The 229,014-nt window shown below is 60.6% G+C and carries 196 protein-coding genes, 3 tRNA genes, 1 other RNA gene and 14 pseudogenes (2 of these 214 cut by a window edge); 121 read left to right on the top strand and 93 right to left on the bottom strand.

Features of this window, described 5'->3' with window-relative positions; translation table 11 throughout:
* The 11 genes and pseudogenes from hsdR to AB4N42_RS27810 form a co-directional block, all read right to left on the bottom strand.
* Positions 1-1,801, bottom strand: the 5' portion of a protein-coding gene (hsdR, locus tag AB4N42_RS27860; protein ID WP_460115613.1) for an EcoAI/FtnUII family type I restriction enzme subunit R. 563 nt of this gene lie to the left of the window's left edge; 1,801 of the gene's 2,364 nt are visible here — the first part of the coding sequence; it begins with the start codon at positions 1,799-1,801; the stop codon falls past the left edge of the window.
* Between the two features lie 81 nt (positions 1,802-1,882).
* Positions 1,883-2,191, bottom strand: a complete 309-nt coding sequence (locus tag AB4N42_RS27855) for a hypothetical protein (protein ID WP_460115612.1) — start codon at positions 2,189-2,191, stop codon at positions 1,883-1,885.
* The gene (locus AB4N42_RS27850) at positions 2,188-3,168 is read right to left on the bottom strand and encodes an integrase domain-containing protein (protein WP_460115610.1); all 981 of its coding nucleotides are present in this window, start codon (positions 3,166-3,168) and stop codon (positions 2,188-2,190) included. The genes AB4N42_RS27855 and AB4N42_RS27850 overlap by 4 nt, the downstream gene beginning before the upstream one ends.
* 956 nt (positions 3,169-4,124) lie before the next feature.
* A complete protein-coding gene (locus tag AB4N42_RS27845; RefSeq protein WP_460115609.1) occupies positions 4,125-5,381 on the bottom strand; it encodes an integrase domain-containing protein in 1,257 nt (418 codons plus the stop codon).
* Between the two features lie 187 nt (positions 5,382-5,568).
* Positions 5,569-5,962, bottom strand: a transfer-messenger RNA (tmRNA) gene (gene ssrA / locus AB4N42_RS27840).
* A gap of 96 nt (positions 5,963-6,058) precedes the next feature.
* Positions 6,059-6,349 carry a hypothetical protein gene (locus tag AB4N42_RS27835; RefSeq protein ID WP_030139763.1) on the bottom strand — a complete coding sequence of 97 codons (291 nt, stop codon included), beginning with the start codon at positions 6,347-6,349 and terminating at the stop codon, positions 6,059-6,061.
* Between the two features lie 95 nt (positions 6,350-6,444).
* Positions 6,445-9,312: an FAD-binding and (Fe-S)-binding domain-containing protein gene (locus AB4N42_RS27830; RefSeq protein ID WP_030139764.1), complete on the bottom strand. Its 2,868-nt coding sequence runs from the start codon at positions 9,310-9,312 to the stop codon at positions 6,445-6,447.
* Positions 9,309-9,980 (bottom strand): LutC/YkgG family protein, encoded by a 672-nt coding sequence (locus AB4N42_RS27825; protein ID WP_198797622.1) that lies wholly within the window; start codon positions 9,978-9,980, stop codon positions 9,309-9,311. The genes AB4N42_RS27830 and AB4N42_RS27825 overlap by 4 nt, the downstream gene beginning before the upstream one ends.
* Positions 9,980-11,434, bottom strand: coding sequence for a LutB/LldF family L-lactate oxidation iron-sulfur protein (locus AB4N42_RS27820; protein WP_030139766.1), 1,455 nt, complete (start codon positions 11,432-11,434; stop codon positions 9,980-9,982). Before AB4N42_RS27820 ends, AB4N42_RS27825 begins: the two co-directional genes overlap by 1 nt.
* Positions 11,431-12,256 (bottom strand): annotated as a pseudogene (locus AB4N42_RS27815) ((Fe-S)-binding protein). Before AB4N42_RS27815 ends, AB4N42_RS27820 begins: the two are co-directional and overlap by 4 nt.
* A 150-nt stretch (positions 12,257-12,406) precedes the next feature.
* Entirely contained in the window at positions 12,407-14,101 is a 1,695-nt protein-coding gene (locus AB4N42_RS27810) for a lactate permease LctP family transporter (protein WP_030139768.1), read from the bottom strand.
* A 263-nt stretch (positions 14,102-14,364) separates the two neighbouring features.
* On the opposite strand from AB4N42_RS27810, the gene AB4N42_RS27805 reads away from it, so the two are divergent.
* Positions 14,365-15,132 carry a GntR family transcriptional regulator gene (locus AB4N42_RS27805; protein WP_030139769.1) on the top strand — a complete coding sequence of 256 codons (768 nt, stop codon included), beginning with the start codon at positions 14,365-14,367 and terminating at the stop codon, positions 15,130-15,132.
* Positions 15,133-15,249: 117 nt separating this feature from the next.
* Here AB4N42_RS27805 and smpB read toward each other — a convergent pair whose 3' ends face one another.
* Entirely contained in the window at positions 15,250-15,732 is a 483-nt protein-coding gene (smpB, locus tag AB4N42_RS27800) for an SsrA-binding protein SmpB (protein ID WP_030139770.1), read from the bottom strand.
* 118 nt (positions 15,733-15,850) lie between these two features.
* Between smpB and AB4N42_RS27795 the strand changes: the two genes are divergently transcribed.
* From AB4N42_RS27795 to AB4N42_RS27785, 3 genes are read left to right on the top strand one after another with little or no spacing between them, the layout of a single operon-like run.
* Positions 15,851-17,254, top strand: a complete 1,404-nt coding sequence (locus AB4N42_RS27795) for a sodium-dependent transporter (protein ID WP_407682821.1) — start codon at positions 15,851-15,853, stop codon at positions 17,252-17,254.
* Positions 17,255-17,261: 7 nt separating this feature from the next.
* Entirely contained in the window at positions 17,262-17,705 is a 444-nt protein-coding gene (locus AB4N42_RS27790; RefSeq protein ID WP_460115607.1) for a type II toxin-antitoxin system RatA family toxin, read from the top strand.
* Complete coding sequence (locus AB4N42_RS27785) at positions 17,702-18,004, top strand: RnfH family protein (protein ID WP_217861233.1); 303 nt, start codon at positions 17,702-17,704, stop codon at positions 18,002-18,004. The genes AB4N42_RS27790 and AB4N42_RS27785 overlap by 4 nt, the downstream gene beginning before the upstream one ends.
* A gap of 58 nt (positions 18,005-18,062) precedes the next feature.
* Here AB4N42_RS27785 and AB4N42_RS27780 read toward each other — a convergent pair whose 3' ends face one another.
* On the bottom strand, positions 18,063-18,590 hold the full coding sequence (locus AB4N42_RS27780) for an outer membrane protein assembly factor BamE (RefSeq protein WP_030139774.1): 528 nt from the start codon (positions 18,588-18,590) through the stop codon (positions 18,063-18,065).
* Between the two features lie 97 nt (positions 18,591-18,687).
* Between AB4N42_RS27780 and fur the strand changes: the two genes are divergently transcribed.
* Positions 18,688-19,092, top strand: a complete 405-nt coding sequence (gene fur, locus AB4N42_RS27775) for a ferric iron uptake transcriptional regulator (RefSeq protein ID WP_030139775.1) — start codon at positions 18,688-18,690, stop codon at positions 19,090-19,092.
* A 76-nt stretch (positions 19,093-19,168) separates the two neighbouring features.
* On the opposite strand, the gene recN is transcribed toward fur, so the two are convergent.
* A complete protein-coding gene (gene recN, locus AB4N42_RS27770) occupies positions 19,169-20,842 on the bottom strand; it encodes a DNA repair protein RecN (RefSeq protein WP_030139776.1) in 1,674 nt (557 codons plus the stop codon).
* A 241-nt stretch (positions 20,843-21,083) separates the two neighbouring features.
* On the opposite strand from recN, the gene grpE reads away from it, so the two are divergent.
* From grpE to AB4N42_RS27730, 8 genes are all read left to right on the top strand, one after another.
* Positions 21,084-21,650, top strand: a complete 567-nt coding sequence (gene grpE, locus AB4N42_RS27765; RefSeq protein ID WP_460115606.1) for a nucleotide exchange factor GrpE — start codon at positions 21,084-21,086, stop codon at positions 21,648-21,650.
* A gap of 101 nt (positions 21,651-21,751) precedes the next feature.
* On the top strand, positions 21,752-23,668 hold the full coding sequence (gene dnaK / locus AB4N42_RS27760) for a molecular chaperone DnaK (protein ID WP_030139778.1): 1,917 nt from the start codon (positions 21,752-21,754) through the stop codon (positions 23,666-23,668).
* A gap of 365 nt (positions 23,669-24,033) precedes the next feature.
* A complete protein-coding gene (dnaJ, locus tag AB4N42_RS27755; RefSeq protein WP_030139779.1) occupies positions 24,034-25,158 on the top strand; it encodes a molecular chaperone DnaJ in 1,125 nt (374 codons plus the stop codon).
* 9 nt (positions 25,159-25,167) lie between these two features.
* Positions 25,168-25,974 (top strand): 4-hydroxy-tetrahydrodipicolinate reductase, encoded by an 807-nt coding sequence (dapB, locus tag AB4N42_RS27750; RefSeq protein WP_198797620.1) that lies wholly within the window; start codon positions 25,168-25,170, stop codon positions 25,972-25,974.
* A 255-nt stretch (positions 25,975-26,229) separates the two neighbouring features.
* Entirely contained in the window at positions 26,230-27,366 is a 1,137-nt protein-coding gene (carA, locus tag AB4N42_RS27745; RefSeq protein WP_030139781.1) for a glutamine-hydrolyzing carbamoyl-phosphate synthase small subunit, read from the top strand.
* 105 nt (positions 27,367-27,471) lie between these two features.
* Positions 27,472-30,693, top strand: coding sequence for a carbamoyl-phosphate synthase large subunit (gene carB / locus AB4N42_RS27740; protein ID WP_198797619.1), 3,222 nt, complete (start codon positions 27,472-27,474; stop codon positions 30,691-30,693).
* Between the two features lie 2 nt (positions 30,694-30,695).
* Positions 30,696-31,172 carry a transcription elongation factor GreA gene (gene greA, locus AB4N42_RS27735; RefSeq protein ID WP_030139783.1) on the top strand — a complete coding sequence of 159 codons (477 nt, stop codon included), beginning with the start codon at positions 30,696-30,698 and terminating at the stop codon, positions 31,170-31,172.
* 28 nt (positions 31,173-31,200) lie between these two features.
* Positions 31,201-31,605 (top strand): hypothetical protein, encoded by a 405-nt coding sequence (locus tag AB4N42_RS27730; RefSeq protein WP_030139784.1) that lies wholly within the window; start codon positions 31,201-31,203, stop codon positions 31,603-31,605.
* A gap of 10 nt (positions 31,606-31,615) precedes the next feature.
* On the opposite strand, the gene AB4N42_RS27725 is transcribed toward AB4N42_RS27730, so the two are convergent.
* Positions 31,616-31,924 (bottom strand): YhbY family RNA-binding protein, encoded by a 309-nt coding sequence (locus tag AB4N42_RS27725; RefSeq protein ID WP_003177852.1) that lies wholly within the window; start codon positions 31,922-31,924, stop codon positions 31,616-31,618.
* A gap of 106 nt (positions 31,925-32,030) precedes the next feature.
* Between AB4N42_RS27725 and rlmE the strand changes: the two genes are divergently transcribed.
* The 16 genes from rlmE to AB4N42_RS27645 all read left to right on the top strand — a co-directional run bounded on the left by rlmE (position 32,031) and on the right by AB4N42_RS27645 (position 47,555).
* Positions 32,031-32,663, top strand: coding sequence for a 23S rRNA (uridine(2552)-2'-O)-methyltransferase RlmE (gene rlmE / locus AB4N42_RS27720; protein ID WP_003177853.1), 633 nt, complete (start codon positions 32,031-32,033; stop codon positions 32,661-32,663).
* Positions 32,664-32,863: 200 nt separating this feature from the next.
* Positions 32,864-34,774: an ATP-dependent zinc metalloprotease FtsH gene (ftsH, locus tag AB4N42_RS27715; RefSeq protein ID WP_030139785.1), complete on the top strand. Its 1,911-nt coding sequence runs from the start codon at positions 32,864-32,866 to the stop codon at positions 34,772-34,774.
* Positions 34,775-34,782: 8 nt separating this feature from the next.
* Entirely contained in the window at positions 34,783-35,634 is an 852-nt protein-coding gene (gene folP, locus AB4N42_RS27710) for a dihydropteroate synthase (RefSeq protein ID WP_198797618.1), read from the top strand.
* A 16-nt stretch (positions 35,635-35,650) separates the two neighbouring features.
* Complete coding sequence (glmM, locus tag AB4N42_RS27705; protein ID WP_030139787.1) at positions 35,651-36,988, top strand: phosphoglucosamine mutase; 1,338 nt, start codon at positions 35,651-35,653, stop codon at positions 36,986-36,988.
* 66 nt (positions 36,989-37,054) lie between these two features.
* Entirely contained in the window at positions 37,055-37,810 is a 756-nt protein-coding gene (gene tpiA / locus AB4N42_RS27700) for a triose-phosphate isomerase (protein ID WP_030139788.1), read from the top strand.
* A gap of 4 nt (positions 37,811-37,814) precedes the next feature.
* Positions 37,815-38,198, top strand: coding sequence for a preprotein translocase subunit SecG (gene secG / locus AB4N42_RS27695; protein ID WP_181287548.1), 384 nt, complete (start codon positions 37,815-37,817; stop codon positions 38,196-38,198).
* A 21-nt stretch (positions 38,199-38,219) separates the two neighbouring features.
* Positions 38,220-38,305: transfer RNA gene (locus AB4N42_RS27690), tRNA-Leu, on the top strand.
* Positions 38,306-38,402: 97 nt separating this feature from the next.
* A tRNA-Met gene (locus AB4N42_RS27685) sits at positions 38,403-38,479 on the top strand.
* A gap of 136 nt (positions 38,480-38,615) precedes the next feature.
* The gene (rimP, locus tag AB4N42_RS27680) at positions 38,616-39,074 is read left to right on the top strand and encodes a ribosome maturation factor RimP (RefSeq protein ID WP_033864484.1); all 459 of its coding nucleotides are present in this window, start codon (positions 38,616-38,618) and stop codon (positions 39,072-39,074) included.
* Between the two features lie 59 nt (positions 39,075-39,133).
* The gene (nusA, locus tag AB4N42_RS27675) at positions 39,134-40,615 is read left to right on the top strand and encodes a transcription termination factor NusA (RefSeq protein ID WP_181287550.1); all 1,482 of its coding nucleotides are present in this window, start codon (positions 39,134-39,136) and stop codon (positions 40,613-40,615) included.
* 27 nt (positions 40,616-40,642) lie between these two features.
* Positions 40,643-43,162 (top strand): translation initiation factor IF-2, encoded by a 2,520-nt coding sequence (gene infB / locus AB4N42_RS27670; RefSeq protein ID WP_030139791.1) that lies wholly within the window; start codon positions 40,643-40,645, stop codon positions 43,160-43,162.
* Positions 43,163-43,321: 159 nt separating this feature from the next.
* Positions 43,322-43,723 (top strand): 30S ribosome-binding factor RbfA, encoded by a 402-nt coding sequence (rbfA, locus tag AB4N42_RS27665; protein ID WP_198797616.1) that lies wholly within the window; start codon positions 43,322-43,324, stop codon positions 43,721-43,723.
* A 3-nt stretch (positions 43,724-43,726) separates the two neighbouring features.
* A complete protein-coding gene (gene truB, locus AB4N42_RS27660; protein WP_030139793.1) occupies positions 43,727-44,644 on the top strand; it encodes a tRNA pseudouridine(55) synthase TruB in 918 nt (305 codons plus the stop codon).
* A 142-nt stretch (positions 44,645-44,786) separates the two neighbouring features.
* On the top strand, positions 44,787-45,056 hold the full coding sequence (gene rpsO / locus AB4N42_RS27655; protein ID WP_011332409.1) for a 30S ribosomal protein S15: 270 nt from the start codon (positions 44,787-44,789) through the stop codon (positions 45,054-45,056).
* A gap of 192 nt (positions 45,057-45,248) precedes the next feature.
* A complete protein-coding gene (pnp, locus tag AB4N42_RS27650) occupies positions 45,249-47,354 on the top strand; it encodes a polyribonucleotide nucleotidyltransferase (RefSeq protein ID WP_030139794.1) in 2,106 nt (701 codons plus the stop codon).
* Positions 47,355-47,479: 125 nt separating this feature from the next.
* A tRNA-Thr gene (locus tag AB4N42_RS27645) sits at positions 47,480-47,555 on the top strand.
* Positions 47,556-47,565: 10 nt separating this feature from the next.
* On the opposite strand, the gene AB4N42_RS27640 is transcribed toward AB4N42_RS27645, so the two are convergent.
* Positions 47,566-48,114: a hypothetical protein gene (locus AB4N42_RS27640; RefSeq protein WP_460115605.1), complete on the bottom strand. Its 549-nt coding sequence runs from the start codon at positions 48,112-48,114 to the stop codon at positions 47,566-47,568.
* 302 nt (positions 48,115-48,416) lie between these two features.
* Between AB4N42_RS27640 and AB4N42_RS27635 the strand changes: the two genes are divergently transcribed.
* Positions 48,417-48,722 (top strand): DUF6388 family protein, encoded by a 306-nt coding sequence (locus tag AB4N42_RS27635; protein WP_198797615.1) that lies wholly within the window; start codon positions 48,417-48,419, stop codon positions 48,720-48,722.
* A gap of 81 nt (positions 48,723-48,803) precedes the next feature.
* On the opposite strand, the gene nadC is transcribed toward AB4N42_RS27635, so the two are convergent.
* Positions 48,804-49,652 (bottom strand): carboxylating nicotinate-nucleotide diphosphorylase, encoded by an 849-nt coding sequence (gene nadC, locus AB4N42_RS27630; protein WP_030139797.1) that lies wholly within the window; start codon positions 49,650-49,652, stop codon positions 48,804-48,806.
* A gap of 233 nt (positions 49,653-49,885) precedes the next feature.
* Between nadC and AB4N42_RS27625 the strand changes: the two genes are divergently transcribed.
* The 5 genes and pseudogenes from AB4N42_RS27625 to AB4N42_RS27605 form a co-directional block, all read left to right on the top strand.
* Positions 49,886-52,096, top strand: coding sequence for a DUF1631 domain-containing protein (locus AB4N42_RS27625; protein ID WP_030139798.1), 2,211 nt, complete (start codon positions 49,886-49,888; stop codon positions 52,094-52,096).
* 64 nt (positions 52,097-52,160) lie between these two features.
* A pseudogene (ampD, locus tag AB4N42_RS27620) lies at positions 52,161-52,722 on the top strand (1,6-anhydro-N-acetylmuramyl-L-alanine amidase AmpD).
* Positions 52,719-53,555, top strand: a complete 837-nt coding sequence (gene ampE, locus AB4N42_RS27615; protein WP_030139800.1) for a regulatory signaling modulator protein AmpE — start codon at positions 52,719-52,721, stop codon at positions 53,553-53,555. The pseudogene ampD and the gene ampE overlap by 4 nt, the downstream one beginning before the upstream one ends.
* Before the next feature lie 328 nt (positions 53,556-53,883).
* Positions 53,884-55,023 (top strand): annotated as a pseudogene (locus AB4N42_RS27610) (HAMP domain-containing protein); the annotation flags it as partial.
* 285 nt (positions 55,024-55,308) lie between these two features.
* A pseudogene (locus AB4N42_RS27605) lies at positions 55,309-55,881 on the top strand (methyl-accepting chemotaxis protein); the annotation flags it as partial.
* A gap of 121 nt (positions 55,882-56,002) precedes the next feature.
* On the opposite strand, the gene AB4N42_RS27600 reads toward AB4N42_RS27605, so the two are convergent.
* Positions 56,003-56,779, bottom strand: coding sequence for a TatD family hydrolase (locus AB4N42_RS27600; protein WP_217861238.1), 777 nt, complete (start codon positions 56,777-56,779; stop codon positions 56,003-56,005).
* Positions 56,780-56,795: 16 nt separating this feature from the next.
* Complete coding sequence (gene cra, locus AB4N42_RS27595; RefSeq protein ID WP_030139803.1) at positions 56,796-57,791, bottom strand: catabolite repressor/activator; 996 nt, start codon at positions 57,789-57,791, stop codon at positions 56,796-56,798.
* A gap of 289 nt (positions 57,792-58,080) precedes the next feature.
* Between cra and ptsP the strand changes: the two genes are divergently transcribed.
* The 4 genes from ptsP to AB4N42_RS27575 all read left to right on the top strand — a co-directional run bounded on the left by ptsP (position 58,081) and on the right by AB4N42_RS27575 (position 65,380).
* Positions 58,081-60,945, top strand: coding sequence for a phosphoenolpyruvate--protein phosphotransferase (ptsP, locus tag AB4N42_RS27590; RefSeq protein WP_460115604.1), 2,865 nt, complete (start codon positions 58,081-58,083; stop codon positions 60,943-60,945).
* On the top strand, positions 60,945-61,886 hold the full coding sequence (gene pfkB, locus AB4N42_RS27585; RefSeq protein ID WP_217861240.1) for a 1-phosphofructokinase: 942 nt from the start codon (positions 60,945-60,947) through the stop codon (positions 61,884-61,886). The genes ptsP and pfkB overlap by 1 nt, the downstream gene beginning before the upstream one ends.
* A gap of 14 nt (positions 61,887-61,900) precedes the next feature.
* On the top strand, positions 61,901-63,646 hold the full coding sequence (locus AB4N42_RS27580; protein WP_030139806.1) for a PTS fructose-like transporter subunit IIB: 1,746 nt from the start codon (positions 61,901-61,903) through the stop codon (positions 63,644-63,646).
* Between the two features lie 192 nt (positions 63,647-63,838).
* Positions 63,839-65,380 carry an alkaline phosphatase D family protein gene (locus AB4N42_RS27575; RefSeq protein WP_460115603.1) on the top strand — a complete coding sequence of 514 codons (1,542 nt, stop codon included), beginning with the start codon at positions 63,839-63,841 and terminating at the stop codon, positions 65,378-65,380.
* A gap of 120 nt (positions 65,381-65,500) precedes the next feature.
* Here AB4N42_RS27575 and AB4N42_RS27570 read toward each other — a convergent pair whose 3' ends face one another.
* From AB4N42_RS27570 to AB4N42_RS27535, 8 genes are all read right to left on the bottom strand, one after another.
* A complete protein-coding gene (locus AB4N42_RS27570) occupies positions 65,501-68,026 on the bottom strand; it encodes a PepSY domain-containing protein (RefSeq protein WP_460115602.1) in 2,526 nt (841 codons plus the stop codon).
* A gap of 279 nt (positions 68,027-68,305) precedes the next feature.
* Positions 68,306-70,273 (bottom strand): alpha-xenorhabdolysin family binary toxin subunit A, encoded by a 1,968-nt coding sequence (locus tag AB4N42_RS27565; protein WP_460115601.1) that lies wholly within the window; start codon positions 70,271-70,273, stop codon positions 68,306-68,308.
* A gap of 7 nt (positions 70,274-70,280) precedes the next feature.
* The gene (locus AB4N42_RS27560; protein ID WP_460115600.1) at positions 70,281-70,586 is read right to left on the bottom strand and encodes a hypothetical protein; all 306 of its coding nucleotides are present in this window, start codon (positions 70,584-70,586) and stop codon (positions 70,281-70,283) included.
* Positions 70,587-70,811: 225 nt separating this feature from the next.
* Entirely contained in the window at positions 70,812-71,975 is a 1,164-nt protein-coding gene (locus AB4N42_RS27555; protein WP_030139810.1) for a type III PLP-dependent enzyme, read from the bottom strand.
* A 540-nt stretch (positions 71,976-72,515) separates the two neighbouring features.
* Entirely contained in the window at positions 72,516-73,673 is a 1,158-nt protein-coding gene (locus AB4N42_RS27550) for an osmoprotectant ABC transporter ATP-binding protein OsmV (protein ID WP_198797779.1), read from the bottom strand.
* Entirely contained in the window at positions 73,670-74,323 is a 654-nt protein-coding gene (locus AB4N42_RS27545) for an ABC transporter permease (RefSeq protein ID WP_217861245.1), read from the bottom strand. Before AB4N42_RS27545 ends, AB4N42_RS27550 begins: the two co-directional genes overlap by 4 nt.
* A 15-nt stretch (positions 74,324-74,338) precedes the next feature.
* Positions 74,339-75,241, bottom strand: coding sequence for a glycine betaine ABC transporter substrate-binding protein (locus AB4N42_RS27540; RefSeq protein WP_460115599.1), 903 nt, complete (start codon positions 75,239-75,241; stop codon positions 74,339-74,341).
* Positions 75,242-75,265: 24 nt separating this feature from the next.
* Entirely contained in the window at positions 75,266-75,955 is a 690-nt protein-coding gene (locus AB4N42_RS27535) for an ABC transporter permease (protein WP_460116422.1), read from the bottom strand.
* 375 nt (positions 75,956-76,330) lie between these two features.
* Here AB4N42_RS27535 and AB4N42_RS27530 point away from each other — a divergent pair, with 375 nt between their 5' ends.
* The 3 genes from AB4N42_RS27530 to AB4N42_RS27520 all read left to right on the top strand — a co-directional run bounded on the left by AB4N42_RS27530 (position 76,331) and on the right by AB4N42_RS27520 (position 78,679).
* Positions 76,331-76,540, top strand: coding sequence for a type II toxin-antitoxin system RelE/ParE family toxin (locus AB4N42_RS27530; protein WP_080628550.1), 210 nt, complete (start codon positions 76,331-76,333; stop codon positions 76,538-76,540).
* Positions 76,541-76,544: 4 nt separating this feature from the next.
* Positions 76,545-76,874 (top strand): XRE family transcriptional regulator, encoded by a 330-nt coding sequence (locus AB4N42_RS27525; protein ID WP_030139816.1) that lies wholly within the window; start codon positions 76,545-76,547, stop codon positions 76,872-76,874.
* A 215-nt stretch (positions 76,875-77,089) separates the two neighbouring features.
* Complete coding sequence (locus tag AB4N42_RS27520) at positions 77,090-78,679, top strand: peptide chain release factor 3 (RefSeq protein WP_030139817.1); 1,590 nt, start codon at positions 77,090-77,092, stop codon at positions 78,677-78,679.
* Positions 78,680-78,926: 247 nt separating this feature from the next.
* Here AB4N42_RS27520 and AB4N42_RS27515 read toward each other — a convergent pair whose 3' ends face one another.
* Positions 78,927-79,280: a DUF6124 family protein gene (locus tag AB4N42_RS27515; RefSeq protein WP_030139818.1), complete on the bottom strand. Its 354-nt coding sequence runs from the start codon at positions 79,278-79,280 to the stop codon at positions 78,927-78,929.
* 676 nt (positions 79,281-79,956) lie between these two features.
* Between AB4N42_RS27515 and AB4N42_RS27510 the strand changes: the two genes are divergently transcribed.
* A complete protein-coding gene (locus tag AB4N42_RS27510) occupies positions 79,957-80,208 on the top strand; it encodes a hypothetical protein (RefSeq protein ID WP_030139819.1) in 252 nt (83 codons plus the stop codon).
* Positions 80,209-80,462: 254 nt separating this feature from the next.
* Here AB4N42_RS27510 and AB4N42_RS27505 read toward each other — a convergent pair whose 3' ends face one another.
* The 9 genes from AB4N42_RS27505 to AB4N42_RS27465 all read right to left on the bottom strand — a co-directional run bounded on the left by AB4N42_RS27505 (position 80,463) and on the right by AB4N42_RS27465 (position 93,179).
* Entirely contained in the window at positions 80,463-81,443 is a 981-nt protein-coding gene (locus AB4N42_RS27505) for a peptide ABC transporter ATP-binding protein (RefSeq protein ID WP_030139820.1), read from the bottom strand.
* On the bottom strand, positions 81,443-82,411 hold the full coding sequence (locus AB4N42_RS27500) for an ABC transporter ATP-binding protein (protein WP_460115598.1): 969 nt from the start codon (positions 82,409-82,411) through the stop codon (positions 81,443-81,445). Before AB4N42_RS27500 ends, AB4N42_RS27505 begins: the two co-directional genes overlap by 1 nt.
* Positions 82,412-82,421: 10 nt before the next feature.
* Positions 82,422-83,333, bottom strand: coding sequence for an ABC transporter permease subunit (locus AB4N42_RS27495; protein WP_030139821.1), 912 nt, complete (start codon positions 83,331-83,333; stop codon positions 82,422-82,424).
* Positions 83,334-83,343: 10 nt separating this feature from the next.
* Entirely contained in the window at positions 83,344-84,354 is a 1,011-nt protein-coding gene (locus AB4N42_RS27490) for an ABC transporter permease subunit (protein ID WP_030139822.1), read from the bottom strand.
* A 74-nt stretch (positions 84,355-84,428) separates the two neighbouring features.
* Complete coding sequence (locus AB4N42_RS27485) at positions 84,429-86,024, bottom strand: ABC transporter substrate-binding protein (protein ID WP_030139823.1); 1,596 nt, start codon at positions 86,022-86,024, stop codon at positions 84,429-84,431.
* A 75-nt stretch (positions 86,025-86,099) separates the two neighbouring features.
* Positions 86,100-87,515: an OprD family porin gene (locus AB4N42_RS27480; protein ID WP_198797775.1), complete on the bottom strand. Its 1,416-nt coding sequence runs from the start codon at positions 87,513-87,515 to the stop codon at positions 86,100-86,102.
* A gap of 170 nt (positions 87,516-87,685) precedes the next feature.
* On the bottom strand, positions 87,686-89,287 hold the full coding sequence (locus tag AB4N42_RS27475; protein WP_030139825.1) for an ABC transporter substrate-binding protein: 1,602 nt from the start codon (positions 89,285-89,287) through the stop codon (positions 87,686-87,688).
* A 409-nt stretch (positions 89,288-89,696) separates the two neighbouring features.
* Positions 89,697-91,322, bottom strand: coding sequence for an ABC transporter substrate-binding protein (locus AB4N42_RS27470; RefSeq protein WP_460115597.1), 1,626 nt, complete (start codon positions 91,320-91,322; stop codon positions 89,697-89,699).
* Positions 91,323-91,577: 255 nt separating this feature from the next.
* On the bottom strand, positions 91,578-93,179 hold the full coding sequence (locus AB4N42_RS27465; protein WP_460115596.1) for an ABC transporter substrate-binding protein: 1,602 nt from the start codon (positions 93,177-93,179) through the stop codon (positions 91,578-91,580).
* 1,404 nt (positions 93,180-94,583) lie between these two features.
* On the opposite strand from AB4N42_RS27465, the gene AB4N42_RS27460 reads away from it, so the two are divergent.
* Both AB4N42_RS27460 and AB4N42_RS27455 read left to right on the top strand, forming a co-directional pair.
* Positions 94,584-94,967, top strand: a complete 384-nt coding sequence (locus AB4N42_RS27460; RefSeq protein WP_030139827.1) for a DUF6124 family protein — start codon at positions 94,584-94,586, stop codon at positions 94,965-94,967.
* A gap of 134 nt (positions 94,968-95,101) precedes the next feature.
* Positions 95,102-95,347 carry a hypothetical protein gene (locus tag AB4N42_RS27455; protein ID WP_024618924.1) on the top strand — a complete coding sequence of 82 codons (246 nt, stop codon included), beginning with the start codon at positions 95,102-95,104 and terminating at the stop codon, positions 95,345-95,347.
* Positions 95,348-95,437: 90 nt separating this feature from the next.
* Here the strand turns inward: AB4N42_RS27455 and AB4N42_RS27450 are convergent, their stop codons facing one another.
* The gene (locus AB4N42_RS27450; RefSeq protein ID WP_030139828.1) at positions 95,438-96,154 is read right to left on the bottom strand and encodes an SIMPL domain-containing protein; all 717 of its coding nucleotides are present in this window, start codon (positions 96,152-96,154) and stop codon (positions 95,438-95,440) included.
* A 368-nt stretch (positions 96,155-96,522) separates the two neighbouring features.
* On the opposite strand from AB4N42_RS27450, the gene AB4N42_RS27445 reads away from it, so the two are divergent.
* The 9 genes from AB4N42_RS27445 (at position 96,523) to AB4N42_RS27405 (ending at position 108,404) form a co-directional block, all read left to right on the top strand.
* A complete protein-coding gene (locus tag AB4N42_RS27445) occupies positions 96,523-97,785 on the top strand; it encodes an ATP-binding protein (RefSeq protein ID WP_030139829.1) in 1,263 nt (420 codons plus the stop codon).
* On the top strand, positions 97,778-98,338 hold the full coding sequence (locus AB4N42_RS27440; RefSeq protein WP_003177957.1) for a response regulator transcription factor: 561 nt from the start codon (positions 97,778-97,780) through the stop codon (positions 98,336-98,338). Before AB4N42_RS27445 ends, AB4N42_RS27440 begins: the two co-directional genes overlap by 8 nt.
* A 91-nt stretch (positions 98,339-98,429) precedes the next feature.
* Positions 98,430-100,157: an ABC transporter ATP-binding protein/permease gene (locus AB4N42_RS27435; RefSeq protein ID WP_460115595.1), complete on the top strand. Its 1,728-nt coding sequence runs from the start codon at positions 98,430-98,432 to the stop codon at positions 100,155-100,157.
* Positions 100,158-100,416: 259 nt separating this feature from the next.
* Positions 100,417-101,163, top strand: a complete 747-nt coding sequence (locus tag AB4N42_RS27430; protein WP_030139831.1) for a FadR/GntR family transcriptional regulator — start codon at positions 100,417-100,419, stop codon at positions 101,161-101,163.
* Between the two features lie 537 nt (positions 101,164-101,700).
* Complete coding sequence (gene kdgD, locus AB4N42_RS27425; RefSeq protein WP_030139832.1) at positions 101,701-102,612, top strand: 5-dehydro-4-deoxyglucarate dehydratase; 912 nt, start codon at positions 101,701-101,703, stop codon at positions 102,610-102,612.
* Between the two features lie 128 nt (positions 102,613-102,740).
* Positions 102,741-104,186 (top strand): aldehyde dehydrogenase family protein, encoded by a 1,446-nt coding sequence (locus AB4N42_RS27420; protein WP_460115594.1) that lies wholly within the window; start codon positions 102,741-102,743, stop codon positions 104,184-104,186.
* 85 nt (positions 104,187-104,271) lie between these two features.
* Complete coding sequence (locus tag AB4N42_RS27415; RefSeq protein ID WP_030139834.1) at positions 104,272-105,636, top strand: MFS transporter; 1,365 nt, start codon at positions 104,272-104,274, stop codon at positions 105,634-105,636.
* A 13-nt stretch (positions 105,637-105,649) separates the two neighbouring features.
* Positions 105,650-107,203 carry a galactarate dehydratase gene (gene garD, locus AB4N42_RS27410; RefSeq protein ID WP_030139835.1) on the top strand — a complete coding sequence of 518 codons (1,554 nt, stop codon included), beginning with the start codon at positions 105,650-105,652 and terminating at the stop codon, positions 107,201-107,203.
* Between the two features lie 259 nt (positions 107,204-107,462).
* Positions 107,463-108,404, top strand: a complete 942-nt coding sequence (locus tag AB4N42_RS27405) for an AEC family transporter (RefSeq protein WP_030139836.1) — start codon at positions 107,463-107,465, stop codon at positions 108,402-108,404.
* 143 nt (positions 108,405-108,547) lie between these two features.
* Here the strand turns inward: AB4N42_RS27405 and AB4N42_RS27400 are convergent.
* The 6 genes and pseudogenes from AB4N42_RS27400 to gatC all read right to left on the bottom strand — a co-directional run bounded on the left by AB4N42_RS27400 (position 108,548) and on the right by gatC (position 113,776).
* A pseudogene (locus AB4N42_RS27400) lies at positions 108,548-108,930 on the bottom strand (carboxymuconolactone decarboxylase family protein).
* Positions 108,927-109,988: a calcium/sodium antiporter gene (locus tag AB4N42_RS27395; protein ID WP_460116421.1), complete on the bottom strand. Its 1,062-nt coding sequence runs from the start codon at positions 109,986-109,988 to the stop codon at positions 108,927-108,929. The pseudogene AB4N42_RS27400 and the gene AB4N42_RS27395 overlap by 4 nt, the downstream one beginning before the upstream one ends.
* A gap of 49 nt (positions 109,989-110,037) precedes the next feature.
* Positions 110,038-110,415 carry a septal ring lytic transglycosylase RlpA family protein gene (locus AB4N42_RS27390; RefSeq protein ID WP_030139838.1) on the bottom strand — a complete coding sequence of 126 codons (378 nt, stop codon included), beginning with the start codon at positions 110,413-110,415 and terminating at the stop codon, positions 110,038-110,040.
* A gap of 149 nt (positions 110,416-110,564) precedes the next feature.
* The gene (gene gatB, locus AB4N42_RS27385) at positions 110,565-112,010 is read right to left on the bottom strand and encodes an Asp-tRNA(Asn)/Glu-tRNA(Gln) amidotransferase subunit GatB (RefSeq protein WP_030139839.1); all 1,446 of its coding nucleotides are present in this window, start codon (positions 112,008-112,010) and stop codon (positions 110,565-110,567) included.
* Between the two features lie 10 nt (positions 112,011-112,020).
* Positions 112,021-113,472 carry an Asp-tRNA(Asn)/Glu-tRNA(Gln) amidotransferase subunit GatA gene (gatA, locus tag AB4N42_RS27380; RefSeq protein ID WP_217861253.1) on the bottom strand — a complete coding sequence of 484 codons (1,452 nt, stop codon included), beginning with the start codon at positions 113,470-113,472 and terminating at the stop codon, positions 112,021-112,023.
* A 16-nt stretch (positions 113,473-113,488) separates the two neighbouring features.
* Complete coding sequence (gene gatC / locus AB4N42_RS27375; protein WP_020297123.1) at positions 113,489-113,776, bottom strand: Asp-tRNA(Asn)/Glu-tRNA(Gln) amidotransferase subunit GatC; 288 nt, start codon at positions 113,774-113,776, stop codon at positions 113,489-113,491.
* 214 nt (positions 113,777-113,990) lie between these two features.
* Between gatC and mreB the strand changes: the two genes are divergently transcribed.
* The 8 genes from mreB to tldD all read left to right on the top strand — a co-directional run bounded on the left by mreB (position 113,991) and on the right by tldD (position 125,261).
* Positions 113,991-115,028, top strand: coding sequence for a rod shape-determining protein MreB (gene mreB / locus AB4N42_RS27370; protein ID WP_002555108.1), 1,038 nt, complete (start codon positions 113,991-113,993; stop codon positions 115,026-115,028).
* A 189-nt stretch (positions 115,029-115,217) separates the two neighbouring features.
* Positions 115,218-116,306 (top strand): rod shape-determining protein MreC, encoded by a 1,089-nt coding sequence (gene mreC / locus AB4N42_RS27365; RefSeq protein WP_410002288.1) that lies wholly within the window; start codon positions 115,218-115,220, stop codon positions 116,304-116,306.
* Positions 116,303-116,791, top strand: coding sequence for a rod shape-determining protein MreD (mreD, locus tag AB4N42_RS27360; protein WP_030139842.1), 489 nt, complete (start codon positions 116,303-116,305; stop codon positions 116,789-116,791). Before mreC ends, mreD begins: the two co-directional genes overlap by 4 nt.
* Before the next feature lie 43 nt (positions 116,792-116,834).
* Positions 116,835-117,431, top strand: coding sequence for a Maf family protein (locus AB4N42_RS27355; protein ID WP_407682806.1), 597 nt, complete (start codon positions 116,835-116,837; stop codon positions 117,429-117,431).
* 56 nt (positions 117,432-117,487) lie between these two features.
* Entirely contained in the window at positions 117,488-118,945 is a 1,458-nt protein-coding gene (gene rng / locus AB4N42_RS27350; RefSeq protein WP_030139844.1) for a ribonuclease G, read from the top strand.
* Positions 118,946-119,006: 61 nt separating this feature from the next.
* Complete coding sequence (locus AB4N42_RS27345) at positions 119,007-122,810, top strand: YhdP family protein (RefSeq protein WP_460115593.1); 3,804 nt, start codon at positions 119,007-119,009, stop codon at positions 122,808-122,810.
* A gap of 139 nt (positions 122,811-122,949) precedes the next feature.
* Positions 122,950-123,813, top strand: a complete 864-nt coding sequence (locus tag AB4N42_RS27340; RefSeq protein ID WP_030139846.1) for a carbon-nitrogen hydrolase family protein — start codon at positions 122,950-122,952, stop codon at positions 123,811-123,813.
* A gap of 5 nt (positions 123,814-123,818) precedes the next feature.
* Positions 123,819-125,261 (top strand): metalloprotease TldD, encoded by a 1,443-nt coding sequence (gene tldD, locus AB4N42_RS27335; RefSeq protein WP_460115592.1) that lies wholly within the window; start codon positions 123,819-123,821, stop codon positions 125,259-125,261.
* Positions 125,262-125,417: 156 nt separating this feature from the next.
* On the opposite strand, the gene yjgA is transcribed toward tldD, so the two are convergent.
* Entirely contained in the window at positions 125,418-125,942 is a 525-nt protein-coding gene (yjgA, locus tag AB4N42_RS27330; protein WP_014336624.1) for a ribosome biogenesis factor YjgA, read from the bottom strand.
* A gap of 153 nt (positions 125,943-126,095) precedes the next feature.
* Here yjgA and pmbA point away from each other — a divergent pair, with 153 nt between their 5' ends.
* Positions 126,096-127,442 carry a metalloprotease PmbA gene (pmbA, locus tag AB4N42_RS27325; RefSeq protein ID WP_030139848.1) on the top strand — a complete coding sequence of 449 codons (1,347 nt, stop codon included), beginning with the start codon at positions 126,096-126,098 and terminating at the stop codon, positions 127,440-127,442.
* Between the two features lie 102 nt (positions 127,443-127,544).
* Here the strand turns inward: pmbA and AB4N42_RS27320 are convergent, their stop codons facing one another.
* The 10 genes from AB4N42_RS27320 to AB4N42_RS27275 form a co-directional block, all read right to left on the bottom strand.
* Positions 127,545-127,820, bottom strand: coding sequence for an HPr family phosphocarrier protein (locus AB4N42_RS27320; RefSeq protein ID WP_030139849.1), 276 nt, complete (start codon positions 127,818-127,820; stop codon positions 127,545-127,547).
* A 15-nt stretch (positions 127,821-127,835) separates the two neighbouring features.
* Entirely contained in the window at positions 127,836-128,693 is an 858-nt protein-coding gene (gene rapZ, locus AB4N42_RS27315; protein ID WP_030139850.1) for an RNase adapter RapZ, read from the bottom strand.
* 2 nt (positions 128,694-128,695) lie between these two features.
* A complete protein-coding gene (gene ptsN / locus AB4N42_RS27310; RefSeq protein WP_030139851.1) occupies positions 128,696-129,160 on the bottom strand; it encodes a PTS IIA-like nitrogen regulatory protein PtsN in 465 nt (154 codons plus the stop codon).
* A 12-nt stretch (positions 129,161-129,172) separates the two neighbouring features.
* Positions 129,173-129,481: a ribosome hibernation-promoting factor, HPF/YfiA family gene (gene hpf, locus AB4N42_RS27305; RefSeq protein WP_030139852.1), complete on the bottom strand. Its 309-nt coding sequence runs from the start codon at positions 129,479-129,481 to the stop codon at positions 129,173-129,175.
* 76 nt (positions 129,482-129,557) lie between these two features.
* Positions 129,558-131,051, bottom strand: coding sequence for an RNA polymerase factor sigma-54 (locus AB4N42_RS27300; RefSeq protein ID WP_030139853.1), 1,494 nt, complete (start codon positions 131,049-131,051; stop codon positions 129,558-129,560).
* Between the two features lie 164 nt (positions 131,052-131,215).
* Positions 131,216-131,941: an LPS export ABC transporter ATP-binding protein gene (lptB, locus tag AB4N42_RS27295; protein WP_030139854.1), complete on the bottom strand. Its 726-nt coding sequence runs from the start codon at positions 131,939-131,941 to the stop codon at positions 131,216-131,218.
* On the bottom strand, positions 131,941-132,489 hold the full coding sequence (gene lptA / locus AB4N42_RS27290; protein WP_030139855.1) for a lipopolysaccharide transport periplasmic protein LptA: 549 nt from the start codon (positions 132,487-132,489) through the stop codon (positions 131,941-131,943). Before lptA ends, lptB begins: the two co-directional genes overlap by 1 nt.
* Positions 132,476-133,048, bottom strand: a complete 573-nt coding sequence (lptC, locus tag AB4N42_RS27285) for an LPS export ABC transporter periplasmic protein LptC (RefSeq protein ID WP_030139856.1) — start codon at positions 133,046-133,048, stop codon at positions 132,476-132,478. Before lptC ends, lptA begins: the two co-directional genes overlap by 14 nt.
* A 7-nt stretch (positions 133,049-133,055) precedes the next feature.
* On the bottom strand, positions 133,056-133,580 hold the full coding sequence (locus AB4N42_RS27280; RefSeq protein WP_030139857.1) for a KdsC family phosphatase: 525 nt from the start codon (positions 133,578-133,580) through the stop codon (positions 133,056-133,058).
* The gene (locus AB4N42_RS27275) at positions 133,580-134,554 is read right to left on the bottom strand and encodes a KpsF/GutQ family sugar-phosphate isomerase (protein ID WP_030139858.1); all 975 of its coding nucleotides are present in this window, start codon (positions 134,552-134,554) and stop codon (positions 133,580-133,582) included. The genes AB4N42_RS27280 and AB4N42_RS27275 overlap by 1 nt, the downstream gene beginning before the upstream one ends.
* Positions 134,555-134,828: 274 nt before the next feature.
* Here AB4N42_RS27275 and AB4N42_RS27270 point away from each other — a divergent pair, with 274 nt between their 5' ends.
* From AB4N42_RS27270 to hisC, 10 genes and pseudogenes are all read left to right on the top strand, one after another.
* Complete coding sequence (locus AB4N42_RS27270; protein WP_030139859.1) at positions 134,829-135,638, top strand: ATP-binding cassette domain-containing protein; 810 nt, start codon at positions 134,829-134,831, stop codon at positions 135,636-135,638.
* Positions 135,638-136,435, top strand: coding sequence for a lipid asymmetry maintenance ABC transporter permease subunit MlaE (gene mlaE, locus AB4N42_RS27265; protein WP_030139860.1), 798 nt, complete (start codon positions 135,638-135,640; stop codon positions 136,433-136,435). The genes AB4N42_RS27270 and mlaE overlap by 1 nt, the downstream gene beginning before the upstream one ends.
* Positions 136,435-136,902, top strand: a complete 468-nt coding sequence (gene mlaD, locus AB4N42_RS27260; protein ID WP_030139861.1) for an outer membrane lipid asymmetry maintenance protein MlaD — start codon at positions 136,435-136,437, stop codon at positions 136,900-136,902. Before mlaE ends, mlaD begins: the two co-directional genes overlap by 1 nt.
* Positions 136,903-136,913: 11 nt before the next feature.
* On the top strand, positions 136,914-137,567 hold the full coding sequence (locus AB4N42_RS27255; protein ID WP_030139862.1) for an MlaC/ttg2D family ABC transporter substrate-binding protein: 654 nt from the start codon (positions 136,914-136,916) through the stop codon (positions 137,565-137,567).
* Positions 137,564-137,881: an STAS domain-containing protein gene (locus AB4N42_RS27250; protein WP_460115591.1), complete on the top strand. Its 318-nt coding sequence runs from the start codon at positions 137,564-137,566 to the stop codon at positions 137,879-137,881. Before AB4N42_RS27255 ends, AB4N42_RS27250 begins: the two co-directional genes overlap by 4 nt.
* A gap of 113 nt (positions 137,882-137,994) precedes the next feature.
* Complete coding sequence (locus tag AB4N42_RS27245) at positions 137,995-138,234, top strand: BolA family protein (protein ID WP_003221710.1); 240 nt, start codon at positions 137,995-137,997, stop codon at positions 138,232-138,234.
* Positions 138,235-138,256: 22 nt separating this feature from the next.
* Positions 138,257-139,522, top strand: a complete 1,266-nt coding sequence (gene murA, locus AB4N42_RS27240; RefSeq protein WP_030139864.1) for a UDP-N-acetylglucosamine 1-carboxyvinyltransferase — start codon at positions 138,257-138,259, stop codon at positions 139,520-139,522.
* A 128-nt stretch (positions 139,523-139,650) separates the two neighbouring features.
* Positions 139,651-140,287, top strand: a pseudogene (gene hisG / locus AB4N42_RS27235) (ATP phosphoribosyltransferase).
* A 123-nt stretch (positions 140,288-140,410) separates the two neighbouring features.
* On the top strand, positions 140,411-141,736 hold the full coding sequence (gene hisD / locus AB4N42_RS27230; RefSeq protein ID WP_030139866.1) for a histidinol dehydrogenase: 1,326 nt from the start codon (positions 140,411-140,413) through the stop codon (positions 141,734-141,736).
* 1 nt (position 141,737) lies between these two features.
* On the top strand, positions 141,738-142,790 hold the full coding sequence (hisC, locus tag AB4N42_RS27225) for a histidinol-phosphate transaminase (RefSeq protein WP_198797767.1): 1,053 nt from the start codon (positions 141,738-141,740) through the stop codon (positions 142,788-142,790).
* Between the two features lie 204 nt (positions 142,791-142,994).
* Here the strand turns inward: hisC and AB4N42_RS27220 are convergent, their stop codons facing one another.
* The 3 genes from AB4N42_RS27220 to algW all read right to left on the bottom strand — a co-directional run bounded on the left by AB4N42_RS27220 (position 142,995) and on the right by algW (position 147,254).
* Complete coding sequence (locus AB4N42_RS27220; protein ID WP_198797766.1) at positions 142,995-143,714, bottom strand: DUF4198 domain-containing protein; 720 nt, start codon at positions 143,712-143,714, stop codon at positions 142,995-142,997.
* A gap of 11 nt (positions 143,715-143,725) precedes the next feature.
* Positions 143,726-145,831: a TonB-dependent siderophore receptor gene (locus AB4N42_RS27215; RefSeq protein ID WP_460115590.1), complete on the bottom strand. Its 2,106-nt coding sequence runs from the start codon at positions 145,829-145,831 to the stop codon at positions 143,726-143,728.
* A 262-nt stretch (positions 145,832-146,093) separates the two neighbouring features.
* Positions 146,094-147,254: a Do family serine endopeptidase AlgW gene (gene algW, locus AB4N42_RS27210; RefSeq protein ID WP_198797764.1), complete on the bottom strand. Its 1,161-nt coding sequence runs from the start codon at positions 147,252-147,254 to the stop codon at positions 146,094-146,096.
* A gap of 105 nt (positions 147,255-147,359) precedes the next feature.
* Between algW and AB4N42_RS27205 the strand changes: the two genes are divergently transcribed.
* From AB4N42_RS27205 to cysN, 4 genes are all read left to right on the top strand, one after another.
* Complete coding sequence (locus tag AB4N42_RS27205) at positions 147,360-148,118, top strand: Nif3-like dinuclear metal center hexameric protein (protein WP_030139870.1); 759 nt, start codon at positions 147,360-147,362, stop codon at positions 148,116-148,118.
* A 271-nt stretch (positions 148,119-148,389) separates the two neighbouring features.
* Positions 148,390-149,307: a sulfate adenylyltransferase subunit CysD gene (gene cysD / locus AB4N42_RS27200; protein ID WP_030139871.1), complete on the top strand. Its 918-nt coding sequence runs from the start codon at positions 148,390-148,392 to the stop codon at positions 149,305-149,307.
* A gap of 103 nt (positions 149,308-149,410) precedes the next feature.
* Positions 149,411-149,752, top strand: coding sequence for a four helix bundle protein (locus AB4N42_RS27195; protein ID WP_030139872.1), 342 nt, complete (start codon positions 149,411-149,413; stop codon positions 149,750-149,752).
* Between the two features lie 53 nt (positions 149,753-149,805).
* Positions 149,806-151,704 (top strand): sulfate adenylyltransferase subunit CysN, encoded by a 1,899-nt coding sequence (gene cysN / locus AB4N42_RS27190; RefSeq protein WP_030139873.1) that lies wholly within the window; start codon positions 149,806-149,808, stop codon positions 151,702-151,704.
* A gap of 185 nt (positions 151,705-151,889) precedes the next feature.
* Here the strand turns inward: cysN and AB4N42_RS27185 are convergent, their stop codons facing one another.
* The 3 genes from AB4N42_RS27185 to AB4N42_RS27175 all read right to left on the bottom strand — a co-directional run bounded on the left by AB4N42_RS27185 (position 151,890) and on the right by AB4N42_RS27175 (position 155,329).
* Positions 151,890-152,798 (bottom strand): acyltransferase, encoded by a 909-nt coding sequence (locus AB4N42_RS27185; protein WP_198797763.1) that lies wholly within the window; start codon positions 152,796-152,798, stop codon positions 151,890-151,892.
* A gap of 3 nt (positions 152,799-152,801) precedes the next feature.
* Positions 152,802-154,901, bottom strand: a complete 2,100-nt coding sequence (gene pta / locus AB4N42_RS27180) for a phosphate acetyltransferase (protein WP_030139875.1) — start codon at positions 154,899-154,901, stop codon at positions 152,802-152,804.
* 89 nt (positions 154,902-154,990) lie between these two features.
* Complete coding sequence (locus tag AB4N42_RS27175) at positions 154,991-155,329, bottom strand: DUF3565 domain-containing protein (protein ID WP_080628553.1); 339 nt, start codon at positions 155,327-155,329, stop codon at positions 154,991-154,993.
* Here AB4N42_RS27175 and AB4N42_RS27170 point away from each other — a divergent pair.
* The 3 genes from AB4N42_RS27170 to AB4N42_RS27160 all read left to right on the top strand — a co-directional run bounded on the left by AB4N42_RS27170 (position 155,298) and on the right by AB4N42_RS27160 (position 157,804).
* The gene (locus tag AB4N42_RS27170) at positions 155,298-155,783 is read left to right on the top strand and encodes an FKBP-type peptidyl-prolyl cis-trans isomerase (protein WP_181287611.1); all 486 of its coding nucleotides are present in this window, start codon (positions 155,298-155,300) and stop codon (positions 155,781-155,783) included. The two genes, AB4N42_RS27175 and AB4N42_RS27170, sit on opposite strands and share 32 nt — an antisense overlap.
* Before the next feature lie 120 nt (positions 155,784-155,903).
* Positions 155,904-156,386, top strand: a complete 483-nt coding sequence (locus tag AB4N42_RS27165; RefSeq protein WP_030139878.1) for a glutathione peroxidase — start codon at positions 155,904-155,906, stop codon at positions 156,384-156,386.
* Between the two features lie 314 nt (positions 156,387-156,700).
* Positions 156,701-157,804, top strand: a complete 1,104-nt coding sequence (locus tag AB4N42_RS27160) for an NADH:flavin oxidoreductase (protein WP_431146193.1) — start codon at positions 156,701-156,703, stop codon at positions 157,802-157,804.
* 113 nt (positions 157,805-157,917) lie between these two features.
* On the opposite strand, the gene AB4N42_RS27155 is transcribed toward AB4N42_RS27160, so the two are convergent.
* Both AB4N42_RS27155 and cysZ read right to left on the bottom strand, forming a co-directional pair.
* Positions 157,918-159,093 (bottom strand): glycosyltransferase family 4 protein, encoded by a 1,176-nt coding sequence (locus AB4N42_RS27155; RefSeq protein ID WP_030139880.1) that lies wholly within the window; start codon positions 159,091-159,093, stop codon positions 157,918-157,920.
* Positions 159,094-159,157: 64 nt separating this feature from the next.
* Positions 159,158-159,913, bottom strand: coding sequence for a sulfate transporter CysZ (gene cysZ, locus AB4N42_RS27150; RefSeq protein WP_030139881.1), 756 nt, complete (start codon positions 159,911-159,913; stop codon positions 159,158-159,160).
* A 308-nt stretch (positions 159,914-160,221) separates the two neighbouring features.
* On the opposite strand from cysZ, the gene trxB reads away from it, so the two are divergent.
* A complete protein-coding gene (trxB, locus tag AB4N42_RS27145) occupies positions 160,222-161,184 on the top strand; it encodes a thioredoxin-disulfide reductase (protein WP_030139882.1) in 963 nt (320 codons plus the stop codon).
* A gap of 185 nt (positions 161,185-161,369) precedes the next feature.
* Here the strand turns inward: trxB and AB4N42_RS27140 are convergent, their stop codons facing one another.
* The 7 genes and pseudogenes from AB4N42_RS27140 to AB4N42_RS27110 all read right to left on the bottom strand — a co-directional run bounded on the left by AB4N42_RS27140 (position 161,370) and on the right by AB4N42_RS27110 (position 165,979).
* Positions 161,370-162,620 (bottom strand): 2-aminoadipate transaminase, encoded by a 1,251-nt coding sequence (locus tag AB4N42_RS27140; protein WP_030139883.1) that lies wholly within the window; start codon positions 162,618-162,620, stop codon positions 161,370-161,372.
* A 278-nt stretch (positions 162,621-162,898) separates the two neighbouring features.
* Complete coding sequence (locus tag AB4N42_RS27135) at positions 162,899-163,237, bottom strand: HopJ type III effector protein (protein ID WP_030139884.1); 339 nt, start codon at positions 163,235-163,237, stop codon at positions 162,899-162,901.
* Positions 163,230-163,526, bottom strand: coding sequence for a DUF1244 domain-containing protein (locus AB4N42_RS27130; protein WP_460115589.1), 297 nt, complete (start codon positions 163,524-163,526; stop codon positions 163,230-163,232). The genes AB4N42_RS27135 and AB4N42_RS27130 overlap by 8 nt, the downstream gene beginning before the upstream one ends.
* A gap of 99 nt (positions 163,527-163,625) precedes the next feature.
* The gene (gene folX, locus AB4N42_RS27125; RefSeq protein WP_025211888.1) at positions 163,626-164,006 is read right to left on the bottom strand and encodes a dihydroneopterin triphosphate 2'-epimerase; all 381 of its coding nucleotides are present in this window, start codon (positions 164,004-164,006) and stop codon (positions 163,626-163,628) included.
* The gene (folE, locus tag AB4N42_RS27120) at positions 164,007-164,564 is read right to left on the bottom strand and encodes a GTP cyclohydrolase I FolE (RefSeq protein WP_030139886.1); all 558 of its coding nucleotides are present in this window, start codon (positions 164,562-164,564) and stop codon (positions 164,007-164,009) included.
* Between the two features lie 20 nt (positions 164,565-164,584).
* Positions 164,585-165,296, bottom strand: a pseudogene (gene folM, locus AB4N42_RS27115) (dihydromonapterin reductase).
* A gap of 122 nt (positions 165,297-165,418) precedes the next feature.
* On the bottom strand, positions 165,419-165,979 hold the full coding sequence (locus AB4N42_RS27110; RefSeq protein ID WP_030139888.1) for an antibiotic biosynthesis monooxygenase: 561 nt from the start codon (positions 165,977-165,979) through the stop codon (positions 165,419-165,421).
* A 220-nt stretch (positions 165,980-166,199) separates the two neighbouring features.
* On the opposite strand from AB4N42_RS27110, the gene AB4N42_RS27105 reads away from it, so the two are divergent.
* Positions 166,200-167,159 carry a MerR family transcriptional regulator gene (locus tag AB4N42_RS27105; RefSeq protein WP_431146186.1) on the top strand — a complete coding sequence of 320 codons (960 nt, stop codon included), beginning with the start codon at positions 166,200-166,202 and terminating at the stop codon, positions 167,157-167,159.
* Between the two features lie 8 nt (positions 167,160-167,167).
* Here AB4N42_RS27105 and AB4N42_RS27100 read toward each other — a convergent pair whose 3' ends face one another.
* On the bottom strand, positions 167,168-167,773 hold the full coding sequence (locus tag AB4N42_RS27100; protein WP_460115588.1) for a hypothetical protein: 606 nt from the start codon (positions 167,771-167,773) through the stop codon (positions 167,168-167,170).
* Between the two features lie 54 nt (positions 167,774-167,827).
* Complete coding sequence (locus AB4N42_RS27095; protein ID WP_460115587.1) at positions 167,828-168,301, bottom strand: PAS domain-containing protein; 474 nt, start codon at positions 168,299-168,301, stop codon at positions 167,828-167,830.
* Positions 168,302-168,454: 153 nt separating this feature from the next.
* Here AB4N42_RS27095 and AB4N42_RS27090 point away from each other — a divergent pair, with 153 nt between their 5' ends.
* From AB4N42_RS27090 to AB4N42_RS27075, 4 genes are all read left to right on the top strand, one after another.
* A complete protein-coding gene (locus tag AB4N42_RS27090) occupies positions 168,455-168,910 on the top strand; it encodes a flavodoxin (RefSeq protein ID WP_030139892.1) in 456 nt (151 codons plus the stop codon).
* A gap of 154 nt (positions 168,911-169,064) precedes the next feature.
* Positions 169,065-169,847, top strand: a complete 783-nt coding sequence (locus AB4N42_RS27085) for a class II aldolase/adducin family protein (protein WP_460115586.1) — start codon at positions 169,065-169,067, stop codon at positions 169,845-169,847.
* On the top strand, positions 169,847-170,749 hold the full coding sequence (locus tag AB4N42_RS27080) for an alpha/beta fold hydrolase (RefSeq protein ID WP_460115585.1): 903 nt from the start codon (positions 169,847-169,849) through the stop codon (positions 170,747-170,749). The genes AB4N42_RS27085 and AB4N42_RS27080 overlap by 1 nt, the downstream gene beginning before the upstream one ends.
* Positions 170,750-170,874: 125 nt before the next feature.
* Positions 170,875-171,786 carry an SDR family oxidoreductase gene (locus AB4N42_RS27075; protein WP_030139895.1) on the top strand — a complete coding sequence of 304 codons (912 nt, stop codon included), beginning with the start codon at positions 170,875-170,877 and terminating at the stop codon, positions 171,784-171,786.
* 42 nt (positions 171,787-171,828) lie between these two features.
* Here the strand turns inward: AB4N42_RS27075 and AB4N42_RS27070 are convergent.
* Positions 171,829-172,594 (bottom strand): annotated as a pseudogene (locus AB4N42_RS27070) (N-acetylmuramoyl-L-alanine amidase).
* Between the two features lie 641 nt (positions 172,595-173,235).
* On the opposite strand from AB4N42_RS27070, the gene AB4N42_RS27065 reads away from it, so the two are divergent.
* The 4 genes from AB4N42_RS27065 (at position 173,236) to AB4N42_RS27050 (ending at position 180,082) form a co-directional block, all read left to right on the top strand.
* Positions 173,236-175,044 carry a DUF1302 domain-containing protein gene (locus AB4N42_RS27065; RefSeq protein ID WP_460115584.1) on the top strand — a complete coding sequence of 603 codons (1,809 nt, stop codon included), beginning with the start codon at positions 173,236-173,238 and terminating at the stop codon, positions 175,042-175,044.
* 22 nt (positions 175,045-175,066) lie between these two features.
* Positions 175,067-176,434 (top strand): DUF1329 domain-containing protein, encoded by a 1,368-nt coding sequence (locus tag AB4N42_RS27060; protein ID WP_217861269.1) that lies wholly within the window; start codon positions 175,067-175,069, stop codon positions 176,432-176,434.
* A gap of 208 nt (positions 176,435-176,642) precedes the next feature.
* Entirely contained in the window at positions 176,643-179,195 is a 2,553-nt protein-coding gene (locus AB4N42_RS27055) for a LuxR C-terminal-related transcriptional regulator (protein WP_258648919.1), read from the top strand.
* Positions 179,196-179,386: 191 nt separating this feature from the next.
* The gene (locus AB4N42_RS27050) at positions 179,387-180,082 is read left to right on the top strand and encodes a hypothetical protein (protein WP_030139900.1); all 696 of its coding nucleotides are present in this window, start codon (positions 179,387-179,389) and stop codon (positions 180,080-180,082) included.
* On the opposite strand, the gene AB4N42_RS27045 is transcribed toward AB4N42_RS27050, so the two are convergent.
* Positions 180,062-180,868, bottom strand: coding sequence for an IclR family transcriptional regulator (locus AB4N42_RS27045; protein WP_030139901.1), 807 nt, complete (start codon positions 180,866-180,868; stop codon positions 180,062-180,064). The two genes, AB4N42_RS27050 and AB4N42_RS27045, sit on opposite strands and share 21 nt — an antisense overlap.
* A gap of 151 nt (positions 180,869-181,019) precedes the next feature.
* Here AB4N42_RS27045 and hmgA point away from each other — a divergent pair, with 151 nt between their 5' ends.
* The 3 genes and pseudogenes from hmgA to maiA all read left to right on the top strand — a co-directional run bounded on the left by hmgA (position 181,020) and on the right by maiA (position 184,282).
* Positions 181,020-182,324, top strand: coding sequence for a homogentisate 1,2-dioxygenase (hmgA, locus tag AB4N42_RS27040; protein ID WP_460115583.1), 1,305 nt, complete (start codon positions 181,020-181,022; stop codon positions 182,322-182,324).
* 3 nt (positions 182,325-182,327) lie between these two features.
* Positions 182,328-183,620: pseudogene (gene fahA, locus AB4N42_RS27035) on the top strand (fumarylacetoacetase); the annotation flags it as partial.
* Positions 183,621-183,643: 23 nt separating this feature from the next.
* A complete protein-coding gene (gene maiA / locus AB4N42_RS27030) occupies positions 183,644-184,282 on the top strand; it encodes a maleylacetoacetate isomerase (RefSeq protein ID WP_258648921.1) in 639 nt (212 codons plus the stop codon).
* Between the two features lie 141 nt (positions 184,283-184,423).
* Here the strand turns inward: maiA and AB4N42_RS27025 are convergent, their stop codons facing one another.
* The gene (locus AB4N42_RS27025; protein ID WP_198796633.1) at positions 184,424-185,227 is read right to left on the bottom strand and encodes a SirB1 family protein; all 804 of its coding nucleotides are present in this window, start codon (positions 185,225-185,227) and stop codon (positions 184,424-184,426) included.
* A gap of 185 nt (positions 185,228-185,412) precedes the next feature.
* On the opposite strand from AB4N42_RS27025, the gene AB4N42_RS27020 reads away from it, so the two are divergent.
* Positions 185,413-186,432 carry a Glu/Leu/Phe/Val dehydrogenase family protein gene (locus AB4N42_RS27020; protein WP_030139906.1) on the top strand — a complete coding sequence of 340 codons (1,020 nt, stop codon included), beginning with the start codon at positions 185,413-185,415 and terminating at the stop codon, positions 186,430-186,432.
* A gap of 15 nt (positions 186,433-186,447) precedes the next feature.
* Here AB4N42_RS27020 and AB4N42_RS27015 read toward each other — a convergent pair whose 3' ends face one another.
* Positions 186,448-187,653: a benzoate/H(+) symporter BenE family transporter gene (locus tag AB4N42_RS27015; protein ID WP_030139907.1), complete on the bottom strand. Its 1,206-nt coding sequence runs from the start codon at positions 187,651-187,653 to the stop codon at positions 186,448-186,450.
* Positions 187,654-187,973: 320 nt separating this feature from the next.
* Here AB4N42_RS27015 and AB4N42_RS27010 point away from each other — a divergent pair, with 320 nt between their 5' ends.
* Complete coding sequence (locus AB4N42_RS27010; RefSeq protein WP_460115582.1) at positions 187,974-189,365, top strand: aminotransferase-like domain-containing protein; 1,392 nt, start codon at positions 187,974-187,976, stop codon at positions 189,363-189,365.
* 69 nt (positions 189,366-189,434) lie between these two features.
* On the opposite strand, the gene AB4N42_RS27005 is transcribed toward AB4N42_RS27010, so the two are convergent.
* Positions 189,435-189,695, bottom strand: coding sequence for a YebG family protein (locus tag AB4N42_RS27005; RefSeq protein WP_003205410.1), 261 nt, complete (start codon positions 189,693-189,695; stop codon positions 189,435-189,437).
* A gap of 288 nt (positions 189,696-189,983) precedes the next feature.
* Here AB4N42_RS27005 and AB4N42_RS27000 point away from each other — a divergent pair, with 288 nt between their 5' ends.
* The gene (locus AB4N42_RS27000; protein ID WP_030139909.1) at positions 189,984-190,484 is read left to right on the top strand and encodes a phosphate-starvation-inducible protein PsiE; all 501 of its coding nucleotides are present in this window, start codon (positions 189,984-189,986) and stop codon (positions 190,482-190,484) included.
* Here AB4N42_RS27000 and AB4N42_RS26995 read toward each other — a convergent pair.
* Positions 190,481-190,798, bottom strand: coding sequence for a DUF3509 domain-containing protein (locus AB4N42_RS26995; RefSeq protein ID WP_030139910.1), 318 nt, complete (start codon positions 190,796-190,798; stop codon positions 190,481-190,483). The two genes, AB4N42_RS27000 and AB4N42_RS26995, sit on opposite strands and share 4 nt — an antisense overlap.
* Positions 190,799-191,088: 290 nt before the next feature.
* Between AB4N42_RS26995 and AB4N42_RS26990 the strand changes: the two genes are divergently transcribed.
* Both AB4N42_RS26990 and AB4N42_RS26985 read left to right on the top strand, forming a co-directional pair.
* Positions 191,089-191,274: a hypothetical protein gene (locus AB4N42_RS26990; protein ID WP_431146163.1), complete on the top strand. Its 186-nt coding sequence runs from the start codon at positions 191,089-191,091 to the stop codon at positions 191,272-191,274.
* A gap of 44 nt (positions 191,275-191,318) precedes the next feature.
* Positions 191,319-191,729 carry an HPF/RaiA family ribosome-associated protein gene (locus AB4N42_RS26985; RefSeq protein WP_030139911.1) on the top strand — a complete coding sequence of 137 codons (411 nt, stop codon included), beginning with the start codon at positions 191,319-191,321 and terminating at the stop codon, positions 191,727-191,729.
* A 61-nt stretch (positions 191,730-191,790) separates the two neighbouring features.
* On the opposite strand, the gene AB4N42_RS26980 is transcribed toward AB4N42_RS26985, so the two are convergent.
* Positions 191,791-192,666, bottom strand: coding sequence for a helix-turn-helix domain-containing protein (locus tag AB4N42_RS26980; RefSeq protein ID WP_460115581.1), 876 nt, complete (start codon positions 192,664-192,666; stop codon positions 191,791-191,793).
* 136 nt (positions 192,667-192,802) lie between these two features.
* On the opposite strand from AB4N42_RS26980, the gene AB4N42_RS26975 reads away from it, so the two are divergent.
* Entirely contained in the window at positions 192,803-193,705 is a 903-nt protein-coding gene (locus tag AB4N42_RS26975; RefSeq protein WP_030139913.1) for a DMT family transporter, read from the top strand.
* 61 nt (positions 193,706-193,766) lie between these two features.
* On the opposite strand, the gene AB4N42_RS26970 is transcribed toward AB4N42_RS26975, so the two are convergent.
* The 5 genes from AB4N42_RS26970 to norR form a co-directional block, all read right to left on the bottom strand.
* Positions 193,767-194,738, bottom strand: coding sequence for a 2-hydroxyacid dehydrogenase (locus tag AB4N42_RS26970; protein ID WP_431146156.1), 972 nt, complete (start codon positions 194,736-194,738; stop codon positions 193,767-193,769).
* 201 nt (positions 194,739-194,939) lie between these two features.
* Positions 194,940-195,689, bottom strand: coding sequence for a YkgJ family cysteine cluster protein (locus AB4N42_RS26965; protein ID WP_198796630.1), 750 nt, complete (start codon positions 195,687-195,689; stop codon positions 194,940-194,942).
* A gap of 80 nt (positions 195,690-195,769) precedes the next feature.
* The gene (locus AB4N42_RS26960; protein WP_030139916.1) at positions 195,770-196,096 is read right to left on the bottom strand and encodes a hypothetical protein; all 327 of its coding nucleotides are present in this window, start codon (positions 196,094-196,096) and stop codon (positions 195,770-195,772) included.
* Positions 196,097-196,228: 132 nt separating this feature from the next.
* A complete protein-coding gene (locus AB4N42_RS26955; protein WP_030139917.1) occupies positions 196,229-197,131 on the bottom strand; it encodes a chemotaxis protein CheV in 903 nt (300 codons plus the stop codon).
* A 135-nt stretch (positions 197,132-197,266) separates the two neighbouring features.
* Complete coding sequence (gene norR / locus AB4N42_RS26950) at positions 197,267-198,820, bottom strand: nitric oxide reductase transcriptional regulator NorR (protein ID WP_460115580.1); 1,554 nt, start codon at positions 198,818-198,820, stop codon at positions 197,267-197,269.
* A gap of 150 nt (positions 198,821-198,970) precedes the next feature.
* Here norR and hmpA point away from each other — a divergent pair.
* The 10 genes and pseudogenes from hmpA to AB4N42_RS26900 all read left to right on the top strand — a co-directional run bounded on the left by hmpA (position 198,971) and on the right by AB4N42_RS26900 (position 207,386).
* Positions 198,971-200,153, top strand: a pseudogene (hmpA, locus tag AB4N42_RS26945) (NO-inducible flavohemoprotein).
* 299 nt (positions 200,154-200,452) lie between these two features.
* A complete protein-coding gene (locus tag AB4N42_RS26940; protein WP_030139920.1) occupies positions 200,453-200,962 on the top strand; it encodes a disulfide bond formation protein B in 510 nt (169 codons plus the stop codon).
* Positions 200,963-201,188: 226 nt separating this feature from the next.
* Positions 201,189-201,413 carry a hypothetical protein gene (locus tag AB4N42_RS26935; RefSeq protein ID WP_460115579.1) on the top strand — a complete coding sequence of 75 codons (225 nt, stop codon included), beginning with the start codon at positions 201,189-201,191 and terminating at the stop codon, positions 201,411-201,413.
* Positions 201,414-201,746: 333 nt separating this feature from the next.
* Positions 201,747-202,694, top strand: a complete 948-nt coding sequence (gene cyoA, locus AB4N42_RS26930; protein WP_181287658.1) for a ubiquinol oxidase subunit II — start codon at positions 201,747-201,749, stop codon at positions 202,692-202,694.
* 3 nt (positions 202,695-202,697) lie between these two features.
* The gene (cyoB, locus tag AB4N42_RS26925; protein WP_030139923.1) at positions 202,698-204,728 is read left to right on the top strand and encodes a cytochrome o ubiquinol oxidase subunit I; all 2,031 of its coding nucleotides are present in this window, start codon (positions 202,698-202,700) and stop codon (positions 204,726-204,728) included.
* 3 nt (positions 204,729-204,731) lie between these two features.
* On the top strand, positions 204,732-205,358 hold the full coding sequence (locus AB4N42_RS26920) for a cytochrome o ubiquinol oxidase subunit III (RefSeq protein ID WP_030139924.1): 627 nt from the start codon (positions 204,732-204,734) through the stop codon (positions 205,356-205,358).
* A complete protein-coding gene (gene cyoD, locus AB4N42_RS26915) occupies positions 205,359-205,694 on the top strand; it encodes a cytochrome o ubiquinol oxidase subunit IV (RefSeq protein ID WP_041022358.1) in 336 nt (111 codons plus the stop codon). It begins immediately after the preceding gene.
* 11 nt (positions 205,695-205,705) lie between these two features.
* On the top strand, positions 205,706-206,593 hold the full coding sequence (cyoE, locus tag AB4N42_RS26910; RefSeq protein WP_323154495.1) for a heme o synthase: 888 nt from the start codon (positions 205,706-205,708) through the stop codon (positions 206,591-206,593).
* A gap of 137 nt (positions 206,594-206,730) precedes the next feature.
* Positions 206,731-207,075 carry a toxin gene (locus tag AB4N42_RS26905; RefSeq protein ID WP_198796624.1) on the top strand — a complete coding sequence of 115 codons (345 nt, stop codon included), beginning with the start codon at positions 206,731-206,733 and terminating at the stop codon, positions 207,073-207,075.
* Positions 207,072-207,386 carry a helix-turn-helix domain-containing protein gene (locus AB4N42_RS26900; protein WP_030139928.1) on the top strand — a complete coding sequence of 105 codons (315 nt, stop codon included), beginning with the start codon at positions 207,072-207,074 and terminating at the stop codon, positions 207,384-207,386. The genes AB4N42_RS26905 and AB4N42_RS26900 overlap by 4 nt, the downstream gene beginning before the upstream one ends.
* A 193-nt stretch (positions 207,387-207,579) precedes the next feature.
* On the opposite strand, the gene AB4N42_RS26895 is transcribed toward AB4N42_RS26900, so the two are convergent.
* The 4 genes from AB4N42_RS26895 to AB4N42_RS26880 all read right to left on the bottom strand — a co-directional run bounded on the left by AB4N42_RS26895 (position 207,580) and on the right by AB4N42_RS26880 (position 211,310).
* On the bottom strand, positions 207,580-208,284 hold the full coding sequence (locus AB4N42_RS26895; protein ID WP_030139929.1) for a hypothetical protein: 705 nt from the start codon (positions 208,282-208,284) through the stop codon (positions 207,580-207,582).
* Positions 208,285-208,405: 121 nt separating this feature from the next.
* A complete protein-coding gene (locus AB4N42_RS26890; protein ID WP_431146143.1) occupies positions 208,406-209,149 on the bottom strand; it encodes a DUF72 domain-containing protein in 744 nt (247 codons plus the stop codon).
* Positions 209,150-209,225: 76 nt separating this feature from the next.
* Entirely contained in the window at positions 209,226-210,239 is a 1,014-nt protein-coding gene (locus tag AB4N42_RS26885) for a sensor domain-containing diguanylate cyclase (RefSeq protein ID WP_030139931.1), read from the bottom strand.
* A gap of 168 nt (positions 210,240-210,407) precedes the next feature.
* Positions 210,408-211,310: a LysR family transcriptional regulator gene (locus AB4N42_RS26880; RefSeq protein ID WP_030139932.1), complete on the bottom strand. Its 903-nt coding sequence runs from the start codon at positions 211,308-211,310 to the stop codon at positions 210,408-210,410.
* 98 nt (positions 211,311-211,408) lie between these two features.
* Between AB4N42_RS26880 and AB4N42_RS26875 the strand changes: the two genes are divergently transcribed.
* Both AB4N42_RS26875 and AB4N42_RS26870 read left to right on the top strand, forming a co-directional pair.
* On the top strand, positions 211,409-212,584 hold the full coding sequence (locus AB4N42_RS26875) for an aspartate aminotransferase family protein (protein ID WP_334596859.1): 1,176 nt from the start codon (positions 211,409-211,411) through the stop codon (positions 212,582-212,584).
* 153 nt (positions 212,585-212,737) lie between these two features.
* Positions 212,738-213,472 carry an OmpA family lipoprotein gene (locus AB4N42_RS26870; RefSeq protein ID WP_018604257.1) on the top strand — a complete coding sequence of 245 codons (735 nt, stop codon included), beginning with the start codon at positions 212,738-212,740 and terminating at the stop codon, positions 213,470-213,472.
* A gap of 216 nt (positions 213,473-213,688) precedes the next feature.
* Here AB4N42_RS26870 and ehuA read toward each other — a convergent pair.
* From ehuA to ehuB, 4 genes and pseudogenes are all read right to left on the bottom strand, one after another.
* Positions 213,689-214,559: pseudogene (gene ehuA / locus AB4N42_RS26865) on the bottom strand (ectoine/hydroxyectoine ABC transporter ATP-binding protein EhuA).
* Positions 214,559-215,216, bottom strand: a pseudogene (ehuD, locus tag AB4N42_RS26860) (ectoine/hydroxyectoine ABC transporter permease subunit EhuD). Before ehuD ends, ehuA begins: the two co-directional pseudogenes overlap by 1 nt.
* The gene (ehuC, locus tag AB4N42_RS26855; RefSeq protein ID WP_030139936.1) at positions 215,213-215,872 is read right to left on the bottom strand and encodes an ectoine/hydroxyectoine ABC transporter permease subunit EhuC; all 660 of its coding nucleotides are present in this window, start codon (positions 215,870-215,872) and stop codon (positions 215,213-215,215) included. The pseudogene ehuD and the gene ehuC overlap by 4 nt, the downstream one beginning before the upstream one ends.
* Before the next feature lie 73 nt (positions 215,873-215,945).
* Positions 215,946-216,803 (bottom strand): ectoine/hydroxyectoine ABC transporter substrate-binding protein EhuB, encoded by an 858-nt coding sequence (ehuB, locus tag AB4N42_RS26850; RefSeq protein ID WP_323154499.1) that lies wholly within the window; start codon positions 216,801-216,803, stop codon positions 215,946-215,948.
* 290 nt (positions 216,804-217,093) lie between these two features.
* Between ehuB and ehuR the strand changes: the two genes are divergently transcribed.
* The 8 genes and pseudogenes from ehuR to AB4N42_RS26810 all read left to right on the top strand — a co-directional run bounded on the left by ehuR (position 217,094) and on the right by AB4N42_RS26810 (position 226,607).
* Positions 217,094-218,488 carry a MocR-like ectoine utilization transcription factor EhuR gene (gene ehuR / locus AB4N42_RS26845; RefSeq protein ID WP_460115578.1) on the top strand — a complete coding sequence of 465 codons (1,395 nt, stop codon included), beginning with the start codon at positions 217,094-217,096 and terminating at the stop codon, positions 218,486-218,488.
* Positions 218,489-218,704: 216 nt separating this feature from the next.
* Positions 218,705-219,676 (top strand): hydroxyectoine utilization dehydratase EutB, encoded by a 972-nt coding sequence (eutB, locus tag AB4N42_RS26840; protein ID WP_460115577.1) that lies wholly within the window; start codon positions 218,705-218,707, stop codon positions 219,674-219,676.
* Positions 219,677-219,699: 23 nt separating this feature from the next.
* A complete protein-coding gene (locus tag AB4N42_RS26835) occupies positions 219,700-220,692 on the top strand; it encodes a cyclodeaminase (protein WP_460115576.1) in 993 nt (330 codons plus the stop codon).
* 38 nt (positions 220,693-220,730) lie between these two features.
* A pseudogene (gene doeA / locus AB4N42_RS26830) lies at positions 220,731-221,922 on the top strand (ectoine hydrolase DoeA).
* A 3-nt stretch (positions 221,923-221,925) separates the two neighbouring features.
* Complete coding sequence (gene doeB / locus AB4N42_RS26825) at positions 221,926-222,927, top strand: N(2)-acetyl-L-2,4-diaminobutanoate deacetylase DoeB (protein WP_460115575.1); 1,002 nt, start codon at positions 221,926-221,928, stop codon at positions 222,925-222,927.
* A gap of 199 nt (positions 222,928-223,126) precedes the next feature.
* On the top strand, positions 223,127-223,606 hold the full coding sequence (locus AB4N42_RS26820) for an Lrp/AsnC family transcriptional regulator (RefSeq protein WP_198796615.1): 480 nt from the start codon (positions 223,127-223,129) through the stop codon (positions 223,604-223,606).
* Between the two features lie 130 nt (positions 223,607-223,736).
* On the top strand, positions 223,737-225,224 hold the full coding sequence (locus tag AB4N42_RS26815) for an NAD-dependent succinate-semialdehyde dehydrogenase (protein WP_217861291.1): 1,488 nt from the start codon (positions 223,737-223,739) through the stop codon (positions 225,222-225,224).
* Positions 225,221-226,607, top strand: a pseudogene (locus AB4N42_RS26810) (aminotransferase). The gene AB4N42_RS26815 and the pseudogene AB4N42_RS26810 overlap by 4 nt, the downstream one beginning before the upstream one ends.
* 258 nt (positions 226,608-226,865) lie before the next feature.
* Here the strand turns inward: AB4N42_RS26810 and AB4N42_RS26805 are convergent.
* Positions 226,866-227,303, bottom strand: coding sequence for a Z-ring associated ZapG family protein (locus tag AB4N42_RS26805; RefSeq protein WP_181287677.1), 438 nt, complete (start codon positions 227,301-227,303; stop codon positions 226,866-226,868).
* Positions 227,304-227,450: 147 nt separating this feature from the next.
* On the opposite strand from AB4N42_RS26805, the gene AB4N42_RS26800 reads away from it, so the two are divergent.
* On the top strand, positions 227,451-228,080 hold the full coding sequence (locus tag AB4N42_RS26800; protein ID WP_334596883.1) for an alpha/beta hydrolase: 630 nt from the start codon (positions 227,451-227,453) through the stop codon (positions 228,078-228,080).
* A 24-nt stretch (positions 228,081-228,104) separates the two neighbouring features.
* On the top strand, positions 228,105-229,014 hold the 5' portion of the coding sequence (locus tag AB4N42_RS26795; protein ID WP_030138571.1) for a tryptophan--tRNA ligase. The gene runs 446 nt beyond the window's last position; the window shows 910 of its 1,356 coding nt (coding positions 1-910); it begins with the start codon at positions 228,105-228,107; the stop codon falls past the right edge of the window.

The raw sequence follows: 229,014 nt of genomic DNA, 5'->3' as shown, positions 1-229,014 counted from the left end.
ACTTGATGCGCCTCTTGCCGTCTTCCTCGCCGGTAAAGTCCAGATCATCACCTTCTCCATCGCTGCCTGCGCTGATGCCATCGCCTTCAAGTAAATCGTCGGGCGGGACTGGCGGCTCGATGCCTTCAGGGGCGTAGACCACCACCGGGTCGCCGTCGAAGGCCGGGTCGGCAAACAGCTCGGTGGCCTTCTTGAAGTCCATGATGGTGAACCAATATTTGCCGAAGTCTTCATTGATGCGGGTGCCACGGCCGATGATCTGCTTGAACTCGGTCATCGACTTGATGTGCTGGTCGAGCACGATCAGCTTGCAAGTCTGCGCATCGACACCGGTGGTCATCAGTTTGCTGGTGGTAGCGATGACCGGGTAGCGCTCTTCCGGGTTGATGAAGTTATCCAGCTCGGCCTTGCCTTCCTGATCATCGCCGGTGATGCGCATGACGTACTTGCGGTTCTCAGCCACGCGCTCGGGGTTGAGGTTGACCAAGGCCTGGCGCATACGCTCGGCGTGATTGATATCGTCGCAGAAGACGATGGTTTTCTGGAACGGGTCGGAGGCCCTGAGGAACTCGGTGACCTTCTGCGCCACCAGTTGGGTACGCGCCTCAATGACCAGAGTGCGATCCATGTCCTTAAGGTTGTAGATGCGGTCTTCGATCAGCTCGCCATTCTTGTCAAGCATGCCCTTGGGTGGGCGCCAGCCTTGCAGGTCTTTGTCGAAGTCGATCCGCACCACTTTATAGGGTGCGAGAAAACCGTCCTCAATGCCCTCTTTGAGGGTGTAGCTGTACACCGGCTCACCGAAGTAGGTGATGCTGGACACCTCTTTGGTTTCCTTCGGTGTTGCGGTGAGGCCGACATGGGTGGCGTTGGAGAAGTAGTCAAGAATCTCGCGCCAGGCGGAGTCCTCGGCGGCGCTGCCACGATGGCATTCGTCGATCACGATCAAGTCGAAGAAGTCGCGGGAGAACTGCTTGTAGACGTTCATCTCTTCTTCAGCGCCAGTCACCGCCTGATAGAGCGACAGGTAGATCTCGTAGGAGGTGTCTATCTGGCGTCTGGCGATTTTGGTCATCGCCTGGCCGAAGGGCTTAAAATCGTTGTTCTTTGTCTGGTCGATCAGGATGTTGCGGTCGGCAAGGAACAGGATTCTTTTTTTCTGTTTTGATTTCCACAGTCGCCAGATGATTTGAAAGGCGGTGTAGGTTTTTCCGGTGCCAGTTGCCATTACCAGCAGAACGCGGTCCTGCCCGCGCGCTACCGCCTCAACGGTGCGGTTGATGGCGTTCATTTGGTAATAGCGCGGCATACGTCCGGAGCCGTCGTCGTAGTAGGGCGCTTCTATCTTGTGTTGAGCAGCATTGTCCAACCCCTTCCATTGGCAGTAGCGGTGCCAAAGTTCGGCAGGACTAGGGAACTGATCCAAGGAGAGTTCAGTTTCGACCTTGCTGCCTGTCCCGCTGCGATCATGAAAGAGGAAGCCATCGCCATTGCTGGAGAATACGAACGGCACATCCAACGCCTCTGCATAGCCAAGAGCTTGCTGCATACCGGAGCCAATGGAGTGCTTGTTATCCTTCGCCTCGATCACAGCGATGGGGAGGTTGGCTTGGTGGTAGAGAATGAAGTCTGCACGGCGTGCTTCGCCCCGGCTGTGAAGCTTGCCACGGACCATAATCCGGCCTTTGGTGAAGCTGACCTCCTCACGCACCTGTTTGTGCATGTCCCACCCAGATTGCTGGATAGCTGGGGTGATGTATTTACTACAGATGTCCCGCTCGGAAAGTGATTTCTTGTCCATTGCTGGCTATGTCCCTATGACGTGCTGTGGACTTTATCAGAAGGGCTAGAGGCATGCTGCCAGTATTGAGGGCCGGCACTCTCAGCATCGGCCGTCAGGCATGCGTATGCCCTGACAGCGGTTGAAAACCCATGGTTTTTCTAGTCGTCGGGCGAGCAGCCGTACGGTCAGTAGATAGTAATACTGTGAAGCACCACTTCGTTCTTTCAGGCGTTGCTCGAGAAACCAAACCAAATGCTTTCTCTGCCAGGCCCAAGGCGTTTCTCGCTGCCAGCGCTCTGCTATTTCAGCCTGGATGATTTTTGCCTGTCGCACATGGCGTTGTTGGGTTGCATGCGAGCCCGTCAGCACACCAGCCAAGAACAGCTCCATATCGAATGGCTTACTCATGTCCGTCCGCCAATGTAGGCAGCGACCACGTCGATCCGACCGTGCCCAAGCTCGTAACTGATTCGCCTCCGGGCCTCGCCATCAAGGTTCCTATCTACCTGGTAACATTTGCCACCATTGATTGGCGCGGGGCATTGGGTGATCTGCTCGTAGCGCTCACATGCGTACGCCGCTCGTAGCTCATGGAAGCCTTTGAGGTTGTGTGCATGCAGGATATCCCGCGCAGGGCGGATGATTTGTTGTAGGAGATTGAGGTAGCTTTCGTCTGGTGCAATCAGATTGCGGCTACCCGCAGGCGACACCTGCCGTGCAAACCCAAGGGCATCTCGAACATGGTCGTCCACCGCAATCCAACGCGGCGCCGAGGCTCCGGCGCGGCCTCCTTTGGTGCCATCCTGAATGTTGATCCTACCTAAGTCGTTAGCCTCACGGCTCAACCGTGGCAGGTCCGCCAAGATAGCCTCACGCAAGCGCATGCCGGTGGCTCGTGCCAACAGGACTATCGCGGCGGCCCGCAGCTGATGATGGCTGCAAAGCACATCGACAATCTGCTTAACCTGTTCGCGTTCTTGGCCCTGAGGCACCGAGTGTCGAACCCCGGTGCGCTGCATACCCAATGCTTTGCTCGGACTGGGCAATTTCACGTACTGATCACCGCGAAGCGCTGCCATGGTCCTGTTAACGCTGGATAGCCGATTTTGTGCGGTGCTGACGGCGAGATCACCGCGCCTAACCATGTCGCGCAGATACGCCGCATAGTCGGCCAACACTTTCCGATCAATCTGCCGCGCATCGTTGATACCCGGTCCCTGTTCGGAGCGGCACCACTTTACGAATGCCAACCACCGGTCACAGTGCGCTTTGACCGTTCCGTAATGACCACCGCCGAACATGTCTTTCAGTGCCTGCGGCCCTGCATAGCTCAATTGCCTGCCGTAGCCAAAATTGCGGCCGTCGCGCCTACCCACCAATGCCATGTCGGTCACCTCATCGTTCGCTCTCCGATCCTCGCCCCACGTCATCCCGCCAAGAATGCTGAGTGTTATCAGGGATCAAGGCCCCTGCGACCTGTGGGGAATGTCCACTACGCGGGACTGGCGGCTCCTTACGTCCGGGAGCAAGGGCATCTCATGATCTGGCCTCCTGAGCACCGTTACCGGTGGGCGGGTGGAGGCAGCGCTGGCTGACGAGACCAGCGCCTGAAGATCCTGAGCCGGGTAAACGCAGCGGTGCGATGACCGGCGCATGCCTGACTGTCAGTCAGGTGCAGTCCATTCCCTGGTCTGCGGCACCATCATCTGCAGCGCTGTTGCTGGTGAAATCGGCGTTTGTCACGCCAATTGTCACGAGAGGAGTTGCCGCAAAGCCAAGTGCGATGAGGGCTGCAGCAGTGTTAGAAGCGCCCGTCTCTTTCCAGTAGAAAGAGACGGGCGCAGGTTGGCGCAAGATTTGGCCAAGCGGATAGGTTGCTGCAGGGCAGCGAAGTAGGAAGTGTCGTCTGGCGCACGAGGGCCATGATCTGAAGTAGGCATCCATCACCGGGGAGGTGACCGGGCGAGCTGCCGGATGCTAATCGCCATTTGGGGGCGAACCACCGCGAGAGCGGCGTGACCTTCAAGGTTCGGGTCACCTGGGTTGCTGTCATCGACAGCGCTTGCACGGCCAGTTCTACGCCTGTGGATAAACCCGGTCAAGGGTCGAAATTCGGCGCTACTAGGGACGTGAAAACCAATTATCTACCGGTGGAATTCCGTGGCAAACCCCGGACAACGTGGTCGCTTTTAGCTCTTCAAAGTAAGGTCCCTCCAAACAGGGCGGCTTTGCAGCCCTGTTTGGAGGGACCCGCGCTGAGAAGCGGATAAGCGAGGCTGCTTGCCCCGAATCTTGAACGTTCAGTTGTTGTTGCTACTGCACTTCTTACGCCTGTACAGCGCTAGCGAATCGGCACCACGTTCTTGTCTCTGACTTGGCTGTAAGCTGAGGCGAGCAGGCTACCGGTGGCGGCTTTCTGGATGTACTCACTCCACCAAGCCATCATCGGACGTCGACGCTCGATGTAGTCGGCTCGGTTGTAGGCGCTGCGCACCTCATCCTTGTCGACATGCGCCAGTGCGACCTCAATGAGTTCCGGGTCCCACCCATGTTCATTCAAGATGGTGCTGGCCATAGAGCGCATGCCGTGGCTGACCAAGCGATCCTGGAAGCCCATCCGTTTCAACGCCATGTTGGCGGTCTGGCTATTGGCATGAGTACGCGGATTTCGGTCCGCCGGGAAGACGTATTCGCGATGGCCGCTGTGAGTCTTCAGTGACTGCAACAGTGCGACAGCGTGATCACTCAACGGGATGCTGTGAGGGCGGCGCTTCTTCATCCGCTCCGGCGGGATAGTCCAGACACGTCTTTCAAAGTCGATGTCAGCCCAGCGAGTAGTTGCCGCCTCGGCGGGGCGAGTCATCGTGTGCAACTGCCACTCGATCAGGCAGCGGGTCGTGCGTTTGATACTGGCGTTCGCGATTTCCAGCATGAGCTCCGGGAGCTCTTCTGGCGGAAGCGCAGCCATGTTCTCTTTCTTGGGCTTTTTGAATACTGCCCTGATGCCGGTGAGTGGGTTGGCGAAGATCAGTCCGGAGTTGACGCCGTAGGTCATGATCTCGTTTAGCCGCTGGCTGAGACGCTTGACCGTTTCCAGGCTGCCTTTCGCTTCGATTGGGCGAAGCAGTCCGATCACCATCGGTGCAGTGATTTTCGCGAGTGGGGTCGTCTTCAAATCGGGGAACACGTGCAGCGTGAGCGAACGCCAAATGTCCTCGGCGTAGGCCGGGGTAACCGAGTCTTTTTTGAGCTCGAACCAGGCGGTGGCCACGTTCTCGAAGGTGTGTTCGGTTTCCGCGCGTTTGGCTTCATTCAACGTATTGCGCTGCACCTTCGGATCGATGCCTTGGGCGAGCAGCTCGCGAGCTTCGACTGCCTTCTTTCGTGCGTTCGCCAGTGACAGTTCGGGATAGGTCCCGAAGCCAATGTTGATGCGCTTCTTGGTCACCGGTTCGCGGTAGTTGAAATTCCACAGCAACGAGCCGTTGCTGCGTACCCGGAGCTGCAAACCGTCACCGTCCGTGAGGACGTAATCCTTGGACGCGGGTTTGACTCCCTTGAGCTGTCGATCGGAGAGGCGGAGGTTTTGAGCAGGCATGAGATCGTCCTCAAGCACTGATTCGGTATTCCAAAGATTAGCACCGGATGAGCTGGAATACCGTCTGGAATACCCGAACGGCTGGAACTCAAAAACTCTCAAAAGACCGAAAAATCGCTGGAAGCCGCGTATTTACTGGGTTTCAGGCACAAAAAAAGACGTCCGTGGACGTCTTTAGATGAAGAAGTGGTGGAGCCGGGGGGATTTGAACCCCCGTCCGCCAGTACTCCGCTGTCGGTACTACATGCGTAGCCGTGTCTATTAAGTTAACCCTCAGCGACCCGACGGGCAGGGTGCTTTGGGCGAGTTGTGTAAGTTTTAGCCGCTTCGTCCACAACGTACTGCACGGCGATTCCGTTCTATATGACAATCACTTTGGGTTTACGGACATCCCCTGGTGATTGCTGGACCCGAAGGTACCAGAAGGGAAGGGCTAAGGCTGCTTACGCAGCGAGAGCGTATTCCCCGTAGGTTTCGTCATTGGCAACTATAGGAAGTTGCAACAGTGGATTTACGAGTTCTGTTACCAACTCGGCATGCACCTAAAGTTTCGCAACCGGCGTCGAATCCTAAACGGCCCCGAACCTGGCGTTCCGTGAATCTGTTGGAGCGGCAGGCATGTGCAGTGTACGCCAATCCGCGTCTGAGGCCAACCCGAAGGTTGGCCGGGCGCGACATTACTGCTGATCGCCTTTGGTGTTGTTCTGCAATTTCTGAATGGCTTGAGTGGTCAGCGAGATGCATTCCTTCGTGCCCTGCTCGGTACCTTTGGCCTGGGCAGCGGAGGCCTGCTGGATAGTGGCATCGATGTCAGATTTCATGCTTTCACTCATTTCCTCGGTGCTGACCTTGGCGTCCTTGATTTTTTGCAGGTTGACTTGGCAAAGGTCTGCCTGGCTATTTGCAAACACCGGAGAGGCCAACATCGCAGCGGAAATGAACAAGCCAGCAAGTGCGGTGCGCTTCATGTGTATCTCCTTGAACGTATGGTCTCGGTGCTGTCGGATGTCACGGACAGGCCGAGTTGGGGTAGGGCCCAGCGGAGCCGGGCCTATTCAAGTGACTACAGCGAAGTGCAGGAATTCGATTTTTCTTCGAATCCCGTCGCAGAGTCCTCGCCCTTGTTGGGTTTGGGCCGGGTGACGCGGTCGACCAGATACACCAACCCGTGGTAGTCGATTTCCCCATGACGTGTCAGACCGATCTCGCATGTGCGGCTGGTGGAAATCCCTTCGCTGCAATGCTGTACCGCCCCTTTCAGCGAGCGCAACGAATGGGCGTTCAGCTCCGGCGTGGTGAAGCCTTTGTCACCGGCAAAACCACAGCAATGAATGCCTTCCGGGATGACCACGTTATTGCTGCACTTGCGCACCAGATCGATCAGCGCCTGGCTTTCTCCTAGGTGTTGCGTGCTGCAGGTGACATGAACTGCGATGGGCGCTTCCTGAGGCGTGAAGTCGAGGCGATCCATCAGGTGCGTGCGGATGAAGCGCACCGGGTCATACAGGTCCAGGCGCACGTCGCCGAGGTCCTGGACCAATCGCAGTGTGCAAGGGCTTGTGTCGCAGTAAATCGGATCGAGTCCGCCGCGACTGGCGTGCAGCAGCGCGCCGATCAGTTCCTGGCGCTTATGCTCGGCTTGTTCGGCATAGCCTTTGGACGCGAAAGGCTGGCCGCAGCAAAGGCTGTCTACGTTGTCCGGAAAAACGACTTGATAGCCGGCCTTTTCCAGCAGGCCTCGGGTTTTGTCATGCAGCGACATCTGTTCCCTGTCGCCCGCGGCAGGGCCCATGACCCGCGACACACAGGCCGCCAGATAAACCACCCTGGGTCGTTCATCCGACACGGCGGGACTGAAGCGAATGGCCCTTTCCGGCTGCGGCATGGCGTTGGTCCACTGTGGAACTTGCCCTTTGGATAGCCGCGTCAGGCCTGCCGACAAACGTGCCAGGCGCGGTGCCCCCAAGAGCATTCGCGCACCATTGGCGACATGCAGCGTAAAGCGCGCCCCTTGCAGTGCGGTAGCGAAATTGCCGGCAAGCCAATCAGCGGTTTTCGTACGCGTTGCACTGCGGCCACGGAGCTTTTTCACCAGTTCGCCGGTGTTGATTCCTACAGGGCAACGTTGGGCGCAAAGCCCGGTGGCGGCGCAGGTGTCGATGCCCTGGTATTGATAAGCCGTTTCCAGCTCCGAGGTATCGGTTCCGTCGCGTTTTTTCGCCTGGATATCTCGCCAGATCACAATGCGCTGACGCGGGCTCAGCGTCAGGTCCTTGGACGGACAGACCGGCTCGCAGAAGCCGCACTCGATGCACTTGTCCACAATCTCATCGGCGGCAGGCAAGGGCTTGAGGTGCTTGAGGTGAATCTGTGGATCCTCGCTGAGCACCACATCCGGGTTGAGAATGCCATTGGGATCGAGCAGGCGCTTGAGCTGCCACATCAATTGATAGGCGTCGCTGCCCCATTCCAGCTCGACGAACGGCGCCATGTTGCGGCCGGTGCCGTGTTCGGCTTTGAGCGAGCCACCGAATTCCACCGCCACCAATTGCGCCACGTCATCCATGAACGCTTGGTAGCGTGCGACTTCGTCGGCGCTGTTGAAGCCTTGGGTGAAGACGAAGTGCAGATTGCCTTCCAGCGCGTGTCCGAAAAGGATCGCTTCGTCGTAGTGATGCTTGTCGAACAGCGCGATCAGGCGGTTCACACCGATCGCCAGTTGCTCGACCGGGAAGGTCACGTCTTCGATGATCACGGTGGTTCCGGTCTTGCGGACCGCGCCCACGGCTGGGAAGGTGTCCTTGCGGATCGCCCAGAGCCGGGCGTTTTCCCGTGGGTCTTCAGTGAAATCGACCTGCTTTTCCACCGGGAAACCTGCCAGCGAGGCCATGATCAGGGCCAGTTGCTCTTGCAATAACGATGACGAAGCCGCGCGGGATTCGATCAGCAAGGCGCAGGCATTGTTCGACAGATGCTGTACGAAATCTGGCATGCCCGGCTTGTCCTGCACCGAACGCAGGCTGCGACGGTCCAGCAGCTCGACCGCGGAGACCGGCTGGCTTTTCAGCACGGTGACGGCGTTGCAGCAGGTTTCGACGTCAGGGAAGACGATCAGCGCCGACGCCTTGTTCGGGTGATCGATGACCGTGTTGTAGGTCACCGCGCTGATGAAACCGAGGGTTCCTTCGGAGCCCACCAGCAAGTGGCTCAAGATATCCACAGGCTCGTCGAAGTCCACCAGGGCGTTGAGTGACAGGCCGGTGGTATTTTTCAGACGGTATTTGTGGCGAATTCGGGTGGCCAGTTCCGTGTTGGCGCGGGTTTCGCGACCCAGGATCGCCAGTTGCTCCAACAGTTCACCATGGCTTGTGCGAAAAGCCGCCACGCTGGCGGCGTCTTCGGTGTCCAGGCGCGTGCCGTCAGCCAGGACCAGGCGGATGCCGGCGAGGGTGTGATAAGTATTCTGCGCCGTGCCGCAGCACATGCCGCTGGCGTTGTTGGCGACGATACCGCCTATCTTGCAGGCATTGATCGACGCCGGGTCCGGGCCGATCTTGCGTCCGAATGGGGCTAGCCAGGCGTTGGCCTGGGCGCCGATGACGCCGGGTTGCAAGCGAATCTGGTGGCCTTGCTCGCGAATTTCCCGGCCGTTCCAGTTATCTCCAAGCACGATCAGCACCGAATCGCTGATGGCTTGGCCTGACAAGCTGGTACCGGCGGCGCGGAACGTGACCGGAACCTGGTCGCGTTGGGCCAGTTTCAGCAGGGCGATGACTTCATCTTCGGATTCGACGCGCACCACCAGTTTCGGAATCAGCCGATAGAAACTGGCGTCGGTGCCGAAGGCCAGGGTGGACAAGGGATCGTCAAAGCGTCGTTTTTGCGGGATCAGTTGGTATGCGTCGCGCAGGAAAGGGGCCGGAAGCGTCATTGGTCCTCCAGGATCAGTACCACCAGGTCCTTCGGACCATGGGCGCCGTAAGCCAGGACTTGCTCGATATCGGCGGTTTTCGATGGGCCGGACACCAGCAGGGCATTGGTTGGCATGCCCTGGGCCCACGCGAATTCCTGTTGCACTTCATAGAAGTTGTCGCGAATCTCGCTGGCCTTGAGCAGGGCGAAATGCACCGGTGGGACGAGGCTCATCAGACGCGGTTCTTCCCGTGTCGGCCAGAGAATCAGGCTGCCGGTGGCGGCGATGGCGCCAAGGGTGCCGGTCAGGCTGGCCGGGGTGTGGTTGAACAGTTCGGCTTTCCATTCTTCTACAGGCCGGTCGTAGGCCTTTAGAGCTGGCAGGTCCGGATTATTCGCCCAGAACTGTACGATTTTTTGTCCGTGAGGCGTTGTCGGCGCGATCAACAGGCTCGGCAGTTGTCGGTCTCGCAGTAGTTGCGCCAACAGTGCCGGCCAGGCTTCGCCGGAGGTCAGGTGGATCTCGGTGTGGACCGCTTCCATTTGCTTGCGCAATTGCGGGATGCGTTCTTCAGGCGCATAGCGGTAGGTCTGCGTCACCAGTTCAACGTCATAGGTGTCGGCAACCGGCGTGGTGCCGGTCAGGCTTTTACGCAGCTTGGCGAGGATATTTTCCTTGGCGCTCATCAGCGGTCTCCCTGCGGGTTCAGGTGGTCGCGGGCCAGGTCATGCAGTGAGCGGGCGGCGGGTTTCGGGGCGCTGTGGTTCTGCGTCCACGGGCCGACATTTTGCGGTGCCAGGGCGCGCAGGCGTGTGGCAAGGAAAGCAAACAATCGGTACAGCCGTGGCGAGCTGTTTAGCCGGGCCCAGGCATTCCAGATGAACCGTTCCTTGGCCGAGTATTTACTGCCCTGGCCGCGCATGATCGGGTTGGGACTGTCCGGCGCCTTGACGTTTTCCTCCCGCAGCCGCCGCAGCAGGGCTGGGATCGGAATCTTCACCGGGCATACTTCGCCGCAGGCTCCGCACAGCGAAGATGCGCTCGGGTGATCCGGCACCTTCGCCAGGCCGACCATGTGCGGTGTGATGATTTTTCCGATAGGCCCTGGGTAAACCTCCCCGTAGGCATGGCCACCGATTCGGGTATAGACCGGGCAATGGTTCATACAGGCGCCGCAGCGGATGCAATTCAGGGTCTGGCGCAGTTCGCTGTCGGCAAACGCCTGGCTGCGACCGTTATCGAGCAAGACCAGGTGGACTTCCTGGGGACCGTCCAGTTCGTCAGGCTTGCGCGGCCCGGAGATCATGTTGACGTAGGTGGTGATCGGTTGGCCGAGGGCCGAGCGGGTCAGCAGCGAGAGCAGCGGCACCACATCGCGCAGGTTTTCCACGACCTTTTCGATGCCAGTCACGGCAATGTGCACCGGCGGCACCGTAGTGGACATCCGCCCGTTACCCTCGTTCTCCACCAGCAGCAGGGTGCCGGTTTCGGCGACGGCAAAGTTGACGCCGGAAACGCCAATGTCAGCTTCGAAGAATTTCTGCCGCAAGACCTTGCGACCGATCTGAATGAGTTGGTCAACGTCCTTGGTGTACTCCACGCCGAGTTTGTCGTGGAACAAGGACGCGACCTGACCGGCATTCTTGTGGATCGCCGGCATAATGATGTGTGAAGGCTTCTCGTGATCGAGCTGGACGATGTATTCCCCCATGTCGGATTCGAGACATTCAATGTCCCGAGCCTCGAGGAAATGGTTCATCTCCATCTCTTCGCTGACCATCGATTTGCCCTTGATCACTTGCCGCGCCTCGTGAGCGCGGATGATCGAAAGGACGATGCCGTTGGCTTCGTCCACCGTTTCCGCCCAGTGTACTTTCACACCGTTGCGGGTCAGGTTGCTTTCAAGTTGCTCGAGCAGGTCGGGCAGCTTGGATAACGCACGGGCGCGGACAGCGTTGCCCAGCACTCGCAAATGTTCTCTTTCGTGGGCATCGCTGAAAGACGTTGCCCGTTTGGTCATCAGTGAATCCATCGCGCTGCGAAAGTTATTTCGCAGTTGCGTGTCGTCCAGCGCTTTGTGGGCGCGGGCGCGAAAATCATTCCCCACTTCAACGGTCGGGATCAGCGTCGGCGTGCTCATGCGGCACCTCCGGTTCGCTGCCAGAGGAAGCTCGCCAGGTGTTGGCCGCGCAACGCTTCCTGCTGTTTTTCCAGGGCGCCATTGATATTCATCAAGCACCCACAATCGGCGCTGACCACCTGATGCGCGCCGGATTCCTTCAGTGCCCGGGTCTTGTCGGCCACCATCGCGCCGGAAATGTCCGGCATGCGAACGCTGAACGTCCCACCAAAACCACAGCACTCACTTTCATGACTGTGTTCGACGCGTTCCACATTGCGCAACTGCGCCAACAACGCACGGCCATGCAGGTGGGTATTCATTTCCCGGCGTGCCGAGCAGGACGTATGCAGCGCAACCTTCACCGGCGTGCCGCCGTCGTTCAATTGCACCTTGCAGACGAACAACAGGAACTCGGCCAGCTCATAGGTCCTGGCAGCCAGCGCCTGGACCTGCTTGAGCGTTTGCGGCTCGTCCTTGAACAAGTCGGCGTAATGTTCACGCAGCATGCCGAGCGCACGAGCCCGACGGCACGACCACCGGATAATCCCCGGCAAACAACGCCAGTTGCGCCCGCGCCACCGTCCGCGCCTGCTCGGTGTATCCGGACGTGTACGCCGGCTGCCCGCAGCACGTTTGCCCTTGCGGATACTCCACTCGGATCCCTTCGCGTTCGAGCAGATGAATCGCATCCATCCCGGCCTCGGGATAGAACAGGTCCACCACGCATGTCCCGAACAGGTAGACCCGAGGAGGTTTCTCGCTGGGGTACTGCCGAGGTTCGGGCAGGGGCGGGGCGACACGGGTCGCGTTCGGTACGGCGTTGTAAAAAAGCTCGCTCATCAGGCGTGTCTCCGGGTGGTCCCGGTTATCCGTCCGCTGAGGCTGCTGAATATAGTGAGGAAATCTTTCAGCAGCCTTGCAGACCCGGTTGTGAATAGCAGACGCCGAATCACGGTTCGGCGTCGGTTTTTTCAGTGTTTCGTGTAGTAATTAGTGAACCAGCATGCCGGTGAACCAGTAGGCCTGGGCCAGCGTGATCAGGCCAACGATCGTTGCAAAGAATAGGCTGTGTTTCAGGGTGAAACGGAACAGATCCGATTCCTTGCCTACCAGCCCGGTCGCCGCGCAGGCCACGGCGATCGATTGTGGCGAGATCATCTTGCCGGTCACGCCGCCGCTGGTATTGGCCGCCACCAGCAAGGTGTCGTTGACGCCGATCTGGTGCGCGGTGGTGGCTTGCAGCGAGCTGAACAGCGCGTTGGACGACGTGTCGGAGCCGGTCAGGAACACGCCCAGCCAACCCAGGAACGGCGAGAAGAACGGGAACGCCGCGCCAGTGCCGGCCAATACCAGGGCCATGGTCGAGGACATGCCGGAGTAGTTGGTGACAAACGCGAACGCCAGCACCATGCCGATGGACAGGATGGGCCAGCGCAACTCGAAAAGGGTCTCTTTGAAAGTGGTAAGACCAGTTTTGACGTTGATTTTCAATACCAGCATCGAGATCAGCGCTGAGAAGAAAATCGCCGTACCGGTGGCGGAAATCGGATCAAGCTTGAACACGGCCGGGATGGCGGTCGGGTTGACCACGATAGGTGCGGACTTGATGACCAATTGATCCAGGTGCGGAATAGCGAAGTTGAACACCCAGGCGTACATCGAGCCGCCAGCGGCGAACATCGCCTTGAAGGGTTTCAAGGTCCAGATCGTGACCAGCACGGTGAGAATCAGGAAAGGCGACCAGGCCTTGATGATTTCCCCCAGGCTGTAGGGCGACGCCACGGTGCTGCGCGGCTGGCCGAAACCACCGGCGCTGGCGGTGACTGTTGCGCTGGAGGTGGCGCCCGCAATCTGGGCGCCTGCAGTGCGCTTGGGCTGCCAGACTTTCAGGAACAGCGTCAGGGAAATCAGGCTGGCCAGGGCGGACGTGATGTCCGGCAGTTCCGGGCCGATGAAGTTCGAGGTGAAATACTGGGTGATGGCGAAGCTCAAGCCTGCCACCAGCGCCGCCGGCCAGGTTTCCCGCACGCCACGCAGGCCGTCCATCATGAACACCAGCCAGAACGGCACGAATAGCGACAACAACGGCAGTTGGCGACCGGTCATGGCGCCGATCTTGAACGCGTCGATCCCGGTGACCTGCCCGGCCACGATGATCGGGATACCCAGCGCGCCAAAGGCGACCGGTGCCGTGTTGGCGATCAGGCACAGGCCAGCGGCATACAAGGGGTTGAAGCCCAGGCCGACCAGCAGGGCCGCGGTGATTGCCACGGGTGCGCCGAAACCGGCGGCACCTTCGAGGAATGCGCCGAAGCAAAAGCCGATCAATAGCACTTGCAGGCGTTGGTCATCGGTAATCGACAGCACCGAGCTGCGGATGACCTCGAACTGGCCGCTCTTGACCGTGAGTTTGTAGAGGAACACTGCGGCGACGATGATCCAGGCGATGGGCCACAAACCGTAGGCAAAACCATAGCCGGCGGCGGCGAAAGCCATATCTGCAGGCATATTGAACGCGAAGATCGCCACGGCAATCGCCAGGGCCAGGGTGATACTGCCGGCCACGTGTCCCTTCAGGCGAAACACCGCCAGGGCCAGGAAGAAAAACACGATGGGAATGACGGCCGCGAGTGCGGACAAGCCTAGGCTGCCGAGCGGGCTGTAAAGCTGTTGCCAGGTTTGCATATTGGGTGAGCCCCTAATTGTTGTTGGTCAGGCACTGGTCAGTGTTTCTGGTTAATTGGTAATACCAATTTACAAGCGCTGTCGGCTAGGGTAAAAGCCTTGGTTGTCGTGTGTCAATTTGCCGCCCTGAAACTTTCGTCGAATAAGCGGTGCAGATCACATCTGATCTGTTGGCATTGGCGGTTTTTGGTGGGTGTGGATAAGGCCCGGATGGGCCAGAATAGAGAGCCCGGCGAGCCGTCGGGATCGTGGAGAATTGAGTTATGGGGTTTGATCAGATTCGTCAGCGCCGTTTGTCTGACGATATTGTCGAGCGGCTTGAAGGCATGATCCTTGAAGGCACGCTGAAGTCAGGTGAGCGCCTGCCGGCCGAGCGGACCCTGGCCGAGCAGTTCGGCGTATCACGCCCTTCGCTGCGTGAAGCGATCCAGAAGCTGACGGCCAAAGGCTTGCTGATCAGTCGCCAGGGCGGCGGCAACTATGTGGTGGAGTCGCTGGGCTCGACCTTCAGTGATCCGCTGCTGCAACTCTTGGAGAGCAATCCCGAAGCGCAGCGCGACTTATTGGAGTTTCGTCATACCTTGGAAGCATCCTGCGCTTATTACGCAGCACTGCGCGCTACGGAGGTCGACCGCGAGCGACTGACGACCGCGTTCGAAGCGTTGCAGGATTGTTATTCGCGCCACGAAGAAGTGAGTCGGGCAGAGGAGGGTGCGGCGGATGCACGTTTCCACCTGGCGATCGCCGAGGCCAGTCATAACGCGGTCTTGCTGCACACCATTCGCGGACTGTTCGACCTGCTCAAGCGCAACGTGGTGACCAATATCGGTGGCATGTACAAGCAGCGTAGCGAGACGCGCGACATGCTGATCAGTCAGCATCGCGAGCTGTATCAAGCCATCATGGACGGGCACGCGGAGCTGGCGCGGGAAGTCTCCAGCCGACATATCCTGTATGTGCAGGAAGTCCTGGAAGAGGTGCGGCAGGAAGTGCAGCGGATGGCGCGGGCGGAGCGGCGCAAGGGGATCTGATCATGATTGTTGAATCTGTGGGAGCGAGCCTGCTCGCGAAGACGGTCTGTCAGACCCATCTACAGCGGATGTGACGACGCCATCGCGAGCAAGCTCGCTCCCACAAAGATCGAGGGCTTAGTCTTCCTTGCCCTTGTTGCGCACCGCGCGCTGCAACTCGCGACCGGCGTCGCGTTCGCGTTCGGTATCGCGCTTGTCGTATTCCTTCTTGCCCTTGCCCAGGGCAATTTCACACTTGATCAAGTGCTTGCTCCAGTACAGCGACGTGCAGACGCACGCATAACCCTTCTGCTGCACGGAAGCGAAGAGCTTCTCCAGCTCGCGCTTGTTCAGCAGCAGCTTGCGCGAGCGCACCGGGTCGGCGATGACGTGGGTGCTGGCGGTGGTCAGCGGCGTGATATGACTGCCGAGCAGCCACGCTTCGCCGTCCTTGAGCAAGACATAACTGTCGACCAGTTGCGCCTTGCCGGCACGCAAGCTCTTTACTTCCCAGCCGGCCAGGACCATGCCAGCCTCGAAACGTTGTTCGATGAAGTAATCGTGTCGCGCCTTTTTGTTTTGCGCGATGGTCCCTGTGGGGTGTTTCTTCTGTTTAGCCATAGGGGCGGCATTATAGGCAGTTGCGTGCGTGTCGGCTACGGTGAAGCGGTGTGCTTGAGCAGGTTGCGTGAATCCCGGACAATGCGGCCTCTTTTTTGAACGCTTGGGCGTGATCACGATGTCGACAGACAAGGTTTCTGTCCACGGCAGTTGGGCTAGCCGCTGGGTCTTCATACTCGCCGCGACCGGTTCGGCCGTGGGCCTGGGTAGTATCTGGAAGTTTCCGTACATGGTCGGCGTCTATGGCGGCGGAGCTTTCGTATTGATGTTCCTGGCGTGCATCGTCCTCATCGGCGCACCGGTGATGCTGGCGGAAACGTTGATCGGTCGTCGCGCCCGTCAGAGCCCGGCCAACGCCTTGAAGGTGTTGGCGGTAGAGGCAGGGCACTCGCCGAAGTGGTCATGGGGCGCGTTCGCCGGGATGATCACGGCGTTGCTGATCCTGTCCTTCTACAGCGTGGTGGGTGGCTGGTCGCTGGACTACATCATCGACATGGGGCGTGGGGATTTCCACGGTGCGACGCCCGATGAGGTGGGGGCCTACTTCGGCAATGTGATCGCCGATCCGTGGAGGCTGACGCTTTGGCACACACTTTTCCTGGTGCTCTCTGCCGTGGTGATTGCCCGAGGCGTGGTCGCCGGGCTTGAGCGCAGCCTGCGGATCATGATGCCACTCCTGTTCGTGATGATCCTGGTGTTGCTGGGCTACAGCATGACCACGGGCCACTTCATGGAAGGCGTGCATTTCATGTTCGACTTCAAGCCGGAGAAAGTCATGGATGGCTTGTTGCCGGCCATGGGCCACGCATTTTTTTCCCTCAGCGTGGGAGTCGGCTCGATCATGATCTATGGCGCCTACATGCCGAAGAATGCGTCTCTGACCAAGACCGTTGTCGGGGTCGCGTTGCTGGACACCTTTGTATCGTTGTTGGCTGGGGTGGCATTGTTCCCGATTGTGTTTGCCGCCGGCCTGAACCCCAGCGAAGGGCCGGGATTGATGTTCGTCAGCCTGCCTTTTGCCTTCGGCAGCATGGCGTTCGGCCAAGTCATGGGGGTGGTGTTTTTTGTCCTGGTGGCTATCGCAGCCTGGAGTTCAGCCATTTCCCTGCTTGAGCCGATGGTGGCTTATCTTGTGGAACGAACCCGCCTGAGCCGCGCCTGGGTCACCTTCTGGCTGGCCTTTACTTGCTGGTTCGTGGGGCTGGGCACGGTTTTTTCCTTCAATATATGGAAGCAGGCAAAGTTTTTCGTGAACGAAGACGGCCTGTTCCACCTCTACCAGTGGGGAGCTGCCGGGGGACTGGATTTCTTCGGAGTGATTGATTTCTTTACATCGCGGATCATGCTGCCCTTGGGAGGTTTGTGTTTCGTGGTGTTTGCAGGGTGGGTCATGGGGCGCGAAGCCGTACGTGACGAGTTGTCGCTGCGCAGTCCGGTGCTGTTCGCCCTGAGCCTGTTCTTGATGCGCTATGTGGCGCCCATCGGCATTCTTGTAGTGTTTGCCGCCCAGCTGTGGAAGTGACGCTTGCATGACGACACATATTCAACGCTCGGCCTTGCTGCCTTATCCGGCGCAGGTGCTCTATGACCTGGTCAACGACGTGGCGAGTTATCCGCAGTTCCTGCCGTGGTGCTCGTCCGCCGAGGTGCTCGAAAGCTCCGAAACCCATATGCGCGCCAGTCTCAATGTCGCCAAGGGTGGATTGAGCCAGCATTTCGTCACTCGCAATACCTTGGTGCCGGGACAATCCATCGAGATGAACCTCGAAGAAGGCCCTTTCAATCAGCTTCATGGCGTATGGGTGTTCAAGCCGCTTGGCGAGAAGGCCTGCAAGATCAGCCTGGACCTGTCATTTGATTATGCCGGGCCACTGGTACGTGCGACGCTGGGCCCGCTGTTCAATCAGGCGGCCAATACCTTGGTTGACGCGTTTTGCCAGCGGGCCAAGCAAAACGCCGAGCTCAAGCGTTGATCGAGATAGAAGTGGTGTATGCCGCTACCGATCGCCAGGTCTTGCGCTCATTCAAGGTCGACGAAGGAACGTCTGTTCGCGCCGCATTGATCGTGTCGGGCGTTGCCGAGGAGTTTCCGGAGCTGGACCTGACCACTTGCCCTGTCGGGATTTTTGGCAAAGTGGTTGCCGATCCGGACCGGCAGGTGGTCCAGCCGGCGGATCGGCTTGAGATTTATCGACCTTTGCTGGCTGATCCGAAGGAAATTCGGCGCCTGCGTGCGGCCAAGGCCGCCCAGGCGCGTCAGGCGGATCAATAGCCGGACTGAATTGCAGGCATGAAAAAACCCGGCATGCCGGGTTTTTTCTTGTCGCGATTTATTGCGGTGACGTATCCAGTGGCTCCGGAGTCGGCACAGGCACGGTCTCGACTTTGTCCACGTCTTTCTGGATCTGATCCAGCAGCGAACCTGGCTTGGCCGGTTTTTCCGGTTTTGGCTGTTCGGCGTTCTGGGTCGGGTCGGTCACGGTCGTGCCGCTGTCCTTGCCCATGATGGCTTCATCGCGGCTTACGCCCGGCATGAAATCACCCGACAGGCTGACAAGCTGATCATTGGCATTGAAGATAACGCTGATGCGTTCTTGTTGCCGCTCACCGCCACCTGGCTGCAAGCTGTACAGGTAATCCCAGCGATCGGCATGGAACGTGTCGGTCAGCAGGGGGTTGCCCATGATAAACCGTACTTGCCGACGGGTCATTCCCGGGCGTAACTGGTCTATCATGTCCTGCGTGACGACATTGCCCTGCTGGATGTCGATTTTGTAAACCCCGGGGAATGAACAACCGGCGAGTGCGAGCAGTCCCACGAAGGTGAAACTGGTTAGCAAGAGCTTGGTGTTTTGCATCGGTGGGCGACTTCCACTATCTTGGCTGGGACAACGTAAACGCCGATCATACCCGCAATAAGAGAAGCTGCGAAGCAGCATCGCGAGAAAGCTGACCATGGTTGAAAATAGCGAACTACGCAAAGCCGGCCTCAAAGTGACCCTGCCAAGGGTCAAGATTCTGCAAATGCTCGATTCCGCAGAGCAACGCCACATGAGTGCCGAAGACGTCTACAAGGCGCTCATGGAAGCTGGCGAGGACGTCGGTCTGGCCACGGTTTACCGTGTTCTGACTCAGTTCGAAGCTGCGGGGCTGGTGGCTCGTCATAATTTTGATGGCGGTCATGCTGTCTTTGAATTGGCTGACGGTGAACACCATGACCATATGGTGGATGTGGAAACCCGTGAAGTTATCGAGTTCGTCAGTCCTGAAATCGAGAAGCTGCAAAAAGCGATTGCTGAGGAGTATGGTTTCGAGCTGATCGATCACCATCTCGTCTTGCACGTGCGCAAGCGCAAATAAGCTCGTCGCGGGATTTAAATACTCCCAAAACGAAAGAAGGCGACCCTCGGGTCGCCTTCTTGCTTTGCGGTGTCCTTTAGATTTTTGCCGCGATCACCATTTTCTTAGCGTGCGCCAAGGACTCCTTGGTCAGGTCGATGCCCCCCAGCATCCGCGCCACTTCTTCCACGCGTTCATGCTTGTTGAGCTTGGACACGGCGGTGCGAGTAGCGTCTTCACCGCGCACCTTGTGCACAAACAGGTGCTGGTGTCCCTGGGCTGCGACCTGGGGCAGGTGGGTAACGGTCAGGACCTGGCCGCGTTCGCCCAGCCTGCGGAGCAATTGGCCGACAATTTCCGCTGTCGGACCGCCGATCCCTACGTCCACTTCGTCAAATACCAATGTAGGTACTCGTGAGGTTTGTGCGGTGATGACCTGGATAGCCAGGCTGATGCGTGACAGCTCGCCCCCGGACGCCACTTTGGCCAGCGCCTTGAGCGGCTGTCCGGGGTTGGCGCTGACTAGCAGCTCGACCTGTTCCAGTCCGTTGGGCAGGAGTTCGTCGCCGGCGTTGGGGTGCAGCTCGATGGTAAAACGCCCGCCTGGCATGCCCAGCCGCTGGATTTCCTGCTCCACGGCATTGGCCAGCCCTGTCGCGGCCTGGCGGCGCAGTTGGCTGAGCTCAGTGGCTTTTTCCTGATAATGACGCGCGTAGGACGCCAGTTCGTCGCCGAGGCGCTCGATGGATTCATCATTGGCGTTCAGGGTTTCAAGTTCTTCCAGCAGGCGTTGCTGCAGCTCGACGACATCGGTCGGCTGGACGCGGTGCTTGCGGGCGAGCGTGTAAATGGTATCCAGGCGTTCTTCGAGGTATTGCAGGCGTGCCGGGTCGGCGTCGAAATGATCGAGGAACCGGTTCAGCTCGCCGACGGCTTCCTCGACCTGTATCTGTGCGCTGGTCAGCAGGTTCGTTGCTTCGTTCAGGGCGCCTACGGAGTTGCTGACGCTGGATAGCCGGTTCAGGCTCGCTGTCAGGGCGTTGAGCACATTGCCTGAATCGCTTTCGCTGCACTGTTCAACGACCTGGCGGCAAATACCCAGCAGCGCCTCGGCGTTGGTCAGGTTCTTGTGTTCCTGTTCCAATTCCTCCAGCTCGTTTTCACCCAGGGCCAGGTTCTCCAGCTCTTCCAGCTGGTAGCTCAACAACTGGTGACGAGCGCGCTGTTCGTCGCCAGAGTTGGAGAGGCGATCCAGTTCCTGCCGGGTTTGCCGCCAGCGCTGGGCGGCCAGTTGAACCTGGCGCGCCAGGTCTGTGGCGCCTGCGTATTCGTCGAGCAGTCGGCGATGGGTATCGGTCTTGAGCAGGGATTGATGTTCATGCTGGCTGTGAATATCAATCAGCAGCTCACCCAGGGCCTTGAGGTCGCCCAACGGGCAGGGCGTGCCATTGATATAGCCTCGGGAGCGGCCCTCGGCGGTGATGACCCGGCGCAGGATGCACAGGCCATCGGTGTCCAGGTCGCGCTCGGCCAGCCACGTGCTGGCTTCGGGAATATCGACCAGATCGAAGGTTGCCAGGATGTCGGCCTTGTCCGCTCCGGGACGCACCACGCCGCTGTCGGCACGGTCACCCAGCGTCAGGCCCAGGGCGTCGAGCATGATCGACTTGCCCGCGCCGGTTTCACCGGTAATCACGCTCATGCCCCGATCGAGTTCGAGGTCGAGATGTTCGACGATGGCGTAGTTGTGTACGGACAGGTGCACCAGCATAAGGCCGCTCCCAGGCTTTAGGTCTGGTTATTTATACAGTGTTTTGTTTCGGGCTGACAATGCCTGCGCTTAGCTCGATTTGCTTGGGACGGCGAAATTCTTAGTGCTTCGAGGAATGACCATGCTGCTGCCTTTTGTAGGGTTAATTCGTCAGATGACCCTTGAAGCTTGAAAACCCGGCCCCATATATCGGGGCAGAAGCGCGAGTCGAGCTCGCGGACGAAGTTGAAAGGAGAAATCTATGGCTGACGAACAGACGCAGGACACGCAAAATCTAGACTCCAATCAGGCTCCCCAGGACTCGGGTGAAGACCTGTCGGCACGTGTACAAGTGCTCGAGGAGCAACTGGCCGGTGCGCAGGATCAGGCGTTGCGTGTAGCAGCCGATCTGCAGAACGTTCGCCGTCGCGCCGAGCAAGACGTAGAGAAGGCCCACAAGTTTGCCTTGGAGCGTTTCGCCGGCGACCTGCTGCCGATCATCGACAGCCTGGAGCGCGGTCTGGAACTGTCCAACCCGGACGACGAGAACATCCGTCCGATGCGTGAAGGCATCGAGCTGACCCTGAAAATGTTCCAGGACACCCTCAAGCGCTATCAGCTTGAAGCGATCGATCCACACGGCGAACCCTTCAACGCCGAACATCACCAGGCGATGGCGATGCAGGAAAGTGCGGATGTCGAGCCAAACAGCGTGCTGAAGGTTTTCCAGAAGGGCTACCTGCTCAACGGCCGTTTGCTGCGCCCGGCCATGGTTGTGGTCAGCAAGGCGCCAGCTCCGGTTTCGCCTTCTATTGATGAGCAGGCTTGAAATCGGGCGCAACGGCCCCATTAAGAAGTCAAGCGTTTAAGTACTACCGCAGTTAGCCACCACTGCTGCGGCAACAAAATTCAAGTTCCGGGAGAGTTAACATGGGCAAGATTATCGGCATCGACCTGGGGACCACCAACTCGTGCGTCTCCGTGCTGGAAAACGGCAAGGCCAAGGTTATTGAAAACGCTGAAGGCGCGCGCACCACGCCGTCGATCATCGCATACGCCAACGACGGCGAGATCCTGGTGGGCCAGTCCGCCAAGCGTCAGGCTGTGACCAATCCGCATAACACCCTGTACGCGGTCAAGCGTCTGATCGGTCGCAAGTTCGACGAAGAAGTTGTTCAGAAAGACATCAAGATGGTGCCTTACAAAATCGCCAAGGCTGACAATGGCGACGCCTGGGTTGAAGTGAACGGCCAGAAAATGGCCCCGCCACAGATCTCGGCAGAAATTCTGAAGAAGATGAAGAAGACCGCCGAAGACTATCTCGGCGAAGCGGTGACTGAAGCGGTCATCACTGTCCCTGCCTATTTCAACGATAGCCAGCGCCAGGCGACCAAAGACGCCGGCCGCATCGCAGGCCTGGACGTAAAACGTATCATCAACGAACCTACCGCGGCGGCTCTGGCCTACGGCATGGACAAGGCCAAGGGCGATCACACCGTGATCGTTTATGACCTGGGTGGCGGTACTTTCGACGTTTCCGTGATCGAAATCGCGGAAGTCGACGGTGAGCACCAGTTCGAAGTGTTGGCCACCAACGGTGACACCTTCCTCGGTGGTGAAGACTTCGACATCCGCCTGATCGACTACCTCGTCGACGAGTTCAAGAAAGAAAGCGGCATGAACCTCAAGGGTGACCCGCTGGCCATGCAGCGCCTGAAAGAGGCCGCTGAAAAAGCCAAGATCGAACTGTCCTCGAGCCAGTCGACCGACGTGAACCTGCCGTACATCACTGCAGACGCTACCGGTCCTAAGCACCTGAACGTAAAAATCTCCCGCGCCAAGCTCGAAGCGCTGGTGGAAGACCTGGTTCAGCGCACCATCGAACCTTGCCGCATTGCGATGAAGGATGCCGGTATCGACGTGGGTTCGATCAACGACGTGATCCTGGTCGGCGGTCAGACCCGTATGCCACTGGTGCAGAAGCTGGTTACCGATTTCTTCGGTAAAGAAGCTCGCAAGGATGTGAACCCTGACGAAGCCGTTGCCATGGGTGCAGCTATCCAGGGCGCCGTTCTCGCCGGTGACGTGAAAGACGTTCTGCTGCTGGACGTAAGCCCGCTGACCCTGGGTATCGAAACCATGGGTGGCGTGATGACCGCGCTGATCGAGAAAAACACCACGATTCCTACCAAGAAATCCCAGGTGTTCTCGACTGCCGATGACAACCAGAGCGCCGTGACCATCCACGTTCTGCAAGGCGAGCGCAAGCAAGCTGCCCAGAACAAGTCCCTGGGCAAGTTCGACCTGGCCGAGATTCCACCGGCACCACGTGGCGTGCCACAGATCGAAGTGACCTTCGACATCGACGCCAACGGCATCCTGCACGTCGGTGCGAAAGACAAGGCGACCGGCAAGACCCAGTCGATCGTGATCAAGGCCAACTCCGGTCTGTCCGAGGAAGAAATTCAGCAAATGGTCCGCGATGCTGAAGTCAACGCCGAGGAAGACCGCAAGTTCGAAGAGCTGGCAAGCGCTCGCAATCAGGGTGACGCTCTGGTGCACTCGACTCGCAAGATGGTTGCCGATGCTGGCGAGAAAGTGACCGCTGAAGAGAAAACCGCTATCGAGGCAGCCGTGGTTGCCCTTGAAGCGGCTGTCAAAGGTGACGACAAGGCGGCCATCGAGGCGAAGATCGAAGAATTGTCGAAAGTCTCCGCTCCAGTGGCTCAGAAGATGTACGCCGAACAGGCTCAGCCAGCTGAAGGCGCCGCGCAGCAAGGCGAATCGGCTGAAAAAGCCGACGACGTCGTCGACGCTGAGTTCGAAGAAGTGAAAGACAACAAGTAATCGCTTGTTGGTCGGCCGGTTGACTGCATTTGTGCGGTGGCTGGTAGGATGTCGCCGCGCGGGAGCTTGCTCCCGCGTTGGCGTGTCTGGAGCCAGCGAATTTTTACAACATGCGACAGTGTTCGGGTGTTGGCGGTGTGTTCGGGAATGCTCCTGCTTTTCGGGCGATGAGCACCGCATTTTGGCCGGGGCCCTGGCTGAAAGATTTGGATTGTAGGAGACGTCGCGCAGGCACTTTTCCTACAAAGCCTACGACCAGGATCGTTGAATTGACGTGAGTTGGGTCCGGGCCTGTATTGGGGCTCAACGAGTTTGGCAAGGTTCAGGAGAGGTTTGCCGAACGTCCTATAAGAGTGCAAAGACTAATGGCAAAGCGTGATTTTTACGAAGTATTGGGTGTCGAGCGCGGTGCCAGCGAGGCAGAGCTGAAAAAGGCTTATCGTCGCCTGGCGATGAAGCATCACCCGGACCGTAATCCCGGCGACAAAGCGTCGGAAGAGATGTTCAAGGAAGCCAACGAGGCTTACGAAGTCCTGTCCGACTCCAGTAAGCGCGCGGCCTACGACCAGTACGGTCATGCCGGTGTCGACCCAAGCATGGGCGGCGGTGGCGCCGGTTTCGGCGGCCAGAACTTCTCCGACATCTTCGGCGATGTTTTCAGCGATTTCTTCGGCGGTGGTCGCGGCGGTGCCCGTGGTGGCGCCCAGCGTGGCAGTGACCTGCGCTACACGCTGGAGCTTAACCTGGAAGAAGCGGTGCGCGGCACGACGGTCAATATCCGTGTCCCGACGCTGGTCAACTGCAAGCCGTGCGATGGCTCGGGGGCCAAGAAGGGTTCCTCGCCCGTGACCTGCCCGACCTGTGGCGGTATCGGCCAGGTTCGCATGCAGCAGGGCTTCTTCTCGGTCCAGCAGACCTGCCCGCGGTGTCACGGTCAAGGCAAGATCATTTCCGACCCGTGCGACTCCTGCCACGGCGAAGGGCGCGTCGAAGAATACAAGACGCTGTCGGTCAAGGTGCCGGCCGGTGTCGATACTGGCGACCGCATTCGCTTGTCTGGCGAAGGCGAGGCGGGGGCCCAGGGCGGCCCGACGGGCGATTTGTACGTCGTGATCAATGTGCGCGAGCACGCGATCTTCCAGCGCGACGGCAAGCACCTGTTCTGTGAAGTGCCGATCAGCTTTGTCGATGCAGCCTTGGGTGGCGAGCTTGAGATCCCAACCCTCGACGGTCGCGTCAAGCTGAAGATCCCTGAAGGCACGCAGACCGGCAAACAGTTCCGGATTCGCGGCAAGGGCGTCGCGCCAGTGCGTGGCGGTGGTGCGGGCGACCTGATGTGCCGTGTAGCGGTGGAAACCCCGGTCAACCTGAGCCGGCGCCAGCGTGAGTTGCTTGAGGAGTTCCGCAGCTCCCTTGCGGATGACAACAGCCACTCGCCAAAAACCACTGGCTGGTTCGAAGGCGTGAAGCGCTTCTTCGGCGATCTCTAAGGAGTCCGCATGCGACGTATAGCAGTGATGGGCGCCGCCGGGCGCATGGGCAAGGCGTTGGTCGAGGCGGTGCAGCAGCGTTCGCCGCTGTCGGGACTGACGGCTGCCATCGTCCGGCCTGACAGCACCCTGGTCGGAGCCGACGCTGGCGAATTGGCCTCGATTGGGCGTATCGGCGTGCCGATGTCTGGTGGACTGGAAAAGGTGATCGACGAATTTGACGTCCTCATTGATTTCACCTTGCCGGAAGTCATGCTGAAGAACCTTGCCGTCTGCCGCAAGGCAGGCAAGGCCATGGTTATCGGTACGACCGGTCTGGATGCGGCCCAGAAGCAGTTGCTGGCCGAAGCTGGCAAGGACATTCCAATCGTGTTCGCGGCGAATTTCAGCGTGGGCGTGAACCTGTCGCTCAAATTGCTCGACTTGACGGCGCGGGTCCTGGGTGACGATGCGGATATCGAAATCATCGAGGCCCATCACCGGCACAAGATCGATGCGCCTTCGGGAACGGCCTTGCGCATGGGTGAAGTAATTGCCGATGCGCTGGGGCGGGATCTGCGGCAGGTCGCCGTGTATGGGCGCGAGGGGCATACCGGTGCTCGCGAGCGCGACACCATCGGCTTCGCGACCGTGCGTGGTGGTGACGTGGTGGGTGACCATACCGTGTTGTTCGCCACCGAAGGCGAGCGCCTGGAGATCACCCACAAGGCGTCGAGCCGGATGACCTTCGCCAAGGGCGCCGTGCGTGCCGCGTTGTGGCTGGATGGGCGCGAGCCTGGTTTGTACGACATGCAGGACGTTCTCGACCTGCGTTGATGTCCCTGGAGGTGGGGTTCAGGTTATACTGAGCCCCGTTTTACACCGCTTCGCGACGGCCTGTCGCATTCCCCTGCCTTTAAGGCTCATTAGCGGTGGACCAAAAAAGCCTTTTTCTGTAAGCTACAGCTTTAGTGTGTCCACTAAAAGCGCGCAGAATAATTCAGTGAACAAGCGGGGTGACGTGTCCATACGTCACTCCGCTTTTTTACAACCTGCGATCGCCCTTTCAGGCTTTATTTACGGGAGGTCTTCTTGACTAAGCCAGCCATACTCGCCCTTGCTGATGGCAGCATTTTTCGCGGCGAAGCCATTGGAGCCGACGGTCAGACCGTTGGTGAGGTGGTGTTTAACACCGCAATGACCGGCTATCAGGAAATTCTTACCGATCCTTCCTACGCCCAGCAAATCGTTACCCTGACTTACCCGCACATCGGCAACACCGGCACCACGCCGGAAGACGCCGAGTCCGATCGTGTCTGGTCCGCCGGCCTGGTCATTCGTGACTTGCCGCTGGTAGCGAGCAACTGGCGTAACACGATGTCCCTGTCCGATTACCTGAAAGCCAACAACGTCGTGGCGATCGCCGGTATCGACACCCGTCGCCTGACCCGCATCCTTCGGGAAAAAGGCGCGCAGAACGGCTGCATCATGGCCGGCGACAACATTTCCGAAGAAGCCGCCATCGCCGCTGCCCAGGGTTTTCCTGGCCTCAAGGGCATGGACCTGGCGAAAGTCGTCAGCACCAAGACGCAGTACGAGTGGCGCTCCACGGTCTGGGACCTGAAGACCGACAGTCACGCGACGATCGAGGCTTCCGAACTGCCGTACCACGTGGTGGCGTACGACTACGGCGTCAAGCTGAACATCCTGCGCATGCTGGTCGAGCGTGGCTGCCGCGTCACCGTGGTTCCGGCGCAAACCCCGGCCGCCGACGTCCTGGCCCTCAAGCCCGACGGCGTGTTCCTGTCCAACGGCCCGGGTGACCCGGAGCCTTGCGACTACGCGATCCAGGCGATCAAGGACGTGCTGGAAACCGAGATCCCGGTATTCGGTATCTGCCTCGGTCACCAGTTGCTGGCCCTCGCTTCGGGCGCCAAGACCCTGAAAATGGGCCACGGCCACCACGGTGCGAACCACCCGGTCCAAGACCTGGACACCGGCGTGGTGATGATCACCAGCCAGAACCACGGTTTTGCCGTGGATGAAGCGACCCTGCCGGCCAACGTTCGCGCGATCCACAAGTCGCTGTTCGACGGCACGCTGCAAGGTATCGAGCGTACCGACAAGAGCGCGTTCAGCTTCCAGGGCCACCCTGAAGCGAGCCCGGGCCCGAACGATGTGGCGCCGCTGTTCGATCGCTTCATCAATGAGATGGCCAAGCGACGCTGACCGCGCGAAGCCCGAGGGCGGCCCCGAACGCGGTGGCCCCCACGGGCGCTTCAAAGATTGTTCGACGGCCTAGCCGACTGACCTGCGGATTTGAGTGACAAACCCATGCCAAAACGTACAGACATAAAAAGCATCCTGATTCTTGGCGCTGGCCCGATCGTGATCGGCCAGGCCTGCGAATTCGACTACTCCGGCGCCCAGGCCTGTAAAGCCCTGCGCGAAGAGGGCTACCGCGTCATCCTGGTGAACTCCAACCCGGCCACCATCATGACCGACCCGGCCATGGCCGACGCCACCTACATCGAACCGATCAAGTGGCAGACCGTCGCCAAGATCATCGAGAAAGAGCGCCCGGACGCGCTGCTGCCGACCATGGGTGGCCAGACTGCGCTGAACTGCGCCCTGGACCTGGAGCGCGAAGGCGTCCTGGAGAAGTTCGGTGTAGAAATGATCGGTGCCAACGCCGACACCATCGACAAGGCCGAAGATCGTTCGCGTTTCGACAAGGCGATGAAATCCATCGGCCTGGACTGCCCACGCTCGGGCATCGCCCACAGCATGGAAGAGGCCAACGCCGTCCTGGAACGCCTCGGCTTCCCGTGCATCATCCGTCCGTCCTTCACCATGGGCGGCACCGGTGGCGGCATCGCCTACAACCGTGAAGAGTTCGAAGAAATCTGCGCCCGTGGTCTCGACTTGTCGCCGACCAAGGAGCTGCTGATCGACGAATCCCTGATCGGCTGGAAAGAATATGAAATGGAAGTTGTCCGCGACAAAAAGGACAACTGCATCATCGTCTGCTCCATCGAGAACTTCGACCCGATGGGCGTGCACACCGGTGACTCGATCACCGTCGCACCGGCCCAGACCCTGACCGACAAGGAATACCAGATCTTGCGTAACGCCTCCCTGGCGGTGCTGCGCGAGATCGGCGTGGAAACCGGCGGCTCCAACGTCCAGTTCGGCATCTGTCCGAATACCGGTCGCATGGTGGTCATCGAGATGAACCCGCGGGTGTCCCGTTCTTCGGCCCTGGCGTCGAAAGCCACTGGTTTCCCGATCGCCAAGGTTGCTGCCAAGCTGGCTGTGGGCTACACCCTGGACGAGCTGTCGAACGACATCACCGGCGGCAAGACCCCGGCGTCCTTCGAACCGTCCATCGACTACGTTGTGACCAAGCTGCCACGCTTCGCCTTCGAGAAATTCGCCAAGGCCGATGCCCGCCTGACCACTCAAATGAAGTCGGTCGGTGAAGTCATGGCCATCGGCCGGACCTTCCAGGAATCCCTGCAGAAAGCCCTTCGCGGTCTGGAAGTCGGCGTCTGCGGTCTGGATCCGAAGCTGGACCTGAGCAATCCGGAAAGCATGAGCGAGCTCAAGCGCGAGCTGACCGTACCGGGCGCCGAGCGCATCTGGTACGTGGCCGATGCTTTCCGCGCGGGCATGACCGTCGAGCAGATCTTCGGCATGAACATGATCGACCCTTGGTTCCTGGTACAGATCGAAGATCTGATCAAGGAAGAAGAGAAGGTCAAGACCCTGGGCATGTCCAGCATCGACCACGACATGATGTTCCGCCTCAAGCGCAAAGGTTTCTCCGACATGCGCCTGGCCAAGCTGCTGGGTGTGACCGAGAAGAGCCTGCGCGCCCATCGTCACAAGCTGGACGTGTTCCCGGTCTACAAGCGCGTCGACACCTGCGCGGCCGAGTTCGCCACCGACACCGCCTATCTGTATTCCACGTACGAAGAAGAGTGCGAAGCCGCGCCATCGACCCGGGACAAGATCATGATCCTGGGTGGCGGTCCTAACCGGATCGGCCAGGGTATCGAGTTCGACTACTGCTGCGTACACGCGGCACTGGCCCTGCGCGACGACGGTTACGAGACCATCATGGTCAACTGCAACCCGGAAACCGTGTCCACCGACTACGACACCTCCGATCGCCTGTACTTCGAGCCAGTGACCCTGGAAGACGTGCTGGAAATCGTCCGTGTCGAGAAGCCAAAAGGCGTGATCGTCCAGTACGGCGGCCAGACCCCGTTGAAACTGGCTCGCGCCCTTGAAGCCGCCGGCGTGCCGATCATCGGCACCAGCCCGGATGCCATCGACCGTGCCGAAGATCGTGAGCGCTTCCAGCAGATGGTCGAGCGCCTGAACCTGCGCCAGCCGCCAAACGCCACCGTGCGCAGCGAAGACGAAGCGATTCGTGCCGCCGCGAAGATCGGTTATCCACTGGTGGTGCGTCCGTCCTATGTACTGGGCGGCCGCGCGATGGAGATCGTCTACCAGGAAGACGAGCTCAAGCGTTACCTGCGTGAAGCGGTCCAGGTCTCCAACGACAGCCCGGTGCTGCTGGACCACTTCCTCAACTGCGCCATCGAAATGGACGTGGATGCGGTCAGCGATGGCAAGGACGTGGTGATCGGCGCGATCATGCAGCACATCGAGCAGGCCGGTGTTCACTCCGGTGACTCCGCGTGCTCGCTGCCGCCATACTCGCTGCCGGCGCACATCCAGGATGAGATGCGCGAGCAGGTCAAGAAAATGGCCCTGGAACTGGGCGTTATCGGCCTGATGAACGTGCAGTTGGCGCTGCAGGGCGAAGACATCTACGTCATCGAAGTCAACCCTCGTGCTTCCCGTACCGTGCCGTTCGTTTCCAAGTGCATCGGTGTTTCCCTGGCAATGATCGCTGCCCGGGTCATGGCTGGCAAAACCTTGAAAGAGCTGGGTTTCACCAAGGAAATCATTCCGAACTTCTACAGCGTGAAAGAGGCGGTGTTCCCGTTCGCCAAGTTCCCAGGCGTGGACCCGATCCTCGGCCCGGAAATGAAGTCGACCGGTGAAGTCATGGGCGTGGGCGATACGTTCGGTGAAGCCTTCGCCAAGGCACAAATGGGCGCCAGCGAAGTATTGCCGACTGGCGGCACCGCGTTCATCAGCGTGCGTGATGACGACAAGCCACTGGTTGCAGGTGTGGCCCGTGATCTGATCAACTTGGGCTTCGAAGTGGTTGCCACTGCCGGCACCGCCAAGCTGATCGAGGCGGCGGGGCTGAAAGTGCGCCGCGTGAACAAAGTGACCGAGGGTCGTCCACACGTGGTCGACATGATCAAGAATGACGAAGTCACGCTGATCATCAACACCACGGAAGGTCGCCAGTCGATCGCCGATTCCTACTCCATTCGTCGCAACGCGCTGCAGCACAAGATCTACTGCACCACGACCATTGCTGCGGGCGAAGCGATCTGCGAAGCACTCAAGTTCGGTCCCGAGAAGACCGTACGTCGCTTGCAGGATCTACATGCAGGATTGAAGGCATGAGCATAACCAAGTACCCGATGACTGTTCAGGGCGCGAAGGCCCTGGAAGAAGAACACGCTTTCCTGACCAAGGTCGAGCGTCCGCGCTTGAGCCAGGCAATTGGTGAGGCCCGCGAGTTGGGAGATCTCAAGGAAAACGCCGAATACCATGCAGCTCGTGAAGAGCAAGGCATGGTCGAGGCGCGTGTCCGTGACATCGAAGGCCGCATGCAGAATGCGGTGATCATCGATGTCACGACGATTCCGCATACAGGCAAGGTCATTTTCGGCACCACGGTGGAAATCGCCAACGTCGAGACCGATGAGAGCGTGACCTACCAGATCGTTGGCGAGGACGAGGCAGACATCAAGCTCGGCAAGATTTCCGTCGGTTCACCTATTGCTCGCGCCTTGATTGCCAAGGAAGAGGGCGATGTGGTGGCGGTGAAGACGCCGGGTGGTGTCATCGAGTATGAGATTGTCGAAGTCCGTCACATCTGAACGAAGGCGCCCGCTGCGAGCCGGCGCCATGATCTGGCAGCTCACCCAGATGTTATGGGTGGGCGGCATCTGGTTGTTGCACATTGGTTTGCTGCCGGTGCTGGGTCGAGTTGGCCTGGCACCGCTGCTCATCGACGAAATCGCAGGCATGCTGACGGCGCTGCTGGTGGGGTTTTCCGCGGCGTGTGTGATGTTTCAGGCTTTGGTGCTGGTTCAGGCCGAGGGCCTTGCCAGTCTATGGCGCGACATTCGTGGGCAATTGTTGCTCATGTCGTTGTACGCGTGCGGAATGTTCTTTGCGGTGCATCTCGGCTGGCCGGATGCGAGCCAGTGGCAGGTATTCAGTTACCTGGTGCTGGGTTTTTCCGGATTGGTGCTTGTATTGCAGCCGGTTCCTGGCTGGAGTGGCAGGGTGTGCGAGGCACACCCTTGACCCTTTGACATCACTTGAAGCGGTGAACGTTCGACAGTTGCTTGTTGACGCTGAAATTCTTGCGATAAATCAGCGCCATCTTGCCGATGACCTGCACCAGGTCTGCCTTGCCGGTCTTGCACAGTTCGGCAACGGCAGCCAGGCGGGCTTCGCGATCGAGGATGTTGAGCTTGATCTTGATCAGCTCGTGATCGCCCAAGGCGCGTTCCAATTCGGCGAGCACACCTTCAGTCAAACCGTTGTCAGCCACAGTCAAAACCGGTTTCAGATGGTGGCCGATGGATTTGTATTGTTTCTTCTGCTCTTGAGTGAGCGGCATAATCTGACCCCTGCGTCTGATCTTGTAAAAAAGCGGCGGCCAGTTTACCCGAGCGAGTCCGGGACCGCCCACTTAATCACGACCCGTTTTATTTTTGAGGTGGCCCGTGGCCCGTTCCAAGACAAGTCTTAAATGGCTGCAAGAGCATTTCAACGATCCATTCGTGAAAATGGCGCAAAAAGACGGGTATCGTTCCCGTGCCAGCTACAAGCTGCTGGAGATTCAGGAAAGAGACCGTTTGATCCGTCCAGGCATGAGCGTGATCGACTTGGGTGCCGCCCCGGGTGGCTGGTCCCAAGTGACCAGTCGTCTGATTGGTGGGCAAGGCACTCTGATCGCTTCCGATATCCTGGAAATGGACAGCATCCCGGATGTGACCTTCATTCAGGGCGACTTTACCGAGGACGCCGTACTGGCGCAGATCCTCGAAGCGGTTGGAAAAAACGAGGTGGACCTTGTGATTTCCGATATGGCCCCCAATATGAGTGGACTGGCATCTGTTGATATGCCGCGATCGATGTTCCTGTGCGAGTTGGCGCTGGACCTTGCGACTCGGGTGTTGAAGCCAGGTGGTGATTTTTTGATCAAGGTCTTCCAGGGTGAAGGCTTCGACGAATACCACAAGAGCGTGCGCAAGCAGTTCGAGAAAGTCACGACGCGCAAGCCGAAATCATCGCGTGATCGCTCCCGTGAGCAGTACCTGCTGGGTCGTGGGTTCCGTGGTCGCAGTGAGGAATAAGAGGTTTTTCGACCGGGGCGATAGGTTTTTCGTATTTCGTCCCGCGAGCATTAACGAATATTGTGTAGAAAGTGTTTCACAAAGGGTTACAGACGGCGCCTGCCAGAGTCGTAGGTAATGTAGTAAGTTAGGCCGGTGAATATCATGCGAAGCGCGCGCCATTAGCGGAGCTTGCTTCAGAGGGTAGTTAATTGAACGATATGGCAAAGAATCTGATCCTGTGGTTGATCATCGCCGCTGTCCTTGTGACCGTGATGAACAACTTCTCCAGCCCTAACGAGCCGCAGACCCTCAACTATTCCGACTTCATCCAGCAGGTCAAGGATGGCAAGGTCGAGCGCGTAGCCGTTGATGGTTATGTGATTACCGGCAAGCGCACCGATGGCGACAGCTTCAAGACCATTCGTCCGGCTATTCAGGACAATGGGCTGATCGGCGACCTCGTGGACAACCATGTCGTGGTCGAAGGCAAGCAGCCGGAACAGCAAAGTATCTGGACCCAGCTCCTGGTCGCGAGTTTCCCGATCCTGGTGATCATCGCGGTGTTCATGTTCTTCATGCGCCAGATGCAGGGCGGTGCGGGCGGTAAAGGCGGGCCGATGAGCTTTGGCAAGAGCAAGGCGCGATTGCTGTCTGAAGACCAGGTCAAGACTACCCTTGCCGATGTCGCTGGTTGCGACGAGGCCAAGGAGGAGGTTGGTGAGCTGGTTGAATTCCTCCGCGATCCAGGCAAGTTCCAGCGCCTGGGTGGTCGTATTCCGCGTGGCGTGTTGATGGTGGGGCCTCCTGGCACCGGTAAGACCTTGCTGGCCAAGGCGATCGCCGGTGAAGCGAAAGTACCATTCTTCACGATTTCCGGTTCCGACTTCGTTGAAATGTTCGTCGGTGTGGGCGCCAGCCGCGTTCGCGACATGTTCGAACAGGCCAAGAAGCACGCACCCTGCATTATCTTCATTGACGAAATCGACGCCGTCGGTCGCCATCGTGGTGCCGGCATGGGCGGCGGTCACGATGAGCGCGAACAGACTCTCAACCAGTTGCTGGTCGAGATGGACGGTTTTGAAATGAACGACGGGATCATTGTGATCGCGGCTACCAACCGTCCTGACGTGCTCGACCCTGCGCTGTTGCGTCCTGGGCGTTTCGACCGTCAGGTCGTGGTGGGGCTGCCGGATATCCGTGGTCGCGAGCAGATCCTGAAGGTCCACATGCGCAAGGTGCCGATGGGCGATGACGTCGCCCCAGGCGTGATCGCTCGTGGTACGCCAGGCTTCTCCGGTGCCGACCTGGCCAACCTGGTGAACGAAGCGTCGCTGTTTGCCGCCCGTTCCGGCAAGCGCATCGTGGAAATGAAAGAATTCGAATTGGCCAAGGACAAGATCATGATGGGCGCCGAGCGCAAATCCATGGTCATGTCGGAGAAAGAAAAACAGAACACCGCTTACCACGAGGCGGGTCACGCCATCGTCGGGCGTGTGGTGCCTGAACATGATCCGGTGTACAAGGTTTCGATCATTCCGCGTGGTCGTGCGCTGGGTGTGACCATGTTCCTGCCGGAAGAAGATCGCTATAGCCTGTCCAAGCGTGCATTGATCAGCCAGATCTGTTCGCTGTACGGCGGTCGTATCGCCGAGGAAATGACCCTGGGCTTCGATGGTGTAACGACCGGCGCGTCGAATGACATCATGCGCGCTAGCCAGATCGCCCGGAACATGGTGACCAAGTGGGGGCTTTCCGAGAAGCTGGGGCCATTGATGTACGCGGAGGAGGAAGGTGAAGTATTCCTCGGTCGCGGTGGTGGTGGCCAGCATGCGAGCTTCTCGGGTGAGACCGCCAAGCTGATCGACTCCGAGGTGCGCAGCATCATCGACCAGTGTTACGGTACCGCCAAGCAGATCCTCACGGATAACCGTGACAAGCTGGACGCGATGGCTGATGCCCTGATGAAGTATGAAACCATCGATGCCGAGCAGATCGACGACATCATGGCAGGGCGCCCACCTCGTGAGCCACGTGATTGGTCGGGTGGCACGGGTTCTTCCGGTACGCCGCCAGCGGTACAGGGCGAGCGTCCGGAAGCACCGATCGGCGGTCCGGCTGCCGACGTTTAAGGCTTGAAATGACTTCTGCCCAGTCCTCGACCCGGTTGCCATGCGGCAGCCGGGTTCTTGATTTATCCCATGCGCACGTCATGGGCATTCTCAATGTCACCCCCGATTCCTTTTCCGACGGCGGCCGATTCAGCCAGCTTGACGCGGCGTTGCGACATGCCGAGGCCATGGCGGCTGCAGGTGCAACCCTGATCGACGTCGGTGGTGAGTCGACCCGCCCCGGTGCACGGCCGGTTTCTCCGACCGAAGAGCTGGAGCGGGTGGCGCCCATTGTCGAGCGCATCCATCGCGAGCTTGATGTCATCATTTCGGTGGATACGTCCACGCCTGCGGTCATGCGCGAAGCGGCGCGCCTGGGGGCGGGATTGATCAACGACGTTCGCTCTTTGCAGCGTGACGGCGCGTTGGATGCCGCGGCGTCCACGGGTTTACCGGTGTGCCTGATGCACATGCTTGGCGAGCCCGGAACCATGCAGAACGATCCGAGCTATGAGGACGTCACCAGGGAAGTCGGTGATTTCCTGGTGGCGCGAATGAATGAATGTGCCGCCGTGGGCATTCCTGCCGAGCGGATCATTCTTGATCCGGGGTTCGGCTTTGCAAAGACATTGGCGCACAATCTCAGCCTGTTCAAGCATATGGAAGCCCTGCATGCCCTGGGCCGCCCCTTGTTGGTTGGCGTCTCGCGAAAGAGCATGATCGGAAATGCCTTGGGGCGTCCGGTGGGTGAGCGCTTGTATGGCGGTCTTGCGCTCGCGGCATTGGCTATTACGAAAGGTGCGCGCATATTGCGGGTACACGATGTAGTCGAAACGATGGACGTCGTGCGGATGATCGCAGCAGTGGATTCAGCCGAATAAGAATGATGGAGCACTTATGAGCAAGAAATATTTTGGCACCGACGGTATCCGTGGTCGGGTCGGTGAATATCCTATTACCCCCGATTTCATGCTCAAGCTCGGCTGGGCTGCGGGCATGGCGTTCCGAAAAATGGGCGCCTGCAAAGTGCTGGTTGGCAAGGACACGCGGATCTCTGGCTATATGTTTGAATCGGCGCTTGAAGCTGGCCTGACGTCGGCGGGCGCCGACGTCATGTTGCTGGGGCCGATGCCTACGCCTGCCATCGCCTACCTGACGCGAACCTTCCAGGCGCAAGCCGGTATCGTGATCAGCGCCTCGCATAATCCCCATGATGACAACGGTATCAAGTTCTTTTCCGGCAAGGGCACGAAACTGCCGGATGAAATCGAGTTGATGATCGAAGAGCTGCTGGATGCACCGATGACGGTGGTTGAGTCGAGCAAGATCGGTAAAGTGTCGCGGATCAACGATGCGTCGGGTCGCTACATCGAGTTCTGTAAAGGCAGTGTTCCGACGGGTACCAGCTTTTCCGGCCTCAAGATTGTCGTCGACTGCGCCCATGGTGCAACCTATAAGGTCGCCCCTAGCGTTTTTCGTGAGTTGGGCGCCGAGGTGGTGGTGCTGTCCGCCCAGCCTAACGGGCTGAACATCAACCATAACTGCGGCTCGACGCACACCGAGGCGTTGCAGGCGGCGGTGCTGGCTGAGCACGCTGATCTCGGGATCGCCTTTGACGGCGACGGTGACCGGGTGCTGATGGTCGATCACACAGGTACGGTGGTCGATGGTGACGAATTGCTGTTCATCATCGCTCGAGACCTGCACGGTCGCGGCAAGCTGCAAGGCGGCGTCGTTGGGACGTTGATGAGTAATCTTGGGCTTGAGCTGGCCCTTGCGGACCTGGACATACCCTTTGTGCGAGCCAATGTGGGTGACCGTTATGTCATCTCGGAGCTGCTGGAGCGCAACTGGGTGATTGGTGGCGAAAACTCGGGGCATATCGTCTGTTTCGATCACACCACTACCGGGGATGCGATCATCGCGGCGCTGCAGGTACTGATGGCGCTCAAGGCGCGCAATGAAAGTCTCGCGCAATCACGCCAGGCGTTGCGCAAGTGTCCGCAGGTGCTGATCAACGTGCGTTTCGGTGGGGGTGCGAGCCCGCTCGAGCATGCGATGGTCAAGCAGGCCAGCGAGCGCGTAACCCAGGCAATGGCGGGGCGTGGGCGGGTACTGCTGCGCAAGTCGGGTACCGAGCCTTTGGTGCGTGTCATGGTCGAAGGTGAGGATGAAGCACAGGTCCGCGGTTACGCCGAAGAGCTGGCGAAACTTGTAACTGAAGTTTCTGCCTGAATTCGGCTTGCCAGTCATGAATCGGTTGGGTAACATCTGCGCCCACTTTGACCGACGAGGTACAGCATGCGTCGCCCTATGGTAGCTGGTAACTGGAAGATGCACGGTACCCGCGCCAGCGTCGCTGAGCTGATCAAAGGCCTTCGTAATCTGGCCTTGCCAAGCGGTGTTGATGTCGCGGTATTCCCGCCTTGCTTGTATATCAACCAAGTGGTTGATGGCTTGAAGGGTAAGTCGATTTCGGTCGGCGCGCAGAACTCTGCGGTGGAATCCATGCAAGGTGCGTTGACCGGTGAGATTGCGCCGAGTCAATTGGTGGATGCAGGGTGTTCCCTGGTCCTGATCGGACATTCCGAACGTCGCCAGATCATGGGCGAGCAGGACAAGATGCTGATCCGCAAATTTGCTGCGGCCCAGGCTTGTGGTCTGATTCCGGTGCTGTGCGTAGGGGAGACCCTCGAGCAGCGTGAAGCCGGCAAGACGCTTGAGGTTGTTGGGCGTCAGCTGGGCAGCATCATCGAAGACTTGGGTGTCGGTGCTTTTGCAAAGGCAGTCATTGCCTATGAGCCGGTCTGGGCCATTGGCACTGGGCTGACGGCTTCGCCGCAACAGGCGCAGGATGTGCATGCAGCCATTCGCGCGCAGTTGGCGGCAGAAAATTCTGAAGTGGCACGAGGTGTGCGACTTCTATACGGCGGCAGCGTGAAGGCGGCCAATGCGGCCGAACTGTTCGGCATGCCGGATATCGATGGGGGGCTCATTGGTGGAGCGTCCCTGAATGCAGATGAGTTCGGTGCGATCTGTCGCGCCGCGGGAAACTGAAAAAATGCTGGAAACAGTCGTAGTCGTTTTTCATCTGCTGGGCGCGCTGGGTGTAGTCGCTCTCGTATTGCTGCAGCAGGGTAAAGGTGCGGATGCTGGTGCGTCGTTCGGTGCAGGTGCTTCAAATACTGTATTCGGAAGCCAAGGTTCCTCTACCTTTCTTAGTAAGTTTACTGCTATACTTGCCGCCGGTTTCTTCATAACCAGCTTAGGGTTAGGTTACTTTGCTAAAGAGAAGGCTCATGAGCTGACTCAAGTAGGTTTGCCAAACCCAGCGGTGTTGGAAGCGCCAAAGCAACAACCGGCTTCTGATGATGTCCCGGTGCTTCAAGAGCAAAAGTCGGCCAATTCGGCGACTGACGTACCTCCAGCTCAAGAGCAGAAGTAAGAAGGTTTCAAACGCTGTATTGCCGAGGTGGTGGAATTGGTAGACACGCAACCTTGAGGTGGTTGTGCCCATAGGGTGTAGGGGTTCGAGTCCCCTTCTCGGTACCAATTATCAGGAGAGCCCGCTATTGCGGGCTTTCTTGTAGGTGGAAGGGTTACATTGACCCTATAAGGGATCGGTCGTATACTTCCGCCCCAGCTTTGTCGCGGGATGGAGCAGCCTGGTAGCTCGTCGGGCTCATAACCCGAAGGTCGTCGGTTCAAATCCGGCTCCCGCAACCAGTTTCAGGGCCCCTTCCAAGGGGCTTTTTGTTAGCTGGACACTTTATAACGCCGCTGTTCAACGGCGTTTCAAGGATGGGCGTTTCGCCCATTTTTTATTTTGCAAAGCATGCACTACATGCACGAGGGGGTTCAGGTGTCGAGCAAGCTAGAAGAGTTGCAGGCCTTGTTGGCCCCGGTGGTCGTGGCCCTAGGCTATGAATGCTGGGGTATTGAGTTTTCGGCTCAAGGTCGCCACTCAATGTTGCGCGTTTATATTGATAAAGAAGGCGGAGTGCTGGTGGACGATTGCGCCATTGTCAGCCGTCAGATCAGTGGGGTGCTGGATGTTGAAGATCCAATCGCCTCCGAATACACCCTTGAAGTTTCCTCGCCTGGCATGGAGCGCCCGCTGTTCACTCTTGAGCAGTTTGCTTCGTTTGCCGGTGAACAAGTGAAGATCAGGCTGCGCTCGCCTTTCGAAGGTCGACGCAACTTCCAAGGCCTTCTACGCGGTGTAGAAGAGCAGGACGTCGTGGTGCAAGTAGACGAGCACGAGTTCCTGTTGCCGATCGACATGATCGACAAGGCCAACATTATTCCCAGTTTTGACTGATACGTGCCAGATACTGCGGATCCCGCGGATCCAATGGCTTGCGAAAGGCGAGGCGTACGATGAGCAAAGAAGTACTGCTGGTTGTTGAGTCGGTATCCAATGAAAAGGGCGTACCGGCTAACGTTATTTTTGAAGCGCTGGAGCTGGCCCTGGCCACTGCTACCAAGAAGCGGTTTGAAGACGAAGTTGATTTGCGTGTGGAAATCAATCGCCACACCGGTTCCTACGAGACTTTCCGTCGCTGGACGGTTGTCGAGGAAGCCGACCTGGACGACCCGGCTATCGAAACCTGGCCGAGCAAGGTTGCGGAAACGCATCCGGGCGCCAAGGTCGGTGATGTCGTCGAAGAAAAAATCGAGTCCATTGAATTCGGTCGCATCGCTGCACAGACTGCCAAGCAGGTCATTGTGCAGAAAGTTCGCGAAGCCGAGCGCGCGCAAGTCGTCGACGCTTACCGCGAGCGCCTGGGAGAAATCATCTCCGGCACCGTGAAAAAAGTCACCCGCGACAATGTGATCGTCGACCTGGGCAACAACGCCGAAGCGTTGCTGGCTCGCGAAGACATCATTTCTCGCGAAACTTTCCGGGTTGGTGTGCGTTTGCGTGCGCTGCTCAAGGAAATCCGCACCGAGAACCGGGGCCCGCAGCTGATCCTGTCGCGTACCGCGCCGGAAATGCTGATCGAGTTGTTCCGCATCGAAGTGCCGGAAATTGCTGAAGGCCTGATCGAAGTCATGGCCGCTTCCCGTGATCCGGGTTCGCGCGCCAAGATCGCGGTCCGCTCCAAGGACAAGCGTATCGACCCGCAAGGTGCCTGCATCGGCATGCGTGGTTCGCGTGTCCAGGCCGTATCCGGCGAGTTGGGCGGCGAGCGTGTGGACATCGTCCTGTGGGACGACAACCCGGCTCAGTTCGTGATCAATGCCATGTCGCCTGCTGAAGTGGCGGCAATTATCGTCGACGAAGATGCCCATGCCATGGACATCGCCGTTGGCGCAGACAATCTGGCTCAGGCCATCGGTCGCGGTGGTCAGAACGTGCGTCTGGCGAGCCAATTGACTGGCTGGACCCTGAACGTGATGACCGAATCGGACATCCAGGCTAAGCAGCAAGCTGAAACCGGCGACATCCTGCGCAACTTCATCGAAGAGCTTGAAGTCGATGAAGAACTGGCGCAGGTGCTGGTGGATGAAGGCTTTACCAGCCTGGAAGAGATTGCCTACGTACCGGTGGAGGAAATGCTCAACATCGACGGCTTTGACGAGGAAATCGTCAACGAGCTTCGCGCTCGGGCCAAGGATCGCTTGTTGACCAAAGCCATCGCTACTGAGGAAAAGCTGGCAGACGCCCATCCGGCCGAAGACCTGCTCTCGCTTGAGGGCATGGACAAGGATTTGGCGATGGAACTGGCGGTGCGCGGCGTAATTACCCGCGAAGACCTGGCCGAGCAGTCTATTGACGACCTGCTCGACATCGACGGCATTGACGATGATCGTGCCGGCAAGTTGATCATGGCCGCCCGAGCCCACTGGTTCGAGTAATTAGGCGCGGCCTGAGGAGAGAAGTGCATGACGCAAGTCACGGTGAAACAACTGGCCGATGAGGTCAAAACACCGGTAGAGCGCCTGTTGCAGCAGATGCGTGAGGCAGGTCTGCCGCACACCGCCGCCGAGGAACATGTGACCGACAGTGAGAAGCAGTCCCTGCTGACTCACTTGAAGAGCAGTCACAAGGCGAAAGTGGAAGAACCGCGCAAGATCACTCTGCAGCGTAAAACCACCAGCACCCTGCGTGTTGCCGGTAGCAAAAGCATCAGCGTTGAAGTACGCAAGAAGAAAGTCTTCGTACAACGTAGCCCGGAAGAAATCGAAGCCGAGCGCAAACGCGAACTGGAAGAACGTCGCGCAGTAGAAAATGCTGCTCGTCAGAAGGCTGAAGAAGAAGCCAAGCGTCGCGCTGAAGAAGAAGCGCGTCGCCAGCCTGCTGCTGCGCAACCCGCTCCGGCCGAAGCTGTCGAGGCTGTTGCCTCGGTTGCCGAACCTGTGCGCGAAGCCGCTCCAGTCGTAGCGCCGGCGCCGGCTCCGGCCGATACCCGCAAGCGCGACGAACAGCGTCGTCCCGACAAACCACGTGCCGACGACAACCGTCGTGGTAGTGGCGATGGCGAGCGCAAGAACGCGCCTCATCGTGCTTCGGTCAAGGAAAAGGCGCCGGCACCACGCGTTGCGCCTCGTACTACCGACGAAGAGAGCGATGGCTTCCGTCGCGGCGGTCGTGGCAAGGCCAAGCTGAAGAAACGCAACGCTCACGGTTTCCAGAGCCCAACCGGCCCTGTCGTGCGCGAAGTGAAGATCGGCGAGACCATCACTGTGGGCGACCTGGCCCAGCAGATGTCGGTCAAGGCTGCTGAAATCATCAAGTTCATGTTCAAGCTGGGGACCCCGGCCACCATCAACCAGGTTCTGGACCAGGAAACTGCCCAGCTGGTCGCTGAAGAGCTGGGCCACAAAGTGACCCTGGTCAGCGACACCGCCCTGGAAGATTCCTTGGCCGAGTCCCTGAAGTTCGAAGGTGAGGCGGTTTCCCGTGCTCCGGTCGTGACCGTCATGGGCCACGTCGACCACGGTAAAACGTCCCTGCTCGACTATATTCGTCGTGCCAAGGTTGCGGCTGGCGAAGCGGGTGGTATCACCCAGCACATCGGTGCCTATCACGTTGAAACCGACCGCGGCATGGTGACGTTCCTCGACACCCCGGGTCACGCCGCGTTTACCGCGATGCGTGCTCGTGGTGCCAAGGCAACCGACATCGTGATCCTGGTGGTTGCGGCGGACGACGGCGTCATGCCGCAGACTATCGAAGCCGTCCAGCATGCCCAGGCTGCTGGCGTGCCGCTGGTGGTCGCGGTGAACAAGATCGACAAGCCGGGCGCTGATCTCGATCGCATCCGCAGCGAACTGTCGGTCCACGGCGTGACCTCCGAAGAGTGGGGTGGCGACACTCCATTCGTTCCGGTTTCCGCGAAGATGGGTACTGGCGTCGACGAACTGCTCGAAGCTGTCCTGTTGCAGGCCGAGGTTCTGGAATTGACCGCTACGCCTTCGGCTCCTGGCCGTGGTGTGGTTGTTGAATCGCGCCTCGACAAGGGCCGCGGCCCGGTGGCTACCGTACTGGTTCAAGACGGTACCCTGCGCCAAGGCGACATGGTGCTGGTCGGCTCGAACTATGGCCGCGTGCGCGCCATGCTCGACGAGAACGGCAAGCCAATCAAGGAAGCCGGTCCGGCTATCCCGGTCGAGATCCTCGGCCTGGACGGTACCCCGGACGCTGGCGACGAAATGAGCGTTGTGGCTGACGAGAAGAAAGCCCGTGAAGTCGCGCTGTTCCGTCAAGGCAAGTTCCGCGAAGTCAAGCTGGCTCGCGCTCACGCCGGCAAGCTGGAAAACATCTTCGAGAACATGGGCCAGGAAGAGAAGAAGACGCTCAACATCGTCCTCAAATCTGACGTCCGTGGCTCGTTGGAAGCTTTGCAGGGCGCTCTGAACGGCCTGGGTAACGACGAAGTGCAAGTGCGCGTGGTCGGTGGCGGTGTCGGTGGTATCACCGAATCCGACGCCAACCTGGCACTGGCTTCCAACGCTGTACTGTTCGGCTTCAACGTGCGTGCCGATGCTGGCGCTCGCAAGATCGTCGAGCAGGAAGGCCTGGACATGCGTTACTACAACGTGATCTACGACATCATCGAAGACGTCAAGAAAGCGTTGACCGGTATGTTGGGCAGCGACGTTCGGGAGAACATCCTGGGCGTGGCCGAAGTTCGCGACGTGTTCCGTTCGCCGAAGTTCGGTGCCATCGCTGGTTGCATGGTGATCGAAGGTGTCGTTCACCGTAACCGTCCGATCCGCGTACTGCGTGAAGACATCGTGATCTTCGAAGGCGAGCTGGAATCCCTGCGTCGCTTCAAGGATGACGCTTCCGAAGTGCGTGCCGGCATGGAATGCGGTATTGGCGTCAAGAGCTACAACGACGTCAAGGTCGGCGACAAGATCGAAGTCTTCGAGAAGGTCCAGGTTGCTCGCAGCCTCTGACTCGCGTACTTCAAGAGCCGCGTCGGGCAGCCGCATGAACATGCGCTGCCTGGCTGGCGGACTCTAAACGCAACGCCCGGTCTGGCTTTTGCCAGGCCGGGCGTTTGCCGCTTTCAGACCTCGCGGGTTTGACCGTGGGGCAGTTACAGGTAACAAGACATGGCAAAAGAATACAGCCGTACCCAACGAATCGGCGATCAGATGCAGCGCGAGCTGGCCCAGCTGATCCGTCGCGAAGTCAAGGACCCGCGCGTCGGCCTGGTCACCATTACCGCAGTGGAAGTCAGCCGTGACGTCGGTCACGCGAAGATTTTCATCACCGTGATGGGTCAGGACAGCGCCGAAGAAATCGCCCAGAGCATCAAGGTGCTCAATTCGGCTGCCGGTTTCCTGCGTATGCAGTTGGCCCGGGAAATGAAGCTGCGCAGCGTTCCGCAGTTGCACTTCCACTACGACGAGAGCGTCGTGCGTGGCGCGCATCTGTCGGCGCTGATCGAGCGTGCCGTGGCCGAAGACAGCCAGCACCCGGCGACCGCTGAACCCGAAGACACCAAGGAGTAATCGGTGGCTCAGGTCAAACGTATCCGTCGTAACGTCAGCGGCATCATCCTGCTCGACAAGCCGCTGGGATTCACTTCCAACGCAGCCTTGCAGAAAGTGCGCTGGTTGCTCAACGCCGAGAAGGCCGGTCACACCGGTAGCCTCGATCCGCTGGCTACTGGCGTGCTGCCGCTGTGCTTTGGCGAGGCAACCAAGTTCTCCCAGTACTTGCTCGATTCCGACAAGGGTTATGAAACCCTGGCGCAGTTGGGCAAGACCACCACCACGGCGGACGCCGAAGGTGAGGTTTTGCTGGAGCGCCCGGTGACCGTTGGTCAGGCGGATGTCGAGGCGGTGCTGCCGAAATTTCGCGGACAAATCAGTCAGATACCGCCGATGTACTCCGCCCTCAAGCGTGATGGCCAGCCGTTGTACAAACTGGCCCGTGCAGGCGAAGTAGTGGAGCGTGAACCGCGTTCTGTTACTATTGCGCGCTTGGAATTGCTGGCCTTTGACGGTAATACTGCGCGGCTGGCAGTGGATTGCAGCAAAGGCACCTATATCCGAACCCTGGTGGAGGATATTGGCGAGCAGCTCGGTTGTGGTGCGTACGTGGCAGAATTGCGACGGACCCAGGCCGGGCCTTTCACGTTGGCCCAGACGGTCACGCTGGAAGAGCTCGAAGCGGTGCATGCCGAAGGCGGCAACGAAGCGGTCGACCGCTTCCTGATGCCATCGGACAGCGGCCTGCTGGATTGGCCGCTCTTGCAGTTCTCGGAACACAGTGCGTTCTACTGGCTCAACGGCCAGCCGGTACGTGCCCCGGATGCGCCGAAGTTCGGCATGGTCCGGGTACAGGATCACAACGGTCGCTTCATTGGTATCGGTGAAGTGAGCGAAGACGGGCGCATTGCGCCGCGTCGACTGATTCGGTCGGAATGACCGGAACCAGCCTGTGTAACAGCAGGTTGGCGAGTGTGGCTGTTAACAGGCACGGTCACTACTCATTTATAGATACAGGGATTTGTCCCTGGCCTGTTGAAGCTGTTCCTCGGAACAGTTTCCTGACTAAAAGGATTGCCTCATGGCTCTCGACGTTCAAGAAAAAGCTCAAATCGTAGCTGACTACCAGCAAGCTGTTGGTGACACTGGTTCGCCAGAAGTGCAAGTTGCACTGCTGACCGCCAACATCAACAAACTGCAAGGTCACTTCAAGGCCAACGGTAAAGATCACCACTCCCGTCGTGGTCTGATCCGCATGGTAAACCAGCGTCGCAAGCTGCTGGACTACCTGAAAGGCAAGGACGTGAGCCGTTACAGCGCTCTGATCGCTCGCCTGGGTCTGCGTCGCTAATAGCGATTGCGCTAGAGGTTGGTGGTCTGTCGTGCGTCAGTGGGTTTCCGCTGGTGCATGGCAGGCTCCCAGCCTCAAGTTTTATCTGGATACACGTTTTACCCTGGACAAACGTCGGGCCGACTCCCGCCATTGCCCAAGAATTTCGCAAGAAGACAAGTTCCCCAAGAGCCACAAAGAAGGTAGGACACCGTGAACCCGGTAATCAAAAAATTCCAGTTCGGTCAGTCGACCGTTACCCTCGAGACTGGCCGTATCGCCCGTCAGGCCTCCGGCGCAGTGCTGGTCACCGTTGACGACGACGTCAGCGTATTGGTGACCGTTGTCGGTGCCAAGCAAGCCGATCCGGGCAAGGGCTTTTTCCCTCTGTCCGTCCACTACCAGGAAAAGACTTACGCTGCCGGTAAGATCCCTGGCGGTTTCTTCAAGCGCGAAGGCCGTCCTTCCGAGAAAGAAACCCTGACTTCCCGACTGATCGACCGTCCGATCCGTCCGCTGTTCCCAGAAGGCTTCATGAACGAAGTGCAGGTTGTCTGCACCGTCGTGTCCACCAGCAAGAAAACCGATCCGGACATCGCTGCGATGATCGGTACCTCGGCTGCCCTGGCCATCTCCGGCATTCCTTTCGATGGTCCGATCGGCGCTGCCCGCGTTGCGTTCCACGAGAGCACCGGCTACCTGCTGAACCCGACCTACGAGCAGTTGAAGGCTTCCAGCCTGGACATGGTCGTGGCCGGTACTTCCGAAGCCGTGCTGATGGTTGAATCCGAAGCCAAAGAGCTGACCGAAGACCAGATGCTGGGCGCCGTGCTGTTTGCCCACGACGAGTTCCAGGTGGTGATCAACGCCGTCAAGGAACTCGCCGCCGAAGCCGCCAAGCCAACCTGGACCTGGGCTCCACAGCCAGAAGCCACCGAGCTGCTGGGCGCGATCCGTGCCGAGTTCGGCGACGCGATCTCCCAGGCCTACACCATCACCATCAAGGCCGACCGCTATGCGCGCCTGGGTGAGCTGAAAGACCAGGTCGTTGCCAAGTTCTCCGGCGAAGAAGGTCAGCCATCGGCCAGCGACGTCAAGGCTGCTTTCGGTGAAATCGAATACCGCACCGTTCGCGAAAATATCGTCAACGGCAAGCCACGTATCGACGGTCGCGACACCCGCACCGTACGTCCGCTGAACATCGAAGTCGGCGTCCTGCCGAAGACTCACGGTTCGGCACTGTTCACCCGTGGCGAAACCCAGGCCCTGGTCGTTGCAACATTGGGCACCGCCCGTGACGCGCAACTGCTCGACACCCTGGAAGGCGAAAAGAAAGACCCGTTCATGCTGCACTACAACTTCCCGCCGTTCTCGGTGGGCGAGTGTGGTCGCATGGGTGGCGCCGGTCGCCGCGAAATCGGCCACGGCCGTCTGGCCCGTCGTTCGGTCCAGGCCATGCTGCCAGCCGCTGACGTATTCCCGTACACCATCCGTGTGGTCTCGGAAATTACCGAATCCAACGGTTCGAGCTCGATGGCTTCGGTCTGCGGCGCTTCCCTGGCCCTGATGGACGCTGGCGTACCGATGAAGGCGCCGGTTGCCGGTATCGCGATGGGTCTGGTCAAGGAAGGCGAGAAGTTCGCTGTCCTGACCGACATCCTGGGTGACGAAGACCACCTGGGCGACATGGACTTCAAAGTGGCCGGTACCGCCAAGGGCGTTACCGCACTGCAGATGGACATCAAGATCAAGGGCATCACCGAAGAGATCATGGAAATCGCCCTGGGCCAAGCCCTGGAAGCGCGCCTGAACATCCTCGGCCAGATGAACCAGATCATCGGTCAGTCCCGTACCGAACTGTCGGAAAACGCTCCGACCATGATCGCGATGAAAATCGACACCGACAAGATCCGTGATGTCATCGGTAAAGGCGGCGCGACCATCCGTGCGATCTGCGAAGAAACCAAGGCTTCGATCGACATCGAAGACGACGGTTCGATCAAGATCTTCGGCGAAACCAAGGAAGCGGCAGAAGCAGCACGCCAGCGCGTCCTGGGCATCACCGCGGAAGCCGAGATCGGCAAGATCTACGTCGGCAAGGTCGAGCGCATCGTCGACTTCGGCGCGTTCGTCAACATCCTGCCGGGCAAGGACGGTCTGGTCCACATCTCCATGCTGAGCGATGCTCGCGTCGAGAAAGTGACCGACATCCTGAAAGAAGGCCAGGAAGTGGAAGTGTTGGTACTGGACGTGGACAACCGCGGCCGTATCAAGCTGTCCATCAAGGACGTCGCGGCAGCCAAGGCATCGGGCGTTTAATCAGCCCCTCGCTTAGCCACTGAACAAGCAAACGCCCCGACTGGTTCGGGGCGTTTTGCTGTGTGGCGAAAATCACTGCCAGGCAGGTTGCCTGGCTACAGGGGACGGTGCTAGTTTTAGCCACCGCCCGTGTAGCTCAGTCGGTAGAGCAGCGCACTCGTAACGCGAAGGTCGCAGGTTCGATTCCTGTCTCGGGCACCATCCCCCCTCGTTATTTCACCTTCCTGCTCAGTTCCTCGACCGTGCGTTTAAGCTGGCTCATCTCGCTGTCCTGATCACTGAGTTCCCGTTTCAGGGACGAAATCTCGCTATTGCTCGAACTCGAACTGGAGCCGCTATTGCGCTTGAGTTCTTCCACCTGCTTGCCAAGATCCTTCAGATCGCTTTCCTGTTCCTTGATGGTGCGCTTGAGCTCGTCGATCTCCCGGCTGCTGGAGGTGGAGCTGGATCCACTGTTGTGCTTGAGTTCTTCGATTTGTCGAGCCTGTTCGCTGAGCGTGCGCTTCTGGTTTTCCAGTTCGGCGGCGTTGTCCTTCACGGTTTTTGGCAGGTCTTCCAGCGCGCTGGCGTTGATGTGGGTCTTGACCAGTACGTACTTGTCAGATTGGTCATAACGAAGGGCAGGGATGACGTCGACGTAGGACAGCCCATCGGAGGAGACTTCAACAACAGCTTGGGCAGCACCGGCCAAAGTCAGGCTGCCGAGCAGCAAGGTCGCGGTAGCAAGTTGAGCCGACGAACGTTTCGAAAAGCTGCGCATCACTGGGTTCCTTGTGAAGTACCGATATGGCACATAGCTATGACTGATTGTTTCGACAGATGTTCCAAGGCCTACCGAGCTTCTTCTGCATGGCTTTTTTTGTGGGACAGATGTAAAGAGCCGTGTAAATCGTCGGCGAAACGTCCTATATTCGTTACCTGCATGAGCATCGCCCAGCAGTTTTCAGATGATCCACGAATGGTTCTGAAGGCCAGGTAAACCGGGCTTCCAACGGCTTCCTGCGTCAGAGAGATCCTTGATGATCCAGATCCATCTTCCATTCCCAGATCAGCGAGAACGCCATGACCGTTAAAGAATTGAGTCAAGAAGCCAGGCACGAAGAAGCCCTGGAAAAGTACTTGAAAGAAACGCCGCAACTGCGGGATGAGATCAAGGACCTGTCCGCCGACGATCAGAAAGACCAGATCAAATGGGCGTTCGAAGACGAGGCCGAAGCCCAGGGGCTGCAACCTTGGGAGTTGACCCTCAAATACACCAGCACACCTGAAGAATTCGAGGCGCAGCGCCTTGCGTTGCACAAGGAGGCGGCCGAGGTGTTGGGTGTGGAATGGGATGAATACTGCGAGATGAACAATCTTGTAGTTTAAAAGCAGCTACAAGCTACAAGCTACAAGCTGCAAGACAAGCACGGAGCGGCTTGAAGCTTGCAGCTTGAGGCTTGAAGTTGCTCAGAGACTGAGCCGCATCGACAAGTCGATGGCCTTCACATCCTTGGTCATCGCCCCGATGGAAATATAGTCCACGCCAGTCTCGGCGATCGGGCGCAACGTGCTTTCGTTGATGCCGCCGCTGGCCTCCAGTTTCGCCTTGCCGCCGTTCAGGCGCACCGCTTCGCGCATGTCGTCCAGGCTCAGTTCGTCGAGCATGATGATGTCGGCGCCGGCCGCCAGTGCTTCTTTCAATTCCGCCAGGCTTTCCACTTCGACTTCCACCGGTTTGCCCGGTGCGATCTGATGGGCGGCGCTGATGGCCTGGGCAATCCCACCGCAAGCGGCAATGTGGTTTTCCTTGATCAGGAACGCGTCGTACAAGCCGATGCGGTGGTTATGACAGCCGCCGCAGGTGACCGCGTATTTTTGTGCCAGGCGCAGCCCCGGAAGGGTCTTGCGGGTGTCCAGCAGCTTGACCTGGGTGTCAGCGACGAAGTCCGCCAGGTAGCGAGCCCGGGTGGCGACGCCGGAAAGCAACTGCAGGAAATTCAGCGCGCTGCGCTCGCCCGTCAGCAGTGAGCGGGCCGGGCCTTCGAGGTGGAACAGCGCCTGGTCAGGGGCCGCCCGGTCACCGTCACGTACTTGCCAATGCACCGCAACACGCGGGTCCAATTGCCGGAAAACCGCGTCCACCCAGGCCGTCCCACTGATGACGGCGGCTTCACGGGTGATGATGGTGGCTTTCGCCAGGCGCTCGGCGGGAATCAGTTGCGCAGTGATGTCGCCGCTGCCGATGTCTTCCAGCAGCGCGCGGCGCACGTTGGCTTCGATTTCGGCGGTCAGGTCGGCGAGACGTAGATTCGGCATAACGGGCTCCACAAACAAAGTGGCCGGATTATATCCGCTTGGGGCTTGTTGGCTTGCATTTGGTCGCCTGCTCGCAACATTTACCCGAAATGCCGGTCATTTATTGCGATCTCTTTGAGCCGGTTCACAGAGTCCTCTGGTGTGACGGGCTCTTTTTACCTGATAATCCGCCTTTCGATTGACGTCATGACTTTGACGTCGCGAACCGAAGAATGCCGTTTCAGGAGGCCAGGATGCACAACGACGGGAATGTAGTGCCTTTGCACAAGGTGCCTACCGACCAGGCGAATCGTTCGCCGCTCGCCCGCCTGCCTGTGATTCTCCTTCAGGTTCGCGACAAGGCGGCGCAGCAGTTGCGCGTTGGTTTGCAAGGCCTGTTCGATAACGCCGATGACACGCTGTTCGAAATGGCCGATCGGGCGCGCAACGATGTCGAGCAGAACCTCTATTTCGAAGCCATGCGTGACCTGCGCCTCAAACGCAAAAGCATCGAACGGGAATTCCTCGAGCAGTTTTTCGAGGCGTTTGTCAGCCTGGCCCAGTATGACCTTACCCAGGCGACCCTGGCGCCGGTGCTGGGTGCCATGGCGCCCCAGCCGAACCATGACGAGCTGGAGCGCCGCCTGGCGGTGGAAACCATGGTGGCCCGGGTGCTCAGCCGCGATGGCGTGTCGCTCGATCAACTCACGGCGCGGCTCAGTGTATTGCTGGACCGGCCGTTGGCGAACCAGCAGAACCCGTTGAGCCCGGCATTGCTGTGCGAGCATTTTCTCCAGGCCGGACGCAATCTCGGCGTGGGCATCAAGGTCAAGCTGATCCTGCTCAAGCTCTTCGAGCGTTATGTACTCAGCGAATGCGACCAGTTCTACGCCGAAGCCAATCAGTTGCTGGCCGCCACGGGTATCCTGTCGGACCTGAAGGCTGCTCCATCACGCCGGGCTTCGGATCGCGCCGAAGAAGCCCCTCGGCCCAGGGGCGACGGCGCCGTCCGGCCACGGGCGGAGGACGTCGATGACAGCGTGCACGAAGTGTTTGCCGCATTGCAGAAGCTGTTGGTCCAGGTGCGAGGCAGCGTCGCGCCGACCCTGGAACCGAGCGCGCCGGCCCAGCCGATCTCGACACGCGACCTGCTTCGCTTGCTGTCTCATTTGCAGCAATACGTGCCGGCGCCAGCGGTCCAGGACGATTTCGACCTGCGTAGCCAGCTCGAGCAGTTGTTGACCCGTGTCAGCGTCAAGAGCGGCAGGTCCCGTGTCGTCGATGGTGCCGATGAAGATGTGATCAACCTCATCGCGATGATGTTCGAATTCATTCTCGACGACCATAACCTGCCGGACGTCCTCAAGGCCCTGATCGGACGCCTGCAGATTCCCATGCTCAAGGTCGCCGTGCAGGACAAAAGCTTTTTCAGTCGCGGCAATCACCCGGCCCGCCGGCTGCTCAATGAAATCGCCGCCGCGGCGATGGGCTGGGGCGACTGTGACGATCACCAGCGCGACAGCCTCTACCAGCGCATCGAGCAGGTGGTGCAACGCTTGCTGAACGACTATGTCGACGATCCGGCAATATTTTCCGAAGTGCTGGCCGATTTCCTGGCATTTACCAGCGATGAGCGCCGTCGCAGCGAGTTGCTTGAACAACGCATCAGGGACGCCGAAGAAGGACGGGCCAAGGCTGAACTGGCTCGCCAGCGGGTCGAAGGGGCGCTGAACCAGATCATGCTGGGCAAGCTCCTGCCCCAGGCCGTGGTGGATTTCGTGCAACAGGCCTGGAGCCAGGTGTTGTTGCTGACGGGGTTCAAGCATGGCGAGCAGTCTGCCGAATGGCAGGCCGACGTATTGACCCTCGAACAACTGGTCTGGAGCGTCCAGCACCACGAAGAGCCTGATGCGGGCCTGCGCTTGTTGGCGATGGTGCCGGAATTGCTCAAGGCCTTGCGCGAAGGGCTGAGTCGTTCGGCGTTCGATCCGTTCGCCACCAGCGAGTTTTTCAGCGAGCTGGAAGTGCTCCATGTCCAGGCCCTACAAAGGTTGGGCCAGGTGACGGAGCAGGACGAACCCACCGATTTGCCGGTCATGGTCGAAGTGGCGGAGCCCATCGTCCTGCGTACGGCGCCGAAGACGCCAACGGAAGAGCCGACCGTGCGCCTGCCAGCCGATGACGTGGGCCTGCTGCAAGTCGACCAATTGCGCCTGGGAAGTTGGGTGGAGTTCCAGGAAGACGAAGACAACAGCCTTCGCTGCAAGCTGGCGGCAATCATCCAGGCTACCGGCAAATACGTCTTCGTCAATCGCACCGGCCTCAAGGTTCTGGAGCACAGCCGCACCAGCCTGGCCCTGGAGTTCCGCCGGGGAGCGGCGCGGTTGCTGGACGATACCTTGCTGTTCGACCGGGCGCTCGAGTCCGTGCTGGGTAACCTGCGTCAACTCAATCGCGGCAAGTGATCGCGCAGCCCCGCCCGATCGCGGCATACTGACGGGATTCTCCGTCGTCATCGAAGGAACCTGTATGCAGCTGGACTCCGCGAGCGGTTGGTGCGATGGCGCGCGTCATTGCCCTTCGCCCAATTTCAATGCGCGCCCCGAGGGCGAAATTTCCCTGCTGGTCATCCACAACATCAGCTTGCCGCTGCGCGCAGTTCGCTACCGGCAAAGTGCAGGAATTTTTCCAGAATCGCCTGGATGTCACGGAACATCCCTACTTTGCCGGTATTGCCGACCTGCGCGTCTCTGCGCATTTCCTGATCGAACGTGACGGCGCCGTGACCCAATTTGTCTCTTGTGTGGATCGTGCGTGGCACGCGGGCGTTTCGTGCTTCGAGGGGCGGGAGACCTGTAATGACTTTTCCGTGGGCATCGAGCTGGAAGGTACCGATGATATTCCTTTCACCGATGCACAATATTTCTCCCTCGTGGAACTGACCCGGCAGTTGCAGGCAGCGTTTCCGGCGATCACGGTGCAGCGTATTTGCGGGCACAGCGACATCGCCCCGGGGCGCAAGACCGATCCGGGACCGGCATTCGACTGGGCGCGCTACCGCGCGGCCCTGACAGGAGGGGAAGGACAATGAGTTTTCTGGTGTTGCTGCTGGCGGTCTGGATCGAGAAGTTCTCGGCCTTGCGCCAGCGGGTCCAGCGTGACGGCGGCTGGCTGGGCGAGCTGAACAGGCTCGAGGCGAGCCCGCGCTGGGGCAATCGACCTTGGCTGGTGTTGGTGGCGATGGTCCTGCTGCCGGTGGCGGCGCTGGCGTTGCTGCTTTGGGTGCTGGATCCGGTGGCCTATGGGTTGCTGGCGCTGCCGGTGCACCTGTTGGTGGTGATCTATAGCCTGGGCCGCGGTGATCTATTGGCTGCTCTCGGGCCGTTCCGCGATGCGTGGCGGCGTGAGGACCTGCAAGCGGCGGCTCACGTGGCCAAGCGCGACTTGAATATCGACGCCGACGGCAGCGAGCAATTGCTGGAGCGGGTACAGAGACACTTGCTGTGGCAGGCCTACCAGAGCTTTTTCGCGGTGATCTTCTGGTACTTCCTGCTGGGCCCTGTGGCTGCCCTGAGTTATCGGTTGCTGGCGCTGGCCGCTGAACACAGCCAGAACCCTGGCGTGGCGGAGCGTGCAGCGCAGCTGCGTCATGCCTTCGACTGGGTGCCAGTGCGGTTGCTGGCAGCGAGCTTTGCCTTGGTGGGCAACTTCGTGGCGGTCAGCCGAGTCATGCTGCATGAGCTGCTGAACTGGAACATCAGCGCCGCCGACCTCATCGACAAAGTTGGCCTGGTGGCCGGCGAGATTCCCACGCCCGTCGCCGGGCCGGATGGTATCAACAGCCTGGATCGGCTCTGGGAATTGCTGCTGCGCGCGGCGGTGCTCTGGTATGCCGGGTTTGCGTTGTGGACGGTGTTGGCCTGATCAAACCAGTCAAGCGGTGGCGAGGCGCTGATGTGGCGAGGGAGCTTGCTCCCGCTCGGCTGCGCAGCAGTCGTCAACCAGGACAAAAGCGATCTCCCTGAAGGAAGCCCCAAGGCCTGCTTCGCAGGCCAGCGGGAGCAAGCTCCCTCGCCACAGGACCGTCTGCCCTCGTTAACCTTAAGTTACAAATCTCCCCGTCGTTTTAGGCTATACAGTGGCAGCACCCGCATAGTGGCTTTCTGCTGCTTTCGCGTGCCAGTCCCATAAAAATAAAAAACTACCGGGAGGCTTCCTTGTGAAGAGTTTGCTCTGGCCCGCCGTCGCCCTGATGAACCGCCTGAGCTTCGGCATGAAGTTCAGCCTGATCAGTGTCCTGTTCCTGCTGCCGATGCTGGTGACCAACTTCTTTCTGGTGCGCGATGCCTACCGGGAATTCCAAGGCACGCAAGTGGAGCTGCAAAGCCTTGACCTGCTGGGCAGTAGCCTGACGCTGCGCCGGGACCTGGAGACGTTGAACAATCTGGTGCAGATCAATGCCAGCCTCGGCCAGTCCGGCAAGGCCGGCGACGTGGAGGCGAAGATAACGGCGCTTGAGCAAAAGGTTCTCGCGCGGTTGCAAGGCATGACGGCCATGGCCATGGAGCCCGAGCAGGTCAATGCCTTCGATGCCAAGCGCGACGAGATGATCGCCGCCTTCAAGGCCCAACAGGCCGAAAACTCCCTGCAAAGCAAAAGCGCCTTGATTGGCAGCCTGCTCAACAAGGCGCAGATATTCGGCCAGATCATCGCCAGCCAGGCGGGCCTGAGCCGTGATAACCAGGGCGACATCCGTCAGCTCAGCGACCTCGTCATTGCCGTGACACCCAACGTCACCCAGACCCTGGGCGACGGTCGCGCGCTGGGCGCTTCGTCGCTGGGGCTGGGCTTTCTCAATTCCGCGTCGAGTACTCGGTTCGACGAGTTGCTGGTGCAGATCGAGAAGCTCCAGGGCGAATATGATCTGAAACTGCAGGATGCCCTGGGCTCGAGCAAGGCGGCCGGGCAAGTACTTGCCGATCAGGCCGCAGGCAGTAAGAGCACCCTCAAGCAGGCCGCCGAGCTGATTGAAAACCAGGTCGTCATGGCAGATACCCTTGACGCGCCATGGCCTGCATTCTTCGAACAAGTCAGCGGGCTGATGGAGCAGACCTATCGGCTGAACGAGCAAACGCTGGCTTTTCTCGATGTGCAACTGCAGCACCGCCTGGAGCAGAACCGCAGCCACATGGTGCTGCAAGCCGTGGCGCTGGCTGCGGTGTTCCTGCTGATCTTTTACCTGTACGCCGGTTTCTACGCTTCGACGCGCACTACGCTCAAACATTTGGGCGCGATGATGGACAAGGTCGCGGCGGGTGACATGACGGTCAATTTCGTCGCCCGCAGCAAGGATGAGTTGGGCGAGTTGGGCGAGGTATTCAACGGCACGGTGGCGAAGATCCATGACTTGATCGAGCAAGTCGGCCGCACCGTCGCCGAGGTCGAGCGCCAGGCGGGGCAGGTGGAAACGGTATCGGCCCAGAGCAACCTGGCCGTCGCCGGCCAGCGAAGCCAGATCGAGCTGGTCGCCACGGCGATGAATCAGATGTCCGCCACGGCCCAGGAAGTCGCCCGCAGCGCCGCGGCGGCGGTCAGCAGCGCCCACAGCGTGAACGACGAAACCCTTAGCGGGCGGGGATTGGTGGAGTCCCAGCAGGGCAGCATTGCGCGGCTGGCCAGTGAAATCGACCAGTCAGTGCAGGTGATCAATCAATTGGCGACTGACAGCCAGTCCATCAGCCGCGTCCTGGATGTGATCAAGAGCATCGCCGAGCAGACCAACCTGTTGGCCCTCAACGCCGCTATCGAAGCCGCCCGGGCTGGCGAGCAGGGGCGCGGGTTCGCCGTGGTGGCCGATGAGGTGCGGACCCTGGCCAAGCGGACGCAGCAGTCGACCGAAGAAATCGAAGCGATGATCAGCCGCCTGCACGGCGGCGTGGGTGCCGCCGTCAAGGCGATGGGCACCAGTCATGAAATGGCCAGCGGCACGGTGGGTCAATCGGAGAAAGTCCAGCAGGCGCTGGAAAACATTCTTGGCGCGGTCGGCATGATCGTCGACCAGAACCAGCAGATCGCCGCGGCGGTGGAACAGCAGACTGCCGTGGCCCACGACATCGACCAGAACATCGTGGAGATCAACCGCGCCGGCGAACGCACCGCCGAAGGCGCGCACCAGACCGAGGACGCCAGCCGCGAATTGTCCGCCCAGGTGGTGCAGCTCAAGCAACTGATCAATGCGTTTCGGGTGTGATTTCCGCTGATTCACTGCAGGTCCAATGTGGGAGCGAGCTTGCTCGCGATGGCGTCAGATCAGCCGACATCGATGTTGACTGATACACCGCCATCGCGAGCAAGCTCGCTCCCACAGGTTTTTACCAGTTGAACAATTGGCGGGCGTTGGCGGTACTGGCCTCGGCCAGTCGCCCAGGCGTCACCGCCATGATCCCCGCCAGCGCCTCGCAAATCGCCGGCAAATGCGCCGGGCTGTTACGTTGGCCAGGGAACATCGCCGGGGCCATGTCCGGTGAGTCGGTCTCCAGCACCACCGCATCCAGCGGCAGTTTCGGCAGTACCCGATGCATGCGCAGGGCCTGCGGCCATGTGGCCGCGCCGCCGAGGCCGAGCTTGAAGCCGAGCTTGATGTACTCGCGAGCCTCTTCGAAGCTGCCGGCAAAGGCGTGGATGATGCCGGCCCGCGCCGGGCAGATGCGTTTGAGTGTCGCGATCACGGCGGCGTGGCTGCGGCGCACATGGATCAGCGCTGGCAACTCGAACTCCACGGCCAGTTCCAGCTGCGCTTCGAACAGCGCTTGCTGGCGGTCGCGATCGAGGGACTCGACGTAATAGTCCAGGCCGATTTCACCCACAGCGCATAGCTGCCGATGCCCCGCCAGGCGGGTCAGCCATTCACGCAACTGCGCAAGATCGTCGTCGTGATGCTGATCGAGATACACCGGATGCAAGCCCAGCGCGGCATGCAGGTGCGGGTCGCTTTGCACCAGATCCCAGACGCGTTGCCAGTTGTCCCGGTACACCCCGAGTACCACCATTTCCCGGACGCCCAGGGCGCTGCTTTCGGCCAGCAGCGCCGGCCGGTCCACGTCGAAATCGGGAAAGTCCAGGTGGGTGTGGGTGTCGATCAGTTCCATGCGGGGTTCCGAAACTTCAGCCTTGGTGAATGCGCTGTTTGAATGTGCGCGCAATCGCCTGGACACCGGGTTGGTAGTCGTCATTTTCGATGGCCGCCAGCGCCAGCTCCAAGGCTTTTTCGGCGATCAGTTGATGCTGCTGGGACATGGCATTGACCGGCAGTGGCAGGAAATCCAATAGTTGTGTGTCACCAAATGTACCCAGGCGCAGCGGCCGTGCCTTGAGTGGAAAATCATGCAGGGCATCGAACACACCTTGCAGCAGCACGTAGGAGGTGGTGATCAACGCATCGGGTAAATGGCCCAGGCGGGCGAGCATTTCGTCCATCATCTGGCGACCGCATTCACGGCTGAACGACTCGCCATGTTCGATCAGGACCTGGCCTTCGAAACCTTCCAGCGCTTCGCGGAAACCGGCGGTCCGCTCCTGGCTTATGCTCAGTTCGGGGCGGGCGCTGATCAGCGCGATCTGCCGTGGGTTCGTCTCCAGCAGGCTGCGGGTCAGTTGCAGGCTGGCCTGGCGGTCATCGCTGATCACCGAGCAGAAATGCGTGGGCTCCATCACCCGGTCGATGGCGATGATCGGAATACCCTTGGCCTGCAATTGACGGTAGCTGTCGTCCTCGGCGGGCAGGCAACTGGCGACGATCAGCGCATCGCAGCGCCGGGCGCGGAACAGTTGCAACAGTTGCCGCTCGCTGTCGGGCGCATCGTCGGAGCTGGCGATCAGCAGTTGGTAGCCTCGGGCGCGCGCCCCTTGTTCGAGCAATTTGGCGATACGCGCATAGCTGGGGTTTTCCAGGTCCGGCAAGATGAAACCCAAAGTGCGGGTATGCCGGCTGCGCAATCCGGCAGCCTGGGGGTTGGGCGTAAAGCCATGCTCTTCGACCACCGCCCGCACCCGTTCGACGGTCGCGTTGCTGATGCGTTGCTGTTCGGCCTTGCCGTTGATGACGTAGCTGGCGGTGGTCACGGACACACCGGCGAGCTGGGCGATATCACTGAGTTTCAACCCGGTTTTCCTTGTTTTTTCGAGTTTGCCCCGACAATGAAGGGTCATCCTACCCGATTCGGATCGATGGTCACCCTCCAGACGCTTTCGACAAGTTGCACTTCAAGGATGAGAGATTATCGAGTAACGTGCCAATCTTTCTAGATTAAACGTTTCAGCAGGCGTATTTTCAAGGCTCTCAGGTTTTTGGTCGGTGCTGCCGCGATACCGCCGGAAGCCGTTTTGCAACGCTAAGCTGATTCATTCAAAACAATACCTGGCGCCAACCGGACGCCAAAAAGGAGAAAGCATGCTCGAGCTCACTCTAGAGCAGATATCCATGGCCCAAGTGGCTGTGGATAAAGACGCCGCGCTGCAACTGCTCGCTGACAAACTGGTGGCCGATGGGCTGGTAGCCGAGGGCTACCTTGCCGGGTTGCAGGCCCGCGAGGCCCAGGGCTCGACCTTTCTTGGCCAAGGTATTGCCATCCCCCACGGTACTCCGCAGACCCGCGACCTGGTGTATTCCACCGGCGTGCGCTTGCTGCAGTTTCCTGAAGGCGTGGACTGGGGCGATGGCCAGATCGTTTACCTGGCGATCGGCATCGCGGCCAAGTCCGACGAACACTTGCGCCTGCTGCAACTGCTGACCCGCGCCCTCGGCGAGACCGACCTGGGCCAGGCCCTGCGTCGCGCCGGTTCCGCCGAAGCGCTGCTGAAATTGCTGCAGGGCGCGCCGCAGGAGCTGGCGCTGGATGCGCAGATGATCGGCCTCGGTGTGTCGGCCGACGATTTCGAAGAATTGGTCTGGCGCGGCGCCCGTCTGTTGCGCCAGGCCGATTGCGTGAGCAACGGCTTTGCCGGCGTGTTGCAGCAGGTCGACGCGTTGCCCCTCGGCGACGGGCTCTGGTGGCTGCACAGCGAGCAGACCGTCAAGCGTCCGGGCCTGGCCTTCGTCACGCCGGACAAACCCATTCGTTACCTCGGCCAACCCTTGAGCGGATTGTTCTGCCTGGCCAGCCTCGGCGAGGCTCACCAAGCCTTGCTGGAAAGACTTTGCGCGTTGCTGATCGAAGGTCGCGGCCATGAATTGGGCCGTGCCACCAGCAGCCGCAAGGTCCTGGAAGTGCTGGGCGGCGAGTTGCCTGCCGACTGGCCCAGCGCGCGCATCGGCCTGGCGAATGCCCACGGGTTGCATGCCCGTCCGGCGAAGATTCTCGCCCAGTTGGCGAAAAGCTTCGAAGGCGAGATCCGCGTGCGTATCGTCGATGGCCAGGACAGCGCCGTGTCGGTGAAGAGCCTGAGCAAGCTGCTGAGCCTGGGCGCCCGTCGTGGTCAGGTCCTGGAATTCATTGCCGAACCCGGCATTGCCGCCGACGCGTTGCCGGCGTTGCTGGCCGCTGTCGAAGAAGGTCTCGGCGAAGAAGTCGAACCGCTGCCGCCACCGAGCGCGCCACGGGAAACCACCATTGCCGAAGTTGCCACCGTGCTGCTCGCGCCGGAATCCGGCAGCCTGATCCAGGCCGTCGCCGCCGCGCCGGGCATCGCCATCGGTCCGGCGCATATCCAAGTGCTGCAAGACATCGAGTATCCACTGCGTGGCGAGTCCCCGGCGATCGAGCGCGAGCGCCTGCAAAAAGCCTTGAGCCAGGTGCGTCAGGACATCGAGGGCCTGATCGAGCGTGCCAAGGCCAAGGCCATCCGCGAGATTTTCATCACCCACCAGGAAATGCTCGACGACCCGGAACTGACCGACGAAGTCGACACCCGCCTGAAGCTGGGCGAGAGCGCACAAGCGGCGTGGATGGGCGTGATCGAGGCCGCCGCGAAAGAACAGGAAGCCTTGCAAGATGCCTTGCTCGCCGAGCGTGCCGCCGATCTGCGGGACGTCGGCCGCCGGGTGCTGGCGCAGTTGTGCGGCATCGAAACCCCGGCTGAACCCGAACAACCCTACATTCTGGTGATGGACGAAGTCGGCCCGTCCGACGTCGCCCGCCTCGATCCGGCGCGGGTGGCGGGGATTCTCACCGCACGCGGCGGCGCCACCGCCCACAGTGCCATCGTCGCCCGCGCCTTGGGCATCCCGGCCTTGGTGGGTGCAGGCGCTGCGGTGTTGCTGTTGGCGCCGGGCACGTCATTGCTGCTGGACGGCCAACGCGGTCGCCTGCATGTCGACCCGGACGCCGCCACGTTGCAGCGCGCCAAAGAGGAACGCGACACCCGCGAGCAGCGCCTCAAGGTCGCCGCCGAGCAACGGCACCAACCGGCGCTGACCCGTGACGGTCACGCCGTTGAAGTATTCGCCAACATCGGCGAAAGCGTCGGCGTCACCGGCGCGGTGGAGCAGGGCGCCGAAGGCATCGGCCTGTTGCGCACCGAGCTGATCTTCATGGCCCACACCGAGGCCCCGGACGAAGCGACCCAGGAAGCCGAATATCGCAAGGTGCTCGATGGCCTGGCCGGTCGGCCGCTGGTGGTGCGTACCCTTGACGTCGGCGGCGACAAGCCGCTGCCCTATTGGCCAATCGCCAAGGAAGAAAACCCGTTCCTCGGCGTGCGCGGCATCCGCCTGACCTTGCAGCGTCCGCATATCATGGAAGCGCAACTGCGGGCCTTGTTGCGCTCGGCAGACAACCGTCCGCTGCGGATCATGTTTCCCATGGTCGGCAGCGTCGACGAGTGGCGCCAGGCCCGGGACATGACCGAACGACTGCGCCGGGAAATCCCCGTGGCGGACCTGCAACTGGGGATCATGATCGAAGTGCCGTCCGCCGCGCTGCTGGCGCCGGTGCTCGCCAAGGAAGTCGATTTCTTCAGCGTCGGCACCAACGACCTGACCCAATACACCCTGGCGATCGACCGTGGTCACCCGACCCTGTCGGCCCAGGCCGATGGCTTGCACCCAGCGGTGCTGCAACTGATCGACATCACCGTGCGCGCCGCCCATGCCCATGGCAAATGGGTCGGCGTGTGCGGCGAGCTGGCGGCCGATCCGCTGGCCGTGCCGGTGCTGGTGGGCCTGGGCGTGGACGAGTTGAGTGTCTCGGCCCGCAGCATTGCCGAGGTCAAGGCGCGGGTCCGCGAATTGAGCCTGGCGCACGTACGAACCCTGGCTCAAGAGGCCTTGGCCGTGGGCAGCGCCGATGATGTGCGCGCATTAGTGGAGGCGCTGTAATGGCGAAGATTCTTACCCTGACCCTCAACCCGGCGCTCGACCTCACGGTGGAGTTGGCGCGCCTGGAACCGGGCCAGGTCAACCGCAGCGACGGCATGCACGCCCATGCCGCCGGCAAGGGCGTGAACGTGGCGCAGGTGTTGGCGGATCTCGGCCATACGCTGACCGTCAGCGGTTTTCTCGGCGAAGACAACGCCCAGGTGTTCGAGACATTGTTCGCCCAGCGTGGCTTTGTCGACGCGTTTATCCGCGTTCCCGGTGAAACCCGCAGCAACATCAAGCTGGCCGAACAGGACGGGCGCATTACTGACCTCAACGGCCCTGGCCCGATGGTCGATGAAGCCGCACAACAAGCGTTGCTGGCGCGCCTCGAACAAATCGCCCCTGGCCATGACGCCGTGGTCGTCGCCGGCAGCTTGCCCCGGGGCGTCAGTCCGCAATGGCTGCAGGCGCTGATCACACGGTTGAAAAAGCTTGGCCTGAACGTTGCCCTCGACACCAGCGGCGAAGCCTTGCGCGTTGCGCTGGCGGCGGGGCCATGGCTGATCAAGCCCAATACCGAGGAACTGGCCGATGCGCTGGGGTGCGATGTGGTCACGGAATTGGCCCAAGCCCAGGCGGCGCAGCGCCTGCATGCCCAAGGCGTCGAACACGTGGTGATTTCCCACGGCGCCGACGGTGTGAATTGGTTCAGCGTCGGTTCGGCGCTGCATGCCTCGCCGCCCAAGGTGACTGTCGCCAGTACCGTGGGCGCGGGTGATTCGCTGCTGGCCGGCATGCTGCACGGATTGCTCGGTGCCCACGCGCCGGAGCAAACCCTGCGCACCGCGACGGCCATCGCCGCCATGGCGGTCACCCAGATCGGTTTTGGTATCCACGACACCGCGTTGCTGGCGTCGCTTGAACAGGGCGTGCGCGTGCGCCCCCTGACAGAACAATAAGAGGGTTCGCAAGAATGAAACTAGCCATTGTGACGGCCTGCCCGAACGGCATGGTCACCAGTGTGTTGTGTGCCCGCCTGCTGGACGCGGCAGCGCAGCGCCAGGGTTGGAGCACCAGTGTCGAAGTCCATGACGCGGCCCATCCTGAACGCCAATTGTCAGCCGCGACTCTGGAGTCGGCCGAGTGGGTGTTGCTGGTCACCAGCGGCCCGGTGGACCTGTCGCGGTTCGTCGGCAAGCGGGTGTTCCGCAGCACCCCGGCCCTGGCCCTACAGGACGTTGACGCCGTACTGCGTCGCGGTGCCGAAGAGGCCGAGGTGCTGGGCGAGGCCGACGTGCTCGCCGAAGAGCCTGCGCCATCGACCGAACGTGCTCCGCGCCTGGTTGCCATTACCGCGTGCCCGACCGGCGTCGCCCACACCTTCATGGCCGCCGAAGCCTTGCAACAGGCCGCGGCACGCCTGGGTTATGACCTGAAGATCGAAACCCAGGGCTCGGTGGGAGCCCGCAATCCGCTCAGTCCCGAGGCGATTGCCGAGGCCGATGTGGTGTTGCTGGCGACCGACATTGAAGTCGCCACCGAGCGTTTCGCCGGCAAGAAAATCTACCGCTGCGGCACCGGTATTGCGTTGAAGCAGGCCGAAGCCACGCTGAAAAAAGCCTTGGCCGAAGGCCGGCAGGAAAGTGCCGCGAGCGGCGCCTCCACGGGGCCGGCGAAGGCGGAAAAAAGCGGCGTCTACAAACACTTGCTGACGGGCGTGTCGTTCATGCTGCCGATGGTGGTGGCGGGCGGCCTGATGATTGCCTTGTCGTTCGTGTTCGGCATCACCGCCTTCAAGGAGCCCGGCACCCTGGCGGCGGCGCTGATGCAGATCGGCGGCGACACCGCGTTCAAGTTGATGGTGCCGCTGCTGGCCGGCTACATCGCCTATTCCATCGCCGACCGGCCGGGCCTGGCCCCCGGCATGATCGGCGGACTGCTCGCCAGCACCCTGGGCGCCGGGTTCATTGGCGGGATCATCGCCGGCTTCCTCGCTGGCTACGCCGCCAAGGCGATCAACCGTTACGCGCGGCTGCCCCAGAGCCTGGAGGCGCTCAAGCCGATCCTGATCATTCCGTTGCTGGCGAGTCTGTTCACTGGCCTGGTGATGATCTACATCGTCGGCAAGCCGGTGGCGGGCATGCTCGAAGGGCTGACCCACTTCCTCGATAGCATGGGCACCACCAACGCGATCCTGCTGGGTGTGCTGTTGGGGGCAATGATGTGCGTCGACCTCGGCGGGCCGATCAACAAGGCAGCCTATGCGTTCTCGGTGGGGCTGCTGGCTTCCCAGAGTTACGCGCCAATGGCCGCGACGATGGCCGCCGGGATGGTACCGCCCATTGGCTTGGGCATCGCCACCTTCCTGGCCCGGCGCAAATTCGCCCAGACCGAGCGCGAGGCCGGTAAGGCGGCGTTGGTGCTGGGGCTGTGCTTCATCTCCGAAGGCGCGATCCCATTCGCGGCCAAGGACCCGTTGCGGGTGATCCCGGCCAGCATTGCCGGCGGCGCGCTGACCGGGGCGCTGTCGATGTACTTCGGCTGCAAGCTCATGGCACCGCACGGCGGGTTGTTCGTGATGCTGATCCCCAACGCCATCAACCATGCGCTGTTGTACTTGCTGGCGATCGTGGCGGGCGCACTGTTGACGGGCGTGGCGTATGCGCTGCTCAAGCGGCCGGAAGTGGTGGAAATGGCGTTGGAGCCGGCGAAGGCCTGATTTAAGTCATACCCTACCTGTGGGAGCGGGCTTGCTCGCGAAGACGGTGTGTCAGACAACATTTTCGTTGACTGACACACCGTCTTCGCGAGCAAGCCCGCTCCCACAGTTGGTTTTGGGGCCGGCCTAAAATCCCTGTCACACCCACTTCACACGGCCATGCTTAAGTTTTCCCATTTCAAGGAGAACACCATGAGCGAATTCGACCTGGGCCGTCGCCGTGTGATGCAAGCCGTAGGCGCCGGTTTATTGCTGCCCGGGCTGGCCCCGGCGGTGATCGCCTCGGTCAAGGACCGGCCCGTGCTGACCGAAGGTGTGCAGTCGGGCGACTTGCAGGGCGATCGCGCGATGATCTGGAGTCGCAGCGACCGTCCGGCGCGGATGGTGGTGGAGTGGGACACCCGCAGCCAGTTTTCCAACCCCCGGCGCTTTGTCTCGGCGCTGGCCGACAGCCGCAGCGATTTCACCGCCCGGGTCGAGCTCACCGGCCTGCCGCCCGACCAGGCGATTTTCTACCGCGTGCATTTCGAGGACGCCCAGAGCGGTGTGGCCAGCGAGCCCTGGCTCGGGCATTTGCGCAGCGTGCCGCAGTTCAAGCGCAACATTCGTTTTGTCTGGAGCGGCGACACCGTCGGCCAGGGCTTCGGCATCAACCCGGACATCGGCGGCATGCGCATCTACGAAGCCATGCGCCTGCGCCTGCCGGATTTTTTTATCCACAGCGGCGATACGATCTACGCCGACGGGCCGGTGCCGGCGCAGCTCACCACCGAGGGCGGGCGCATCTGGCGCAACCTCACCACCGAAGCCAAGAGCAAGGTCGCCGAGACGCTGGACGAATATCGCGGTAACTACCGCTACAACCTGATGGATGAAAACGTCCGCCGTTTCAATGCCGAAGTGCCGCAGATCTGGCAGTGGGATGACCACGAAGTGGTCAACAACTGGTCGCCGGGCAAGCAACTGGACGAGCGCTACCAGACCAAGGACATCCACAGCCTGGTCGGTCGTGCACGGCAAGCCTGGTTGGAATACGCGCCCATGCGCCTGCAGAAGGCCGATGGCGGCGGACGCATCTACCGCAAGCTCGGCTACGGGCCGATGCTGGATGTTTTCGTGCTGGACATGCGCAGCTACCGCGAAGCCAATGACGCCAACCTCGGCGCGGCGAAACCGTTTCTTGGCCGTGAACAGTTGGATTGGCTCAAGCGCGAGCTGAAGCAATCCCGCGCCCAGTGGAAAGTCATCGCCGCCGACATGCCCATCGGCCTGGGTGTGCCGGATGGCGAGGTCAGCCCCGGCGTGCCGCGCTGGGAAGCGGTCGCCAACGGTGACCCGGGCCAGGCCCAGGGCCGTGAAGTGGAGATCGCCGAACTGCTCGGTTACCTGCGCAAGCATCAGGTGCGCAACTACGTCTGGCTGACCGCCGATGTCCACTATTGCGCCGCCCATCACTACCACCCCGAACAGGCCGCGTTCCAGGATTTCGAACCGTTCTGGGAATTCGTCGCCGGGCCATTGAACGCCGGCAGCTTCGGGCCCAATGCCCTGGACAAGACCTTCGGCCCCGAAGTGGTGTTCCAGAAAGCCCCGCCAGCCCAGAACACCTCGCCGTTTGCCGGCTATCAGTTCTTTGGCGAGGTGAACATCGACGGGCAGAGTGGCGAAATGAGCGTAGTGCTGCGGGACCTGGAAGGCCTGGCGGTGTTCGAGAAGAAGTTGCAGCCGGTTTGAGTCAGAGACCACTACAGAACCCATGTGGGAGCGAGCCTGCTCGCGAAAGCGGTGTGCCAGGCAACACTTGTGCAAACTGACACGCCGCCTTCGCGAGCAGGATTGATGTTGTGGCCGGGATCAGTACACATCCCGCCGATATCGCCCTTGCTCGACCAGCTTTTCCACTTCCTCTCGGCCCAGCACCAGTTTGAGCACATGATCCACCCCTGACGCCATCCCTTGCAGGCTGCCGCACACATAGATCACCGCGCCATCGGCCAGCCACTGCTTGAGCAGTGCCGCCGATTCCAGCAGGCGATCCTGAACGTAGATTTTCGCTTCCTGATCCCGGGAGAAGGCCAGGTCCAGGCGCTCCAGGTCGCCGGAGGTGACCCATTCCTGCAGCTCATGGCGACAGTGGAAGTCGTGCTCGCGGTTGCGCTCGCCAAACAGCAGCCAGTTGCGCTGCATGCCCTCGGCGACGCGGGCCTTGAGCAAGCTGCGCAGGCCGGCCAGGCCGGTGCCGTTGCCCAGCAGGATCATTGGCACGCCCTGGGGCGGCAAATGGAAGCTGCTGTTGCGGCGCACTCGCAGGCTGATAGTGCTGCCCAGCGGCGCATGCTCGGTAAGCCAGCCGGAGCCGACGCCCAGGCTGCCGTCGGCATGACGTTCCTGGCGCACGATCAACTCCAGTACGCCGTCGGCCGGGATCGACGCGATGGAATATTCGCGCGTCCCCAGCGGCGCCAGTGCTTCCACCAGTGCCTGGGCGTGCAGGCCTACCAAATGGGCGCGGCTTTCTGGCAGTTGGCGGGTCGCCAGGGCTTGATCAAGGCTCTGGGACAAACCATCGATTTGCACGCGAGCGTGGCCGGAGAGGCCGAGGCCATCAAGGAAGTGTTCGATAGCCCACGCATCATTGCGCGGCAGGATTTCCACCAGGTCGCCGGCCAGCCAACTGCTCGGGCCAGGGGCGGTGAGGCCCAGAAAATACACCCCCGAGCCGCTGCTGTCGGGGTTGAGCAGGGTGCGTTGGCCGAGCGTCCAGTTCTGGAAACTTGGCGGCTGCCAGGCGTCCGCCGGGGCGTGGCCGGTCAGTTCGGCCAATTGTTGCTGCCAGTGCCTCAAGGCATAGGGGTCGCCGCTGTCCACTTCCACCGGCGCAAACAGCGTCTTGCCGCCGTGCTCCGCCAGCCAGGCATGCAGGCGCCGGGCGAAGCCGCAGAAGTTCTCGTATTGGCGGTCGCCCAGGCCCAGTACCGAATATTGCAGCCGCTCCAGGCTCAGGGCCTGGCCCAGCACCTTGCGTTCGAAACCACGAACGCTGTCGGGGCCTTCACCGTCGCCAAACGTACTGACGACAAACAGCGCGCGGGTGGCGCTGTTCAGATCCTGCTCACTGACGCCAGCCAGTGGCTGGACCTTTACCGGCAGCCCGGCGGCCTGGAGTTGGCCGGCAGTCTGCCAGGCCAATTGCTCAGCGAATCCGCTTTGGCTGGCGAAGCCGATCAACCATGCCGGGGCATCACCAGGGCGTTCGGCCAATGCCTGGCGAGCCTGGCGGACCTGGCGCTTCTTGCGTCGGCGGTCCAGGTACAGCAGCCAGCCGGTGATGAAAAACAACGGCATGGCCAGCGCGGCAACCGTCATCAGGATCCGGCCGACCAACCCGAAATAACTGCCGACATGCAGCGCGTAGATGCTCGTCAGCAATTGGGCCTTGAGACTTTTGTCGCTGTAGCGGCTGTGACGGCTGATGGCGCCAGTGGCCGGGTCGAGGATGAGTTGGTTCAGTGCGCGGTCATGGGGCGAGTTTTTCAACAGATAGAAGACGGTCGCCGGTTGCCCGGCTACCGGCGGCATGCGCACGTTATAGGCCGACAGGTCGGGACCGGCGGCGCTGTAGATGCTGCTCCACATCGCCCGATAATCGGCAATCGGCGCCGGGCCGTTTGGCACGGGGTCGCGGTTGCGCACGCGCTCATCCTTGGGCGAATCGGAGAGCAGGCGAGTCACGCCCTTGTTGTACCAGTCGTAGGACCAGGTCAGCCCGGTCAGGGCGGCCAGGAGGTAGAACACCAGGCACCAAGTGCCCGCCACCGAGTGCAAGTCCCAGTTGAAACTGCGACCTTTCTTGGCCCAATCGAGGGTCAGCCAGGCGCGCCAGTTTTTCCATTGTCGCGGCCAACGCAGGTACAGCCCGGACAGGCAGAAAAAAATCAGGATCAGCGTGCAGGCACCGGTGATCTGCCGGCCCACGTCGTCCAGGGTCAGGACGCGGTGCAGGCGCAGCACCAGGCCAAAGAAGTCCTGGCCCACCACATCGCCCATGAACTGTGCGTTGTAGGGATTGAAATAACGCATCGGCCCGCGTTTCTCTCCGGGCGGAGCCGTGAAGATCGCCCGTGCGGCATTGCCGCTATCAGTGTCGACCCAGAGCATGTTGACGGTCTTGCCGGACGCGGCTTCGATCTGTTCCACCAGTTCAGCGGGCGGCAGGACGCCCGCCGGTTGCTTTTCAACCGTCAGCACCTGCGGGTTCAGCGCCCGCAGAATCTCGTCCTGAAACGACACCACCGCACCGGTAATGCCCATCAACGCCAGGACCAGCCCAGCGCTGACGCCGAAAAACCAATGCAACTGGAACAGGGTTTTCTTAAACACGTTGCTCGCCTTGTTCATTCAAGATTGTTCGTCACGGCGTGCATTATGCCGTGTGTTATCGAGAACCATTCATAAACACACCTAAAAGCCCCGATCATTTGCATGAGCGGGGTTTTTTTGGCCTGCAGCGTTCCTTTGTGGCGAGGGAAGAGCGCACGCGTGACGCTGGTGGTGTCAGTGCTAGCGTAGTTGCGGGAAATCGCGCCGTTCCAAGGATCGTTCGGGGCCGGATTGGACAGCGAAGTACAGTTGTTTCCGCTCGCTTTTTTAAGCGTTTACTTAATGGCGCCATTCCTGGCGAAAGCTATTCAAATGATCGGCAAGGACGGCTGATTCCCTCAGGAATGTCAGGATAACGGTCTCGAGCTCTGCGGAGGTGCCATGGTTGTTGAGGTTCAGAAAGTGGCCGATGGAGCCGGACAGCTGGCTGATTTCGTGGCTATAAGCTTCTCTTAACGGTGGAACCGATTGTGCTTCGACCAGCAGTTGGTGGCGATTCCTGAGCACACCGAGCTCTTTCTGGGTGAGCGCCGATGTCTCGCGATGCCGATCCAGCTGTATTTGTAGTTGGTGCCTGGCTTCGATCAGGTTGTCATATTTGATGCTGCCGACGACGAGGCCAAGCAGTTTGCCTGCCACGTCTACACCCTGTCGAATGAGCTTGAGTTGTGGCGGGGATAGACTCATTAAGCCAAGGGTACCGGCCGTAAGCAGCAGATGCTTGATTAGCGAAAAGCCATTGGTCGATTCGAGCAGCTTGATGCTCTCGTTCAGTTTCGTTTCTTGTACAACCAGGCGTCGTATCGTCGTTTGTTCATTGCCCGCCCGTAACTCGGTCTTGTTGATAGTGTCGTCCAGTTCTCGGGTCCGGTGCTCATTGTCGCTGAGCGTGACAGCGTTCAGGCTCGTCAGGCTTTTATCGAGTGCGACCACGTGTTTATCTGTTTCAGACAAGGCGTCGTCGATGAGTTGCTTGATTTCCTGGCTGAAACTTTCAATAGCTTCTTGCTCTTCGGGTGTGGGGTTTTCCCGAAGCTTTTCAATCACGCCGTGCAACCGCACTATTTGGTTCGCTTGTAACGCAACGGGAATCTGAGTAGCGGCGCGTTTCGCTTGGTCGTCGGTGTTGCTGAGCGCTTTGCGAAGTGCAGTGAATTCCTCAGCGAGGGCCGGAATGTATAGATTGCTCAACATACTGATCTTGTGATTGAGTTGGGCGCGGTAAGCCTGGATCTCTTTAATATCCGGTAAGGTATAACCGGTTTCGGTCTCAATGGAGTGAGTGCGGGACATTGCGTAATTCTCGAATGTGGGGGGCAGGAGCGCTGAGCTGAGAGAGAGAGTTTGCAGGGGCGTGGGTTTAAAGGCGCCGAGGAATAAAGTTTCATTGGTGGCGTTGTTGAAAGCCGTCAATAAATCATGCGCTTGTTCTTTGATGCGCGTCCAGTTATACGCCATGGTGCTGAGCCGAGCGGCAAAGGAGACCAGATACATTGCATTTGTCACGCCGTTCACCCGGCTGCAGGAAGTATCGATATAAGTCTGGATAAGTTCCCACAGGCTTTCGAGGTTCGAGGAACTGCCGGCGGCGCTTTCCACTCGAGCTTTCAACTCATGCATATCTGTTTCGAGTGAGTTTAAATGCGCCAAGAGCTTATGATTGGTTCGGAGCGTTTCCTCGATAGTTCGCCGTTCATCTATTAACTCTTGCTGGTACCGGCGGGCCCTCTGGGCTTTTTTGCCGAAGACCGTGGTGGTAACGACCAGGCCAGGCAGGCCTCCGACCAGCCCCCACCATTTTTTCTTGGAATAACTCTCGATCTCAGCCTGCCGGCCCTTTATTCGCTCGCTTAGCACCAGGAGCTGCTCGTTTTGTCTTATTGTATCCTCGCCAAAATCCTGACTATTGATCAAAGCCAGTTTCAGATCCAGGGCAGGTTTTATCGAGTGGTTAATAGCGTCTTTGAATCGGGTGATTTGAGCCTTTACAGTATGAGTGCTCTTGCTGCGTTCCTCGATCAACTCTTTAAGTTGGTCGGTCAGCCCCGGCAAGTTATAGGATCTTGGCAGCTCCTCGGGCGTCAGCTGTATTTCCGGAAGGTTTTCTATCTCCTCGGGCGACAGGTGGCCGATTTTTCTGGCACCGGAAATAAAGCTGGGTATTGTATTAAGATATTGAATAATTTCGTTGCTGATAAAGATCAGATTGTCAGCGAATACGTGGAGGTCCGAGCCGACTGTTTTCATGCCTGCTTCAATTTTCGACCAGGTTTCGGAATGGCTTTTTTATTGACGTGTACAGGACTTGCATATCGGCAGAGCGAAGACCATTGACATTGAGTTGATCGTATTTATAGATCTGCTCTATTTCTGCTGCATTCGTCGGCAACGCCAAGCCTCGCATTATGTAGCGTTTAATATTTCTGATGTCGTCGTGAGTGACCAATAGGCCTTTTTCTCGTTCGACCCCGGGAAGCGTTCCGGAAACAGCACCCATGAATTGTGTTGTTAACGTATTGAACGCCCTGGAAGCGATAGGGGTTTCGTCAAGGATTGACATATAAAATTCCTTTTTTATTGCGTCGCGGCATCATGCCGTGGGTGGGAGGTTAGTGGCGACTTCCGGTGAAGTTAAGTAAAAAAGGTTTGCGACCTGTAACGTAGTGGCGCGTCGATGGGGATTGAGCATTAACGCCGCGTTTGAAGTGTCAACTACCTGTGCGGGTGTTTGTGACAGGCATAAAAAAAGGCCCGTGGAATCGGGCCTTTTTTGTTTTTACGGTATTTACACGTAGTACGACTTCAACGGCGGAAAGCCATTGAACTCCACCGCGCTGTAGCTGGTGGTGTAGGCACCGGTCGACAACCAATACAAGCGATCACCAATGGCCAGGTTCAACGGCAAACCGTACTTGTAGTTTTCATACATGATGTCGGCGCTGTCGCAGGTCGGGCCGGCGATGACCACTTCTTCCATCTCGCCTTTCTTCTCGGTCCAGATCGGGAACTTGATGGCTTCGTCCATGGTTTCGATCAGGCCGGAGAACTTGCCCACGTCCGTGTACACCCAACGCTCGACGGCGGTGCGGGACTTGCGCGCCACCAGCACCACTTCGCTGACCAGGATCCCAGCGTTGGCGATCAACGAACGGCCCGGCTCCAGGATGATTTCCGGCAAGTCGTCGCCGAAGTCTTCCTTGAGGAAACGGATGATTTCCTCGGCATAGGTTTCCAGGCTGTTGGTGCGGGTGATGTAGTTGGCCGGGAAGCCGCCGCCCATGTTGATCAGCTTCAAGACGATGCCGTCTTCTTCTTTCAAACGCTCGAAGATTACCTTGACCTTGGCGATGGCAGCGTCCCAGACGCTGATGTCGCGCTGTTGCGAGCCGACGTGGAACGAGATGCCGTACGGCACCAGGCCCAGGTCGCGGGCCAGGATCAGCAGGTCCATGGCCATGTCGGTCTGGCAGCCAAACTTGCGCGACAACGGCCAGTCAGCGGTGGTCGAGCCTTCGGTGAGGATCCGCACATAGACCTTCGAGCCCGGCGCGGCCTTGGCGATGTTGCGCAGGTCGGCTTCGGAGTCGGTGGCATACAGGCGCACGCCCTTCTCGTAGAAGTAACGGATGTCCTTGGATTTCTTGATGGTGTTGCCGTAGCTGATCTGCTCCGGGCCGACGCCACGGCTCATGACCTTGTCCAGCTCGTAGATCGAGGCAATGTCGAAGTTCGAACCTTTTTCCTTGAGCAGGTCGATGATTTCCACCGCCGGGTTGGCCTTGACGGCGTAGTAGACCTTGGCGAATTCGAAACCGGCGCGCAGGTCGTCGTAGGCCTGGGCGATCATCGCGGTGTCGATCACCACGAACGGGGTTTCCTGCTTGTCGGCGAACGCTTTCATTTTCTGGAAAGTTTCGCGCGCGAAATAATCTTCGACCTGGATCGACATACTTGGGACTCCTACTGGCAAACATCAGGATCAATGGGTTTGAGGGCAAGCTGCCCCCGCGAACGTCCTCCGTATCCCCACTTTGGTTCGCCTACTTCCCAAGGCATGTCGCCGAAAGCAAAAAGGCCACGGGATGCATGATGCCCTTGGCCTTGCTGTCTCGTCGTCAGTACTTGAGCCGGATGGATCGTTTCCAGCATGGACGTTCGGCGCGAACTTTAGGGCGTGAGGGGCCTGAGATCAACTAAAAATGTCGCGTTTTTGCACGTCTCCGTCGTGCGGTGCGCGACAGCCCATGATGTAACCGACCGGTGTGACAGGTTGATGTTCCCTTGGATCGGTTTTCGAGTTGGCGCAATGTGCGTTGCTTTTGTGGCGAGGGGATTTATCCCCGCTGGGCTGCGCAGCAGCCCCAAAGGCTGAAATGCTCTAAACCTGACACACCGCAGTGGCGGGTCTCAGGACTGCTTCGCAGTCCAACGGGGATAAATCCCCTCGCCACAAGCAAGCTCCCTCGCCACAAAAAGCAGCCGTGCTTGGTCAGACTGAGGCAGTCTCAGCCGGCGAAACAATACTGGTCTTGCCCCCACGGGACTTGCCGGAGCTCAAGTACTCGGCAATCGATTCCTGGGTCACTTCGCCCAGGAACACCCGCTCGGCGTCCAGCACCGGCAGCCACGAGCGATTGAACTCGTACATGCGCGACAGCAGGATCCGCAGGTGCTCGTCGTAGGCTGCGGTGGCGTTGAATTCCCGCAGGAATTGTCCGCAGGTACCGGTCTGACGGTGCAGGTCGCGACGACGCACATACCCTAGGGCCTTGTTCTCGGCACAGGTGACCACCACGTAGCGCCGGTCATGTTCGTCCATCAACTCCAGCGCCTCGCTCACCGGCGTTTCGGGGCTGACCGACGGGGCGTTGTCCGCCGCGTCTTCGGCCTTGACCAGCAGCAGGCGCTTGAGCGTGCTGTCCTGGCCGACGAAGTTGCTGACGAACTCGTCGGCCGGGTGCGCCAGCAACGTGTCCGGGTGATCGCACTGCACCAGCTTGCCGGCGCGGAAGATCGCGATCTTGTCCCCCAGCTTGATGGCCTCGTCGATGTCGTGGCTGACCATGATCACGGTCTTGTTCAGCGCCCGTTGCATCTCGAAGAACTCGTTCTGGATCATCTCGCGGTTGATCGGGTCGACCGCGCCGAACGGTTCGTCCATCAGCAACAGCGGCGCATCGGCCGCCAAGGCGCGGATCACACCGATCCGTTGCTGCTGGCCACCCGATAATTCACGCGGGTAGCGGTGCAGGTATTGCTTGGGTTCGAGCTTGATCATGCTCATCAATTCGCGGGCGCGGTCGTGGCACTTCTGTTTATCCCAGCCGAGCAGGCGCGGGACGACGGTGATGTTTTCCTCGATGGTCATGTTCGGGAACAGACCGATCTGCTGGATCACGTAGCCGATGTTGCGGCGCAGGGTCACTTCGTCGAGGCCGGTGGTGTCTTCGCCGTTGATCAAGACCTTGCCCGAAGTCGGCGGGATCAGCCGGTTGATCATCTTCAGCGTGGTGCTCTTGCCACAGCCCGACGGCCCGAGGAACACGCAGATCTCGCCTTCGTTGACGGTCAGGTTCACCGAGTCCACGGCTTTCACATCCTTGCCGTTGCTCTTGAAGGTTTTGCTGAGGTTTTGAAGTTCGATCATTTGAGGAGTCCTTTAGGAGTCAGCGAGCGTTGCAGCCATTGCAGAAGCAGGTCGGCGAAGATGGCCAGGAGACTGACCAGCACGGCGCCGACGATCAGCATCGACATGTCGCTGCGGCTGATGGAAGCGAGGATGAGCACACCTAGGCCACCGGCGCCGATGGTGGCGGCGATGGTCATGACACCGATGTTCATGACCACGGCGGTGCGCACGCCGGCCAGGATCACCGGCACGGCGATGGGCAGTTCGACCATGCGCAGGCGCTGGCCGAAGGTCATGCCGATGCCGCGGGCGGCTTCACGAATGCCCGGTTCGACGCCGGTCAGGGCCAGGTAGGTGTTGCGCATGATTGGCAACAACGAATAGAGAAACACCGCGGTAATCGCTGGCATCGGCCCCAGGCCCTGGCCGAATTTGGAGTAGAACGGCAACAGCAGGCCGAACAGGGCGATCGACGGAATCGTCAGCAGCACCGTGGCGCTGGCCTGCAACGGGCCGGCGAGCGTTGGGAAGCGGGTCATGAAAATGCCCAGCGGCACACCGATGACGATCGCCAGGGTCACGGCGATGCCCACCAGGGTGATGTGCTGCCAGGTCAGGTGCAGCACCAGCGGCCAGTCCAGATGGGAAAAGGCGTCAAGAAAATCCATGGCTTTTCCTCCAGGTCATTGGGTTGAGAGCAGCGAATGCTGGCGCAGGAAATCGGCGGCAACGGCGGAAGGGCTTTCATGATCGACGTCCACGCGAGCGTTGAGCTGGCGCATGGTTTCGTCGTCGAACAGCTCGGCCAGCGGCTTGAGCTGCGCGGCCAGTTGCGGGTGCGCGTCGAGGAACGCCTGGCGCACCACGGGCGCGGCGGTGTAGTCGGGGAAGTAATGCTTGTCATCTTCCAGCAGCTTCAGCTTGAAAGCGTTCAAGCGCCCATCGGTGGTGTAGACCAAGCCGGCGAATACCTGGCTGTTGCGCAGCGCGGTGTAGACCAGGCCCGCGTCCATCTGGCGGATATTTTTGCGGGTCAGGTTCATGCCGTACTGCTCGACCATGCCGGCCAGACCGTCGGAGCGATTGGCGAACTCGGTGTCCAGGGCCACCAGGTGGTTTTCGTCGGCCTCGGCCTGCAACATGGTGTTCAACTGGCTGATGGAATTGATCTGCGGGTACTTCTTCGCGACTTTTTCCGGCAAGGCCAAGGCGTAGGTGTTGCTGAATTTCGACGGCGTCAGCCAGACCAGGCCTTTTTTCGCGTCGAGTTCTTTTACTCGGGCATAGGACTGGGCGCTGTCGAGTTTCTCGGTGACATGGTTGTAGGCCACCAATGACACGCCTGTGTATTCCCAAAGCAAATCCAGTTGCCCGGTTTCATGGGCGCTACGGGCCAGGTTACTGCCCAGTCCGCCAGTGATTTGCGCGTCATAGCCTTTATTGCGCAGGTATTGCGCGGTGATTTCCGCCAGCAAGGTCTGCTCGGTGAACACCCGGGCGCCGAGGCGGATCAGCGGTTTTTCTGCGGCTTGGGCAACCCCTGCGAACAGCAGCAGGCAGCCCAGGATCAAGCTCAACTTCTTCATAACGATTCCTTTATCCAGCCAGGCTCAGGACGGTCGCAGACCGCGTTCCAGCCAGAGGCGGCTGGCCAGTGTCACCAGGCCGTCGAGCAGCAACGCGAGCAGGGCGGTGCAAGCGGCGCCGAGCAGCAATTGCGGCTGGTTGTTCAAGGCAATGCCAGGAAAGATCAGGCTGCCGAGGCTGTTGGCGCCGATCAAAAATGCCAGCGGGGCTGTGCCGACGTTGATCGCCAGGGCCACGCGCACGCCGCCGATGATGATCGGCACGGCGTTGGGCAATTCGACTTTCCACAGCACTTGGCGCGGGGTCATGCCGATGCCGACGGCGGCTTCCTTGAGGGACCCCTGGACGTTTTTCAGGCCTTCATAGGTGTTGCGCACGATGGGCAGCAACGAGGCGAGGAACAGGGCAAAGATGGCGGGCCCGCTGCCGATCCCCAGGATGCCGAGGGCGATGGCCAGCACAGCCAGGGGCGGAACGGTGTTGCCGATGTTGAACACTTGCATGAAGCGTTCGGCACGCCCGACCATGCCGGGGCGGCTGAGGGCGATGTCGGCGGGGATGCCGACGATCAGGGCCGCCAGCATGGAGGCCAGGACAAGCATCAGGTGCGCTTGCAGGTAGAACAGCAGATCGTCGCGGTAACGTTGGATCGTATCGATGCCGATCCAGTGGACCAACAGGGCAAGAAGGGCGACGACGACCGCACCCCCCATAAGCCCTTTGCCATAGCGGATAGCCACAGGCGGACTCCTTTGTCTTTCAGTCGGCGCACGCTTTCCCGGGCGGCAGACCCTCGTGGGTTGCCGGGAAAACGTTCGCGAGAAGCAGCTCTTTTCGAGGCCGGTAAAACGACGTCGAAGCGAGCCATGAGCGCAGCCTCGTCAGGCTAACTTGCTGATTTTCAAGGCCCTGACGGTTGCTCGTATCAGGGGGTGGACGCCTCCACGGGGCAAAAGGTTCCCATCCTGAGCAGCATTTGGCCACCCCGGATGTGCTCAACGGTTCGGTGCCTGGTACACGTTGGGCTATAGTTTCTGCCCTTTTTTTGACTCACTCGCCAGGCGATTTCCCATGACCAAACATCCCGTATGGAACTGGCCGGGATCGGGCAGGATTGGCGTTTCAAGGCTGATAACGGGGTCTGGCGTGTGGCTTTCGCGTTCGATCCGGAAAGGAAAGCAGTCCTGCTGGTGGGTGATGACAAGTCAGGCGGCAGCCAGAAAAAATTCTATAAGGACTTGATCAAGACAGCAGATGTCCGCTTTGACCGGCACCTGAGCACACTGAAGAAAGGGTAAGGCAATGGCTAAGTCAATCGACGAGATTATGAAAGGGCTTCCCGCGGCCCGTCGACAGAAGATCGAACAGCGCGGCGCAGAGCTCATTGCAGAACAGATGACCCTGCAGGAACTGCGCAAGGAGCTGAATCTCACGCAGGAGACTATGGCCGGTCTTCTCCACATGAAGCAAGGCAACGTCTCTAAAGTGGAGAAGCGTACCGACATGCTGCTCTCTACGCTGCGTGAATACGTTGAGGCTATGGGGGGAACGCTGGAATTGGTTGCCCGGCTTCCAGGTCGTGGCCCCGTGAAGCTGGAAGGTCTTCGTGACCTGAACGCGGACTTCAAGTAAGAAAAAAGGCCATCCAGACGGATGGCCTTTTGGTTTTTCAGTCAACCTCTTTCGGCGAGGGCGCAGTTCCAGCCAAGCGCTATCGGGCATCGTACCGAGCACTCCCGTCCGCCCTTTGTTACAATGCGCGGTTCCCTGTACTGGCCTGTGCAATCGGCCAAAAGCAAATTTTTTCAGTGTGTGCATAACAGCATGCACAATCGAGATTTTGAACGATGTCCGACAGCAAAATTGTCAATGAAGTCAATGCCAGACGCACGTTTGCCATTATTTCCCACCCCGATGCCGGTAAGACCACCATCACCGAGAAGCTCTTGCTGATGGGCAAGGCGATTGCGGTGGCCGGCACGGTGAAATCCCGCAAGTCCGACCGCCATGCCACTTCCGACTGGATGGAAATGGAAAAGCAGCGGGGTATCTCCATTACCACGTCGGTCATGCAGTTCCCGTATCGCGATCACATGATCAACCTGCTCGACACCCCGGGCCACGAAGACTTCTCCGAAGACACCTACCGCACCCTGACCGCGGTGGACTCGGCCTTGATGGTCCTCGACGGCGGTAAGGGCGTCGAGCCACGGACCATCGCGCTGATGGACGTCTGCCGTCTGCGTGATACGCCGATTGTCAGCTTCATCAACAAACTCGACCGCGACATCCGCGACCCGATCGAACTGCTCGACGAGATCGAAGCGGTCCTGAAGATCAAGGCCGCGCCGATCACCTGGCCGATCGGTTGCTACCGCGACTTCAAGGGCGTGTACCACCTGGCCGACGACTACATCATCGTCTACACCGCCGGTCACGGGCACGAGCGCACCGAGGTCAAGATCATCGAGAAGCTCGACTCCGACGAAGCCCGCGCCCACCTGGGCGACGAGTACGATCGTTTTGTCGAGCAACTGGAGCTGGTGCAGGGCGCCTGCCATGAATTCAACCAGCAGGAATTCATCGACGGCCAGCTGACCCCGGTGTTCTTCGGCACCGCCCTGGGCAACTTCGGCGTCGACCATGTGCTCGACGCCGTGGTCGATTGGGCCCCGCGCCCGCTGCCGCGTGTTGCCAACGAGCGCACCGTGGAGCCGGTGGAAGAGAAGTTCTCGGGCTTCGTGTTCAAGATCCAGGCGAACATGGACCCCAAGCACCGCGACCGCATCGCCTTCATGCGCATCTGCTCCGGCAAGTACGAAAAAGGCATGAAGATGCGCCATGTGCGCACCGGCAAGGACGTGCGCATCGGCGACGCCTTGACCTTCTTCTCCTCGGAGCGCGAGCAACTGGAAGAGGCCTTCGCCGGTGACATCATCGGCCTGCACAACCACGGCACCATCCAGATCGGCGACACCTTCACCGAAGGCGAGGCCTTGGGCTTCACTGGCATCCCGCACTTCGCCCCGGAACTGTTCCGCCGCGTGCGCCTGAAGGATCCGCTCAAGTCCAAGCAACTGCGCCAAGGCCTGCAGCAACTGGCCGAAGAGGGCGCCACCCAGGTGTTCTTCCCGGAGCGCAGCAACGACATCATCCTCGGCGCCGTCGGTGTGCTGCAGTTCGACGTCGTCGCCAGTCGCTTGAAAGAGGAATACAAGGTCGAGTGCTCCTACGAGCCGATCACCGTGTACTCGGCGCGTTGGGTCGAATGCGGTGATAAGAAGAAGCTCGAGGAATTCTCCAACAAGGCTGTGGAAAACCTTGCGCTGGATGGTGGTGGACATTTGACCTACCTGGCGCCTACGCGGGTGAACCTGGCGCTGATGGAAGAGCGCTGGCCAGACGTGAAATTCCGCGCGACGCGGGAGCATCACTAAGCAGTAAGTGTGACCCATTGTGGGAGCGAGCCTGCTCGCGATAGCGCTGGACCAGTCAGCATTTATGTTGAATGTGCCGCCGTCTTCGCGAGCAAGCTCGCTCCCACATTGGTTTTGTGTCAGATCCTCAATCTCCCGGTCAGCCACAATTTCCTGTGGGAGCGAGCTTGCTCGCGAAAGCGGTGGGTCGGCTTGCATGAAAGCGGGCTGGCGCACGGCTCGTCAGCCCTCTCTTTAGGGCCAGTCGCTAACGCGGATCGACGATATCCAGCGCCCGATTCGCCAGCAATTCACTCATCTCGATCACCTGAAGAATACCCATCGCAACCTGTCGGCGAGAGCCTTCAAGGTCGAATGCCAGGTCGCTGATCATGGCGTTGGCGGAGGCGAGGTTTTCGCTGAGGTTGGCGAGCAGGCTTTCGCTATCGACCCCTTCCACCACAGTGAAGAGCTGGCGCGCTGGCGGTTCTTTCTTGGCCTGTTCCGGCTTCAAGTAATAATCGAGCGCCCGCTCAGTGGCTTCGTGGAATTTTTCCGGGTCTAGGCTGGAATAGGCAGAGGTGGGGTCTGATTCGGGTGGGTTCGGTGTGGCTTTGAACATGGTGATGCTCCTATGGGAATAGAAGCCGCCAAGACCTGTCGCTAAACAGAATGGTGGCGACTGTACGCAGGTTAGCGAACCGGACATAGGCACCCGGTAGACCCGAAGGTCTCCCACATACAGCCGCCATAACGATTGCGGTGAGATCCCGCAATAAGGATGGCTGCTTACGTGCCTATGGTTCAGGTCGCTAAACCCGACCGCTGAATTTCAGCGACCCGGTAACCATAAAGACCCACCCCAAAGCGCACAAGCGGGCGGATTCTGGCTTAGTTGTAGGCAAAGGCGCAAGGCAACGTAGCCTCGGGACGAGCGTTCCGTGTTACCGGGTATTTGTCTGTAGGGCTCAATGCCCGGCGGCCCCAAAAGGGTTTTGGTTTGGCACTGCTTTGTGACCACACCCATTCAAATTGTGGGAGCGGGCTTGCTCGCGAAAGCGGTGGGGCAGCCTGCCTGGATACTGGATGTGCCGGCCTCTTCGCGAGCAAGCCCGCTCCCACAAGGGAGGTTTGTGGCGTTAGTAGATTTGGGGATAAGGCTTATTCGAAACCATTCTGTACAGCGACGGCATTTCTGGCTGTACGGGAGCGTCTTATCTGGTGAACCGGGCGGTTCAGAACTAGATTTTGTTGAGCGCCGTCGGGCCCCGGCTTTATCCGGAAAGAAGGAATTGGCTATGAATAAGCTTCTACGCATGATGTTGCTATTGAAGGTTTTGGTGATGTTGTCCCTGGGCTCCACCATCGCGTGGGCGGAATGTGATCAGCATGATCAGCACGCATCGAGTGGGCAGGTTGCGCAGGGTGAGTTGATGCTTGCCGCGACCGATGCGGACGCAGGCGATCCAGACGATGGCGAGGATGACGATGGTTCGCCGGTTGATCCGCCGGATGGTGATGAGGATGAAGAGGGCGATAGCCAGACGTAGGGCTATAGCCTAAAGAAAACCCCTCCAGCCCCAACTGATATTCAGTCGGGGCTGGCGGGGTTTTTTATGCCCGGCGCATGACCCAAGGTGAAATTTTACCTCTGTGGCGAGGGGATTTATCCCCGCTGGGCTGCGCAGCGGCCCCAAACCAGGCAACTCGGTGCGCCAGGAAGATTGAGTTCATTGCTTTAGGGCTGCTGCGCAGCCCAACGGGGATAAATCCCCTCGCCACAAGAGCTTATCTACCTTCTGCTTTATGCAGCGCCGTCGAGAAACCGCTCGGCGTAGTGACACGCCACCAGCCGGTTATCCAACGGGCGCAACGCCGGTTCCTCAGTCTTGCAACGCTCGGTCGCATACGGGCAGCGCTTGTGAAACGCGCAGCCGGACGGCGGGTTGAGCGGGTTGGGCAGTTCGCCGACGATCTTGATCTTCGGCTTGTTCGGGTCCGGGTGGATGGTCGGGGTGGCCGACAGCAGCGCCTGGGTGTACGGGTGCAGCGGGCGGCTGTAGATGGACTCGTTGGGGCCCATTTCCACCGGGCGGCCGAGGTACATCACCATCACGTCGTCGGCGACGTGCTGCACCACCGCCAGGTTGTGGGAAATGAACACGTAGGCGGTGTTGAACTCTTGCTGCAGGTCCATGAACAGGTTCAGCACCTGGGCCTGGATCGACACGTCCAGCGCCGACGTCGGTTCGTCCGCCACCAGCACCTTGGGTTGCAGCATCATGGCGCGGGCCAGGGCGATGCGCTGGCGCTGGCCGCCGGAGAACATGTGCGGGTAGCGCTGGTAATGCTCAGGGCGCAAGCCCACCTGCTTCATCATCGCCTGGACTTTCTCGCGCCGCTCGGTGGCCGACAGGTTGGTGTTGATCAGCAATGGCTCGGCCAGCTGATCACCGATTTTCTGCCGCGGGTTGAGGGACGCGTAAGGGCTCTGGAAGACCATCTGCACGTCTTTGCGCAGTTGCTTGCGTTCGGCCTTGTTGGCGCCGGCCACTTCCTGGCCGGCGATTTTCAAGGAGCCGGCGGACGGTTCTTCAATCAGCGTCAGGGCCCGGGCGAGGGTGGATTTGCCGCAACCGGATTCGCCCACCACGGCCAGGGTCTTGCCGGCTTCCAGTTCGAACGACACACCGTTGAGGGCGCGCACGGTCGCATGGCCCTTGAACATGCCACGGGACACTTCGTAATGACGGGTCAGGTCACGGGCGGTAAGTACGACGGCCATCACGCCACCTCCTGGTTCAGCGGGTAGAAGCAGCGGGCGAGGCTGTTGGATTTCGGATCGAGGGCCGGGCGTTGTTGACGGCAGTTGTCCTGCACGTACGGGCAGCGCGGCGACAGCAGGCAGCCTTGCGGGCGGTCGTAGCGACCGGGGACGATGCCGGGCAATGTCGCCAGGCGCTCGGCGCCCATGCTGTGTTCCGGAATCGCCGCCAGCAGCGCTTCACTGTAGGGGTGGGCCGGAATGTCGAACAGCTGCGGCACCTGGCCGACTTCCACGGCTTGGCCTGCGTACATCACGCACACGCGCTGGGCGGTTTCGGCGACGACGGCGAGGTCATGGGTGATCAGCACCAGGCCCATGTCCTGCTCTTTTTGCAGGGCCAGCAGCAGGTCCATGATCTGCGCCTGGATGGTCACGTCGAGGGCGGTGGTCGGTTCGTCGGCGATCAGCAGCTTCGGCTCACCGGCAATAGCCATGGCAATCGCCACGCGCTGGCTCATGCCGCCGGACAGTTGATGCGGATAGGCGTCCATGCGGCTGGCGGCGCCGGGGATCTCGACTTTTTCCAGCAGTTCGATGGCGCGCTTGCGGGCGGCCTTGCCGGACAACTTCAGGTGCAGGCGCAGCACTTCTTCGATCTGGAAACCCACGGTGTAGCTGGGGTTGAGCGCGGTCATCGGATCCTGGAAGACCATCGCCAGGTCCTTGCCGACGATCTGCTGGCGCTGGCGGTTGCTCAGCTTGAGCATGTTCTTGCCGTCGAAGTTCAGCGCATCGGCGGTGACGATGCCGGGGTGCTCGATCAGGCCCATCAGCGCCATCATGGTCACGGATTTACCCGAGCCCGATTCGCCGACGATCGCCAGGACTTCGCCTTTTTCCACACTCAGGTCCAGGCCGTCGACCACCGGCACGGCGGTGGCGTCGCCGAAGCGGACGTTGAGATTCTTGATTTCTAGCAGTGACATGGGAATCTCCTCAGGCGGCATTCTTGAGTTTCGGGTCCAGCGCATCGCGCAGCCCGTCGCCCATCAGGTTGATTGCCAGCACGCTGAGCAAAATGGTCAAGCCAGGCAGGCTCACGACCCACCAGGCGCGTTCGATGTAGTCGCGGGCCGAGGCCAGCATGGTGCCCCACTCCGGGGTAGGCGGCTGCACGCCGAGGCCGAGGAAACCCAGGGCGGCGGCGTCGAGGATCGCCGAGGAGAAGCTCAAGGTTGCCTGGACGATCAGCGGTGCCATGCAGTTGGGCAGCACGGTGATGAACATCAGGCGCGGCAGACCGGCACCGGCCAGGCGGGCGGCGGTCACGTAGTCGCGGTTCAGTTCGCCCATCACGGCGGCGCGGGTCAGGCGCACGTAGGATGGCAGCGAGACGATGGCGATGGCGATCACGGTGTTGATCAGGCCTGGGCCGAGGATGGCGACGATCGCCACGGCCAGCAGCAAGGATGGCAGGGCCAGCATGATGTCCATCAGGCGCATGATGGTCGGGCCGAGGATGCGCGGGAAGAACCCGGCGAACAGCCCCAGCAGGATGCCCGGGATCAACGACATCACCACCGACGACAAGCCGATCAGCAGCGACAGCCGCGAACCCTGGATCAGCCGCGACAGCAGGTCGCGGCCCAGTTCGTCGGTGCCCAGCAGGAATTGCATCTGCCCACCTTCCAGCCAGGCCGGCGGCGTCAGCAGGAAGTCGCGGTATTGCTCGCTCGGGTCGTGCGGCGCGACCCACGGGGCGAAGATCGCGCAGAACACGATCAGGATCATGAACAGCAGCCCGGCGACGGCGCCCTTGTTGCGGGAAAACGCGTGCCAGAATTCTTTGTACGGGGACGGGTACAGCAGGCTTTGATCGACTGCTACCGCGGTAGTTGGAGTACTCATGGTCTTGATCTCAGCGCTGGTGACGGATGCGTGGGTTGGCAAAGCCGTAGAGGATGTCCACGACGAAGTTGACCAGAATCACCAGGCAGGCGATTAACAGGATGCCGTTCTGCACCACGGGATAGTCCCGGGCGCCGATGGCTTCGATCAGCCACTTGCCGATGCCCGGCCAGGAGAAGATCGTTTCGGTCAGGACCGCGCCGGCCAGCAGCGTGCCGACTTGCAGGCCGACCACGGTCAGCACCGGGATCAGCGCGTTGCGCAGGCCGTGGACGAACACCACGCGCGACGGCGACAGGCCCTTGGCCTTGGCGGTGCGGATGTAGTCTTCGCGCAGTACTTCGAGCATCGAAGAGCGGGTCATGCGGGCGATCACCGCCAGCGGAATGGTGCCCAGCACGATGGCCGGCAGGATCAGGTGATGCAGGGCATCGAGGAACGCGCCCGGCTCGTCGGCCAGCAGCGTGTCGATCAGCATGAAGCCGGTTTTCGGCTCGATGTCGTAGAGCAGGTCGATCCGTCCCGACACCGGCGTCCAGCCCAGGGACACCGAGAAGAACATGATCAGGATCAGGCCCCACCAGAAGATCGGCATCGAATACCCCGCCAGGGAGATGCCCATCACCCCATGGTCGAACAGGGATCCTCGCTTGAGTGCCGCGATCACCCCGGCCAGCAGGCCCAGGATACCGGCGAATAACAGCGCGGCCATGGACAGTTCCAGGGTCGCGGGAAACAGTGAGCTGAACTCGGTCCATACGCTTTCACGGGTGCGCAGCGATTCGCCGAGGTCGCCGTGGGCCAGTTTGCCGATGTAGTCCAGGTACTGGGCATACAGCGGTTTGTTGAGGCCAAGGCGTTCCATTGCCTGTGCATGCATTTCGGGATCGACCCGACGTTCGCCCATCATCACTTCCACGGGGTCGCCGGGGATCATGCGAATCAACGCGAAGGTCAGCAAGGTGATGCCGAAGAACGTGGGGATCAATAATCCCAGTCGGCGGGCAATAAAACTAAACATCTTCAGGTGTACCTCATCAGCCGGTTAGGCGTGCCCGGCAATCCTTTGGTGAAGGTTGCCGGGCGTTTTCTTATCTACTTCACCTGGGTGGTGGCGAAGTTGTTGGTGGTGAGCGGGCTAATCACGTAGCCCTCTACGTTGTTGCGCATTGCCGTGAACATCCGAGTGTGGGCCATGCTGATCCATGGCTGGTCCTGGTTGAAAATCACCTGGGCCTGCTCATAGAGTTTGGCGCGCTCCTCGGGGTTCACTGTGGCGCGTGCCTGGTCGAGCAGCGCCTGGAATTTCTCGTTGCACCAGCGCGCGTAGTTTTCGCCGTTCTTGGCGGCCTCGCAACTGAGCATAGGCGTCAGGAAGTTATCCGGGTCGCCGTTGTCGCCCGCCCATCCGGCGGACACCATGTCGTGCTCGCCGTTTTTCGCGCGCTTGAGCATTTCGCCCCATTCCATCACGCGGATGTCGACCTTGATCCCGACTTTTGCCAGGTCGGACTGCATCATCTGCGCGCCGAGCATCGGGTTGGGGTTGGTCGGGCCGCCGCCGTTGCGGGTAAACAGGGTGAACACGGTGCCTTCCGGCACGCCGGCTTCCTTGAGCAATTGGCGGGCCTTGTCGAGGTCGCGGGCCGGGTTCTTCAGATCGTGGTTGTAGCCCAGCAGGGTCGGCGGGTAGGGGTTGACCGCCGCGGTGGCGTTGCCCTTGCCGAACAGCGCGTTGACGTAGGCTTCCTTGTCGAAGGCCAGGTCGATGGCTTTGCGCACCCGCACGTCGCTCATGTATTTGTGGCTGGTATTCATGGCGGTGTAGGAGACGGTCATCGCGTCCAGCTCGGTGACCTTCAGGTTCGGGTCTTTCTTGATGCTGGGGATGTCATCGGGCTTGGGGTACAGCGCGATCTGGCACTCGTTGGTCTTGAGTTTCTGCATGCGCACGTTGTTGTCGGTGGCGATGGCCAATACCAGCGCATCGGCTGGCGGCTTGCCACGGAAGTAGTCCGGGTTGGCCTTGAAGCGAACCTGGGCGTCCTTGTTGTAGCGCTGGAACACGAACGGGCCGGTGCCGATCGGCTTGCTGTTGAGGTCGCCGGTTTTGCCTGCCTTGAGCAACTGGTCGGCATATTCGGCCGGGTAGATCGAGGAGAAGGCCATGGCGATGTCGGCCAGGAACGGCGCTTCGCGGCGGGTCAGGGTGAACTTGACCGTGTGCTCGTCGACTTTCTCGACGTTTTTCAGCAGTTCCTTGAAGCCCATGCTTTCAAAGTACGGGAAGCCCACGCTCGACAGTTTGTGCCACGGGTGGTTCGGGTCCAGCTGGCGCTGGAAACTCCAGACCACATCGTCGGCGTTCATGTCGCGGGTCGGCTTGAAGTATTCGGTGGTGTGGAACTTGACGCCCTTGCGCAGGTGGAAGGTGTAGGTCAGGCCGTCGTCACTGATGTCCCAGGATTCGGCCAGGGCCGGAATCACTTCGGTGGTGCCGGGCTTGAAGTCGGCCAGGCGATTGAAAATGGTTTCCGCCACGGCATCGGCGGTGACTGCAGTCGTGTACTGGACCATGTCGAAGCCTTCCGGGCTGGCTTCTGTGCAAACCACCAGGGGCTTGGCGGTGGCGCCAACGGCGACACTCAGCAGCGCGGCGGCGATGGCGGCGCGTAGGGGGATCATGTTCATCGTCAATCCTCTGCAATCGGGTAATTGGCAAAAGACCGGGCGGGCGACCTTGTGAGTCGCCCGCCCGGTGGCAGTTTAGAGAATGTTGAACGGGATGGTGGTGACCAGGCGGAACTCGTTGAGGCTGCCGTCGGCCTGGTTTTCGCTGGCGCGGTGTGCGGTGTAGGTCGCACGGATCGCGGTGGCTTTCAGAGGGCCGCTCTGTACGGCATAGGACGCGCCGACGCCGTATTCATAGTGGTGCTCACCGTCCATGGCCCGCACGTCGCTATAACCGGTGCTGTTGTAGTGCGTGCCGTCGATGCCCCAGCCGCGCGCCTGGTAGATGTTGAACTTCAGGCCTGGTACGCCGTATTCGGCCATGTTCAGGCCATAGGCGATCTGGAAGGATTTCTCGTTCGGGCCGTTGAAGTCCGACAGCAGGGAGTTGGCCAGGTAGATGCCGTTGGTTTCGTGCAGGTAGTCGAAGTACTCGTTACCGTTCACTTCCTGGTATGAGAAGGTCAGGCTGTGGGCCTGGTGCGTCAGACCGAACGACAGGGAATAGGTGTCGTTGTCGATTTCACCCAGCTTGCTTTTGCCCGAATCCACGGTCTTGTAGTAGTTCAGGCCGGTGGTCAGGCTCAGTACCGAGCTGTCGCCCAGCTCGTGGGTGGCGCCGAAGTAGTACTGGTTCCACATGTCCTCGGCCTGGGTCGCCCAGAGGCTGGTCTTCAGGCTGGCCAGTGGCTGGTAAGTGATACCGGCGGTGTTGACGTGATCGGTCTCGACGCTGCTGTCACCGTATTCGGAGCGGAACTTACGCTGGCTCTCTTCGGTACGTGGCGAGTTGCGGTCGAAGGTGGCGATGTCGAAGCCCAGGTTTTCGAACTCTTCGCTGTGCAGGCTCACACCTTGGAAGCTGGAAGGCAGGGCACGGTTGCCGATGACGTCGACCATCGGGCTGCTGAAGTTCTGGCGGCCGGCGGTCAGGGTGGTGTTGGACACGCGGGCCTTGACGTTGGCCAGGCCCAGTTTGCTCCACTGGCCCACAGCGTCGCCGCCTTCATGGGTCAGGGTACGGTTGTTGCCGGCCCCAGGACGGGTGGTCGGTGCACCGCCATTGTTGGACGCCAGGTCCTTGCGATCCCGGTCGAGGGCGATGGCATTGTAGGCCGCCACTTCGGTGCTGAAGCCTACGGTGCCTTCGGTGAAGCCCGAGTTGTACTTGATGATGGTGCCTTGCAGCCAGTTGATACGGCGATCGGTCTCGCGTGCTTCGCCGTTTTTGCGATAGGTGAGTTTCGTGCCGCGCTTGAATTGCTCGTTGGCGTACCAGTTGCGCGTGCTACCCGTGACGGATTGGCCGTCGATGAAGCCCTTGGCTTCGCTTTGCTCGCTGGTGGTCTTGAGGGTCACTGGGGTGACTGCCTGGCTCTGGGATTCAGCGTAAGCCGTGGCCGTAACGCTGCTGATGGCCAAGGCCAGTATCGCGGTGCTGCTCAGTTTCATCGGTAACGCTCCTTTTCTTTCTTTTTCATGCCGTTCTTTTTTGGTGATACGGCTATCGGTTTGGAACTCATTTCCAGCTTGCAAACGTTTGCTTGGCGCCTGATTGGCGAATTAAGGCAAGACTTCTGCGTGAGGGCTTCCAGGGAAGCCCTCGCTGTGCGGCTAAGCGGTTATGGGTTCAGGCTGACGCCCGAGAAGACGTTGCGACCGAAGGGGCTGACCTTGAACCCTTCGACTTTGGCACTCAGCGGCTGGTTGACCGTCGAGTGGGCAACAGGGGTGATCGGCACTTGCTGCTTGAGCAACTGCTGGGCCTGTTTGTAGAGCACGGTGCGCTGGTCACGGTCGGTGACGACCTTGGCCTGCTTGATCAGCTTGTCGTAATCCTGGTCACACCACATGGAGTAGTTGTTGCCGCCAATGGCGTCGCAGCTATAGAGCGTGCCCAGCCAGTTGTCCGGGTCCCCGTTGTCGCCGGTCCAACCGATCAGGCTGATGTCGTGCTCGCCGTTCTTGGTGCGCTTGATGTATTCGCCCCATTCGTAGCTGACGATCTTCACCTTCAGGCCGATCTTCGCCCAGTCTGCTTGGAGCATCTCGGCCATCAGCTTGGCGTTGGGGTTGTACGGGCGTTGCACGGGCATGGCCCAGAGGGTGATTTCGGTGCCTTCCTTGACCCCGGCGGCCTTGAGCAACTCCTTGGCTTTTTCCGGGTTGTAGGGCGTGTCCTTGATGGTGTCGTCGTAGGACCATTGCGTCGGCGGCATGGCGTTCTGCGCCAGTTGCCCCGCACCTTGGTAAACGGCGTTGAGAATGCCTTGCTTGTTCACCGCCATGTCCAGCGCCTGGCGCACTTCGACCTGGTCGAACGGCTTGTGGCGGGTGTTATAGGCGATGTAGCCGAGGTTGAAACCCGGTTTTTCGATCAGTTGCAGCTTGGGATCGTTCTTCAAGGCCGGCACGTCGGCGGGACGTGGATGCAGGGTGACCTGGCATTCGTTGGCCTTGAGCTTCTGCACCCGCACCGAGGCGTCGGTGTTGATGGAGAAGATCAGGTTTTTCAGTTTCACCCGTTCCGGCGCCCAGTACTTGTCGTTGGCGACATAACGAATATTGGAGTCTTTCTGATAGCTCTTGAACTCGAACGGCCCGGTGCCGATCGGCTTCTGGTTGATGTCGCTCGGCTTGCCGCCCTTGAGCAGTTGGTCGGCGTATTCGGCCGAGAGGATCGCGGCGAAGCTCATGGCAATGTTCTGGATAAACGCGGCGTCGACGCTGTTGAGCGTCATTACCACCGTCAGCGGCCCGGTTGCTTCGACCTTGGCAATGTTCTTGTTCAGGCTCATGCCGTTGAAGTACGGGAACTCGGTGGGGTAGGCCTTGCGGAACGGATGCTGCGGGTCAAGCATGCGGTTGAACGTGAACAGCACGTCGTCGGCGTTGAAATCCCGGGTCGGCGTGAAGTAATCGGTGGTATGAAATTTCACCCCTTCGCGCAGGTGGAAGGTGTACTTCAAGCCATCTTCGGAAATGTCCCAGCTCGTCGCCAGGCCTGGGACTACATTGGTCGCGCCTTTTTCAAACTCGGCCAGGCGGTTGTACAGCGGTTCGGCGGCATCGTTGTCGGTGGCCGTGGTGTATTGCGCGGTGTCGAAACCGGCGGGGCTGCCTTCGGAACAAAACACCAGGCTGCCACCGGCGGCCTGGGCTGCGGAGGTGGCGGCCAACAGGCCGGTGCCCAGCAATGCGGATAAAACCAAGGTATGGCGCATGACGCTCCCTCTCTCGTTTCGGGGTGTTGAACAGTGATCCGGTGTCCTTCCGGGGACAGGTCCGGAGCACTGGGCTCATTCCATTGCGTAAACAGCGATGCCACAGGGCCAGCAAACCGGCAGCCCCGACGTTATGGGTCGTGGGCCAGGCGGTAAATGCGGAAACGCCTGAAAGACTTGTGGGAAAAGGCGACACGTCCTAAACCAACTGCTGTGGGACGCAGTGCTTTTGGATGTAGGCAATTTCCTAGGTCTTGGTCTCGGCAGACAGGGCGACGGCATGGCGTGGGAGCGAGTCCTGCTCGCGATGGCGTCGTTGATAGTCCGCCATCGCGCTTAAAAAAGAGGCCGCTACGCCCGAAGCGTCGGACCGGCCCAGCGGGAGCAAGCTCCCTCGCCACAGGTCACCTTACTTGCTGACGCTGACGCCGTAGAAGGAGTTCAAGCCAAAGGGGCTGATCTTGAAGTCCTGCACGTTGGCGCGCATGGGTTGATACACCGTCGAGTGAGCGATAGGTGTCATTGGCACAGCATCCTTGAGGACGTGTTGCGCCTGCTTGTACAGTTCGGTGCGCTTGGCCTGGTCGGTGGTGCGCTTGGCTTCTTTCACGAGGCCGTCGAATTTCTTGTCACACCATTTGGAGAAGTTGTTGCCGGCCAGCGAGTCGCAGCCGAACAGCACGTTGAGCCAGTTGTCCGGGTCACCGTTGTCACCGCTCCAGCCAATGATCATGGCCTGGTTCTCGCCGCCCTTGGAACGCTTGATGTACTCGCCCCATTCGTAGCTGACGATGTTGACGTTCAGGCCGATTTTCTTCCAATCGGACTGCAGCATCTCGGCCATCAACTTGGCGTTCGGGTTGTACGGACGCTGCACCGGCATCGCCCACAGGGTGATGTTGGTGCCTTCCTTGACGCCGGCTTCCTTGAGCAGCTCCTTGGCTTTCTCAGGATCGTACTTGGCGTCCTTGATGGTGGTGTCGTAGGACCACTGGGTCGGCGGCATGGCGTTGACCGCCAGTTGGCCGGCGCCCTGGTACACCGAGTCGATGATCTGTGGCTTGTTGACCGCCATGTCCAGCGCCTGGCGGACCTTCAGGTTGGCCAGCACGTTCGGCTCGTTGCTGCCCTTGATCTTGTCCATCACGTTGTAGGCGATATAGCCCAGGTTGAAACCCGCCTGGTCAGGCATCTTCAACGCTTTGTCTTCCTTCAGGGCCTTGAGGTCGGCCGGGCGTGGGAAGAGGGTGATCTGGCATTCGTTTTTCTTGAGCTTCTGCATGCGCACCGACGGGTCGGTGGTGATGGCGAAGATCAGGTTGTCGATCTTCACGTCGTCAGGCTTCCAGTAGTCCTTGTTCCCGGTGTAGCGGATGTTGGAGTCTTTCTGGTAACTCTTGAACACGAACGGGCCAGTGCCGACCGGCTTCTGGTTGATGTCCGGGGCCTTGCCTTCCTTGAGCAGTTGGGCGCCGTATTCGGCGGACTGGATCGAGGCGAAGCTCATCGCCATGTTCTGGATGAACGCGGCGTCTACATCCTTGAGAGTGAACTTGACGGTGTGGTCGTCGACTTTATCGATCTTGGTGATGTTGGTGTCCATCCCCATGTCGGTGAAGTACGGGAATTCAGTCGGGTACGCCTTACGGAAAGGGTCGTCCTTGTTGATCATGCGGTTGAACGTGAATAGCACGTCGTCGGCATTGAATTCACGGGTCGGCTTGAAGTACGGGGTAGTGTGGAACTTGACACCTTCACGCAGATGGAAAGTGTAGGTGAGGCCGTCTTCGGAAATGTCCCACTTGGTGGCCAGGCCAGGAATCACGGCGGTGCCGCCGCGCTCAAACTGGGTCAGGCGGTTGAACATGGTTTCTGCAGAGGCGTCGAAGTCGGTTCCGGTGGTGTACTGACCAGGGTCGAAACCGGCCGGGCTGCCTTCGGAGCAGAACACCAGGTTAGTCGCGGCGGAAGCGAAAGGAGCGCTGGCTAACAAGCCTGCGCCGACTAAAAACGGAATGACCGCGTGTTTAAGCATGTTGGCCTCATGATTTGTTGTCATTTTTGGATTTGAGGGCGACCTCGTGAGTCGTCCTGCGGATACTTATGCAGGCCCCATACCCAATGCAAGATCCAGAGCGGTTACAAGTCTGAAACAGTGGCACGAACGTACCTTAATGTCGCATCTTTGTAACTTCTGACGCATTTGACCGTTTGCGCAGGCTTTTTTGGGGCGAAACGCGCTCCTTGGCGGTGCGGCGCGAGGCCGCGACGCACCGCCATGGGGCGGGTTTTACTTGTTCAAACCCACGCCGTAGAAGGGTGTGAGGCCAAATGGGCTGAGTTTGAAATCCACCACTTCCTTGCGTATCGGCTGGAACACCGTTGAGTTGGCAATGGGCGTGATGGGCACCTGCTGCTTGAGGATTTTCTGCGCCTGCTGGTACAGCTCGATCCGTTTTTGCCGGTCGGTCGCGACCTTGGCTTGCTGGACCAACCGGTCGTAGGCCGGGTCGCACCACTTGGCGTAGTTGCTGCCCTTGACCGCCGCGCAGCTATAAAGCACGCCGAGCCAGTTGTCCGGGTCGCCGTTGTCGCCGGTCCAGCCGTAGATCATCGCGTCGTGTTCGCCGTTCTTGGCGCGCTTGATGTACTCGCCCCATTCGTAGCTGACGATGTTGGCCTTGATGCCAATCCTGGCCCAATCCTGCTGGATCATCTGCGCCGACATGCGTGCGTTGGGGTTGGACGCGCGCTGCACCGTCATCGCCCACAAATCAATGGTTGTACCGGGCGCAACCCCGGCTTCCTTGAGGAGCGCCTTGGCCTTGGTCACGTCATGGGGCGCGTCCTGGATCGTCGGGTCGAACGACCACTGGGCCGGCGGCAAGGCGTTCTGCGCCAGCTGCCCGGCGCCTTGGTAAACGGCCTTGATGATCGCCGGTTTATCGATGGCCATGTCCAGCGCCTGGCGGACCTTGAGCTGGTCCAGCGGCGGGTGCGTCACGTTGTAGGCCAGGAAACCGAGATTGAAACCGGGCTGCTTGAGCACGCGCAGGTTCGGGTCTTGCTCCATCACCTCGATGTCGGCCGGGCGCGGATAACCGCTGACCTGGCACTCGCCGCGCTTGAGCTTTTGCAGGCGCACGGCGGCGTCCGGGGTGATGGAAAAAATCAGGTTATCGAGCTTCACGTCCTCGGGTTTCCAGTACGCGGTGTTGGCGGCGTAGCGGATCTGCGAATCCTTCTGGTAACGCTTGAACACGAACGGCCCGGTGCCGACGGGTTTCTGGTTGAGGTCGCCGGCCTTGCCTTCCTTCAATAGCTGCGCGGCGTATTCGGCGGATTGCACCGAGGCAAAACTCATTGCCAGGTTCTGTACGAAAGCCGCATCGACGTTGTTCAGGCTGAAGCGGACGGTGTGCTCGTCGACTTTCTCGACGTTTTTGATCGTGGTGTTCAGGCCCATGTCGGTGAAGTACGGCGATTCGGTGGGGTAGGCCTGGCGAAACGGGTGTTGTGGGTCGAGCAGGCGTTGGAAGGTGAACAGCACGTCGTCGGCGTTGAAGTCGCGGGTGGGGGTGAAATAGTCGGTGGTATGGAATTTCACGCCGTCGCGCAGGTGAAACGTGTAGGTCAGGCCATCGGCGGACACGTCCCAACTTGTCGCCAACCCAGGCTCGACCTCGGTGCCGCCGCGCTTGAACTGGGTGAGGCGGTTGAAGACGGTTTCGGCCGAGGCGTCGAAGTCGGTGCCGCTGGTGTATTGACTGGGGTCGAACCCGGCGGGGCTGGCTTCGGAGCAGTAGACCAGGGTGGTGGCGGCCTGGGCCATTGGGGCGCTGCTGATCAAGGTTAGGGCCAGCAGGAGGGGCTTGAAGGTGGTTCTGTCCATGAAATCCCTTGGGGGCGGTGAGGTTTTCAGAAGAGTAGCGTTGCGGGAGGGGGTGTTGGAAATATCGAAAAGTGAGGGGGACCGTGGGGTTTGGGTATAGCTTCTTGGGTGAGGCGGCCTGATAGCCGGCCTGGTTCTTCCTGCTGTACTCCGATCAAACTGTGGGGAGCTTGCTCGCGATGGCGGCCTTCCAGTCGGGTACATATCCATTGCTGCGGTAACGGCTACTTAGGGTTCCGCCCTTACGGCGGGTCACTTTTGGAGGAGCGCCAAAAGTAACCAAAAGCGCTTTGCCCCACCACTCGGCACCTCGCTTAGCTCGGTGTGCCCTCACTCCGGCATTGCTCCGTGGGCCCGCCGCGATGGGCCATCCATGGCCCTGCGCGGCTATCCCGGCATCCATGCCGGGATGCCCACTCCACAATGCCTGCGTTCGGCCATCGTGGTTAACGGGGCCCTCAGATCAAAAGCCGGGCCGAGGCGGCCTTATAGCCGACCTGGCTCTTGCGGTCGTGCACCCTTCAAATCTGTGGGAGCAAAGCTTGCTCGCGAGGCGGCCTGGTAGCCGACCTGGCTCTCCCGGTCATATCCCAATCCATTGTGGGAGCGAGCCTGCTCGCGAAGGCGGCTTAGTAGCCGGCCTATCTCTCACGAATGTACCCGATCAGTTGTGTGTGGGTTTGTTCGCGAAGGTGGCCTGAAAGCCCAGGTATGAAGGCTGGTCATTTCATGCCTAAGAAAAATATTTTGACTTTTCAAGGCGGCCGAATCTTTCGCTGTCCACATTCCATAAAACGTGGACAGTTCTCTCGTGCTGTTTTTGGAGATGTCAAAACTATTGTGCGACTCCGTTCTGAGAAGACCCCAGCAGAGGTCGAAGCAATATGTCTATGTCCCGCCGACCACCAAACCCGTGGCGAGGGAGCTTGCTCCCGCTGGGGCGCGAAGCGGCCCCAACAGCAGCGACTGCATTCATCTGACGTACCGAGGTGTCAGGTTTGGGGCTGCTGCGCAGCCCAGCGGGAGCAAGCTCCCTCGCCACGGGGTTGCTGCGCCAGGAGGTGTGATGAGTCATTCATTTTTGTCGGAAGGATCATCGGTCCTGAAACGAAACATCCCACAGCTTTTTAGGGTTGCCGGTCGGAAGTGGGGGCTCTAACCTTTGAACGTCGCTGCCAAAGCAGCGATCGGGTGTGGAAACCTGAATTAGTAGGGCATGGCTGAACATCGTGTTGCCGACGTCTCGTTTCGTCTGCAAACTGCGTCCTGGCGGCTGTGCGTGGGCAGACTTCGGTCTGGCCGGGTCCTGCTTACCGGTATTTCCACCCCGCGTACCGCTGCCACCTATTGTCGCGTGGAAACGACACAGGGATGGCTCCAACTTTTTAAGCAGGAGCATTGAATATGGATAAGTCAGTCCCCGATCCCCCCTTCAACAGAACAAACCCCCTAGCAGAATTCGACGCCATCGAAGACCTGCTAAAAGACCGAGCCGCCGCCGATCGGGCCCTCGATCATTACCTCAATCCGAAGCCTTCAAAGCCCAGTACCGATCCACGCATCGATAGCCTGTTCTCCGTTACCGCCAAGGCCGACACCGATACGCTGTTGACCAGCACTTCCGAAACCCTAGCCTCGATCAAGACCATGGCCGAGGACCTGGCGTTTGAAGTGGAGGGCACGCGGCGCAGTGTGGCGTTGGGAATTCATCAGTTGGTGGAGTTGTGCCAGTTGCTGGTGGACAAGGCGTTGGATCAGCTTGAAGCGCCGGCGAGCCCAGCACCTTGAGAGCCGCTGTACAGGCATACACCTGACAGATCTGACAGTAGCGACGCTGTGCGCCTGGAGGTAGGTTGGATCCAGGCGCGCTCCTCTTCTGTAGCGATGCCGTTATTACTTTATTCATTGGAAGAGGTGTAATCATGGCCGCTAAAGAAATTCGCATATCTATCGAAGACCTGGATCGTGATAGTAGCCCAGAGGTCCTGTTCGAGTTCTACAGCGGGAAAGAGCTGGATTTTTCCACCTCTGTGTCCTCCTCTCTGAAGAACGGCCGCTACGACAAGGTGGACGTAAAAGGAGATGCCGACGGGGATGGCGATTTTGATGCGCAGGATGATGAGTTGTTCATCCAGCTCGCTAAAGCGGCCGTTGCCTTGCTGAAATAAGATGTATGGACCGTGTCGCCAGGCTAAAGGGGCCTCCCCTAACAGGCGGATCAATTGCAATCAGTGCGATTGACCCGCTGCCTTGGATGGTTACTGCATCAACACCTCAACCACCCCATCCGCGGTCATTGTCACTTTGCTGGTGCCCGCTTCTACCTCAGGCGTGACCGACTCCGCATCCATCGACGCCGCTTTCATCATCATTTGCGGACGCATGTACGGTTGTGGGTAGCCGTTGGTATTGAAGTTCAGGTTGACGATCTTGTAGCCCTTGCCGCCGAGGGCTTCGGTGGCGAGTTGGGCGCGCGCCTTGAAGGCGTTGACGGCGTCCTTGAGCAGGGCGTCTTCGCTGGTCTGGCGAGTGGCGGTGGCGATGGCGAAGTCCATGCCGCCCATTTTCATGTCGCTGAGCAATTCGCCGGTGAGTTTGGACAGGGCGGCGAAGTCGGCGCTTTCCAGGCGCAGTTCGGCGCGTTCGCGCCAGCCGGTGATTTTCCCGCCTTTGTTGTCGTAGATCGGGTAGCTGTTGCGGCTGCCCTGGCTCAGGTTGATGCCCTTGACCTGTTTGGCCTGGCCTATGGCTTTATTCAGGGTGGTGCTGACGGCGGCGGCGAGCTTGGCCGGGTCGGTGTTCTGTTCCTCGGTGTAGAGGGTGACGATCATCAGGTCGCGGGCCACTTCCTGGCTGGCTTCGGCGCGCAGGGAGATCTGGTTGTAATGAAGCTCGTCGGCGGCCAGGGCCGGCAGGCTGGCGACGGTGCCGAGGCTGAGGGCGAGCAGGGCGGCGGGGCGACTGAACGTGTGCATGAAAGCTCCTTGGGATGATGCGCAGGGGTGTAGGTTCCGGGCCTGCGTGAACGATAAGACTCTAGCGTTTATGGTGCGGTTCGCACAGTTACAACTTCTATACAGATCAGCTCGGTGAAGGGCTTTCTGTGGCGAGGGGATTTATCCCCGCTGGACTGCGTAGCAGTCCCAGAATTGCCATGCCCCAGCTCGGCGTGGTGCCTGACCTTTTTGGGGGCCGCTTCGCGCCCCAGCGGGGATAAATCCCCTCGCCACAATGGTTGGTGTGCCATTTCGGGGCTGTGGCGCTTTGCCGCATATCTGCCTCTGCCCGCCGTGCGTTGGTTATACTCCGTGCGATCCGCCTGGAGCGCTCATCAGGAGAGCTCATGCTCGCCCCTTTGCAAATGACTTCCGCTTCTCGCCAGAACCTCTGGCGCCTGACGTTTATCCGCATTCTGGTCCTCGCGGCCCAGGCCGGCTCCGTGGGGCTTGCCTATTGGTTCGACCTGCTGCCGCTGCCCTGGCTGCAATTGGCGATTACCCTGGTTTTCTCCAGCGTACTCTGCGCGTTGACGGCGATTCGCCTGCGCACCTCATGGCCAGTGACCGAACTTGAATACGCCGTGCAACTGGCCTGCGACCTGTTTATCCACAGCGCGCTGCTGTATTTCTCCGGTGGCTCCACCAACCCCTTCGTCTCTTATTACCTGGTGCCGCTGACCATCGCCGCCGTGACGTTGCCGTGGCGGTTTTCGCTGATCCTGTCTGGCATCGCCCTGGCGCTGTACACCTTGTTGCTGGCGCGGTTCTATCCGCTGGAAACCTTCCCCATCGCCCGGGAAAACCTGCAGATCTACGGCATGTGGTTGAGCTTCGCCCTGGCCGCCGCGGTCATCACCTTCTTTGCCGCGCGCATGGCCGAGGAGCTGCGCCGCCAGGAAGAGTTGCGCGCCATTCGCCGCGAAGAAGGCCTGCGGGACGAGCAACTGCTGGCCGTGGCGACCCAGGCTGCCGGCGCCGCCCACGAGTTGGGCACACCGCTGGCGACCATGAGCGTGCTGCTCAAGGAAATGCGCCAGGATCATAAAGACCCGGCGTTGCAGGAAGACCTCAGCGTGCTGCAGGACCAGGTAAAGCTCTGCAAGGAGACCCTGCAATACCTGGTACGCGCCGCCGAGGCCAATCGCCGGTTGGACATCGACATGCAGGCGGTCACGTTCTGGCTCGACGATGCCCTGAACCGCTGGCACCTGATGCGCCCCGAAGCCAGTTACCGCTTCCAGTGCCTGGGCAAGGGCACGGTGCCGCGCATGGCGCCGCCGCCGGACTTGACCCAAGCGCTGCTGAATCTGCTGAACAATGCCGCCGACGCCTGCCCCGAAGGCTTGGAAGTGGTATTGGACTGGGATGCCTACGAACTGACGATCTGCATTCGCGACCACGGCGCCGGTGTGCCGCTGGCGATTGCCGAGCAGATCGGCAAACCGTTTTTTACCACCAAGGGCAAAGGTTTCGGCCTGGGCCTGTTTTTGAGCAAGGCCAGCGTGACACGCGCCGGCGGCTCGGTGAAACTCTACCCCCATGAGGAAGGCGGCACGCTCACCGAGCTGCGCCTGCCCCATGCCGACCGAGGAGACGAATATGAGTGACGAGATCCAAGTCGACGGCGAAGAACTGCCGCACCTGCTGCTGGTGGATGACGACGCCACCTTCACCCGCGTCATGGCCCGCGCCATGTCCCGTCGCGGTTTTCGCGTCAGCACCGCCGGTTCCGCCGAAGAGGGCCTGACCATCGCCCAGGCCGACCTGCCGGACTACGCTGCCCTCGACCTGAAAATGGACGGCGATTCGGGCCTGGTGCTGCTGCCCAAGCTGCTCGAGCTGGACCCGGAAATGCGCGTGGTGATCCTCACCGGTTATTCGAGCATCGCCACCGCGGTCGAAGCCATCAAGCGCGGTGCCTGCAATTATCTGTGCAAGCCGGCCGACGCCGATGACGTGCTGGCGGCGCTGCTGTCCGAACACGCCGACCTCGACACCCTGGTGCCGGAAAACCCCATGTCGGTGGATCGCCTGCAATGGGAACACATCCAGCGCGTGCTGACCGAGCACGAAGGCAACATCTCCGCCACGGCCCGCGCCTTGGGCATGCACCGGCGGACCTTGCAGCGCAAATTGCAAAAGCGCCCTGTGCGTCGCTGAACCTGCGCTGAACGAATGCTGTCCACCCTCGCGATATATCGGGCCGTTGCTCTATGATCGGCCCGAGTTTTTTCATTATTGAGCCCTAACCATGAATCAGAACGCTGAATATTCCGCGGTCAATGACGCGGTGCGCGGCCAGTTTTTCCGCCGTGTCTGGCAAATGACCACGCCATACTGGCGCAGTGAGGAGAAGGGCAAGGCTTGGACGCTGCTGATCGCCGTGATCGCGCTGTCGCTGTTCAGCGTGGCGATTTCGGTGTGGATCAACAGTTGGTACAGGGATTTCTACAACGCCCTTCAAGAGAAGGACACCGCGGCTTTCTGGCGGTTGATCCTGTATTTCTGCGGCATCGCGGCGGTGGCGATCCTCGGCGCGGTGTACCGTTTGTACCTCACGCAGATGCTTACCATCCGCTGGCGGGCCTGGCTCACCGAGCAGCACTTCGCCCGCTGGCTCGCTGACAAGAATTACTACCGGCTGGAGCAGGGCGGATACACCGATAACCCCGACCAGCGGATTTCCGAAGACCTCAACAGTTTTACCACCAACACCTTGAGCCTGGGCTTGGGGTTGCTGCGTACCGTGGTCAGCCTGGTGTCGTTCTCGGTCATCTTGTGGGGCGTTTCCGGCAGTATCGAAGTTTTCGGCTACACCATTCCCGGCTATATGTTCTGGTGCGCGCTGGTATACGCGGCGGTCGGCAGTTGGCTGACGCACCTGATCGGCCGTCGCCTGATCGGCCTGAACAACAACCAGCAACGCTTCGAAGCCGACCTGCGTTTCTCCATGGTGCGGGTGCGCGAGAATGCCGAGAGCATTGCGTTGTATGGGGGCGAGCCCAACGAGAATCGTCGCTTGAGCGGGCGCTTCGGCCTGGTCTGGCACAACTTCTGGGACATCATGCGGGTGTCCAAGCGCCTGACGTTCTTCACCTCCGGTTATGGCCAGATCGCGATCATCTTCCCGTTCATCGTCGCCGCCCCGCGTTATTTCGCCGGCAAGATCCAGCTGGGCGAGCTCATGCAGATCAACTCGGCGTTCGGTAACGTGCAGGAGAATTTCAGTTGGTTCATCACCGCCTACGCCGACCTTGCCGCGTGGCGCGCCACCTGTGACCGCTTGTTGAGTTTTCGCCAGGCGATGAGTGACAACGAAGACCGCGTGCCGGCGATCGATGTGCAGAACCAGGGTAACGAGCTGACAGTACGCAACCTCGGGCTGGACCTGAGCGATGGTCGCCATTTGCTGACCCACGCCGAGCTGGATGTCGAACCGGGCGAGCGGGTTATGCTCAGCGGTCGTTCCGGCAGCGGCAAGTCCACATTGCTGCGCGCGATGGGGCATCTGTGGCCTGCCGGGCATGGCAGCATTCGACTGCCGTCGGCCCGTTATCTGTTCCTGCCGCAAAAGCCTTACTTGCCGATTGGCAGCCTGCGGGAAGTGCTGAGTTATCCACAGGCCGGCGATGTGTACCCGAACGAGCGTTATGCACAGGTGCTGGAAACGTGCCGCCTGCCGCACCTGATCCCGCGGTTGGATGAAAGCAACCACTGGCAGCGCATGCTCTCGCCCGGCGAGCAGCAACGCCTGGCCTTCGCCCGCGCATTGCTTTACGCGCCGTTATGGTTGTACATGGACGAAGCCACATCGGCGATGGATGAAGAAGACGAGGCGACGCTGTACCAGGCCTTGATTGACCAACTGCCGGGCCTGAGCATTGTCAGCGTCGGCCACCGAAGCAGCTTGAAACGTTTCCATCCGCGACATGTGCGTATCGAAAATGGCCAACTGGTGGAACAGGCTGTGACTGCTTGATTGTCATTGTCGAACGCTGTTGTGGCGAGGGGATTTATCCCCGCTGGGCGCGAAGCGCCCCTTTCAAATCAACGGTCCTCGATATTGAGTCTGCCAATAGATCAAGGGGGCTGCTACGCAGCCCAGCGGGGATAAATCCCCTCGCCACAACGATGCATGGCGGTAACCTTTGACAAGGCCCACCGGTGAGCACGGTGATCGTACAACCACGTTGCGCTATGATGCACACTTAGCCGCTTGCCAAATATAGAGACACACCATGGAAAACCCGATCAACGTCCCACGCCTTCCCCGCAAGCGCCGCAGCCTGGCGCAGGAGCTGGTGACGGTCCTGACCGAGCAGATTCGCGACGGCCTGCTCAAGCGTGGCGATAAATTGCCCACCGAGTCGGCGATCATGGAAGCCCATGGCGTCAGCCGCACGGTGGTGCGCGAGGCAATTTCCCGGTTGCAGGCGGCCGGCCAGGTGGAAACCCGTCACGGCATCGGCACTTTCGTGCTGGACACGCCCAGCCCGAGCGGCTTTCGCATCGACCCGGCCACGGTGGTCACCTTGCGTGATGTACTGGCGATCTTGGAATTGCGCATCAGCCTGGAGGTCGAATCCGCCGGGCTGGCGGCGCAGCGCCGCAGCGATGAGCAACTGGCGGCGATGCGGGCGGCCCTTGATGCCTTGAACGAAAGCGCGGCCCACGCCAGCGACGCGGTGGCCTCGGACTTCGCCTTCCACCTGGAAATTGCCCTGTCCACCGGCAACCGCTACTTCACCGACATCATGACCCACCTGGGCACCAGCATCATCCCGCGTACCCGGCTGAACTCGGCGCGCCTGGCCCATGACGACCACCAGCACTACATGGATCGCCTGAGCCGCGAACACGAGGAAATCTACGAGGCCATCGCTCGCCAGGACTCCGACGCCGCCCGTGCGGCCATGCGTCTGCACCTGACCAACAGCCGCGAGCGGTTGCGCCAGGCCCATGAAGAGGCGCAGGCGCAGGGCTAGCGTCTTTCGGTTGAAATGAGGCGAGTCATTGCTTCTGTGGCGAGGGGATTTATCCCCGTTGGGCTGCGAAGCAGCCCCCACACAGACGCCTTTGTGTGTGGGATCGGATTGAGTTACCGCCTTAGGGGGGTGCTGCGCAACCCAGCGGGGATAAATCCCCTCGCCACAGAATGTCCCTCCCTGTGAGGCCGCGCTGATCGCAGCGTAAGGCGACTCAATAAAGATTGTGAAGGAACTACAGCCGTGCGCAGCACCGCCGTGCCTGGGGCTGTGTCCCCACGCTGCAACGGTGCCTATTGGCAGAGTTAACAGGGTCGACGAGCCGTCCTGGAGCCCCGGCGGCAATTTCCATTCGTCTTCCAATCTCGTCCTAAGTCCCGATTTAGAAGGCTTCACGCCAACAACCCTGGCCCGCCTCCCCAACAAAAGACGAAATGCAGTTGACGTTCACATTTTAAGTTGTACGATGACCTACAACTTCACATGAAGCTGAACCGTTTCCTACAACACAACATTTGCGTCCAGGGTGTTCGAATAATGAATCCACAAGAACTGAAGTCCATCCTCTCGTCTGGCCTGCTGTCGTTCCCGGTCACCGATTTCACTGCCAATGGCGATTTCAATCGCGACAGCTACATCAAGCGTCTCGAGTGGCTGGCCCCGTATGGCGCCTCTGCATTGTTCGCAGCGGGCGGCACCGGTGAATTCTTCTCCCTGGCCGCCAGCGAGTATTCGCAAGTCATCAAGACGGCAGTCGATACCTGCGCCACCAGCGTGCCAATCCTCGCCGGTGTCGGTGGTGCGACCCGCCAGGCCATCGAATACGCTCAGGAAGCCGAGCGCTTGGGCGCCAAGGGCCTGTTGCTGCTGCCGCACTACCTGACCGAAGCCAGCCAGGACGGCGTTGCCGCCCACGTTGAAGCCGTGTGCAAATCGGTGAAGATCGGCGTGGTGGTGTACAACCGCAACGTCTGCCGCCTGAATGCCACTCAGCTGGAGCAACTGGCCGAGCGCTGCCCGAACCTGATCGGCTACAAGGACGGCCTGGGCGATATCGAACTGATGGTGTCGATCCGTCGTCGCCTCGGCGATCGTTTCAGCTACCTGGGCGGCTTGCCGACCGCTGAAGTCTACGCCGCGGCCTACAAGGCCCTGGGCGTGCCGGTCTACTCCTCGGCGGTGTTCAACTTCATCCCGAAAACCGCGATGGACTTCTACCACGCCATTGCCCGCGACGATCACGAGACCGTTGGCAAGATCATCGACGACTTCTTCCTGCCATACCTGGACATCCGCAACCGCAAGGCCGGTTACGCAGTGAGCATCGTCAAGGCTGGCGCGAAGATCGTTGGCTATGACGCAGGTCCTGTGCGCACGCCGTTGACCGATCTGCTGCCAGAAGAATACGAAGCCCTGGCCGCGCTGATCGACAAGCAAGGCAAGCAGTAACAGACCCGACAAGGCCGCTGAGCAATCAGCGGCTTTTTGCGTAAGGCTCGATCGTTCCCGCGCACGCGTGGGGACGCAGCCAGGGACGCCCTGCGTTCCTAGACAGCTTTTGTGAGAGGAGAAGCTCCGTGGCAGATGCAAAGCGTTTCGATAACTACATCAACGGTCAGTGGGTGGCCGGTGCCGACTATTGCACCAACATCAACCCGTCTGACTTGTCCGATGTCATCGGTGAATACGCCAAGGCTGACGCAGCGCAAGTCAACGCCGCCATCGAAGCCGCCCGCGCCGCGTTCCCGGCCTGGTCGACCTCGGGCATCCAGGCGCGTCACGATGCGCTGGACAAAGTCGGCACCGAGATCCTCGCCCGCCGCGAAGAACTTGGCCAACTGCTGGCCCGGGAAGAGGGCAAGACCCTGCCCGAAGCCATCGGCGAAGTGACCCGCGCCGGCAACATTTTCAAATTCTTCGCTGGTGAATGCCTGCGCCTGTCGGGCGATTACGTACCGTCGGTGCGCCCGGGCGTCAACGTTGAAGTGACCCGTGAAGCCCTCGGCGTGGTCGGCCTGATCACCCCGTGGAACTTCCCGATCGCGATCCCTGCATGGAAAATCGCTCCGGCCCTGGCCTACGGCAACTGCGTGGTGATCAAGCCCGCCGAACTGGTGCCGGGCTGCGCCTGGGCGCTGGCCGAGATCATTTCCCGCGCCGGTTTCCCGGCCGGTGCGTTCAACCTGGTGATGGGCAGCGGCCGCGTGGTCGGTGAAGTCCTGGTCAACAGCCCGAAAGTCGACGGCATCAGTTTCACCGGTTCCGTGGGCGTGGGCCGGCAGATCGCGGTCAACTGCGTGTCGCGCCAGGCCAAGGTCCAATTGGAGATGGGCGGCAAGAACCCGCAGATCATCCTCGACGACGCCGACCTCAAGCAGGCCGTCGAACTGGCGGTGCAGAGCGCGTTCTACTCCACCGGCCAGCGTTGCACGGCTTCCAGTCGCCTGATCGTCACCGTCGGCATCCACGACAAGTTCGTCGCGGCCATGGCCGAGCGCATGCAGTCGATCAAGGTCGGCCATGCGTTGAAGGCCGGTACTGACATTGGCCCGGTCGTTTCCGAAGCCCAGCTCAACCAGGACTTGAAGTACATCGACATCGGCCAGAGCGAAGGTGCGCGGTTGGTCAGCGGTGGTGGCGTGGTGACTTGCGATACCGAAGGTTACTTCCTGGCGCCGACGCTGTTCGCCGACAGCGAAGCTTCGATGCGCATCAGCCGCGAAGAGATCTTCGGCCCGGTGGCCAACGTCGTGCGCGTGGCTGACTACGAGGCGGCGCTGGCGATGGCCAACGACACCGAGTTCGGTCTGTCGGCCGGTATCGCCACCACCTCGCTGAAGTATGCCAACCACTTCAAGCGCCATTCCCAGGCGGGCATGGTGATGGTCAACCTGCCGACCGTCGGCGTGGATTACCACGTGCCGTTCGGTGGGCGCAAAGGTTCGTCCTACGGTTCGCGCGAGCAGGGTCGCTACGCGCAAGAGTTCTATACCGTGGTGAAGACCTCCTACATCGGCTCGTAACACGCAATACCGGTCGGCGCCGCGCATCGGCGCCGACCGTATAAATTGAATTCCCGTATAAAAATAAATAGTGGAAGTAGATGACATGCAAGAAACCAAGCCGACCCGCGTCCGCTATTTGATCCTGCTCATGCTGTTTTTGGTGACGACGATCAACTATGCCGACCGCGCAACTATTGCCATCGCAGGCTCCAGCCTGCAGAAAGACCTCGGCATCGACGCCGTTACCCTCGGTTATATCTTCTCCGCTTTCGGTTGGGCCTATGTGGCCGGGCAGATTCCTGGCGGCTGGCTGCTCGACCGTTTCGGGTCGAAGAAAATCTATGCCTTGAGCATTTTCACCTGGTCGCTGTTCACCGTGCTGCAGGGCTACGTCGGTGAATTCGGCATGTCCACGGCTGTGGTTGCGCTGTTCATGCTGCGCTTTCTGGTCGGGCTGGCCGAAGCGCCTTCGTTCCCTGGCAACGCCCGGATCGTCGCCGCCTGGTTCCCCACCGCGGAACGCGGCACCGCTTCGGCGATCTTCAACTCGGCGCAATATTTCGCCACCGTGTTGTTCGCACCGCTGATGGGCTGGATCGTCTACCGCTTCGGCTGGCAGCACGTGTTCATCGTGATGGGCGTGATCGGCATCGTGTTCTCGCTGATCTGGCTGAAGATCATTCACAGCCCGCGCCAGCATCCGATGATCAACGAGGCCGAGTTCAATCACATCGCTTCGAACGGCGCGATGGTCGACATGGACCAGGACAAGGGCAAAGGCAAGAAAACCGACGGTCCGAAGTGGGACTACATTCGCCAACTGCTGACCAACCGCATGATGCTCGGCGTATACCTGGGCCAGTACTGCATCAACGGCATCACTTACTTCTTCCTGACCTGGTTCCCGGTGTACCTGGTGCAGGAACGCGGCATGACCATCCTCAAGGCGGGTTTCATCGCGTCCTTGCCGGCAATCTGCGGCTTCATCGGCGGCGTGCTCGGCGGGGTGATTTCCGATTACCTGCTGCGCAAGGGCCATTCGCTGACCTTCGCCCGCAAGGCGCCGATCATTGCCGGTTTGCTGGTATCGAGCAGCATCGTGGCGTGCAACTACGTCGACATCGAATGGATGGTGGTGGGCTTCATGGCCTTGGCCTTCTTCGGTAAAGGCGTCGGCGCGCTTGGTTGGGCCGTGGTGTCCGATACCTCGCCGAAACAGATCGCCGGCTTGAGCGGTGGCCTGTTCAATACCTTCGGCAACCTGGCATCGATCACCACGCCAATCGTCATCGGTTACATCATCAGCGCCACCGGTTCGTTCAAGTGGGCCCTGGTGTTCGTCGGTTGCAATGCGTTGGTGGCGGTGTTCAGCTACCTGGTGATCGTGGGGCCGATCAAGCGTGTCGTGCTCAAGGAGCCACCAACCCGTGGCCCTGAGCTGACCCAATTGTCCCAAGCAAATTCCTGAGGAGCGGCTTTTCATGCAGTTGATTGAACATGCCGATTCGCCCCGTTACATCCGCCTGCACGAGCGGGACAACGTGGTGATCGTGGTCAATGACCAGGGCGTACCGGCCGGGACCGAATTCCCGGACGGCCTGGTCACCGTGGACTTCGTCCCGCAGAGCCACAAAGTCACCCTCGTGGACATTCCCGAGGGCGGCGAGGTGATTCGCTACGGCCAGGTCATTGGCTACGCGCTGCAGCCGATTCCTCGCGGCAGTTGGGTCAAGGAAGACCAGTTGCGCATGCCCACCGCGCCGCCGCTGGACAGCTTGCCGCTGTCCACCGACGTGCCAGCGGCGGATGCGCCGCTGGAGGGCTACACCTTCGAAGGTTATCGCAACGCCGACGGCACCGTCGGCACGCGCAACATCCTGGGTATTACCACCACGGTGCAGTGCGTCACCGGCGTGCTCGACCATGCGGTCAAGCGCATCAAGGACGAGCTGCTGCCCAAGTACCCGAACGTCGATGACGTGGTCGCGCTGACCCACAGCTATGGCTGCGGGGTGGCGATCACTGCTACCGACGCCTACATCCCGATCCGTACCGTGCGCAACCTGGCGCGCAACCCGAACCTGGGAGGCGAGGCGCTGGTGATCAGCCTGGGCTGCGAGAAATTGCAGGCCGGGCAGGTGATGCACGAAGGCGATAGCTCGGTGGACCTCAGCGAGCCGTGGTTGTATCGCTTGCAGGATTCCAGTCACGGCTTCACGGAAATGATCGAGCAGATCATGGAACTGGCCGAGACGCGCCTGAAGAAACTCGATCAGCGCCGTCGCGAAACCGTGCCGGCCTCGGAGCTGATCCTGGGCATGCAGTGCGGCGGCAGCGATGCGTTTTCCGGCATCACCGCCAACCCGGCCCTGGGCTACGCCTCGGACTTGCTGTTGCGGGCCGGCGCGACGGTGATGTTTTCCGAAGTCACCGAAGTGCGCGATGCGATCTACCTGCTGACCTCCCGGGCGCAAACCCAGGAAGTCGCCCAGGAGCTGGTGCGCGAAATGGACTGGTACGACCGTTACCTGGCCAAAGGCGAGGCCGATCGCAGCGCCAACACCACGCCGGGCAACAAGAAGGGTGGGTTGTCGAACATCGTCGAGAAGTCTTTGGGCTCGATCGTCAAGTCCGGCAGCAGCGCAATCAACGGCGTGCTTGGCCCGGGCGAGCGCTTCAAGCAAAAGGGCCTGATCTTCTGTGCCACGCCGGCCAGTGATTTTGTCTGCGGCACGCTGCAACTGGCGGCGGGGATGAACCTGCACGTGTTCACCACCGGCCGGGGCACGCCGTACGGCTTGGCCATGGCACCGGTGGTGAAGGTCTCGACCCGCACCGAACTGGCCCAGCGCTGGCCGGACCTGATCGACATCGACGCCGGCCGGATCGCCACCGGGCGCGCGACCATCGAAGAGTTGGGTTGGGAGCTGTTCCATTACTACCTGGACGTGGCCAGCGGCAAGAAGCAGACCTGGGCCGAACGGCACAAGCTGTTCAACGACATCACCTTGTTCAACCCGGCGCCGATTACCTGATGATTGCGTAACCGCTGGAGATCCAGTGTGGGAGCGAGCTTGCTCGCGATGGGGGCGTTACATTCAGCATTGATGCAAGCTGACCCGGCGCCTTCGCGAGCAAGCTCGCTCCCACAGGGGATATGTGGTGAGTGTGGATTTGTGGTCGACCCGGTACAAATGTGGGAGCGAGCTTGCTCGCGAAAGCGCTTCACCAGACGCCAACGTCGTTAGTGGCTATCATTAGCCACCTAACGACACCCTTCTCAAGGCCCCCGGCATGCTGGCAATTTTCCTCGAAACCCTGAACATCACCGCACCGGTGTTTGCCATGCTGTTCCTGGGGACATTGCTCAAGCGTATCTACTGGATCAACGACAACTTCATCCACATCGCCTCGTCGCTGGTGTTCAACGTCACCATGCCGGCGTTGTTGTTTCTCGGCATCCTGCACGCCGACCTGCACGCGGCGTTGCAACCCGACCTGTTGATCTATTTCTCGATTGCCACCCTGGTGAGTTTTGCGATGGCCTGGGGCTGGGCGATCTGGCGTTGCCCGCGGGAAGATCGCGGCATCTACACCCAGGGCGCGTTTCGCGGCAACAACGGTGTGATCGGCCTCGCACTGGCCGCGAGCATGTACGGCGACTACGGGATTTCCCTGGGGGCGATTCTCGCGGCGCTGGTGATCCTGTTCTACAACACCTTGTCGACCATCGTGCTGGCGGTCTACAGCCCGGTGATCAAGTCCGATCCGTGGAGCATCTGCAAAAGCGTGATCAGCAATCCGCTGATCATCAGCGTGATCGTTGCCGCGCCGTTCGCCTATTGGCAGATCGGCCTGCCGAACTGGTTCGAGACTTCGGCGAAGTATCTGTCACAAATGACCTTGCCCCTGGCGCTGATCTGCATTGGCGGCACGCTGTCGCTGGCGGCCTTGCGCAAGAGCGGCAAGATGGCCCTGAGCTCCAGCCTGGTGAAGATGGTCGGTTTGCCGCTGGTGACCACATTGGGCGCGTGGCTGTGGGGCTTTCGCGGGGCGGAGCTGGGGATCCTGTTCCTGTACTTCGGCAGCCCTACCGCCGCCGCCAGCTATGTCATGGCCCGGGCAGCCGATGGCAACCATGAGCTGGCGGCGGCGATCATCGTCATCACCACGCTGATGGCGGCGATTACCACCAACCTGGGGATCTTTGTGTTGCAGTGGGGTGGGTGGATCTAGCCTCGGGTTTGCAGCGCTCTTTCGTTCCATTCGCGAGCAAGCCCGCTCCCACATTCGATCGCATTTCCATGGAAGAACGCAGTCAATGTGGGAGCGGGCTTGCTCGCGAAGAGGCCTGGCCTGTCACCGCAAGGCTTGGGCCTTCACTCAGGTTTCTGGTAGCTATCGATCACTTCCTGTGCCGCACGAAACGCATCGATCGCCGCCGGCACATGCCGGCATACACCGCGCAATGCAGCAATGCCTCGCGAATCTCTTCCACCGTGCAGCCATTGTTCAGCGCGCCGCGCACGTGCCCCTTGAGTTCCTGCGGGCACTTGAGCGCGGTGAGGGCGGCGAGGGTAATCAGGCTGCGGGTCTTCAACGGCAGGCCTTCGCGGCTCCAGACGCTGCCCCAGGCGTGTTCGTTGACGAAATCCTGCAGCGGCTGGGTGAATTCGGTGGCGTTGCCCAGGGCGCGGTCGACGAACGCGTCGCCCATCACCTGGCGCCGCATGTCGAGGCCGGTCTTTGGAGTGTCGGTCATGGCAAATCCCTCTTGTGGTGTTGGCGGCGCCAGGCGTGCACCGAGGTGAACAGCAAAAACGCGAGCAGGGTCGGCAGCACGTAGAACAACATCAAGCGTTCAAGCTGGCCGGCCAGCGGCATGCCCGTGGTGAACGACACCACGTGCAGCCCATAGACCGCGTACAAGCCCAGCAACAGCAAGCCTTCGGCGCGGGTGACGCGGTAGCCGGAATAGAACACCGGCAGGCACAGCACCGCGACGCCGAGCATTACCGGCAGGTCGAAATCCAGGGCGTTGGGCGAGACCGAGAGCGGCGAGGGCGCGGCGAGGGCGGTTATACCCAGCACGCCCAGCAAGTTGAACAGGTTGCTGCCGATCACGTTGCCCACCGCGATGTCCCGTTGGCCACGCAGGGCGGCGATCAGCGAAGTGGCGAGCTCCGGCAGCGACGTGCTGACGGCGACGATGGTCAGGCCGATGATGCGCTCCGACAAACCCAGGTCCGTGGCCACTTCCACCGCAGCGCCCAGCAACAGGTGCCCGGCGAACACCAGCATCGCCAGGCCCGACACGATCATCACCAGACTCTTGGGCCAGGATGTATGGGCCACCTCGCCACCCAGCGGGTGCGGTCGAGCGGAGTGTCGTGACTGGCGCAACAACAGGCCCAGGTACACCGCCAGGGCCATCAGCAGGACAACGCCGTCGAGTCGGGTCAGTTCCTCGTTCCAGGCCAGCACGAACACCAGCAGGCTGGCGCCGATCATCAGCGGGATGTCGAGGCGCACCAGTTGGCGCGAGACGCGCAGCGGGATGATCAGCGCCGACAGCCCGAGGGTGACGAGGATATTGAAGATGCTGCTGCCAATCACACTGCCCACGGCGATGTCGGCGTTCTGCGCCAGGGTCGCCTGCAGGCTGACGGCCATTTGCGGCGCGCTGCTGCCGAAGGCGACGACGGTCAGGCCGATGATCAAAGGTCGCACCAGCAAGCGTGCCGCCAGGCCGACGGCGGCGCGCACCAGCAGTTCGGCGCCGGCGATCAGCAACAGCAGCGCGCCGAACAGTTCGAGCAGGCTGAGCAGCGGTAGGGCGTTGATCAGGGAAATGGCCGGGCTCCGTCTATCAATCGTCGAGGGCTTGCACGCGTACCCGCGCGGTGCCAGCGCGCAACATGCCCAATTGTTCGGCAGCGGCGCGCGATACGTCGATCAGGCGACCGCGTGTATACGGCCCACGATCATTGATGCGGACCACGACGCTCTCGTCATTGCCAAGGTTGGTGATTTTCACCCGAGTGCCGAATGGCAACTGGCGATGTGCGGCGGTCAGGCCGTGCTGGTCGAAACGCTCGCCGCTGGCGGTGCGCTTGCCGTGGTGCCTGGAGCCGTAATAGGAGGCGACGCCGGTCTGGTCGTAGCCGTGTGGATCGACCGTCCCACTCTGGCTGGCACAGCCGGCCAGCAGGGACAGCAGGGCGCAGGCGCCGAGGAGACGCTTCATCTGAGAGGTTCCAAATACAAATGTGGGAGCGAGCTTGCTCGCGATGGGGCCATCACATTCAACATCTAGGTTGACTGTCATACCGCTATCGCGAGCAAGCTCGCTCCCACAGGGGGGTGAGCCAGATTTGAGGACTGGCTCCATGGCCATCAGCCTTCGAGCTTGCTTTTGAGCAATTCGTTGACCTGTTGCGGGTTGGCCTTGCCCTTGGAGGCTTTCATGGCCTGGCCGACGAAGAAGCCGAACATCTTGCCGCGCTTGGCTTCGTCTGCCGCACGGTACTGTTCGACCTGCTCGGCGTTGGCTGCGAGCATTTCATCGAGCACCGCGCTGATCGCACCGGTGTCGGTGACCTGCTTCAAGCCGCGCTTCTCGATGATCTCGTCGGCGCTACCTTCGCCATTGGCCATGGCTTCGAAGACCATCTTGGCGATCTTGCCGGAAATGGTGTTGTCCTTGATCCGCACCAGCATGCCGCCCAGTTGCTCGGCCGAGACCGGCGACTCGTCGATTTCCAGGCCCTGCTTGTTCAACAGGCTGCCCAACTCGACCATCACCCAGTTGGCCGCCAGCTTGGCGTCGCCGCCGATGCTCACGACTTTCTCGAAGTAATCGGCCTGTTCGCGGCTGGTGGCCAGGACGTTGGCGTCATAGCTCGATAGCCCGAACTGCGCCTGGAAGCGCTCGCGTTTCTGCGGCGGCAGTTCCGGCAGGGTGGCGCGCACGTCATCGAGGAACGAGTTCTCGATGACCACCGGCAGCAGGTCCGGATCGGGGAAGTAACGGTAGTCGTTGGCTTCTTCCTTGCTGCGCATCGGACGGGTCTCGTCCTTGTTCGGGTCGTACAGGCGGGTCTGCTGGATGACCTTGCCGCCGTCCTCGATCAGTTCGATCTGGCGCTGGATCTCGCTGTTGATCGCCTTCTCGATGAAGCGGAACGAGTTGACGTTCTTGATCTCGCAGCGGGTGCCAAACTCGACCTGGCCCTTGGGCCGGATCGACACGTTGCAGTCGCAGCGCAGCGAGCCTTCGGCCATGTTGCCGTCGCAGATGCCCAGGTAGCGCACCAGCGCATGGATCGCCTTGACGTAGGCCACGGCTTCCTTGGCGCTGCGCATGTCCGGCTCGGAGACGATTTCCAGCAGCGGGGTGCCGGCACGGTTCAGGTCGATGCCGGTGGCACCGTTGAATTCCTCGTGCAGGCTCTTGCCGGCGTCTTCTTCCAGGTGCGCACGGGTGATGCCAACGCGCTTGACCGTGCCGTCTTCGAGGGCGATGTCCAGGTGGCCCTTGCCCACGATCGGCAGTTCCATCTGGCTGATCTGGTAGCCCTTGGGCAGGTCCGGGTAAAAGTAGTTCTTACGGGCAAACACGTTGTGCTGGCCGATCTCGGCGTCAATCGCCAGGCCGAACATCACCGCCATGCGCACCGCTTCGGCGTTGAGCACCGGCAGCACGCCGGGCATGCCCAGGTCCACCAGGCTGGCCTGGGTGTTGGGCTCGGAACCGAATGTGGTCGAGCTACCGGAAAAGATTTTCGACCGGGTGGTGAGCTGGGTATGAATCTCCAGCCCGATCACGACTTCCCATTGCATGTGTTTCTCCTCAGAAGCCGGTTGGGGTGCGGGTGTGCCAGTCGGTATTCAACTGATACTGGTGCGCCACGTTGAGCAGGCGGCCTTCCTGGAAATACGGCGCGAGCAACTGCACGCCCACCGGCAGGCCATCGACGAAACCGGCCGGCATGGAGAGGCCCGGCAAGCCGGCGAGGTTGGCGGTGATGGTGTAGACGTCTTCCAGGTACTCGGCGACCGGGTCGCTGTTCTTGGCGCCGAGCTTCCAGGCCGGGTTCGGCGTGGTCGGGCCGAGGATGATGTCGACCTCGTTGAAGGCGGCCATGAAGTCGTTCTTCACCAGGCGGCGGATCTTCTGCGCCTTGAGGTAGTAGGCATCGTAGTAGCCGGCGGACAGCGCGTAGGCGCCGACCATGATCCGGCGCTGCACTTCGGCACCGAAGCCTTCGCCACGGGAGCGCTTGTACAGGTCGACCAGGTTTTCCGGGTTCTCGCAGCGATAGCCGAAGCGCACGCCGTCGAAACGCGAGAGGTTCGAGGAGGCTTCCGCCGGGGCGATCACGTAGTACGCCGGAATCGCGTGCTGCATGTTCGGCAGGCTGATTTCCTTGATCACCGCGCCGAGCTTCTCCAGCGCCTTGACGCTGTTGTGGACCAGCTCGGCGATGCGCGGGTCGAGGCCGGCGCTGAAGTATTCCTTCGGCACGCCGATGCGCAGGCCTTGCAGCGAGCCGTTGAGGCTGGCGCTGTAGTCCGGAACCGGTTCATCGATGCTGGTGGAGTCGTTCGGGTCGAAGCCGGCCATGCCTTGCAGCAGGATTGCGCAGTCTTCGGCGGTACGGGCCAAGGGGCCGCCCTGGTCGAGGCTGGAGGCGTAGGCGATCATGCCCCAGCGCGAGACGCGGCCGTAGGTGGGCTTCAGGCCGGTGAGGTTGGTGAACGCCGCCGGCTGGCGAATCGAGCCGCCGGTGTCGGTGGCGGTGGCGGCCGGCAACAGGCGCGCGGCCACGGCGGCGGCGGAACCACCGGACGAGCCACCCGGCACGTGTTCCAGGTTCCACGGGTTCTTCACCGGGCCGTAGTGGCTCGACTCGTTGGCCGAACCCATGGCGAATTCGTCCATGTTGGTCTTGCCCAGGGTCACGGTGCCGGCAGCGGCCAGCTTGGCGACCACGGTGGCGTCGTACGGGGCCTTGAAGTTGTCGAGCATCTTCGAGCCGCAGCTGGTGCGGATGCCCTGGGTGCAGAACAGGTCCTTGTGGGCAATCGGCGCGCCGAGCAGGGCGCCGCTCTCACCATTGGCGCGACGGGCGTCGGCGGCCTTGGCCTGGCTCAAGGCCAGTTCCTCGGTGAGGCTGATGAAGCTGTTGAGCTGCGGGTCGAGCTGGGCGATGCGCGCCAGCAGGGCCTTGGTCAGCTCTTCGGAGGAAAACTTTTTGTCGGCGAGTCCGCGGGCGATCTCGGCCAGTGTCATGTGATGCATGAGAGGCTCTTTCCCTTTAGTCGATGACTTTCGGAACCAGGTACAGGCCGTTTTCGACCGCTGGCGCGATGGACTGGTAGGCCTCGCGGTGATTGGACTCGGTCACGACGTCGGCGCGCAGGCGCTGGCTGGCTTCCAGTGGGTGGGCCAGCGGCTCGATACCGTCGGTATCGACCGCCTGCATCTCGTCGACCAGCCCGAGAATGCTGTTCAGGGCAGAAGTGATGTGTGGAAGATCGGCTTCATTGAGGCCCAGACAGGCCAGATGAGCGATTTTTTCCACGTCGGAGCGTTCAAGCGCCATGGGATTCTCCAGTGGAAAACAAAACGGACGCAGTCCGTCCGTGTGTTAGATTGTCGGAACACTACCGCATTTCTACGGCCCTACGGCCGCGATCTCGGTGTTTGGTGCACAGAAAAGCGGCCAATTTAACATATTGGCGCCTTGCCCAAAATCCCTGTCGTTGTTAGAGTTTGCCGCACTTTTTTACCCACGCGTTGCCTAGGGTCCCTTTCCCATGTTCAAGAAACTGCGTGGCATGTTTTCCAGCGATCTTTCCATCGACCTGGGCACTGCCAACACCCTTATTTACGTGCGCGAGCGCGGTATCGTCCTGAATGAACCCTCGGTCGTGGCCATCCGCACCCACGGTAACCAGAAAAGTGTCGTGGCTGTCGGTACGGAAGCCAAGCGCATGCTGGGCCGTACACCGGGCAACATTGCAGCCATTCGCCCCATGAAAGACGGCGTGATCGCCGACTTCAGCGTCTGCGAAAAGATGCTGCAGTACTTCATCAACAAGGTTCACGAGAACAGCTTCCTGCAGCCCAGCCCTCGCGTGCTGATCTGCGTGCCTTGCAAATCCACCCAGGTGGAGCGTCGCGCCATCCGTGAATCGGCCCTCGGTGCCGGTGCCCGCGAAGTGTTCCTGATCGAAGAGCCAATGGCTGCGGCCATCGGTGCCGGCCTGCCGGTGGAAGAAGCCCGCGGTTCGATGGTTGTCGACATCGGTGGCGGTACCACTGAAATCGCGTTGATCTCCCTCAACGGTGTGGTCTACGCCGAGTCCGTGCGTGTGGGCGGCGACCGTTTCGACGAAGCGATCATCACCTACGTGCGTCGCAACTACGGCAGCCTGATTGGCGAATCCACCGCCGAGCGTATCAAGCAGGAAATCGGCACGGCCTACCCGGGCGGCGAAGTGCGCGAAGTCGACGTTCGCGGTCGCAACCTGGCTGAAGGCGTTCCACGCGCGTTCACCCTCAACTCCAACGAAGTACTCGAAGCGCTGCAAGAGTCGCTGGCGACCATCGTCCAGGCGGTCAAGAGCGCCTTGGAGCAGTCGCCGCCGGAGCTGGCCTCGGACATCGCCGAGCGCGGCCTGGTGCTGACCGGTGGTGGCGCGCTGCTGCGTGACCTCGACAAGCTGCTGGCCCAGGAAACCGGCCTGCCGGTGATCGTTGCCGAAGACCCGCTGACGTGCGTTGCCCGTGGCGGTGGCCGTGCTTTGGAAATGATGGACAAGCACACCATGGACCTGCTCTCCAGCGAATAAGCGCGGCTGGATGGTCTATGTTGTTCGCTCCCGGGCAGCACTTTGCAGTGCTGCCCGTTGGCGTTTATCTTCTGTCATTCGTATCCAGGCCGGTTTGATGCCGTATGAATAAAGAAAACATTTGCCTGGGAGGAGCGGCCTATTAAACCGCTTTTTGCCAAAGGCCCCTCATTGGGTGTGCGCCTGCTGGTGTTGGCCGTGCTATCGGTTGCGCTGATGGTGGTGGATGCCCGTTTCACGCTGCTCAAGCCAGTGCGCAGCCAGATGTCGCTGGTGTTGATGGAGTCCTACTGGATCACCGACCTGCCGCAACGGTTGTGGCAGGGTGTGGCCAGTCAATTTGGCAGCCGGACCGAACTGGTCGCCGAAAACGAAAAACTCAAGACCGAAAACCTGCTGTTGCAGGGGCGCATGCAGAAGCTGGCGGCCCTCACCGAGCAGAACGTTCGGCTGCGCGAATTGCTCAACTCCTCCGCGCTGGTCAACGAGAAGGTCGAAGTGGCCGAGTTGATCGGCATGGACCCCAACCCGTTCACCCACCGCATCATCATCAACAAGGGCGAGCGCGACGGCGTGGTCCTCGGCCAGCCGGTGCTCGATGCCCGTGGCCTGATGGGGCAGGTGGTTGAGTTGATGCCCTATACCTCTCGTGTCCTGCTGTTGACCGACACCACCCACAGCATTCCCGTGCAGGTCAATCGCAACGGCTTGCGGGCGATTGCCAGCGGTACCGGCAACCCGGAACGCCTGGAGCTGCGGCATGTGGCCGACACCGCCGACATCAAGGAAGGCGACCTGCTGGTCAGCTCCGGCCTCGGCCAGCGATTCCCTGCCGGTTATCCGGTGGCGACGGTCAAGGAAGTGATCCACGATTCCGGCCAGCCGTTTGCCATCGTGCGCGCGGTGCCGACCGCCGCGCTGAATCGCAGCCGTTACCTGCTGCTGGTGTTCAGCGACAACCGCACGCCTGAAGAACGAGCCAATGATGCTGCCGTGGCCCAGGAAGCCCAGGACCGGCAGGGCGGCGATTCGGCCACCCCGACGTCACCCGCCCCTGCACCTGTCCCGGCTACCGTGCCCAAGCCTCAGGTGACAACGCCTGCCGCGACGCCGCCGGCCACCACGCCCGCGGCGGCACCCGCCGCGACACCTGCCAAACCGGCCGCTCACCAGCCGGCTGCCCGCCAGCCGGCGAGTCAACCTGCGAAGCCCGCGACCAAGCCACCGGCCTCGACGCCCGCCGCTACGCCTGCCACCAGGGGAGCACGAGAAGAATGAGCAGTACTCGATCCGGTAACGGCTGGATGGTCTGGCTGACCTTCGCCATCGGCCTGTTGCTCAGCGTTTCACCGCTGCCGCAGTTCATGGAAATCCTGCGCCCGCTGTGGCTGGCCTTGTTGCTGGCCTTCTGGGCCCTGGCCCTGCCGCACAAGGTCGGCATGGTCACGGCCTGGTGCCTGGGGCTGGCCGAAGACGTGCTTTATGGCACGTTGTTGGGCCAGAACGCATTGATCCTGACGCTGATTACCTTCCTGGTGCTGTCGTTGCAGCAGCGCCTGCGGATGTTCCCGATGTGGCAGCAGAGCCTGGTGATCCTGGTGATCTTTGGCCTGGCGCAGCTGGTGCAGCTGTGGCTCAGTGCGCTGACCGGCAATCGCCAGCCGACCCTGGCCCTGGTCTTGCCGGCCCTGGTCAGCGCCTTGCTCTGGCCATGGATAAGCTTCGGTTTACGCGGCTTGCGCCTGCGTTTCAAAATCAACTGATTCGGTCAGGCATTGGCCCGTACCTTGGAAGGGAGATGTCTTGATGAAACCGCTTTACCTCGCCTCAGGCTCGCCGCGACGACGTGAACTGCTCACACAGATCGGCGTGCCTTTTACCGCCATCGGTGCGGACATCGACGAAACGCCTCTTGATCACGAAACCCCATCGGCCTATGTAGAGCGCCTGGCGCGCGGCAAGGCCGAGGCTGGACGACGTGCCCTGGCAACCGACATCGATGGCTGCGTGTTGGGCGCCGATACCGCTGTCGTGCTGGACGGACGAGTTCTCGGCAAGCCCCAGGATCAGGCCGACGCCGTGTCGATGCTCCTGGGCCTGTCCGGTCGCGATCATGAAGTATTGACGGCTATTGCCGTGCTGGATGGACAGCGTTGCGAATCCCGTGTGGTTCGCAGTCGGGTGAGTTTTCGCTCGATTACCGAACAAGAGGCGCTGGCCTATTGGGCCAGCGGCGAACCCCGGGACAAGGCCGGAAGCTATGGTATCCAGGGGTTGGGTGCGGTGTTCGTCGCCGGGCTCGAAGGCAGTTATTCGGCGGTGGTCGGCCTGCCGTTGTGCGAAACCGCGGAACTGCTGGGCCATTTCGGCATACCCTGTTGGCAAAACTTGAGCGCGCGCTGAGCGCTGACTGACTTGATGCGGCCATAATCGTGAATATGCCTGAACGAGACCCTGCCATGAGTGAAGAGATCCTGATCAACATCACGCCGATGGAATCGCGCGTGGCGGTGGTTGAAAACGGTGTCCTGCAAGAGGTCCATGTCGAGCGTACGCAGAAACGTGGCATTGTCGGGAATATCTACAAGGGCAAGGTGGTGCGTGTGCTGCCGGGCATGCAGGCGGCCTTCGTCGACATCGGGCTGGATCGAGCGGCATTCATTCATGCGTCGGAAATTTCCATGCGCGAAGGGCCGGCCGTGGAGAGCATCAGTGCGCTGGTCCATGAGGGGCAGAGCCTCGTCGTGCAAGTCACCAAGGACCCCATCGGCTCCAAGGGCGCGCGTCTGACCACCCAACTGTCGATTCCATCGCGCTACCTCGTGTATATGCCGCGCACGGCCCATGTCGGCATTTCCCTGAAGATCGAGGACGAAGCCGAGCGCGAGCGTCTCAAGAAAGTCGTCAGCGACTGCGTGGAGAAAGAAGGGATCAAGGAGGCGGGCGGCTTCATCCTGCGCACCGCAGCCGAAGGCGCCGGCGCCGATGAGATCCTCATGGATATCCGCTACCTGCGCAGGCTCTGGGACCAGATCGCCGCGCAGATCAAGACCATCGCCACCCCCAGCGTGATCTACGAAGACCTCGGCCTGGCGCTGCGGACCCTGCGCGACCTGGTCAGCCCGAAGATCGAGAAGATTCGCATCGATTCCCGGGAAACCTTCCAGCGAACCACCCAATTCGTCGCCGAACTGATGCCGGAAATTGCCGATCGCCTGGAGCACTACCCAGGCGAACGGCCGATTTTCGATCTTTACGGTGTCGAAGATGAAATCCAGCGTGCACTGGAGCGCAAGGTGCCGCTCAAGTCTGGCGGTTACCTGGTGGTCGATCCGGCCGAGGCGATGAGCACCATCGACGTCAACACCGGTGCCTTTGTCGGTCATCGCAATCTCGAGGAGACCATCTTCAAGACCAATCTTGAAGCGGCGACCGCCATTGCCCGGCAACTGCGCCTGCGTAACCTTGGCGGGATCATCATTATCGATTTCATCGACATGGAAGATGAAGAGCACCAGCGCCAGGTACTGCGCACGTTGGAAAAACAGTTGGAGCGCGATCACGCCAAGACCAACATCATCGGCATCACCGAGCTGGGCCTGGTGCAGATGACCCGCAAGCGCACCCGCGAAAGCCTGGAGCAGGTGCTGTGCGAACCGTGCAGCAGTTGCCAGGGGCGGGGCAAGCTCAAGACCCCGGAAACCGTGTGTTACGAAATCTTCCGGGAAATTCTCCGGGAGGCGCGCGCCTACCAGGCCACTGGCTATAGAGTGTTGGCGAACCAGAAAGTGGTGGACCGCCTGCTCGATGAGGAGTCAGGCAACGTGGCGGAGCTGGAGGCTTTTATCGGACGCACGATTCGTTTCCAGGTGGAAACCATGTACTCCCAGGAACAATACGACGTGGTGTTGCTCTGAAGCGGCGTGTGGAGTGGCGAGGCCGCCCATTTGAATGCCTTGGCCAGGGGAGGCTGCTGACATGGAGCGCCTGACACGTCTTTTGGCTACGCTGACGCGCTGGGGGCTGGGCTTGTGTGCACTGTTGCTGGTGCTGCTGGCGTTGTACGTCAGCCTCGGTCGGGAACTGGTCCCGCTGGTGGCCGAATACCGCGGTGAGCTGGAGACCCGGGCCAGCGAAGCCTTGGGCATGCCCGTGCACGTTGGCAGCCTCGACGGGAGCTGGAGCGCCCTGGCGCCTATATTGGCGGCGCGTGACGTCGTGGTTGGCGACGGTGCCAATGCCTTGCACCTGGATCAAGTGCGCGTCGTGCCCGATCTATGGGACAGCCTGCTGACGCGTCAGGTGCGCATCGCTCATCTGGAAGTGAGTGGGCTGAAGATCAGCCTCAAGGAAGGCGCCGACGGCAAGTGGGCCTTGGAAGGCCTGCCAGTGCGGGACGATCAGCCCCTTGATCCGCAGCAGTTGCTGAACCGGATGCAAATCGTCTCGAAGCTGTCGGTGCTCGACAGCCAAGTTACCTTGCAACCTTTGGATCAGCCACCGCTGAGCCTGACCTACGTTGGCCTGAGCCTGCGCACCGGCCCCACGCGCCAACGATTGGATGCCCGCCTGACCCTGCCTGACGGCCAACCCGTGGCGATGAATGTGCGTACCCGGATCCGAGCCAGCGACTGGAAGAATGGCGAGGCCGATGCCTACCTGAGCCTGCCGCAAAGCGATTGGTCCAAATGGCTGCCGAAACGCCTGACCCAACAATGGAATTTTTCCGAGATCAAGGCCGGTGGTGAGTTCTGGCTCAGTTGGGGGGCGGGCACCGTGCAAAGCGCGGCGGTACGACTGAACGCGCCGCAGTTGCAGGGCGCCTACGCCGACCGCAAACCGGTACAGATCCAGAATCTGGCCCTCAACGGCTACTTTCAACGCGGCAGCCAAGGGTTCAATGCGACGCTTGATACCTTTGCGATGAGCCTGGGCGAGACCCGTTGGGAATCGCGCTTGCAGCTACAACAAAGCGAAGCCACCGATAAGGCCGAGGAGCGCTGGCACCTGGAGGCCGATCGTCTCGACCTGACACCGCTGACGCCGTTGCTCAATGCCTTGGCGCCGTTGCCCGAGGGCCTCGCCACGGCGATCGATCGGCTCAAGGTGACCGGTGGCCTGCGTAACGTGCTGGTGGACTTTCGTCCACAGAACACCGGCGACCAGAAAGTCAGCTTTGCCACCAACCTGGATACGGTGGGCTTTGACGCCTATCACGGCGCGCCGGCGGCGCGCAACGTTTCCGGCAGCCTCAGCGGTGACCTCGGCGGCGGCGAACTGCGCATGGACAGCAAGGATTTCTCCCTGCATCTGGCGCCGATCTTCGCCAAGCCCTGGCAATACCTGCAAGCCAACGCCCGGTTGACCTGGAAGCTCGACAAGCAGGGCTTCACCCTGATCGCGCCCTACCTGAAGGTGCTGGGGGAGGAAGGCCGGATTGCCGGCGATTTCCTGATTCGTCTGCATTTCGACCACAGCCAGGAAGACTACATGGACCTGCGGGTCGGCCTGGTGGATGGCGACGGACGCTATACCGGCAAGTACCTGCCGGCCGTCCTCAGCCCGGCGCTGGACGAGTGGCTGCGCACGGCAATCGTCAAGGGCGCGGTGGACGAAGGTTTTTTCCAGTACCAGGGTTCGCTGAACAAAGGTGCCGAGGACGCAGCCCGCAGCATCAGCCTGTTTTTCAAGGTGCATGACGCCGAACTGGCCTTCCAGCCGGGCTGGCCTTCCGTCAGCAAGGTCAGCGGCGATGTGTTTGTCGAAGACAGTGGCGTGCGTATTTTTGCCAGCCAGGGGCAACTGCTCGATACCCAGGTGAAAGATGTTTCGGTGAACATTCCCCACGTGCCCACCGGGCAGAGCTCTCATCTGCTGCTGGATGGCGGGTTTGCCGGTGGATTGGGCGATGGGCTGAAGATCCTCCAGACTGCGCCTATCGGTACGGCCGAGACGTTCGCCGGTTGGGAAGGCGACGGTGCGCTGCAAGGCAGCGTGAAGCTCGATATCCCGCTGGTCAAAGGCGAGCAACCGAAAATCCTGGTGGATTTTGCCACTGACAAGGCCCGGCTCAAGCTAAGCGAGCCGGCGCTCGAGTTGACCGAACTCAAGGGTGATTTCCGCTTCGACAGCAGCAAGGGATTGAGCGGCAAGAACATCGCGGCCAGGGCGTTCGATCGACCTGTGGCTGCACAGATTTTTGCCGAGGGCCGCGCCGGTGCGCTCAATACGCGAGTGACGGCGTCGGGGCGGGTCGAGGTGAAGAAACTCACCGATTGGCTGAGCGTGACCCAGCCATTGCCCGTCTCCGGGGTGGTTCCGTATCAACTGCAAGTGATCCTCGACGGCGCCGACAGCCAGTTGTCGGTCAGCTCCAACCTCAAGGGTGTAGCGGTGGACTTGCCGGCCCCCTTCGGGATGGCCGCCGATATCGGGCGCGACACGGTGTTCCGCATGACGCTGCAGGGGCCGGAGCGGCGTTATTGGGTCAATTACGGCGACCTGGCCAGTTTCACTTATGCCGCGCCGAGTGGAAAGGTCGCCGACGGTCGTGGTGAATTGCTGCTGGGTGCCGGTGATGCAGTATTGCCTGGCGGCAGGGGGTTGCGACTGCGTGGCGCGCTGTCGGAACTGGACGTGAGCCCCTGGCAGGATCTGCTGGGCAAATACGCAGGCCAGGATCCGGGCGGCAGTGCCCGACAAGTGCTCAGCAGCGCCGACCTGAAAGTGGGCAAGCTCACGGCCATGGGTACGACGCTGGACCAGGCTTCGGTGCAGTTGGACCGCAAACCGGATGCCTGGGCCCTGCGGCTTGACAGCCAGCAGGCCAAGGGCAGCGTCAGCCTGCCGGATGCGAAAGCCGCCCCGATCGGCATCAAGCTGGATTATGTGCGCCTGCCGGCTGTGGACCCGACGGTCCAGGCCGATGAAAACGCCCCGGATCCTCTGGCCACGGTCGATCCCAGCAAAATTCCAGCGATGGATATTGCCATCGACCAGTTGTTCCAAGGCCCTGATCTGATTGGCGCCTGGTCATTGAAGGTGCGCCCTACCGGCAAGGGTATCGCGTTGAACGAGTTGGACATGGGCCTCAAAGGCATGGTGTTGAACGGCAATGGCGCCTGGGAAGGCGTACCCGGTTCCACCAGCAGTTGGTACAAGGGCCGTATCAAGGGCAAGAACCTGGCTGATGTCCTCAAAGGGTGGGGGTTCGCGCCGAGTGTGACCAGCCAGGAATTCCGCCTGGATGTGGACGGTCGTTGGCCCGGCTCGCCCGCCTGGGTTGCCACCAAGCGTTTCTCCGGCAGTCTCGATGCGTCATTGAGCAAGGGCCAGTTCGTTGAGGTTGAAGGCAGCGCCCAGGCTTTGCGGGTATTTGGCCTGTTGAACTTCAATTCCATCGGTCGGCGCTTGCGCCTGGATTTTTCCGACCTGTTCGGCAAAGGACTGAGCTACGACCGGGTCAAGGGGCTGCTGGTGGCGAGCGACGGCGTGTACGTCACGCGCGAGCCCATCACCCTGGCGGGGCCGTCCAGCAACCTTGAGCTCAACGGTACGCTGGACATGGTCACCGACCGGGTAGACGCCAAGCTGTTGGTGACCCTGCCGGTGACGAACAACCTGCCGATCGCCGCACTGATCGTCGGCGCACCGGCGGTGGGCGGGGCGCTGTTTTTGATCGACAAGCTGATCGGTGACCGCGTGGCGCGTTTTGCCAGCGTAAGATATGACGTCAAGGGGCCGTGGAAAGAACCGAAGATCAGCTTCGACAAACCGTTTTGACAGGTTAACGCGAGTCCCTGTGGGAGCGAGCTTGCTCGCGATAGCGGTGGGTCAGCAAAGGAAAATGTGACTGATACACCGCTATCGCGAGCAAGCTCGCTCCCACAGGGGCAGTGATGTAAAAAGTGAGGGAAGCACCATGCCAGTCGCCGTGATTCAGATGGTCAGCCAAAGCGACGTGCTCGCCAACTTGGCTCGTGCCCGCGTGCTGCTGGAGCAGGCTGCGGCGGGTGGCGCAAGGCTGGCGGTGCTGCCTGAAAATTTCGCCGCCATGGGCCGGCGGGACGTGGCGCAGATCGGTCGCGACGAAGCCTTTGGTCAGGGGCCGATCCTGCCCTGGTTGAAACAGGTCGCCCGCGACCTCAGGTTATGGATTGTCGCCGGTACATTGCCGTTGCCGCCCGTGGACCAGCCCGAGGCCAAGGCCCATGCCTGTTCGTTGCTGGTGGACGACCAAGGCCAGATCGTGGCGCGCTATGACAAGTTGCACCTGTTCGACGTGGACGTGGCGGACAATCGCGGGCGTTATCGCGAATCCGATGACTATGCTTATGGCGGCAACGTGGTCGTTGCCGATACTCCCGTGGGCCGGGTGGGCCTGACGGTGTGTTATGACCTGCGTTTCCCTGAGCTCTATAGCGAGTTGCGGGCAGCCGGTGCCGAGTTGATCACCGCGCCTTCGGCGTTTACCGCGGTGACCGGCGCGGCCCATTGGGACGTGCTGATCCGCGCCCGGGCCATCGAAACCCAGTGTTATGTGCTGGCGGCGGCCCAGGGCGGCGTGCATCCAGGGCCAAGGGAGACTTTTGGTCACGCGGCGATTGTCGACCCGTGGGGCCGCGTGCTGGCACAACAGGATCAAGGCGAGGCCGTGCTGCTGGCCGAGCGCGACAGCAGCGAACAGGCGTCCATCCGGGCGCGCATGCCGGTGGCGAACCACCGGCGCTTTTTCTCGCAGGGCGCCCGACAGCGACCTGTCCAAGACGACGAATTCAAGGCGTAAAACATATGAGCGGGTTGTTGTCCTCAGTCAGTGAACACCTTTTGGCCCCCGGCGGCGTGGCCCTGGAAAGTCTGCAAGGCGTGCTGGGCGACCTGGCCGGTCCGGGCATCGATGCCGCCGACCTGTATTTCCAAGGCCAGATCTCCGAGTCATGGTCGCTGGAAGACGGCATCGTCAAGGAAGGCAGTTTCAACCTCGACCAAGGCGTGGGCGTGCGGGCCCAGTCCGGGGAAAAGACCGGTTTCGCCTACAGCAATGCGATCACCCTCGAAGCACTCGGCGCCGCGGCCCGTGCCGCTCGTTCGATCTCCCGGGCCGGGCAGAATGGCACGGTCCAGGCGTTCAGCAGCCAGGACGTGGCCCAACTATATGCACCGGACAATCCGTTGGAAGTCATGAGCCGTGCCGAGAAAGTCGAACTGCTCAAGCGTATCGACGTGGCGACCCGCGCCCTTGACCCGCGTATCCAGCAGGTTTCGGTGAGCATGGCTGGGGTCTGGGAGCGGATCCTGGTGGCGTCGACCGACGGTGGCCTGGCGGCGGACGTGCGACCGCTGGTGCGCTTCAACGTCAGCGTGATCGTCGAGCAGAACGGCCGGCGCGAGCGCGGCGGTCATGGCGGCGGCGGGCGTACCGACTACCGTTATTTCCTCAGCGAAGACCGCGCCATGGGCTACGCCCGCGAGGCGCTGCGCCAGGCGCTGGTCAACCTGGAAGCGATCCCGGCCCCGGCCGGCACCTTGCCCGTGGTGCTCGGCTCCGGCTGGTCCGGCGTGTTGTTGCACGAAGCCGTCGGCCACGGCCTGGAAGGTGACTTCAATCGCAAGGGCAGCTCGGCCTACAGCGGACGCATGGGCGAAATGGTTGCCTCGAAACTCTGCACCATTGTCGATGACGGAACCCTGGCCGGCCGTCGTGGCTCCCTGAGCGTCGATGACGAGGGCACCCCGACCGAGTGCACCACATTGATCGAGAATGGCGTGCTCAAAGGCTACATGCAAGACAAGCTCAATGCCCGCCTCATGGGCGTAGCCCGCACCGGTAATGGTCGTCGCGAATCCTACGCACACCTGCCGATGCCGCGCATGACCAATACCTACATGCTGGGCGGCCAGAGCGATCCGGCGGAAATCATCGCGTCGGTGAAGAAGGGCATCTATTGCGCCAACCTCGGCGGCGGCCAGGTGGACATCACCAGTGGCAAGTTCGTGTTTTCCACCAGCGAGGCCTACCTGATCGAAGATGGCAAGATCACTGCGCCAGTCAAGGGTGCGACCTTGATCGGCAACGGGCCGGAGGCGATGAGCAAGGTGTCGATGGTCGGTAACGACCTGGCGCTGGACAGTGGCGTGGGCACATGCGGAAAGGACGGGCAGTCGGTGCCGGTGGGCGTCGGCCAGCCGACCCTGAAGATCGATGCGATTACCGTGGGTGGCACGGGGGCATGAAAATATTCAGGGGCTTGCGTGAGTCATTGTGGCGAGGGAGCTTGCTCCCGCTGGGCTACGCAGTAGCCCCGATGCGGTTGCAACGCAACCGAGCGGGAACAAGCGCCCTCGCCACGGTAATCGCCACCCCTGGCAAGGGAATAAAGCTGTTGGCGATCAGCGCAGGCCGCGTTGAGTCTCGTCCAGCTCACGGATGTACTTGAAGATTTTACGGCTCGAGGCCGGTGGCTTGTTCTGCGCCAGTTCGTGCTGGGCCTGACGAATCAGGGAGCGCAATTGCTGGCGATCGGCCTCCGGGTAGTCGATGACGAATTTTTCCAAGGTGCCGTCGTCGCCTGCGATCAAGCGATCGCGCCAGCGTTCCAGGTTGTGGAAGCGTTCGTTGTACTGCCGGGTGGAGGCATCGAGCTGGTCGAGCAGAACGAGGATGGCGTCAGTGTCCTGATCGCGCATCAGTTTGCCGATGAATTGCAGGTGCCGTTTACGCGCGATATTCGCGGTGTGCTTGGGCGCATCGGCCAAAGCCCGGCGCAAGGCGTCGGTCAGGGGCAGCTTGGCCAGCAAGTCAGGCTTGAGTGTTGTCAGTCGCTCGCCGAGGTCAACCAGAGCATGCAGCTCGCGTTTGACCTGGGATTTGCTTTTTTCACCCTCGTAGAGGGAGTCGTCGTAAGAATCAACCATGGTGGCAGTCCGCAAAGAAACGCCGCCATGATAACCAGTCGGGGGCCGGTTGTCCGGCCCGGTCGCTCGAAGGCCAAGGGTTTGTACGAAAAAACGTCCAGGCGCTTTGCGTACAAAACCGTTACCGAAAGCAGAATTTGAGTGGAGAACACCATGAGTGCAGTTCAAAGCGTCGGCCCCCAGGCATTGCCGGCACTGCAGGAACAAGTCGAGCAGATTCTCGCCGAGGCCAAGCGACAGGGCGCCAGCGCCTGTGAAGTGGCGGTATCGCTGGAGCAGGGGCTGTCGACTTCGGTGCGCCAGCGCGAAGTGGAAACCGTCGAATTCAACCGTGACCAGGGTTTCGGCATTACCTTGTACGTAGGCCAGCGCAAGGGCTCGGCCAGCACCTCGGCCAGCGGTCCTGACGCTATTCGCGAAACAGTCGCCGCGGCATTGGCGATTGCCAAGCACACGTCCGAAGACGAGGCCTCGGGTTTGGCCGATGCTGCGCTGATGTGCAAGGATCTGAAGGACTTCGATCTGTTCCATGCCTGGGATATCACGCCTGAGCAAGCCATCGAACAAGCGCTGCGCTGCGAAGCCGCAGCATTCGACGCCGACAGCCGGATCAAGAATGCCGACGGCACGACGCTCAACACCCACCAGGGCTGCCGGGTCTATGGCAACAGCCATGGGTTTATCGGCGGTTACGCATCGACCCGCCACAGCCTCAGCTGCGTGATGATCGCCGAGGCCGACGGCCAGATGCAGCGCGATTACTGGTATGACGTGAATCGCCAGGGCACGTTGCTGGCGGACCCGGTCAGCATCGGCCAGAAAGCCGCACAACGGGCAGCCAGTCGCCTGGGCGCTCGGCCGGTACCGACCTGCGAGGTGCCAGTGCTGTTTTCCGCCGAATTGGCCGGTGGCCTGTTCGGCAGCTTCCTGTCGGCGGTGTCCGGCGGCAATCTATATCGCAAGTCGTCGTTCCTCGAAGGCGCGTTGGGCCAGAAACTTTTCCCTGAATGGATGACCATCGACGAGCGCCCACACCTGATGCAAGCCATGGGCAGTTCGGCGTTCGACGGCGATGGGCTGGCGACCTACGCCAAGCCGTTCGTGGAAAACGGTGAACTGGTTTCATACATCCTTGGTACGTATTCGGGCCGTAAACTTGGCATGCCGAGCACCGCTAATGCGGGTGGCGTGCACAACCTGTTCGTCACTCACGGTGAAGAAGACCAGGCGGCATTGTTGCGGCGCATGGGGCGTGGCCTGCTGGTCACCGAATTGATGGGCCATGGCCTGAACATGGTCACCGGGGATTACTCCCGTGGCGCGGCGGGTTTCTGGGTCGAGAATGGCGAGATCCAATTCCCGGTCCAGGAAGTCACTATCGCGGGGAACATGCGTGACATGTTCAAGCAGATCGTGGCGGTGGGGAACGACCTGGAGCTGCGCAGCAACATCCGCACCGGTTCGGTGTTGATCGAGCGTATGACGGTGGCGGGTAGCTGATATTCAGGGCCGAAAAAAAGGCGCGTCATCCATTTGGGTGACGCGCCTTTTTTGTTCTCAGAATTTCCTGTGTGGCGAGGGGATTTGATCCCCTCGCCACAGTTATTCCCCTTCGTCGAAATAATTGTTGATCAGCGCGACCAAGGCATCCATCGCTTCCTGTGCCTGTTCGCCCTCGGTGCTCAAGTGAATCCTGGTGCCCTTGCCCGCAGCGAGCATCATCATCGCCATGATGCTTTTTCCGTCGACTGCTGTTTCAGGCGTGCGCCCGACGCGGATCGTGGTGTCAGGGAATTTACCCGCCACACCCACAAATTTCGCCGATGCCCGGGCATGCAAACCCAGCTTGTTGATGATTTCAATTTCCCGAGCAGGCATCGCGATGTGAATCCTTTAGCTGAGGTCGCGGTGGCGAACCTGGACGTTCTTCAGGGATTGTTGCAGGAGCTGACCCAGACGCTCGGTCAGGTAGACGGAACGGTGATGACCACCGGTGCAGCCAATGGCGATCGTGACATAGGCCCGGTTGCTCGCTGCGAAGCGGGGCAGCCATTTGAGGAGGTAGCTGGAGATGTCCTGGAACATTTCCTCTACGTCCGGTTGGGCAGCGAGATAATCGACCACTGGCTGGTCCAGTCCGGACTGCTCGCGCAGCTCCGGTTTCCAATACGGGTTGGGCAGGCAGCGAACATCGAACACCAAGTCGGCATCGACCGGCATGCCGCGCTTGAAACCGAACGATTCGACGAGAAACGCCGTTCCCGGTTCAGGCTGGTTCAGCAGGCGCAACTTGATGGTGTCGCGCAGCTGGTACAAGTTCAGGTGCGTGGTGTTGACCTTGAGGTCGGCCAGGTCGGCGATGGGGCCGAGCAGTTGGCTCTCGTCATGGATCGCTTCAGCCAGGGAGCGGCTGGCGTTGCTCAGCGGGTGGCGTCGACGGGTTTCTGAAAAGCGCTTGAGCAGTGTTTCTTCGTCGGCATCCAGGTACAGCACATCGCATTGGATATGCCGGTTGCGAACTTCTTCGAGCAATTCCGGAAATCGCGACAGATGGCTGGGCAGGTTACGGGCATCGATGGACACGGCGACCAGCGGTTGCGCGAGTTCGGTGTGGATCAGGGCGCGCTCGGCCAATTCCGGAAGCAGGCCAGCCGGCAGGTTGTCGATGCAATAGTAGCCGCTGTCCTCAAGCACATTGAGGGCCGTGCTTTTACCTGAGCCGGAGCGGCCACTGACGATGATCATGCGCATGTTTAATGGCCGTTCTGCTCGTCCAGGACTACCTGATACAAGGCTTCGTTGCTCGGGGCGCTGCGCAGTTTTTCGCGTACTTCCTTGCGATCCAGCATGCTGGCGATCTGGCGCAGCAGCTCCAGGTGCGCATCGGTTGCGGCTTCCGGGACCAGCAAGACGAACAGCAGGTCGACCGGGGCGCCATCGATGGCGTCGAAATCTATGGGGGCTTCAAGGTGCAGCAGCGCGCTGATAGGCGAGGCGCAGCCCTTGAGGCGGCAATGGGGGATGGCAATGCCGTTGCCAAAACCGGTGGAACCGAGTTTTTCACGGGCAACCAGTGCCTCGAAGACATCCTGCATTTCCAGATCCGGCACTTCGCGGTGGATCAGGTTGGCGATTTGTTCGAGGGCTTTCTTTTTACTGCCGCCCGGCGCGTTCACTTGGGAACGGCCGGGGGTCAGGATGGTTTCTAGTCGGATCATGGATTGGGGGGGTTAACGACCGGTTGCGCCCTGGAGGAGGCTCTGGGTCTTTTCCTTATGCTTTTTGAGTTGGCGATCCAGCTTGTCGGTCAGCAGGTCAATCGCGGCATACATGTCTGTGTGCTCTGCGTTGGCAACCACTTCTCCGCCGGGAATATGCAGCGTGGCTTCGATTTTCTGCAGCAGTTTTTCGACGCACATCGTGACTTGCACGTTGGTGATCTTGTCGAAATGCCTTTCCAATCGGTCGAGTTTTTCGCCGATGTAGGTGCGCAGGGGTTCGGTCACTTCCAGTTGGTGTCCACTGATGTTGACTTGCATACAGCTTCTCCTTCGTTGCCAGTGCATAAAGCGGCAGGCTGGGTTGCCTGCCACTGGAACGCTGTGGCGTGGCCTGTTACATCAACCGCTTGCGTTCGCTCGAAGGTGCGATCCCGAGGGATTCGCGGTATTTGGCGACGGTACGGCGGGCCACCTGAATGCCTTGTGCCTCCAGTAAACCAGCGATCTTGCTGTCACTCAACGGCTTTTTCTGATTTTCCGCGGCGACCAGTTTCTTGATGATCGCGCGGATGGCCGTGGACGAGCATTCGCCGCCTTCCGAGGTGCTGACATGGCTGGAGAAAAAATATTTCAATTCATAGATTCCCCGCGGGGTATGCATGAATTTCTGGGTGGTCACCCGTGAAATCGTCGACTCGTGCATGCCCACTGCCTCGGCAATGTCATGCAGGACCAACGGTTTCATCGCTTCATCACCGTATTCCAGGAAGCCGCGCTGATGCTCGACGATCTGGGTCGCCACTTTCATCAGGGTTTCGTTGCGGCTCTGCAGGCTCTTGATGAACCAGCGCGCTTCCTGCAACTGGTTGCGCATGAACGTGTTGTCGGCGCTGGTGTCGGCGCGTTTTACGAAACCGGCGTATTGGGCGTTGACCCGAAGTTTCGGCACCGATTCCTGGTTGAGCTCCACCAGCCAGCGATCATTGTGCTTGCGCACGATCACGTCGGGGACAACGTATTCAGGCTCGGTGGATTCGATCTGCGAGCCGGGCCGTGGATTGAGGCTTTGCACCAGCTCGATGACTTGGCGCAGCTCGTCTTCCTTGAGTTTCATGCGCCGCATCAGTTGGCTGTAGTCGCGGCCGCCCAGCAAGTCGATGTAGTCGGTGACCAGTCGCTTGGCTTCGGCCAGCCACGGTGTCTTGGCGGGCAACTGGCGCAGTTGCAGCAAGAGGCATTCGCCCAGGCTGCGGGCGCCGATGCCGGCGGGTTCGAACTGCTGGATGCGGTGCAGGACCGCCTCGACCTCATCCAGCTCGATGTCGAGCTCGGGGTCGAAAGCTTCGAGAATTTCTTCGAGTGTCTCGTCCAGGTAGCCCTGGTTGTTGATGCAATCGATCAGGGTCACGGCGATCAGGCGATCGGTGTCGGACATCGGCGCCAGGTTCAGTTGCCACAGCAAGTGGCTTTGCAGGCTTTCGCCGGCGGAGGTGCGGGTGGTGAAGTCCCACTCGTCGTCATCGCCGCTTGGCAGGCTGCTGGCGCTGGTCTGGTAGACGTCTTCCCATGCCGTATCCACGGGCAGGTCGTTGGGAATGCGTTCGTTCCACTCGCCGTCCTCGATGTTATCCACCGTCGGGGCGGCTTCCTGATAGGACGGTTCCGGGATTTCGGCAGGGGTTTTCTGTTCGACGTTGTCGGCCAGCGGATCGGAGTTGTCGAAGTCGTCGCCTTCTTCCTGGCGTTCGAGCATCGGATTGGACTCCAGGGCCTCCTGGATTTCCTGTTGCAGGTCCAGGGTCGACAATTGGAGCAGGCGGATGGCCTGTTGCAGCTGCGGCGTCATCGTCAGCTGCTGGCCCATTCTCAAGACTAGCGATGGTTTCATGGCAGGGGCTTAACACCTTATTCGCCGGCCGCACATGCGCCATCCACTACAAGGGCGCCGGAGCGCCAAACTTAAGCAAATTATATGCCTGAAACTGAGGTGTTTGCCTAGAGCGTCGCCACAATAAAATTGGCGACGCCCGGCGATGCACCAGACATCTGCGCTTACAGGCGAAACTCGTGACCCAGATACACTTCCTTGACCAGTTCATTGGCCAGGATAGTCGCGGAGTCGCCTTCGGCAATCAACTGGCCGTCATTGACAATGTAGGCGGTCTCGCAGATATCCAGCGTCTCGCGCACGTTGTGGTCGGTGATCAGCACGCCGATCCCCTTGGCCTTGAGGTGATGGATGATCTGCTTGATGTCACCGACCGAAATCGGGTCCACGCCGGCGAACGGTTCGTCGAGGAGGATGAATTTCGGCGCGGTGGCCAGGGCACGGGCGATTTCCACGCGGCGACGTTCGCCACCGGACAGGCTCATGCCCAGGTTGTCGCGAATGTGGCTGATGTGGAATTCCTGCAGCAGGCTTTCCAGTTCCTGTCGACGGCCGGCCTTGTCGAGTTCCTTGCGGGTCTCGAGGATGGCCATGATGTTGTCGGCAACCGACAGTTTGCGGAAGATCGAGGCTTCTTGCGGTAGATAGCCGATCCCGGCCTTCGCCCGGCCGTGCATCGGCTGGTGGCTGACGTCCAGGTCGTCGATCAGGACGCGGCCCTGATCGGCCTGGACCAGGCCGACGATCATATAGAAGCAGGTCGTCTTGCCCGCGCCGTTGGGGCCGAGCAGGCCAACGATCTGGCCGCTCTCGATGGACAGGCTGACATCGCGCACAACCTGGCGGCTCTTGTAGCTCTTGGCCAGGTGTTGGGCTTTCAGAGTTGCCATTACTGGGCCTTTTGCTCGTCGGTTTTCTTTTTCGGCTGGATCACCATGTCGATACGCGGACGCGCCTCGGTGACCTTGCTGCCAGTGGCACGACCCGCGCTGGCCAGTTTCTTGACCGTGTCATAGACGATTTTCTCGCCTTGGGTCACGTTGTTGTCCTTGTCGACAACCTTGGCGCGGTCGATCAGGACAACGCGGTCCTGGGCGGCGTGATACTGGATGGTAACCCCATAACCCTGTACAGGCTTGGTGTCGCCCGCGGTTTGCAGTTGTTCGAAGTAGGCCAGGTTGCCCACCGAAGTCACCACGTCGATATCGCCGGACTGGGTGCGGGTGATGGTCACGGTGTTGCCGGTCACTTTCATCGAACCCTGGGTGATGATCACGTCACCTTTATAGGTGGCGACACCGTTCTTGTCGTCCAGTTGTGCATCGTCGGCCTGGATACGGATAGGCTGGTCGCGGTCGTTGGGGAGGGCCCAGGCGCTCGCGCTTCCCAGTGCTGCGCCCAGACTGAGCAAAATAGGGAGGGTTTTAGCGAGCTTCATACTGTCCTCTTACTTTCGATAGCAGGTGTATCCTGCTTTCCTTCAAATACGCCTTCATTCCTACGCCGGTCGACACGCCGCCAGCGCCGTCGATTCTAACGGGTTGCTCGGTCTGCGCATATTCTCGTTGCGGAAAGACCGTCATGCGACTGCTGGTGATGATGGTCGTACGGTTTTTCTCATCGGTCCGGGCGATGCGTACCGAGTCGATCAGTTCGACTTCGGTACCGCCGGGATTGACCTCGGCGCGCTCGCTCTGCACGTGCCACGGGAATTCAGTGCCGCGGAACATGTTCAGGTCCGGTTTGGTGACCAGTGTTATATCACTGGCCTTTACATGGTCGACTTTGTCAGACGTCATTTCGTACTGCACTTTGCCGTCTGGCAGGTATTGTAGGGTATGCGTATTGGTCGCATACCAATCGATATCGTTTTCCTCGACCTTGGTCACGGAAGGGTCAAGGAAGCGTTCCGGGCTGATGTTCCAGTAGCCCACCGCCGCAAAAATCGCGGCGATGCAGCCGAACACCAGTAGGGTGCGAATCTTCTTGCTTAACATAAATGGCTCACAAGTACGCGGCGTTGGCCGCTTCGAGGTGGCCCTGGGCGTTCAGGATCAATTCACAGAATTCGCGGGCGGCGCCTTCGCCGCCCTTCGCGGTGGTGACGCCGTGGGCGTGCTCGCGTACGAAAGCGGCTGCGTTGGCCACCGCCATGCCCAGGCCGACCCGGCGAATCACCGGCAGGTCCGGCAAATCGTCGCCGAGGTAGGCAACCTGCTCATAGCTTAGATTGAGTTGGCCCAGCAGTTCGTCCAGCACCACCAACTTGTCTTCCCGACCCTGGTAAAGGTGCGGGATGCCGAGATTCTTCGCTCGCCGCTCGACCACCGGGGTCTTGCGACCACTGATAATGGCGGTCTGGACGCCCGCGGCCATCAGCATCTTGATGCCCTGGCCGTCGAGGGTGTTGAAGGTCTTGAACTCGCTGCCGTCTTCGAGGAAATACAGGCGGCCATCGGTGAGTACACCGTCGACGTCGAAAACGGCGAGCTTGATGTTCTTGCCCCGTTGCAGCAGGTCGGTCGTCATCACATTACTCCAGCGCGAAGGAGGTCGGACAAGTTGAAAGCGCCGATCGCGCGATCCTCTTCATCCACTACCACCAGTGCATTGATCCTATGGTCTTCCATGATTTTCAGGGCTTCTGCGGCCAGCATGTCGGGGCGCGCAGTCTTGCCGTGAAGGGTCATGACTTCATCGATGGTTGCGTTACGTATATCAATAGCGCGGTCGAGCGTACGGCGCAGGTCACCGTCGGTAAAGATCCCGGCGAGCTTGCCGTCGGCTTCGAGGATAACGGTCATGCCCAGGCCCTTGCGGGTCATTTCCATGAGCGCATCCTTGAGCAGCGTGCCGCGTTGAACCTGCGGCAGCTCGTTTGCGCTGTGCATCACGTTCTCGACTTTGAGCAACAGGCGACGGCCCAGGGCGCCACCAGGATGGGAGAAGGCGAAATCCTCGGCGGTGAACCCGCGGGCCTCCAGCAGGGCCACGGCCAGGGCGTCGCCCATGACCAGGGCTGCAGTGGTGGACGAGGTCGGCGCCAGGTTCAAGGGGCAGGCTTCGTGCTCGACATGAACATTGAGGTTCACCTCGGCTGCCTTGGCCAGTGGTGAATCTGGATTGCCGGTGACGCTGATCATCTGGATGCCCAGTCGCTTGATCAATGGCAGCAATGTGAGGATTTCATTGGTCGAGCCCGAGTTGGACAGTGCCAGGATGACATCGTCCCGGGTGATCATGCCCATGTCGCCGTGGCTGGCTTCGGCGGGGTGAACAAAAAAAGCCGTGGTGCCGGTGCTGGCCAGCGTGGCGGCGATCTTGTTGCCAATGTGGCCGGACTTGCCCATGCCGACCACGACCACACGGCCCTTGCTGGCCAGAATCATCTCGCAGGCGCGTACGAAATCAGCGTCGATACGGGGCAACAAGCCTTGTACGGCTTCAAGTTCGAGGCGGACAGTACGTTGTGCCGATTGAATCAGGTCGCTGGATTGGTTCATGTCAGATCGTATAGCCCAATGAAAAGGCGGCGATTATAGCGGTAATGAGCGATTCCCTCACGTTAGTTCGTCATGCGTTTGCTCGAACGGCGCGAGGCCGGACATAAAATGTGGCGTTTTACCTTAAGCCGGGCTTAACGGGCCGGGGGTTGGCCTTGGGCGCCTGATGGTTGCAGTGATATAGTTCGCCGCCGGTTCGTGTGCCCGGCGGTACCGGCGTTTTTGTCGGCAGGCCGGAGCACTCGAATATGAGGCTGCATCGCAAGGAGTTTAGATGAGTGCCGACAACGCTTACGCGGTCGAGCTGAAGGGACTGTCCTTCAAGCGAGGGACGCGCAGCATTTTCAATGACATCGATATTCGCATCCCGCGCGGTAAGGTGACCGGCATCATGGGACCTTCCGGGTGCGGAAAGACAACGCTGCTGCGACTGATGGGCGCGCAACTGCGTCCCAGTGCCGGCGAAGTCTGGGTCAATGGCCAGAACCTTCCGAAATTGTCGCGCAGCGATCTGTTCGATGCGCGCAAGGACATGGGGGTGCTGTTCCAGAGCGGTGCCCTGTTTACCGACCTCGATGTGTTCGAGAACGTGGCGTTTCCCCTGCGTGTCCATACCGAGCTGCCGGAGGAAATGATCCGCGACATCGTTCTGCTCAAATTGCAGGCAGTCGGGCTGCGCGGCGCCCTGGAACTGATGCCGGACGAGCTGTCGGGCGGCATGAAGCGTCGGGTGGCCTTGGCGCGGGCGATTGCCCTCGACCCGAAAATCCTCATGTATGACGAGCCCTTCGTTGGGCAGGACCCCATTGCCATGGGCGTGCTCGTACGCCTGATTCGCTTGCTGAACGATGCGCTGGGCATCACCAGCATTGTGGTTTCCCATGATTTGGCCGAAACCGCCAGTATCGCCGACTACATCTATGTCGTCGGTGATGGCCAGGTGCTGGGACAGGGCACACCGCAGGAATTGAAGGATTCGGACAACCCGCGCATTCGCCAATTCATGAAGGGGGACCCGGACGGTCCGGTGGCGTTCCATTTTCCGGCCACGGATTACCGTACCGACTTGCTGGGGAAGCGCTGATGCGCAAGAAATCGTTAATCGAAAGAATTCGCCTGTTCGGTCGCTCCGGCATCGACGTGGTGGCGGTGCTTGGGCGTTCCTCGCTGTTCCTGATGCACGCCTTGCTCGGCCGCAATTCGACCGGCGGAGGTTTCGGCCTGCTGGTCAAGCAACTGCATTCGGTCGGGGTGATGTCCCTCGTCATCATTGTCGTCTCGGGGATTTTCATCGGCATGGTATTGGCTCTCCAGGGCTTCAGTATCCTGTCCAGCTATGGATCGGAGCAGGCGGTCGGGCAGATGGTTGCGCTGACACTGTTGCGCGAGCTTGGCCCGGTGGTGACCGCACTGCTGTTCGCCGGGCGTGCCGGATCGGCGCTGACCGCCGAAATCGGCAACATGAAATCCACCGAGCAGTTGTCCAGCCTGGAAATGATCGGTGTCGATCCACTCAAGTACATCATCGCCCCGCGCCTGTGGGCCGGCTTCATTTCCCTGCCGGTGCTGGCGATGATCTTCAGCGTCGTGGGGATCTGGGGAGGCTCGTGGGTCGCCGTCGATTGGCTGGGGGTCTATGAAGGCTCCTACTGGTCCAACATGCAGAACAGCGTCGACTTCCTCGATGATGTGCTCAACGGTGTGATCAAGAGTGCCGTATTCGCTTTCGTGGTCACCTGGATCGCCGTGTTTCAAGGTTATGACTGTGAGCCCACGTCAGAGGGGATCAGCCGTGCCACAACCAAGACCGTGGTCTACGCCTCGTTGGCCGTACTGGGCCTTGACTTTATTCTGACCGCCTTGATGTTTGGAGATTTCTGATGCAAAACCGCACCCTGGAAATCGGTGTCGGCCTTTTCTTGCTGGCTGGCATCCTGGCTTTGCTGCTGCTGGCCTTGCGGGTCAGTGGACTGGCGCCAACCGCGAGCACCGATACTTATAAACTTTATGCTTATTTTGACAATATCGCCGGTTTGACGGTCAGAGCCAAGGTGACCATGGCCGGTGTGACGATCGGCAAGGTCACGGCAATCGATCTGGACCGTGACAGTTTTACTGGGCGGGTGACGCTGCAGTTGGAAAAGCGCGTGGATAACCTGCCGACTGACTCCACTGCATCTATCCTCACCGCTGGGCTGTTGGGTGAGAAATACATCGGGATCAGCGTGGGCGGGGAAGACACCCTGCTCAAGGACGGCGGGACCATCCACGATACGCAGTCGTCGCTGGTGCTCGAGGACCTGATCGGTAAATTCCTGCTCAATACCGTTAGCAAAGACGCCAAATGAGGAGCTTTTGAATGATCTCTATCCTGCGACGCAGCCTGCTGGTCCTGCTGGCGGCCCTGCCGCTGATGGGCAATGCCGTGGCGGCGCCTTCGGCGCACGACATCATCCAGGACACCACTACTCGATTGCTGGCGGACCTTGCCGCCAATAAAGAGAAATACAAGCAGGACCCAAGCGCGTTCTACGATGCGCTGAATGGCATTGTCGGCCCCGTGGTAGACGCCGATGGCATCTCCAAGAGCATCATGACCGTCAAGTACTCGCGCAAGGCAACCCCGGCGCAGATGACCCGCTTCCAGGAAAACTTCAAGCGCAGCCTGATGCAGTTCTATGGCAACGCATTGCTGGAATACAACAACCAGGGCATCACCGTTTCGCCGGCCAAGGATGAAAGCGGCACCCGCACCAGCGTTGACATGCAGGTCAAGGGCAACAATGGCGCCGTTTATCCTGTGTCCTACACACTCGAGAAAATCAATGGCGAGTGGAAAGTACGCAACGTGATCATCAACGGCATCAACATCGGCAAGCTGTTCCGTGACCAGTTCGCCGACGCCATGCAGCGCAATGGCAATGACCTGGACAAGACCATCGACGGCTGGGCCGGTGAAGTCGCCAAGGCCAAGGAAGTGACCGAAGAAGCCAAAGAGAAGCAGGAACAATGAACGAGTCGGTGAGCGCGTCCGGCATTCGCCTGGGCGAGGCCGGCGAGCTGCTGCTCAGCGGCGTGCTGGACTACCGCACCGGCCCGGGTCTGCGCAAGCAGGGCCAGGCGTTGATCAAGTCGGCAAAAGCAGCCGAGCTGGTGATTGATTGCTCAGCCGTGCAGAAGTCCAGCAGCGTCGGACTGTCGCTTTTGCTGTGCTTCATGCGCGATGCCCAGGCCGCCGGCAAGACATGGAGCATCCGAGGGATGCCCGAAGACATGCGCGAGATAGCCCAGGTCAGCGAATTGACCGAGCTGTTGGCGCACCCCTGATCCACATCGTTGAAAAGCCCCCCGTCAGAGTCCTGCTTCGCGGGGTTCGCAGGCGAGGGGCTTTTTTGTATGATGTGCGACCCGTGCGCACAGGGCGCCGATTGAGGTTGAGCATGCAGGCTGTAGAAGTGAAGAGCTTCCTTGAAGGAAAGCTGCCTGGTACGCAGGTGGAAGTTGAGGGCGAAGGCTGCAATTTCCAGCTGAATGTGATCAGCGATGAACTGGCGGCGTTGAGCCCGGTGAAGCGTCAGCAGAGCATCTATGCCCATTTGAACCCATGGATCGCCGATGGCAGCATCCACGCGGTCACTATGAAATTTTTCAGCCGCGCGGCCTGGGCCGAGCGCACCTGAGCCCAAGGGCGTCGAGATTCTTATGGATAAATTGATTATTACCGGCGGCGTTCGCCTTGATGGCGAAATCCGTATCTCCGGGGCAAAGAACTCCGCGCTGCCGATCCTGGCCGCGACCCTGCTGTGCGATGGCCCGGTGACCGTGGCCAACCTGCCGCACCTGCACGACATCACCACGATGATCGAGCTGTTCGGTCGCATGGGCATCGAGCCTGTGATCGACGAGAAGCTCGCCGTCGAAATCGACCCACGCACCATCAAGACCCTGATCGCACCGTACGAGTTGGTGAAGACCATGCGTGCCTCGATCCTGGTATTGGGGCCGATGGTCGCCCGTTTCGGTGAGGCCGAAGTGGCGCTGCCTGGCGGTTGCGCCATCGGTTCGCGTCCGGTGGACCTGCATATCCGTGGCCTGGAAGCCATGGGCGCGGTGATCGACGTCGAAGGTGGCTACATCAAGGCCAAGGCGCCGGAAGGCGGCTTGCGCGGCGCGCATTTCTTCTTCGATACCGTCAGCGTGACCGGTACCGAGAACATCATGATGGCCGCTGCACTGGCCAAGGGCCGCAGCGTGCTGCAAAACGCCGCTCGCGAACCCGAAGTCGTCGACCTGGCGAACTTCCTGATTGCCATGGGCGCCAAGATCAGCGGTGCCGGCACCGACACTATCACCATCGATGGCGTCGAGCGCCTGCACTCGGCCACTTACAAAGTGATGCCGGACCGTATTGAAACCGGTACCTACCTGGTTGCCGCCGCCGTCACCGGTGGCCGCGTCAAGGTCAAGGACACCGATCCGACGATCCTTGAAGCGGTCCTGGAAAAACTCAAGGAAGCCGGCGCCGAAGTCACCTGTGGCGAAGACTGGATCGAAGTGAATATGCACGGCAAGCGGCCAAAAGCCGTCAACGTGCGTACGGCTCCGTATCCGGCGTTCCCAACCGACATGCAGGCGCAGTTCATCTCCCTCAACGCCATTGCCGAAGGCACGGGCGCGGTGATCGAGACGATCTTCGAAAACCGCTTCATGCACGTCTATGAGCTGCACCGCATGGGCGCCAAGATCCAAGTCGAAGGCAACACCGCCATCGTCACCGGCACCGAGAAACTCAAGGGCGCGCCAGTCATGGCCACCGACCTGCGTGCCTCGGCCAGCCTGGTGATCTCGGCCTTGATCGCCGAAGGCGACACCCTGATCGACCGCATCTACCACATCGACCGTGGCTACGAGTGCATCGAAGAGAAGCTGCAGATGCTCGGTGCCAAGATCCGCCGCGTACCGGGCTAGTCCAGGCTGCATGGGCGCAAGGACGCGCCTTTGATTTCGTTTCAGATCGAGGGTGGTTTCACCCTCGATGTGTGTCCGGCGCCGCTTGCGACCGGGCATGAGTACCTTGATAAGGACTGACGTTTCCCATGTTGACCATCGCACTGTCCAAGGGCCGCATCCTTGACGACACCCTGCCGCTTCTGGCTGAAGCAGGCATCGTGCCGACCGAGAATCCGGACAAGAGCCGCAAGCTGATCATCCCCACGACCCAGGCCGACGTACGCTTGTTGATCGTGCGCGCCACCGATGTGCCGACTTACGTGGAACACGGTGCCGCCGACCTGGGCGTTGCCGAGCAAGGACGTCTTGATGGAATACGGCGGCCAGGGCTTGTACGAGCCGCTGGACCTGCGCATCGCCCGCTGCAAGCTGATGACCGCTGGCAAGGTTGGCGCAGCCGAACCCAAGGGGCGCCTGCGGGTAGCGACCAAGTTCGTCAACGTCGCCAAGCGCTACTACGCCGAACAAGGCCGCCAGGTCGATATCATCAAGCTCTACGGCTCGATGGAGCTGGCGCCGCTGATCGGCCTGGCGGACAAGATCATCGACGTGGTCGACACCGGCAACACCTTGCGAGCCAACGGCCTGGAGCCCCAGGATTTCATCGCCGACATCACCTCCAGGCTGATCGTCAACAAGGCTTCGATGAAAATGCAGCACGCCCGTATCCAGGCTCTGATCGATACCCTGCGCAAGGCAGTGGAATCGCGACACCGCGGCTGATTCACCTGCGCGACCTTGAGTCGCGCCCGTCTATCCGCGTCATAGCCAATTTTCTCAGGTGCCCACGCGAATGGACTGGTAGCTTAGGGCGCCTGAGCATTTGCCATTAATGAGGCCCTCGCTATGACCGCTCCCACCTCGATTCGCCGACTCAACGCTGCCGACCCGGATTTCGCACATCATCTGGATCATCTGCTGAGCTGGGAGAGCGTGTCCGACGATTCGGTCAATCAGCGCGTGCTGGACATCATCAAGGCCGTGCGCGAGCGTGGCGATGCGGCCCTGGTGGAATTCACCCAGAAGTTCGACGGCCTGCAAGTTGCCTCGATGGCCGACCTGATCCTGCCGCGCGAGCGCCTGGAACTGGCCTTGACCCGAATCACCGTGCCCCAGCGTGAAGCGTTGGAAAAAGCCGCGTCCCGGGTGCGCAGTTATCACGAACGGCAAAAGCAGGATTCGTGGAGCTACACCGAGGCCGACGGCACTGTACTTGGCCAGAAGGTCACGCCGCTGGACCGCGCCGGCCTGTATGTGCCGGGCGGCAAGGCGTCCTATCCGTCCTCGGTGCTGATGAACGCGATTCCGGCCAAGGTCGCCGGCGTGACCGAAGTGGTCATGGTCGTCCCGACCCCACGTGGCGAAATCAACGAACTGGTGCTGGCTGCCGCGTGTATCGCCGGTGTGGACCGAGTGTTCACCATCGGCGGCGCCCAGGCCGTGGCCGCCTTGGCCTACGGCACTGAAAGCGTGCCGCGGGTGGACAAGGTGGTCGGCCCGGGCAACATTTATGTCGCCACCGCCAAGCGCCACGTGTTTGGCCAGGTCGGTATCGACATGATCGCCGGCCCTTCGGAAATCCTCGTGGTGTGTGACGGCCAGACCGATCCGGACTGGATCGCCATGGACCTGTTTTCCCAGGCCGAGCACGACGAGGACGCCCAGGCGATCCTGGTCAGCCCGGACGCCGAGTTCCTCGACAAGGTCGCCGCCAGCATCGACAAGCTGCTGCCGACCATGGACCGCGCCGAAATCATCAACACCTCGATCAATGGCCGTGGTGCGCTGATCAAGGTCGATGACATGGAGCAGGCCATCGAAGTCGCCAACCGCATCGCGCCGGAACACCTGGAGTTGTCGGTTGCCGATCCCCAAGCCTGGCTGCCGAAGATTCGCCATGCCGGTGCGATCTTCATGGGCCGCCACACCTCCGAGGCGCTGGGCGACTATTGCGCCGGTCCGAACCACGTACTGCCCACTTCCGGCACCGCGCGCTTCTCGTCGCCGCTGGGGGTGTATGACTTCCAGAAGCGCTCATCGATCATTTTCTGCTCGGAGCAGGGCGCGTCCGAACTGGGCAAGACTGCCTCGGTGCTGGCCCGTGGCGAATCGCTGAGCGCCCACGCCCGCAGCGCCGAGTACCGCATCAAAGACGAACAGGAAGGGAACTGAAATGAGTAAATTCTGGAGCCCGTTCGTCAAGGACCTGGTGCCGTATGTGCCCGGCGAACAGCCGAAGCTGACCCGCCTGGTCAAGCTCAACACCAACGAGAATCCCTACGGCCCGTCGCCCAAGGCCCTCGCGGCGATGCAGACCGAACTCAATGACAATCTGCGCCTGTATCCGGACCCCAACAGCGACCTGCTGAAAGGCGCCGTCGCCCGGTATTACGGTGTGCAAACCAACCAGGTATTCCTGGGCAATGGTTCGGACGAAGTGTTGGCGCACATCTTTCACGGCCTGCTGCAGCACGACCAGCCGGTGCTGTTCCCGGACATCAGCTACAGTTTTTACCCGGTCTATTGCGGGCTGTACGGTATCCAGTTCGACGCGGTTGCGCTGGACGAGCAATTCCGCATTGCCCCGGCGGACTATGCCAAGCCGAATGGCGGGATCATTTTCCCCAACCCGAACGCGCCGACCGGTTGCCTGCTGGCGCTGGAAGCGGTCGAGCAGATCCTCAAGGCGAGCCCGGATTCAGTGGTCGTGGTGGACGAGGCTTATATCGATTTTGGTGGCGAGACAGCCATCAGCCTGGTGGACCGCTATCCAAACCTGCTGGTCACGCAAACCCTGTCCAAGTCTCGCTCGCTGGCGGGCTTGCGCGTGGGCTTGGCGGTGGGCCATCCGGACCTGATCGAAGCGCTGGAGCGGATCAAGAACAGCTTCAACTCCTACCCGTTGGATCGGCTGGCGAATGTCGGCGGCGCGGCGGCATTCGACGATCGTGAGTATTTCGACCGCACCTGCCGGTTGGTCATCGAGCACCGCGAATGGGTGGTGGCCCAGTTGCAAGCCAAGGGCTTTGAAGTGCTGCCGTCGGCGGCCAACTTCATCTTTGCTCGCCATCCCAAGCACGACGCGGCGGGACTGGCGGCGAAGCTGCGTGAGCAAGGCGTGATTGTGCGGCACTTCAAGCAGGAGCGCATCGCGCAGTTCCTGCGGATCAGCATTGGCACGCCGGAGCAGAACCAGGCGCTGATCGACGCCCTAGGCGAGCTCTAAAGCCCTGCATGGATCCTGTGGGAGCGGGCTTGCTCGCGAAGGCTGTGTGTCAGTTAACGCCAGGATGACTGACCCAACGCCATCGCGAGCAAGCTCGCTCCCACATTGATTTCAGGGCGTCCTAACGATCAGCGACACTGAAGTCCTTTGTGGGAGCGAGCTTGCTCGCGATAGTGGCCAGATCAGCTCCCACAATTTCAGCGCTTACTCGTGATGCGGCTCGCCAAGGAATGTCAGCGAGGTAAACACCCCGCGCGTCGCGACATCCTTGTTGTCCTTGAGCGGGATTTCCATCTGCGCGGCGATCACGTTCAGCCCCTCATTGCGCACGAGTACCTTGGCTCGGCCTTCGGCATCGGTTTCGGTGCTCACAGTGCCCGGCGCGCTACGGTAGTCCCCCACCAATTTCACCCCCGCCGCCGGTTTGCCATCAAGCAGCACCCGCACCGGTAACGACTGCCCGGGGCCGACGATCAGCGGGTCGATTTCCGGCACGATGACGAATTTGATCTGATCCAGCTTCGGCAGCTTCGCCCCCGGTTCATAGATCGCCAGGCTGTACTTGAAGGTTTGGGTCGACTCGATCGCCCCGGGCACCTTGCTGCGGCCTTCGTTGATCCATTTTTTGTCAGCGGTCTGCGACCACATGCCATTGTCCAATGCGACGGCCAGCACGGCCGGCGGCTTGAGAGGCTGCAGGCGAGCGTGGTCTGGCAAACGTTCCACCGTGACCGGAATCATCTTGCCTGCCAGGTCGTAGGCCCAGGCGCCACTGATTTTCTGCGCTTTGAAGGCGTTGTCCTCGGCGCCATGACCGTAGATCACTTCGACGTTGCCGCGTCGTTGCTCTGTCCACAGGCCGTGGGCCGAAGCCTGGGTGGCCAGGAACAGGCCGAGCAGGGCGAAGGTCTTGGGGTATTTCATGCTGACTTCCTTTATAGATCGAGGGTGAGGCTGACAGTGAAGTTGCGCGGATCGCCGGGAGTGACCCAATAATTGCTGTAGGAGCGTTCGTAGTATTTTTCGTCGAAGACGTTGTTCAGGTTCAGGCCCACGGTGACGGTGTCGCTGGCCTTGTAGTGGGCCAGCAGGTCCACGGTGTGGTAGGCGGGCAGTTCGAAGTCCTTGCCGGCCTCACCCGAGCGATCGCCGACGTAAGTGAACGCCGCGCCGAGATCCGAGCCGCGCAGCTGCCCATCCTGGAATTCGTAGACGCCGAGCAGGCTACCGCTGCGCTTGGCGACGCCGAGGATCCGGCTGCCCGAGGGGATGACCTCGTCGCCCTTGGTGACTTCTGCGTCGATGTAGGCGAAGGCGCCGATCACTCGCACCGCGTCAGTGAGCTGGCCGGTCATCTGCAGGTCGATGCCCTGGCTACGGGCCTTGCCCACGGCGCGACTGAAGTCGGTCCCGGCGACTTGCGTCAGGACGTTTTCCTTCTCGATGTGGAATGCCGCCAGCGTGGTGCTCAGGCGGTTGCCGAACAGTTCGCTCTTGATTCCGGCTTCGTAGCCAACGCCTTCCTCCGGATTGAAAGTCTTGCCATCGGCATCCAGGCCATTGTTGGGTTTGAACGAAGTGGAAATGTTGGTAAACAGCCCGACCTCTGGGGTCAGTTGATACAACAGGCCGGCCCGCTGCGTCAGGGCGTCATGGCGTTGGCGGCTGGTCACGTCGTTGACGTGGTTGTCGATGCTTTGCTCGAAATGTTCGTAGCGCACGCCGAGCAGGCCGCGCAGTTCGTCGGTGAAGACGATCTGGTCCTGCAGGTTTACGGCCCTGCTTTCGACATGCTCGAAGAAGTCCGTGCCGGAGCGCGTGCCGTTCGGTTTGGGCTGGCCGTAGATCGGGTCGTAGATGTCGATCGGATAGGCGCCGCCAGCGATGGTCGTCACGCGCTCGTTCTTGCGGTAATCCTCGTATTCCGTGCCGATCAACAATTCGTGCTGCCAGGGACCGAGGTCGAAGAGGCCGCGCAATTCAAGTTGGGTGATGCTGTCGTGCCAATTGTTGTCGCGCTCACGGTAGCGGCGGTTCACCGTGTGGCCGTCAGCGTTCAGCGGGCGCGCTTCCGAAGCGAATCCCCAGAGTTCACCCTGCTTGTAATGGCTGGCCAGGCGCAATTGCCAGGCGTCGTTGAGCTGATGTTCAAGAGTGGCCTGGAGCATGTTGTTGTGGTTGTCGATGTCGCCGTCGTTGGGTTCGCCCAAAAAAGTCGAGCGGGACACGCCACTCCAGCGATTGTTCGGGGCGACAACGCCTCGGTCGAATGTCGAACTGTGGCGAACGATTTCGCTTTCCACCAGCAAGCGTGTGTCCGGGTTCAGTTGCCAACTGAGGGAAGGCGCGACGAAGACGCGCTTGCTGTCGACATGGTCGCGAAAGCTGTTGTTGTCCTCCACTGCCAGGTTGACCCGTGACAACACGTTACCTTCGGCGTCCAGCGGCGTATTGACGTCCAGGGCGGTTCGGTAGCGATCCCAGCTGCCGGCGCTGGTTTGTAATGTGGTAAAGGCTTCCGGTTGGGGTTTCTTGGTGACGATGTTTACCGTACCGCCCGGATCACCGCGGCCATAGAGGCTGGCCGCCGGGCCTTTTAGTACTTCGATGCGCTCGATGTTGGCCGCATCCGGGGTGCTCGGATAACCGCGGTTGGCGCTGAAACCGTCCTTGTAGAATTCCGATGTCGTGAAGCCGCGCACGCTGTATTCGTAGAGGGTCAGGCCGCCGAAGTTGTTCTGCTTCGATACGCCGCCGGCGTATTCCAGCGCTCGTTCGACATGGGTGGTGCCGAGGTCCTTGAGCACGCTGGCGGGAATGACGCTGATCGATTGCGGGACGTCGCGCAAAGCTGTGTCGGTCTTGGTGGCGCTGGCGGAACGGGTCGCCCGGTAGCCCGAGACGGGGCCGGTGGGGGATTCGTAGTCGGACGTCACGTTGATGGCGTCCAGTTCCAGCGGTTGGATTTCTTCGGCGAGGGCGGGGTCGCCGAGCAACCCCAGCGCCAGACTGGCAGCGGAAATCCGTTTCAGGGATGACATGTTATGTTGTTCCAATTGCTAGAATTGAAACAATATAACACTACTAATGAGAATTTATGCTATTCCTATTTTTCAGGAAAAAATTGAGTCGAACGCCGTTTTTGTGGCGAGGGAGCTTGCTCCCGCTGGGTGGTCCGACGCTTCGGGCGTAGCAGCCCCAACAGGATCGGATGCGGTCGGTCTGATATTTTGAGGTGACAGGTTTTAGGGCCGCTGCGCGACCCAGCGGGAGCAAGCTCCCTCGCCACGGGGGGATGGAGTTTTACTGTTCTTCCTTAAGCACCACCGGTGCTGGCGGCGGTCGCAAACCAATCTCAGCCGTGAGCTTGAGTTCCTTGCCGTTGCGCATGACCTGGATCGTTACCTTGTCGGTGGGTTTGATCCGGGCCACCTGGTTCATCGAGCGACGGCCATCCCCCGCAGGTTCTCCGTCGATGCTCAGGATCACGTCGCCCAGTTGCAGACCGGCCTTCTGTGCCGGGCCGTCGCGGAAGATTCCGGCTACCACGATGCCGGGCCGCCCGGACAAGCCGAATGACTCCGCCAGTTCCTGGGTCAGCGGTTGTACTTCAATGCCCAGCCAGCCACGAATCACCTGGCCGTGTTCAATGATGGATTTCATCACCTCCATTGCCAGCTTCACCGGAATGGCAAAGCCAATGCCCTGGCTGCCGCCGGACTTGGAGAAGATCGCCGTGTTGATCCCGGTGAGGTTGCCATTGGCATCCACCAGCGCGCCGCCGGAATTGCCGGGGTTGATCGCGGCGTCGGTCTGGATGAAGTCTTCGTAGTTGTTCAGGCCCAGCTGGTTGCGACCGGTGGCACTGATGATGCCCATGGTCACGGTCTGGCCGACGCCAAACGGGTTGCCGATCGCCAGGGCCACGTCGCCGATGCGAATGCTGTCGGAGCGGCCGATGGTAATGGCCGGCAGGTTCTTCAAATCGATCTTCAGCACCGCGAGGTCGGTTTCCGGATCGCTGCCAATCACCCGGGCCAGGGTTTCACGGCCATCCTTGAGCGCCACGACAATCTGGTCGGCACCGCTGGTGACGTGGTTGTTGGTCAGGATATAGCCTTCCGGACTCATGATCACACCCGAACCCAGGCTCGACTCCATGCGCTTCTGCTTGGGCGAGTTGTCACCGAAGAAACGCCGGAACTGCGGGTCTTCGAACAGCGGATGGTTGGGTTTGTTGATGACCTTGGTGGTGTACAGGTTCACCACGGCCGGTGCGGCGGTGGTCACGGCGTCGGCGTAGGACACCGGCCCCTGCTGCACAGCTTTGGTTTGCGGCGCTTGCTGCAGGTTGACGTCAAGGCTTGGCAACCCGACCCATTCGGGGTAGCGCTGGATAATCAGCAGAGCGACAAGCACGCCGGCCAACAGCGGCCAGCCGGAAAAACGCAGCGCCTTGAGCATTAAGCACGTCCTACAAAGGTTGCAGGCGGTATGAGACCGCCCATAATGTCGCGCATTATACGAGGCCGCGCGCGCCTCTGAACGGGATATTTAGGAGTTCTTTTCATGGCTGTCGCCCTGAGCACCCTGGTCGAAGAAGCGGACCGTTACCTGGCAAGCAGCCGGATTGCCGATTATTGCCCCAACGGCCTGCAAGTCGAAGGCGCCCCGCAAGTCATGCGTATCGTCAGCGGTGTGACGGCCAGCCAGGCCTTGCTCGATGCAGCCGTCGAAGCCGACGCCGACCTGATACTGGTGCATCACGGTTATTTCTGGAAAGGTGAAAACCCCTGTATCACCGGGATGAAGCAGCGCCGGCTCAAGACGTTGCTCAAGCACGACATCAGCCTGTTGGCCTATCACTTGCCGTTGGACTTGCACGCCGAGGTCGGCAACAACGTGCAGTTGGCCCGTCAGCTGGACATCACTGTCGAAGGGCCGCTGGATCCGGATAATCCCAAGGTTGTCGGCCTGGTCGGTTCCCTGTCCGAACCGATGACGCCTCGGGACTTTGCCCGCCGGGTCCAGGAAGCCATGGGCCGCGAGCCGTTGCTGATCGAAGGCGAGCAGATGATCCGCCGGGTCGGCTGGTGCACGGGTGGCGGCCAGGGTTACATCGACCAGGCGGTGCTGGCGGGGGTTGATCTGTATCTCAGTGGCGAGGCATCGGAGCAGACGTTCCACAGCGCGCGGGAAAACGGTATCAGCTTCATCGCCGCCGGGCACCATGCGACCGAGCGCTACGGCGTCCAAGCGCTGGGAGATTACCTGGCGCGGCGTTTTGCCCTGGAGCACATCTTTATCGATTGCCCGAATCCGATCTGACTGCTTATAACCCCTGTGGGGAGTTATATCCCCTGTGGGAGCGAGCTTGCTCGCGATAGCGGCGGACCAGTCGACATTAATGTGGCTGACACACCGTCATCGCGAGCAAGCTCGCTCCCACAGAAAAGCGTGTGCAACGCCCGAACCGCCGGGCATATCCATATGCTGTTTCGATCTAGTTGGCGCCCTGATTAGAAGAGGTCGCTGTGCTAGGATTCCCCGCTCGAACACGGCCCGCTGGCCGTTCATAAGAAAGCTTTCGTGAGTAGCCATGGTCGACAAACTGACGCATCTGAAACAGCTGGAGGCGGAAAGCATCCACATCATCCGCGAGGTGGCCGCCGAGTTCGATAACCCGGTGATGCTGTACTCCATCGGTAAAGACTCCGCCGTGATGCTGCACCTGGCACGCAAGGCGTTCTTCCCCGGCAAGCTGCCGTTTCCGGTGATGCACGTCGATACCCGCTGGAAATTCCAGGAAATGTACAAGTTCCGCGACCGCATGGTCGAAGAGCTTGGCCTGGACTTGATCACCCATATCAACCCGGACGGCGTGGCGCAGAACATCAACCCGTTCACCCACGGCAGTGCCAAGCACACCGACATCATGAAGACCGAGGGCCTGAAACAGGCGCTCGACAAGCATGGTTTCGACGCAGCCTTCGGTGGCGCCCGTCGCGATGAAGAAAAGTCCCGCGCCAAGGAGCGCGTCTACTCGTTCCGTGACAGCAAGCACCGCTGGGACCCGAAGAACCAGCGTCCGGAGCTGTGGAACGTCTACAACGGCAAGGTCAACAAGGGCGAGTCGATCCGCGTATTCCCGCTGTCGAACTGGACCGAACTGGACATCTGGCAGTACATCTACCTCGAAGGCATCCCGATCGTGCCGCTGTACTTCGCCGCCGAGCGTGAAGTGATCGAGAAGAACGGCACGCTGATCATGATCGACGACGAGCGCATCCTCGAGCACCTGTCCGACGAAGACAAGGCCCGTATCGTCAAGAAGAAAGTGCGTTTCCGTACCCTTGGCTGCTACCCGTTGACGGGCGCGGTGGAGTCCGAGGCCGAGAGCCTGACGGACATCATCCAGGAAATGCTCCTGACGCGAACTTCCGAGCGCCAGGGCCGGGTCATCGACCACGATGGCGCAGGCTCGATGGAAGATAAAAAACGGCAGGGGTACTTTTAAGCTTCGAGTTACAAGCTGCAAGCTGCAAGTTAAAGGCGGTATGCGTAATTTGCAGCTTGTGCTTGCAGCCGGTTGTTGCGAGCCGCGAATGAGTGACTCGTAAATGGATTTCGAAAAGTTGGTTGTTTGGCAGAGAAGCAAGTGTCTGGCGGTGGAAATCTACCGGGAGTTTGCCCCATGCAGGGACCTTGGTTTCAAGGATCAAGTCACCCGCTCAGCACTTTCGGTGCCCTCCAATATTGCTGAGGGGATGGAGCGTCGCAGCGCCAAAGAAAAGGTACGTTTTCTTTGGATCGCGAAGGCTTCTTGTGGAGAGTTACGAACACAGATCCTCATAGGCAGCGACATTGCTTACATCGCCCAACCGCTGGCTGATAACTGGATTGCAGAAACTCGCGAGCTCTCAAAAATGCTCTGCGGCTTGATCAACAAAATTTCTGACTAGCTGTACGCCGACAAGCTTGCCGCTTGAAGCTTACAGCTCGGAGCTTGAACACAATGAGCCATCAATCTGATTTGATCAGCGAGGACATCCTCGCCTACCTGGGCCAGCACGAGCGTAAAGAGCTGCTGCGCTTTCTGACCTGCGGTAACGTCGACGACGGCAAGAGCACCCTGATCGGGCGCCTGCTGCACGACTCCAAGATGATCTACGAAGATCATCTGGAAGCCATTACCCGCGATTCGAAGAAAGTCGGCACCACCGGGGACGATATCGACCTGGCGCTGCTGGTCGATGGCCTGCAGGCCGAGCGCGAGCAAGGCATCACCATCGATGTCGCGTACCGCTATTTCTCCACCGCCAAGCGCAAATTCATCATCGCCGACACCCCCGGCCATGAGCAGTACACCCGCAACATGGCCACCGGTGCCTCTACCTGTGACCTGGCGATCATCCTGGTCGACGCGCGCTACGGCGTGCAGACCCAGACCCGTCGCCACAGCTTCATCGCCTCGTTGCTGGGCATCAAGCACATTGTCGTGGCCATCAACAAGATGGACCTCAAGAACTTCGACCAGGGCGTGTTCGAGTCGATCAAGGCCGACTACCTGAAGTTCGCCGAAGGCTTGAAGATGAAGCCCACCAGCATGCACTTCGTGCCGATGTCGGCCCTCAAGGGTGACAACGTGGTGAACAAGTCCGAGCGTTCGCCGTGGTACACCGGCCAGTCGCTGATGGAAATCCTCGAGACCGTGGAAGTGGCGGGCGACCGCAACTTCACCGACCTGCGTTTCCCGGTGCAATACGTCAACCGTCCGAACCTGAACTTCCGCGGTTTCGCCGGCACCCTTGCCAGCGGCATCGTGCACAAGGGCGACGAAGTGGTGGTGTTGCCGTCGGGCAAGAGCAGCCGCGTGAAATCCATCGTCACCTTCGAGGGTGAGCTGGAACATGCAGGTCCGGGCCAAGCCGTCACGCTGACCATGGAAGACGAGATCGACATCTCCCGTGGCGACCTGTTGGTGCATGCCGACAACGTGCCGCCGGTCACCGACAGCTTCGAAGCGATGCTGGTGTGGATGGCCGAAGAGCCGATGCTGCCAGGCAAGAAATACGACATCAAGCGCGCCACCAGCTACGTACCCGGTTCGATCGCCAGCATCGTCAACAAGGTCGATGTGAATACCTTGGAAGAAGGTCCGGCCAGCGCGTTGCAACTCAACGAAATCGGCAAGGTGAAGATCGCCCTGGATGCGCCGATCGCCCTGGACGGTTACGAGAGCAATCGCACCACCGGCGCGTTCATCGTCATCGACCGCCTGACCAACGGTACCGTCGGCGCGGGCATGATCGTGGCCCAGCCGCTGGCCCATGGCAGCAGCACCCACCACGGCAAGCTGGCCCATGTGTCGGTGGAAGAACGTACCCAACGCTTCGGCCAACAGCCGGCCACGGTGCTGTTCAGCGGCCTGTCGGGCGCGGGCAAGAGCACGCTGGCCTACGCGGTGGAACGCAAGCTGTTCGACATGGGCCGCGCAGTGTTCGTGCTCGACGGGCAGAACCTGCGTCACGACCTGAACAAAGGCCTGCCGCAGGATCGCAGCGGGCGTACCGAAAATTGGCGCCGTGCGGCCCACGTCGCCCGCCAGTTCAACGAAGCCGGCTTGCTGACCCTGGCCGCGTTCGTTGCACCAAGCGCCGAAGGGCGTGAACAGGCCAAGGACCTGATCGGCCGCGAGCGGCTGTTGACGGTCTACGTCCAGGCCTCGCCAACGGTATGCGCCCAGCGTGATCCGCAAGGGTTGTATGCGGCCGCTGGCGATAACATCCCGGGCGAATCCTTCCCGTATGACGTGCCGTTGGATGCCGACCTGGTGATCGACACGCAGTCGCTGACGTTGGAAGAAAGCGTCAAGCAGGTGCTGGATCTGCTGCGCAAGCGTGGGGCGATCTAAGGGAAACAGCTGCAAGCTTCTAGCTTCAAGCGGCAAGTAAAAGCCCGCAGGTGAGTGATCATCGGCGGGCTTTTTGTTATCTGGAAGGACGCCATCGCGAGCAAGCTCGCTCCCACAGGGTATGTATGAACACCACGATCTATTGTGGGAGCGAGCTTGCTCGCGATGAGGCCAGTGCAGCCCCCTCAGGACTTGGCGGGGTACTCGCGATGCATCTGCTCCAGCAACGCATCCTTGTCCTGCCACAACTGGTTGATCCAGCCCTGGAACTCCAGGCGATAGTCCCCGTCCTGGTCGTAGCTTTTGCCGATGAACTGCGGCGGTATCTTCAACTCTTGGAAATGCACCACCACCTCGCCAACGTTGCCGCAGAGCAAATCCCAGTACCCCGGGCGACCGCCCGGATAATGGATGGTCACGTTGATGATCGACTCCAGTTGCTCACCCATCGCATCAAGCACGAACGCGATGCCGCCAGCCTTGGGCTTGAGCAGGTAGCGAAACGGTGACTGTTGCTGGGCATGCTTGTCTTCGGTAAAGCGCGTGCCCTCGACGAAATTGAAGATGCCCACCGGGTTGTTGCGGAACTTCGCACAGGTCTTGCGGGTGGTTTCCAGGTCCTTGCCTTTCTTCTCCGGATGCTTTTCCAGGTAAGCCTTGGAGTAGCGCTTCATGAACGGAAAGCCCAGCGCCCACCAGGCCAGGCCGATCACCGGCACCCAGATCAACTCTTGCTTGAGGAAAAATTTCAACGGGCGGATGCGTCGGTTCAGCACGTACTGCAACACCATGATGTCGACCCAGCTCTGGTGATTGCTGGTGACCAGATACGAATGCTGGTAATCGAGGCCGTCCAAGCCGCTTAGATGCCAGCGGGTAGGGCGCACCAGGTTCATCCACGCCTTGTTGTTGCTGATCCAGGCCTCGTGGATATGGCTCATCAGCCAGTCGGTGAAGCGCTGGGCGGCGGGGAAGGGCAGCAGCAGCTTGAAAATCGCCACGATGAACAGCGGTGTGCAGCAGGCGATGGTATTGAGCGCCAACAGCAGCGAGGCAATGACGCCGCGCAAGGGGACAGGCAGGAAATCCAGCATTGATCAAATATCCATGGGTCGGTTGGCGGCCTGGATCGCGGTCAGGGCGATGGTGTACACGATGTCGTCGACCTGGGCGCCGCGCGGCAAGTCGTTCACCGGCTTGCGCAGGCCTTGCAGCATTGGCCCGAGGCTGACGCAATCGGCGCTGCGTTGCACGGCCTTGTGGGTGGTGTTGCCGGTGTTCAGGTCCGGGAAGATGAACACCGTAGCCCGGCCTGCCACCTGGCTATTGGGAGCCAGTTGCCGCGCCACGGTTTCGTTGGCGGCGGCGTCGTATTGCAACGGGCCGTCGATCAGCAGACCGTGTTGGGCCTCGTGGGCCAGCAGGGTGGCTTCGCGGACTTTTTCCACTTCTTCGCCACTGGCCGACTCGCCGCTGGAATAGCTGAGCATCGCCACCCGCGGCGTAATGCCGAACGCGGCGGCCGAGTCGGCGCTTTGCAGGGCAATTTCCGCCAGTTCCGCTGCGCTCGGGTGTGGGTTCATCACACAGTCGCCGTAGACCAGGACTTCTTCGGGAAACAGCATGAAAAACACCGATGACACCAGCGAACAGCCCGGCGCGGTCTTGATCAGTTGCAGGGCCGGGCGGATGGTGTTGGCGGTGGAATGAATGACGCCCGAAACCAGCCCGTCCACTTCATCCAGCGCCAGCATCATGGTGCCGATGACCACGGTGTCTTCCAATTGCTGCTCGGCCATGGGGGCGTTCAGGCTCTTGCTCTTGCGCAGCCGCACCATGGGCTCGACGTAACGTTCACGAATCGCGTCCGGATCGAGAATCTCCAACCCCGGCGGCAGTTCGATGCCTTGGGCGCGGGCCACCGCTTCGACGTCGGCCGGTTTCGCCAGCAATACGCAGCGGGCGATGCCTCGGGCCTGGCAAATGGCAGCGGCCTGGACGGTCAGCGGTTCGCTGCCTTCGGGCAACACGATCCGTTTGTTGGCGGACTGGGCACGCTGGATCAATTGATAGCGGAACACCGCGGGCGACAGGCGCATCTCCCGTGGCGTGCCGCAGCGCTGGTGCAGCCATTTGGCGTCCAGGTGACTGGCGACGAAATCGGTGATGATCTCCGCGCGTTCGCGGTCATCGATCGGGATTTCCTTGTTCAGGCCGTGGAGCAGGTTGGCGGTATCATAGGAGCCGGTGCTCACCGACAGTACAGGCAAGCCCGCCTGCAAGGCGCCACGGCACAGCTCCATGATGCGCGGATCGGGCAGGGTGTCGCTGGTCAACAACAGGCCCGCCAGCGGCACGCCATTGATCGCCGCCAGGCTCACGGCCAGGATGATGTCGTCGCGATCCCCGGGGGTTACCACCAGCACGCCGGGCTTGAGCAGTTCTACCGTGTTGCGCATGGTGCGGGCACAAATGATGACGTTGCTCATGCGTCGGGTTTCGTAGTCGCCGGCGTTAAGCACCTGCGCGCCCATCAGGTCCGCGACGTCGCGGGTGCGCGGGGCGTTGAGTTCGGGGCGGAAGGGGATGCAGCCGAGCAGGCGGAAGTCGCCGCTGCGCAGCAACGGCGAGTGCTCCTTGAGCCGGGCGGTGAACGCCTCCATGCTCTCGTCGGTGCGAACCTTGTTCAGGATCACGCCGAGGACTTTCGGGTCCTTTGGCCCGCCAAACAGCTGCGCCTGCAACTCGACGCGACCGGACAGCTCCGTCAGCACTTCGTTTTCCGGCGCCGACACCAGGATGACTTCGGCGTCCAGGCTCTTGGCCAGGTGCAGGTTGACCCGTGCGGCATAACTGGCGCTGCGGGTCGGGACCATGCCTTCGACGACCAGCACGTCCTTGCCGATGGCGGCCTGCTGGTACAGGGTGATGATCTCTTCCAGCAGTTCGTCGAGCTGGCCATCGCCGAGCATGCGCTCCACGTGGGCCAGGCCCAGCGGCTGTGGCGGTTTGAGGCCATGGGTGCGGGCCACCAGTTCGGTGGAACGTTCCGGGCCGGTATCGCCAGGGTGAGGCTGGGCGATGGGTTTGAAGAAGCCGACTTTCAGCCCGGCCCGTTCAAGGGTACGCACCAGCCCGAGGCTGATGGAGGTCAGACCCACACCAAAATCGGTGGGCGCGATAAAAAAAGTTTGCATGCGGATTCTCTAAGGGTGCATGACGAGTGTCCTGTATTTGTGCAACAGGACACCAGGGCGCGACCTATGGCTGGTCGTCTACCCACAATTCAGTCGCCAAGGTTATCGCTAACCGGGCCCTGAGCGCACCAGCCGCAATCAAAGGGCTGGCCTAATTTTTCAATACGTTGCGCAGGGTCCAGCACCCAGGCCCGGGACTGCCACGGTGGCTGGTGGCGCAGATGCTGGGTGTGGCCGCAGGACAGCTCGGCTACCCAGTGCCCCTCTTCATCCTGATGGAAGCCCGTGACCGTCGGTCTGTTCGCGCTAGCCCGTTTGTCCGGGTTCCGTTCGCTTTCGGGCAAATCCTTGTTTAGACTTGTCCGTTCTTCATTCTTATGCAAAAGGTCTCGCCCCATGCTGATCGCCGCCAATAAGGCTGTCTCCATCGACTATACCCTGACCAACGACGCTGGTGAGGTCATCGACAGCTCTGCCGGCGGCGCTCCGCTGGTCTACCTGCATGGTGCAGGCAACATCATCCAGGGCCTGGAAAAAGCCCTGGAAGGCAAAACCACCGGTGACGAGCTGACTGTGGCTGTCGAGCCGGAAGACGCCTATGGCGAGTACTCCGCCGAACTGGTCAGCACCTTGAGCCGCAGCATGTTCGAAGGTGTGGATGAGCTGGAAGTGGGCATGCAGTTCCACGCTTCCGCCCCCGATGGCCAGATGCAGATCGTGACCATCCGCGACCTGGACGGCGACGACGTGACCGTTGACGGCAACCACCCGCTGGCCGGCCAGCGCTTGAACTTCCAGGTCAAGATCGTCGACATCCGTGATGCCAGCCAGGAAGAAATCGCCCATGGTCACGTCCATGGCGAAGGCGGCCATCACCACTGATTTCTGCGCTACGCTCAGGTAACCAGTGAACTGGAAAGGCGCCGTACGGCGCCTTTTTAGTCACTTGCTGTTAGCATCAACCACGGCTGTTTCGAAAAGATCTGCGAATTGGAGTTCGTCATGAGTGCTTTCCACGACCTGAAATTGAAAACCCTGGATGGTCAGGAGCTTGCTCTGGCGCCGTTCAAGGGACAAGTCGTGCTGGTGGTCAACGTCGCCTCCAAATGTGGCCTGACGCCTCAGTACGCGGCACTGGAAAATCTCTATCAGCAATACAAGGCCCGGGGCTTCAGTGTGCTGGGCCTGCCCTGCAATCAGTTCGCCGGACAGGAGCCGGGAACCGAGCAGGAAATCCAGGAATTCTGCAGCCTCAACTATGGCGTGACGTTTCCGTTGGCCAGCAAGCTGGAAGTGAACGGTCCTGACCGTCATCAGCTGTACCGCCTCCTGGCGGGCGAAGGGGCCGAGTTCCCAGGAGACATCACCTGGAATTTCGAAAAATTCCTGCTCGGCAAGGACGGCCGGGTGCTGGCACGGTTCTCGCCGCGTACTACGCCGGATGATCCTGCCGTGATCCAGGCGATCGAGAAAGCGCTGGGCTAAGCCATACGCTGAGCCCTTGTGGCGAGGGGATTTATCCCCGCTGGGCTGCGTAGCAGCCCTAAAACGGGATATCTCGGTGTGCCAGGCTGATCGAGCCGCTTGCTCTTGGGGCTGCTTCGCAACCCAGCGGGGATAAATCCCCTCGCCACAAGTTTTGCTTTCGGGCTGTACATTCGGTTCAGTCCACCCAATCGCGATTCACTCCGCTCCCTTCTAACCCTTAATCACTCCAATCAATAGTGCTATCCAGCGCTGGGCACGCTCCATATTATCCTCGTCATATCTGAACTGCGACGCGTTCCTTGGAGAGCCTGATGCCTGTACAAGCCCTGTTCAAACCCTTTCACCTCGGCGCCCTCGAGCTGCCGACCCGGGTGGTGATGGCGCCGATGACCCGTTCCTTTTCGCCGGGTGGCGTACCGAACGCCAAGGTGATCGAGTATTACCGTCGTCGCGCAGCGGCCGGGGTCGGGCTGATCATCACTGAAGGCACGACGGTCGGCCACAAGGCTTCCAACGGCTATCCGAACGTGCCGCACTTCTACGGCGATGCCGCGCTGGCGGGCTGGAAAGACGTGGTCGATGCCGTGCACGCCGAAGGTGGCAAGATCGTCCCGCAGTTGTGGCATGTGGGCAGCGTGCGTCGCATCGGGACTGAACCGGACGCCAGCGTGCCGGGTTATGGTCCGAGTGAAAAACTCAAGGACGGCCAGGTGGTGGTCCACGGCATGACCCAGGCGGACATCGACGAAGTCATCGCCGCCTTCGCCCAAGCGGCCAAGGACGCCCAGGAGATCGGCATGGACGGCGTGGAAATCCATGGCGCCCACGGTTATCTGGTTGACCAGTTCTTCTGGGAAGGCAGCAACCAGCGCACGGATGGCTACGGCGGCAGCCTCGCCAATCGCTCACGTTTCGCGATCGAATTGATCCGTGCGGTGCGTGCGGCCGTGGGCGAGGGTTTCCCGATCATCTTCCGCTTCTCCCAATGGAAACAGCAGGACTACACCGCGCGCCTGGTGCAGACGCCAGAAGCGCTGGGTGAATTCCTCAAGCCATTGGCCGACGCTGGCGTGGATATCTTCCACTGCTCGACACGTCGCTTCTGGGAACCGGAATTCGAAGGTTCCGAACTGAACCTGGCCGGCTGGACCCGCAAACTCACCGGCAAGCCGACGATCACCGTGGGCAGCGTCGGCCTGGATGGCGAGTTCCTGCAGTTCATGGTCAATACCGACAAGGTTGCGCAACCGGCCAGCCTGGAGAAACTGTTGGAGCGCCTGAACAAGGAGGAATTCGACCTGGTCGCAGTGGGGCGTGCGTTGCTGGTGGATCCGGACTGGGCGCAAAAAGTACGCGAAGGGCGGGAGCAGGAGATCTTGCCGTTCAGTCGCGAAGCGTTGATGACCTTGGTTTAAGCGGCGCCTGATCCGCCGCTATCGCGAGCAAGCTCGCTCCCACATTTGATCTTCAGCGCACTCATTGTGGGAGCGAGCTTGCTCGCGATGGCGACCTCAGCATCACCGAATAATCAAAGCACTGTCGGCGCAGCGGGCATTCCATGTTCGCCCACGCAAACGCCGCGCAACTGCGCCTCGAACTGCTCGACCACCGACGCCCAGCCCTGGCGGCTGGCGTGCTGCCGTGCATTGAGCCGCACGCATCGCAAGGCCTCGCGCTCTTCCAGCAGCCAACGAGCGGCGTCGCAGAACGCTTCTTCATCCCCCGGCATTGCCAATACGCCGTTATAGCCATGGCGGATGTGTTGCGCCGCCGCCGCCTGATCGTATGCCACCACGCCCAGCCCGGAGGCCAAGGCTTCCAGCACGACGTTGCCGAAGGTTTCGGTCAGGCTCGGAAAAATGAACATATCCCCCGATGCGTAATGGGCCGCCAACGCTTCGCCTCGTTGCGCGCCACAGAAAATGGCTTCGGGCAATTGCTGTTCGAGGGCGAGCCGCTGCGGGCCGTCGCCCACGACGACCAATTGAATCCGTCGCGTCGGAAAAGCGTTGCGCAGGGTGTCGAAACTGCGCTTGAGCAGCCCCAGGTTTTTCTCCGGCGCCAAGCGTCCCACGTGGATGACCGCAATGTCGTCATCGCCCAGCCCCCAGGTTTCGCGCAGGGTGGCCGAGCGTTTGGCTGGATGAAACAACTGGCTGTCGACCCCGCGCGACAACATCGCCACGCGCTCGAAATGCCGGCGCTCCAGCTCCAGGCGCTGACTGTGGCTCGGCACGAGGGTCAGGCGGGAGCGGTTATGAAACCAGCGCAAATAATGGGTCAGCACCCGGCTCAACAATCCGAGCCCGTACTGTTGGGTGTATTGCTGGAAGTTGGTGTGGAAGCCGCTGACCACTGAAATGCCCAGGCGCCTCGCCGCCCGCAGGGCCGACAAACCCAGTGGTCCTTCGGTCGCGATGTACAACACGTCGGGGCGATGGCGTTTCCAGCGGCGCAGCAGCTTGTGCATCGAGGCTTGCCCCCACTGCAAGCCCGGGTACCCCGGCAGCGGCCAACCTCGACAGAGCAATAACTGGTCGTCGCTGACCTGGCCTTGATCACCGGCCTGACGGGGGCGGATCAGCTCCACCCGGTGCCCGCGGGCACGCAAGCCCTCGTAGAGACGGCCGAGGGTGTTGGCCACGCCGTTGATTTCCGGCGCAAAGGTTTCGGTAACGAGGGTAACGTGCAGGTGTGTGGTCATGACCCCAGTGTCGACCGGGGCCGTTGCGTCATTGTGACGCCCGTATGATGGATTTGTGACCGGCTCAGCCCTGTCGCGCCAACGCCGTCTCGGCACCCTGTTCGCGCACCCAGAACAGCGTCGCCCCGGCCACCGCTGCCGGCATCATCAGGACGTTGACCACCGGGATCAGCAACACCAAGTACACGCTGCCGCCAAAGCCCAGGCTCTGCCAGCGTTTTTCCCGCAGCCAGGCGAGCATTTCGTTCCAGCCCAACTTGTGGTTGTCCGCCGGGTAGTCGATGTATTGGATCGCCATCATCCAGATGCCGAACAGCAACCACAGCGGCGCGGCCACGATATTGATCACCGGAATGAACGACAGTGCGAACAGGCCCAGGGCCCGTGGCAGGAAATAGCCGAGCTTGCGCGCTTCCCGGGCCAGTGTCCGGGGGATCATGGCGATCAGTTCGCCCCAACTGAACGCCGGGAAATCATCCGTACCGCGTACCACCACTTCGACTTTCTCGGCGAGAAAGCCGTTGAACGGTGCAGCGATGATGTTGGCGAGCATGGTGAAGGTGAAAAACACCATCAGCACTACAAGGACGACGAACAACGGCCATAGGACATAGCTCAGGAAACTCAGCCAATCCGGCAGCGACGGCATCAACGTATCGACCCACAGGCTGAACTGATGGCCAGCCAGGTAGATCAACCCGACGAACAGCACCAGGTTGATCGCCAGGGGCAGCAGCACAAATAGCCGCAGGCCGGGGCTCAAGATCAGTTTGAGGCCCTCTCGCAAGTATTGCGGGCCGGACAGGACGGGGGCGGGCATAGGTGGCTCCGAGGATAGGTGGACGCGCCGACCTTACCGGCTTTGCTCGATGCGGGAAAGCCACGACACGGCGTGTAACAAAGGTTTAAGGTTCGTTGCTATCGTGCACGCCGCAGCGAATAGAGCTCACCTATGAGCTGGATTGTTAAACCGTATTTCCTTAATCTTCGCTCCCTCGATACGCTGCACCCATTCTTTTTTCAGGACTGTCGAACCCAAGCCTTCCCCAAGTGCGTCAACGGTCCTTTTTTATTCGCGCCGCTCACCCGGCGTTCCGGCCCGCAAGGTCCGGTCAACAGGAGCAGGTCATGTCTGAAGTCCGTCATTCGCGTGTGATTATTCTCGGTTCCGGCCCTGCCGGTTACAGCGCTGCGGTTTATGCAGCCCGTGCCAACCTCAAGCCGCTGCTGATCACCGGCATGCAGGCCGGCGGCCAATTGACCACCACTACCGAAGTCGACAACTGGCCGGGCGACGTCCACGGCCTGACCGGTCCGGCCTTGATGGAACGCATGAAGGAACACGCCGAGCGCTTCGAGACCGAGATCGTCTTCGACCACATCAATGCCGTGGATTTCGCCGCCAAGCCATACACCCTGACCGGCGACAGCGCGACCTACACCTGTGATGCCCTGATCATCGCCACTGGCGCCAGTGCTCGCTACCTGGGCTTGCCATCGGAAGAGACGTTCATGGGCAAAGGCGTGTCCGCCTGCGCCACTTGCGACGGTTTCTTCTACCGCAACAAGCCAGTAGCTGTGGTCGGTGGCGGCAATACCGCGGTCGAAGAGGCGCTGTACCTGGCCAACATCGCCAGTACCGTTACCCTGATCCACCGTCGCGAAACCTTCCGCGCCGAGAAGATCCTCATCGACAAGCTCAATGCACGTGTCGCTGAAGGCAAGATCATCCTCAAGCTCAACGCCACCCTGGACGAAGTATTGGGCGACAACATGGGCGTGACCGGTGCTCGCCTGAAGAACAACGACGGCAGCTTTGACGAGATCAAGGTTGACGGCGTGTTCATCGCCATCGGCCACACGCCGAACACGTCGTTGTTCGAGGGCCAGTTGGAACTCAAGGACGGCTACCTGGTGGTCAAGGGCGGCCGTGACGGCAACGCCACCGCCACCAGCGTCGAAGGTATCTTCGCGGCCGGCGACGTGGCCGACCACGTCTATCGCCAGGCGATCACCTCGGCCGGTGCCGGTTGCATGGCGGCCTTGGACACCGAGCGTTACCTAGACGGCTTGCAGAACGCTTCGTTCTGATTCACCAGGCAATAAAAAAACCGGCATCGGCCGGTTTTTTTGTGCGCGGACATCTGCCGGTGAACCCTGTGGGAGCGGGCTTGCTCGCGAAGGTGGTGTTCCAGTCGACATCGATGCTACTGACACACCGCCTTCGCGAGCAAGCCCGCTCCCACAAGTCCTCTGTTTGGTCCGAAGATCGGTTGTCAGGCCAGTTCGGCCAAGCACGCTTCCAGGATATCCAACCCCTCTTCCAGCACCGCCGGCTCGGTCGTCAACGGCGCCAGCAGGCGGATGATGTGCCGCGATTTCCCGCTGGGCATCAGCAGCAAACCGGATTCCCGCGCCGAGGCCAGTAATTGCGTCAGTTGCGCCGGGGCCGGAGTGCCATCGGCGTGGGCCAGTTCGATCCCGCGCATGGCGCCGACACCGGTCAAGCGGCCCAGGTAATGGCTCAGTCCGCGACGGCGCCAGGATTCGTAGCGGCTGACGATCGCCTCTTCCTGTTGTGCGCCCCACGCGTGGAGGTTGGCGTCGGTCATCTCGTCCAACGTTGCCAGCGCGGCGGCACAGGCGAGGGGGTTGCCGGAATAGGTGCCGCCAAGACCACCCTTGGGCAGGTTGTCCATCAGCGACTTGCGTCCCACCACCGCCCCAAGCGGGACACCACCAGCGATGCTTTTGCCCAGCAGGATCAGGTCGGGCTCGATGCCCAGTCGCGAAAATGCAAAGCGCTGGCCGGTGCGACCGAAACCGGACTGGATCTCATCGATGATCAGCACGATGCCCTTGTCGTGGCAGAACTGTCGCAGCGCCTGGGCGAAATCCACGTCCATCGCCAGGAAACCGGCTTCGCCCTGCACCGGCTCGACGATAAAGCAGGCCACGTCGTTCACATCGATCTCGACGCTGAACAACCTGTCCATGGCTTTCAAGGCCTCGGCGCACGTCACGCCGTTGTCCTGGCTAGGGTAGGGCAGGTGGTAGACCGGCCCGGGCAGTACGCCGACTTTCTGCTTGTAGGGAGCGACCTTGCCGTTGAGATTGAGCGTGGCCAGGGTTCGACCATGAAAGCCGCCATCAAAGGCGATGACGGCTGTGCGACCCGTGGCGCCGCGCACAATCTTGAGCGCATTTTCCGCCGCTTCGGCGCCGCTGTTGGTGAGCATGCCGCTCACTGGGTAATCCACCGGGATAAACGCTGCCAGGCGCTCCATCAAGTCAAGATAAGGCGTATGGGGGGCTGCGTTGAACGCGTAATGAGTCAATCGGGTGGCTTGCTCGCGGATGGCCTCGACGATGCGGGGATGACAGTGGCCGAGGTTCAACACACCGATGCCCCCGACAAAGTCGATGTAGCGCTTGCCGTCGGTGTCCCAGACCTCGGCATTTTTTCCATGGCTGAGGCTGATAGGGTGAACGAAGGAAATCGATTGGCTGATGGTTTCGCGGCTCATGGGGGGGCGGCTCGGACGAAGAAAAAATGTCCGTTATCTAAGCCGCGAGCAGCAGCGCCCGGCAAACGAAATAAAGTTGCCGGGTCAATCATAAAAGTCGGGATGTGGAACAGGTGCGGATCTTGCGAGGATTGTTTGCGTGACGACAAAGCTTTTGTGGCGAGGGAGCTTGCTCCCGCTCCAGTGCGAAGCGCTGGCATTGGGCTGCGGCGCAGCTACTTTTGTGAGTGCTGTGCACTCAAGCGGGAGCAAGCTCCCTCGCCACGAAAGCAGGTGGGTCAGCGGCGTTGCAGTGGCTGGGCTTCGAACTTCACGCCGGCCAAGCCGTGGGCCATCAACGCGCGGATATTGCCGTGGTCGCTCCCCTCGGGCGTGTTCAGCACCGAGCGATAATGTTCGCCGAATGCCAAGAGCGCCTCTTCGTCGCTCAAGCCTTCAAGCAGGGCCAGGCCCAACGTCTTGCAGGAGCCTTCGTTCTGCCCAGCCGCGTTCTCGACGCCACCGTTATGGAAGGCTTGGGGCTGGTATTCGTAGCCCTCGGCAATATAAGCGAGGGTGTCAGCGAAAGCATGTTCACCGCTCTTGAGGCTGGCGCGAAAGGTATTCAGGTCAGGCATCGGGATTTCCTTTGGCGAACGCCGCTTGCTGTTCGGCGCTGGCCTCTTTCTGGTATTGGGCTTTCCATTCGGCATAGGGCATGCCGTAGACAACTTCACGCGCATCGTCGAGGCTGACCTCGATCTGGCGCTCGTCGGCGGCGGCCTTGTACCACTTGGACAGGCAGTTGCGACAGAAACCGGCGAGGTTCATCAGGTCGATATTCTGCACATCCTTGCGGCTGTCCAGGTGGGCCACCAGTCGACGGAAAGCGGCGGCTTCGATTTCGAGGCGTTGTTGGTCGTTCATGGGAGTCTCTGCGAGGCAGCTTCAAGGGGCAAGCTTCAAGCTGCAAGAGTGGATTTGCGGTGGTCAGGCTTGAAGCTTACAGCTTGAGGCTTGCAGCTGCTACGAAGTAGCCCGACTTGCCGCGAGGGTAATCGACACGGACTCGGCGAAGCGCAAGGCGTGCGGCTTGTCGACTTCGACCTCGGCGTACAGCACCGACTCGTTGGCCATGACCAGGTCCAGCAACTCCTGGGTCAGGCGTTCGAGCAGGGCGAAGCGGTTGCCTTCCACATGGGCGATGATCGCCTTGGTGATGGTGCGGTAGTTCAGCGCATGGTCGATGTCGTTGTCGCGCACGGCCTCTTGCGCCGCGTAGAGGATGGTCAGGTTGATCAGCACATCCTGTTTGTTGAGGATCTCGTCTTCATTGATCCCGATGAACGTACGCAGGCGCAGATCCTTGACCTTGATGCGCGCCATGGCGGGCTGAAGTTGTGGCATTTATTGGCTCCGTCGAATCAATTGCAGGAATTCCTGGCGGGTGTTGCTGGACTCGCGAAAAGCGCCAAGCATCACCGAAGTATTCATGGTCGAGTTCTGTTTCTCGACACCGCGCATCATCATGCACATGTGCTGGGCTTCGATCACCACCGCCACGCCGGCGGCCTGGGTGACTTGTTGCACCGCGTCGGCGATTTGCCGGGTGAGGTTTTCCTGGATTTGCAGGCGGCGGGCGAACATGTCCACCAGCCGGGCGATCTTCGACAGCCCCAGGACCTTGCCCGTAGGAATATAAGCCACATGGGCCTTGCCGATGAAGGGCAGCAGGTGATGTTCGCACAGCGAATAAAGCTCGATATTGGCAACGATCACCATTTCGTCGCTGTCGGAGGCAAACAGGGCACCGTTGACGATCTGCTCGACGCTCTGCCCATAACCATGGCAAAGGTACTCCATGGCCTTGGCGGCGCGCACCGGCGTGTCCAGCAGGCCTTCGCGCTCCGGGTCTTCGCCCAGGCCGATCAGGATCTCGCGGTAATGCTGGGGCGATAGGGCCATGGTGTTTCCTCGGAACAGGACTATTTGATGTGCCGCCCGCCGTTGAGGGTCAGGGTCGTGCCGGTGACATAAGGGTTGTCGAGCAGATAGCGCAGGCTCTGGTAAATCACTTCGCTGCCAGGTTCGATGCCCAGCGCGGATTTGGCCAGGGCCTTGGCACGGTAGGTCGCATCGTCGTCGGGATTGAACAGTAGCAGGGCCGGGGCGATGCCGTTGACCTTGATGGCCGGTGCGTATTTCGCCGCGAAAGAAAGCGTGAGGCTTTCCAGGCCAGCCTTGGTGGCGCAATAGGCGATGTGCTTGCTGCTGCCCTTGCGCGTCACGTCATCACCGATGTGCACGATATCCGCGCGGCACCGAGCGCCGCAGCAAATCGGCGCAATGCAGGTTGATCAGGTAGGGCGCGAGCATATGGACACCGAACATGGCGCTGAAGGCCGCGGCTTCGTTGCCCGGGGTTTCGGCGAGCCAGGCCGAGGCGTTGTGGACGATGGCGCGCAGTTGATCGGTGTGGTGCTTGAGCTGTTCGATGAAGGCCAGGATCCCGGATTCACTGGAAAAATCGGCGAACAGGACCGTCGCCCCCGAGTCCCGTAGCGCTTGCACGCCCGGGCGTTCGGTGCGGTACGTGGCGATGACCGGTTGGCCGTCCTCCAGCATGCGTCGCGCACAGTGCAGGCCGACGCGTTGGGCTGCGCCGGTGATCAGGATCGGAGCGGTGGCGCTGGACATGGGACGGCTCGGTTCGCGGCAGAAGCAAAACTATAACAGCGACGGCGGGTACGTCCTATGGACAAGGGAAATCCAGCGCCCGATTCGGTTTCCCTCACGGACCCTGGCTGGCTCCCATGGTGTCAGTGATTCTGCGCGGCCGGCAAGGGCCGTTGTGGCGTCCCCGCCAGCCAACTTGCCAATAAATGAGTCGACATCGGGATAAACAGATAGACCATCAGCGGCGTCAGGATGAGCGTACTGATGAAAACCCGGCTCAACAGGCCCAGTTCGCCGAGTAACGGTCCCAAAAGGAAATTGAACAATAACGAAACAGGGAAGAACGCCAGCCAGATCGCCACGGCCTGTTTCCAGCGTGGCGGGCGTTGGCCGATCGCGCCGAACCAGCCGTCGATGCCTCGCACCCGGTGTTCGGAGGGATCGGCAAACAGATCGCTGCCGCGTCCCAGCCAGGCGGTGCGCGAGGCGGAATGTTCCCACGCATGCAGGGTCTGCTCGTCGGCAAATCTGAAAATGATCTGGAATTCGTCGTCTTCGGGTGGCGGTGCGAGCACACCGGAGCCCAGGTAGCCGGGAAAGTCGGTGGCCAGTTGCTCGCCTTCACGCAACCAGGCGATCAAGTCCTGATAGCGTCCGTTGGCGACGCGGCGCGCGACCATCAAGGTGACGGGGGAGGTAGACATTTTGTATCTCCATGTTACAAGCGCAACGCTCCGGATAGGAGCTTCGCGGGAGACGCTCCCAAGGGTAGTGGGCTGCGTCTGGTCACAAGAGGCAAAGCAAGGATTATTCCTTGTCGAGCAAAAAACAACAAATCCGCAAGCTGACCGAATTTGTCCTTGTCATGACAGGGTCGCGAGGGAGTACCATGGGATCCAATTTTGTGTCGGGAAAGCCCTCGGAATGAGCGTAATCACCGAAGATAACTTCGTGTTTCCAGCATCAACTGCCTTGAAGCGCGAAGACTTGTTTCCCATTCGCGAAGTGGCACGGTTGACAGGGGTGAACCCGGTGACCTTGCGCGCATGGGAGCGTCGCTATGGCCTGATCCAACCCACGCGCACCGAAAGCGGGCACCGCTTGTATTCCCTGGGCGATATTGAAAAGGTCAGGAGCATTCTCGCCTGGATCGAGCGCGGGGTGGCCGTGAGCAAGGTGGGAAAGATTTTGGCGAGGACCGAGTCGGTGCCGCCAGTCTCCAAATTCATTTCCCCTGACCTGGTTCGTGCCGATTACAACCGATGGCAGCAGCAAGTGGCGGATGCGGTTGGTAATTTCGATGACCTGGCGCTGGACCGCGTCTACGGACAGATTTTTTCCAGTTATGCCGTGCCGGTGGTATTCCAGGACATCCTGATGCCGCTCTGGCGAGAGTTGCTGCAACGCCAGCATGAGTTCGGGCAAACCAGCGAGTGGCTATTTTTCGACGGTTTCCTGCGCTCGCGGGTGATGCAGCGGCTACTGCTCAAGCGCGACGTTTCATCCCAACGCGTGCTGGTCAGCGCCATCGGCGGCCAGTGCCGAGAGTTGGAGCTGTTGGTAACGGCGCTGTTCGTGTGTAAGGCGGACGTCGGTGTCAGGCTGATGACTGTCGGCCAACCGTTTGACGAACTGATCCTGGTCTGCCAGAAGATCCAGCCCCTGGCATTGGTTCTGGTGTCCAATCACGCACCGGCGGTTGATCTACCCAAGCGCCTGGAGAAATTGGCGATGAGCCTGGATTGCCCGGTGATGCTGGCGGGTGACGCCTCAGACCTGGCGCAGGAAAGCCTGGCCGGCTCGTCGATTGGTTGCCTGGGGAACGAAGGAACGGAGATTCGCCAGCGTTTGCGTCAGTTTCTGGCGGGTAACCTGGACACTTGAAGGGCTTGCTACAAATGCATGGCCGGATGAGCCAGGCGGTGCTGCTGAAGGATGTACTGGCGCAGCCGCTCGGTTTCGTCCTGGTCATGCTGGCTCAGGTGATAAGCGTACAGGCCTTGGGCGGTTTCCCTTTCGAACGTGCCACGCAGTGATATCCGCTCGTAGCCCGATGGGCTGAACCACAAGGAAAACTGCTTCGGTGGTTTGGTGCGGTTGCGGATTTCCAGCAGTACGCCCTTGCACGAAACCTCATGCACCCACAACGGGCCCGGCTGGCCGTTGACGTTTTCCAGCGCCACGGGCTCTTCGAGGGTCAGGCGCCATGGACGAATCCTCGGGCCATCCTCGTAGATGCTCGGCACGCCCAGACGAAGGTGCATGGCGTGGAATTCATCTTCGACCAGATGCAACGGGAAGGTCAACTGCTGGTTTTCGAAGTTGGCCTGCAGCGTGACCTGCTCATTCGCCGCCAGGCGCGTCAGCAAATCCCGGATCTGGGATCCACCGTTTACCAGCAAGCTCGACGTGACATCCCGCTCATTCAACTGCGGGTTGTGCTGCATGGTCCGGATGAAATCAAGCTCATCCTGGGTCAGGAGGGCGTCGCGCTGCATAAAGATGGCTCGAAAAATATTTGCGTTATCACTGGTGATTGTAGTGACTGACCATTAATTCGCCGTTTTGTTTTCACCGCTCGTCGAATTAAATCGAGCAATGATCTCCCGGGCTTCGGCCAATTCTTTTTCCAGCTGGGCAACGCGCTGCTGGGCCTTCACCTGAGCGGTGACGTCTTTTTGCACCCCCACGAAATAAGTGTGGCCGTCCGCCTCGTTTTTTACGGAGGACAGCGACAATTCATTCCAGAAAGGGGTGCCATCCTTGCGGTAGTTGCGCAGCACCTGTCGGCACGCACCGCCCTGTTTCAAGGCGGCGCGAATGGGCTCCAAAGACGGTTGGTCCCGGTCGCCTGACTGCAGGAAGCGACAATCCTGATAGAGGATTTCGTCGCGGCTGTAACCGGTCAGCCGTTCGAAGGCCGGGTTTACATAAATCAGGATGTTGTCATCGCCTTCTTTTTCGGCGATGACGATCCCGTCGTTCGATGCATTGATCACCAATTGCATCAGATGGGCGTTGATCATGAGGCCTCCAGCCTTTGGACTTCCCTGTACGCGCTGCATTCTAGAAGAACCCGAGGGGATGTCCACTGGCTATTATCGGTTGTTGAGAGTCAATCGCAGCTTGAGCGCGCAGCCTGTTACCATGATCACTCTATTTATTTCAGGATCAGATCGATGAAAGTCGCCATTCTTTCCGGCTCCGTCTACGGCACGGCCGAAGAAGTTGCCCGGCATGCCGCCCAATTGCTCGGTGACGCGGATTTCGAAACATTCCTCAATCCACGGGCAACCCTGGCGGACATCCAGGCGTTCGGACCGCAAGCCTTGCTCGCCGTTACGTCGACGACCGGCATGGGCGAACTGCCGGACAACTTGATGCCGCTGTATTCAACGATCCGTGATCAATTGCCCGCTTCATTTCGTGGACTGCCTGGCGCGGTGATCGGCCTGGGGGACGCCAGTTACGGCGACACGTTCTGCGGCGGTGGCGAGCAGATGCGCGAACTGTTTGCCGAGCTGGGGGTGAATGAAGTGCTGCCCATGTTGCGCCTGGATGCCAGCGAAAGCGTCACGCCGGAAACCGACGCCGAGCCCTGGTTGGCCGAGTTGATCGTCGCGCTACGTGGTTGAGCCACCTGCGGCGAGCACTGATGCTGACTCGCTCGGCCAGTAAGCTGGCTGCCAACGCAACTACCGACCTGGCGGGAGATGACTAGACTGGTTTCTTGTCCATGAAAACCATGGCCGTCTCCCTCATACATAAAAAAAGCCAGAGGTCATAGCCGTGAGCGTAGCGCCCATTCAATCGACACCCGGCATCAAGGATCAGGTCAGCGCAGCCGAATGGCAAACCCGAGTCGATCTCGCTGCGTGCTATCGGTTGGTCGCGCTGCACGGCTGGGATGACCTGATTTTCACGCACATCTCCGCGAAGGTCCCTGGCACCGAAGATTTCCTGATCAACCCATACGGGTTGATGTTCCACGAAATCACCGCGTCGAGCCTGGTCAAGATCGATCAGGCCGGCAACAAGTTGATGGACAGTCCCTACGAGATCAACCCTGCCGGCTACACCATCCACAGCGCGGTGCACGAGGTGCGGCACGATGTGACGTGCGTGCTGCATACCCATACTGCGTCTGGCGTCGCGGTGTCGGCGCAGAAGCAAGGCGTGTTGCCGATCAGCCAGCAATCGCTGTTCGTGCTGTCGAGCCTGGCTTATCACCCGTATGAAGGGGTCGCGCTGAACCCGGAAGAAAAGGCCCGCCTGCAAGCCGACCTGGGCGAGAGCAATTTCCTCATGTTGCACAACCATGGTCTGCTCACTTGTGGCGGGACCATTGCCGATACGTTCCTGATGATGTTCATTTTCCAGCGAGCCTGCGACATCCAGGTCATGACCCAGACGGGCGGCGCCGAATTGATTGCCATCGAGCCGCAGGTATTGGCCGGCGCCCGGGCGATGGTCGCCGGCGTGACCAAAAGTGCCCAGGGCATGGGAGGCGCATTGGCCTGGCCAGCGCTGCTGCGCAAACTCGACCAGCAAGATCCAGGCTATAAAAGTTGATGCCCATGGTCCAAATCCCGTTGCGTATCTGGCGTCAGCGCGGCCAGACATTCATGTTTCGCGGCCACGCCATCCGCTATTGGACGGCCGGGCACGGCGAGCCGTTGCTGCTGATTCATGGGTTTCCGACCGCCAGTTGGGACTGGCATTACCTGTGGCAGCCGTTGGCACAGCGTTATCGAGTCATCGCCTGCGACATGCTCGGGTTTGGTGATTCCGCCAAGCCGACGGAGCATGTCTATAGCCTGCTGGAGCAGGCCGATCTGCAGCAGGCGTTACTGATTCATTTGAACGTGACGCAAGGGGTTCACGTACTGGCCCACGATTACGGCGACAGTGTGGCCCAGGAGCTGATTGCCCGGCATGGCGAGGCGCGTATTGACCTCGCCAGCTGTGTCTTCCTCAACGGTGGCCTGTTTCCCGAAACCCATCGTCCGGTGTTCATGCAAAAACTGCTGCTCAGCCCCTTGGGCTGGCTGGTTGGCCGGGCTTTCTGCAGGGACGGCCTGGTGAAAAGCTTTCGGCAGATTTTTGGTCCTTGGACCGGTCCCACCGAAAGCGAGCTGGATGATTACTGGAGCCTGGTCGAGACCCACCGCGGACCGCGAATCATGCACAAGCTCATCGCCTATATTCCCGAGCGCCGCGTACAGCGTGATCGCTGGGTCCGGGCGATGCAGAGCGGCGAGGTGCCGTTGCGGCTGATCGACGGGGCATTCGACCCGATTTCCGGTGCGCATATGGTGGCGCGTTACCAGGCGCTCATTCCCCATGCCGACACCGTGTCGTTGCCTCACATCGGTCATTACCCGCACACCGAAGCGCCGGTGCAGGTGCTCAATCACTACCTGGCATTTCGCGAGGCCATCGCCGCGCCCCACAAGCGAATGGCCTGTTCATGATGGGTTGCCTGCATCATCCCCGCACCTTATCGCCCAACATTCACTTTCAACCCAGTTGATTGTGACCAGCGGCCTTGTACCCGACACTTCCGTTCATTGTCCAACGGCCTGCTGGAGTTCTGCCCATGAATGAGTCTGTGCGCTTCGAAGATAAAGTCGTGATCGTCACAGGGGCCGGTGGTGGCCTGGGGCGTGCCCATGCGCTGCTGTTCGCAAGGCAAGGCGCGAAAGTGCTGGTCAACGACCTGGGTGGCTCGGCTCAAGGGGAGGGCGCCAACGCTTCGGCGGCCGACCGGGTGGTCGCCGAAATTCGCCAGGCCGGCGGTATTGCCGAGGCCAATCATGACTCAGTCACCGATGGCGACAAGCTTGTGCAAAATGCCCTCGACGCGTTTGGTCGCGTCGACGTCGTCGTCAATAACGCTGGCATCCTGCGAGACAAGACCTTTCATAAAATGGACGACGCCGACTGGGACCTGGTTTACCGCGTCCATGTCGAAGGGGCTTATAAAGTCACTCGCGCCGCATGGCCGCACATGCGTGAGCAGAATTATGGCCGGGTGATCTTCACCGCCTCCACGTCTGGCATCTACGGCAATTTCGGCCAGTCCAACTACGGGATGGCCAAGCTCGGTCTCTACGGCCTGACCCGCACCCTGGCTATCGAAGGCCGCAAGAACAACATCCACGTCAATGCGATCGCTCCCACCGGCGGCACTCGCATGACTGAGGGCCTGATCCCGCCGCAGGTGTTCGAACAGCTCAAGCCTGAACTCGTCAGCCCGCTGGTGGTGTACCTGGCCAGTGAAGCCTGCCAGGAAACCTCCGGGTTATTCGAAGTGGGCGGCGGCTGGATGGGCAAGGTGCGCTGGGAGCGCAGCCTCGGCGCCGGGTTCGACCCGCGCAAAGGTTTCTCACCTGAGGATGTCGCCGCCCATTGGCAACAGATTTGCGACTTCGAGAACGCGGTACACCCGAACGACAATCTCGAAGCCCTGAAAGAGATGATGGCTAACCTGCAGCGCTACGCCGTTTAAGCTTGGCGCCCGGGCCGGTTGTCGTCGGCAGCGGCGACCGGTTCAGGGGAAGTACTTCTTCACCAGGGCGGCCAGGTTCGCGGCAGTCTCGATGTCCATTACACCGTCATGTTTCGCCGGACGGAAGTGCAGTTGGAAAGCCCGTACCAGTCGCTGGAAGCCTACAACCGTGGTGGCGGCCGACGTGTCGTAGCCATATCGCTTGAACTGCCCGACCAGTTGTTCCCGAAGAGGGATCCCATTGGCCTGGTACATCTGCATGAACGTATCCTGGGTAGCGTCATCGAACCAGGCCCCGATGCCCTTGAGATACAACGCGTGCCACGGAAACATCGGGCCGGGGTCGCTCTTTCGTCCCGCAGCGATGTCCGAATGTCCCACTACATTGACCGGACTGATTTCCGGGTATCGCTTGAGAATGTCTGATGCCAGGTATTCGATGGCCTCGATTTGCTGGGCCTTATAAGGCGGAAAGGTAAATTGGCCTTGGTTGTCAGTTGCCAGGTTGACGACTTCCACACCGATCGACGTGTCGTTCAAGTTGCTGCGATTACCCCAGCTGCTCACGCTCGGCATGCCAGGCGCGTTGGTTTTCGTCGACCAGATTGAAAACCTGGGGGGCGGCAAAGCCCGCTTTCAAATAACCAGGATCGGCGAAGTCGGGTATGAGGTAATGGGCGCTGACGGAAGGGCCGGTCAACGTGTTGATCGAAGAGTCGAAGTTGCCGGCCGTGTAATGAAACACCAGAAAGCGAATGCGGCTGTTATAAGATTTTTTTGAACGATAGCTTTGGTTATTTATGTACATGTCCATAACTCACCGTTAATGAATCGAAGCGAAATACTGCGATTGATTTCAGCGTAACAGTGAATTTTTGCCGGGCGCGTAGTTGCTTTCTGGCTGTGTTGTGGGAAGTGACGACAAACTCAACGTTTCGAATAAGGGCAACGAGGATAGATATTTCCGACGAAGGTGTAGGAAACAGGTAACTCGTGACATAACCCAAATAAAAAAGGCCGCTGCAAAAATGCAGCGGCCTAAACGTGACGTTGCAAAGGAGCTACAAATCAACGTCAGTGGACACGGGGATGATGGATCGATGTGCAATCCATCCGAATGACGGTGCGCCAGGCGCGAGGGACGCCGGACGACTTGTGCTTGCAGGCCCGTTGCCCTGCAAGCCCGGCCAGCATAGGGATCGGGCGCCGCGGGAAACAGCCCGGTTTCGGACATGCACTGTTGCGGTGCGCGCAACAGTCGTGACGGTCGGCATTGCTCATGCGCGGCGTTGATAACCCATCATCCAGCCTGTTCATGTCCCGCTCAGAGGCCGCTCCCGCATAGGCTGTAATCCTTTTTAGGTACAGCGCGAATACCCCCTTGGTGCGCTTATCGCCCATGACGTGCGGCAGTAGGGTGAAGGCTCTGTCACTCACCGGGGAAGACGCATGACAACAATAACAATGCGCGCCATCTTCAAGCCGCAGGCGCTGGCCGTCGCGGTGGCCTTGGGTTGCTGTGCCCAGGCGCAGGCCGTTTCTTTCAACATTGGCGAAATCGAGGGCCAGTTCGACTCCTCGCTGTCCGTTGGCGCGAGTTGGGGCATGCGCGATGCCGACAAGGATCTGGTCGGTACGGTCAACGGCGGGACGGGGCAATCCTCCACCGGTGACGATGGACGACTGAACTTCAAGAAGGGCGAGACCTTCTCGAAAATCTTCAAGGGCTTGCACGACCTGGAACTCAAGTACGGCGACACCGGTGTGTTCGTGCGTGGCAAGTATTGGTACGACTTCGAGCTCAAGGATGAAAACCGTGAGTTCAAGGACATCAGCGACAGCAATCGCAAAGAGGGCGCCAAGTCGTCAGGCGCGCAGATTCTCGATGCCTTCGTCTATCACAACTATTCCATCGCCGATTTGCCCGGCACCGTGCGCGCCGGCAAGCAGGTGGTCAGTTGGGGTGAAAGTACCTTCATCGGCAACTCCATCAACAGCATCAACCCGGTGGACGTGTCGGCGTTCCGTCGCCCGGGCGCGGAGATCAAGGAAGGCTTGATCCCGGTGAACATGCTGTTCGCCTCCCAGGGCCTGACCGACAAACTCACCATCGAAGGGTTCTACCAGTTGGAGTGGGACCAGACGGTCGTCGACAACTGCGGGACGTTCTTTGGTAACGATGTGGTGGCTGATGGGTGTACCAGTGGGTACACGGTGGGCAGCCCGGCGATTGCGCCGTTCGTGCCGTTGACCGAGACATTCGGGCAGGGCATCCAGGTGACCAGCGAAGGGGTTGTCATTCCTCGCGGCGGTGACCGCGATGCACGGGATTCCGGCCAGTGGGGCACTGCGTTGCGTTGGCTCGGCGATGACACCGAGTACGGCTTGTACTTCATGAACTACCACAGCCGTACGCCGACCGTGGGCACCACCACGGCAGGCCTTTCTACGTTGGCTGTGCTGGCGAACAATACTCCGGGGGGCATGCTTCCGATTGCAGAAACTATTGCCCAAGGCAGCAGTGGTGCCCTGGCACAAAGCGTAATGCTTGGTCGCGGTGGTTATTATCTCGAATACCCTGAAGACATTCGCCTGTACGGCGCAAGCTTCTCCACCACGCTGCCCACCGGTACCGCGTGGACCGGCGAGATCAGCTATCGGCCCAACGCACCGGTGCAGGTCAATACCAACGACCTGACCCTGGCACTCCTCAACCCGATCGCCGGCGGCGCCGCATCCCCCATCGCCACTTCGCCTGGAGCCGACAACACCGGGTACCGCCGCAAGGAAGTCACCCAGGTCCAGAGCACCCTGACGCACTTCTTCGACCAGGTCCTGGGCGCCGATCGCCTGACCGTGGTGGGCGAGGCGGCGGTCGTGCATGTCGGTGGCCTGGAATCGAAGGACAAGCTGCGTTATGGCCGCGACTCGGTCTACGGCCAGTACGGCTTCAACGGCGACACCGACGGTTTCGTCACCTCGACGTCCTGGGGCTACCGTGCCCGGGCGATCCTCGACTACTCCAACGTCATCGGCGGGGTGAACTTCAAGCCCAACGTGTCCTGGTCCCATGACGTGGCCGGCTATGGCCCCAACGGCCTGTTCAACGAAGGCGCCAAGGCCATCAGCGTGGGTGTCGATGCCGATTACCGCAACACCTATACCGCCAGCCTGAGCTACACCGATTTCTTCGGCGGCGATTACAACGTTCTCGAAGACCGCGACTTCCTCGCGCTGAGCTTCGGCGTGAACTTCTGATCTGGCTGACAAGGAAAACCCAATGCGCAAGATGATCCTGCAATGCGGTGCCCTGGCCCTGAGCCTGCTGGCCGCGAACGTGATGGCGGCGGTGTCGCCGGAAGAAGCGAACAAACTGGGCACCAGCCTGACGCCACTGGGGGCGGAGAAGGCCGGTAACGCCGATGGCTCGATCCCGGCCTGGACCGGCGGCATTGCGAAGAACGCCGGCGCCGTGGACAGCAAGGGCTTCCTGGCCGACCCGTTCGCCAATGAAAAACCGCTGTTCACCATCACCGCCGCGACTGTGGATAAGTACAAGGACAAGCTGTCCGACGGCCAGGTCGCGATGTTCAAGCGTTACCCGGAAACCTACAAGATCCCGGTCTACCCGACCCATCGCAGCGTCGGCCTGCCACCGGAAGTCTATGAGGCGGCCAAGCGCAGCGCGCTCAATGTGAACGCGATCAACGACGGCAACGGCCTGGCCAATTTCACCGGCAACCGCTACTACGCGTTCCCGATCCCGAAGAGTGGCGTTGAAGTGCTGTGGAACCACATCACCCGTTATCACGGCGGCAACCTGCGGCGTGTCATCACCCAGGCCACGCCGCAGACCAACGGCAGCTTCACGCCGATCCGCTTTGAAGAAGAGATCGCCGTGCCGTTCCTGATCAAGGACGCCGACCCGGAAAAAGCCAGCAACGTGCTGACCTATTTCAAGCAGGAGGTCACGGCCCCGGCGCGCCTGGCCGGCAACGTGCTGCTGGTGCATGAAACGCTGGACCAAGTGAAGGAACCGCGCCTGGCGTGGATCTACAACGCCGGCCAGCGCCGCGTGCGTCGCGCCCCGCAAGTGGCCTACGACGGCCCGGGCACCGCCGCCGACGGCTTGCGTACGTCGGACAACTTCGACCTGTTCTCCGGTGCGCCGGATCGCTACGACTGGAAACTGGTTGGCAAGAAGGAAATGTACATCCCGTACAACAGCTACAAACTCGATTCGCCGAGCCTCAAGTATGACGACGTGATCAAGGCCGGCCACATCAACCAGGACCTGACCCGCTATGAGTTGCACCGTGTCTGGGAAGTGATCGGTACGGTCAAGCCCAGCGAGCGGCACATCTACGCCAAGCGCCACATGTACATCGACGAGGACAGCTGGCAGGCGGCGCTGGTGGACCACTATGACGGCCGCGGCCAGTTGTGGCGTGTCGCCGAAGGTCATGCCCAGTTCTACTACGACCACCAGAACCCGGGCTACACGCTTGAAGCGCTCTACGACATCATCGCTGGCCGCTACATCGCCCTGGGGATGAAGAACGAAGAGAAGCATGCGTACGTCTATGGCTTCGAGGCTCGTGCAGCCGACTACACCCCGGCGGCGCTGCGGTCGAGTGGGGTTCGCTAAAGCGGCTGGCACTGTGGCGAGGGAGCTTGCTCCCGCTGGGCCGCGCAGCGGCCCCAATCGCCCCTAGGAGAAATACGCAAATCGAAGACCGGCAGCCGAGCTGCCGGTCTTTTTTTTTATGGCCGCCAATCAGCGCGCTGAATACTTCTCCTAAGGTGGTCGACAGAGGTCTAGGGTGAAGGAACAACAATAAAAGGGACCTTGCACAATGACCGCCATGACTCCGTGTCCGGACCGTCCTGGGCTGTTGCCTCGCCTGTCTTCGACGCATGTGTCGCGCCGGTCGTTGAGCGAGCCCCTGCTGGCGTCCGAGGCACGAGTCAAGCTGCTTTGCGCGCCGGCCGGCAGCGGCAAAAGCGCATTGTTCGCCGAATGCTTCTTGCAGGCCCCGGCTGAATGCCGGTTGCACTGGCTGCCGTTGGCAGGCGCGGCACTCGATGCCGCGCAGCTGTGTGAATGCCTGGCGCAAGCCCTTGGCCTGCCCGTCACGGATGAAGCAAGCCTGTCGGCCCATCTGGCCCGTTTGCAGGCCCCCACGTGGCTGTTCCTGGACGATTATTGCCGGGTGCCCAATCCTGAGCTGGACCATTTGCTCGACCGTTTGTTGAACGCCAGCAGTCCGGCGCTGCACCTGTGGCTCAATGGCCGCCGGCGCCCTCACTGCAACTGGCCGCGCCTGTTGCTCGATGACGAGCTGTATGAGTTCGACGCGAAAGCCTTGGTGTTTGGCGTCGAGGATGTCCAGCAATTCCTCAGCCATTTGCCCGGCCCGCTGGCGGCCCGCACCGCCCGCGAAGTCATCCAGCGCAGCGGTGGCTGGTGCGCCGGGGTGCGCATCACATTGCTGGAACGTTGTGAATGGGCGCGTCGTCACGCCGCGCCGGGGCGTCCCGGTACATTGCTCGATTACCTGGAATACGAACTGTTCGGCAGCCTCACGCCCGAGCTGGCCCAGGCCTGGCGGGTGTTGGCGCATCTGCCGCGTTTCAATGCCCGGCTCTGCGAGCATCTGTTCGGTGACACCGTGGGGGCTGAGTGTCTTCCCCTGTTGCGGGACCTGGGCTGTTTTATCGAGCCGTGGGAAGCGTCTTCGGACTGGCTGCAGATTTTCCCGCCGCTGGCCCGGCTGGTGCGCGATGAACCTTGGCCCCAGGGGCGTTCCTGGCACCGACGGGCCTGCCAATGGTTCGCCGCCGAACAGGATTGGCCCATGGCGTTCGAGCAAGCCATGCAGGCCGAGGAGTTCGAGGCCGCCGTCAGTTTCCTGCAGCATTTGAATTTCGAACATGTGTTGCAACGCAGCAACGTCCAGCTCTTGCTGAACCTGCACGACCAGCAGGGTGAAGCGCTGTCGCTCGGGACAGCGCAATCGGTAGGCCTGGTGACCACGGCCTTGATGTTTGCCGGACGTTTCGACCAGGCCGAGGCCTGCATCGAACAGTTGGTCAAATTCATGCCCCAGCCCCTGGCTTGCCAACAGCGACAGTTGATTGCCCGATGGCAGGTCCTGCGTGGATGGTTGCTGCACCTTCGAGGCGACGGCGAACAGGCCCGCGAGCATTTTCTCCACGCCCAGGCCAGCCTGGGCCCCGACGCCTGGGCGCTGCGGGTGTTGTGCCTGATTGGTCAGACACAGCAGGCGTTGCTCAAAGGTGAATTGGCGTCCGCCCAATGGATCAATCGCCAGGCACTGTGCCTGGCGCGCGCGCAAGGCTCGCTGGTATTTGAAGGCCTGCTCGAACTGGATCATGCCCAGGTCCTGGAGCAACGGGGGGCTCCTCACCGGGCCGATCACCTGCTGGGTGCAGTCCAGGCACTGCTTGATAAGCCTGGGCAGGATTTTTCCGCGTTGCTGGGAAGAATCGCCCTGCGTCGTGGACGACTGTCCTTGCGAATGGGCCTGGATGAGCAGGCCGACGAGCACTTTCAGGCGGGCCTGGAAACGGGGCTGCGCAACCAGGACAAACAGGTGCTCTATGGCTTTCTTGGCAAGGCCTGCCTTGCCGCCAACCAGGGCGATTATGGCGAGGCGTTCATGCAGCTTCGCGACGCCGAACGCATCATGCAGCAGCGGCACATTCCCGACACGGTGTACCGTGGCGTATTGCTGCAAACCAGTTGTCAGTTCTGGCTGCAACAGGGACGCCCGGAACTGGCCCATGAAGTACTGACTCGCGTCTTGCGGCATTTTTGCGGACCGCAGGCCAAGCAGGCGCCGCCCGCCACCCTGGAACTGATCCCGCGTCTTGAGTACCTGCTGGTGCTGACCGAGGTCTATCTGCATCGGGCGCAGGATGCCCAGGCCCGGCTCAAGGACATGATCACCCAGGCGCAACGCTGTGAAATGCACGGTCTGGAAACCGAGTTGCACCTCGCCCTGGCTGAGGTGACCTGGCTGACCGGCGATCGCTCCCAGGCGCGCGCGCTTCTGCAGGAGGGTCTGCAGCGTGTCGCCTGTTGGCGAGCGCAACAGGCCCTGCGCGAGCTGCGCTTGCGTCAGCCTGAACTGTTGCGCTGGTTTGAATCGGCCGGACACATCGAGCAGCCAACCGTGCAGACCGAAGAGACCCTGCTCAGCCAGCGTGAGTTGGAAGTGCTGGAATTGATCGCGCAAGGTTATTCAAACCAACAGATCGCCGAGCAGTTGTTCATTTCATTGCACACCGTAAAAACACATTCGCGTCGAATTCACAGCAAGTTGGGTGTACAGCGGCGTACGCAAGCGGTTGCCAAGGCGAAAGTGATGGGCGTCATGAATTAAGCTCGGGACGTTTTACTCATACTTACACTTGTTTGGGAAGTAACGGAGAACGTTTGATGTATAAGTGTCGGGCTTACATTGGAAAGGGAGTTTGGTTAGTCCCGGATTTCAATAAAAAAGTAAGTCGCCGTAACAGGCGCCATCAACGGAACGAACATGAAGTTCGTAACCAATACCGAACAAGGATGTTTATGTACGCACCATTATTTTCTTCATATTCGCAAAAGCTTCTTGCCTTGAAAGCAACCCGCGTCGATTTCGCCGTGGAGATCTTGCTGGGGCAGGCGTTGGATGGGTTGAACGTCAATCCACACAACAGCTATCTAAATATTTTGGAAAGCTCGTCCAGCGCCGAGTTTGCTCGTTCGATCACCTTGTTTGAAGAAGCGCTGGCGTGTGTCGAAAGAAAGTCCAGCCCGACCTACACGCAAGGCGTCAGCGAGATTTTCAGCAAGCGCTACTCCTTCGCCAATGAAGATCGGATCAAGGCGCTGAATCTTGTTGCCTTTGAAAAGATCGTCGCCGACATCGTTTCGAGCCTGACTGACGAACCGTCGATGGCGTTGTCCCGCACTCGCCTGAGGCCTCTGGCTGTAGAGGAAGTGGAGATGGCGTTGAAGTTTCATTTGCCTGGCGTCGATCTGAATAGCATCTATGTAACCGATTTTGCCACAGATGACTTTGGCGATCGGATCATCACCTCATCCGCAAAGCTGGTAGATCAGCTGCTGGGGTACTTCGACAATGATGAGATTCCCTGCCATGGAAGGGATGGCGCGGTCTATTCGGTCCCCTACAGTGGCAAGGAGGAGCATCGGCATCCACAGTTGACCGCCGGATACCTTAACGACCTGCTGATCAAAGTCTTACCGGGCTTCCTGATCTGATCCGGGATCGGTCTCATAGCCCATCCGCCAGCTCACGGCCCGGGTCGCCGCCAACAAGCGTTGCGCCGCCGGGCCGTTCTCATCGGCATGAAACAGCGACGTCGGGCCGACAATGGTCATGACCGCCGTGACGTGGCCCATGGCGTTGAAAACCGGCGCGGACAACGCGTCTACCCCGGGCATCAGCAAACCGTGGACATGATGCAGGCCGCGTTGACGTATTTGTTCGCACAGCGCCGCGTAGGCCTGGTCATCTGCCAGCGGATGAGCGCGGGCGGCGCGGACTTCCTCGTCACGCAGTCCGACGGTTTCGCGCTCCGGCAAGTAGGCGCTGAAAACCAGGCCCGTGGATGAACTGAGCAACGGCAAGACCGAGCCCAGTTGCGTCACCACGGTGACGGCTCGCACGGCCGGTTCGATCCGTACCACGGTCGCGCCGTGGTTCCCCCACACTGCCAGGAAACAGGTTTCGTTCAAGTCGTCGCGCAGCTCTGCCAAGGGCAGGGCGGCCACTTGCAGCACGTCCATGCCGTTCAAGGCCGCCAGCCCCACGCGCAAGGCTTCGCGACCCAGGCCGTAGTGGTTGGTGGCGGTGTTCTGTTCGGCGAATCCGCTGGCGATCAAGGCCTGCAGATAGCGATGGACCTTGCTCGCCGGCATCTGCACGTGTTCGGCCAGGCGCGACAACGATGTGGAGGGGGAGAGTTCGGCCAGCGCCTTGAGGATGTCGGTGCCGACCTCGGCCGAGCGGACTTTCTGTTTACCGTTGCTGGGCAGGTTTTCCATGGAAGTGCGGGTCCGGAGGGCGAATGGGCGTCTTTATAGCTTGACGGTCGCTGCCGAGCAAATTACGTTATGCGTAATTGAATTACGATAAAAATAACCCGGTGCGCCTCGAACATTGCACGATGTGATGGGCCGCATCCCAGGAGGCTCCATGAACCTCGATTCCACGGCGTCGGATCTGGCTTATCTGTCTGGCTTCGGCAACGAGTTCGCCAGCGAAGCGTTGCCTGGCGCACTGCCGGTTGGCCAGAACTCTCCGCAGAAAGCACCGTACGGTCTCTATGCCGAACTGTTTTCTGGCACCGCTTTCACCATGGCCCGCAGCGAAACGCGGCGAACCTGGATGTACCGCATCCGACCCTCGGCCAATCATCCGGCCTTTGCCAGGCTTGATCGTCAGTTGGCGGGTGGTCCACTGGGTGAGGTCACGCCTAATCGCCTGCGCTGGAACCCGCTGGAGATCCCTGTGCAGCCGACCGATTTCATCGACGGGCTGGTGCGCATGGCGGCCAACGCCGGTTCGGACAAGCCGGCGGGCATCAGCATCTATCACTATCGCGCGAACTGCTCCATGGAACGGGTGTTCTTCAATGCCGATGGCGAATGGCTGGTCGTGCCGCAACTCGGGCGCTTGCGGATCGTCACCGAGTTGGGTGTGCTGGAACTGGCGCCACTGGAAATTGCCGTGCTGCCGCGAGGGCTGAAGTTGCGCGTCGAGCTCCTCGACCCGCAGGCCCGCGGCTACATCGCCGAGAACCATGGCGCGCCATTGAGATTGCCGGACCTGGGGCCTATCGGCAGCAATGGCCTGGCCAATCCACGGGATTTCCTGACGCCCGTCGCCCATTACGAAAACCTCGCGCAACCGACCACGCTGGTACAGAAATTCCTGGGTGAGTTGTGGGCGTGCGAGCTGGATCATTCACCGTTCGACGTGGTGGCCTGGCATGGCAATAACGTGCCGTACAAATATGACCTGCGTCGATTCAACACCATCGGCACGGTCAGCTTCGACCACCCGGATCCGTCGATCTTCACCGTGTTGACCTCGCCCACCAGTGTCCACGGCCTGGCAAACCTCGATTTCGTGATCTTTCCGCCGCGCTGGATGGTGGCGGAAAACACCTTCCGTCCGCCGTGGTTCCACCGCAACCTGATGAATGAATTCATGGGCCTGATCCAGGGCGCCTACGACGCCAAGGCCGAAGGTTTCCTGCCCGGAGGCGCATCGTTGCACAGCTGCATGAGTGCCCATGGTCCCGACGGTGAAACGTGCACCAAGGCCATCAATGCCGAACTCAAGCCGGCGAAAATCGACAACACCATGGCGTTCATGTTCGAGACCAGCCAAGTCCTGCGCCCGAGCCGTTTCGCCCTGGACTGCCCCCAATTGCAAACGGACTACGATGCCTGCTGGGCCTCGTTGCCAGTCACGTTCGACCCGACCCGGAGATAATCCATGAATCACGTTTCCTCCACCCGCAGTTGGGTCGCCTCCGCCAACGGTCATGCCGACTTCCCGCTGCAGAACCTGCCGCTGGGCATTTTCAGCATCGCTGGCGGCGCCCCGCGGAGCGGCGTTGCCATTGGCGAGCGGATTTTCGATCTGCAGGCAGCGTTGCAGGCAGGCCTGTTCGAGGGCGCGGCAGGCGATGCGGTCGCGGCCATGGAAGGTGGTCAACTGAACGCTTTCTTCGACCTGGGCCGCACCGCCCGGGTCGCCCTGCGTGAACGGCTCCTGGAGCTGCTGCGCGAAGACAGTCCGCTGCGGGACAAGATCGAAGCCCAGGGTGACAGCCTGTTGCCCCGTGCGGCGGATTGCCAGATGCACCTGCCCGCAAAAATCAACGACTACACCGATTTCTACGTCGGCATCGAGCACGCGCAAAATGTCGGCAAGCTGTTCCGGCCTGACAATCCGCTGCTGCCCAACTACAAATACGTGCCCATCGGCTACCACGGTCGCGCCTCGACGGTCCGCCCTTCCGGCACCGATGTGCGCCGCCCGAAGGGCCAGACCTTGCCGGCTGGCCAGACCGAGCCGACCTTTGGCCCGTGCGCGCGCCTGGACTATGAGCTGGAACTGGGCATCTGGATCGGCCAGGGCAACGCCTTGGGCGAGCCCATCGCCATCGGCGATGCTGCCGAGCACATTGCCGGTTTCTGTCTGCTCAACGATTGGTCGGCGCGGGATATCCAGGCCTGGGAATATCAGCCGCTGGGGCCGTTCCTGTCGAAAAGTTTCCTGACCAGTGTCTCGCCCTGGGTGGTCACCGCTGAAGCCCTGGAACCGTTCCGTCGTCCCCAACCGGCGCGTCCCGAGGGCGATCCGCAGCCGCTGCCGTACCTGCTGGACAAGCGTGACCAGGCCGGTGGTGCATTCGACATCGAGTTGGAGGTGCTGCTGCTGACCGAAACCATGCGCGAACAGAACCTGCCAGCCCATCGGTTGACCCTCAGCAACACCCGATACATGTACTGGACCGTGGCGCAGATGGTGGCGCACCACAGCGTCAACGGCTGCCAGTTGCAGGCAGGTGACCTGTTTGGCTCGGGTACGTTGTCGGGGCCGGAAAGCGGCCAATTCGGCAGCCTGCTGGAAATCACCGAGGGCGGCAAGAAGCCGATCGAATTGGCGTCCGGCGAAGTTCGCAAATTCCTCGAGGACGGCGATGAAATCATCCTGCGCGCGCGTTGCAGTCGTGACGGCGTGACGTCCATCGGCTTTGGCGAATGCCGCGGCAAGATCCTGCTCGGCACGGTGAGGAGCGGGGCATGGAACTCTATACCTATTACCGGTCCACTTCGTCGTATCGGGTGCGTATTGCCTTGGCGCTCAAGGGGCTGGATTACCAGGCCCTGCCCGTCAACTTGATCGCCCCACCGGGGGGCGAGCATCGCCAGCCGGCGTACCTGGCGATCAATCCGCAAGGGCGGGTACCGGCCCTGCGCACTGATGAGGGCGCGCTGCTGGTGCAATCGCCGGCGATCATCGAATACCTGGAAGAGCGTTATCCACAGGTGCCGCTGCTCAGCAACAACCTTGCGACCCGCGCCCACGAACGGGGTGTCGCGGCGTTGATTGGCTGCGATATTCATCCCCTGCACAACGTCAGCGTGCTCAACAAGCTGCGCAAGTGGGGACACGACGAAGCGCAGGTGGCGGAGTGGATCGCGGGTTGGATCAGCCAGGGGCTGACGGCGGTGGAGCAGTTGATTGGCGATGACGGCTATTGCTTCGGCGCGCTGCCAGGCATCGCGGATGTGTACCTGATCCCGCAGCTGTACGCGGCCGAGCGGTTCAATGTCTCGTTGCAACCGTATCCGCGAATCCGGCGGGTTGCGGCGTTGGCGACCGGACATGCAGCGTTCCAGAAGGCGCATCCGGCGAATCAGCCTGACACCCCGGCTTGAAATTGGCGCAAGCCGGCTTACCGTCATCGCGAGCAAGCTCGCTCCCACACAGATGGCGCCAGACCCAGGCTCTCTGTGGGAGCGAGCTTGCTCGCGATGGCGATCCAGCAATCACCACAAAAATCCAAAGCCCGTACTCATTCAGTGCACAATCGAATTGGGCGGCAAATGCCCCAGTCGCTCGGTCAGGCGCAGCCGCTGGATCGGATCTTCACTGAGCATCAGCGCGTGCTCAAGGTCGAAGCGCTCAGCGTTAGGGCAGTCGAGGCGCTGGTAAAGACTGGCGCGCGCCAGGTAGTCGGCGGCGTTGGCGTTGCCCATTTCGAGCACTCGTTCGGCATCGATCAGCGCCGCGATGTAGTCATCGTTCGCCAGGTGCAATTGCCGCAGGTTGCGCGACAACCGTTGCAGCATCTGCATCGGCTCGGCATTGAACATATGCTCGGCCTTGAGCGGCATGTTCGTGCCGTACTGACGCTGCAGCAGTTCCCGGCAATCATTGGGGTACAACCGTCGGCCGCCGCACGGGTCGAGCAGATGGTCGGCACCGGGTACGCGTAGCAGGAAATGGCCGGGGAAATTGACACCGGCCATTGGGATTTCCAGGCCGCGGGCCAACTCCAGGGCGATCAGGCCGAGGGCCAGGGGCTGACCCCGTTTGTGCGCCAGGACCTTGTCCAGCAGTGCCGCGCGGGGCCGTAGCGGGGTGGAATCATCCTGGGCGAAACCCAGGTCATTGAGGCGTCGAAGCAAGGGCTGGCCCAATTCACTGACCGGCAACATGGGCAGGCCGTGGCTGACCTGCCGTTGCAGATCCTTGAAGTCCTTCAACAGCGTCGGTACATCCAACTCGCGATCATGTTCAGCGGCGATCCATAGCGCTGCTTCGAACAGCGCCGGTGGGGAGCGGTGCAGGCAATCAAAAAAGGCTTGGCGCGGCGTCATCACAATCTCCGGGCTATGCCTCGTTTTAGCTCTGCCATGGGTTTTCGTCCAGTCTCACAAATACGCAGTAACAGGTTATGCCGAAATAACAGGCAACGACTCATGCTTATTCCGGCGAACTCCAGCAATTTTCGAGCGCACGCCTATACTGGCGAAACAGACAAAAGTGATTCGGGAGCCTGTCGATGTTCGCTCTCATGCAAAGCTCCCGCCTTGAATCGCTGCACTTAAGCGTAGACCCGGTGACCGGGTTGAAGGCGGTGATTGCCATTCATTGCAGCCGTCCGGGGCCTGCCCTGGGAGGTTGTCGTTATCTTTCCTACCCCGACGACGAAAGTGCCGTGGCCGACGCTGTGCGCCTGGCCCAGGGCATGAGCTACAAGGCTGCCCTGGCCGGCTTGCCCGTGGGGGGCGGAGTGGCGGTCATCATGCGCCCTGCGCATGTCGAAAGCCGGGCCGCGCTGTTCGAAGCCTTTGGCCGTTGCATCGAGCAACTGGATGGCCGCTATATCACCGCCATCGACAGCGGGACGTCGGTGGCGGACATGGACTGCATCGCCCAGCAAACCCGTCACGTCACCAGCACCACCGCCTCGGGAGACCCGGCGCCGCACGCGGCGATGGGCGTCTTCGCCGGTATTCGCGCCACGGCGATGGCCCGTTTGGGCAGCGATAACCTGGAGAGCCTGCGCGTCGCGATCCAGGGCTTGGGCAACGTCGGTTATGCCCTGGCCGAACAACTGCACGCGGCGGGCGCGGAACTGCTGGTCAGCGACATCGACCCCGGCAAGGTCCAGTTGGCCATGGAGCAATTGGGTGCCCACCCCATCGCCAACGATGCATTGCTCAGCACACCGTGTGACATCCTGGCGCCTTGCGGGCTCGGCGGCGTGCTCAACAGCCACAGCGTGGCGCAACTGCGTTGCTCGGCGGTCGCCGGCTCGGCTCATAACCAACTGAGCAACTTGCAGGTGGCTGATCAATTGGAGAGGCGCGGGATCCTCTATGCGCCGGACTACGTGATCAACTCCGGCGGCCTGATCTATGTCGCCCTGAAGCATCGCGGCGAAGAGTTGCCGACCATCACCGCGCACCTGTCGAAGATCGGCGCCCGGCTCACGGAAGTCTTCGCCCACGCCCAGGCGGAAAAACGCTCGCCAGCCCGGGTGGCCGATGAGTTGGCGGAGCGTTTGTTGTACCGATGACGCCGTCGCGAGGTACTAGGGGCGACTGCCCTCGGCCAGTACGGCGGCCCGGCGTTCGCGGCTGTAGTTCAATGCGAAATGCGCCACGAGACCAAAGATCAGTCCCCAGAATGCGGCGGCCAAACCGAGGAAGCTCATGCCCGACGCTGTCACCAGGAAGGTGATCAGCGCGGCTTCCCGTTGTTTGTCGTCGGCCATGGCACCGGTCAGCCCGGCACTGATCGCGCCGAACAAGGCCAGGCCGGCGAGGGACGCGATCAATTCTTTCGGCAGCGCGGAAAACACCGAGGCCAAGGTCGCGCCAAAAATGCCCATCAGGATGTAGAAGACCCCGCAGGCAATCCCGGCGATGTAGCGTTTGTCGCGGTCCTCATGGGCTTCGCGGCCGGTGCAGATCGCTGCGGTGATCGCGGCCAGGTTCAAGCCATGGGAGCCGAACGGAGCCATCAGGATCGAGCCGATGGCGGTGAAGGAAATGATCGAGCGAGCCGGCGTGTCATAGCCGGCGGTGCGCAGCACGGCCATGCCCGGCACGTATTGACCGGTCAAGGTGACCAGCGCCAGCGGCAGGCCGATGTTGATGATCGCGTGCCAGCTCCACTGCGGGGCGATGAAGACCGGATGGGCCACCGCAACATCGATCGAGCCGCTGTTGAGTTCGCCGAACGAAGCTGCCACCGCGCAGCCGATGATCAGCACCGACAGGATCGCGTAGCGTGGCGAGAAGCGCTTGAAGGCCAGATAGGCCGCGATCATCGCCAACACCAACACCGGTTGCAGTTCAATGGACGTGAACAGCCCGGCGCCGAAGCGGAACAGGATGCCGGCGAGCATGGCGGCGGCAATGGCCTTGGGCAGGCGGCTCATCAGTTTGTCGAACGCGCCGGACAGGCCGACCACGGCGATGATTACCGAAGCCACGATGTAGGCGCCGATGGCCTGGGGCAGGGTTACGGTGGGCAGCATCGACACCAGCAACGCCGCGCCCGGCGTCGACCACGCCGTGATCACCGGAACCCGCAGGCGCCAGCTCAGGAACAGCCCTGTCACCCCGCTGCCAATGGAAATGGCCCAGATCCATGACGACACCACATCGTTGGGCAGCTGTGCTTCCTTGGCGGCCTGGAACACGATGATCAGTGGGCCGGCGTAGGAAATGATCACGGCAATAAAGCCTGCGATGATCGCGGAGAGGGATAGATCCTTTCTGATTGTGTCCATGAGGTCTCGGCTTGGCGCGCTGGGCACCCGAATGTTGGCGGTTGGGGGAATTGATTGAGTCGATTTTCGTGAGTGTATTTGAACGGATTGAATCGATTCAATAGGCGCGGTGATTAATCATTGAAATATTTTCACGGCGCTACGTTTTATCGCTGTGTAGGCGATTTCATCTGGCTATACGGCTTTTCGTGCTTCGGCATTCTGGCAAAGCAGTGAATCGATTCAATCAACTCAATTTGCGCCGCTTGCCGGAATGAGCCGCACGGCGCCTTGTGCTATGCTCGGCCACTGATCATTTCTACGATGGGCATTCGTCATTCATGTGGGTTCCCCAGCTAAGCGACACCAGCCAGCCGATGTACCTGTCGATCGCCGATGCACTGGCGCGCGATATCGACAGTGGAGTGTTGAATGAAGGTGATCGGCTGCCGACGCTGCGGGAGCTGGCCAGTGCGTTGGATGTCACGCCGGGCACCATCAGCCGGGCATACAGCGAAGCCCATCGGCGTCATTTGGTGCGCGGGGAAGTGGGACGCGGCACTTATGTGCTCAACCGCCAGTTACTTGAACTGCCGACGAGCAACAGTGCCGTGGCGCTCAACCTTGGCCAGCCTGAATTACTTGATCTGTCGATCATCAAACCCTACAGCGAGACGTTGGATTATTGGTTGCGCGGTGCGCTGGTGGGCATGGCCAGGAGCACCGATTTCGCTCGCGCCCTGGATTACGCCCCCGACGGTGGGCATCCGGCCCATCGTGAGGCAGGGGCGCAATGGCTTCGCCATTCATTGCCCGACGCTCAATGGCAACAGGTGGTCATCACGTCGGGTGCCCAGCATGGCTTGATGGTAGCGATGAGCGCCTTGACCCGTGCTGGCGACCTGGTGCTGTGCGAAGCGCTTTGCTATCCCGGCATCATTTCCCTTGCCCATGGCCTGGAACGTCGCCTGCGCGGCGTGCCGATGGATGACGAAGGCATCATTCCCGAGGCGTTGCGCGAGCTGTGCCTGCGGGAAAAACCGGCCATGCTGATTTGCGTGGCGACGTGCCAGAACCCCACGGCCGCAATCATGTCGCAACAACGCCGGGCCCAGATTGCGGCGCTGGCCGAAGAGTTCGACTTCATCATCCTGGACGATGATATCTACGGTTTTCTCGCGACCGATCCTTCGACCAAGCCGTTGGCCGCCTTTGCACCGGACCGTTCGGTGTACCTGACCAGCCTGTCCAAGTCCGTCATGCCGGCGCTTCGCATCGGCTATCTCCATAGCCCGCCGAAACTGCTGTCGCGCTTGACCTCGATGGTGCGCAGCAGCGTCTGGATGCCCTCGCCGTTGACCGCGCAGTTGGCCAGCAACGTGATCACGGAGGGCCTGGACAAGAAGCTGGTTCGCATCCAGCGCAACGAAGCGGCTGCGCGGCAAGCGATTGCCCAAGAAGTCTTCGCCAGGTTCGAGCTCAAGGCCCAGCCTTACTCGTATCACGTCTGGTTGACGTTGCCCGAGCCATGGACCAGCGACGAATTCACCATGCTCGCCCGAGCCAATGGCGTATTGGTACTCAGTGGCAGCCAGTTCCAGGCTGAACGTTCAGGCACCGCCAGCCGGTGCGTGCGCCTGGTGCTGATGTCCCCCACCAGCCAGGACGAATTGCGTTTCGCCCTGACCAAGCTCGCCAGCCTGATCGATTCGGACCCGCGTCGTTTCTATTGATAAAAAAAGATCGCAGCCTTCGGCAGCGCCTACGCGGTGTAGGTGCTGCCGAAGGCTGCGATCTTTTGGTCATTCGTCCGACGGGTTGAGCAACTCGGACAGGGCGTCCGGCTGGCTCTTGAATGCCTTGGCGAACACATCGCGATTCTTCGCCATGTAGATCCCGGCTTCTTCCACCTGTTGCTCGCTCAGCGATGGAACGGCTTTTTGCAACACCTCGGCCAGCAATTCGGCGAGCTCCAGCATTTTGTCATGACGGTCAGCTTCGGCTTTATCCATGAACAAGCGCTCCAGATCTCGGCTGCTGCGGTATACCACTTCGACGGCCATTCACCACCTCACATGCCTTCACATTGGTTATCGTGCGACTACTGTATTTATATACAGGCGAAAGAATAAGCGAATCCCTTCCCTTTGGATAGTGGCTTTTTAATGTAGCCGGTTTCGAGTCTTGTCGCGTAAGCCGTGCCTGTTCGCGACGCCGCCGTTTCGTGTGACACGTGTCGAATACCAGCCCATCGCCATCTCATCGAGGACACTGGCCTTTTTTCTGCATGCAGAACAACCGTCACGTCCAACCCGCATCATCCGGTCGAGTCGACCTAAGGAAACTACATCGTGAAAATCAACTGGGCCGAGAACCTGCGCCAGAACGTGCATCAACTGGCCGAATCGCTGGGCAACCTGTTCGTCGAGACGTTTCACTACCTGGCGCTGTTCGCCATTGGTGCGGTGACCGCATGGGCTGCGGTAATGGAATTCCTGCAGATGATCGAAACGGGACACATCAAGATCGATGACATCCTGCTGCTGTTCATCTACCTCGAATTGGGTGCGATGGTCGGGATCTATTTCAAGACCAACCACATGCCTGTACGGTTTTTGATCTACGTGGCGATCACGGCGCTGACGCGGCTGCTGATTTCCAACGTCTCCCACCACAGCCCGCCTGATCTGGGGATCATCTACCTGTGCGGCGGCATCTTGCTATTGGCGTTCGCGATCCTGGTGGTGCGCTACGCCTCGTCGCAGTTCCCTTCGGTGAAGATCGAACATCCGCACCGCAAGATCGGTGCGGGTTCCAGTGAACATACCGAAGTGGAAAAGGGCGAAATCTAGAGGCCGGCGGCAGAAGGTGCCGGGCCTTGGGCTTGGGGTGGCGGCACTTTGATGTTGTCACCGCCGGTCATGGCTTCGAGGATGGCCACGGCGCTGTGGCCCTGTTCGATGGCGATCCCGAACTGGATGCTCTGCACCAGACGTTTGAGCCGTTCCGGATCGTTGCGTTGCTGGGCGCTGATCATGCGCTTGGCGACGATGCGCCCGCCCTTGGAAAGGGTCAGCATGATGCTTCCGTCCAGGCCCTGAATGCTCAGGTTGATTTGATACTGCGGCGCGAAGGCGTCCGTAATGATCTGAAAAGGGTTGTCCATGATGCGTCACCGCCTGATTGAACGTGCAGTTGTTGACCGGCCATGATCGGGATTAGTTCGCAATACCGGACCACCGGCCATTCCATGATCGTGTCCATCCAAAGGTTGCGGAGGGCGTCAGCCTCAAGGAATCGCCGTCTCGCCGCGTTCGGTAGCTTCTGCAGGCTCCTGTAGAGGAGTTAGCAAGGGCCATGCCGGAAAAACTGTCGGACAATGATCACGGCGCCTGACGAACGAATGCTCTGGAATGCGGCTTTCCATGCAGCCCGTTTCGGGGCAGGAAGCGGTTGATGTTCGCTGACGGTGCAAGAAGGGAAGGTGTTTGGAGGGGCTTGGGTGGGGCGAAGCAACTCCCGACATTAACAGCGCTTTTGCCCGTTGTCCGGCTTTATTTGCAAATCAATATTTATCTTTTTCCAGGGCTTGAATTGTTCTTCCGCCAGCCCGACTCTGTACTCAAGGGGCCGTTGCGCTAACGTCGATTGGCCCCTGGCGAGCTAGCCGAAATAAGGGATGAACTATGCAAATCCAAGTCAATAGCGATAACCATATTCAAAGCAGCATCCGACTGGAGGAGTGGGTACGTACTACCATTGAAAGCACGCTCGAACGTTACGAAGAAGACCTGACACGGGTCGAGGTCCATTTGGGGGATGAGAACGGCGACAAGCCCGGTCCCCATGACTTGCGTTGCCAGCTCGAGGCGCGGCCAAAAGGCCACCAGCCAATTTCGGTGACGCACAAGGCGGAATCGCTGGAGCTTGCCATCGAAGGCGCGGCCAGCAAACTGGAACACAAGTTGGAGCATCTGTTCGGCAAACTGCGCGGCAAGCGCGCTGCCACCAACGGGCCGACCGAGTCGATTGCGCTGGCCGATGCCATGCTGGAAGAAGAATTCCTGGAAAACGAACGGGCCGCGCTCAACGGTTGATCGCCCCGTCCCAACTTAAGTCTGACTGAAAACGGGCCTGCTAATGCAGGCCCGTTTGCGTTTAGCGCAGGAACGCCTGGCGATACTCTCCAGGCGTCGCGCCCAGGGTCTGGCGAAATCGGTGGGTGAAGTGGCTGGCGCTGGCAAATCCACAGGCCAGCGCTACATCGCCCAGCGGTTGCGAAGTGCTGCGCAATAGCTGCCGCGCCTGGGACAGGCGTCTTGCCAGCACATACTGATGGGGTGGCAATCCGAAGCTTTCGCGGAACATCCGGGCAAAGTGGTATTCGGAGAGCGCGCACAACGCAGCGAGTTGCCCCAGACTGATGGCCTCGGCCAGTTGAGCGTCGATGTACTCCACCAGCATGCGCCGCTGGTGAGGAGCAAGCCCGCCCTTGAGACGAAGACCCTGGCGTGGGCCGACCTGGCTGAGCAGCAAGTGGCTGAGCATGTCATGGGCGAGGCTGGTGGTGAGCAGGCGCTCGGCGGGCTCGTCCCAATTCAGGTTGATCAACTGGCGAAAGCGCTGCGCCTGTTGCGGGTCGTCAAGAAACGTCGCTTCGTGCAACTGCACTTGCCTGGGTTCGCGGTCGAGTAGCGTGACACAGCCAACGGCAAACTGCTCCGGGCTGAAATACAGGTGGGCCAGGCGGATGTCGCCGTTGATGACCCATGCTGATTCATGCTCTGCCGGCAGGACGCAGAGTTTGTCGGGCGCTCCGGTGGTATCAGGCCGCTCGCGGCGAAACGTACCGGTGCCGCCGGCGATATAGCACGACAGCGTATGGTGGGTCGGCGCTTCGTAGTCGCGGGCGTCGTGATGATTGCTCCACAAAGCGGCCGCCATGCCGTCACCGAGCTCGGCGCTGTGCTCAAGGCGAGCATTGGGCGAGCTGTTGAGGGCTTGGAAGACTTGCAGGGTTTGCAGACTGGCCATGATCGTTTCTCCAACGCTTGCATCCTACTCCGTCATCCGCCCCGTGCCAGCCTGACCCGCATAAAAACCGCAAGTTTACGCAAGCGCCGGACATGCATCGACGTGACACTGGAGGCCATTGCCAGGAGTCACCCTCATGAACCTCTCGTTGTACCTGCTGACCGTACTCATCTGGGGCACCACCTGGATCGCCTTGAAGCTGCAGTTGGGCGTCGTCGCGATTCCCGTGTCGATTGTCTATCGCTTCGGTCTTGCCGCGCTGATCCTATTCGCGATGCTGGTGCTCAGCCGGCGTCTACAAGTGATGAACCGGCGCGGCCACTTGATCTGCCTCGCCCAGGGCCTTTGCCTGTTCTGCATCAACTTCATGTGTTTCCTCACCGCAAGCCAGTGGATTCCCAGCGGATTGGTTGCGGTGGTGTTCTCCACCGCGACCCTCTGGAATGCCATGAACGCCCGGGTGTTCTTCGGCCAGCGCATCGCCCGTAACGTGTTGCTGGGCGGCGCCTTGGGACTGTTCGGGCTGGCGCTATTGTTCTGGCCGGAACTGGCTGGTCACCGCGCAAGCCCGCAAACCTTGCTCGGGTTGGCGTTGGCGTTGCTGGGGACGTTGTGTTTCTCGGCGGGCAACATGTTGTCGAGCCTGCAACAGAAAGCCGGCCTCAAGCCGCTGACCACCAACGCCTGGGGCATGGCATACGGGGCGGCGATGTTGTCGGTGTGGTGTCTGTTCCAGGGCATCCCGTTCGACATGGAATGGAACGTTCGCTACGTCGGCTCGCTGCTGTACCTGGTGATCCCAGGCTCGGTGATCGGGTTCACTGCCTACCTGACGCTGGTCGGCCGCATGGGTCCGGAGCGCGCAGCGTATTGCACGGTATTGTTTCCGGTGGTGGCGTTAAACGTTTCGGCGTTCGCGGAAGGCTATCAATGGACGGCGCCAGCGCTGGCAGGGCTGGTGTTGGTAATGCTGGGTAACGTGTTGGTGTTTCGCAAGCCACGACCCGTAGCAACGGAAGTCGCGCTGGGTGCCCGCTGATGCACAACGTCAGGCGATAAACCCTGTGGCGAGGGAGCTTGCTCCCTCGCCACAGTGTGTTTTATTTCCAGACTTGCGGGTTGACCAGGTTCTTCGGTCGTTCGCCGGTCAATGCGCTGCGCAAGTTTTCCACGGCAAGATTGGCCATGGCTTCCCGGGTTTCGTGGGTCGCCGAGCCGATGTGTGGCAAGGTCACGGCGTTTTTCAACTGGAACAGTGGCGACTCGGCCAGCGGCTCTTTCTCGTAGACGTCCAGCCCGGCGCCACGGATGCGCTGGGTCTGCAGGGCTTCGATCAGTGCTGGCTCGTCCACCACCGGACCGCGGGAAATATTGACCAGGATCGCGCTCGGTTTCATCAGGCCCAGTTCGCGCTGGCCGATCAGGTGGCGGGTCTTCTCGCTGAGGGGCACCACGAGGCAGACGAAATCCGCTTCGGCTAGCAATTGGTCCAGTTCGCGAAATTGCGCGTCCAACTCGTTTTCCAGCGCTGTCTTGCGACTGTTGCCGCTGTACAGGATGGGCATGTTGAACCCCAACCGGCCGCGTCGGGCAATCGCCGCCCCGATATTGCCCATGCCGACGATGCCCAGGGTCTTGCCATGCACATCGCTGCCGAACAGTTGTGGCCCGACGGTTGCCTGCCACTGTCCGGCCTTGGTCCAGGCATCCAGTTCAGCGACGCGACGGGCGCTGCTCATCAGCAGGGCGAACGCCAGGTCGGCAGTGCTTTCGGTGAGCACGTCGGGGGTGTTGGTGAGCATGATCCCGCGTTCATTGAAGTACGCCAGGTCGTAGTTGTCATAGCCCACCGACACGCTGGATACCACCTCAAGCTTGGTGGCGTGCTGCAATTGCTCGCGGCCAAGCTTGCGGCCGACCCCAATCAGTCCATGGACATTGGGCAGGGCTTCGTTGAATTGCGCGTTGATGTCGCCCTTCGACGGGTTGGGCACGATCACGTCGAATTCCTGTTGCAGGCGTTCGATCATCGGCGGTGTGATACGGCTGAAGGCAAGTACGGTTTTTTTCATCGTGCAAGGCTCATCTGCATGGAATACCAAGCACGCTAACATTCTTGGCGGCGGTTAGGCGAGAGGGGACGGCGTAATCGCAGGGCCACCAGTCTCTTGTGGGAGCGAGCTTGCTCGCGATAGCGGTGTATCAGGCGACGACAGACTGGCACATGAATCGCTATCGCGAGCAAGCTCGCTCCCACAGGGATTCTCAGAGATTCATGCCGCGCGCAGGGAAATAAAGGCGTAATTGACGGGGGCCTCCGTGACCACCCGCGCGCCACTGGCCATGACCTGGCTGGCAATGTCATCCCCAGACAAATGGAACTGCCATTCGCTGGCTTGCGGCTGCAGTGGCTGCGAACGGGCCAGGTCGATGGCCGCGGCAAACGCCTCCATGTTCGGCAGGTACGCCGTGAATCCGTCGCCCTTCAGGGCCGTGGTGTGAATGCCCAAGGAGGCGCAGATGCGTTCCTTGATGCCGATTTCTTCACGGTCAGCCTGACGTGAGCGCTCGATCAATCCTGCCAGTTCCTGATCCACCAACTTGCCGCCGACGATCAACTGCGGCCCCGTTTCCCACGACTCCGGTGGACAGTCCTTGGCGGCGGTATTGAGCGGGATGTGCGGATTGATTTCCATCGGATAGATGCGGCACACCAAAGGCCTGCGCTCATAGATGCTGCACAGGTTGTCGGCATCCAGGTTGTGGCAGGGGCCGGCGTTGTAGGCGGCAAAAGTGATTGCCACCAAGGCTTCACTCGTGCCGCTGCGGACTACCGCAGAGCGCCGTTCGGCATGTTCGCGCTGCGCCACGGGCAGGCCGAGGCCATTGGGCAGGAAGGCCTCGATCAGGACGATCACTTGACCGCCGTCACTCGCCCACATCCTGGCTTCGTCGAGCGTCAGGGGAACGTGATGACCGGAGCAGCACTTGCCGCACCCTACGCAGGAAAACGTTGTATTCATTAATCGACCGCAGGCAAATAGGCTGGAAGCGGCGTCAGAAAAACGCCGTAATGAGCGGTGCGAAGCAAGTTATGCGCCATTCACTGGGACGTGCCGGCGGGACGGATCGAGTCCCATTCGGTAACGAAGGCGGTCTTGGTTTTCTTGCGGTAGAGGCACAGTTCGGTACCGGTCGCGCCTTTCATGTGCTTTTGCGGGTATTGGCCTTGCAGCAGCAGCGCGGTGTAGCCGACGCGGTCATCGAATTGCGCGGCGGTGCCGACCGGTTCGGCGTTTTTCAAGCCACTGGCCTTGACGCAACTGGCGAGTACTTTCTTGTCATAGGTGGCCCAGGCGTCGGAGCTGGAGGCGTGGGCCTGCGACGACAGGGCGATCAGGGTGAAGAGAATCAGGGCTGGGGTTTTCATCAGGAAAGTCCTTGTTCTGGGAAACCAGGACAAGAGTATGCCTGAGGCGAGGGCGAAGGGCGGGTGACGAGAATGGATCGCGGCTTTCGTTGCGCTGGAGCCAAAGAAAGCTGCGATCGATTTTCAGCGAACTCAGCGGCCTTGTTCAGCCACGGCCTTGGCCGCCGTGATCAGGCACTTGGTCAGTTCGGGCGAAGAGAACTTGGTCAGCACGCCGTTGGCGCCGGCCAATCGTGCTTTTTCGCTGTTCATGGCGCTGTCGAGCGAGGTGTGCAGCAATACGTAGAGATGGGCGAAATCCGGCGTCTCGCGCAGCGTGCGGGTAAGTGCATAGCCGTCCATCTCCGACATCTCGATATCGGAGACGATCAGGTTGATCTCCTGCGCGGTGCCTTGCAGCTCCAGCAGGCAATCGATGGCTTCCTTGGCGCTGCGGGCCGTGTGGCATTGCAGGCCCAGGTTGCGCAGGGTATGCACCGATTGTTGCAGGGCGACCTGGCTGTCATCGACCACCAGGATCCGCGCGTTGCCGAGCACTTCGGCGTCTTCCATGCTCAGCTCGGTGGGCGCCGTCTCGATCTGTGCCGGGGCGATGCCATGGATGACTTTTTCGATATCAAGCACTTGCACCAGCGTGCCGTCCACCGAGGTCACACCGGTGATGAACGCACGCACGCCGCCGGAGCCGTAGGGCGGTGGCTTGATGTCGGTGGTCAGGCAATGGACGATTTTGCTCACAGCCTGGACATGCAGGCCTTGTTTGGAACGGCTGACGTCGGTGACGATCAGGCAGCCGCCATCGGGATCTTCCAGCGGGCGCTCGCCAATGGCGCGGCTCAGGTCGATCACCGACAGTGATGTTCCGCGCAGCGTGGCGATGCCTTTGACGTGCGGGTGCGACTCCGGCAGTTTGGTCAGCGGCGGGCAGGGAATGATTTCACTGACTTTGAGCAGGTTGATTGCCATCAGCTTGCCGCTGCGCAAGGTAAACAGCAGAAGCGAAAGTGAATCTGCGCGGGCTTTGTTGGAAGACATAAAAACCTTCTGTGTAAAAAGGTGGGGCGAGCGATGTAGATCGCCAAGACAGCTTTTGATAACGGGTTATCGACTTGTAGGGGGCAGGCTTTAGGGCGAAAGCTTGTCGATCGCATGGATCGCTGCCACAAGCCACTATTTCAGGCCCAGCCGTTTCGCCATCCGCCCCAGGTTCGCCCGGTCCAGGCCCAGCTCTCGGGCGGCGCTGGCCCAGTTGTGCTGGTGACGCTCCAGGCAAGCGCTGATGAGTTGCCTTTGATAATTTTCCATGGCCTGGCGCATGTCGCCGGTCGTCAACTCCGGCTGCGCTGGCGCAGGGCTGGCAATGGGAACGGTGTCCGAGGCTGCGCGGGGCAGGTCCAGGTCTTCGGCGCTCAAACTGAGGATTTTCGGCCGTACCTTGCAGTGGCCCAGCGCTTTCAACGCGCTGCGGCCAATCAGATGTTCCAGTTCGCGCACATTGCCCGGCCAGTCGTAGGCCAGCAGCGCGGCCTGGGCATCGCTGGTCAAGCGCAGGCTCCCGAGGCCCATGCGCGACCGGTTCTGTTCCAGGAAAAAACCGGCGAGCAGCAACACATCACGCCCGCGATCACGCAGTGCGGGCACCTGCAGCGGGTACACGCTCAAGCGATGGTAGAAGTCGGCCCGATAACGGCCATTGCGCACTTCGTCGGCGAGGTCGCGATTGGTCGCCGCGATCAGGCGTACGTCGACGCGGTGTTCCTTGTCCGAGCCCAGGCGTTGCAACTGACCGCTCTGCAAGACCCGCAGCAACTTGGCCTGGACGGTCAGGGACAGCTCGCCCACCTCATCGAGGAACAAGGTTCCGCCATCGGCCAGTTCGAATTTGCCGCGCCGGTCGTTCATGGCTCCGGTGAAAGCGCCGCGCACATGACCGAACAGCTCGCTTTCCACCAGGGTGTCCGGCAGCGCGGCGCAGTTGAGGCTGATCAGCGGTTGGTCGGCGCGGTTGGAGGCTGCGTGTATCGCCTGGGCGACCAGTTCCTTGCCGACGCCGGTTTCGCCGGTGATCAGCACCGTCAGGTCGCTGCCGCCCACCAACTTGATTTCTTCCACCAGGCGTTTGTGGGCCTTGCTCTGGCCAACCATGTCGCGATGCTGCTGGCCGCTCGCCTGGCGATAGACCTCGGCGCGGTGATGCTCATCCTCGGCCCTCAGAGCCAACCGCTCGATCCGTTCGGCGGCGCTGACAGTGGCGGCGGCGAGGCTGGCAAAGGCTTGCAAAGCGCTCAGGTCGATCGGTTCGAAGCGTTCCGGATCCAATGAATCAAGGGTCAGCAACCCCCAGGGCCGCTCATCGACGAACAGCGGGCAACCCATGCAGTCGTGGACTTCCAGATGTTCGTCCAGGCCTTCGACCAGCCCATCGTAGGGATCGGGCAGGTCACTGTCGGTGGCGAAGCGGGTTGGCTGCGAATTGGCCAGCAACGCCTCGAAACGCGGGTGTTCGTTGATACGGAATCGCCGTCCCAATGTGTCGGTGCTCAGGCCATCCACGGCCAACGGCACGAGGCAATCCCCGTCCAGGCGCAGCAGCGCGGCGGCGTCGCACGGCAGCAGGGCGCGCAAGGCGCCGAGCAAGCGCCGGTAACGTTCGCCTTCCGGCAATTCGCGGGACAGATCCGCCACCAGGGGCAGCAGTGAGGTGAGCAAGGAGGTTGCGGTCATAATGACTCCAGTTGGTCATAACGACTATAAAGGCTGTGGTGTCTTTATGACTATCAAGTTCTTAACCTATTGAAATTAGGTAGTAAATTTTGTGGCATGAAAACTGATAAGCATGGGTATCCGTTATCTGTTCCACGCGAGGAGTCACCTATGCTGAGTCGAGAACAACGCGCCATCATCCGTTCCACTGTCCCATTGCTCGAGAGCGGTGGTGAAGCGCTGATCACTCATTTCTACCGCATGATGTTGTCCGAATATCCCCAAGTGCGCCCGCTGTTCAACCAGGCTCACCAGGCCAGCGGCGACCAACCCCGGGCGCTGGCCAACGGCGTGCTGATGTACGCACGCCATATCGATCAGCTCGACCAATTGGGCGACCTGGTGGCGAAAATCGTCAACAAGCACGTGGCCTTGCAAATCCAGCCTGAACATTACCCGATCGTTGGTGCCTGCCTGCTGCGGGCAATCGCTGAAGTGCTGGGCGAAGAAATCGCCACGCCAGAAGTGATCGAGGCATGGGGCGCGGCTTATAACCAACTGGCCGATATCCTGATCGGCGCCGAGACCGGCCTGTATGACCAGAAGGCCGCGGCGCCGGGTGGCTGGCGCGGTGAGCGGGCATTCATCCTCACCGCGAAGGTGCCGGAGAGCGCGGAAATCACCTCCTTCTACTTTGAACCGGCCGACAAGGGCCCGATCTTGCAGGCCGAGCCTGGCCAATACATCGGCATGAAGTTGGTCCTGGACGGTGAAGAAGTGCGCCGCAATTATTCGCTGTCGGCCCTGGCGGACAACGGGCAGTACCGCATCAGCGTGAAGCGCGAGGCGGGTGGCCGGGTATCCAATTACCTGCACGACGAGTTCCAGGTCGGCAGCAGCATCCAACTCTTCCCGCCGTCCGGAGACTTCTATCTCACGGAAAGTGACAAACCGCTGGTGCTGATCAGTGGCGGCGTCGGCATCACTCCGACCCTAGCGATGTTGCAGGCGGCGTTGCAGACCGAGCGTCCCGTGCACTTCATCCATTGCGCGCGCAATGGGCAAGTACACGCCTTCCGCGACTGGATCGACGACCTGGCCAGCCGGCATCCGCAACTCAAGCGCTTCTATTGCTACGACGAGCATGACGGCACCGGCCCTGCGGCTGACAAGGTCGGGCTGTTGAGCGAGGACCAACTGGCGCAGTGGCTGCCGGAACAACGCGACCTGGACGCCTATTTCCTTGGGCCGAAGGGTTTCATGGCGGCGATCAAGCGGCATCTCAAGGCCTTGGGCGTGCCGCACGGAGCAAAGCCGTTACGAGTTCTTCGGGCCGGCGGCTGCGTTGGAATAAAGGCTGCGGGCGACCTGGGAGACCGGGTTGCCTTAATCGCGAGCAAGCTCGCTCCCACAGTTTTTCGGGGGCCATTCTGTTGGCGTACCCCCAATCCCTGTGGGAGCGAGCTTGCTCGCGATAGCGTTGGTTCTGCCGACGCGGTACTGAAATTAATCCGCGCTTAACCCCCTTCCTGTTTATTCCCTCGATACTGCCGACTGCCGCTCGTTCATCTTCTGCGTGTAGACTTCGGCCATCCGATAACGCGCCACGTGCCGCAAGGCTGCGCGTCGATCCATGCACTTAAGGGAAACGCAATGAATGAGGAAATGATGCGGCTGGGCCGTGAGCGGCGCTATCTCGTGCTGCTGGGGCTTATCTGCCTGGCGCTGATCGGCGGTGCGCTCTATATGCAGGTGGTCCTCGGTGAGGCTCCCTGCCCACTGTGCATCCTGCAACGCTATGCGTTGTTGCTGATCGCGATCTTCGCCTTCATCGGCGCGGCGATGCGCAGCCGCCGCAGCCTGACGATTTTTGAAGGCCTGGTTGTGCTTTGCGCCTTGGCCGGCGCGGGAGTGGCAGGGCATCACGTATACACCCAGTTCTTCCCGGCGGTCAGCTGCGGTATCGATGTGCTGCAGCCGATTGTCGATGACCTGCCGCTGGCGAAGATCTTCCCGCTGGGCTTCCAGGTCGATGGTTTCTGCTCCACCCCGTATCCGCCGATCCTCGGATTGTCGCTGGCGCAATGGGCGCTGGTGGCGTTCGTGCTGACCGTCGTGCTGGTGCCATTGCTGGTGTCGCGCAACCGCAAGGCCATTCGCTGAGGCAACGCAGGACGACGCCCCGGTTTCCTTATCAGGAGCCGGGGCGTTTTTCGTTTCAGGCCCGGTAAGGATCAGCCTTGATCCGAGGCAAGAATAGCCTGCGGCAATGTGCGACACGTTGTCACACATGTTGGGTCCGGGCTCCTTTCAAGACGCGAATTGACGCCTCGATCTGTAATAAAAAAACAGCCTGCTGGCCCTTTGCAGAGGATACGGATGTTATCTCGTGCAGGCATTTTTAACAGCGAAGCGCTTCTCCGCCAAGCCCCCGAAAAACGGGCGCCAGAAAGCTATCAAGGCTCAGTCATGCGACCTGGAGCTGTCTAAATCGGGCGTAGTAGCCTTACGTTTTTTGGGGTTCTTGTTGAGAATGAATTTCGATAAGATGCTGGCCCGTTGCGATATCGACAAGAGATTGTTGCCGGTTCGGATAAAAATTATTTCGGGATGAGACATGGTCTACGGCGCGTCAGCTCACTACAATCGCCCGCACCGAATTTCCGACCCGGCTCAGGCTTGAGCACGAGAGTGGTCGAAGGGCGCCAGCGCCCCATGCGACCCCAGGTGTCGGTGCCTCCAACTATCCGCACCAAATGGAATTGGGCTTGAACTAGGCCTTTGACCAACGAATAAGAACTCACTGCTGGCCCAGGATGTGTCGAACAGCCGCTGACGTTCGACGGGCAGCCCTTATTCAATCCAAGAAAATGCCAACCCTTGGCAGGGTGAAGTGTTGGCGATCAAAACCCAACTGCATTGCGCAAGCTGCTTTAGAGGTCGTGAGATGAGTAAAAACAGGTACCCCCGATTACTAGGCTTGTTGCCGCTGCTCGGCACGTTGTTGCTGGGAGGCTGCAACATGACCCTGCTCGATCCCAAGGGCCAGGTCGGCCTGGATGAACGAAACCTGATCATCACCGCCACGCTGCTGATGTTGCTGGTCGTTGTGCCGGTTATCGTCATGACGTTCCTGTTCGCCTGGAAATACCGCGCGTCCAACACCCAGGCTGTGTACACGCCGAAGTGGTCCCACTCGACCAAGATCGAAGTGGCGGTATGGACCATCCCGGTCTTGATCATCATTGCCCTGGGTTATGTCACCTACAAGTCGACCCACGCCCTGGACCCGTATCGTCCACTGGATTCCGACGTCAAGCCGATCACCATCGAAGTGGTGTCGATGGATTGGAAGTGGCTGTTCATCTATCCGGAACAAGGCATCGCCACGGTCAACAAGATCGTGTTCCCGGCCCACACGCCGATCAACTTCAAGGTCACCTCTGACACCGTGATGAACTCGTTCTTCATCCCGGGCCTGGGCGGCCAGATCTACGCGATGGCCGGCATGCAGACCAAGCTGCACCTGATCGCCAACCAGAACACCGAACTCGAAGGTATCTCCGCCAACTACAGCGGCGCGGGCTTTACCGGCATGAAGTTCAAGGCGACCGCCACCACCCAGGAAGAATTCGACGCCTGGGTAAACGAAGTCAAGAAGGCACCTAAACAGCTTGAAAAAGCTGAATACGAAGCCCTTTCCAAACCGAGCCAGAACAACCCAGTCGAACTCTACTCGTCGGTAACGCCGAACCTGTTCCAGACCATCATCGACAAGTATGAAGGGATGAATCCGGGCAAGCCGATGCATCACGAGAAGGGCGAGAAGGAAGTGGCTCACAACATGGAAGGGATGGACATGAGCTCGCATTCAGCTGCCGGGGCAGAGGAGTAAACGATGTTTGGTAAATTAAGTTGGGAAGCGATCCCGTTCCACGAGCCGATTGTCATGGTGACCCTCGCCATCATCGCGCTCGGTGGTCTGGCATTGTTCGCAGGTATCACTTATTTCAAGAAGTGGACCTATCTGTGGACTGAGTGGCTGACCTCGGTCGACCACAAGAAGATCGGCGTGATGTACATCGTCGTCGCCATGGTCATGCTGCTGCGCGGTTTTGCCGACGCGATCATGATGCGTACCCAGTTGGCCATGGCCACCGAGGGTTCGCCTGGCTACCTGCCGCCTGAACACTATGACCAGATCTTCACCGCCCACGGTGTGATCATGATCATCTTCATGGCGATGCCTTTCTTCACCGGCCTGATGAACCTGGCAGTGCCGTTGCAGATCGGTGCCCGTGACGTTGCCTTCCCGTTCCTGAACTCCCTGAGCTTCTGGCTGCTGGTGTCCGGCGTCGTGCTGATCAACGTTTCCCTGGGTGTCGGCGAATTCGCCAAGACCGGTTGGGTTGCCTATCCGCCGTTGTCGGGGCTGCAATACAGTCCGGGCGTGGGTGTGGACTACTACATCTGGGCGCTACAGCTATCCGGGTTGGGGACAACGCTGACGGGGGTCAACTTCCTCGCCACCGTGCTGAAGATGCGTACCCCAGGCATGAAGCTGATGGACATGCCGATCTTCACGTGGACCTGCACCTGGGCCAACGTCCTGATCGTCGCTTCGTTCCCGATCCTGACCGCGACACTGGCTCTGCTGACGCTTGACCGTTACATGGATTTCCACATTTTCACCAACGAACTTGGTGGCAATCCAATGATGTACGTCAACCTGTTCTGGGCCTGGGGTCACCCTGAGGTGTACATCCTGATCCTGCCGGCGTTCGGTATTTTCTCCGAAGTCATCTCGACGTTCTCCGGCAAGAAACTGTTTGGCCACCACTCGATGATCTATGCTTCCGGCGCGATCTCGGTACTGGGCTTCATGGTCTGGCTGCACCACTTCTTCACCATGGGCTCGGGGGCCAGCGTCAACGCCTTCTTCGGCCTGGCGACGATGCTGATTTCGATCCCGACCGGGGTGAAACTGTTCAACTGGCTGTTCACCATCTACCAGGGGCGCCTGCGCTTCACCAGCCACGTGATGTGGACCCTGGGCTTCATGGTGACCTTCGCCATCGGCGGCATGACCGGCGTACTGCTGGCCATTCCGGGCGCGGACTTCGTGCTGCACAACAGCCTGTTCGTGATTGCGCACTTCCACAACGTGATCATTGGCGGCGCGGTGTTCGGCTACATCGCCGGCTTCGCCTTCTACTTCCCGAAAGCGTTCGGCTTCAAGCTGCACGAAGGCTGGGGCAAGGCAGCGTTCTGGTTCTGGATCACCGGCTTCTTCGTCGCGTTCATGCCGCTCTATGTACTGGGCTTCATGGGCATGACCCGTCGCCTGAACACCACCACCAACCCTGAGTGGGTGCCGTACCTGTACGTCGCCATGTTCGGTGCGGTGATGATCGCTGTCGGTATCGCCTGCCAGTTGATCCAGCTGTACGTCAGCGTGCGTGACCGCAAGAAGCCGGAAAACATGTGCGAACACGGTGATCCGTGGAATGCCCATACCCTGGAGTGGTCGACTTCTTCGCCACCACCGTTCTACAACTTCGCCGTGCTGCCGAAAGCGGACGTGATCGACCCGTTCACTGAAGCCAAGGAAAACGGTACCGCGTACCAGACTCCGGCCAAGTATTCGCCGATCCACATGCCCAACAACACCGCCACCGGTGTGGTCATGGGCGGACTGTTGACCGTGTTCGGTTTCGCGATGATCTGGCACATCTGGTGGCTGGCCATCGCCAGCCTGGTCGGCACCGTGGTGTATTTCGCCATCCATGCCGCCCGTGACGATCAGGGCTACATGGTGCCGGTGGATGTCATCGAACGCATCGAAGCCGAGCAGCACAAGCGCCTGGTCGCGGCCGGGAAAGTCCCTGCCACCGCCACCCGTGTTGAAACCTCGTTGGAACAGGCTTAAACCATGTCGAACTTAGTGACCAATGTTGGACACGCCCATGGTCATGACCATGGGCATGATGACCATCACCACGACTCGGGCGAGATGACCGTATTCGGTTTCTGGCTCTACCTGATGACCGACTGCATTCTGTTCGCGTCGATCTTCGCGGCCTACGCGGTGCTGGTCAACAACGTCGCCGGTGGCCCGTCGGGCCACGACATCTTCGAACTGCCGTATGTGCTGGGTGAAACCGCGCTGCTGTTGTTCAGCTCGATCACCTACGGCTTCGCCATGCTCGCACTGTTCAAGGGCAAGAAGAACCAGGTGCTGGGCTGGCTGGCCATGACCTTCCTGTTCGGTGCCGGCTTCATCGGCATGGAAATCAACGAGTTCCACATGTTGATTTCCGAAGGCTTCGGTCCTAACCGCAGCGGTTTCCTGTCCGGGTTCTTCACCCTGGTCGGCACCCACGGTCTGCACGTGACCAGCGGCCTGATCTGGATGGCGATCATGATGTACCAGGTCCAGAAAAAGGGCCTGACTGCCACCAACAAGACGCGCCTGAGCTGCCTGAGCCTGTTCTGGCACTTCCTGGACGTGGTGTGGATCTGCGTATTCACCGTTGTTTATCTGATGGGGACCCTGTAAATGGCTAACGCTCATTCCCATGATGGCCACGACGCCAGCCACGGCAGCGTCAAGTCCTACGCCATCGGCTTCATCCTGTCGGTGATCCTGACCGTCATTCCGTTCGGCCTGGTGATGTACCCGTCGCTGCCCAAGAGCCTGACGCTTTGGATCGTTCTGATCTTCGCCGTGGTCCAAGTATTGGTCCACCTGGTGTACTTCCTGCACCTGGACCGCTCGGCCGCCCAGCGTAACAACGTGATTGCGTTTGTCTTCGCTGCGTTGGTGATCGTTCTGCTGGTCGGCTTGTCGTTGTGGATCATGTTCAGCATCCACACCAACATGATGGCGCACTGAGGAAAGTCCGGATGTCACTGAAGCACTTTATCCAAATCACCAAGCCGGGGATCATTTTCGGTAACGTGCTTTCTGTGGCGGGCGGGTTTTTCCTGGCCTCGAAAGGGCATGTCGATCTGGCCATCTTCCTGGCGGCGATGATCGGCACTTCCCTGGTGGTGGCGTCCGGTTGCGTGTTCAACAACTGCATCGACCGCGACATCGACATCAAGATGGAACGCACCAAGAACCGGGTGCTGGTCCAAGGTCTGATTCCGGTGCAACTGGCCCTGGCCTTCGCCACGGTGCTGGGCGTGGCCGGCGTGGCGCTGCTGTACTGGGTGGCCAATCCGTTGGCGGCTTTGTTCGCGGTGATCGGTTTTGTCATCTACGTCGGCCTCTACAGCCTGTACCTCAAGCGCAAGTCGGTCCATGGCACGCTGGTGGGCAGCCTGTCGGGGGCGATGCCGCCGGTGATCGGTTATGTCGCGGTCAGCAACAGCTTCGACATGGCGGCGCTGACGCTGCTGGTGATGTTCAGCCTGTGGCAGATGCCGCATTCCTATGCCATCGCAATATTCCGCTTCAACGACTACCTGGCAGCCTCGATTCCGGTCTTGCCTGTCAAGCGCGGCATCCAGGTGGCCAAGAAACACATCCTGCTCTACATCCTGGCCTTCCTCGTGGCGACCTTGATGCTGACCTTCAGCGGCTACGCCGGCATGAGCTACCTCGCCGTCGCCGCCGCCATGGGCATGTACTGGCTGTACATGGCCTGGACCGGCTACAAGGCAGTGGATGACAGGGTCTGGGCACGCAAGCTGTTCGTGTTCTCGATCTTCACCATCACCGCCCTGAGCGTCATGATGTCCCTGGATTTCAAGGTGCCGAGTGAGTTGTTGCTGACTTACGCGCCTTAAGCGCCAGAGCTGCAAAAAAAGCCCCGCCTTCGAGAGAAGCGCGGGGCTTTTTTTGATAGGCCATGGCTAGCCGCTGTCATTCGTCGCAATAGATTGTTGCTTGTTGATCTATACGCGATTTGCCTATAGTTTCTGCCATGCGAACCTTATTTTTTGAAACGACTACGTTCACTGCCACGGTTGGCCATTACCTGACCGATGATGAATATCGCCTGCTTCAGTTCTATATGCAGCAGCATCCAGAGGCCGGTGACGTCATGCCACGTACCGGTGGCTTCCGTAAGCTGCGTTGGTTCGATGACCGTCGCGGCAAAGGGAAACGAGGTGGACTGCGGGTCATTTATTATTGGTTGAGGCATGATCGTCAGTTCTGGATGTTTGCGATTTATGACAAGGACGAACTGGAAAACCTGACCTCCGAGCAAGAGAAGACGCTCAAGCGCGCCATAGAAGCTGAGTTGAAAGTACGAGGTACCTTATGAAAAAGCGTGATCTGTTTGCCGAGATGATGCAAGGCGTCGAGGAGATGGCCGCTCACCGCGAGGGCAAGATTACCCTTCGCCAGATTTCGATTGAAGACAAGCCGGTTCCCGAGGTGTCGGCCCAGGAAATCGTGGCCCTGCGCGACAGGCTCCATATGTCCCAAGCTGTTTTCGCCAAGAGCATCAGGACCAGTCCGGGCACCCTAAGGAACTGGGAGCAGGAAAAGTCCAAGCCTAACGCCCAGGCGGCTTTGTTGATCAAATTGGTCGAGAAGTTTCCGGATATGGTCGAACGGCTTGGTGCTGTTTGAACCGCCGAAAGCCATGAAAAAGCCCCGCCTTCGAGAGAAGTGCGGGGCTTTTTCTTGGGCGTTATTTCGGCTGGCGATGTTCCTGTGGGAGCGGGCTTGCTCGCGAAAGCGGTGGGTCAGTTAAGTTGAAGTTGACTGACCGCGCGCATTCGCGAGCAAGCCCGCTCCCACAAAGGAAGGCTCACCCCGGGCTTTATTGCTGGGCGATGCTGTAGCCGTCGAACGCTTTCTGCTGTTGCAGCGCGGTGACGATGCTTTTGCGAGTGACCGGTTGTTCGGTGCCGTCGTTGTCCAGGAAGGTTTCGCTTTCCAGTTCGGCGTCGTCGCCTTCGCCAATGAAGTTGAAGCCCAGGAACTCGAAGGCCTCGCGGTCGACGTTTGGCTTGGAACGTGGCGTGCGCAGGGGCAGGGTGACGCTGATGCCGTCCTTGCTGATGATGAACACCTCGGCTTCCTTCTTGGGCCGCGAGGCCTTGCCCTTGCTGCCGCTCGGGTTGCTGATGGCCTGGTGGGTCTGGTTCAGCACTTTCAGGGCCAGGCCATAGACCAGCTCCTGGAAGTCTGCATCATCCTTGTAGCTGGAAAGTATGCGGCTGATGGGGAAGCGGCTGCTCAGGTCTTCCAGGGCGGCAAAGTCCGCGGCTTCGGCATCCTTGAGCTGCTTGAGCTGGCCCATCAATTCGTAGGCCTTGTCATCATCGAACGCATCGTGGGCCTGGCGAATGGCGGTACGCAGTTCGCGGATCTGGTCGCTTTCGCGGTTCGACTGGAACGCATCGAGGACCATCTCGCTGATGGTTTTGGCCTGGGGCAGATGCTGTGAAAGATTGATGGAGTTTTCGTATTCCGCTTTGGACGACAGGGTGACTACGGATTCAGCGGTATTGGAATCGGACATTGAAATTTCACTACTTCTGTTAGCGGGATAAGGCGAGAAAGGCATTGAGCTTTTTTCCGGTCGCCTAATCTATTGGACGCGGGCGGTGTTGTCACGGTCGGACCGGTCGCCGGTACGCATTTCAGTCGCGCAACAGCTCCATCAACCGCAACGCGTCCGGCGTCGCGGCGCCGCTGGCCGTGTTGTCGAAGATGCACCAGGTCGGTGTGTCCGGGGCGGCTTGCAAGGCTTGGGCGATTTGCTTGAGCCGGACGTCGTCGTAAGGCGTGTAATAGATTTTCGGCGAGCCGTGCAGGCGGTAATAACGAATGCCGGGCCAAGCCGCCGGTTGATCGCCGCCTGGCAGCGGCGACGGATCGGCGGCAACCCGGCCGATGCGCTCGGCCTGCAACATCGCCATGGCGTGTGGTGCGAGCCAGCTCGGGTGTCGAGGTTCGAGCACCGCATCGCCAGGGTAACGATCACGCAATGCTCTGAAAAAAGCCTCGGCCTGCGCGTTGTCAAAGGCTAGCGACGGCGGCAATTGAATCAACAGGCAGCCGAGTTTCTCCCCCAATTGTGAGCACTGCCCGAGGAATTCATCCACAAGCCCCTCGCAATCGAGCAGGCGTCGTTCGTGGGTAATCTGCTTGGGGACCTTCACCGAGAAGCGGAATTCTGGTGCCACGCTGTCTGCCCATTTTGCGTAGGTGGCGGGGCGGTGCGGGCGATAGAACGAGCTGTTGATCTCCACCGCTGTGAAGCGTGCGCTGTAGCGCTGCAGATGGGTGCCTTCATCGGGAAAGGATGGCCATTGCGCCCTGGGCAGCGACCAGCCGGCGCAGCCCAGGAAAAGGTTCGAAGCGTGGGGGAGTCGAGTCGCCAACGTGAGAGACCTGATTGCGGGGACAATGTTATGACCGCAACAAACGCCTCAAGGGTTCCTTTTTTGCAAACCCAAGTCAGTCGCAGATAACGTTCTTGCCGGCCATCTTGGAGCGATACAGCGCCTGGTCTGCCCGATCCATCAGCAACTCCTGCGTTTCTTCTTCGAGGCGCTGCACCACGCCAAAGCTCATGGTGATCTGGAAGTCGCCCACCGGCAGCAGGTCGGACAGGCCTCGGCGAATGGTTTCAGCCATCAGGACCGCATCGGCCAAGGATGTGTTTGGCAAGATCATGATGAATTCATCGCCGCCCCAGCGCACCAGCAGGTCGCCGTCGCGTTCGCAGCGTTTGACCGCCTGCACCACCTGCACCAGCGCCGCATCACCGAACGCATGGCCGTAGCGATCATTGATGTCCTTGAAATCATCGACATCCATGGCGATCAGGGACAACGGTTCGCGAAAGCGCTGGGCGCGTTCGCAGGCCAATGGCAGGGCTTGCTCCAGGCGATAGCGGTTGGCGACCAGGGTCAAGGCGTCGGTTTCGGCGAGTCGGCGGTTTTCGTCGAGCTGGATTTGCAATTGATGGTTGACCCGCGACAGTTCGCGGGTGCGTTCTTCGATGACTGCCTCGAGGGATTTGTTGCGCTGTTCCAGTTGCTCGAACAGACGCTTCTTGTCGTCGATGCTGCGATGGGCGCCGATCATGCGGGCCACGCTGCCGTCGGGGTTGCGGGCGATGACGTAGCCGCGGTCTTCGATCCAGATATAGGAACCGTCATGTGTGCGACAGCGGTATTCGGCCTGGTATTTTGGCGACCGTTGTTCCAGGTAGTCATCGAACAGCGCCATCACCTGAGGATAATCGTCCGGATGGATTACGCTCTCCCAGGTCAACACGGTGTTGCTCAGTGAATGGGGCGTGTAGCCGAGCATGGTGTACCAGCCGGGGTTGCGATAAACGAACCCGGTATTGGCGTTCCAGTCCCAGATGCCGTCGCTCACCAGTTCCATGATGGTGTGGAGCACGCTTTCGTCCAGATCGGACAAATCGAACCGCAGCAAATCGATCTTCGAGGCGTCGTCCATCGTTGTTCCCCTATCAGCCCTGATATCAAAATGCTCTCCGAGGGTGAAGAGTAGCCGATGGGACGGAGGGGCACTAGCGGGGTAGCGCTTCGGGTGAACGCCTGAACTGTGGCGAGGGAGCAAGCTCCCTCGCCACGGGGTTTATCCAACACTTATCGAGCGCGGCCATCAGGGTTTGCCCCACTTCTCCTGCGCAAACTCGACAAAACTGCGCAGCTTCGGCAAACGGTAGCGATCCTGGGCGTACGCCAGGCTCATTGGCCGATGGGGCAGCTGATAATCCTGCAGCAGCGCCACCAAGTGCCCGTCCCTCAGGTCCTGCGCCACCAGCGCGTCCGGCAGCATCACCACACCCATGCCGGCCAGGGCGGCGCGATGCAGGCCCGAGGAGCTGTTGATCAGCATCGGCCCGGTCACCGGCACCTTGATTTCGCCTTCTGGCCCGTTGATAGGCCAGAGGTCCTGGGCGAAGCGCCATTCGTCAGCGGCAGAATAGGCAAACGACAGGCAGTCGTGCTGTTGCAGGTCATCGGGTTGTCGTGGCGTGCCTCGCCGTGCCAGATAAGCCGGGGACGCGCAGATGGTCAAGGTGTAGTCCACCAGGGAGCGGGCGATCAGCTTGGGATCGACAGGACCCAGGCGGACGGCGACGTCGAAACCGTGGTCGAGCAGGTCGAGTCGCTGGTTGGTCAAGACCACGTCGAGCTTGACCTGTGGGTAGCGCTGGCTGAATTCGGCCAGGGCTGGCGCCAGGAGCTCCGTGCCGAAGGTCAGCGGCGCGGTGATGCGCAAGGTGCCGGTGGGGTCGCCCTGGGTCTGCTCCGCCAGGCGCTCGGAGTCGGCGACCAGCCCGATGACTTCCAGGCAGCGTTGATAGTAGGTCGCGCCGAACTCGGTCAGGCGCTGGCGCCGCGTCGTCCGGTTGATCAGGCGCACGCCGAGGCGTTGCTCCAACGCGCGAAGGTGATTGCCCACCATGGTGGTGGACATCTCGCAGGCCTGGGCCGCCGCCGTCAGGCTGCCGGCTTCCACGACTTTCACGTAAACGGTCATTGCCTGGAACAGGTCCATTATCAAGCTCGGCTTTTAAATGATTGAAGTAAAGCGATGTTTATCCATTGAGGGTGGCTAACCATACTGGAAAAAACCATCCAATGGAGCTCGATGTCATGACCGCCGCCTGCCTGATGACCACCTACCAACCCCTGCCGCTGAATTTCACCCACGGGTTGGGTACGCGCCTTTGGGACCAAGACGGTCGCGAGTACCTCGACGCGGTGGCAGGCGTGGCGGTAACCAACGTCGGGCATTCTCATCCCCGGCTGGTGGCCGCCATCAGTGAACAGGCCGGCCTGTTGCTGCACACCTCCAACCTGTACAGCATCGATTGGCAACAACGGTTGGCCGGCAAGCTCACGCAGCTTTCGGGAATGGACCGGGCGTTTTTCAACAACTCCGGAGCCGAGGCCAACGAAACCGCGCTGAAACTGGCGCGTCTGCATGGCTGGCACAAAGGCGTCGAGCAGCCGCTGGTCGTGGTCATGGACAACGCCTTCCATGGGCGCACCCTGGGCACGATGTCTGCCAGCGACGGCCCATCGGTACGGCTGGGGTTCAATCGGCTCCCCGGGGATTTCATCAAAGTGCCATTTGGCGATCTCGCCGCGCTGGAAAAAATCCAGCAGGCCCATGGCGAGCGTATCGTCGCGATTCTGGTGGAGCCGATCCAAGGGGAAAGTGGCGTGCAAGTCGCGCCGCCGGGTTACCTGCGGGCGCTGCGGGACCTGTGCAGCCGGCGTGCCTGGTTGTTGATGCTGGACGAGATCCAGACCGGTATCGGCCGCACCGGCCAGTGGTTCGCGTTCCAGCACGAGGGCATCGTGCCGGACGTCATGACCCTCGCCAAAGGCTTGGGCAATGGTGTGCCCATCGGTGCCTGCCTGGCCCGGGGCAAGGCCGCCGAGCTGTTCACCCCCGGCAGCCATGGCAGTACGTTTGGCGGCAATCCGCTGGCCTGTCGCGTCGGCTGCACGGTGCTGGACATCATCGAGGAGCAAGGCCTGGTGGAAAACGCCAGGCGCCAAGGCGAGCAATTGCTCCGTCGGTTGCGGGCTGAGTTGGCGGATAACCCGAACGTGCTGGAGATTCGCGGCCAAGGGTTGATGATCGGCATCGAGCTCAAGCAACCGGTGCGCGACCTGGCCCTTTGCGCTGCCCGGGACCATGGCTTGTTGATCAACGTGACCCGGGGCAAGACCATCCGGCTGTTGCCGCCGCTGACGATTGACGGGCGGGAAGTGGAGATGATCGCCAGGGGCGTGAGCCGCAGTTTGGCGCAGGCGTGAAACGTCTTCGATCGGGCGAAGAGCGGTGTTTTCCAGTCAGGGCGAAGCGCAGCGCAGCGGGACGGAATTTTTAACGATTGTCGCGTTCCAACGCCAGCCAGAGTCGATTGCCTACACTTTGGCAACCAGACTGAAAATCCCAGGAGCACCTCCATGTTCACCTCGCGTCGCTTGATCGTTGTCGCTACCGCCGTGGCCCTGTTGTCCGGCTGTGCGTCGCCCAACCCCTATGACAACCAGGGCCAGGCCTCTACCGAATCTTCGGGCATGAGCAAAACCGCCAAGTACGGCGGCCTCGGTGCGCTGGCGGGGGCGTTGGCCGGTGCGGCCATCGGTCACGATAACCGCGGCAAGGGCGCGTTGATCGGCGCCGCTGTGGTCGGCGCCTCGGCGGCAGGCTATGGCTACTACGCCGACCAGCAGGAAAAGAAACTGCGCGCGAGCATGGCCAACACTGGCGTTGAAGTGCAGCGCCAGGGCGACCAGATCAAGCTGATCATGCCGGGCAACATCACCTTCGCCACCGACTCGGCGAACATCGCGTCCAGCTTCTACCAACCGCTGAACAACCTGGCCAACTCCCTCAAGGAGTTCAACCAGAACCAGATCGAAATCGTCGGCTACACCGACAGCACCGGCAGCCGCCAGCACAACATGGACCTGTCCCAGCGCCGCGCCCAGAGCGTGGCGACCTACCTGACGTCCCAAGGCGTAAGCGGTGCCAACCTCTCGGCCCGTGGCGCAGGCCCGGACAACCCGGTGGCTAGCAACGCCGACGTCAATGGCCGCGCGCAGAACCGTCGGGTCGAGGTCAACCTCAAGGCGATTCCGGGGCAGCAGTACCAGGCGCCGCAGCAGCAGGGGCAGACCTACCAGCAGTATCCTTGATCGCTGGGCGGTGAACGAAAGGGGGACCCCGGAAATGGGGTCCCCCTTTTTTTGCGGCTCTGTGGCGAGGGGATTTATCCCCGCTGGACTGCGAAGCAGGCCCAAAACAGTCAGCTCCATCAGCCTGACACTCCGAGTTGCTTGATTAGGGGCTGCTGTGCAGCCCAGCGGGGATAAATCCCCTCGCCACAACAGTGTTCACTCTAGCGGGTAGGTTTAGTTAGCCTCTTTCACCGCACTCAAGAACGCACACGTACGCTCCTGCTGCGGGTTCTCGAAGATTTGCGCCTAGCGTGCCTTGTTCATGAATCTGGCCCTTGTAGAAAAAACACACCCGATCAGCGAACTCCCGCGCAAACCCCATCTGGTGGGTCACCATCAGCATCGTCAGGTTGTGTTCGGCGCCCAGCTTGCGGATCACGTTCAAGACCTCGCCGCACAGCTCCGGATCCAGCGCCGACGTCACTTCGTCAAACAGCATCACTTTCGGCCGCATCGCCAGCGCCCGGGCAATCGCCACCCGCTGTTGCTGGCCGCCGGACAACTGCGACGGGTAATGATCGAGCTTGTTGCCCAGGCCCACCAGCTCCAGCAGGTCGGCGGCGCGCTCGCGGGCTTCCTTCGGGTTCATGCCCAGTACTTGTACCGGCGCCTCGATGACGTTTTGCAGCGCGCTCATGTGGGGGAACAGGTTGAAACTCTGGAATACCATGCCGATCTTGCCGCGCACCCGGCGGATGTGTCGGTCGTTGGCCGGCACCAGCACGCCGTTGCGGTTGGGCATGTGGGTCAGGGAATCGTCCTCGACGCGGATCTGGCCCTGGTCGATGCCTTCAAGGGTCATCAGCACCCGCAGCAGCGTGGACTTGCCCGAACCGCTGGGGCCGATGATCGCGACCTTTTCACCGGGCGCGACATCCAGGTTCAAGTGATCCAGCACGGTGAAGCTGCCATAGCTTTTGGTCACGTCCTGGAAACTCACAATCGGCCGGGACGGTGTCGGAATCTGCATGGCCGGGGCCTCCTGCTGCGATGCCAGCGTGCTGCGCCGGGACAAATCGGTGGGCGTGGACAGGGGTAAAGTCATTAGCGTAGCTCCATGCGCGTTTCAAGGCGCCGTACCAGGTAGGCCAGGGCGAGGCTCAGGGCGAGGAAGAACAGGCCGACCATGGTGATCGGTTCCAGGTAGCGGAAATTTTCGGAGCCGATGTTCTTGGCCTGTTGCATGATTTCCACCACCGTAATGGCCGACAGCACCGGCGTGTCCTTGAGCATCGCCACCAGGTAATTGCCCAGCGGCGGCACGATGGGGCGCAGCGCCTGGGGCAGGATGATGTTGCGGTAGGCGTCGTACGGCGCGATGTTCAACGCCGTCACCGCTTCCCACTGCGCCCGTGGCACCGCGTCGAGACCACTGCGATAGACCTCGGCGATATAGCAGGCGTAATGCAGGCCGATGCCGAGGATGCCGACTTGCATGGCTGTCAGGCTCAGGCCGTAATTGGGCAGCACGTAGTAGAGAAAATACACCTGGATCAACAACGGCGTGCTGCGGATGAACTCGATCACCGCCGTGGCCGGCCACGACAGCCAGAACCTGCAGGCTGCGCCGGCCAATCGCCAGGAACAGCCCCAGCACGATCGCGATCAGGAAGCCGATCAACGTGATGCCCACGGTGTTGAGGGACGCGCGCAGCAGGTCCGGAAGGATTTGCGCGGCGTAGGACCAGTCGAACAATGTCATGACAGACCTCCGCGCATCCGGCCCCGGCTCAGTCGCCGCTCGATGTTGCGCATGCCGAAGTTGATGGCCTGGGCGAGGATGAAATACATCACCAGCGCCAGGCTGAAGATTTCCAGGGTCTGGAATGTCGCCTGATCCAACTGGCGCGCCCGGAAGCTCAGGTCCGACAAGGTGATCAGCGAGACCAACGAGGTGTTCTTCAGCAGCTCGATAAGCAGATTGGTGCCCGGCGGAATCGCCGCCAACAACGCCTGGGGCAGGATGATTCGCTTGAAGCGTGTGAAGGCACTGAAGTTCAGCGCCGTGCAGGCTTCGTATTGGCCCTTGGCGACCGAGCTGATGGCGCCGCGCATCACTTCGGCCCCATACGCGCCGATGTGCAGGCCTAGGCCGACGATCGCCACGGCGTAAGGGCTCAGTTCGACGTTGAAGGGCGGCAGCGGCAGCACGAAGAACAGCCAGAACAACTGCACGAGCAGCGACGTGCCTCGGAACACTTCGATGTAGGTGATGGAAAACCAGCGCAATGCGCGCCACGGCGACAGCCGCCCGAGGGCTGCAAGTACCGCCGCGACAATCGCCAGCAGCGAGCCGAAGAAGGTCACTTGCAGCGTGACCCAGGCCCCTTGAATCAATAACGGAAGTAATTCGCCCATGGTTCAACCCGATGTCCGATGAAGCGGGGAACAGGCATTACGCGCTGTGCGTCATGCCCGTTTCGGCATGCCGTCAGGGCTGAGCGCAGAGCTCGGCCGCGGTCTTGCTGGTGACGTTGGATTTGTCGAAACCGAACGGCGCGACGGCCTTGAGGTGTTCTTCCGACCCCAGCCACTTTTTCAGCTCGGCGTTGACCGCGTCGCGCAGGTCCTTGTCCTCGGGGCGGAAGGCCAGCGCACCGTAGCCGATGTGGGACGGGTCGTCCTTGAATTCGGTCATCGCCTCGACCTTGTCACCGCCCTTGGCGGCCAGGCCCTTCATGGTCAGTTGCGTGCCGACGGCGGCGTCGGCGCGACCGGCGCGCACGGCTTGCAATTGCGCGGTGGTGTCGGGGACCTGCAGGATCTGTTCATCCTTTACTCCGGAATCGCGGGCATAGGCCAGGTTCACCGTGCCGGCCATGATCGCCAGCTTCACGTCCGGTTGCTTGGCAATGTCTTCATAGCTGTGGAGTTTTTTCGGATTGCCCTTAGCTACCAGCAAGGCGTCGGGCAATTGGTATTGCGGATCGGTGAACAACACTTGCTTGCAGCGTGCCGGGGTGATGTACATGCCGGCGGCGATCACGTCGAAGCGACCGGCGCGCAGGCCAGGAATCAGCGAGCCCCACTCGGTGAGCACGCCATTAACCTGCTTGATGCCCATCTTGGCGAAGATGATCTTGGCGATCTCCGGCGATTCACCGGTGACGGTGCCGTCGGTTTCGGTGAAGGCAAACGGGGTTTCGTTGGCGTAGCCGATGCGGATGCTGCTGTTGCTCTTGACGGTATCCAGGGTCGCCGCCTCGACGCTGCTGGCCAGGCCAAGCACGGCACAGGTCAACAAGAGCCGGCGCAAAGGTGTGCAAGTGCGGGGAAGAAAATTGCTCATCGATAAAATCTCCTGTTTCTTGTGGATCCGTCAGCGGACGGTTCTGTGTTAGGAGGCAGTGTGACAAGAGCAAAACGTACAACGGCGGATCCGGGCATGGCCTGAGATTGGGAATGGCGCCGGTACAGGTCGGTCCGGCTTTTTGTCGGGACAATGCACCCGCCTGGATAACGACCTTGGACCGAGCATACAAAAGCCCCGGCGCGGATTGTATTGCACTAGGACAATTGCATTGCCGCGATGGCCGCGCAATGCTGTGCGCACCCGTTCTCACGCCGGTTGCAGCCGTTATGGATAAGTGGAAGTCAGCCCTGGACCTCGCCCGCAGCGGTGAATCCAAATACAAGATCCTGGTGCAGGCCATCGCCGACGACATCGAACAGGGAACCCTGGCCAATGACCAGCGCCTGCCGCCGCAACGGCAGGTGGCCGACGCGATGGGCATCAGCGTGCAGACCGTCACCAATGCCTACAAGGAGTTGGAGCGCCAAGGGCTGGTCCGCTGCGAAGTCGGGCGCGGCAGTTTCGTCTCGCGGCGCATGAGTGATCGGGTCGCCACCTATATCCTCGACAGCCCCGAGCGGGCGCTGGTGGATTTTTCCATCACGCGCATCCTGCATACCCGCGAGCACGACCAGTGCTGGCGCGACACCTGTGCCGAGCTGAGTACCGAAGAGGATCAGCCGTGGATCCATGCGTTTCGTCCGATAGCCGGATTTGAATCCCATCGCGAAGCGGCGGCGCAATGGATCGGCCGACAGGGGCTGAAAGTCGATCGCAACGATGTACTGATAACCAATGGCGCCGCCCATGGCATCTTCCTCGCTCTGGCCTCCCTCGCCGGTCCCGACGATGTGGTGCTCTGCGAAGGGCTGACCGACCACGGCGTGATCGGCAATTCCCAAGTGCTGGGCTTTACCCTCAAGGGCCTGGACACTGACCGCCATGGCATCGACCCCGAGCATTTCGAAGACATGTGCAGCAACGAGCGCATCACCGCGCTGGTGTGCACGCCGAACCTGAACAACCCCACCACCAGCCTGATGCCCGACACCCGTCGCCGGGAAATCGCCGAGATCGCCCGACGCTTTGGCGTGCACATCATCGAAGACGATGTGTACGGTCCGCTGCTGGACGAGCGCCGAGCGCCGCCCATCAGCCATTACCTGCCGGAGCTGTCGTTCTATTGCACGAGCATGACCAAGTCGGTGCTCACCGGGTTGCGGATTGGTTATCTGGTGGTGCCCAGGCGCCTGGCGTTGCGCACCGAGAGCATCCTGCGGGTGAACAGCTGGATGGCCACGCCGATGGTCTCGGAAATCGCCGCCCGCTGGATTCGCGACGGCCGCGCCGAGTCGTTGCTGCACCTACAAAGGCGCTTGTTGGCCGGGCGCCAGGCGATGGTCACCGAGTACATGGGCGAACACGTATTGGCCCAGCATCCTCATGCCTTGAATGCATGGATCGGCATCCCGCCACACTGGGAAGTCGACAGCCTGGTGCGGGCGTTGCGCCACAAGCACATTGCCGTTACATCCCCCGATCCGTTCACCGTACGCGGCACGCCAAGGCCCCGCGCGGTGCGGGTCTGCGTCGGTGCCGAATGCAGCGATGAAGAAATGCGCCATGCACTGATCGGCATGCGGCAGATCTTCAACCAGTACCCGCAGATTCATGATTTCTGATGCACCACACCATTCCCTGTGGGAGCGAGCTTGCTCGCGATAGCGGTGTAGCAGTCGGCAAAGATGTTGAATGTGAGGGCCCCATCGCGAGCAAGCTCGCTCCCACAAGGGATTTGTGGTGACTTTGGAACTTCATCACTAAATTGCCCTAGTACATTCATCACCACAATCCAGCCCTCTTAGACTGCGCCCAACACATCTGCTCGGGACGCGGTCATGACAGGGTTGCAGCTTCAGGACATTTTCCTCGCTCGCCAGCGCATCGAGTCGCAGGTCAGGCGCACGCCCATGGAGCATTCCCCCAGCCTGTCGCGACGGATGGGGGTGCCGGTGTACCTCAAGCTGGAAGCCCTGCAAATCACCGGCAGCTTCAAGCTGCGCGGTGCGAGCAATGCGGTGGCACAGCTCAGCGCCGAACAGAAAGCCCGAGGCGTCGTCACGGCTTCGACCGGCAACCATGGCCGGGCGCTCGCTTATGCCGCCTCGCAGCAGGGCGTCCGGGCGATGGTCTGCCTGTCGAACCTGGTGCCGGCCAACAAGGTGCAGGCGATTCGCGATTTGGGCGCCGAGGTGTGCATCGTCGGCCAATCCCAGGACGATGCCCAGCGCGAAGCCGAACGTATCGCGAGCGAGCAGGGCGCGACTTTCCTGCTGCCGTTCGATCATCCGGCAATCATCGCCGGACAAGGCACCCTCGGCCTGGAGATCCTTGAACAACAACCGGACGTGGCCCAGGTGCTGGTGCCGTTGTCCGGTGGCGGCCTGTTCGCCGGGGTTGCCCTGGCCCTGAAAAGCGCCAATCCAGCGATTCAGGTCCACGGCATCAGCATGGCCCGAGGCGCGGCGATGCACGCCAGCCTCGCCGCCGGACAACCCGTCGACGTCGAAGAACTGCCGACGCTGGCCGACTCCCTCGGGGGCGGCATCGGCCTGGACAATCGCTTCACCTTCGCCATGACCCGACAGTTGATCGATGACCTGCACCTGCTTTCGGAGGCCTCCATCGCTAACGGCCTGCGCCATGCCTATCACCACGAACGCCTGGTGCTCGAAGGCGCCGCCGTGGTCGGCATCGCGGCGCTGCTCGACGGCCTGGTCGAACCGCGTGGCCCCATCGTGGTGGTGGTCAGCGGCCGCAACGTCGACACCGAACACCATGCCCGCGTGATCGCTGGCGCCAACGCCTGATAACCCGTTGGACGGAGCCTGTCATGAGTGAAGTCACCCTATTGAGCGAAGCCGACCTGCGCAGTTGCGTGGCCCTCGACCTGGCGAGCATCGACGCCGTCGAGCAGGCGTTCGTGCTGCTGGCCACCGCCGCCGTGGCGATGCCGCCGATCCTGCGATTGGACATTCCCGAGCACAACGGCGAAGTGGACGTAAAGACCGCTTACCTGCCGGGCCTGGAACACTTCGCCATCAAGGTCAGCCCGGGTTTTTTCGACAACCCCAAGCTTGGCCTGCCCAGCCTGAACGGCATGATGATGCTGCTCTCGGCACGCACCGGTTTGCTGGAGGCGCTGTTGCTGGACAACGGTTACCTCACCGCCGTGCGCACCGCCGCGGCCGGGGCGATGGCGGCGCGTTGCCTGTCCCGTGAGGACAGCCGCAGCGTGGCGCTGATCGGTGCCGGCGAACAGGCGGCATTGCAGCTCCAGGCGCTGCGGCTGGTGCGACCGATCGACGAGGTGCGGGTCTGGGCGCGGGATGCGCAAAAGGCCCGGGCGTTCAGTGCCGAACTCGCTCGCGACAGCGGGATTGCCGTTACGCCGTGCGCCTCCATCGATGACGCCATGGAAGGCGTGGACATCGCCATCACTTGCACCCCGAGTCGTGAGCCGTTGATCGAAGCTCGCCATTTACATCCGGGCCTACACATCACGGCGATGGGATCGGACGCGGAGCACAAGAACGAAATTTCCCCGCAAGCCTTGGCGGCGGTCGACTGCTATGTCGCCGACCGCTTGAGCCAGACCCGCGTGCTCGGTGAACTGCACCACGCCCTGGTGGCCGGCACCGTTCGCGATGACCTCGCATTGTTGGAGCTGGGGCGGGTGTTGGCGGGGCAGCGAATCGGGCGTTCCGATGCGGCGCAAGTGACGCTGTGCGACCTCACCGGCACCGGCGCCCAGGACACCGCTATCGCCAATCTCGCTTTCGAGCGGGCGCGGGCGGCAGGGAAGGGTTTTGCGTTCGGACGCTAGATCTTTTTTCACGAGTCATTTGAACAGAGGGCAGGTGGATGTCAGAGATAGTCGTCAATCTTCCGTTCCAGCGGGAGGAATACGCCCAGCGCCTGGCGAAGGTTCGCGCAGCCATGCAGGCCCAGGGCCTTGAGCTGCTGCTGGTCACCGATCCGTCGAACATGGCCTGGCTCACTGGCTATGACGGTTGGTCGTTTTATGTGCACCAATGCGTGCTGTTGGCGCTGGACGGCGAGCCCGTGTGGTTCGGCCGCGGCCAGGATGCCAACGGTGCCAGGCGCACGGTGTTCATGCAGGCCGATAACATCGTCGGCTACCCGGACATCTACGTGCAGTCTCGCGAGCGCCATCCGATGGACTACCTGTCCCGCGAGGTGATCATCGCCCGTGGCTGGGGCGCCCTGTCCATCGGCGTGGAAATGGACAACTACTACTTCAGCGCCGCCGCCTACCTGTCGCTGCAAAAGCATCTGCCCGAGGCGAAACTGGTGGACGCAGTGGGCCTGGTGAACTGGCAGCGTGCGGTCAAGTCGCCCCAGGAAATCGCCTACATGCGCATCGCTGCGCGCATCGTCGAGAACATGCACGGCCGGATTCTCGAACGGATCGAACCGGGCATGCGCAAGAACGAACTGGTGGCCGAGATCTACAGCAGCGGCATCCTCGGTGCCGACGGCCACGGCGGCGACTACCCGGCCATCGTGCCGCTGTTGCCCACCGGGGCCGACGCCAGCGCGCCGCACCTGACCTGGGACGATTCGCCGTTCGAACGGGGCGCCGGCGACCTTCTTTGAAATCGCCGGTTGCTACAAGCGTTACCACTGCCCGCTGTCGCGCACGATTTACCTGGGCAAGCCGCCGCAGCATTTCCTCGACGGTGAAAAAGCCGTGGTCGAAGGCATCGCCGCAGGCCTGGACGCGGCCAAGCCGGGGAACACCACGGGCGACATCGCCGTGGCGTTTTTCAAGGTGCTGGAGAAATTCGGCATCCACAAGGACAGCCGTTGCGGCTACCCCATCGGTATCAGTTATCCACCGGATTGGGGCGAGCGCACCATGAGCCTGCGACCCGGTGACAACAGCGTGTTGCAACCGGGCATGACCTTCCACTTCATGCCGGGGCTGTGGATGGATGATTGGGGCCTGGAAATCACCGAGAGCATCCTGATCACCGAGACCGGCGTCGAGACGCTGTGCAACGTGCCTCGTCAACTGTTCGTGAAGGATTGAGCCATGCCTGAATTACCCGATAATCCCATCAGCGCCACGGTGGATTTCAGCCGCGAGGGCGTGCAGCACGGTTTTCTCAAGCTGCCGTATTCGCGGGACGATTCGGCCTGGGGCGCGGTGATGATTCCCATCACCGTGATCCAGCGCGGCAGCGGCCCGACCGCATTGCTCAGCGGTGGCAACCATGGCGATGAGTACGAAGGCCCGGTGGCCCTGAGCAAATTGGCCCAGCAGTTGAGCGCCGAAGAGGTCAGCGGACGGGTGATCATCGTTCCGTTCATGAACACCCCGGCCTTCCATGCCGGGCGCCGGACTTCGCCGATCGACAAGGGCAACCTCAATCGCAGTTTTCCCGGTAGGCCGGACGGCACGGTCACCGAGAAAATCGCTGACTATTTCAACCGCACTCTGCTGCCCTTGGCCGACATTGTGCTGGACATCCATTCCGGCGGCCGGACCCTGGACTTCCTGCCGTTCGCCGCCTGCCACGTCTTGCCGGACAAACAGCAACAGGCGCGCTGCGAGGCCGGGATGCTGGCGTTCAACGCGCCGTATTGCATGCGCATGCTGGAACTGGACGCCGGGTCGATGTACGACACGGCCGCGGAATCCCAGGGCAAGGTGTTCGTCACCACCGAGCTGGGCGGCGGTGGTTCTTCCACCGCTCGCAGCGTGGCGATTGCCGAGCGTGGGGTGCGCAACCTGTTGATCCACGCTGGCATTTTGCGGGGCTCGATCGAGTTGCAGCCTTCGCTGGTGCTCGACATGCCGGACGCCAGTTGCTTCATTGCCAGTGAGCACAACGGTTTGCTGGAGATGTGCCGTGACCTTGGTGAAAACGTCACCCGGGGCGAGGTAGTAGCGCGTATTCATGACACTGCCCGCAGCGGCGTCGCCCCGGTGGAATACCGCGCCGCCCGCAGCGGCTTGCTGGCGGCCCGGCATTTTCCCGGACTGGTGCAGTGTGGCGATACGTTGGTGGTGATTGCGGATGTGTTGGCTTAGGTCAGATCGAACACAAACCTGTGGCGAGGGGATTTATCCCCGCTGGGCTGCGCAGCAGCCCCAAAGCAAGCGACTCGGTGTGTCAGGCCGAAGTGGCTCGATAGCCAGGGGCTGCTTCGCAACCCAACGGGGATAAATCCCCTCGCCACAATCGATGTGTGTCTGGAAGTTTTTTATCATCCCCCCGGAGCCCGGCCCCATGCACAAGCTCGATCGCTACGACCTGAAGATCCTGCAGATCCTCGCCGACGACGGGCGGATCACCAAGTCGAGCCTGGCCGAGGCCATCAACCTGTCGGTCACGCCGGCCTGGGAGCGGGTGCGCAAGTTGGAAGCGGCGGGCTTGATTGTCGGTTATCGAGCGCAGATCGATTGGGCTGCGGTGTTCAAGCGTCAGCAGGTGTTGGTGGAAATCACCCTGGCCCGGCACACCGCCCAGGACATGCGTCGTTTCGAACAACGCATGATCGCCGCGCCCGAAGTGGCGTTCTGTTACGCCACCGGCGGCGGTGTCGATTACCTGGCGATGATCCAGGCGCCGGACGTCGATGCCTACCAGCGTTTTGTCGATCAACTGCTGCTCGAAGACCTCGGCATCGAACGCTACTTCACCTACATCGTCACCAAGACCATCAAGACCGCCGGTGCGTTGCCGGCGGAGCTGGTGTCATCCGCCTGAGCACCGCAGAAAACGCTTTCCGGCAGGTTCTTTCCAGAAAAAAACCAAGGTCTGACCCCGCTCGAACATCCGAAAACCCAAGCGTCGCTGCCCTAGCATGGATTCACGCACACGCTCTGGAGTGAACGTCATGCCTTATCAACACCCGCTGCTGTTCAAAGCGCTTTGCTATGTCGACGGCCATTGGGTTCACAGCGACAGCGGTCACAGCGTGGCCGTCCACAACCCTGCCAACCGCACCGTCATCGGTCATGTACCGATGCTTGATCAATCGCAGATCGTCGCGGCGGTGGACGCGGCGCATCGCGCATTTCCTTCGTGGCGCGAACAGAGCCTGGAGACGCGCGGCGCCATCCTGCGGCGCTGGGCGGCGTTGATCACCGAGCACAGCGAGGACCTGGCGCGAATTCTCAGCCTGGAACAGGGCAAGCCCTTGGCCGAGTCCCGTGGCGAAATCGCTTATGCCGCCAGCTTCATTCCTTGGTTCGCCGAGGAAGCCCGGCGCCTGTACGGCCAGAACATTCCCAGCCATATCCCGAATGCGCACCTTGGCACGGTCAAGGAACCGGTGGGGGTTTGTGCGCTGCTCACGCCGTGGAATTTCCCGTCGGCCATGATCACCCGCAAGGCCGCCGCCGCGTTGGCCGCCGGTTGCACCGTGGTGATCAAGCCGGCCCACGAAACACCGTACTCGGCCTTGGCGTTGGCACAATTGGCCGAAGAAGCCGGCTTCCCTGCCGGGGTCTTCAACGTGGTCCTGGGCGAGCCGCAAATGGCCATGGAAACCCTGGTCCGGGACAGTCGCGTACGCTCGGTGAGCTTCACCGGCTCGACCCGGGTCGGGAAGCTGGTGTTGCAAGCGGCGGCCCATGACGTGAAGAAAGTCGCGCTGGAGCTGGGCGGCAACGCGCCGTTCATTGTCTGCGCGGATGCCGACCTGGCCCTGGCGGTAAAGGTCGCCGTGGAGGCGAAGTTCCAGACCTCGGGCCAGGATTGCTGCGCGGCCAACCGAATCATGGTCCAGCGTCCGGTGTACCAGGCTTTTCTCACTCGCTTCACCGCAGCTGTGCGCGCCTTGCGCGTCGGCCCGGCCATGGTCGATCAGCAGGAACAGGAGGTGGACGTCGGCCCATTGATGCATCAGGCCGCGTTCGATGCGACCGCCGACCGCGTCGCCGATGCCCTGGCGTTGGGTGCTCAACGCCTGGTGGGCGGTGAAACACATGCCTTGGGCGGGTTGTTCTACCAACCCACGGTGCTGGCCGATGTCACGCCGCAGATGCGCATCTACCGTGAAGAAAACTTCGCGCCCATCGCCGGGGTGATGCCGTTCGACACCCTGGACGAAGCCGTCGAAATGGCCAACGACACCGAGTACGGACTGGCCGCCTATATTTGCTCCAACCGCCTGGATCTCATTTACCCACTGATCCGCCGTCTCGACCACGCCATGGTCGCGGTCAACGGCGTCAAGTTCACCGGCCACCCGATTCCCTTCGGTGGCATGAAAGCCTCCGGCCTCGGCCGCGAGGGCGGCACCGAGGGCTTCGAGCCCTTTGTCGAAACCAAATACTTTTGCCTGCACCATCAAGGCCAGTTCCCAGGAGAATCCGCATGAGCCAAGAACTCAACACGCTGTTCGAACAAGACCGTGCGCATTTCATGCACCCGTCGACCCACGCCCATGACCACGCCAGCGGCGCGCTCAAGGGGCGGATCATCAAGAGCGCGTCGGGCATCCGCATTCGCGATCACGAGGGGCGTGAGTTCATCGACGCCTTTGCTGGCCTGTACTGCGTGAACATCGGCTACGGGCGTACCGAGGTGGCTGACGCCATCTACAAGCAGGCCAAGGAACTGGCCTACTACCACACCTATGTCGGGCATTCGAGCGAGGCGATCATCGAGCTGTCCAGCCGCATCATGGACTGGGCGCCGGAAGGGATGAAGAAGGTTTATTACGGCCTGTCCGGCTCGGACGCCAACGAAACCCAGATCAAACTGGTGCGTTACTACAACAACGTGCTGGGCCGGCCCCGGAAGAAGAAAATCATCTCCCGCGACCGTGGCTACCACGGCTCGGGCATCATGACCGGCAGCCTGACCGGGCTGCCCGCGTTTCACCAGCATTTCGACCTGCCGGCCGGAAGGGGTCAAGCACACCGTCTGCCCGCACTGGTACCGCAAGGCCCCGGCGGGCATGGACGAAGCGGCCTTCGTGCGCTATTGCGCCGATGAGCTGGAGAAAATGATTCTTGCTGAAGGTCCGGACACGGTGGCGGCGTTTATCGGCGAACCGCTGATGGGCACCGGGGGCATCATCGTTCCGCCCGCCGGTTATTGGGATGCGATCCAGGCTGTGTTGAAGAAATACGACGTGCTGTTGATCGCCGATGAAGTGGTGTGCGCGTTCGGGCGCCTGGGTTCGAAAATGGGCAGCCAGCGCTACGGCATGAAGCCGGACCTGATCACCACCGCCAAAGGCCTGACCAGTGCCTATGCGCCTTTGTCCGCGGTGATCATCGGCGAAAAAGTCTGGAGCGTGATTGAAAAAGCTTCCCAGGCCGAAGGAGCCATGGGCCACGGCTGGACCTATTCCGGGCATCCGATCTGCGCGGCGGCGGCCCTGGCCAACCTCGACATCCTCGAACGGGAAAACCTTACGGCCAACGCCGAGGATGTGGGCGGCTACTTGAATCGTCGATTGCGCGAAACTCTCGAAGGTCATCCGTTGGTGGGCGAGGTGCGCGGAGATGGCATGCTGGCGGCAGTGGAGTTCATGGCCGACCGTGAACAGCGCACAGCGTTCGACCCGGCACTCAAGGTCGGCCCCAAGGTCTCGGCCGCCTGCCTGGAACGCGGCATGATCGCCCGCGCCATGCCCCACGGCGACATCCTGGGCTTCGCCCCACCGCTGATCCTCACCCGTGAAGAGGCGGACCTGATCGTTGACATCACCAAAGGCGCTATCGATCAGGTGGCGGGTGAGGTGTTGGCTTGAACTGAGTTCACAATACTTCAGGACACAAATAACCTGTGGCGAGGGAGCTTGCTCCCGCTGGGCCGCGAAGCGGCCCCAAAACCAGGCAACTCGGTATGCCAGGAAAATCGAGTTCGCTGCTATAGGGCTGCTTCGCAGCCCAGCGGGAGCAAGCTCCCTCGCCACAATGGGTCAAGCATTGAAGTGAGTGGAGTTTGAGGCAATAAAAAAGCCCGCCCGATCATGCGATCGGGCGGGCTTTTGGGTGTCGCTTGGGAATTACTTCTTCAAACCGTAATGCTCATCGAGCATGCCGGGTGAATTCGGCGCCTTCGGCGCGTAGTCCCGTGGTGGTTCCTGGATCCCTTTCGGCGGGGTCAGGCGTTCCCGTGGGGTCTGTGCCGCATCGGCCTGCAGGGCAGCCAGCAGGCGTTGGCGAGTCTGCTCGTCCAGGGCCAGGCGATTGGCGCCCTCGGACAGGTGATCCTGGACTTCCTGGTAGCTCTGGGTGAGTTTTTTCACCAGTGAAGCGGTGCTGTTGAAGTGGGTGACCACTTCATTCTGGTAACTGTCGAAACGTTCCTGGATGTCGTCCAGCTGACGTTGGGTGCTGTTGGGCACCGCGTTCGGCAGCAGGCGGGCAAGCAGGAATCCAATGGCGACACCGGCAACCAGGGCAAGAGTCGGCAACAGCCAAACTAAGAGCGAGTGTTCCACGAGTCCTTCCTCTATAAACGGCTTTGCTTTACGTTAACGGCTCGGACCTGCGCTGTATACCGCGAAGAACATCGCAATGATGCCAGGCACAGACTTTTAGCTAGACGAGTCGACCCTATTCGGGGTCACGGAGTTCTTTCCTTGCTTATGCGCGAAACCCCTGTAGTCATCGATGGCCCGGTGGGCCAACTGGAAGCGTTGTACCTGGACAGCGAGGCGCCCCGTGGCCTGGCGCTGATCTGCCACCCGAACCCGGTGCAGGGCGGGACCATGCTCAACAAAGTGGTCTCGACCCTGCAGCGCACCGCCCGCGATGCCGGCCTGGTTACGTTGCGTTTCAATTATCGCGGCGTCGGCGCCAGCGCCGGCAGCCATGACATGGGCACCGGCGAAGTGGACGACGCCCAGGCCGCAGCCGCCTGGCTGCTGGAAAAATACCCGGGCCTGCCCCTGACTCTGTTCGGTTTCTCCTTTGGCGGCTTCGTTGCCGCAACCCTGGGCGGGCGCCTGGAAGCCCAGGGCCAACCGCTCAAGCACCTGTTCATGGTGGCACCGGCGGTGATGCGCCTGGATGAGCAATCGCCCTTGCCGACAGATGGTGAGCTGACCGTGATCCAGCCGGAAACCGACGAAGTGGTCGATCCGCAACTGGTCTACGCATGGTCCGACGCGCTCCAACGCCCCCATGAGCTGCTGAAAGTGGCAGAATGCGGACACTTTTTTCATGGCAAGCTGACCGATCTCAAGGATCTGCTCCTGCCGCGCCTCTCGAATTGACAGCAGTCTGACAAGCGATAACCCATGACGACGCGTACCCGTATCCTGACCGGCATCACCACCACCGGCACCCCGCACCTGGGCAACTATGCCGGCGCCATCCGTCCGGCGATCCTCGCCAGCCGCGACAGCAACGCCGATTCGTTCTACTTCCTGGCCGACTACCACGCCCTGATCAAATGCGATGACCCGCTGCGCATCCAGCGTTCGCGCCTGGAAATCGCTGCGACCTGGTTGGCCGGTGGCCTGGACGTGGACCGCGTGACGTTCTATCGCCAGTCCGACATTCCTGAAATCCCGGAGCTGACCTGGCTGCTGACCTGCGTCGCCGCCAAGGGCCTGCTCAACCGCGCCCACGCCTACAAGGCGTCGGTGGACAAGAACGTCGAGGCCGGCGAAGACCCGGACGCCGGCATCACCATGGGGCTGTACAGCTACCCGGTGTTGATGGCAGCCGACATCCTGATGTTCAACGCCCACAAGGTGCCGGTCGGTCGCGACCAGATCCAGCACGTGGAAATGGCCCGGGACATTGGCCAGCGCTTCAACCACCTGTTCGGCCAGGGCAAGGAGTTCTTCACCATGCCCGAGGCGCTGATCGAGGAGAGCGTCGCCACGCTGCCGGGCCTCGATGGTCGCAAGATGTCCAAGAGCTACGACAACACCATCCCGTTGTTCAGCAGCGCCAAGGACATGAAGGACGCGATCTCGCGGATCGTCACCGACTCCCGCGCCCCGGGCGAGGCCAAGGACCCGGACAACTCGCACCTGTTCACCCTGTTCCAAGCCTTCTCCACTCCAGCGCAGTCCGCCGAATTCCGCAGCGAACTGCTGCAGGGCCTGGGGTGGGGCGAGGCGAAGAATCGCCTGTTCCAATTGCTCGATGACCAGTTGGGTGAAGCGCGCGAGCGTTATCACCAGTTCATCGAGCGTC

The sequence above is a fragment of the Pseudomonas sp. H2_D02 genome (assembly GCF_054677635.1).
The sequence above is the reverse complement of the archived record's forward strand: the minus strand, read 5'-3'. Positions and strand labels throughout refer to the sequence as shown.

Bases quoted from the DNA above. Each gene is read 5' to 3' on its own strand.
- AB4N42_RS27855 (WP_460115612.1), bottom strand. From the start codon at position 2,191: ATGAGTAAGCCATTCGATATGGAGCTGTTCTTGGCTGGTGTGCTGACG.
- AB4N42_RS27850 (WP_460115610.1), bottom strand. From the start codon at position 3,168: ATGGCATTGGTGGGTAGGCGCGACGGCCGCAATTTTGGCTACGGCAGG.
- AB4N42_RS27845 (WP_460115609.1), bottom strand. From the start codon at position 5,381: ATGCCTGCTCAAAACCTCCGCCTCTCCGATCGACAGCTCAAGGGAGTC.
- AB4N42_RS27835 (WP_030139763.1), bottom strand. From the start codon at position 6,349: ATGAAGCGCACCGCACTTGCTGGCTTGTTCATTTCCGCTGCGATGTTG.
- AB4N42_RS27830 (WP_030139764.1), bottom strand. From the start codon at position 9,312: ATGACGCTTCCGGCCCCTTTCCTGCGCGACGCATACCAACTGATCCCG.
- AB4N42_RS27825 (WP_198797622.1), bottom strand. From the start codon at position 9,980: ATGAGCGCCAAGGAAAATATCCTCGCCAAGCTGCGTAAAAGCCTGACC.
- AB4N42_RS27820 (WP_030139766.1), bottom strand. From the start codon at position 11,434: ATGAGCACGCCGACGCTGATCCCGACCGTTGAAGTGGGGAATGATTTT.
- AB4N42_RS27810 (WP_030139768.1), bottom strand. From the start codon at position 14,101: ATGCAAACCTGGCAACAGCTTTACAGCCCGCTCGGCAGCCTAGGCTTG.
- AB4N42_RS27805 (WP_030139769.1), top strand. From the start codon at position 14,365: ATGGGGTTTGATCAGATTCGTCAGCGCCGTTTGTCTGACGATATTGTC.
- smpB (WP_030139770.1), bottom strand. From the start codon at position 15,732: ATGGCTAAACAGAAGAAACACCCCACAGGGACCATCGCGCAAAACAAA.
- AB4N42_RS27795 (WP_407682821.1), top strand. From the start codon at position 15,851: ATGTCGACAGACAAGGTTTCTGTCCACGGCAGTTGGGCTAGCCGCTGG.
- AB4N42_RS27790 (WP_460115607.1), top strand. From the start codon at position 17,262: ATGACGACACATATTCAACGCTCGGCCTTGCTGCCTTATCCGGCGCAG.
- AB4N42_RS27780 (WP_030139774.1), bottom strand. From the start codon at position 18,590: ATGCAAAACACCAAGCTCTTGCTAACCAGTTTCACCTTCGTGGGACTG.
- fur (WP_030139775.1), top strand. From the start codon at position 18,688: ATGGTTGAAAATAGCGAACTACGCAAAGCCGGCCTCAAAGTGACCCTG.
- recN (WP_030139776.1), bottom strand. From the start codon at position 20,842: ATGCTGGTGCACCTGTCCGTACACAACTACGCCATCGTCGAACATCTC.
- grpE (WP_460115606.1), top strand. From the start codon at position 21,084: ATGGCTGACGAACAGACGCAGGACACGCAAAATCTAGACTCCAATCAG.
- dnaK (WP_030139778.1), top strand. From the start codon at position 21,752: ATGGGCAAGATTATCGGCATCGACCTGGGGACCACCAACTCGTGCGTC.
- dnaJ (WP_030139779.1), top strand. From the start codon at position 24,034: ATGGCAAAGCGTGATTTTTACGAAGTATTGGGTGTCGAGCGCGGTGCC.
- dapB (WP_198797620.1), top strand. From the start codon at position 25,168: ATGCGACGTATAGCAGTGATGGGCGCCGCCGGGCGCATGGGCAAGGCG.
- carB (WP_198797619.1), top strand. From the start codon at position 27,472: ATGCCAAAACGTACAGACATAAAAAGCATCCTGATTCTTGGCGCTGGC.
- AB4N42_RS27730 (WP_030139784.1), top strand. From the start codon at position 31,201: ATGATCTGGCAGCTCACCCAGATGTTATGGGTGGGCGGCATCTGGTTG.
- AB4N42_RS27725 (WP_003177852.1), bottom strand. From the start codon at position 31,924: ATGCCGCTCACTCAAGAGCAGAAGAAACAATACAAATCCATCGGCCAC.
- ftsH (WP_030139785.1), top strand. From the start codon at position 32,864: ATGGCAAAGAATCTGATCCTGTGGTTGATCATCGCCGCTGTCCTTGTG.
- folP (WP_198797618.1), top strand. From the start codon at position 34,783: ATGACTTCTGCCCAGTCCTCGACCCGGTTGCCATGCGGCAGCCGGGTT.
- glmM (WP_030139787.1), top strand. From the start codon at position 35,651: ATGAGCAAGAAATATTTTGGCACCGACGGTATCCGTGGTCGGGTCGGT.
- tpiA (WP_030139788.1), top strand. From the start codon at position 37,055: ATGCGTCGCCCTATGGTAGCTGGTAACTGGAAGATGCACGGTACCCGC.
- secG (WP_181287548.1), top strand. From the start codon at position 37,815: ATGCTGGAAACAGTCGTAGTCGTTTTTCATCTGCTGGGCGCGCTGGGT.
- nusA (WP_181287550.1), top strand. From the start codon at position 39,134: ATGAGCAAAGAAGTACTGCTGGTTGTTGAGTCGGTATCCAATGAAAAG.
- infB (WP_030139791.1), top strand. From the start codon at position 40,643: ATGACGCAAGTCACGGTGAAACAACTGGCCGATGAGGTCAAAACACCG.
- rbfA (WP_198797616.1), top strand. From the start codon at position 43,322: ATGGCAAAAGAATACAGCCGTACCCAACGAATCGGCGATCAGATGCAG.
- rpsO (WP_011332409.1), top strand. From the start codon at position 44,787: ATGGCTCTCGACGTTCAAGAAAAAGCTCAAATCGTAGCTGACTACCAG.
- AB4N42_RS27640 (WP_460115605.1), bottom strand. From the start codon at position 48,114: ATGCGCAGCTTTTCGAAACGTTCGTCGGCTCAACTTGCTACCGCGACC.
- AB4N42_RS27635 (WP_198797615.1), top strand. From the start codon at position 48,417: ATGACCGTTAAAGAATTGAGTCAAGAAGCCAGGCACGAAGAAGCCCTG.
- nadC (WP_030139797.1), bottom strand. From the start codon at position 49,652: ATGCCGAATCTACGTCTCGCCGACCTGACCGCCGAAATCGAAGCCAAC.
- AB4N42_RS27625 (WP_030139798.1), top strand. From the start codon at position 49,886: ATGCACAACGACGGGAATGTAGTGCCTTTGCACAAGGTGCCTACCGAC.
- ampE (WP_030139800.1), top strand. From the start codon at position 52,719: ATGAGTTTTCTGGTGTTGCTGCTGGCGGTCTGGATCGAGAAGTTCTCG.
- AB4N42_RS27600 (WP_217861238.1), bottom strand. From the start codon at position 56,779: ATGGAACTGATCGACACCCACACCCACCTGGACTTTCCCGATTTCGAC.
- ptsP (WP_460115604.1), top strand. From the start codon at position 58,081: ATGCTCGAGCTCACTCTAGAGCAGATATCCATGGCCCAAGTGGCTGTG.
- pfkB (WP_217861240.1), top strand. From the start codon at position 60,945: ATGGCGAAGATTCTTACCCTGACCCTCAACCCGGCGCTCGACCTCACG.
- AB4N42_RS27580 (WP_030139806.1), top strand. From the start codon at position 61,901: ATGAAACTAGCCATTGTGACGGCCTGCCCGAACGGCATGGTCACCAGT.
- AB4N42_RS27575 (WP_460115603.1), top strand. From the start codon at position 63,839: ATGAGCGAATTCGACCTGGGCCGTCGCCGTGTGATGCAAGCCGTAGGC.
- AB4N42_RS27565 (WP_460115601.1), bottom strand. From the start codon at position 70,273: ATGAAAACAGTCGGCTCGGACCTCCACGTATTCGCTGACAATCTGATC.
- AB4N42_RS27560 (WP_460115600.1), bottom strand. From the start codon at position 70,586: ATGTCAATCCTTGACGAAACCCCTATCGCTTCCAGGGCGTTCAATACG.
- AB4N42_RS27555 (WP_030139810.1), bottom strand. From the start codon at position 71,975: ATGTCGATCCAGGTCGAAGATTATTTCGCGCGCGAAACTTTCCAGAAA.
- AB4N42_RS27550 (WP_198797779.1), bottom strand. From the start codon at position 73,673: ATGATCGAACTTCAAAACCTCAGCAAAACCTTCAAGAGCAACGGCAAG.
- AB4N42_RS27545 (WP_217861245.1), bottom strand. From the start codon at position 74,323: ATGGATTTTCTTGACGCCTTTTCCCATCTGGACTGGCCGCTGGTGCTG.
- AB4N42_RS27540 (WP_460115599.1), bottom strand. From the start codon at position 75,241: ATGAAGAAGTTGAGCTTGATCCTGGGCTGCCTGCTGCTGTTCGCAGGG.
- AB4N42_RS27535 (WP_460116422.1), bottom strand. From the start codon at position 75,955: ATGGGGGGTGCGGTCGTCGTCGCCCTTCTTGCCCTGTTGGTCCACTGG.
- AB4N42_RS27530 (WP_080628550.1), top strand. From the start codon at position 76,331: ATGGAACTGGCCGGGATCGGGCAGGATTGGCGTTTCAAGGCTGATAAC.
- AB4N42_RS27525 (WP_030139816.1), top strand. From the start codon at position 76,545: ATGGCTAAGTCAATCGACGAGATTATGAAAGGGCTTCCCGCGGCCCGT.
- AB4N42_RS27520 (WP_030139817.1), top strand. From the start codon at position 77,090: ATGTCCGACAGCAAAATTGTCAATGAAGTCAATGCCAGACGCACGTTT.
- AB4N42_RS27515 (WP_030139818.1), bottom strand. From the start codon at position 79,280: ATGTTCAAAGCCACACCGAACCCACCCGAATCAGACCCCACCTCTGCC.
- AB4N42_RS27510 (WP_030139819.1), top strand. From the start codon at position 79,957: ATGAATAAGCTTCTACGCATGATGTTGCTATTGAAGGTTTTGGTGATG.
- AB4N42_RS27505 (WP_030139820.1), bottom strand. From the start codon at position 81,443: ATGGCCGTCGTACTTACCGCCCGTGACCTGACCCGTCATTACGAAGTG.
- AB4N42_RS27500 (WP_460115598.1), bottom strand. From the start codon at position 82,411: ATGTCACTGCTAGAAATCAAGAATCTCAACGTCCGCTTCGGCGACGCC.
- AB4N42_RS27495 (WP_030139821.1), bottom strand. From the start codon at position 83,333: ATGAGTACTCCAACTACCGCGGTAGCAGTCGATCAAAGCCTGCTGTAC.
- AB4N42_RS27490 (WP_030139822.1), bottom strand. From the start codon at position 84,354: ATGTTTAGTTTTATTGCCCGCCGACTGGGATTATTGATCCCCACGTTC.
- AB4N42_RS27485 (WP_030139823.1), bottom strand. From the start codon at position 86,024: ATGAACATGATCCCCCTACGCGCCGCCATCGCCGCCGCGCTGCTGAGT.
- AB4N42_RS27480 (WP_198797775.1), bottom strand. From the start codon at position 87,515: ATGAAACTGAGCAGCACCGCGATACTGGCCTTGGCCATCAGCAGCGTT.
- AB4N42_RS27475 (WP_030139825.1), bottom strand. From the start codon at position 89,287: ATGCGCCATACCTTGGTTTTATCCGCATTGCTGGGCACCGGCCTGTTG.
- AB4N42_RS27470 (WP_460115597.1), bottom strand. From the start codon at position 91,322: ATGCTTAAACACGCGGTCATTCCGTTTTTAGTCGGCGCAGGCTTGTTA.
- AB4N42_RS27465 (WP_460115596.1), bottom strand. From the start codon at position 93,179: ATGGACAGAACCACCTTCAAGCCCCTCCTGCTGGCCCTAACCTTGATC.
- AB4N42_RS27460 (WP_030139827.1), top strand. From the start codon at position 94,584: ATGGATAAGTCAGTCCCCGATCCCCCCTTCAACAGAACAAACCCCCTA.
- AB4N42_RS27455 (WP_024618924.1), top strand. From the start codon at position 95,102: ATGGCCGCTAAAGAAATTCGCATATCTATCGAAGACCTGGATCGTGAT.
- AB4N42_RS27450 (WP_030139828.1), bottom strand. From the start codon at position 96,154: ATGCACACGTTCAGTCGCCCCGCCGCCCTGCTCGCCCTCAGCCTCGGC.
- AB4N42_RS27445 (WP_030139829.1), top strand. From the start codon at position 96,523: ATGCTCGCCCCTTTGCAAATGACTTCCGCTTCTCGCCAGAACCTCTGG.
- AB4N42_RS27440 (WP_003177957.1), top strand. From the start codon at position 97,778: ATGAGTGACGAGATCCAAGTCGACGGCGAAGAACTGCCGCACCTGCTG.
- AB4N42_RS27435 (WP_460115595.1), top strand. From the start codon at position 98,430: ATGAATCAGAACGCTGAATATTCCGCGGTCAATGACGCGGTGCGCGGC.
- AB4N42_RS27430 (WP_030139831.1), top strand. From the start codon at position 100,417: ATGGAAAACCCGATCAACGTCCCACGCCTTCCCCGCAAGCGCCGCAGC.
- kdgD (WP_030139832.1), top strand. From the start codon at position 101,701: ATGAATCCACAAGAACTGAAGTCCATCCTCTCGTCTGGCCTGCTGTCG.
- AB4N42_RS27415 (WP_030139834.1), top strand. From the start codon at position 104,272: ATGCAAGAAACCAAGCCGACCCGCGTCCGCTATTTGATCCTGCTCATG.
- garD (WP_030139835.1), top strand. From the start codon at position 105,650: ATGCAGTTGATTGAACATGCCGATTCGCCCCGTTACATCCGCCTGCAC.
- AB4N42_RS27405 (WP_030139836.1), top strand. From the start codon at position 107,463: ATGCTGGCAATTTTCCTCGAAACCCTGAACATCACCGCACCGGTGTTT.
- AB4N42_RS27390 (WP_030139838.1), bottom strand. From the start codon at position 110,415: ATGAAGCGTCTCCTCGGCGCCTGCGCCCTGCTGTCCCTGCTGGCCGGC.
- gatB (WP_030139839.1), bottom strand. From the start codon at position 112,010: ATGCAATGGGAAGTCGTGATCGGGCTGGAGATTCATACCCAGCTCACC.
- gatA (WP_217861253.1), bottom strand. From the start codon at position 113,472: ATGCATCACATGACACTGGCCGAGATCGCCCGCGGACTCGCCGACAAA.
- gatC (WP_020297123.1), bottom strand. From the start codon at position 113,776: ATGGCGCTTGAACGCTCCGACGTGGAAAAAATCGCTCATCTGGCCTGT.
- mreB (WP_002555108.1), top strand. From the start codon at position 113,991: ATGTTCAAGAAACTGCGTGGCATGTTTTCCAGCGATCTTTCCATCGAC.
- mreD (WP_030139842.1), top strand. From the start codon at position 116,303: ATGAGCAGTACTCGATCCGGTAACGGCTGGATGGTCTGGCTGACCTTC.
- AB4N42_RS27355 (WP_407682806.1), top strand. From the start codon at position 116,835: ATGAAACCGCTTTACCTCGCCTCAGGCTCGCCGCGACGACGTGAACTG.
- rng (WP_030139844.1), top strand. From the start codon at position 117,488: ATGAGTGAAGAGATCCTGATCAACATCACGCCGATGGAATCGCGCGTG.
- AB4N42_RS27345 (WP_460115593.1), top strand. From the start codon at position 119,007: ATGGAGCGCCTGACACGTCTTTTGGCTACGCTGACGCGCTGGGGGCTG.
- AB4N42_RS27340 (WP_030139846.1), top strand. From the start codon at position 122,950: ATGCCAGTCGCCGTGATTCAGATGGTCAGCCAAAGCGACGTGCTCGCC.
- tldD (WP_460115592.1), top strand. From the start codon at position 123,819: ATGAGCGGGTTGTTGTCCTCAGTCAGTGAACACCTTTTGGCCCCCGGC.
- yjgA (WP_014336624.1), bottom strand. From the start codon at position 125,942: ATGGTTGATTCTTACGACGACTCCCTCTACGAGGGTGAAAAAAGCAAA.
- pmbA (WP_030139848.1), top strand. From the start codon at position 126,096: ATGAGTGCAGTTCAAAGCGTCGGCCCCCAGGCATTGCCGGCACTGCAG.
- AB4N42_RS27320 (WP_030139849.1), bottom strand. From the start codon at position 127,820: ATGCCTGCTCGGGAAATTGAAATCATCAACAAGCTGGGTTTGCATGCC.
- rapZ (WP_030139850.1), bottom strand. From the start codon at position 128,693: ATGCGCATGATCATCGTCAGTGGCCGCTCCGGCTCAGGTAAAAGCACG.
- ptsN (WP_030139851.1), bottom strand. From the start codon at position 129,160: ATGATCCGACTAGAAACCATCCTGACCCCCGGCCGTTCCCAAGTGAAC.
- hpf (WP_030139852.1), bottom strand. From the start codon at position 129,481: ATGCAAGTCAACATCAGTGGACACCAACTGGAAGTGACCGAACCCCTG.
- AB4N42_RS27300 (WP_030139853.1), bottom strand. From the start codon at position 131,051: ATGAAACCATCGCTAGTCTTGAGAATGGGCCAGCAGCTGACGATGACG.
- lptB (WP_030139854.1), bottom strand. From the start codon at position 131,941: ATGGCAACTCTGAAAGCCCAACACCTGGCCAAGAGCTACAAGAGCCGC.
- lptA (WP_030139855.1), bottom strand. From the start codon at position 132,489: ATGAAGCTCGCTAAAACCCTCCCTATTTTGCTCAGTCTGGGCGCAGCA.
- lptC (WP_030139856.1), bottom strand. From the start codon at position 133,048: ATGTTAAGCAAGAAGATTCGCACCCTACTGGTGTTCGGCTGCATCGCC.
- AB4N42_RS27280 (WP_030139857.1), bottom strand. From the start codon at position 133,580: ATGACGACCGACCTGCTGCAACGGGGCAAGAACATCAAGCTCGCCGTT.
- AB4N42_RS27275 (WP_030139858.1), bottom strand. From the start codon at position 134,554: ATGAACCAATCCAGCGACCTGATTCAATCGGCACAACGTACTGTCCGC.
- AB4N42_RS27270 (WP_030139859.1), top strand. From the start codon at position 134,829: ATGAGTGCCGACAACGCTTACGCGGTCGAGCTGAAGGGACTGTCCTTC.
- mlaE (WP_030139860.1), top strand. From the start codon at position 135,638: ATGCGCAAGAAATCGTTAATCGAAAGAATTCGCCTGTTCGGTCGCTCC.
- mlaD (WP_030139861.1), top strand. From the start codon at position 136,435: ATGCAAAACCGCACCCTGGAAATCGGTGTCGGCCTTTTCTTGCTGGCT.
- AB4N42_RS27255 (WP_030139862.1), top strand. From the start codon at position 136,914: ATGATCTCTATCCTGCGACGCAGCCTGCTGGTCCTGCTGGCGGCCCTG.
- AB4N42_RS27250 (WP_460115591.1), top strand. From the start codon at position 137,564: ATGAACGAGTCGGTGAGCGCGTCCGGCATTCGCCTGGGCGAGGCCGGC.
- AB4N42_RS27245 (WP_003221710.1), top strand. From the start codon at position 137,995: ATGCAGGCTGTAGAAGTGAAGAGCTTCCTTGAAGGAAAGCTGCCTGGT.
- murA (WP_030139864.1), top strand. From the start codon at position 138,257: ATGGATAAATTGATTATTACCGGCGGCGTTCGCCTTGATGGCGAAATC.
- hisD (WP_030139866.1), top strand. From the start codon at position 140,411: ATGACCGCTCCCACCTCGATTCGCCGACTCAACGCTGCCGACCCGGAT.
- hisC (WP_198797767.1), top strand. From the start codon at position 141,738: ATGAGTAAATTCTGGAGCCCGTTCGTCAAGGACCTGGTGCCGTATGTG.
- AB4N42_RS27220 (WP_198797766.1), bottom strand. From the start codon at position 143,714: ATGAAATACCCCAAGACCTTCGCCCTGCTCGGCCTGTTCCTGGCCACC.
- AB4N42_RS27215 (WP_460115590.1), bottom strand. From the start codon at position 145,831: ATGTCATCCCTGAAACGGATTTCCGCTGCCAGTCTGGCGCTGGGGTTG.
- algW (WP_198797764.1), bottom strand. From the start codon at position 147,254: ATGCTCAAGGCGCTGCGTTTTTCCGGCTGGCCGCTGTTGGCCGGCGTG.
- AB4N42_RS27205 (WP_030139870.1), top strand. From the start codon at position 147,360: ATGGCTGTCGCCCTGAGCACCCTGGTCGAAGAAGCGGACCGTTACCTG.
- cysD (WP_030139871.1), top strand. From the start codon at position 148,390: ATGGTCGACAAACTGACGCATCTGAAACAGCTGGAGGCGGAAAGCATC.
- AB4N42_RS27195 (WP_030139872.1), top strand. From the start codon at position 149,411: ATGGATTTCGAAAAGTTGGTTGTTTGGCAGAGAAGCAAGTGTCTGGCG.
- cysN (WP_030139873.1), top strand. From the start codon at position 149,806: ATGAGCCATCAATCTGATTTGATCAGCGAGGACATCCTCGCCTACCTG.
- AB4N42_RS27185 (WP_198797763.1), bottom strand. From the start codon at position 152,798: ATGCTGGATTTCCTGCCTGTCCCCTTGCGCGGCGTCATTGCCTCGCTG.
- pta (WP_030139875.1), bottom strand. From the start codon at position 154,901: ATGCAAACTTTTTTTATCGCGCCCACCGATTTTGGTGTGGGTCTGACC.
- AB4N42_RS27170 (WP_181287611.1), top strand. From the start codon at position 155,298: ATGCTGATCGCCGCCAATAAGGCTGTCTCCATCGACTATACCCTGACC.
- AB4N42_RS27175 (WP_080628553.1), bottom strand. From the start codon at position 155,329: ATGGAGACAGCCTTATTGGCGGCGATCAGCATGGGGCGAGACCTTTTG.
- AB4N42_RS27165 (WP_030139878.1), top strand. From the start codon at position 155,904: ATGAGTGCTTTCCACGACCTGAAATTGAAAACCCTGGATGGTCAGGAG.
- AB4N42_RS27160 (WP_431146193.1), top strand. From the start codon at position 156,701: ATGCCTGTACAAGCCCTGTTCAAACCCTTTCACCTCGGCGCCCTCGAG.
- AB4N42_RS27155 (WP_030139880.1), bottom strand. From the start codon at position 159,093: ATGACCACACACCTGCACGTTACCCTCGTTACCGAAACCTTTGCGCCG.
- cysZ (WP_030139881.1), bottom strand. From the start codon at position 159,913: ATGCCCGCCCCCGTCCTGTCCGGCCCGCAATACTTGCGAGAGGGCCTC.
- trxB (WP_030139882.1), top strand. From the start codon at position 160,222: ATGTCTGAAGTCCGTCATTCGCGTGTGATTATTCTCGGTTCCGGCCCT.
- AB4N42_RS27140 (WP_030139883.1), bottom strand. From the start codon at position 162,620: ATGAGCCGCGAAACCATCAGCCAATCGATTTCCTTCGTTCACCCTATC.
- AB4N42_RS27135 (WP_030139884.1), bottom strand. From the start codon at position 163,237: ATGCCTGACCTGAATACCTTTCGCGCCAGCCTCAAGAGCGGTGAACAT.
- AB4N42_RS27130 (WP_460115589.1), bottom strand. From the start codon at position 163,526: ATGAACGACCAACAACGCCTCGAAATCGAAGCCGCCGCTTTCCGTCGA.
- folX (WP_025211888.1), bottom strand. From the start codon at position 164,006: ATGCCACAACTTCAGCCCGCCATGGCGCGCATCAAGGTCAAGGATCTG.
- folE (WP_030139886.1), bottom strand. From the start codon at position 164,564: ATGGCCCTATCGCCCCAGCATTACCGCGAGATCCTGATCGGCCTGGGC.
- AB4N42_RS27110 (WP_030139888.1), bottom strand. From the start codon at position 165,979: ATGTCTACCTCCCCCGTCACCTTGATGGTCGCGCGCCGCGTCGCCAAC.
- AB4N42_RS27105 (WP_431146186.1), top strand. From the start codon at position 166,200: ATGAGCGTAATCACCGAAGATAACTTCGTGTTTCCAGCATCAACTGCC.
- AB4N42_RS27100 (WP_460115588.1), bottom strand. From the start codon at position 167,773: ATGCAGCGCGACGCCCTCCTGACCCAGGATGAGCTTGATTTCATCCGG.
- AB4N42_RS27095 (WP_460115587.1), bottom strand. From the start codon at position 168,301: ATGATCAACGCCCATCTGATGCAATTGGTGATCAATGCATCGAACGAC.
- AB4N42_RS27090 (WP_030139892.1), top strand. From the start codon at position 168,455: ATGAAAGTCGCCATTCTTTCCGGCTCCGTCTACGGCACGGCCGAAGAA.
- AB4N42_RS27080 (WP_460115585.1), top strand. From the start codon at position 169,847: ATGCCCATGGTCCAAATCCCGTTGCGTATCTGGCGTCAGCGCGGCCAG.
- AB4N42_RS27075 (WP_030139895.1), top strand. From the start codon at position 170,875: ATGAATGAGTCTGTGCGCTTCGAAGATAAAGTCGTGATCGTCACAGGG.
- AB4N42_RS27065 (WP_460115584.1), top strand. From the start codon at position 173,236: ATGACAACAATAACAATGCGCGCCATCTTCAAGCCGCAGGCGCTGGCC.
- AB4N42_RS27060 (WP_217861269.1), top strand. From the start codon at position 175,067: ATGCGCAAGATGATCCTGCAATGCGGTGCCCTGGCCCTGAGCCTGCTG.
- AB4N42_RS27055 (WP_258648919.1), top strand. From the start codon at position 176,643: ATGACCGCCATGACTCCGTGTCCGGACCGTCCTGGGCTGTTGCCTCGC.
- AB4N42_RS27050 (WP_030139900.1), top strand. From the start codon at position 179,387: ATGTACGCACCATTATTTTCTTCATATTCGCAAAAGCTTCTTGCCTTG.
- AB4N42_RS27045 (WP_030139901.1), bottom strand. From the start codon at position 180,868: ATGGAAAACCTGCCCAGCAACGGTAAACAGAAAGTCCGCTCGGCCGAG.
- hmgA (WP_460115583.1), top strand. From the start codon at position 181,020: ATGAACCTCGATTCCACGGCGTCGGATCTGGCTTATCTGTCTGGCTTC.
- maiA (WP_258648921.1), top strand. From the start codon at position 183,644: ATGGAACTCTATACCTATTACCGGTCCACTTCGTCGTATCGGGTGCGT.
- AB4N42_RS27025 (WP_198796633.1), bottom strand. From the start codon at position 185,227: ATGACGCCGCGCCAAGCCTTTTTTGATTGCCTGCACCGCTCCCCACCG.
- AB4N42_RS27020 (WP_030139906.1), top strand. From the start codon at position 185,413: ATGTTCGCTCTCATGCAAAGCTCCCGCCTTGAATCGCTGCACTTAAGC.
- AB4N42_RS27015 (WP_030139907.1), bottom strand. From the start codon at position 187,653: ATGGACACAATCAGAAAGGATCTATCCCTCTCCGCGATCATCGCAGGC.
- AB4N42_RS27010 (WP_460115582.1), top strand. From the start codon at position 187,974: ATGTGGGTTCCCCAGCTAAGCGACACCAGCCAGCCGATGTACCTGTCG.
- AB4N42_RS27005 (WP_003205410.1), bottom strand. From the start codon at position 189,695: ATGGCCGTCGAAGTGGTATACCGCAGCAGCCGAGATCTGGAGCGCTTG.
- AB4N42_RS26995 (WP_030139910.1), bottom strand. From the start codon at position 190,798: ATGGACAACCCTTTTCAGATCATTACGGACGCCTTCGCGCCGCAGTAT.
- AB4N42_RS26990 (WP_431146163.1), top strand. From the start codon at position 191,089: ATGTTCGCTGACGGTGCAAGAAGGGAAGGTGTTTGGAGGGGCTTGGGT.
- AB4N42_RS26985 (WP_030139911.1), top strand. From the start codon at position 191,319: ATGCAAATCCAAGTCAATAGCGATAACCATATTCAAAGCAGCATCCGA.
- AB4N42_RS26980 (WP_460115581.1), bottom strand. From the start codon at position 192,666: ATGGCCAGTCTGCAAACCCTGCAAGTCTTCCAAGCCCTCAACAGCTCG.
- AB4N42_RS26975 (WP_030139913.1), top strand. From the start codon at position 192,803: ATGAACCTCTCGTTGTACCTGCTGACCGTACTCATCTGGGGCACCACC.
- AB4N42_RS26970 (WP_431146156.1), bottom strand. From the start codon at position 194,738: ATGAAAAAAACCGTACTTGCCTTCAGCCGTATCACACCGCCGATGATC.
- AB4N42_RS26965 (WP_198796630.1), bottom strand. From the start codon at position 195,689: ATGAATACAACGTTTTCCTGCGTAGGGTGCGGCAAGTGCTGCTCCGGT.
- AB4N42_RS26960 (WP_030139916.1), bottom strand. From the start codon at position 196,096: ATGAAAACCCCAGCCCTGATTCTCTTCACCCTGATCGCCCTGTCGTCG.
- AB4N42_RS26955 (WP_030139917.1), bottom strand. From the start codon at position 197,131: ATGTCTTCCAACAAAGCCCGCGCAGATTCACTTTCGCTTCTGCTGTTT.
- norR (WP_460115580.1), bottom strand. From the start codon at position 198,820: ATGACCGCAACCTCCTTGCTCACCTCACTGCTGCCCCTGGTGGCGGAT.
- AB4N42_RS26940 (WP_030139920.1), top strand. From the start codon at position 200,453: ATGAATGAGGAAATGATGCGGCTGGGCCGTGAGCGGCGCTATCTCGTG.
- cyoA (WP_181287658.1), top strand. From the start codon at position 201,747: ATGAGTAAAAACAGGTACCCCCGATTACTAGGCTTGTTGCCGCTGCTC.
- cyoB (WP_030139923.1), top strand. From the start codon at position 202,698: ATGTTTGGTAAATTAAGTTGGGAAGCGATCCCGTTCCACGAGCCGATT.
- AB4N42_RS26920 (WP_030139924.1), top strand. From the start codon at position 204,732: ATGTCGAACTTAGTGACCAATGTTGGACACGCCCATGGTCATGACCAT.
- cyoD (WP_041022358.1), top strand. From the start codon at position 205,359: ATGGCTAACGCTCATTCCCATGATGGCCACGACGCCAGCCACGGCAGC.
- cyoE (WP_323154495.1), top strand. From the start codon at position 205,706: ATGTCACTGAAGCACTTTATCCAAATCACCAAGCCGGGGATCATTTTC.
- AB4N42_RS26905 (WP_198796624.1), top strand. From the start codon at position 206,731: ATGCGAACCTTATTTTTTGAAACGACTACGTTCACTGCCACGGTTGGC.
- AB4N42_RS26900 (WP_030139928.1), top strand. From the start codon at position 207,072: ATGAAAAAGCGTGATCTGTTTGCCGAGATGATGCAAGGCGTCGAGGAG.
- AB4N42_RS26895 (WP_030139929.1), bottom strand. From the start codon at position 208,284: ATGTCCGATTCCAATACCGCTGAATCCGTAGTCACCCTGTCGTCCAAA.
- AB4N42_RS26885 (WP_030139931.1), bottom strand. From the start codon at position 210,239: ATGGACGACGCCTCGAAGATCGATTTGCTGCGGTTCGATTTGTCCGAT.
- AB4N42_RS26880 (WP_030139932.1), bottom strand. From the start codon at position 211,310: ATGGACCTGTTCCAGGCAATGACCGTTTACGTGAAAGTCGTGGAAGCC.
- AB4N42_RS26875 (WP_334596859.1), top strand. From the start codon at position 211,409: ATGACCGCCGCCTGCCTGATGACCACCTACCAACCCCTGCCGCTGAAT.
- AB4N42_RS26870 (WP_018604257.1), top strand. From the start codon at position 212,738: ATGTTCACCTCGCGTCGCTTGATCGTTGTCGCTACCGCCGTGGCCCTG.
- ehuC (WP_030139936.1), bottom strand. From the start codon at position 215,872: ATGGGCGAATTACTTCCGTTATTGATTCAAGGGGCCTGGGTCACGCTG.
- ehuB (WP_323154499.1), bottom strand. From the start codon at position 216,803: ATGAGCAATTTTCTTCCCCGCACTTGCACACCTTTGCGCCGGCTCTTG.
- ehuR (WP_460115578.1), top strand. From the start codon at position 217,094: ATGGATAAGTGGAAGTCAGCCCTGGACCTCGCCCGCAGCGGTGAATCC.
- eutB (WP_460115577.1), top strand. From the start codon at position 218,705: ATGACAGGGTTGCAGCTTCAGGACATTTTCCTCGCTCGCCAGCGCATC.
- AB4N42_RS26835 (WP_460115576.1), top strand. From the start codon at position 219,700: ATGAGTGAAGTCACCCTATTGAGCGAAGCCGACCTGCGCAGTTGCGTG.
- doeB (WP_460115575.1), top strand. From the start codon at position 221,926: ATGCCTGAATTACCCGATAATCCCATCAGCGCCACGGTGGATTTCAGC.
- AB4N42_RS26820 (WP_198796615.1), top strand. From the start codon at position 223,127: ATGCACAAGCTCGATCGCTACGACCTGAAGATCCTGCAGATCCTCGCC.
- AB4N42_RS26815 (WP_217861291.1), top strand. From the start codon at position 223,737: ATGCCTTATCAACACCCGCTGCTGTTCAAAGCGCTTTGCTATGTCGAC.
- AB4N42_RS26800 (WP_334596883.1), top strand. From the start codon at position 227,451: ATGCGCGAAACCCCTGTAGTCATCGATGGCCCGGTGGGCCAACTGGAA.